Annotated in this window: 200 protein-coding genes, 5 tRNA genes, 1 other RNA gene and 5 pseudogenes (2 of these 211 cut by a window edge); 105 read left to right on the forward strand and 106 right to left on the reverse strand. The window is 57.6% G+C overall.

What is annotated here, in order from left to right; genetic code table 11:
• The 7 genes from smc to ACPOL_RS06110 form a co-directional block, all read left to right on the forward strand.
• A protein-coding gene (smc, locus tag ACPOL_RS06080) for a chromosome segregation protein SMC (RefSeq protein WP_114206268.1) crosses the window boundary here: on the forward strand, positions 1 to 3,013 show its 3' portion. 935 nt of this gene lie to the left of the window's left edge; only the last 3,013 of its 3,948 coding nucleotides appear in the window; its start codon lies beyond the left edge, outside the window; its stop codon occupies positions 3,011 to 3,013.
• Positions 3,014 to 3,186: 173 nt separating this feature from the next.
• Positions 3,187 to 4,080: a phosphoribosylaminoimidazolesuccinocarboxamide synthase gene (locus tag ACPOL_RS06085; protein ID WP_114206269.1), complete on the forward strand. Its 894-nt coding sequence runs from the start codon at positions 3,187 to 3,189 to the stop codon at positions 4,078 to 4,080.
• A gap of 45 nt (positions 4,081 to 4,125) precedes the next feature.
• Positions 4,126 to 4,692 carry a CvpA family protein gene (locus ACPOL_RS06090; RefSeq protein ID WP_114206270.1) on the forward strand — a complete coding sequence of 189 codons (567 nt, stop codon included), beginning with the start codon at positions 4,126 to 4,128 and terminating at the stop codon, positions 4,690 to 4,692.
• 78 nt (positions 4,693 to 4,770) lie between these two features.
• Positions 4,771 to 5,052, forward strand: coding sequence for a helix-turn-helix domain-containing protein (locus ACPOL_RS06095; RefSeq protein ID WP_114206271.1), 282 nt, complete (start codon positions 4,771 to 4,773; stop codon positions 5,050 to 5,052).
• A gap of 186 nt (positions 5,053 to 5,238) precedes the next feature.
• Positions 5,239 to 6,003: an HAD family hydrolase gene (locus ACPOL_RS06100; RefSeq protein WP_236657267.1), complete on the forward strand. Its 765-nt coding sequence runs from the start codon at positions 5,239 to 5,241 to the stop codon at positions 6,001 to 6,003.
• The gene (locus ACPOL_RS06105; RefSeq protein WP_236657268.1) at positions 6,000 to 8,021 is read left to right on the forward strand and encodes a type II and III secretion system protein; all 2,022 of its coding nucleotides are present in this window, start codon (positions 6,000 to 6,002) and stop codon (positions 8,019 to 8,021) included. Before ACPOL_RS06100 ends, ACPOL_RS06105 begins: the two co-directional genes overlap by 4 nt.
• A gap of 137 nt (positions 8,022 to 8,158) precedes the next feature.
• Entirely contained in the window at positions 8,159 to 9,388 is a 1,230-nt protein-coding gene (locus ACPOL_RS06110; RefSeq protein ID WP_236657269.1) for an L-lactate MFS transporter, read from the forward strand.
• Between the two features lie 6 nt (positions 9,389 to 9,394).
• Here the strand turns inward: ACPOL_RS06110 and ACPOL_RS06115 are convergent, their stop codons facing one another.
• The 9 genes from ACPOL_RS06115 to ACPOL_RS06155 form a co-directional block, all read right to left on the reverse strand.
• Entirely contained in the window at positions 9,395 to 10,513 is a 1,119-nt protein-coding gene (locus tag ACPOL_RS06115; protein ID WP_114206273.1) for an acyltransferase family protein, read from the reverse strand.
• 575 nt (positions 10,514 to 11,088) lie between these two features.
• Complete coding sequence (locus ACPOL_RS06120) at positions 11,089 to 12,366, reverse strand: IS110 family RNA-guided transposase (protein WP_114205959.1); 1,278 nt, start codon at positions 12,364 to 12,366, stop codon at positions 11,089 to 11,091.
• A 90-nt stretch (positions 12,367 to 12,456) separates the two neighbouring features.
• Positions 12,457 to 13,503 carry a DsbA family protein gene (locus ACPOL_RS06125; RefSeq protein WP_114206274.1) on the reverse strand — a complete coding sequence of 349 codons (1,047 nt, stop codon included), beginning with the start codon at positions 13,501 to 13,503 and terminating at the stop codon, positions 12,457 to 12,459.
• Positions 13,504 to 13,547: 44 nt separating this feature from the next.
• Positions 13,548 to 15,206 (reverse strand): NAD+ synthase, encoded by a 1,659-nt coding sequence (locus ACPOL_RS06130; RefSeq protein ID WP_114206275.1) that lies wholly within the window; start codon positions 15,204 to 15,206, stop codon positions 13,548 to 13,550.
• A 93-nt stretch (positions 15,207 to 15,299) separates the two neighbouring features.
• A complete protein-coding gene (locus ACPOL_RS06135; RefSeq protein ID WP_114206276.1) occupies positions 15,300 to 16,109 on the reverse strand; it encodes an ABC transporter ATP-binding protein in 810 nt (269 codons plus the stop codon).
• Between the two features lie 144 nt (positions 16,110 to 16,253).
• Positions 16,254 to 16,685 carry an NIPSNAP family protein gene (locus tag ACPOL_RS06140; protein WP_201759106.1) on the reverse strand — a complete coding sequence of 144 codons (432 nt, stop codon included), beginning with the start codon at positions 16,683 to 16,685 and terminating at the stop codon, positions 16,254 to 16,256.
• A 64-nt stretch (positions 16,686 to 16,749) separates the two neighbouring features.
• Positions 16,750 to 17,694, reverse strand: a complete 945-nt coding sequence (locus ACPOL_RS06145) for a glycoside hydrolase family 16 protein (RefSeq protein ID WP_114206277.1) — start codon at positions 17,692 to 17,694, stop codon at positions 16,750 to 16,752.
• A 9-nt stretch (positions 17,695 to 17,703) separates the two neighbouring features.
• Positions 17,704 to 18,522: an SDR family NAD(P)-dependent oxidoreductase gene (locus ACPOL_RS06150; RefSeq protein ID WP_114206278.1), complete on the reverse strand. Its 819-nt coding sequence runs from the start codon at positions 18,520 to 18,522 to the stop codon at positions 17,704 to 17,706.
• Between the two features lie 85 nt (positions 18,523 to 18,607).
• The gene (locus ACPOL_RS06155) at positions 18,608 to 20,641 is read right to left on the reverse strand and encodes a M3 family metallopeptidase (RefSeq protein WP_114206279.1); all 2,034 of its coding nucleotides are present in this window, start codon (positions 20,639 to 20,641) and stop codon (positions 18,608 to 18,610) included.
• A 630-nt stretch (positions 20,642 to 21,271) separates the two neighbouring features.
• Here ACPOL_RS06155 and aroE point away from each other — a divergent pair.
• A complete protein-coding gene (gene aroE, locus ACPOL_RS06165) occupies positions 21,272 to 22,837 on the forward strand; it encodes a shikimate dehydrogenase (RefSeq protein WP_114206281.1) in 1,566 nt (521 codons plus the stop codon).
• A gap of 31 nt (positions 22,838 to 22,868) precedes the next feature.
• Positions 22,869 to 23,438: a hypothetical protein gene (locus ACPOL_RS06170; protein ID WP_114206282.1), complete on the forward strand. Its 570-nt coding sequence runs from the start codon at positions 22,869 to 22,871 to the stop codon at positions 23,436 to 23,438.
• Positions 23,439 to 23,553: 115 nt separating this feature from the next.
• On the opposite strand, the gene tsaE is transcribed toward ACPOL_RS06170, so the two are convergent.
• The 7 genes from tsaE to ACPOL_RS06205 form a co-directional block, all read right to left on the reverse strand.
• Positions 23,554 to 24,030 (reverse strand): tRNA (adenosine(37)-N6)-threonylcarbamoyltransferase complex ATPase subunit type 1 TsaE, encoded by a 477-nt coding sequence (tsaE, locus tag ACPOL_RS06175; protein ID WP_114206283.1) that lies wholly within the window; start codon positions 24,028 to 24,030, stop codon positions 23,554 to 23,556.
• Complete coding sequence (locus ACPOL_RS06180; protein ID WP_114210631.1) at positions 23,990 to 25,639, reverse strand: NAD(P)H-hydrate dehydratase; 1,650 nt, start codon at positions 25,637 to 25,639, stop codon at positions 23,990 to 23,992. Before ACPOL_RS06180 ends, tsaE begins: the two co-directional genes overlap by 41 nt.
• A 180-nt stretch (positions 25,640 to 25,819) precedes the next feature.
• Positions 25,820 to 27,106, reverse strand: coding sequence for a penicillin-binding transpeptidase domain-containing protein (locus tag ACPOL_RS06185; protein WP_114206284.1), 1,287 nt, complete (start codon positions 27,104 to 27,106; stop codon positions 25,820 to 25,822).
• A 262-nt stretch (positions 27,107 to 27,368) separates the two neighbouring features.
• Entirely contained in the window at positions 27,369 to 28,778 is a 1,410-nt protein-coding gene (gene ftsZ / locus ACPOL_RS06190) for a cell division protein FtsZ (RefSeq protein WP_114206285.1), read from the reverse strand.
• Between the two features lie 68 nt (positions 28,779 to 28,846).
• Positions 28,847 to 30,049, reverse strand: a complete 1,203-nt coding sequence (ftsA, locus tag ACPOL_RS06195; protein WP_114206286.1) for a cell division protein FtsA — start codon at positions 30,047 to 30,049, stop codon at positions 28,847 to 28,849.
• A gap of 4 nt (positions 30,050 to 30,053) precedes the next feature.
• Positions 30,054 to 31,271, reverse strand: a complete 1,218-nt coding sequence (locus tag ACPOL_RS06200) for a cell division protein FtsQ/DivIB (protein ID WP_161557227.1) — start codon at positions 31,269 to 31,271, stop codon at positions 30,054 to 30,056.
• Positions 31,272 to 31,411: 140 nt separating this feature from the next.
• Positions 31,412 to 32,515, reverse strand: coding sequence for an isoaspartyl peptidase/L-asparaginase family protein (locus tag ACPOL_RS06205; RefSeq protein WP_114206288.1), 1,104 nt, complete (start codon positions 32,513 to 32,515; stop codon positions 31,412 to 31,414).
• Positions 32,516 to 32,740: 225 nt separating this feature from the next.
• Here ACPOL_RS06205 and kdsB point away from each other — a divergent pair, with 225 nt between their 5' ends.
• Complete coding sequence (gene kdsB, locus ACPOL_RS06210) at positions 32,741 to 33,487, forward strand: 3-deoxy-manno-octulosonate cytidylyltransferase (protein ID WP_414633361.1); 747 nt, start codon at positions 32,741 to 32,743, stop codon at positions 33,485 to 33,487.
• A gap of 85 nt (positions 33,488 to 33,572) precedes the next feature.
• Positions 33,573 to 34,178, forward strand: coding sequence for an FMN-dependent NADH-azoreductase (locus ACPOL_RS06215; RefSeq protein ID WP_161557228.1), 606 nt, complete (start codon positions 33,573 to 33,575; stop codon positions 34,176 to 34,178).
• 15 nt (positions 34,179 to 34,193) lie between these two features.
• Here ACPOL_RS06215 and ACPOL_RS06220 read toward each other — a convergent pair whose 3' ends face one another.
• Entirely contained in the window at positions 34,194 to 34,859 is a 666-nt protein-coding gene (locus tag ACPOL_RS06220; protein ID WP_114206291.1) for an HAD-IA family hydrolase, read from the reverse strand.
• Between the two features lie 80 nt (positions 34,860 to 34,939).
• Here ACPOL_RS06220 and ACPOL_RS06225 point away from each other — a divergent pair, with 80 nt between their 5' ends.
• From ACPOL_RS06225 to ACPOL_RS06245, 5 genes are all read left to right on the forward strand, one after another.
• Positions 34,940 to 36,763 carry a DUF885 domain-containing protein gene (locus ACPOL_RS06225; RefSeq protein WP_236657271.1) on the forward strand — a complete coding sequence of 608 codons (1,824 nt, stop codon included), beginning with the start codon at positions 34,940 to 34,942 and terminating at the stop codon, positions 36,761 to 36,763.
• Positions 36,760 to 37,584 carry a pyrroline-5-carboxylate reductase gene (gene proC / locus ACPOL_RS06230; protein WP_114206292.1) on the forward strand — a complete coding sequence of 275 codons (825 nt, stop codon included), beginning with the start codon at positions 36,760 to 36,762 and terminating at the stop codon, positions 37,582 to 37,584. Before ACPOL_RS06225 ends, proC begins: the two co-directional genes overlap by 4 nt.
• A 158-nt stretch (positions 37,585 to 37,742) precedes the next feature.
• Complete coding sequence (locus tag ACPOL_RS06235; RefSeq protein ID WP_114206293.1) at positions 37,743 to 38,372, forward strand: CPBP family intramembrane glutamic endopeptidase; 630 nt, start codon at positions 37,743 to 37,745, stop codon at positions 38,370 to 38,372.
• Positions 38,373 to 38,559: 187 nt separating this feature from the next.
• Positions 38,560 to 40,968 carry a phosphoketolase family protein gene (locus ACPOL_RS06240; RefSeq protein ID WP_114206294.1) on the forward strand — a complete coding sequence of 803 codons (2,409 nt, stop codon included), beginning with the start codon at positions 38,560 to 38,562 and terminating at the stop codon, positions 40,966 to 40,968.
• 87 nt (positions 40,969 to 41,055) lie between these two features.
• Complete coding sequence (locus ACPOL_RS06245) at positions 41,056 to 42,279, forward strand: acetate/propionate family kinase (protein WP_114206295.1); 1,224 nt, start codon at positions 41,056 to 41,058, stop codon at positions 42,277 to 42,279.
• A gap of 9 nt (positions 42,280 to 42,288) precedes the next feature.
• Here the strand turns inward: ACPOL_RS06245 and ACPOL_RS06250 are convergent, their stop codons facing one another.
• Together ACPOL_RS06250 and ACPOL_RS06255 are read right to left on the reverse strand one after the other, a co-directional pair.
• On the reverse strand, positions 42,289 to 42,687 hold the full coding sequence (locus ACPOL_RS06250) for a DUF1801 domain-containing protein (protein WP_114206296.1): 399 nt from the start codon (positions 42,685 to 42,687) through the stop codon (positions 42,289 to 42,291).
• Between the two features lie 93 nt (positions 42,688 to 42,780).
• Positions 42,781 to 43,329: a PadR family transcriptional regulator gene (locus tag ACPOL_RS06255; protein WP_161557229.1), complete on the reverse strand. Its 549-nt coding sequence runs from the start codon at positions 43,327 to 43,329 to the stop codon at positions 42,781 to 42,783.
• A gap of 66 nt (positions 43,330 to 43,395) precedes the next feature.
• Between ACPOL_RS06255 and ACPOL_RS06260 the strand changes: the two genes are divergently transcribed.
• Entirely contained in the window at positions 43,396 to 43,779 is a 384-nt protein-coding gene (locus ACPOL_RS06260; protein ID WP_114206298.1) for a hypothetical protein, read from the forward strand.
• 273 nt (positions 43,780 to 44,052) lie between these two features.
• Here ACPOL_RS06260 and ACPOL_RS06270 read toward each other — a convergent pair whose 3' ends face one another.
• The 6 genes from ACPOL_RS06270 to ACPOL_RS06295 all read right to left on the reverse strand — a co-directional run bounded on the left by ACPOL_RS06270 (position 44,053) and on the right by ACPOL_RS06295 (position 46,587).
• Entirely contained in the window at positions 44,053 to 44,502 is a 450-nt protein-coding gene (locus ACPOL_RS06270; protein WP_114206300.1) for a putative quinol monooxygenase, read from the reverse strand.
• A gap of 57 nt (positions 44,503 to 44,559) precedes the next feature.
• A complete protein-coding gene (locus tag ACPOL_RS06275; RefSeq protein WP_114206301.1) occupies positions 44,560 to 45,021 on the reverse strand; it encodes a DoxX family protein in 462 nt (153 codons plus the stop codon).
• The gene (locus tag ACPOL_RS06280) at positions 45,018 to 45,455 is read right to left on the reverse strand and encodes an SRPBCC family protein (RefSeq protein ID WP_114210634.1); all 438 of its coding nucleotides are present in this window, start codon (positions 45,453 to 45,455) and stop codon (positions 45,018 to 45,020) included. The genes ACPOL_RS06275 and ACPOL_RS06280 overlap by 4 nt, the downstream gene beginning before the upstream one ends.
• Before the next feature lie 41 nt (positions 45,456 to 45,496).
• Positions 45,497 to 45,868, reverse strand: a complete 372-nt coding sequence (locus ACPOL_RS06285; protein ID WP_236657272.1) for an ArsR/SmtB family transcription factor — start codon at positions 45,866 to 45,868, stop codon at positions 45,497 to 45,499.
• Positions 45,869 to 45,881: 13 nt separating this feature from the next.
• Entirely contained in the window at positions 45,882 to 46,100 is a 219-nt protein-coding gene (locus tag ACPOL_RS06290) for a cupin domain-containing protein (RefSeq protein ID WP_114206303.1), read from the reverse strand.
• A 73-nt stretch (positions 46,101 to 46,173) separates the two neighbouring features.
• Positions 46,174 to 46,587, reverse strand: a complete 414-nt coding sequence (locus tag ACPOL_RS06295; RefSeq protein WP_150132922.1) for a hypothetical protein — start codon at positions 46,585 to 46,587, stop codon at positions 46,174 to 46,176.
• Positions 46,588 to 47,390: 803 nt separating this feature from the next.
• Between ACPOL_RS06295 and ACPOL_RS06300 the strand changes: the two genes are divergently transcribed.
• A complete protein-coding gene (locus ACPOL_RS06300; protein WP_236657273.1) occupies positions 47,391 to 48,227 on the forward strand; it encodes a sigma-70 family RNA polymerase sigma factor in 837 nt (278 codons plus the stop codon).
• Between the two features lie 406 nt (positions 48,228 to 48,633).
• On the opposite strand, the gene ACPOL_RS06305 is transcribed toward ACPOL_RS06300, so the two are convergent.
• The 3 genes from ACPOL_RS06305 to ACPOL_RS34545 all read right to left on the reverse strand — a co-directional run bounded on the left by ACPOL_RS06305 (position 48,634) and on the right by ACPOL_RS34545 (position 50,630).
• Positions 48,634 to 48,960 carry a TetR/AcrR family transcriptional regulator gene (locus ACPOL_RS06305; protein ID WP_114206305.1) on the reverse strand — a complete coding sequence of 109 codons (327 nt, stop codon included), beginning with the start codon at positions 48,958 to 48,960 and terminating at the stop codon, positions 48,634 to 48,636.
• Positions 48,961 to 49,024: 64 nt separating this feature from the next.
• Positions 49,025 to 50,272: an acetyltransferase domain-containing protein gene (locus tag ACPOL_RS06310; RefSeq protein ID WP_161557230.1), complete on the reverse strand. Its 1,248-nt coding sequence runs from the start codon at positions 50,270 to 50,272 to the stop codon at positions 49,025 to 49,027.
• A gap of 55 nt (positions 50,273 to 50,327) precedes the next feature.
• Positions 50,328 to 50,630: an alpha/beta fold hydrolase gene (locus ACPOL_RS34545; protein ID WP_150132923.1), complete on the reverse strand. Its 303-nt coding sequence runs from the start codon at positions 50,628 to 50,630 to the stop codon at positions 50,328 to 50,330.
• Positions 50,631 to 52,078: 1,448 nt separating this feature from the next.
• Between ACPOL_RS34545 and ACPOL_RS06325 the strand changes: the two genes are divergently transcribed.
• A complete protein-coding gene (locus tag ACPOL_RS06325) occupies positions 52,079 to 53,038 on the forward strand; it encodes a cytochrome P450 (RefSeq protein ID WP_114206309.1) in 960 nt (319 codons plus the stop codon).
• A gap of 398 nt (positions 53,039 to 53,436) precedes the next feature.
• Here the strand turns inward: ACPOL_RS06325 and ACPOL_RS06330 are convergent, their stop codons facing one another.
• Both ACPOL_RS06330 and ACPOL_RS06335 read right to left on the reverse strand, forming a co-directional pair.
• Complete coding sequence (locus ACPOL_RS06330; protein ID WP_114206310.1) at positions 53,437 to 55,059, reverse strand: cyclic peptide export ABC transporter; 1,623 nt, start codon at positions 55,057 to 55,059, stop codon at positions 53,437 to 53,439.
• Positions 55,060 to 55,123: 64 nt separating this feature from the next.
• A complete protein-coding gene (locus ACPOL_RS06335; RefSeq protein ID WP_161557232.1) occupies positions 55,124 to 62,839 on the reverse strand; it encodes a non-ribosomal peptide synthetase in 7,716 nt (2,571 codons plus the stop codon).
• A gap of 852 nt (positions 62,840 to 63,691) precedes the next feature.
• Here ACPOL_RS06335 and ACPOL_RS06345 point away from each other — a divergent pair.
• The 4 genes and pseudogenes from ACPOL_RS06345 to ACPOL_RS06360 form a co-directional block, all read left to right on the forward strand.
• Positions 63,692 to 64,999, forward strand: a complete 1,308-nt coding sequence (locus ACPOL_RS06345; RefSeq protein WP_114206313.1) for a glycosyltransferase — start codon at positions 63,692 to 63,694, stop codon at positions 64,997 to 64,999.
• Between the two features lie 130 nt (positions 65,000 to 65,129).
• Complete coding sequence (locus tag ACPOL_RS33450; RefSeq protein WP_114206314.1) at positions 65,130 to 65,309, forward strand: hypothetical protein; 180 nt, start codon at positions 65,130 to 65,132, stop codon at positions 65,307 to 65,309.
• Positions 65,310 to 65,351: 42 nt separating this feature from the next.
• Positions 65,352 to 66,608 (forward strand): nucleotide disphospho-sugar-binding domain-containing protein, encoded by a 1,257-nt coding sequence (locus ACPOL_RS06355; protein WP_114206315.1) that lies wholly within the window; start codon positions 65,352 to 65,354, stop codon positions 66,606 to 66,608.
• A gap of 58 nt (positions 66,609 to 66,666) precedes the next feature.
• Positions 66,667 to 67,128: pseudogene (locus ACPOL_RS06360) on the forward strand (DDE-type integrase/transposase/recombinase); the annotation flags it as partial.
• A gap of 526 nt (positions 67,129 to 67,654) precedes the next feature.
• Here ACPOL_RS06360 and ACPOL_RS36070 read toward each other — a convergent pair.
• A pseudogene (locus ACPOL_RS36070) lies at positions 67,655 to 67,880 on the reverse strand (IS6 family transposase); the annotation flags it as partial.
• 324 nt (positions 67,881 to 68,204) lie between these two features.
• On the opposite strand from ACPOL_RS36070, the gene ACPOL_RS06375 reads away from it, so the two are divergent.
• From ACPOL_RS06375 to ACPOL_RS06415, 8 genes are all read left to right on the forward strand, one after another.
• Positions 68,205 to 69,248, forward strand: a complete 1,044-nt coding sequence (locus ACPOL_RS06375; protein ID WP_114206319.1) for a 3-oxoacyl-[acyl-carrier-protein] synthase III C-terminal domain-containing protein — start codon at positions 68,205 to 68,207, stop codon at positions 69,246 to 69,248.
• Between the two features lie 69 nt (positions 69,249 to 69,317).
• Positions 69,318 to 70,340 (forward strand): 3-oxoacyl-ACP synthase III family protein, encoded by a 1,023-nt coding sequence (locus tag ACPOL_RS06380; protein WP_201759109.1) that lies wholly within the window; start codon positions 69,318 to 69,320, stop codon positions 70,338 to 70,340.
• Between the two features lie 12 nt (positions 70,341 to 70,352).
• On the forward strand, positions 70,353 to 70,823 hold the full coding sequence (locus ACPOL_RS06385; RefSeq protein WP_114206321.1) for a 3-hydroxyacyl-ACP dehydratase FabZ family protein: 471 nt from the start codon (positions 70,353 to 70,355) through the stop codon (positions 70,821 to 70,823).
• The gene (locus ACPOL_RS06390) at positions 70,816 to 72,105 is read left to right on the forward strand and encodes a beta-ketoacyl-[acyl-carrier-protein] synthase family protein (RefSeq protein WP_114206322.1); all 1,290 of its coding nucleotides are present in this window, start codon (positions 70,816 to 70,818) and stop codon (positions 72,103 to 72,105) included. Before ACPOL_RS06385 ends, ACPOL_RS06390 begins: the two co-directional genes overlap by 8 nt.
• Before the next feature lie 78 nt (positions 72,106 to 72,183).
• The gene (locus tag ACPOL_RS06395) at positions 72,184 to 72,438 is read left to right on the forward strand and encodes an acyl carrier protein (protein WP_114206323.1); all 255 of its coding nucleotides are present in this window, start codon (positions 72,184 to 72,186) and stop codon (positions 72,436 to 72,438) included.
• A gap of 203 nt (positions 72,439 to 72,641) precedes the next feature.
• Positions 72,642 to 73,391: an SDR family oxidoreductase gene (locus tag ACPOL_RS06400; protein WP_114206324.1), complete on the forward strand. Its 750-nt coding sequence runs from the start codon at positions 72,642 to 72,644 to the stop codon at positions 73,389 to 73,391.
• A 257-nt stretch (positions 73,392 to 73,648) separates the two neighbouring features.
• Positions 73,649 to 73,993 (forward strand): hypothetical protein, encoded by a 345-nt coding sequence (locus ACPOL_RS36075; protein WP_150132924.1) that lies wholly within the window; start codon positions 73,649 to 73,651, stop codon positions 73,991 to 73,993.
• A gap of 201 nt (positions 73,994 to 74,194) precedes the next feature.
• Positions 74,195 to 75,535, forward strand: a complete 1,341-nt coding sequence (locus ACPOL_RS06415; RefSeq protein WP_161557234.1) for a cytochrome P450 — start codon at positions 74,195 to 74,197, stop codon at positions 75,533 to 75,535.
• Positions 75,536 to 75,654: 119 nt separating this feature from the next.
• Here the strand turns inward: ACPOL_RS06415 and ACPOL_RS33455 are convergent, their stop codons facing one another.
• The gene (locus tag ACPOL_RS33455; protein ID WP_161557235.1) at positions 75,655 to 75,828 is read right to left on the reverse strand and encodes a hypothetical protein; all 174 of its coding nucleotides are present in this window, start codon (positions 75,826 to 75,828) and stop codon (positions 75,655 to 75,657) included.
• 2 nt (positions 75,829 to 75,830) lie between these two features.
• Here ACPOL_RS33455 and ACPOL_RS06420 point away from each other — a divergent pair, with 2 nt between their 5' ends.
• Positions 75,831 to 76,103, forward strand: coding sequence for a transposase (locus ACPOL_RS06420; protein WP_114206328.1), 273 nt, complete (start codon positions 75,831 to 75,833; stop codon positions 76,101 to 76,103).
• A 51-nt stretch (positions 76,104 to 76,154) separates the two neighbouring features.
• Here ACPOL_RS06420 and ACPOL_RS06425 read toward each other — a convergent pair whose 3' ends face one another.
• A complete protein-coding gene (locus ACPOL_RS06425; RefSeq protein WP_114206329.1) occupies positions 76,155 to 76,577 on the reverse strand; it encodes a hypothetical protein in 423 nt (140 codons plus the stop codon).
• A gap of 684 nt (positions 76,578 to 77,261) precedes the next feature.
• Complete coding sequence (locus tag ACPOL_RS06430; RefSeq protein ID WP_236657275.1) at positions 77,262 to 78,071, reverse strand: SDR family NAD(P)-dependent oxidoreductase; 810 nt, start codon at positions 78,069 to 78,071, stop codon at positions 77,262 to 77,264.
• A gap of 115 nt (positions 78,072 to 78,186) precedes the next feature.
• On the opposite strand from ACPOL_RS06430, the gene ACPOL_RS06435 reads away from it, so the two are divergent.
• Positions 78,187 to 78,606, forward strand: a complete 420-nt coding sequence (locus tag ACPOL_RS06435; protein ID WP_236657276.1) for a winged helix-turn-helix transcriptional regulator — start codon at positions 78,187 to 78,189, stop codon at positions 78,604 to 78,606.
• 261 nt (positions 78,607 to 78,867) lie between these two features.
• Here ACPOL_RS06435 and ACPOL_RS06440 read toward each other — a convergent pair whose 3' ends face one another.
• The 3 genes and pseudogenes from ACPOL_RS06440 to ACPOL_RS35695 all read right to left on the reverse strand — a co-directional run.
• On the reverse strand, positions 78,868 to 79,194 hold the full coding sequence (locus ACPOL_RS06440) for a hypothetical protein (RefSeq protein WP_114206332.1): 327 nt from the start codon (positions 79,192 to 79,194) through the stop codon (positions 78,868 to 78,870).
• Complete coding sequence (locus tag ACPOL_RS35430) at positions 79,191 to 79,322, reverse strand: hypothetical protein (protein WP_275066526.1); 132 nt, start codon at positions 79,320 to 79,322, stop codon at positions 79,191 to 79,193. The genes ACPOL_RS06440 and ACPOL_RS35430 overlap by 4 nt, the downstream gene beginning before the upstream one ends.
• An 11-nt stretch (positions 79,323 to 79,333) precedes the next feature.
• Positions 79,334 to 79,432: pseudogene (locus tag ACPOL_RS35695) on the reverse strand (hypothetical protein); the annotation flags it as partial.
• Positions 79,433 to 79,554: 122 nt separating this feature from the next.
• Between ACPOL_RS35695 and ACPOL_RS06450 the strand changes: the two are divergent.
• Complete coding sequence (locus ACPOL_RS06450) at positions 79,555 to 79,977, forward strand: ester cyclase (protein ID WP_114206334.1); 423 nt, start codon at positions 79,555 to 79,557, stop codon at positions 79,975 to 79,977.
• A gap of 223 nt (positions 79,978 to 80,200) precedes the next feature.
• On the opposite strand, the gene ACPOL_RS06455 is transcribed toward ACPOL_RS06450, so the two are convergent.
• The 4 genes from ACPOL_RS06455 to ACPOL_RS06465 all read right to left on the reverse strand — a co-directional run bounded on the left by ACPOL_RS06455 (position 80,201) and on the right by ACPOL_RS06465 (position 84,245).
• Positions 80,201 to 80,587 (reverse strand): DoxX family protein, encoded by a 387-nt coding sequence (locus tag ACPOL_RS06455; protein WP_114210638.1) that lies wholly within the window; start codon positions 80,585 to 80,587, stop codon positions 80,201 to 80,203.
• 576 nt (positions 80,588 to 81,163) lie between these two features.
• The gene (locus tag ACPOL_RS35700; protein WP_338026754.1) at positions 81,164 to 81,607 is read right to left on the reverse strand and encodes an FtsX-like permease family protein; all 444 of its coding nucleotides are present in this window, start codon (positions 81,605 to 81,607) and stop codon (positions 81,164 to 81,166) included.
• Positions 81,608 to 81,609: 2 nt separating this feature from the next.
• Positions 81,610 to 83,889 (reverse strand): ADOP family duplicated permease, encoded by a 2,280-nt coding sequence (locus ACPOL_RS06460; protein ID WP_338026755.1) that lies wholly within the window; start codon positions 83,887 to 83,889, stop codon positions 81,610 to 81,612.
• A complete protein-coding gene (locus tag ACPOL_RS06465; protein WP_114206335.1) occupies positions 83,886 to 84,245 on the reverse strand; it encodes a PadR family transcriptional regulator in 360 nt (119 codons plus the stop codon). Before ACPOL_RS06465 ends, ACPOL_RS06460 begins: the two co-directional genes overlap by 4 nt.
• A gap of 529 nt (positions 84,246 to 84,774) precedes the next feature.
• On the opposite strand from ACPOL_RS06465, the gene ACPOL_RS06475 reads away from it, so the two are divergent.
• On the forward strand, positions 84,775 to 86,301 hold the full coding sequence (locus ACPOL_RS06475) for a serine hydrolase domain-containing protein (protein ID WP_114206337.1): 1,527 nt from the start codon (positions 84,775 to 84,777) through the stop codon (positions 86,299 to 86,301).
• Between the two features lie 78 nt (positions 86,302 to 86,379).
• Here ACPOL_RS06475 and ACPOL_RS06480 read toward each other — a convergent pair whose 3' ends face one another.
• A complete protein-coding gene (locus ACPOL_RS06480) occupies positions 86,380 to 86,967 on the reverse strand; it encodes a YdcF family protein (RefSeq protein WP_114206338.1) in 588 nt (195 codons plus the stop codon).
• A 39-nt stretch (positions 86,968 to 87,006) separates the two neighbouring features.
• Positions 87,007 to 87,651: an L-threonylcarbamoyladenylate synthase gene (locus ACPOL_RS06485; RefSeq protein ID WP_114206339.1), complete on the reverse strand. Its 645-nt coding sequence runs from the start codon at positions 87,649 to 87,651 to the stop codon at positions 87,007 to 87,009.
• An 82-nt stretch (positions 87,652 to 87,733) separates the two neighbouring features.
• Between ACPOL_RS06485 and ACPOL_RS06490 the strand changes: the two genes are divergently transcribed.
• Positions 87,734 to 88,588: a TrmH family RNA methyltransferase gene (locus ACPOL_RS06490; RefSeq protein ID WP_114206340.1), complete on the forward strand. Its 855-nt coding sequence runs from the start codon at positions 87,734 to 87,736 to the stop codon at positions 88,586 to 88,588.
• Positions 88,589 to 88,639: 51 nt separating this feature from the next.
• Positions 88,640 to 89,479, forward strand: coding sequence for a 2-keto-4-pentenoate hydratase (locus ACPOL_RS06495; protein ID WP_236657277.1), 840 nt, complete (start codon positions 88,640 to 88,642; stop codon positions 89,477 to 89,479).
• A gap of 9 nt (positions 89,480 to 89,488) precedes the next feature.
• On the opposite strand, the gene ACPOL_RS06500 is transcribed toward ACPOL_RS06495, so the two are convergent.
• On the reverse strand, positions 89,489 to 90,952 hold the full coding sequence (locus ACPOL_RS06500; RefSeq protein ID WP_114206341.1) for an APC family permease: 1,464 nt from the start codon (positions 90,950 to 90,952) through the stop codon (positions 89,489 to 89,491).
• 262 nt (positions 90,953 to 91,214) lie between these two features.
• Here ACPOL_RS06500 and ACPOL_RS06505 point away from each other — a divergent pair, with 262 nt between their 5' ends.
• The gene (locus ACPOL_RS06505; protein WP_114206342.1) at positions 91,215 to 94,025 is read left to right on the forward strand and encodes a PIG-L family deacetylase; all 2,811 of its coding nucleotides are present in this window, start codon (positions 91,215 to 91,217) and stop codon (positions 94,023 to 94,025) included.
• 96 nt (positions 94,026 to 94,121) lie between these two features.
• On the opposite strand, the gene ACPOL_RS06510 is transcribed toward ACPOL_RS06505, so the two are convergent.
• A complete protein-coding gene (locus tag ACPOL_RS06510; RefSeq protein ID WP_114206343.1) occupies positions 94,122 to 95,039 on the reverse strand; it encodes a hypothetical protein in 918 nt (305 codons plus the stop codon).
• Between the two features lie 121 nt (positions 95,040 to 95,160).
• Here ACPOL_RS06510 and ACPOL_RS06515 point away from each other — a divergent pair, with 121 nt between their 5' ends.
• A complete protein-coding gene (locus ACPOL_RS06515) occupies positions 95,161 to 95,574 on the forward strand; it encodes a helix-turn-helix transcriptional regulator (RefSeq protein ID WP_114206344.1) in 414 nt (137 codons plus the stop codon).
• 258 nt (positions 95,575 to 95,832) lie between these two features.
• Complete coding sequence (locus tag ACPOL_RS06520; RefSeq protein ID WP_114206345.1) at positions 95,833 to 97,719, forward strand: hypothetical protein; 1,887 nt, start codon at positions 95,833 to 95,835, stop codon at positions 97,717 to 97,719.
• A 101-nt stretch (positions 97,720 to 97,820) separates the two neighbouring features.
• Here ACPOL_RS06520 and ACPOL_RS06525 read toward each other — a convergent pair whose 3' ends face one another.
• From ACPOL_RS06525 to ACPOL_RS06535, 3 genes are all read right to left on the reverse strand, one after another.
• On the reverse strand, positions 97,821 to 99,344 hold the full coding sequence (locus ACPOL_RS06525; protein ID WP_114206346.1) for a GH1 family beta-glucosidase: 1,524 nt from the start codon (positions 99,342 to 99,344) through the stop codon (positions 97,821 to 97,823).
• Between the two features lie 61 nt (positions 99,345 to 99,405).
• Positions 99,406 to 100,749, reverse strand: a complete 1,344-nt coding sequence (locus ACPOL_RS06530; protein ID WP_114206347.1) for an Nramp family divalent metal transporter — start codon at positions 100,747 to 100,749, stop codon at positions 99,406 to 99,408.
• A gap of 223 nt (positions 100,750 to 100,972) precedes the next feature.
• Entirely contained in the window at positions 100,973 to 101,644 is a 672-nt protein-coding gene (locus ACPOL_RS06535) for a metal-dependent transcriptional regulator (RefSeq protein ID WP_114206348.1), read from the reverse strand.
• A 74-nt stretch (positions 101,645 to 101,718) separates the two neighbouring features.
• On the opposite strand from ACPOL_RS06535, the gene ACPOL_RS06540 reads away from it, so the two are divergent.
• Positions 101,719 to 102,246, forward strand: a complete 528-nt coding sequence (locus tag ACPOL_RS06540; protein ID WP_114206349.1) for a hypothetical protein — start codon at positions 101,719 to 101,721, stop codon at positions 102,244 to 102,246.
• A gap of 40 nt (positions 102,247 to 102,286) precedes the next feature.
• On the opposite strand, the gene ACPOL_RS06545 is transcribed toward ACPOL_RS06540, so the two are convergent.
• The 5 genes from ACPOL_RS06545 to ACPOL_RS06565 form a co-directional block, all read right to left on the reverse strand.
• The gene (locus tag ACPOL_RS06545) at positions 102,287 to 106,123 is read right to left on the reverse strand and encodes an alpha-amylase family protein (protein WP_236657278.1); all 3,837 of its coding nucleotides are present in this window, start codon (positions 106,121 to 106,123) and stop codon (positions 102,287 to 102,289) included.
• Positions 106,124 to 106,537: 414 nt separating this feature from the next.
• The gene (locus ACPOL_RS06550) at positions 106,538 to 107,593 is read right to left on the reverse strand and encodes a YncE family protein (RefSeq protein WP_236657279.1); all 1,056 of its coding nucleotides are present in this window, start codon (positions 107,591 to 107,593) and stop codon (positions 106,538 to 106,540) included.
• Positions 107,594 to 107,718: 125 nt separating this feature from the next.
• The gene (locus ACPOL_RS06555) at positions 107,719 to 109,167 is read right to left on the reverse strand and encodes a sensor histidine kinase (RefSeq protein ID WP_114206350.1); all 1,449 of its coding nucleotides are present in this window, start codon (positions 109,165 to 109,167) and stop codon (positions 107,719 to 107,721) included.
• Positions 109,164 to 109,868 (reverse strand): response regulator transcription factor, encoded by a 705-nt coding sequence (locus ACPOL_RS06560; RefSeq protein ID WP_114206351.1) that lies wholly within the window; start codon positions 109,866 to 109,868, stop codon positions 109,164 to 109,166. The genes ACPOL_RS06555 and ACPOL_RS06560 overlap by 4 nt, the downstream gene beginning before the upstream one ends.
• 92 nt (positions 109,869 to 109,960) lie before the next feature.
• Positions 109,961 to 111,052, reverse strand: coding sequence for a sugar ABC transporter substrate-binding protein (locus tag ACPOL_RS06565; RefSeq protein WP_114206352.1), 1,092 nt, complete (start codon positions 111,050 to 111,052; stop codon positions 109,961 to 109,963).
• 250 nt (positions 111,053 to 111,302) lie between these two features.
• On the opposite strand from ACPOL_RS06565, the gene ACPOL_RS06570 reads away from it, so the two are divergent.
• The 3 genes from ACPOL_RS06570 (at position 111,303) to lepB (ACPOL_RS06580) (ending at position 114,029) form a co-directional block, all read left to right on the forward strand.
• Positions 111,303 to 112,241 carry an MBL fold metallo-hydrolase gene (locus ACPOL_RS06570; protein WP_114206353.1) on the forward strand — a complete coding sequence of 313 codons (939 nt, stop codon included), beginning with the start codon at positions 111,303 to 111,305 and terminating at the stop codon, positions 112,239 to 112,241.
• A gap of 76 nt (positions 112,242 to 112,317) precedes the next feature.
• The gene (gene rnc, locus ACPOL_RS06575) at positions 112,318 to 113,163 is read left to right on the forward strand and encodes a ribonuclease III (RefSeq protein WP_114206354.1); all 846 of its coding nucleotides are present in this window, start codon (positions 112,318 to 112,320) and stop codon (positions 113,161 to 113,163) included.
• A complete protein-coding gene (lepB, locus tag ACPOL_RS06580; protein WP_114206355.1) occupies positions 113,160 to 114,029 on the forward strand; it encodes a signal peptidase I in 870 nt (289 codons plus the stop codon). Before rnc ends, lepB (ACPOL_RS06580) begins: the two co-directional genes overlap by 4 nt.
• A gap of 406 nt (positions 114,030 to 114,435) precedes the next feature.
• Here the strand turns inward: lepB (ACPOL_RS06580) and ACPOL_RS06585 are convergent, their stop codons facing one another.
• The 4 genes from ACPOL_RS06585 to ACPOL_RS06600 form a co-directional block, all read right to left on the reverse strand.
• Positions 114,436 to 114,708, reverse strand: a complete 273-nt coding sequence (locus ACPOL_RS06585) for a PIN domain-containing protein (RefSeq protein WP_114206356.1) — start codon at positions 114,706 to 114,708, stop codon at positions 114,436 to 114,438.
• A gap of 123 nt (positions 114,709 to 114,831) precedes the next feature.
• Positions 114,832 to 114,915 (reverse strand): AbrB/MazE/SpoVT family DNA-binding domain-containing protein, encoded by an 84-nt coding sequence (locus ACPOL_RS36080; protein WP_114210645.1) that lies wholly within the window; start codon positions 114,913 to 114,915, stop codon positions 114,832 to 114,834.
• A gap of 150 nt (positions 114,916 to 115,065) precedes the next feature.
• Positions 115,066 to 116,730: a chloride channel protein gene (locus tag ACPOL_RS06595; RefSeq protein WP_114206357.1), complete on the reverse strand. Its 1,665-nt coding sequence runs from the start codon at positions 116,728 to 116,730 to the stop codon at positions 115,066 to 115,068.
• Positions 116,727 to 117,191: a MarR family transcriptional regulator gene (locus ACPOL_RS06600; protein ID WP_114206358.1), complete on the reverse strand. Its 465-nt coding sequence runs from the start codon at positions 117,189 to 117,191 to the stop codon at positions 116,727 to 116,729. Before ACPOL_RS06600 ends, ACPOL_RS06595 begins: the two co-directional genes overlap by 4 nt.
• Before the next feature lie 159 nt (positions 117,192 to 117,350).
• Between ACPOL_RS06600 and ACPOL_RS06605 the strand changes: the two genes are divergently transcribed.
• The 3 genes from ACPOL_RS06605 (at position 117,351) to ACPOL_RS06615 (ending at position 120,689) form a co-directional block, all read left to right on the forward strand.
• Positions 117,351 to 119,609 carry a RelA/SpoT family protein gene (locus ACPOL_RS06605; RefSeq protein WP_236657280.1) on the forward strand — a complete coding sequence of 753 codons (2,259 nt, stop codon included), beginning with the start codon at positions 117,351 to 117,353 and terminating at the stop codon, positions 119,607 to 119,609.
• 27 nt (positions 119,610 to 119,636) lie between these two features.
• Positions 119,637 to 120,035, forward strand: a complete 399-nt coding sequence (locus ACPOL_RS06610; protein WP_114206360.1) for a RidA family protein — start codon at positions 119,637 to 119,639, stop codon at positions 120,033 to 120,035.
• A 387-nt stretch (positions 120,036 to 120,422) separates the two neighbouring features.
• Positions 120,423 to 120,689: a hypothetical protein gene (locus ACPOL_RS06615; RefSeq protein WP_150132925.1), complete on the forward strand. Its 267-nt coding sequence runs from the start codon at positions 120,423 to 120,425 to the stop codon at positions 120,687 to 120,689.
• A gap of 27 nt (positions 120,690 to 120,716) precedes the next feature.
• On the opposite strand, the gene ACPOL_RS06620 is transcribed toward ACPOL_RS06615, so the two are convergent.
• Entirely contained in the window at positions 120,717 to 121,784 is a 1,068-nt protein-coding gene (locus ACPOL_RS06620) for a LacI family DNA-binding transcriptional regulator (protein WP_114206362.1), read from the reverse strand.
• A gap of 287 nt (positions 121,785 to 122,071) precedes the next feature.
• On the opposite strand from ACPOL_RS06620, the gene ruvB reads away from it, so the two are divergent.
• Entirely contained in the window at positions 122,072 to 123,106 is a 1,035-nt protein-coding gene (ruvB, locus tag ACPOL_RS06625) for a Holliday junction branch migration DNA helicase RuvB (protein ID WP_114206363.1), read from the forward strand.
• Positions 123,107 to 123,232: 126 nt separating this feature from the next.
• On the forward strand, positions 123,233 to 123,793 hold the full coding sequence (locus ACPOL_RS06630; RefSeq protein ID WP_114206364.1) for a thioredoxin family protein: 561 nt from the start codon (positions 123,233 to 123,235) through the stop codon (positions 123,791 to 123,793).
• An 88-nt stretch (positions 123,794 to 123,881) separates the two neighbouring features.
• Here the strand turns inward: ACPOL_RS06630 and galU are convergent, their stop codons facing one another.
• From galU to ACPOL_RS06655, 5 genes are all read right to left on the reverse strand, one after another.
• Complete coding sequence (galU, locus tag ACPOL_RS06635) at positions 123,882 to 124,757, reverse strand: UTP--glucose-1-phosphate uridylyltransferase GalU (RefSeq protein WP_114206365.1); 876 nt, start codon at positions 124,755 to 124,757, stop codon at positions 123,882 to 123,884.
• Positions 124,758 to 124,988: 231 nt separating this feature from the next.
• Entirely contained in the window at positions 124,989 to 126,716 is a 1,728-nt protein-coding gene (locus tag ACPOL_RS06640; RefSeq protein ID WP_114210646.1) for a DUF885 domain-containing protein, read from the reverse strand.
• Between the two features lie 86 nt (positions 126,717 to 126,802).
• Positions 126,803 to 130,357, reverse strand: coding sequence for a transcription-repair coupling factor (gene mfd, locus ACPOL_RS06645; protein WP_114206366.1), 3,555 nt, complete (start codon positions 130,355 to 130,357; stop codon positions 126,803 to 126,805).
• A gap of 69 nt (positions 130,358 to 130,426) precedes the next feature.
• Positions 130,427 to 131,308: a 16S rRNA (cytidine(1402)-2'-O)-methyltransferase gene (rsmI, locus tag ACPOL_RS06650; protein WP_114206367.1), complete on the reverse strand. Its 882-nt coding sequence runs from the start codon at positions 131,306 to 131,308 to the stop codon at positions 130,427 to 130,429.
• Positions 131,309 to 131,337: 29 nt separating this feature from the next.
• Positions 131,338 to 132,444, reverse strand: coding sequence for a CBS domain-containing protein (locus ACPOL_RS06655; protein ID WP_114206368.1), 1,107 nt, complete (start codon positions 132,442 to 132,444; stop codon positions 131,338 to 131,340).
• Between the two features lie 110 nt (positions 132,445 to 132,554).
• Between ACPOL_RS06655 and rsmD the strand changes: the two genes are divergently transcribed.
• A complete protein-coding gene (rsmD, locus tag ACPOL_RS06660) occupies positions 132,555 to 133,157 on the forward strand; it encodes a 16S rRNA (guanine(966)-N(2))-methyltransferase RsmD (RefSeq protein ID WP_338026756.1) in 603 nt (200 codons plus the stop codon).
• Between the two features lie 38 nt (positions 133,158 to 133,195).
• On the opposite strand, the gene ACPOL_RS06665 is transcribed toward rsmD, so the two are convergent.
• A complete protein-coding gene (locus ACPOL_RS06665; RefSeq protein WP_114206370.1) occupies positions 133,196 to 133,774 on the reverse strand; it encodes a hypothetical protein in 579 nt (192 codons plus the stop codon).
• A 48-nt stretch (positions 133,775 to 133,822) separates the two neighbouring features.
• Here ACPOL_RS06665 and ACPOL_RS06670 point away from each other — a divergent pair, with 48 nt between their 5' ends.
• A complete protein-coding gene (locus ACPOL_RS06670) occupies positions 133,823 to 134,248 on the forward strand; it encodes an organic hydroperoxide resistance protein (protein WP_114206371.1) in 426 nt (141 codons plus the stop codon).
• Between the two features lie 29 nt (positions 134,249 to 134,277).
• Here the strand turns inward: ACPOL_RS06670 and gltX are convergent, their stop codons facing one another.
• The gene (gltX, locus tag ACPOL_RS06675; protein ID WP_114206372.1) at positions 134,278 to 135,801 is read right to left on the reverse strand and encodes a glutamate--tRNA ligase; all 1,524 of its coding nucleotides are present in this window, start codon (positions 135,799 to 135,801) and stop codon (positions 134,278 to 134,280) included.
• 45 nt (positions 135,802 to 135,846) lie between these two features.
• Positions 135,847 to 136,950, reverse strand: a complete 1,104-nt coding sequence (gene thiL, locus ACPOL_RS06680) for a thiamine-phosphate kinase (RefSeq protein WP_236657281.1) — start codon at positions 136,948 to 136,950, stop codon at positions 135,847 to 135,849.
• A gap of 213 nt (positions 136,951 to 137,163) precedes the next feature.
• Here thiL and ACPOL_RS06685 point away from each other — a divergent pair, with 213 nt between their 5' ends.
• Complete coding sequence (locus tag ACPOL_RS06685) at positions 137,164 to 138,138, forward strand: M23 family metallopeptidase (protein WP_114206373.1); 975 nt, start codon at positions 137,164 to 137,166, stop codon at positions 138,136 to 138,138.
• 177 nt (positions 138,139 to 138,315) lie between these two features.
• Here ACPOL_RS06685 and ACPOL_RS06690 read toward each other — a convergent pair whose 3' ends face one another.
• A complete protein-coding gene (locus ACPOL_RS06690; protein ID WP_114206374.1) occupies positions 138,316 to 139,671 on the reverse strand; it encodes a PQQ-dependent sugar dehydrogenase in 1,356 nt (451 codons plus the stop codon).
• A 95-nt stretch (positions 139,672 to 139,766) separates the two neighbouring features.
• A complete protein-coding gene (locus ACPOL_RS06695; protein ID WP_236657282.1) occupies positions 139,767 to 140,804 on the reverse strand; it encodes a hypothetical protein in 1,038 nt (345 codons plus the stop codon).
• Between the two features lie 132 nt (positions 140,805 to 140,936).
• Between ACPOL_RS06695 and ACPOL_RS06700 the strand changes: the two genes are divergently transcribed.
• Positions 140,937 to 141,242 carry a putative quinol monooxygenase gene (locus ACPOL_RS06700; protein WP_114206375.1) on the forward strand — a complete coding sequence of 102 codons (306 nt, stop codon included), beginning with the start codon at positions 140,937 to 140,939 and terminating at the stop codon, positions 141,240 to 141,242.
• Here ACPOL_RS06700 and ACPOL_RS34560 read toward each other — a convergent pair.
• Positions 141,239 to 141,577 (reverse strand): hypothetical protein, encoded by a 339-nt coding sequence (locus ACPOL_RS34560; protein WP_114206376.1) that lies wholly within the window; start codon positions 141,575 to 141,577, stop codon positions 141,239 to 141,241. The two genes, ACPOL_RS06700 and ACPOL_RS34560, sit on opposite strands and share 4 nt — an antisense overlap.
• Between ACPOL_RS34560 and ACPOL_RS06710 the strand changes: the two genes are divergently transcribed.
• From ACPOL_RS06710 to rplK, 11 genes are all read left to right on the forward strand, one after another.
• Positions 141,551 to 141,626, forward strand: a tRNA-Thr gene (locus ACPOL_RS06710). The two genes, ACPOL_RS34560 and ACPOL_RS06710, sit on opposite strands and share 27 nt — an antisense overlap.
• A 187-nt stretch (positions 141,627 to 141,813) precedes the next feature.
• A tRNA-Tyr gene (locus tag ACPOL_RS06715) sits at positions 141,814 to 141,901 on the forward strand.
• A gap of 293 nt (positions 141,902 to 142,194) precedes the next feature.
• Positions 142,195 to 142,270: transfer RNA gene (locus ACPOL_RS06720), tRNA-Thr, on the forward strand.
• A 110-nt stretch (positions 142,271 to 142,380) separates the two neighbouring features.
• Positions 142,381 to 142,455 (forward strand) — tRNA-Gly (locus ACPOL_RS06725).
• 60 nt (positions 142,456 to 142,515) lie between these two features.
• Positions 142,516 to 142,830 carry a hypothetical protein gene (locus ACPOL_RS06730; RefSeq protein ID WP_114206377.1) on the forward strand — a complete coding sequence of 105 codons (315 nt, stop codon included), beginning with the start codon at positions 142,516 to 142,518 and terminating at the stop codon, positions 142,828 to 142,830.
• Between the two features lie 40 nt (positions 142,831 to 142,870).
• Positions 142,871 to 144,058: an elongation factor Tu gene (gene tuf / locus ACPOL_RS06735; protein WP_114206378.1), complete on the forward strand. Its 1,188-nt coding sequence runs from the start codon at positions 142,871 to 142,873 to the stop codon at positions 144,056 to 144,058.
• Between the two features lie 217 nt (positions 144,059 to 144,275).
• The gene (rpmG, locus tag ACPOL_RS06740) at positions 144,276 to 144,425 is read left to right on the forward strand and encodes a 50S ribosomal protein L33 (RefSeq protein ID WP_050060842.1); all 150 of its coding nucleotides are present in this window, start codon (positions 144,276 to 144,278) and stop codon (positions 144,423 to 144,425) included.
• 107 nt (positions 144,426 to 144,532) lie between these two features.
• Positions 144,533 to 144,608 (forward strand) — tRNA-Trp (locus tag ACPOL_RS06745).
• A gap of 64 nt (positions 144,609 to 144,672) precedes the next feature.
• On the forward strand, positions 144,673 to 145,020 hold the full coding sequence (secE, locus tag ACPOL_RS06750; protein WP_236657283.1) for a preprotein translocase subunit SecE: 348 nt from the start codon (positions 144,673 to 144,675) through the stop codon (positions 145,018 to 145,020).
• Between the two features lie 20 nt (positions 145,021 to 145,040).
• Positions 145,041 to 145,643, forward strand: a complete 603-nt coding sequence (gene nusG, locus ACPOL_RS06755) for a transcription termination/antitermination protein NusG (RefSeq protein WP_114210653.1) — start codon at positions 145,041 to 145,043, stop codon at positions 145,641 to 145,643.
• Between the two features lie 102 nt (positions 145,644 to 145,745).
• Complete coding sequence (gene rplK, locus ACPOL_RS06760) at positions 145,746 to 146,180, forward strand: 50S ribosomal protein L11 (protein ID WP_114206379.1); 435 nt, start codon at positions 145,746 to 145,748, stop codon at positions 146,178 to 146,180.
• 148 nt (positions 146,181 to 146,328) lie between these two features.
• Here rplK and ACPOL_RS06765 read toward each other — a convergent pair whose 3' ends face one another.
• Complete coding sequence (locus ACPOL_RS06765; RefSeq protein ID WP_114206380.1) at positions 146,329 to 147,114, reverse strand: hypothetical protein; 786 nt, start codon at positions 147,112 to 147,114, stop codon at positions 146,329 to 146,331.
• A 55-nt stretch (positions 147,115 to 147,169) separates the two neighbouring features.
• Between ACPOL_RS06765 and ACPOL_RS06770 the strand changes: the two genes are divergently transcribed.
• Positions 147,170 to 147,790 (forward strand): GNAT family N-acetyltransferase, encoded by a 621-nt coding sequence (locus ACPOL_RS06770; RefSeq protein WP_114206381.1) that lies wholly within the window; start codon positions 147,170 to 147,172, stop codon positions 147,788 to 147,790.
• Positions 147,791 to 147,805: 15 nt separating this feature from the next.
• On the opposite strand, the gene ACPOL_RS06775 is transcribed toward ACPOL_RS06770, so the two are convergent.
• Positions 147,806 to 149,029 (reverse strand): VWA domain-containing protein, encoded by a 1,224-nt coding sequence (locus ACPOL_RS06775; RefSeq protein WP_236657284.1) that lies wholly within the window; start codon positions 149,027 to 149,029, stop codon positions 147,806 to 147,808.
• Between the two features lie 88 nt (positions 149,030 to 149,117).
• Between ACPOL_RS06775 and ACPOL_RS06780 the strand changes: the two genes are divergently transcribed.
• Together ACPOL_RS06780 and ACPOL_RS06785 are read left to right on the forward strand one after the other, a co-directional pair.
• Entirely contained in the window at positions 149,118 to 150,953 is a 1,836-nt protein-coding gene (locus ACPOL_RS06780; protein ID WP_114206383.1) for a SpoIVB peptidase S55 domain-containing protein, read from the forward strand.
• Positions 150,954 to 151,031: 78 nt separating this feature from the next.
• Positions 151,032 to 152,039 (forward strand): NAD(P)-dependent alcohol dehydrogenase, encoded by a 1,008-nt coding sequence (locus ACPOL_RS06785; RefSeq protein ID WP_114210655.1) that lies wholly within the window; start codon positions 151,032 to 151,034, stop codon positions 152,037 to 152,039.
• A 60-nt stretch (positions 152,040 to 152,099) separates the two neighbouring features.
• Here the strand turns inward: ACPOL_RS06785 and ACPOL_RS06790 are convergent, their stop codons facing one another.
• The 3 genes from ACPOL_RS06790 to ACPOL_RS06800 form a co-directional block, all read right to left on the reverse strand.
• Positions 152,100 to 153,191, reverse strand: coding sequence for a CPBP family intramembrane glutamic endopeptidase (locus ACPOL_RS06790; RefSeq protein WP_114206384.1), 1,092 nt, complete (start codon positions 153,189 to 153,191; stop codon positions 152,100 to 152,102).
• Between the two features lie 116 nt (positions 153,192 to 153,307).
• Positions 153,308 to 154,156 carry an acetyl-CoA carboxylase carboxyltransferase subunit alpha gene (locus tag ACPOL_RS06795; protein ID WP_114206385.1) on the reverse strand — a complete coding sequence of 283 codons (849 nt, stop codon included), beginning with the start codon at positions 154,154 to 154,156 and terminating at the stop codon, positions 153,308 to 153,310.
• 88 nt (positions 154,157 to 154,244) lie between these two features.
• The gene (locus ACPOL_RS06800; protein ID WP_114206386.1) at positions 154,245 to 155,153 is read right to left on the reverse strand and encodes an NAD-dependent epimerase/dehydratase family protein; all 909 of its coding nucleotides are present in this window, start codon (positions 155,151 to 155,153) and stop codon (positions 154,245 to 154,247) included.
• Between the two features lie 204 nt (positions 155,154 to 155,357).
• Here ACPOL_RS06800 and ACPOL_RS06805 point away from each other — a divergent pair, with 204 nt between their 5' ends.
• Complete coding sequence (locus ACPOL_RS06805; RefSeq protein ID WP_114206387.1) at positions 155,358 to 156,848, forward strand: aldehyde dehydrogenase family protein; 1,491 nt, start codon at positions 155,358 to 155,360, stop codon at positions 156,846 to 156,848.
• Positions 156,849 to 156,922: 74 nt separating this feature from the next.
• Here the strand turns inward: ACPOL_RS06805 and ACPOL_RS06810 are convergent, their stop codons facing one another.
• Genes ACPOL_RS06810 through serS form a run of 3 tightly spaced genes read right to left on the reverse strand, consistent with a single transcriptional unit; the run spans position 156,923 to position 159,317 of the window.
• A complete protein-coding gene (locus ACPOL_RS06810; RefSeq protein ID WP_236657285.1) occupies positions 156,923 to 157,618 on the reverse strand; it encodes a LolA family protein in 696 nt (231 codons plus the stop codon).
• Entirely contained in the window at positions 157,615 to 157,971 is a 357-nt protein-coding gene (locus ACPOL_RS06815; RefSeq protein WP_114206388.1) for a hypothetical protein, read from the reverse strand. Before ACPOL_RS06815 ends, ACPOL_RS06810 begins: the two co-directional genes overlap by 4 nt.
• A complete protein-coding gene (gene serS / locus ACPOL_RS06820) occupies positions 157,968 to 159,317 on the reverse strand; it encodes a serine--tRNA ligase (protein WP_114206389.1) in 1,350 nt (449 codons plus the stop codon). Before serS ends, ACPOL_RS06815 begins: the two co-directional genes overlap by 4 nt.
• 83 nt (positions 159,318 to 159,400) lie before the next feature.
• On the opposite strand from serS, the gene ACPOL_RS06825 reads away from it, so the two are divergent.
• On the forward strand, positions 159,401 to 161,416 hold the full coding sequence (locus ACPOL_RS06825) for an alkaline phosphatase family protein (protein ID WP_236657286.1): 2,016 nt from the start codon (positions 159,401 to 159,403) through the stop codon (positions 161,414 to 161,416).
• A gap of 8 nt (positions 161,417 to 161,424) precedes the next feature.
• Entirely contained in the window at positions 161,425 to 162,471 is a 1,047-nt protein-coding gene (locus tag ACPOL_RS06830) for a dihydroorotate dehydrogenase (protein ID WP_114206391.1), read from the forward strand.
• Positions 162,472 to 162,539: 68 nt separating this feature from the next.
• Here ACPOL_RS06830 and ACPOL_RS06835 read toward each other — a convergent pair whose 3' ends face one another.
• The 3 genes from ACPOL_RS06835 to rph form a co-directional block, all read right to left on the reverse strand.
• On the reverse strand, positions 162,540 to 163,010 hold the full coding sequence (locus ACPOL_RS06835; RefSeq protein ID WP_114210658.1) for a VOC family protein: 471 nt from the start codon (positions 163,008 to 163,010) through the stop codon (positions 162,540 to 162,542).
• Between the two features lie 159 nt (positions 163,011 to 163,169).
• The gene (locus ACPOL_RS06840; RefSeq protein ID WP_114206392.1) at positions 163,170 to 164,189 is read right to left on the reverse strand and encodes a tagatose 1,6-diphosphate aldolase; all 1,020 of its coding nucleotides are present in this window, start codon (positions 164,187 to 164,189) and stop codon (positions 163,170 to 163,172) included.
• Positions 164,190 to 164,474: 285 nt separating this feature from the next.
• Positions 164,475 to 165,212 (reverse strand): ribonuclease PH, encoded by a 738-nt coding sequence (gene rph, locus ACPOL_RS06845; RefSeq protein WP_114210660.1) that lies wholly within the window; start codon positions 165,210 to 165,212, stop codon positions 164,475 to 164,477.
• Between the two features lie 361 nt (positions 165,213 to 165,573).
• Here rph and ACPOL_RS06850 point away from each other — a divergent pair, with 361 nt between their 5' ends.
• The 4 genes and pseudogenes from ACPOL_RS06850 to ACPOL_RS06860 all read left to right on the forward strand — a co-directional run bounded on the left by ACPOL_RS06850 (position 165,574) and on the right by ACPOL_RS06860 (position 169,228).
• Positions 165,574 to 166,590: a sensor histidine kinase gene (locus ACPOL_RS06850; protein ID WP_114206393.1), complete on the forward strand. Its 1,017-nt coding sequence runs from the start codon at positions 165,574 to 165,576 to the stop codon at positions 166,588 to 166,590.
• A gap of 172 nt (positions 166,591 to 166,762) precedes the next feature.
• Positions 166,763 to 167,050 (forward strand): annotated as a pseudogene (locus ACPOL_RS36085) (response regulator); the annotation flags it as partial.
• A complete protein-coding gene (locus ACPOL_RS06855) occupies positions 167,033 to 168,193 on the forward strand; it encodes a sigma-54 dependent transcriptional regulator (RefSeq protein ID WP_414633362.1) in 1,161 nt (386 codons plus the stop codon). The pseudogene ACPOL_RS36085 and the gene ACPOL_RS06855, both read left to right, overlap by 18 nt.
• 522 nt (positions 168,194 to 168,715) lie before the next feature.
• Positions 168,716 to 169,228, forward strand: coding sequence for a GAF domain-containing protein (locus ACPOL_RS06860; protein WP_114206395.1), 513 nt, complete (start codon positions 168,716 to 168,718; stop codon positions 169,226 to 169,228).
• Positions 169,229 to 169,377: 149 nt separating this feature from the next.
• Here the strand turns inward: ACPOL_RS06860 and ACPOL_RS06865 are convergent, their stop codons facing one another.
• The 3 genes from ACPOL_RS06865 to ACPOL_RS06875 form a co-directional block, all read right to left on the reverse strand.
• Positions 169,378 to 169,920, reverse strand: a complete 543-nt coding sequence (locus ACPOL_RS06865; RefSeq protein ID WP_114206396.1) for a DUF4337 domain-containing protein — start codon at positions 169,918 to 169,920, stop codon at positions 169,378 to 169,380.
• 190 nt (positions 169,921 to 170,110) lie between these two features.
• Positions 170,111 to 170,208: signal recognition particle sRNA small type (ffs, locus tag ACPOL_RS06870), an RNA gene on the reverse strand.
• 133 nt (positions 170,209 to 170,341) lie between these two features.
• The gene (locus ACPOL_RS06875; protein ID WP_114206397.1) at positions 170,342 to 170,923 is read right to left on the reverse strand and encodes a YciE/YciF ferroxidase family protein; all 582 of its coding nucleotides are present in this window, start codon (positions 170,921 to 170,923) and stop codon (positions 170,342 to 170,344) included.
• A gap of 257 nt (positions 170,924 to 171,180) precedes the next feature.
• Here ACPOL_RS06875 and rimO point away from each other — a divergent pair, with 257 nt between their 5' ends.
• The 5 genes from rimO to ACPOL_RS06900 all read left to right on the forward strand — a co-directional run bounded on the left by rimO (position 171,181) and on the right by ACPOL_RS06900 (position 176,464).
• Entirely contained in the window at positions 171,181 to 172,725 is a 1,545-nt protein-coding gene (gene rimO / locus ACPOL_RS06880) for a 30S ribosomal protein S12 methylthiotransferase RimO (RefSeq protein ID WP_114210663.1), read from the forward strand.
• A 536-nt stretch (positions 172,726 to 173,261) separates the two neighbouring features.
• On the forward strand, positions 173,262 to 173,480 hold the full coding sequence (locus ACPOL_RS06885) for a DNA gyrase inhibitor YacG (protein ID WP_114206398.1): 219 nt from the start codon (positions 173,262 to 173,264) through the stop codon (positions 173,478 to 173,480).
• Entirely contained in the window at positions 173,374 to 174,021 is a 648-nt protein-coding gene (locus ACPOL_RS06890) for a phosphatidylglycerophosphatase A family protein (protein ID WP_236657288.1), read from the forward strand. The genes ACPOL_RS06885 and ACPOL_RS06890 overlap by 107 nt, the downstream gene beginning before the upstream one ends.
• 104 nt (positions 174,022 to 174,125) lie before the next feature.
• A complete protein-coding gene (locus ACPOL_RS06895) occupies positions 174,126 to 175,169 on the forward strand; it encodes an IPT/TIG domain-containing protein (protein ID WP_114206400.1) in 1,044 nt (347 codons plus the stop codon).
• A 50-nt stretch (positions 175,170 to 175,219) separates the two neighbouring features.
• On the forward strand, positions 175,220 to 176,464 hold the full coding sequence (locus ACPOL_RS06900) for a competence/damage-inducible protein A (RefSeq protein ID WP_114206401.1): 1,245 nt from the start codon (positions 175,220 to 175,222) through the stop codon (positions 176,462 to 176,464).
• Between the two features lie 238 nt (positions 176,465 to 176,702).
• Here ACPOL_RS06900 and ACPOL_RS06905 read toward each other — a convergent pair whose 3' ends face one another.
• The 8 genes from ACPOL_RS06905 to ACPOL_RS06940 all read right to left on the reverse strand — a co-directional run bounded on the left by ACPOL_RS06905 (position 176,703) and on the right by ACPOL_RS06940 (position 187,762).
• Positions 176,703 to 179,069, reverse strand: coding sequence for a glycoside hydrolase family 31 protein (locus ACPOL_RS06905; RefSeq protein ID WP_114206402.1), 2,367 nt, complete (start codon positions 179,067 to 179,069; stop codon positions 176,703 to 176,705).
• A gap of 198 nt (positions 179,070 to 179,267) precedes the next feature.
• On the reverse strand, positions 179,268 to 180,680 hold the full coding sequence (locus tag ACPOL_RS06910; RefSeq protein WP_114206403.1) for a UDP-N-acetylmuramoyl-tripeptide--D-alanyl-D-alanine ligase: 1,413 nt from the start codon (positions 180,678 to 180,680) through the stop codon (positions 179,268 to 179,270).
• Positions 180,677 to 182,200 (reverse strand): UDP-N-acetylmuramoyl-L-alanyl-D-glutamate--2,6-diaminopimelate ligase, encoded by a 1,524-nt coding sequence (locus tag ACPOL_RS06915; protein ID WP_338026758.1) that lies wholly within the window; start codon positions 182,198 to 182,200, stop codon positions 180,677 to 180,679. The genes ACPOL_RS06910 and ACPOL_RS06915 overlap by 4 nt, the downstream gene beginning before the upstream one ends.
• 72 nt (positions 182,201 to 182,272) lie before the next feature.
• Positions 182,273 to 184,645 carry a penicillin-binding protein gene (locus ACPOL_RS06920; RefSeq protein ID WP_236657289.1) on the reverse strand — a complete coding sequence of 791 codons (2,373 nt, stop codon included), beginning with the start codon at positions 184,643 to 184,645 and terminating at the stop codon, positions 182,273 to 182,275.
• A gap of 152 nt (positions 184,646 to 184,797) precedes the next feature.
• Complete coding sequence (locus ACPOL_RS06925) at positions 184,798 to 185,325, reverse strand: FtsB/FtsL family cell division protein (protein ID WP_114210671.1); 528 nt, start codon at positions 185,323 to 185,325, stop codon at positions 184,798 to 184,800.
• A gap of 138 nt (positions 185,326 to 185,463) precedes the next feature.
• A complete protein-coding gene (rsmH, locus tag ACPOL_RS06930; protein WP_114206404.1) occupies positions 185,464 to 186,438 on the reverse strand; it encodes a 16S rRNA (cytosine(1402)-N(4))-methyltransferase RsmH in 975 nt (324 codons plus the stop codon).
• Positions 186,439 to 186,492: 54 nt separating this feature from the next.
• Entirely contained in the window at positions 186,493 to 186,933 is a 441-nt protein-coding gene (locus ACPOL_RS06935; RefSeq protein WP_114206405.1) for a division/cell wall cluster transcriptional repressor MraZ, read from the reverse strand.
• Positions 186,934 to 187,255: 322 nt separating this feature from the next.
• Positions 187,256 to 187,762: a DUF2127 domain-containing protein gene (locus ACPOL_RS06940; protein WP_236657290.1), complete on the reverse strand. Its 507-nt coding sequence runs from the start codon at positions 187,760 to 187,762 to the stop codon at positions 187,256 to 187,258.
• 403 nt (positions 187,763 to 188,165) lie between these two features.
• On the opposite strand from ACPOL_RS06940, the gene ACPOL_RS06945 reads away from it, so the two are divergent.
• Positions 188,166 to 188,729: a fasciclin domain-containing protein gene (locus tag ACPOL_RS06945; RefSeq protein ID WP_114206407.1), complete on the forward strand. Its 564-nt coding sequence runs from the start codon at positions 188,166 to 188,168 to the stop codon at positions 188,727 to 188,729.
• A gap of 260 nt (positions 188,730 to 188,989) precedes the next feature.
• Positions 188,990 to 189,511 carry an SRPBCC family protein gene (locus tag ACPOL_RS06950; RefSeq protein WP_114206408.1) on the forward strand — a complete coding sequence of 174 codons (522 nt, stop codon included), beginning with the start codon at positions 188,990 to 188,992 and terminating at the stop codon, positions 189,509 to 189,511.
• A gap of 68 nt (positions 189,512 to 189,579) precedes the next feature.
• Here ACPOL_RS06950 and dxs read toward each other — a convergent pair whose 3' ends face one another.
• Positions 189,580 to 191,469: a 1-deoxy-D-xylulose-5-phosphate synthase gene (gene dxs, locus ACPOL_RS06955; RefSeq protein WP_114206409.1), complete on the reverse strand. Its 1,890-nt coding sequence runs from the start codon at positions 191,467 to 191,469 to the stop codon at positions 189,580 to 189,582.
• 274 nt (positions 191,470 to 191,743) lie between these two features.
• Between dxs and ACPOL_RS06960 the strand changes: the two genes are divergently transcribed.
• Both ACPOL_RS06960 and ACPOL_RS06965 read left to right on the forward strand, forming a co-directional pair.
• Positions 191,744 to 192,295 (forward strand): YybH family protein, encoded by a 552-nt coding sequence (locus ACPOL_RS06960; protein WP_114210673.1) that lies wholly within the window; start codon positions 191,744 to 191,746, stop codon positions 192,293 to 192,295.
• 217 nt (positions 192,296 to 192,512) lie between these two features.
• Positions 192,513 to 193,799 (forward strand): alkaline phosphatase family protein, encoded by a 1,287-nt coding sequence (locus ACPOL_RS06965; protein ID WP_114206410.1) that lies wholly within the window; start codon positions 192,513 to 192,515, stop codon positions 193,797 to 193,799.
• A 192-nt stretch (positions 193,800 to 193,991) separates the two neighbouring features.
• Here ACPOL_RS06965 and ACPOL_RS35855 read toward each other — a convergent pair.
• The 4 genes and pseudogenes from ACPOL_RS35855 to nagA form a co-directional block, all read right to left on the reverse strand.
• Positions 193,992 to 194,171, reverse strand: a pseudogene (locus ACPOL_RS35855) (type II toxin-antitoxin system PemK/MazF family toxin); the annotation flags it as partial.
• Entirely contained in the window at positions 194,168 to 194,425 is a 258-nt protein-coding gene (locus ACPOL_RS06975; RefSeq protein WP_114206411.1) for an AbrB/MazE/SpoVT family DNA-binding domain-containing protein, read from the reverse strand. The gene ACPOL_RS06975 and the pseudogene ACPOL_RS35855, both read right to left, overlap by 4 nt.
• Before the next feature lie 73 nt (positions 194,426 to 194,498).
• Positions 194,499 to 194,942 carry a DMT family transporter gene (locus ACPOL_RS06980; protein WP_114206412.1) on the reverse strand — a complete coding sequence of 148 codons (444 nt, stop codon included), beginning with the start codon at positions 194,940 to 194,942 and terminating at the stop codon, positions 194,499 to 194,501.
• Positions 194,943 to 195,081: 139 nt separating this feature from the next.
• Positions 195,082 to 196,254 (reverse strand): N-acetylglucosamine-6-phosphate deacetylase, encoded by a 1,173-nt coding sequence (gene nagA / locus ACPOL_RS06985; protein ID WP_114210676.1) that lies wholly within the window; start codon positions 196,252 to 196,254, stop codon positions 195,082 to 195,084.
• Between the two features lie 25 nt (positions 196,255 to 196,279).
• Between nagA and ACPOL_RS06990 the strand changes: the two genes are divergently transcribed.
• The gene (locus ACPOL_RS06990; protein ID WP_236657291.1) at positions 196,280 to 197,200 is read left to right on the forward strand and encodes a deoxyribonuclease IV; all 921 of its coding nucleotides are present in this window, start codon (positions 196,280 to 196,282) and stop codon (positions 197,198 to 197,200) included.
• Between the two features lie 37 nt (positions 197,201 to 197,237).
• On the opposite strand, the gene ACPOL_RS06995 is transcribed toward ACPOL_RS06990, so the two are convergent.
• Positions 197,238 to 197,852, reverse strand: a complete 615-nt coding sequence (locus ACPOL_RS06995; RefSeq protein ID WP_150132927.1) for a hypothetical protein — start codon at positions 197,850 to 197,852, stop codon at positions 197,238 to 197,240.
• Positions 197,853 to 198,027: 175 nt separating this feature from the next.
• Between ACPOL_RS06995 and ACPOL_RS07000 the strand changes: the two genes are divergently transcribed.
• Positions 198,028 to 198,324: a DUF503 domain-containing protein gene (locus ACPOL_RS07000; protein ID WP_114206415.1), complete on the forward strand. Its 297-nt coding sequence runs from the start codon at positions 198,028 to 198,030 to the stop codon at positions 198,322 to 198,324.
• Positions 198,325 to 198,371: 47 nt separating this feature from the next.
• Here ACPOL_RS07000 and ACPOL_RS07005 read toward each other — a convergent pair whose 3' ends face one another.
• On the reverse strand, positions 198,372 to 200,102 hold the full coding sequence (locus tag ACPOL_RS07005; RefSeq protein ID WP_114206416.1) for an IlvD/Edd family dehydratase: 1,731 nt from the start codon (positions 200,100 to 200,102) through the stop codon (positions 198,372 to 198,374).
• A gap of 125 nt (positions 200,103 to 200,227) precedes the next feature.
• Here ACPOL_RS07005 and ACPOL_RS07010 point away from each other — a divergent pair, with 125 nt between their 5' ends.
• Together ACPOL_RS07010 and ACPOL_RS07015 are read left to right on the forward strand one after the other, a co-directional pair.
• The gene (locus tag ACPOL_RS07010) at positions 200,228 to 200,518 is read left to right on the forward strand and encodes a Dabb family protein (protein WP_114206417.1); all 291 of its coding nucleotides are present in this window, start codon (positions 200,228 to 200,230) and stop codon (positions 200,516 to 200,518) included.
• 138 nt (positions 200,519 to 200,656) lie between these two features.
• The gene (locus ACPOL_RS07015; RefSeq protein ID WP_150132928.1) at positions 200,657 to 203,995 is read left to right on the forward strand and encodes a family 78 glycoside hydrolase catalytic domain; all 3,339 of its coding nucleotides are present in this window, start codon (positions 200,657 to 200,659) and stop codon (positions 203,993 to 203,995) included.
• Between the two features lie 105 nt (positions 203,996 to 204,100).
• On the opposite strand, the gene fbp is transcribed toward ACPOL_RS07015, so the two are convergent.
• Positions 204,101 to 205,117 (reverse strand): class 1 fructose-bisphosphatase, encoded by a 1,017-nt coding sequence (gene fbp, locus ACPOL_RS07020; protein ID WP_114206419.1) that lies wholly within the window; start codon positions 205,115 to 205,117, stop codon positions 204,101 to 204,103.
• Between the two features lie 302 nt (positions 205,118 to 205,419).
• Here fbp and ACPOL_RS07025 point away from each other — a divergent pair, with 302 nt between their 5' ends.
• The 3 genes from ACPOL_RS07025 to ACPOL_RS07035 all read left to right on the forward strand — a co-directional run bounded on the left by ACPOL_RS07025 (position 205,420) and on the right by ACPOL_RS07035 (position 210,572).
• Positions 205,420 to 206,997 carry a tetratricopeptide repeat protein gene (locus ACPOL_RS07025; protein ID WP_150132929.1) on the forward strand — a complete coding sequence of 526 codons (1,578 nt, stop codon included), beginning with the start codon at positions 205,420 to 205,422 and terminating at the stop codon, positions 206,995 to 206,997.
• 141 nt (positions 206,998 to 207,138) lie between these two features.
• Positions 207,139 to 207,915: a signal peptidase I gene (gene lepB, locus ACPOL_RS07030; protein ID WP_236657292.1), complete on the forward strand. Its 777-nt coding sequence runs from the start codon at positions 207,139 to 207,141 to the stop codon at positions 207,913 to 207,915.
• Positions 207,915 to 210,572 (forward strand): AsmA family protein, encoded by a 2,658-nt coding sequence (locus ACPOL_RS07035; protein ID WP_161557236.1) that lies wholly within the window; start codon positions 207,915 to 207,917, stop codon positions 210,570 to 210,572. Before lepB (ACPOL_RS07030) ends, ACPOL_RS07035 begins: the two co-directional genes overlap by 1 nt.
• Positions 210,573 to 210,621: 49 nt before the next feature.
• Here ACPOL_RS07035 and ACPOL_RS07040 read toward each other — a convergent pair whose 3' ends face one another.
• Both ACPOL_RS07040 and rlmB read right to left on the reverse strand, forming a co-directional pair.
• Positions 210,622 to 212,574 (reverse strand): M1 family aminopeptidase, encoded by a 1,953-nt coding sequence (locus ACPOL_RS07040; RefSeq protein ID WP_150132930.1) that lies wholly within the window; start codon positions 212,572 to 212,574, stop codon positions 210,622 to 210,624.
• A 41-nt stretch (positions 212,575 to 212,615) separates the two neighbouring features.
• Positions 212,616 to 213,413, reverse strand: a complete 798-nt coding sequence (gene rlmB / locus ACPOL_RS07045) for a 23S rRNA (guanosine(2251)-2'-O)-methyltransferase RlmB (RefSeq protein WP_114206423.1) — start codon at positions 213,411 to 213,413, stop codon at positions 212,616 to 212,618.
• Between the two features lie 138 nt (positions 213,414 to 213,551).
• Between rlmB and ACPOL_RS07050 the strand changes: the two genes are divergently transcribed.
• From ACPOL_RS07050 to ACPOL_RS07080, 8 genes are all read left to right on the forward strand, one after another.
• Entirely contained in the window at positions 213,552 to 214,244 is a 693-nt protein-coding gene (locus ACPOL_RS07050; RefSeq protein WP_236657293.1) for an RNA polymerase sigma factor, read from the forward strand.
• The gene (locus tag ACPOL_RS07055; protein ID WP_114206425.1) at positions 214,241 to 214,630 is read left to right on the forward strand and encodes a hypothetical protein; all 390 of its coding nucleotides are present in this window, start codon (positions 214,241 to 214,243) and stop codon (positions 214,628 to 214,630) included. Before ACPOL_RS07050 ends, ACPOL_RS07055 begins: the two co-directional genes overlap by 4 nt.
• A 72-nt stretch (positions 214,631 to 214,702) precedes the next feature.
• Positions 214,703 to 215,251 (forward strand): zinc ribbon domain-containing protein, encoded by a 549-nt coding sequence (locus tag ACPOL_RS07060; RefSeq protein ID WP_236657294.1) that lies wholly within the window; start codon positions 214,703 to 214,705, stop codon positions 215,249 to 215,251.
• Positions 215,252 to 215,275: 24 nt separating this feature from the next.
• Positions 215,276 to 215,443 carry a hypothetical protein gene (locus ACPOL_RS33460; protein ID WP_161557237.1) on the forward strand — a complete coding sequence of 56 codons (168 nt, stop codon included), beginning with the start codon at positions 215,276 to 215,278 and terminating at the stop codon, positions 215,441 to 215,443.
• Between the two features lie 28 nt (positions 215,444 to 215,471).
• Positions 215,472 to 216,347 carry a LytR/AlgR family response regulator transcription factor gene (locus ACPOL_RS07065; protein WP_114206426.1) on the forward strand — a complete coding sequence of 292 codons (876 nt, stop codon included), beginning with the start codon at positions 215,472 to 215,474 and terminating at the stop codon, positions 216,345 to 216,347.
• Between the two features lie 86 nt (positions 216,348 to 216,433).
• Positions 216,434 to 217,204, forward strand: coding sequence for an electron transfer flavoprotein subunit beta/FixA family protein (locus tag ACPOL_RS07070; protein WP_114206427.1), 771 nt, complete (start codon positions 216,434 to 216,436; stop codon positions 217,202 to 217,204).
• Positions 217,205 to 217,302: 98 nt separating this feature from the next.
• Complete coding sequence (locus ACPOL_RS07075; RefSeq protein WP_114206428.1) at positions 217,303 to 217,578, forward strand: hypothetical protein; 276 nt, start codon at positions 217,303 to 217,305, stop codon at positions 217,576 to 217,578.
• An 81-nt stretch (positions 217,579 to 217,659) separates the two neighbouring features.
• Positions 217,660 to 218,649: an electron transfer flavoprotein subunit alpha/FixB family protein gene (locus ACPOL_RS07080; RefSeq protein WP_114206429.1), complete on the forward strand. Its 990-nt coding sequence runs from the start codon at positions 217,660 to 217,662 to the stop codon at positions 218,647 to 218,649.
• 148 nt (positions 218,650 to 218,797) lie between these two features.
• Here the strand turns inward: ACPOL_RS07080 and ACPOL_RS07085 are convergent, their stop codons facing one another.
• On the reverse strand, positions 218,798 to 219,379 hold the full coding sequence (locus tag ACPOL_RS07085) for a general stress protein (protein WP_114206430.1): 582 nt from the start codon (positions 219,377 to 219,379) through the stop codon (positions 218,798 to 218,800).
• Between the two features lie 84 nt (positions 219,380 to 219,463).
• Positions 219,464 to 219,844 (reverse strand): BON domain-containing protein, encoded by a 381-nt coding sequence (locus tag ACPOL_RS07090; RefSeq protein WP_114206431.1) that lies wholly within the window; start codon positions 219,842 to 219,844, stop codon positions 219,464 to 219,466.
• Positions 219,845 to 220,160: 316 nt separating this feature from the next.
• On the opposite strand from ACPOL_RS07090, the gene ACPOL_RS07095 reads away from it, so the two are divergent.
• Positions 220,161 to 221,927: an electron transfer flavoprotein-ubiquinone oxidoreductase gene (locus ACPOL_RS07095; protein ID WP_114206432.1), complete on the forward strand. Its 1,767-nt coding sequence runs from the start codon at positions 220,161 to 220,163 to the stop codon at positions 221,925 to 221,927.
• 206 nt (positions 221,928 to 222,133) lie between these two features.
• Positions 222,134 to 223,162, forward strand: a complete 1,029-nt coding sequence (locus ACPOL_RS07100; RefSeq protein ID WP_236657295.1) for a GGDEF domain-containing protein — start codon at positions 222,134 to 222,136, stop codon at positions 223,160 to 223,162.
• Positions 223,163 to 223,191: 29 nt separating this feature from the next.
• Here the strand turns inward: ACPOL_RS07100 and ACPOL_RS07105 are convergent, their stop codons facing one another.
• Entirely contained in the window at positions 223,192 to 224,976 is a 1,785-nt protein-coding gene (locus tag ACPOL_RS07105; RefSeq protein ID WP_114206434.1) for a hypothetical protein, read from the reverse strand.
• Entirely contained in the window at positions 224,969 to 225,742 is a 774-nt protein-coding gene (locus ACPOL_RS07110; RefSeq protein ID WP_114206435.1) for an ABC transporter ATP-binding protein, read from the reverse strand. The genes ACPOL_RS07105 and ACPOL_RS07110 overlap by 8 nt, the downstream gene beginning before the upstream one ends.
• An 84-nt stretch (positions 225,743 to 225,826) precedes the next feature.
• On the opposite strand from ACPOL_RS07110, the gene ACPOL_RS07115 reads away from it, so the two are divergent.
• The 3 genes from ACPOL_RS07115 to ACPOL_RS07125 all read left to right on the forward strand — a co-directional run bounded on the left by ACPOL_RS07115 (position 225,827) and on the right by ACPOL_RS07125 (position 228,610).
• A complete protein-coding gene (locus tag ACPOL_RS07115; protein WP_114206436.1) occupies positions 225,827 to 226,144 on the forward strand; it encodes a PadR family transcriptional regulator in 318 nt (105 codons plus the stop codon).
• Positions 226,141 to 227,661, forward strand: a complete 1,521-nt coding sequence (locus ACPOL_RS07120; protein WP_114206437.1) for an ABC transporter permease — start codon at positions 226,141 to 226,143, stop codon at positions 227,659 to 227,661. Before ACPOL_RS07115 ends, ACPOL_RS07120 begins: the two co-directional genes overlap by 4 nt.
• Before the next feature lie 223 nt (positions 227,662 to 227,884).
• Positions 227,885 to 228,610 (forward strand): tetratricopeptide repeat protein, encoded by a 726-nt coding sequence (locus ACPOL_RS07125; RefSeq protein WP_114206438.1) that lies wholly within the window; start codon positions 227,885 to 227,887, stop codon positions 228,608 to 228,610.
• 96 nt (positions 228,611 to 228,706) lie between these two features.
• Here ACPOL_RS07125 and ACPOL_RS07130 read toward each other — a convergent pair whose 3' ends face one another.
• Entirely contained in the window at positions 228,707 to 229,501 is a 795-nt protein-coding gene (locus tag ACPOL_RS07130) for a class I SAM-dependent methyltransferase (RefSeq protein ID WP_114206439.1), read from the reverse strand.
• A gap of 117 nt (positions 229,502 to 229,618) precedes the next feature.
• Between ACPOL_RS07130 and ACPOL_RS07135 the strand changes: the two genes are divergently transcribed.
• Entirely contained in the window at positions 229,619 to 230,257 is a 639-nt protein-coding gene (locus tag ACPOL_RS07135; RefSeq protein WP_114206440.1) for an RNA polymerase sigma factor, read from the forward strand.
• Positions 230,254 to 230,686 carry the 5' portion of a hypothetical protein gene (locus ACPOL_RS07140; protein WP_114206441.1) on the forward strand. 74 nt of this gene lie beyond the right edge of the window, so only the first 433 of its 507 coding nucleotides appear in the window; the start codon lies at positions 230,254 to 230,256; its stop codon lies off the right edge, out of view. Before ACPOL_RS07135 ends, ACPOL_RS07140 begins: the two co-directional genes overlap by 4 nt.

A 230,686-nucleotide genomic window follows, 5' to 3' on the forward strand; every position in this document is an offset into this window, starting at 1 on the left:
CCGTCTGCGGGTAGTCTTGGCCAGCAAGCTGGCGGAAATGGATGCTGAGCAGGCTGCGCTAGCTGGCGAAATCGCTTCCCTGACCTCTGAAATTGAGAATCAAAGTGCTCAAGCTGAATCCCTGCAAGGGGAGTATTCCACCGGCACCGCTCGCGGCTATGCACTCGATGTCAGCGCCAAAGAGGCCGCTGCCAAGGCCAGCCAGGCGGCGGTTGAGCTGGAGCGGGCCGCTACCCGGCAGCATTCGAATGAGGAGCGAGTTGCGGAGCTCGAGGCACGCGCTAAAGCCGGAAGTGCGGAGCTAGAGCAGGGAAAACAACATCTAGAGGGTTTGACTGCCGAGCGCGAAGGTCAACGCGTTTTCCTTGAAACCGCCGCCGCCGAGGCCGCCGGCTTTCGCCAGCAGGCGCAGCAGAAGCAGCAGCAAGTGCGCGACACGGCCCAAGCGGTCTCCGTCGCGGAGCAAAAACTTGAGGCCGGGCGCCGACAGGCAATGCAACTGCTGCAGCAAGTATCACAGACACGCAACCAAACTACACAGGCGGAAGAATCCCTCGCCGCCCTCGAACGCGAGGCTTCTCGGCTCGCGACCGAGATGACGGCGGCCCGTCGCGATCTCGATGCTTTGGGTGCGGAGCGCGGGCAGTTGTCGATCAACTTTCAGTCAGTGACGGAAACGCTCGGGCGGCTAGAAGAAGAGATTGCGCAGCTTCGCGTGGAGATCGCCACAAAGCGCACGGAAGAATCCGAGACCAAGCGGCGCGGCGACCAGCTCCGCGCTGAACATGCGACATTGACCGGTCGCAGGAACTCCCTGCAATCGCTCATTCGCGATCACAGCTATTCCACCGAGACGGTGAAGAAGCTGCTACGGCAGAACTCGCTCGGTGGCGCATTAGCGCCGGCCGGCACGCTGGCGGATTTTCTTGAAGTGAATGGCCAATATGAAAATGTGGTCGATGAATTCCTGCGCGATGAGTTGAACTATGTCGTCGTAAAGAGCTGGGAATCTGCGGATGAAGGCATGCGCCTGCTGAAGCATGATGTTGATGGCCGCGCGACCTTCCTGGTGCATCCCGATGATTCGCAGGCCAAGTTCTCTTTTGCGGCCGGCGCGGCAATCGGCAGCTACGAGGCGCGGTCCGGAGTGGTGCGGCTTAAGGATTGCATCCGGGTGTTAGATGGGTTCGGTTCCTCTCTCGAAGTAATCCTTCCGAAACTGCGAGAAGGCTATGTAACTCCCGATGCAGAGACCGCTCGGACGCTAGCGTTGGAAAATCCGCACGCGTTCTTTCTCGCGCCATCCGGCGAGTGCTTTCACAATGTGACCGTGACCGGAGGCAAACCGAGGGTCGAAGGGCCACTCGCGCTCAAGCGCGAACTTCGCGATGCACAGAAGAAGCTGGAGAAGGTTGAGGCGGAACTCAGTCAAACGGATATTGCCGTCGCTTCACTCGCGAAGACGATCGCCGAACTGGTAAGGATATCGGAGGCGAAGCTCGAAGAGCGTCGCGACGCCGAGCGCGAAAGCGCCAACCATACAGCGGCGCTTCGGCAGATGGATGCGGAAGTAAAACGCCTGGAAGGCCGTGCCCAACAATGGACGATCGAGAACGAACGCAATAAGGATGCTCGCCGGGCGAAGGACGAGTTCATTGCCCGCAAGCGCGAAGAGGCTATGCAACTTGACGCTCAGCACCAGCAGGCAGAGGCTTCCCTGCTCGCGCTGCAGCAGTCGGTCGAAGAGCTGCGCCGGGCCCGGGAAACAGCACAAAATGAGGCATCGGCAGTATCGGCAGAGTTGGCCGGACTGGAAGAACGGCGGCGCGGAGCAGAGGCTGCGTTCGCTCGCATCGACCGCATGTATGGCGACCTCGGGCGGCGGGTACTCCAACTGGAGCAGCAGTTAAATGCGGCGAACGAAGAGCGCGAACAGCGTCTTCGCGAAAATGAGCAGCTTGCGATCACTCGGCAGCAGGTTGCGGCTGTTCGGGAGCAGGCCACCGCAGAGGCGGCGGGTTGGACGGAAGAGGCCAAAACTCTACGAATATCCCTGGCCGCAATAGAGCAGGCGTTAAAGGCCGCGCGGGATCATACCGACACATTGCGAGAGACGAAGAGCCTTCGCACTGCTAAGGCCGCAAAGCTGGCTGCGGACTTGAATCACATCGAGGAATCCTGCATCAACGACCTCGGAGCAGAGGCGGCTGTGCTGCGCGAAGACCGCGAGATGATCCGAATCGATGCCGAGTCTCTCGTCTCGGAAGAGGACGCCTGCCGTGGGCTCAAGCAAAAACTCGAGTCTATGGGGCCGGTCAATATGATGGCTCTCGAAGAATATCAGGAAGCATCCCAACGACATGAGTTCCTGGAGACACAGCGTAAGGACTTACTAGAATCCATCGAGAACACTCAATCCACGATCAAAGAAATCGATCAGATTTCACGGACGAAATTCGAGGAAGCCTTCGGCAAGATCAATGAGAATTTCAGCGTCACTTTTGCGCGGCTCTTCGGTGGCGGCCAAGCATTCATGAAGTTGACTGATGAAGAAAACTCGATCGACAGCGGCATCGATATCGTTGCTCAGCCTCCAGGGAAGAAGCTGCAGAACGTGCTCCTGCTCTCCGGAGGAGAGAAGGCGCTGACTGCCTTGTCGCTGCTGATAGGAATTTTTCACTACCAGCCTAGCCCCTTTTGTGTGCTGGACGAGGTAGATGCGCCGCTCGATGAAACCAATGTGGGCCGGCTTGCGGAGATGATCAAAGGCATGGCTGCAACCACGCAGTTTGTGATCGTGACTCACTCCAAACGGATGATGCAGGCCGGCGATATGATCTACGGCGTCACTATGCAGGAACCTGGCGTGTCAAAGATCGTCTCTGTTCGATTGGGCGGCAATGATCGCGGAGGCGGCGATAAAGACGACCGGCGTGGACGGAGTGAAGCAGGAACGGCGGAACGTTCGCGCAATATTAATGCGGCCCCAGCTCCCCAGCTCGCAACCGCATAGAGCGGACACTTGATCTCATCGAGCGGAAGGAATCGGCCTCCCGCTTGACATCTTGGAGCGCCCCGTGACTGGAGGCTCCGGGGCCGCGTATTCATGGGATTTTTACTGCGTTGACAAAGTCCGCCCCTCACCGGACAATCGAATCTTCAGTCGATCCCCGAAAGGCCTCACCCTTGACAGCACTCCTTCAGACCGAACTGGCAGACTTGCATTTGTACGCGCGCGGAAAGGTGCGCGATCTCTATGCGGCAGGCGAGTTTCTGCTGATGGTTGCGACCGACCGAATCTCCGCTTTCGATCATGTGCTTGGCAGCGGCATTCCCGGTAAGGGCAAGGTGTTGACGCAGTTGTCGCTGTTCTGGTTTGACTTTCTTGCGGATATCGTTCCGAACCACTTGATCTCCGCCAATGTCGATGACTATCCGCCGGACATAGCTGCTCACGCTGACGAGCTGCGCGGCCGATCGATGCTGGTGGCGAAGGCGCAGATGTTCCCAGTTGAATGTGTGGTTCGAGGATACCTCTCGGGGTCCGGTTGGAAAGACTATCTGGCGACAGGCAAGGTTTGTGGCATTACTCTGCCGGCCGGTTTGCGAGAGTCGGAGAAACTTCTCGAGCCGCTCTTCACCCCCGCAACCAAAAGCATGGACGGCGAGCATGACGTTAACATTTCTTTTGACGAAATGGCCTCCCGGATCGGGCATCAGTCGGCGGAAACGCTGCGACGCTTGAGCCTGGCGATTTATATCAAAGCTGCAGATTATGCCGAGAGCCGGGGATTGCTGCTGGCCGATACTAAATTCGAATTCGGGCGCACGGCTAAAGGCATTGTGCTGGCGGACGAAGCGCTCACTCCCGACTCTTCGCGCTATTGGCCCCGAGCGAGCTTTCAGCCGGGCGGTCCGCAGGCGTCCTTTGACAAACAATTTGTACGCGATTACTTGGAATCCATTCACTGGAACAAAAAAGCTCCGGCGCCAACTTTGCCGGAGGATGTGGTTCAGCGTACTCAGGATAAATACCTTGAGGCGTACCGCTTGCTTACGGGCATGACGCTGCAGACTTGAGACGTCGCATTTCTTGGGCTTATGGTCCGGATTGAAAGGTTTTGAATGGCTCCGATCGATTGGGTGATCGCCGCAATTCTCGTGCTGTCGACAATCAGCGCAGCTAAGAACGGCTTCTTTATCGAGGCGTTCTCGCTCGGCGGCGTCATCCTTGGCTTACTAATTGCAAGCTGGAACTTTCAGAAGCTGATGCCCTGGATCATGCATACGATCCACACTCCGCAAATCGCTGAGGCCATCGCCTTTCTGGCCATCGCGTTCGCGATCATGATCCTCGCAGGACTGCTCGGGCGCGCCCTGCACTGGTCGGCCCGGTCGATCGGACTGGGATGGCTGGACCGCCTCATTGGAGCAGTTTTTGGGTTCTTAAAGGGATGTGTGGTGGTGACCCTGGGGGTGATGGCATTGGCTGCTTTTTTCCCGCGCAACGGGTGGCTCGACCATTCCCAACTGGCGCCGTATTTTCTAACCGCAGCTCATTCGACCACCGCAATTACTCCGGTTGAGCTGGGCGAAAGGATTCGCGATGGAGTTAGGATCATCCGGGATGTACAGCCGGATTGGCTGAAGCCGCATGCTGAAGCTTGTGCACAGGTCGCCGCTTTCGGCTAAGAGATTGGGCTGAAGGTCGCCGTTTGTTCAACAGTTTGAAAGAAAGAGACCGGGCAAAGTACCGGCAGCGAGGTTTCCTTGAAGCGAGAGCTGGACAGTCTAGTGGCCCACATGCACGCGAGCGGCATCACCTATGCCGAGGGTGTGCGCGAATTCAAGAAACGCTTCATCCTGGAAGTGTTGGCACGCCATCGCGGCAACCAATGCAAGGCCGCGCGCGAATTGGGCATGCATCGCAATACTCTCAGCCGGACGATTGCCGAGCTGGACCTGAATCCCGCCCAGATACGGAGCGGGTTGAAGCGGCCGCCGCGGAGCGCTCGTCCCGCTCTGGAACTTCGCCAGACGGTCAGTTCCTAACCGCACAGAGTGGGATCATCTGCACGCCAAGAAGCAGATGGCGACGTGACGATTTCCCGCAAGGCCCGCCCCGGCCGAACTTAGAGTGCACCTGCAACCTGAGAACTGCTCTAGAATTGAGTAAGGAACCCTGCTGGGCTAGGCCACGCCAGAATTGTGTCCCGATCCTGGAAAGGACGAATCGATTTGACCACTATTGCGACCGGCGCTGAAATACCCAGTCAGCCAAGTTCCGCCCAGTCTCAGGTCTACATTCGGCAAGGATTTGTCTGGGATGCGGAGCCGGCTTATCTCTTCGATATCGACGGCACTCTGTTGCGCAGCCAGGACGGCGTTCATTACGCTTCCTTCTTCTCGAGCGTCAAAAGCGTGATGGGACGTGACCTCGTTCTCGATCAAGTGGTATTACACGGCAATACCGATCCTGGAATCTTGCGCGACGCCTTCCGGGCCGCGAGATTGGAAGACTCGGAATGGCATCCGGTGCTCGAAGACATTCTCGATGCAATGCGAACAGATGTCATGGCTCGGCGCGAGGCGATGAAGGTCCAAGTAATGCCTGGGGTGGCGGCTACCCTCGATTATCTGCAGTCGAAAGGCGCGGCCTTGGGCGTCGCCACAGGTAATCTCGAATCGATCGGCTGGCTGAAGATTGAGACGGCCGGCTTGCGGCACTGGTTCACCTTTGGCGGATTCAGCGACCGGTTTGTGGATCGAGCCGAGATGATCTGCGAAGCCGCCTTGACCGCGCGCGCGATTGTTGGCCCAGATGCGTCTGTGTGCGTAGTAGGTGACACGCCGTTTGATATATCGGCGGCCAAGTCGAATTCCCTGCCGGTCATTGCGGTTGCGACCGGACGCTATTCTTTTGACGACTTGATGACCTCTGAGCCGGACGTATGCGCGACCACTCTCGACGCACTGCTGCAAAGAACTCGACTGGAGTCATGAGGGACTTGCAGACTAGTCTTCGCGCCCAGGTTATGGCCGGAGCGTTGGCCGCCACCCTCGTTTTCCCGCTCACCATTTTCGGGCAGCAGCCTGGGGAGACCGGCAGCAACTCCTCGGCGGCAGATTCTAAGCCGGCCTCGGCTGAAATGCTTCCCTCGGTATCCGTCTCCCACCCGCTACTGCCTCAAACTCCGAACGTGACTCCGCCAGTCGCCGGCAAGCCGCTAGCCACTGTAGCGGCGCCATCGACCCCGGCAACTCCGAAACAGCAGCGCCAAGCGGAAAAACTTTACCTGCAAGGCGCGAAGGCCATCGAGCAGAATAATCCTCGGGTTGCCTTCGAAGATTTCACGCGGGCAGTGTCGCTTAACCCGTCAAACTCCCAATACGCGGCGGCGAAGGAGATTGCCCGTCAGCACCTGATCACGCTGCTGGTTCAGGAAGCGGACAAAGCCCGTCTGTCTCAGCATCCCGAAGATTCACGGAAGAAGCTCGAAGAAGCACTGGCGCTTGACCCGAAAAATCCATTCGTCAGACAACATGTAGACGAATTGGCCGACGATCAGAAGATGTCGTTCGATCAGGTCGATGAAGCGGGTGTCTCAGCCGAAGGACCGATCGAGCTTACTCCCTCGAATGGCAAGAAGAGCTTTCACTTGAAGGGCTCGCAACAGGACATTCTTCGCCAGGTGTTGTCGGCGTATCAAGTCACGCCGGTAATGGACAGTTCCGTGACGAGCCAGGCGATCCGCCTCGATGCCGACGATTTGGACTATGCCCAGGCTGCGCAGATGTTGAACTTGGTTACCGGAACGTTCTTTGTGCCTCTTGATCCGCGACGTGTATTGGTAGCCAAGGACACCAAGGAGAACCGCTCCAAGTTCGAACGGCTGCTCGTGGAATCGATTTACTTGCCAGGACTGAACACGACCGAACTTAACGACATCAGCAACGTGGCGAAGACGGTCTTTGAAGCGCCGGTTGCCAGCCTGCAGCCGCAACGAAATATCCTCACGGTGCGCGCGCCCGAGCCGCGCATGAAAGCGCTCAATGCCACGCTCGAAGAACTGCTCGATGGACGAGCTCAGGTCATGATCGAAGTGAAGCTCTACGACATCACTCGAACCCGCACAACCAATATCGGGGTTGTGCTCCCTTCGCAAACCAATGTCTTCAATGTGGACAGCGAACTGAACGGTCTGCTGCAAAACAACCAGGCCGCCATTAACCAGATCATCTCAAGCGGACTCGCCGCACCAGGGGACTATGGAGCTATTCTGGCGATCCTGATCGCGACGGGTCAAGTAACCAGCTCGGTTCTCACGCAAGGATTTCTGACGTTCGGTGGCGGCCTCAGCCAGTTCGGCTACAACCTTGGCACCGTCTCAGGAAATTTGCAGTTGAATTCCAGCGACGCCCGAGCGCTCGACGATATTCATCTCCGCGTTCAAGATCAAGAGGCGGCAACATTCAAAGTTGGAAGCCGGTATCCGATTGTGTCTTCCACATACTCCTCTGGCGGTGGTTCGCTGAACGTACCAGGCATCAGCACGGCCGGACTATCGAGCACGCTCAACGGCTTAGGGGTAAACCTTTCGAGCTTGAGCGCACAGGTGACCATCCCGCAAATCCAATACGAGGATCTCGGACTGACATTGAAGGCAACGCCACGGGTCCAGCACGGTCAGGAAGTCGCGCTCAACATGGATCTGGAACTGACAGCCTTGGGGGGCAGCACACTGGATGGCAACCCGATTCTCAACAATCGTAAGTACACTGCCACAATCACGCTCAAGGATGGTTCAAGCGCCCTGGTCGTAAGCAACCTCTCCAAGCAAGAGAACAAAGCAGTCACGGGACTGCCTGGTCTCGACGAGCTGCCCGGGCTTCGATCGGCCACCAACGACGCGAAGGACCTGAACATCTCCACCCTTGTCCTGCTCGTTACCCCGCACATTGTTCGCCGTTCGCACATGGAAGTGGCTGGACGAGAGATCCTCTTGCCGCGGCATGATTAAGCCGTTTTGCGGGTCTCCGAACCCACCACAATCCCTTGGTGCGGCCTTCGTCCCGCCAACCTCATCCTAGACCAAGGTGTGGCTCACCTCTGGCCAGGATCTTCATAGTTAATCGATAGCGAAGTAGGAGTACCTGTTTGAAATTGAATCGTTGGGCAATCGCGGTTGCAGGCTTTCTGCTGCAAATGGCCTTGGGGGCAGTTTACGCGTGGAGCGTCTTCCGAGGACCACTCGTGAGGCAGTTCCACTGGAGTATCTCGCAAGTTACGCTGACTTTCACTATTTGTATCTTCGTGCTGGGCGTGTCTGCATTCTTCGGTGGTCTCTGGTTAAACAAAACTGGGCCTCGGACGGTGGCGCTGGTGGGCGGCTTTCTCTATGGTCTAGGCGTTTTTCTCGCCAGCTTCTCAGCCGACAGGTTATGGTGGCTTTATCTGAGCTTTGGCGTTATCGGCGGCGTTGGGCTTGGCTTCTCCTACATCGTTCCGGTTTCCGTGCTGGTCAAGTGGTTTCCCGATCGACGTGGATTGATCACAGGCGTGGCTGTGGGCGGTTTCGGCGCTGGTGCGCTGGTGACGGCGCCGGTCGCTACCAGGCTCATTGAGAGTGTGGGAGTGCTGCATACTTTCGCCTATCTAGGAGTGGCCTACCTGATAGTGACCATGGGGACCGGGTATTTCATGGTGAACCCGCCGGTCGGATGGAAGCCCGAAGGCTGGTCTCCTAGCTCCGCACAGCAAGCGCAACGGGCGGCAGCCGATTACACCCTTGGCGAGGCGCTGAGAAGGTGGCAGTGGTGGGCGCTCTGGCTTCTGCTCTTCTTAAATACGACGGCCGGGATCTCAATCATCTCGCAGGAAGCTCCGCTCTTTCAGGAGATCGGCAAAGTCACGGCGATCGTTGCTGCCGGCATGGTAGGCATTGCGAGCATCGGCAACGCAGTAGGACGCATTTTCTGGGCTTGGGTCTCGGATACCATCACCCGGCGATGGACATTCGCGACGATGTTTCTGTTGCAGGTCGCGCTCTTCTGGCTACTTCCCAGTGTAACGACCGTCGCGATCATCGCCCTGGTCTCGTTTCTCATCTTGATGTGCTACGGCGGAGGCTTCGGCGCCATGCCCGCCTTCTCCGCCGATTACTTCGGATCCAAGAACGTGGGCCCTATCTATGGGCTGATGCTGACCGCATGGGGAACGGCCAGTGCTTTCGGGCCTCTGCTCATAGCCCACCTGCGGCAGATGAGCAACTCGTATGGCAGCGGCCTGCATGTGATTGCCGTGATCATGGCGGTCTCAGTGGTACTGCCAATCTTGGTGTCGCCACCAAGGAAAGTACTCACCCGGAGTAGCGCCAGCGAAAGCTAGCGCTACTCATGCGGCAATCAGTTGCTTCCGTTTGACGATCCTGTGGCCAAGGTCGATCATCGGCTTCTCAATCGCATAGTAGGTCACTGTGGCAACCAGGAGCGTCACCGCAATGGTGATAAGAAACAACCCAATGCCACCTGTTCTGCCGTAGCGGAAGAGGAAACTGATAATCGGATGGACAAGGTAGACGGAATAACTGATCCGCCCCAGCCACATCCCAACAGCCGGAAATTCGCGATTGCGCAGCGCGTAGGCTGCGAAAAACATCACGAATCCCACAAACCAAGGTCCAAATACAGCCACATACGAGAATTGCATCTCGACTTTTTTGGTGTAGACGTAGTTAAGATAGACACCAACAGATACGGACAGGAGGAGCGCTCCCATCAAGGCGTTCATGGCTTTGGCGGAGATATTCCCTTTGTAGTACCTGTAAATCGCTGTTCCACAAAAGAGCGTCACCCCGTAAAACAGGCCAGCCATCTCCATCCGCCGGTGAAAGACAAGCGGGCCCAGGATCCATAAGGCCGAGACCGCAACCAACAGCACCCACGTCAGGGCATAGGTATTCCGCAGCTGCTTGATCAACAGCAGAAGCGAACATGCTATGTAGAAGAACATCTCAATGGTGAGGGTGTAGTAGAGCCCAATCGCTTGAGGCACGCGGAAAGCGCCTTGAAACATGGTCACATTCACCAGCACATTACGCCAGAGATGGGCGCGAAAGGGCGGATCGAAGATCGGGGTATACCCCAGCAGATAGATGATCACGACGGCTGCAAGGCTAACCCAATAGAGCGGAAAAAGGCGAAAGAAACGCTGCACCCAAAAACGCTTGAGCGAGTGGCCTTTTTCGATGCTGAGCGGTATGACAAATCCACTCACCAAGAAAAAAATTACAAGTCCGAGTTTGCCAAAGCTGAAGTAGTCGTGTGTAAATTTTGCGAACTTTGGAAAAAGGTTCTCCCCGCAATGTTGAACGGCGACTACCAGTGCAGCAGTGCCGCGGAGGAAGTCCATGAACTCCATCCGCCCGCTGCGGATCGAGCTTTTCTGCGGGATACGCTTAGCGGAAATAGTTTCCGCGGCGCCATCAAGTAGCGGCTGGGTGGATGAAGTCATAGGCTCTCCCGATCTTTGTGCCTGAGTAACAGATTTAGGGCATTTGCGATGGCTAAGGAGTTACAGCCCAGGGAACCAAGCGCTTTTCCGACACTTGACAGGTTACTAAGAAAGTTCCGGTATCGGGAAATTGAGGAAAATTGCCTACCGCGAAAATTTGCGGTGATCTAATTTCATACACTCGATTTTGATCAGCATATCAGGTTTCGAAATGAACGAACAACGAAAGTGTGTTGTCCGGACTTTCACTCCTTTTTTTGGCGAATTCGAGTCAATTATGCTGAATAGGCTTTCTTCCGTTTTAATTGCCTGAAGCAGCGGCAGTTGCTCCGTCTTGAACCGCCTGATAGGAGATGACGTACTAACACAGGAAGGAAAAGCTGGAGAGAAGAGAAGGTCCCTTAGCATCCCGTATGGGATGTGCTTGACGACGACTGTACCTCCAAGTGGCTTCCACGAGCAAGGGCTGAGCGTTCGACCATAGCGACACGAGATCTGCCGAAGAGCGCAGTCTCCACTGTACTCAAAATGAAGTCTCAACCAAGTGAAAGGCCGAATCATTATCTACGAGGTCCTTACGGCCTCGACGGCCCAGGTGAAGCGGCTCTTCCACTTGGTGCCGCTGCCTCATAGAAGCAGCGGAAGTCGGTACCGGTCTTGATGATCCCATGAGCCACGCGAGCCATCTTGGCGGCGACGGCGACATACGCCATACGCTTGCGGTCGGCACTGGCAGGATCACGCCGGAGATATCGTTCGAACTTGTCTCGGAAGCTGTTCTCTCGCAGCCTCACAGCCACAGTGGCGGCCATCCAGAAGGCGCAGCGAAGCCGTGCGTTGCCGTATTTCGACAGCTTGGTCGCTCCTCGAAACTGGCCCGACTGCTGAGTCGAGAGATCGAGGCCACAGAACTTGAGGAACTGACGATGGTGATTGAAGCGGCGCAGGTCGCCGGCTTCGGCCAGGATCGTGAGCGCCAGGATAGGGCCGATGCCTGGCATCTGCTGGAGACGCCTGAAGTCGACGTTTTCCTTCAGGTGAAGCGCAGCTCGTTGTTCCAGTTGATCGCGGAGCTGGCAGAGTCGGATCATCTCGCCGAGTACGACGCGGAACATCGCAACGGCCTCTGAGTCCTCAGCAACGGGGATCCCGATGGAGGACTGGGCCGTGCGGTAAATATCCTCTAGCAGCCGCTGTTTACTTACCTTGCGTCCGACGACCGTCCACGCTTGCTGAACGAAGTCTTCCATCGAGAGGCGTGCAATCAGGGCAGGCGTGGGGAAGACCTGAAGGAACGCGAGAAGCCACTCAGAACGCGTGGCATGATAATACCGCTCTATCTCCGGAAAGTAGAGCGGCAGGTAATGGGTCAAGAGCCGATGCTGGGTCCGGGTCTTCTCAAGAGAGATCTGCGCATAGGTGAGCGACAGCTCCTGAAAGTCATGGATCTGGTTCACGAGCGGGTCATGGTAGTGCTGAGTCACGCCGGTCTTGAGCAGATGGAGCAGGACCTGGGCGTCCTTCGGATCGTTCTTGTCCCAGGAGTTATGCATGGCTTCGCGGGTTCGCGCCACAGCGAGGGACGCGATCAGCTCCAGATGGAAACCCTCGGCCTGCAGAAAGTGCGCCAGCGGCCTATGGTAGTTCCCAGTGGCCTCGAAGACGATGCGCACCGGGTGCTTCAAGCCATGAAGAAAGTCGGCAAACAGTCGGAACTCGACTGCGGTGTTGGGCAGGATCAGGCGCTTGCGGCTCTTCCATCCCGGAGCTTCGATCAGGACATCGTGACGGAGCTTGGCAATATCGATCGCTACCAGAACGGTGGACGGTTGAGTAGGCTGGACAAGGGACATGGTTGGTTCTCTCCTAAAAGTGAAAGTAGGCATACGTTCAGCTTAGGAGACCTACGGCCAGCCATGGCCCAGGAAGTCGGATCTCGGTCGCTACGCTCCCCAAACCTGACTTCCTGCCTTCCTCAACCTCTTCCTTCCAAGTGCTTCGTGTGGTGCTATGGATTTCAATTGATCGTACTGGATCCCGCCGATCGGTAATCCGCGGCCATTGACATAGAGGAATGGCGTCTCTCGGACCTCAAGCTTGTGGGCCAGGTCGAGTGAGGCCTTCACTCCATCGACGCCTACCGAAGACGTCGAACAGGCCGTAATCTTGGCTGGATCAAGGCCGATCTTTGTGACTACATCCTTCAGAGTCTGATCGGACTGCTCTGGCGTTAAGCCTGCCTGGTTGGCGAAGACTTGATCGGCGTATTTGAAGAAAGCCGCATCACCGCCCGCCTTTTGAACGCACACTCCGTAGGCTGCGGCCTTCGGAGCTTCGCTATGCTGCGGAAGCGGAAAGCTCTCATAGACGAATCGGGCGTTCGGGAACTCCTTGACCATGCGATCGATGGTCGGTTGCGCATCCTTGCAATGCGGGCACTGAAAATCGGCAAATTCGACGATCAGTAATGCTTTCGAGGCGGAACCACGAGCAGGGCCCGCAGCCTCCGCTTCCAGGATTTTGCGATTCTCCTCAAAAGGGTGAGGGCCGAAGGGGACAATCTCGTCCTGGGAGATAATGTGTCGCCCATCGGGAAGGACGAAGAAGACCAGCTGCCCGACTTGAGCAGGATTGCTTTTCTGACCGATGGCCACAGTCACCTTGCTGATCCCTGGGACTGGCGTCTTGGCCACCGCCTCGACCTGCCATCCGAGATCCGGATTGTAGCCCCAGGTGGCTTTCAGGAAGTCGTTGATTTCAGGAGAGGTGGGCTTGTCTGCTGTGAAGTTCTTGGGATCGGGCGTCGCAAAGGTCAGGGCTTGCGGCGCAGCCGACGCTTGAGCTGGTGCTGCAGGAAGCTCCTGCTGCGCTGGCGGCTGAGCCTGGTTCTGAGCAAATGCCGAAAGGAAAGAAATAGCGAAAAACGATCCCAGCAGGGCCGTGTGTGCGAACCAATCCCCTGACTTGCGGGCCCGAGAACTAAATGACATTGAAACCTCTTCTCAGAACTCAGTGAAATATTTCTTCGAGATGCTCAAACCTGGACCTTGACGGCGATCGGGAAACGGCGCCCCATGCCGAACGCCTTCTCGGTCACTTTGAGCACCGGCGCGGCCTGTTGGCGCTTATACTCGCTGCGCTCTACTAGTTTGACGACGGAGCGTACAAGTTCAAGATCAAAACCGAATTGTGCGGCGATCGCCTCTGGATTTTCATAGCGTTCCACGTAGGCTTCAAGAATCGGATCGAGCACGTCGTAAGGCGGCAAGGAATCGGTGTCCTTCTGACCGGGCCGCAGCTCAGCCGAGGGCGGCTTTTCGAGGATCGCGTTAGGAATTACCTCGCGTGCACGATTGACGTAGCGGCAAAGATCGTAAACGCGCGATTTCATCACATCGCCTATGACGGCTAAGGCGCCCACCATATCCCCATAAAGGGTGCAATAGCCGACTGACATTTCGGACTTATTTCCAGTAGTCAACACCAAGGCGCCGAACTTGTTCGACATTGCCATCAGCAGGCCGCCACGGATCCGAGACTGGATATTCTCTTCCGTGATGTCGGGCTTCGTTCCAGCAAAGATGGGCGCCAAAGCTTGTTCATAAGCCTCAAAAAGCCCCTCGATGGGTATCTGATCAAGTTGAATACCAAGCGTATCGGCCAGGGCGCGGCTGTCGCCTACTGATCCAGTAGAGGAATATTGACTCGGCATAGTGACGCCTCGGACATTTTCCTTGCCTAGCGCGTCCACTGCGATAGAAGCGACCAAGGCTGAGTCAATCCCTCCGCTCAAACCTACCAGGGCCTTTGAAAAGCCGCATTTGCGAACGTAGTCGCGGGTGCCAAGCACGAGAGCCTTATAGATACCGGCATACGGAGTACGATCCTTGGGACGGATGTCCCCGGAAAGCGCCTTAGTGTCGACAAAGACCAGGTCCTCCTCAAAGGCCTCGGCCTGGGCGAGAAGCTGTCCATCGGGACCAATCGCGAGACTTGATCCATCGAAGATAAGGCTGTCGTTGCCGCCGACCTGATTTACCAGAATGACCGGGGTGCGGTGACGCTTGGCGATTGCCGCGAGCATCTCAAATCGCACCTGCCGCTTACCTCGCCAATACGGGGAGGCGGAGATATTGATAATCACCTTGTCGTCCCCATCGCCGGCTTCCCGCATCAAGTCTTCGACCGGATCAACGGCATAGAGCCTTGCCGGCCAGAAGCCCTTGTCGTTCCATGCGTCTTCGCAGATCGTGAGGGCAACGCTTACGCGCTTCACGCAAGTCAACTCCTGCCGTTCGGCCGGAGCGAAGTATCGCTGCTCGTCAAAGACGTCGTAGAAAGGCAGCAGCATCTTCGACTGAATAAATTCGATTCGCCCGTGGCGCAGCAAAGCAGCAGAATTTCGCACATGCTTGCCGCTCGTCAGGTTCGCTGGAGTGACATACCCGCAGATGATCGCTATCGGCAGCGAAGCAGTCGCCGCCGCCACTTCTGCAACCGCCTGTCCGGCGCGAGCGACAAACGATGTCTTTTCGAGAAGATCCGCGGGCGGATAGCCGCAGATTACCAGTTCGGAGAAAACGACTAACTCAGCTCCGCCACCAGCCGCCCGGCGGGTAAACTCGATGATCTTCGCAGTGTTGCCAACGAAATCCCCGATAGTGGGGTTGATCTGTGCGAGCGCAATCTTCACTGATCTAGTGTAGCAATCCAGATTAGCAATGCGATGAATGGAGCAGCCGATGGCGCCCTATCGTAGAGGAGAGGACCCCGGCCTTCAACAAAGTTACGCCGGCAGCACAAGCGCGTCGAGGTCCAGGAACTGCCGGATGATCGGGTCCTGGCTCTTCTGCATCTCGGTCATGGTCCCGAAAAAGTGGGCCTTGGCTTCGTGCAAGAAGAGGACTCGGTCGGCGAGCTTCTCGGCAAAACGCATGTCGTGCGTCACAACGATGCTGGTGAGCTTCAGTTGGTGTTTAAGCTTCTGAATCAGGTCTCCCAACAAGCGGCCCATGAGCGGATCGACCATCGTCGTCGGCTCATCGTAGAGGATGGCCTGCGGCTGCGAGGAAAGCGCCCGAGCGATGGCCACCGACCTTTTCATGCCGGTCGAGAGGTCCGATGGAAGCAGGTCGGCCATGCCGGCAACCCCCACCATCTCCAGGAGTCCGTTGACGATCTGGAGGATCTGATCTTCGACCAGTTCGCCGCGCTCCCGCAGCGGGAATGCTACGTTTTCTCCCACGCTTAACGAGTCAAACAGAGCGCCATTCTGAAAGACCATCGTCACTTTCTTGCGAACCACCTGCATCTGCTCTTCGGTATAGCCGCAGATATTCTCGCCGGCCACCAGGATCGAGCCGGAATCGGGTTTGAGAAAGCCCATGATCTGCTGCAAAGACACGGACTTACCGACGCCGCTGCGGCCCAGAATGCACAACGTCTCGCCCGGGAGCACAAAGAAGCTGACGTCGTCGAGAACACTCAGGCTGCCGAAGGATTTCGATACATGCTCAAACGCAATGTATGGCGAACTCTTGTCGACATGGCCATTGGTGCCTTCATCAACCCGCTCATGAGGATGGTTGGCGCCCATGCTCTCGACGATTGTCTGGATGGGAGGGGGCTGGGGACTGCTGCTCAAACCGAATCTCTCCTCTGTCCATCAGCTTAGAGCATTTCCATCATTCGCATCAGCATCACAAAAGTTCCAACGCATGACACTGTCGATCTTTCTCCTCTAAATATGAGGGGAAAAATCAGTCAGCGTCATGAAGGTGGAATCTACCTTTTCGACGATTTTGCCGTTGGCTTCTGAAGCGGACTGCACTTTCTGCCACTCCGGATCGTCCCGGAACGCTTGCCAGTTCTTGGTGGCGGCGTCGCGCGAGGGATGGGAGATGAGATAGATCAAGGTCTTGCCCTTGAGAGGATCGTCAGTGGGAGTCCAGTACGCCACGTTGTGGATGCCGTGTCTCTCAAAGATTGTCATGGTGTGCTCGCGAAAGCGAGTCAGCAAGGTTTCAAGCTTACCTTCATAGCAGTGATAAACGCGAAGTTCATAGACGGCCCCCGCCGGGGCGCTCGATGCTTGAGAAGTCATCTGGGCCTGCAATGGAGCGGCAATAAATGCGAGTGCAGGAACGGACTGGAGCAGGTCTCTTCTATTCATACCCGCCATTTTAGAGCAATCCCCAAAAATGTGAAGACAGGAGAAGTGGAGGCAAGCAAGCAACTCAGTGCAAAATCTCCCTTACTGAGGAATGCTCCGCCGCGGCTTTTGGAGAGTCTTGCCCTTCGGCGTAGACCCGCACGTAATCGACCAGCATTTCCTGGGGAAATTTCGTTGATGAATCGGGATTGCCGGGCCAGTTGCCGCCGACAGCGACGTTCAGAAGGATGAAGAACTTTCCAGTATCGAAGGGCCAGATCGCGCCCTTCGGTAGGTCAGCCGGAGTATACCTCGCATAAACGTTGCTGGGATTGTCAAAGTAGAACTGAACTCGTCCCGGGGACCAGATCATGCCGTAGACGTGAAACGCCTCTCCTAACGTTTGGCTGTCAGGAAGAGTCAAGCTCTTGGTCAAATCGCCGCCTGGAGCGTGGATGGAACCATAGACGGTCGATGGAGTTTTCCCAATGTTCTCCATAATGTCGAGTTCGCCGCAGGCTGGCCACCCGACTGCAGCGATGCTGTCACCAAGCATCCAGAAAGCGGGCCAGATCCCCTGCCCTACCGGAATGCGAATACGGGCCTCGATACGCCCGTAAAGGAAGCCGTGGAGAGACTGGGTCTTCAGGCGGGCTGATGAATAAACGCCGTCACCCATTTTGCGGGCGACTATGTGCAAGTAGCCGTCGCCGAGCAGGTAGGCACTAGGCTGTTCAGCTGTGCACGGAGATGCATTGCTTCCCCATGCGCAATAGGTTTCGAGCTCTTTGTTGCCCCAGCCACTAGATCCGGTGTCGTACGTCCATTTGGCTGGATCGGGCTGGCCGCGGCGCACGTTGCCGTTGAACTCGTCGCTCCAGACAAGCGTCTCTTTGCCGGTCGGAGCGGTTGGAACTGCTTGCGCTCCGGCGCGCACAGAAGCCCAGCCGAACAAGAGGCAGCCGAATAACAAAAGGCGTTTCCCGCGTAACCAGACAGCGCCCAATTCGGGGAATTCGATATCTGCCATAGAGTCGCCTTAATTCTTGGGGCGGAAAGCTTTCGCGACTCCAGCCGTCACCATCCGTCGCGGTAAAAAGCGTTGAACAAACACCCCGGCCTGACCAACGAAATAGGGGATCACCCACTGTCTTCCGAGCGCGAGTCCCTCCAATCCCTTCCGGGCGACAGAACTGGCTTTCTGCGATCCGCGAAATTGGTCTGCCGGTGAGCCGGCGACCTGGCCGAACTCAGATTCCGTAGGTCCAGGACAGAGTGCACTAACGTGAACCCCAAAGGGTCTCACCTCTTGGGCCAGGGCTTCGGCGAGAAAGCGATCGAAGACTTTCGTAGCCGCATAGGTCGCCAGATACGGGACTGGTTGGTAGGCCGCGGTCGATGCAACGATCATAATGTCCCCTCGCTTCCGAGCGATCATCCTGGGCAAGAACAGGTTGGTGAGCGCGACGACCGCAGAGCAGTTGACCTGCACCATGGCGGTTTGCCGGGCCGGGTCCCCTTTGGAGAACTCTCCGTAGTAGCCAAAGCCGGCATTATTGATGAGGACATCGATCGATTGGCCGGCGCCCTCAGTGGCGGCAAAGATTTGCTCAGGAGCGTCGGCTTGTTCCAGATCGGCGACCAAGACCTTGGTCTGGATACCGAAGGCGGTCGCCAATTTTGCTGCGAGGGCCTGCAGTCGATCCTGGCGGCGTGCGGTCAGCACCAGATTCACGCCGGCGGCAGCCAGCTCCTCAGCCAGTGCCATACCGATGCCGGCGCTGGCTCCGGTGACGAGTCCCCATTTACCTTGCCATCGCTTGCGTAGAATTGACGATCCTTGAGCTGAACTGGTCATGTTATTCCTCAAAACCTGACTGAAGCCGGGAAGAAATTTTAAAGAAGCGGCTGAATTGCATCCCAGCGTCCCTCGTTCAGAGGTTTTATGAAGCTGGGCTAGCGAATTCCTCACTGATCCAGGCCTTGAATGCTTCAAGACTTTGCTGTCTGCCGAGAAACTCCTGCACCAGTTCCCGGGCCGGGCGAGCGCCGCCGGGCTCGAGTACTGTCTGGCGGTAACGTAGGCCGGCCGGCCCTTCGAGCAGGTTTTCACGATCGAACTGGTTGAAGAAGTCAAGTGCAATTGCCTTATCGAAGAGGTAGGTGTAGTAGTTTGACGAATACCCGATCAGATGCCCAAAACTCGCGTACATGCGGTTCCCTTCAATCCAGGCGTAGGGAGAGAATCGCTTGTATTCCGCTTGGAGCAGGCGATCGAGATCGATCTTCTCGGGATCGACATTATGCGTGTCGAGTGAGTAGCTGGTGTAAACCAGCTGAGTCCGGATGCTATCGGCGCGGCCGAAGGCACTGGCGTGATTCATGCGCTGGACGATCTCGGCCGGAAGCGCCTCACCACTCTCATAATGATGGGCGAATGTGGCCAACAGCTTCGGGTCACGGAAGAACTCTTCGAGCATCTGTGAGGGCGCTTCGACAAAGTCCCATTCGGTGCGGATCCCGCTGATGCCCGCCCATTCCTGATGACCCCCGAGGATGGCATGCATGAGATGGCCGAATTCATGAAAATAGGTGACAACGTCGCTGTACTGCATCAAGCCGGGGTCGCCCTCTTTCCCGCCGGGAAAGTTGCAGATCAAGGCCGCTTCGGGAAACTGGCGGTCGCGGACGCCGGGCACCAGGGGCGCGGCACTGAACCATTTATCTTTGCCCTCGCGCGGATGCATGTCGAGATAGAACAGCCCGATCTGCCTCTCTCCATCACGATCAGCGGCAATCTCCTTATCGGCGTCGAAGACTCGCCAGGCACTGACTGAAGGATCCCAAACGTCGGCATCTTCGACTTGCTCGAAGCGTACCTGGAAGAGCTTTTCCGCGGTAGCGAGAATGCCTTGTTCTACCTGCGCGTATGGGAAATATGGCCGGACGGACTGGGAATCGAACTGGAAGGCGGAGCGGCGGAATTGCTCATACCAGTAGCCCCGGGCGGCCAAGTCGATCTCCTCGAGGCCTGCCTCTTGTTGCTTTGCGAAACCCAGAACCATCGCGTATTCACGCTCAGCGCCGGACCTGGACGCCTCTTCCAATTCGTCCAGGAAGGCTTGCATCCGCTCGGCGGACTGCATCATCTGGTCGGCGGTAGCTAGATCGGCCCAGGTCTTGTAACCCAGAATCGTGGCCAGTTCCTGACGGACCTTCAGCAGGTCGAGGAGCAATTCCTTGTTCAGCGGATAGGCGCGCGTCTGGTACGCGAGGAACATACGGCGCCGCGCCTCCGCATTCCTGCAATAGGTCATCAGCGGCTGCATGTCCGGGAAGTCGGTGCTGAGCGTGATCAAGCCATCCTCCCCGGCAGGATGTGCCTTCAAGTAATCGTCGGGAAGCCCGGCTAGTTCGGCCTCGGTCACCTGGATATGCTGGGCGCCTTCTTGCACGTTCCGGCTGAAGGCCAGGGAGATCTCGGTCGCCTTGTCTTGCAGTTCCTTGATCCTGGAGCGGGTAGCCTCATCGCGATCGACACCGGACAGCCGGTATTGCAGCAACGTGCGTTCGACATAGTGGCGCGTCGCCGCGTCCGCTGGGGTGATGTCGATAGCGCTGAGGGCGTTATAAACTTCCTGGTTCAGCGATAAGGCGGTCGCCGCCGCCGAGATTTTCTGCGTCGCCGCTTGGGCGACATCCCGCACCGCCTTGTCGGGATGGACACTGTCGAGGAGCGATGCCTGCTGCCCGGCGATCGCCAGCACAGCCTGAGCGTCATCAAAGGGGCGCAAAGTATTCTCAATCGTCCGATGCCCTGGAACGGAGACCAGCTTGTCGATACTCGCCTGATATTGGTCCAGACGAGCGTCAACCCACGCCTTCACGCTGGCCGCATCGGCCTTTTCCATCCAGGCATGCGAGACAGCGCCCTCTGCAAGTGCCGCTTCTCTTCTCTCTGCTATCTCTACACTCATATGGCTTTTCGATCGCTCCTCAAAAATTCCGGCTGAAGTCCTCACCACTGCGGAAGCCCTCACTCTTCAGAATAGATGGTTTTTTCTGGGGGTGCGGCCGGTGGCATTTCCCCAAGCCATATCGTTTCGGTGAAGTGGGATTGAACGCTGTGGGGGCAGCAGTACTGGGCGGTCATGCCAGAATGAGACCCCCCCGCAAGTCCCGCTCAGAGAGCAGCATGGGCTCGCCCGCAGCCGGTCACGCGACCCGCTTGGCGATTTTATTAATAAATTACTTATATCTTGCTATGACAAACCTTATGGGGTCGGCTTATAATGCCGTCCATGATGCGGGCGCCCAATACCGTTCCCATGGGATTCTCTCCACTGCAGCATTCGCGGGTCTGCATAGTCTTCGCTATTGTCCTGTTTTCACTGGCTGCCGGGGCCTACCATTGGAATGAAGCTGCTCACCTGGAGATCTACCTGGTCTTGGGTTTGATCTTTGCTGTCCTCGGAATCGCACCGTTGTTGATGCGTGCGCTCCACGGGAATTCAAAGTAGACGCTCGTTGACGCGCCACCCGGCCGATGGTTGCGGCAATCATCTTGCATCCTGGCGAAAACGCCGGTAAGATGCCGCAGTCACTTCATGAATTCTACCTTCTCATCTGTCTCTTCCCACTACCTCCGAGCCCGGATCGGTAAGATCTGCGTCGCTATCATCGGTTCGACCCCCGTGGATCTGGTTCAGAAAGCGGAGACTGCCTACCGCGAGACGACATTTCTCGAATTCCGCATCGACTATCTCCCTAAACCTCTGGCGGCGCTTCCTGCGTTAAAGGAATTTCTCGGCAAGCACCCCGAAGTGACTGCCATCGCGACCTGCCGTCGCGAAGCAGTTGGCGGCAGATTCGTCGGCACCAGTCATGCCGAGCTGGACGTCCTTCAAAAGGCGATCGCCTCAGGCTGTCAACTGGTTGACGTGGAATTGCAGACCGCCGAGGAGATCCGCCCCGCAGCGATGGATAAGTTGCGGGCACAGGGCGGCGGGCTGATCCTGTCCTACCACGATTTCGTGACCACTAAAGACCTGGACGGCGTCTTCGAGCGGATGCTAGCCTTCGAGCCGGAGTTCATCAAAGTAGTCTCAACCGCCCGCAGCTTGGCCGACAACGTCGCCTTGATCCGCTTTCTGGAGCGTGCACGAGACAAGGCCAATGTGGTGGGTATTTGTATGGGCGAACAGGGCGTCATCAGCCGCATTCTTGGGCCCCGCTCCGGCAGCGTGTTCACCTTTGCCTCAGCAACAACGGGGGAGGAAACGGCGCCTGGACAGCTTTCGGCACAGACGCTGCTCGAACTTTACCGGGTCGATCAACTTGACGCCGCGACCAAAGTTTACGGAGTTGCCGGCAATCCAGTGACGCACTCACTCTCCCCGACGATGCTGAATGCCGCCTTTCGGCGAGAACGAGTGAACTCCGTATACCTGCCGCTTCAGACCTCGGCCCTAAGCGACTTGCTGACTCTGGTTCGCGAGGTTCCTTTGAGCGGGCTGAGTGTGACGATGCCGTTCAAGCAGGAAATCTTGAAGCATCTGCAAAAGACCGACGCCATTTCGGAAAAAATCGGCGCCTGCAACACCGTCGTCCGCTCTCAGGATGGAAAATTGTACGGTTTCAACACCGATGTGGCTGCCGTGGTTCGACCGCTGGAGAAGCGTTTAGTTCTCCGCGGCGCGAAGGTGTTGGTGTTGGGTGCAGGCGGCGCTGCCCGGGCCGCAGTCTTCGGACTCAAGGAAAAAGGCGCCGAGGTCTCGATCCTGAACCGAAGCTTGCTCAATGCTCAAAAACTCGCCAAGGAAGCGAAAGCCAAGGTCGCAAAAGCCGAACAGCTTGGCAAGAGCGATTTTGATGTCATTGTGAATGCAACGCCCGTCGGAATGGGTGGCGTGAAGACCCACTCCTTGCTGAAGCCGGAAGAGATCAATGCGCGAATCGTCTTCGACCTGGTTTATAACCCTATCGATACGCCGCTCATCAAAGCAGCGAGGGCGAAGAACATTCCCGTGATCACCGGCATCGAGATGTTCGTGCATCAGGGCGCTCGGCAATTCGAGATCTGGACTGGCAAGCCAGCTCCCGAAGATGAGATGCTACGGGTAGTCCTTCACTCGCTGCGGCAGCGAGCGGCAACGGCCAACGGCTCTCACTAAGAACAGCGATGGATCCCTTACAACCTTCCCTATGGCAAAGTCACCATTCACCAGGCAAGTCTCCGAAATAGACCGTCTCATCGAATTGGCGTCCGACGAACAAAGCCCGTCTCCGAATCTGAAGGAAGCGCACGCCGAACTCAGTCATACTCCTATAACCGCTCTGTCTCTTGAAGACAAAAAGGATCCTCGTCCTTCCATGTGGCGCATCTTGCTTCAACTTCGAGTTCTTCTGCCGTATCTTGCGCGCGTACTGCCGCTGCTGGAGCGCAGTGTGCTGGGCACCAATGTGCTTAGCGCTGGCGGCGGGGCGGCTATGCCAACCCCAGATGACCATCATCGGGAGGAGGAGTATGAGGAGATACGCGCGTCTTTGCGGGACCTCAATGGGCAGCTGAAGAATCAGACCGCCGACCTTAAGTATCTGCAGGAGCGCTTGACCTGGATCAGCAAGTCTTTCGAGTCGGAGACGCAACGGCAAGCCCAAACTCTCGAGGCGCTAACTTCCCTCAAGAAGACCGTCAGAACCTGGGCGATCTCGATCGTAGTGCTGCTTCTGGTCGTCCTGGGCGCGATCCTGTTCCTTATGTTTAGAGCGTAGTCAACGGATCCCGAAGATACACTGCTCCTCGGCTTGGCCGACATGGGATATTAAAGCTGGCTTGGGATATCAAAGCTAGCCAGGATCGGTGCCGCTCGGCCTGGCGGAAAAGCGCTCAACGCAGGTTCACAGTAATCCGGCGGGCGTCACCGCCAGCGGACTTCACCACAATTTCTCCATCGCTGCGCTTAACCACACTGGGAAATTTTTCCCCCCATTCAACCAAAACGATGCTATCCGGACCCGCCAGCTCATCGAGTCCCAAAGCTTCAAGCTGTCTTTCCGCATCCACTCGATACAGGTCCAGGTGGTACAACTTCACGGGCGTCTCGTGTCCGGACTCAGGAAACTGGCCCTCGTACTCGTGGATCAGAGTGAAGGTCGGGCTAGTTACTTCCTCCGCTTCAGCTGCATTCAAACCTTCGGCAATTCCCTTGACCAGCGTGGTCTTGCCAGCACCCAGATCGCCGCGAAGGATCAGAAATTTGGGCGGGGTCAGCAGCTTGGCGATCTCTCGCCCGACGCCAATGGTCTCATCGCTTCCGTTCGTTTCAAACACCTGGCCTTCGTTGCTGGTTGTCTCCGCTGTCATATCTTCTGTCTTCGGCATTTGGAAACCCCTGTAACCAAACATACCCGCCTTTGTCCTTAGAGCGATAGCGGAAAGCGTTACAAAGATGTGAAACTGTATCGGTCGCCAGCAAGGTATGTTCGTCTTGTTCCAACACCGCCAGATCCGCAGCCAGTCCGTGGAGGTAGACGGCGGCCGTGACTGCCGCAGCGACGTTCTCGGCAGCCGGATCGCGGGCATATTGTGCGACCATGGCCGCAACGATTCCGGTGAGGATGTCTCCGCTGCCTCCCTTCGCCATACCCGGGTTGCCGGTAGTGTTTACGGCGACCGCGCCGTTGGGATGCGCTATCAAAGTTCGCCAGCCTTTGAGGACAACGGTAACCTGATGACGCGTGGCGAAGTTGCGAGCAGTATTCTCGCGATCCGCCTGAACGTCCTTGACACTCCCACCGATGAGTCTCGCCATCTCGCCCGGGTGAGGCGTGATGATCACCGGGCGCTGGCTTCCGTCGAGAAGCTCGGGGTTCTTCGAGACGATGTTCAGGGCGTCAGCGTCAAGGACCAGAGGCAATCGCGACTGTCTAACCAGTTCGATCACAAATTCGGCCGTTTCCGGATGCTGGGAGATCCCGGGACCCACGGCCAAAACCGTGATCTTCTCGATCAAAAATTTGAGGCGTTCAGGATCTGCGTTGACGCGAGCGATCTCCCCGTGTTTGCCCTGAACCAGGGGGACAGTCATGAGCTCAAGTGCGGCGCGCGCCACCGTCGGGAGAATTGATTCCGGAACCGCGGCCGTCACCAGTCCAGCGCCGGCGCGAAGAGCTGAGACCGACGCCATTGCAGCAGCTCCCGCCGTCCCTTTTGCTCCTCCTACGACGAGAACGTGGCCAAACATTCCCTTGTTGCTGTCTGGAACGCGGGGTTTATGGGAGACTTCGGCTGCCGCACCGCTCCACGTCAAGCCAGTCGTTGAAATGATGGCTTCTTCGGGAGAACCAATCCCGGCGACCACGATCCCCCCTCGCGTCATGTTGCCAAATAGGTGGGCCGGCTTCGGTGCGGTGAAGGTGACAACTGCATCGGCACGGAAGGCCCCAGGCGAGTCGGCCCCGCGCGAGTCGGCGTCCCACCCGGACGGAAGATCGACGGCAACCACCGGCGCTTCGAGGCCATGGATGCGTTCGGCGAGGGCAGCCACGACGCCACGCAAGGGGGGCTGGAAGCCAGTTCCTACGACGGCATCGAGAAATAGTTCAGTATTGCTGAAAAGCGCTCGGACAGAAGGTTCGTCGAGCGCTGCTTCGTCCTTCGCGAAGAGGGCCCGCTGCGGAAGGCGCTCAAACATGACCTTGGCATCGCCCTTGAGGTCAGCCGCTTCTCCAAGAAGCAGGACAGCGACGACCCGTCCAGCCTCGGCGAGTGCGCGGGCGGCCACAAAGCCATCCCCACCATTGTTGCCCCGTCCGCAAAGAATCGTGATGCGGGCATAGTCGGGAAACTCGCGAAGCACAAAGCGAGCAACCGCTGCGCCGGCATTCTCCATCAGCGTCGTCGCAGCGACGCCATATTGCTCGACCGTCCGTACGTCGACTTCGCGCATCTCTTTAGCGGTAAGAATCTTCATTGGCACCCAGCGCATTCTACTAGTGTCGTCGATGCCAAGCAGAGGGCGTCTTGGCATCTCCGGGGAAGAAGCTGATCGAACGCACTCTCCTGCAATTTTGACCGACTTCTCTTTATTCTCCGCCGAAAAACAAACGGCCTCCAGTCGGAGGCCGGTCTTGAATGACTAACCCTTGCATTGTTATTGCGAGACGCCCAGCACGGTAGCATTGCCTGGCGCGGTTGATTGATCCGGTGCCGATTTCTCCACGAAGTAGCTGTGGTCCCAAAGATTCCGATAGAAGACTCCGGTCAACTCCGCGGCGCGAGGTCCGAAGGTGGGACGTCCTCCTTCGAGGAAGAAGACCGTGACTATGCGTCCATATTGGGTATCTGCGTAGGAAGCAAACCAGCCAAACCGGGTGCCATTGTTCGAGCAGGTGCCGGTCTTGCCCATCACCGGAAACTCGTTGAAGTTTGCACGGAGGCTGCGGGCGGTACCGTAAAGAGTCGCAGCGTGCATACCGTCCTGGATTTCTGGAATCACTTTCGAAATATCGAGGGTGCGCTTGATCTTAGGATGATAATCAAGCACCTCCTGGGGCGTGGTTGGATGCTGGAGGTAGTAAAGGGTCCCTCCATTTGCAATGGAGGAGACGAGAGCACCCAACTGCAGCGGCGTCATCGAAACGCCCTCGCCGAAGCTGCACATTCTGCCGACGCCGCCCTGAGCCTCTGGAAGTACCTCGTCTGGATAGGTGCCCAGGGTCTCGCCCGGGATATTGTAGCCAGCCAACTCCCCCAGACCAAACTGATTTGCATAATGGCGAACTCGCTCAAATCCGAGGGTCCGGCCGAGGGTCTCAAAATAAAGGTTGTTGGAGTGGGCCAGAGCCTCGGTGAGCGTCATGTGATAGCTGCCGCCCAGGTTGACCGGAGTGTCCTTGGTAATAATGCCTTCCTGCAGTGCTGCCAAGGCAACAGAAACCTTGATCGTCGAGCATGGTTCGGCGCCCCCGCTCAAGGCGAGCTTCTGGTTCACCATGGCGAGAATGCGGCCGTTCTTCGGATCGATGGCCACAACCGTACCATTCATATTTCCTAGAGCTTCGACCGCAGCCGCTCTGACCACCGGGTCTTCCCCGGCGGTGACGTCCCCGGTGGTCAGGTCGGCGTCGACAAACGAGCTTCCCGTAAATCGCTCGAACGAACGGCGCCGGCGGTAAGCCAGGCTCGCCCTCCGCATGCCCGCCCTTCCGGAGGAATGCACGACGGTATGAGCACCCGCGTAGCCAGCTGCATGGACCGCTCGTCTTTGAAGCGTCGATGCATGAGCAGAATGCGCAGAGACTGCATGCAACGCGGTGGCCTGTCCGGCATGATGGTGGACGTGATGGACGGTCGCTGCTACGCAAACCGGCGACATCGCCGCTCCCAGCGGCATTAGAAGGGACGTCAATAATGACTTTATGAGTGTGTTCAGTTTCATAAATTTCAGGTCTCTAGAAGAACGGGTACCCTCAGAGTGTAATGATCGGTAAGGTAAGGCATTTCTTCTCTTGCTGCTAAATTCCAGCCGGAGTCCCAAAATAGTAAGATGCCTTCCAAATCGGGATACAACCAAAACCGCCGTGAACCGGAAGTAATTTAGACCCGGAGCCAGCGTCGCGGTTGCGCGACCTCGGGACATCCACCTGAAACCTCAAAGCTGAATCACTCCCTCAGTGTAAACCTGTCTAAGTGTAAACCTGTCACAGCCCTCCCCGACGCAAAAACGCTGGGACGTCGAGGTCTTCCCGTTCCGTGTCATGCTCCTCAGCGTCCAAGGACCCGCTGTACATGCGCGGCTGTGGCCTATTTGCAACCATCACCAGATGCTCTTTCGGCGCGCCCTCCACGTCCTCTCCTTCTCGACTTGCAAAATCAATCGGCTGCAGGAAGTCCACGTCGTGGGTGGGGTCCGCCACGGCCGTGATATTCGGGGAAGTCGGCTCCTCCATCCTCAAAGAACCGGTGGAGTAGACGATGACGGGCGGTTCTTCCGGCTTCCGGAAAGAGGCCGCTTCGTCTCGAGCCTCTCCGGCGAATCGCGGAGTGTCATTCGCAGTCTCACTGCGGACGAACGCCATCGGCGGGACATGGGCATTGAGCACAGAATTTAGCATGCGCTCGCGGCGTTCCGGTTGCTCCTGGCGAAAACCGGTCGCGATCACTGTGATTTTGACGTCGTCACCCATGGCTTCATCGAGCACCGCGCCGAAGATGATGTTGGCATCTTCATGGGCGGCATTCTGGATCAGGCTGGAAGCTTCGTTGACCTCGCTGAGCTTGAGTGTGCTCGAACCGCTGATGTTGATGAGGATGCCGCGCGCTCCGTCGATGGCTCCATCTTCGAGCAGAGGAGAGGCCATCGCAGCCTGCGCCGCTTCAATGGCGCGATTCGCGCCGGCTCGCATGGCTGTTCCCATGACCGCATAGCCCATTCCAGCCATGGTGGTCTTCACGTCGGCGAAATCGCGATTGATGATGCCGGGAATGGTGATGATGTCTGAGATCCCCTGCACACCCTGCCGCAGGACGTCATCCGCGATCCGGAATGACTCGAAGAACCCTGCATCTTTGGCGACGGCCAACAGCTTCTCATTGGGAATCACGATCATCGTGTCCACGCTTTCGAGCAATTCCTCCATGCCGCGCTCGGCCTGCTTCATCCGCCGTTTACCCTCGAAGCCAAATGGCCGGGTGACCACGGCCACGGTAAGCGCTCCCATCTCGCTGGCTAAAGACGCAATCACTGGTGCCGCACCGGTCCCGGTGCCGCCACCCAGGCCGGCCGTCACAAAAACCATGTCTGCGCCTTCGAGGGCCTCGATGATCTTGTCCGAGTCCTCGAGGGCGGCACGGCGGCCGACGTCCGGGTTCGCGCCGGCGCCGAGTCCGCTGGTCAGCTTCACTCCGAGCTGTAGTTTCACCGGAGCCTGACAAAGCTGGAGCGCCTGGACATCGGTATTCGCTGCGATAAACTCCACGCCCTCGACCCGGGCCTGAATCATTCGATTGACTGCGTTGCCGCCCCCGCCGCCAACGCCGATCACCTTGATCTTCGCGCTGCGCGGCATCTCTTCCTGGTACTGAATACGAATTCCTTCCGGATAGCTCATTGTTTGGCTCCTCTGTTCCGAATCTCTCTCTTCAATCCGTCTGCTGATCCTGTTTGTGGCGAACACGGTCAAATGGTGCCGGCGAACATCGCCCTCAGCTTGGCCTTCAACCCGCCGTCTTCAGCCGCCCGCAGCACTCCGGTGCGATGCGAGTAAAGCAGCATGCCTACGAGGACCGCGCACTCTGGCTCGGCCAGCTCTTCGGGCATCCGCGAAACTTTCACCGGCGAGCCGATGCGTGCCGGAACGCGGAGCAGGCTTTCAGCGACTTCCAGTAGTCCCGCCATCCGTGCGCCTCCTCCGGTCAGAATGCAACCCGCTCCGAGCGCCTCGAGCACCCCGCCCTGACGGAGATTATCGCGGAGCATATAGAACAACTCGCGCGCCCTTGGTTCGAGCATTTCGGCGATGACCCGCTGGCGAATCACCCGGCCGTCACTCAGGGTGAGCTCGCTCGAATTCGGAACGGCGGTGACCACCGAATGTCCGAACTCGAGCTTCAACCACTCCGCCTCGGGTACGGGTACGTGCAGCCCCTGAGCCAGGTCGTTGGTGAAGTGGTCACCACCGATCGGTATGGCGGCCGTATGGGCCACCGATCCTTCGAAGAACACGACCAGTTCAGTAGACCCGGCGCCGATATCGATAAGACAGGCGCCAAGCTCGCGCTCGTCCGCAGAGACAATTGCCTCAGCCGCGGCGATTGCCTCGAAGATGGTCTCCGTTACCTCAAGACCAGCCTTGTTAGCGCAGGTGATGATGCTTTGAAGGACCCCGCCGGAGCAGGTCGACAAGTGCAGGTTCACTTCGAGCCTGGTGCCGACCATCCCCACCGGATCATGAATGCCCGGCTGGTCGTCCAACAGGAATTGCTGCGGCAGCAAATGGATCACCTCGCGGTCGGCGGGCAGAGAAACCGATCGGGCGCGATCCACTGCAGCTCGAACATCTTCACGGGTGATCTCCCGCAACCGGGTCCCCAGACTGATGCCGCCGCGACTGTTTACTCCACGAATATGCTGGCCGCCGACACCGATGACGCAATGCTCGATCACCCCGCCGGCAAGCCGTTCAGCTTCGGTGGCAGCCTGGTTGATACATTCAGTTACCGGGCCAAGTTCGGCGATCAATCCCTTGCGCATCCCTCTGGAATCGATCATGGCATGACCGCGATACCGCAGCGCCCCTTCGTGCAGTTCGGCAACCAGGACGCGGGTCTTGGCGCTCCCGACATCGATGACCGTAATGAGATCGTCTGCTCTCTGACTCATGCTTCTAATTCCTGACCGGCTGGTCGTGGAAGGTTGCCGCACTTCGGCGCGGCGCTGGTTTCTTGATCCCTGTCTTCTTGCTCGCCGCAGCCATCTGCCGCGCCGCTCGCGGGGAGATGGCGCTGGCCTCCGCCTTCAAGTCGTCCATGGTCTTTCCGGCCGCGTCCTGCCCGGGAGCAATCGATGCCCCCTTTTGCATCTCGAGAACTACCTGACGCTCATAACGAAGGTCCACAGAGGCCAGCTTTGGATATTCCTGCTTCCACTCGGTTAGATGCTGCTGATAATTGCGCCATCGGGTCAGAAAATCCTGGTCGCCGAGATGCAGCAACAGATCGCTTCCCTCGGATGCCACTACCGCTCTCACATCTTCGGGATCGGAGAGGTCGACTTCGCTCAGCTGGTTCGAGATTTTATCGCCTCCCGAGTCGAGTTCCGCAACGAAGCGCTGATAGAGCTTCATACGCGCGGACCGCGTCGATTGCGGATCACTGGCAGTGATTCCGGTGACGACTGCAAACGAATAATGTTTGGCAGCGATCGTCTTCGGATCCATGGCCAGCAACACGCCATCGCGATCGACCAGGCCAATCTTGTTGCCGGTGCGCACAAAGGCAATCGGGGTCCGCTCGACCACCGCGACCCGCAACTGGTCCGGAAGCAGACGCATGACCGTGGCCCTTTCCACCCAGGGCAGACGCTCGAGATCGGCGCGACGCTCCTGAAGTGGGACAAAGAAGACATTCCTACCCATGTCGCCGCCAAAAACACTGAGCAACTCTGCTTGAGTCACCTCAGAATTTCCCAGTATTTGAATATTTTCCGAAGAATCGATGCGAAAGCGAGGGTCGTGCGCAGCAAAGTGACGAATGACAATCGCCAGCCACACAAGGCCACCGGTCAGCGCAACGACGCCAGCAGTAATGCCGATTCGGCCCCAACGACCTCGAGGGATGATGCCGCGACGAACGGCAACACGTCGCCGTGACCGCAGAAACGGTTCGTCCTCGTCCTCATTTGCGCCGGCTTTCTTTTCTCTGAAGGGAAAGTCCGCAGGCAACGGCCGCTCCGGCGATGACTTCTTAGCGGGAGGGCGATAGAAAGCGCTGCCACCCGTGGTCGCCTCCAAGGCATCGTCTTCGGCAAGCGCACCTGGCCTGACGCTTCCAGTAGGAGAGAAGCGCGTGGTGACACGACCAAGTTGTCCGTCAGTTTTCGCCACGCCCGAGCAAGGTCGTGAAGAACCGCCAAGGAACACTATAGCCCGGCTCGCGCCAGCTTCCGGCCTGTGAATTTCAGATTCGAACGGCGAGGTATCGATGAAAGAACTACGATCGAAAGCTCCAGAACGCTTTGGTTCGACTATTTCCCTACTTCGACAACCGGTTCGCCGCCCTCAACCTGCCGCGCGCGGAACATCCCTAAAGTGTTGAAGCTCCACACCGGATCTGACTTGGCATCAAGAACGATGACGCCACCTTCTCCACCCTTGAGCGCGGCGACCTCGTGACGAATGACCTGATCGGCTGCCTCTTGGATCGACAAACCCTTGTATTCCACCAGGACGCAGATCTCCTTCGCAACCGAGAGGCGGATGAAATACTCTCCAACTCCGGTGGATGAGACTGCACAAGCATGATTCGCGGCGTAGGTGCCGGCGCCAATCACCGGCGAGTCGCCGACTCGGCCCGGCATCTTGCCCTGCAATCCTCCGGTGGAAGTGCCGGCGGCCAGGTCGCCGTGGATGTCGCGGGCAACCACGCCGACCGTCCCATATTTATGAGCAAACGGCCTCAACTGCGAAAAGGAAGAGGGCAAAGACAAGCTGGCGTGCCCTTGATGCTCCGGGGGAACACCGGCCGGGCGCGGAGGAAGCGGCCTTCCACCCGCCCGCAAAACCTGGAGCAGCTCCTGCCAGCGCGCTTCGGTAAAGAAATAAGAGGCGGGCATCTGGGGTAGATGGATGCTGGTCGCGAAAGCATCCGCTCCAGGACCGGCCACCATGACATACGGGGTCTTCTCCATAACCGCCCGGGCGAGCGAGATTGGATTCTTCGTAAAACGAACCCCGGCTACAGAACCAGCCTCGAGTGTCGCTCCGTCCATGATGGAAGCGTCCATCTCGTTCTTGCCTTCAGAGTTGAAAGCGGCGCCGCGACCCGCATTGAAGAGTGGATCGTCCTCTAGAACTATGATCGCTGCCTCGACGGCGTCGAGAGCCTTTCCGCCATGACTAAGCTTGTCCACTCCTGCTGCGAGAGCGCGATCCAGTGAAGCGTGGTAAGCAGCAGCGGTCGCTGCGTCCATGTGTTCCCATTCGGTCTCGCCAGCGCCGCCATGGATCGCGATGGCCCACTTCATTGCTGGTGGCAGAGGTGCGGCCTGAGAGGAGACGGCCTGCCCCTGCAGATTGGAGCCGTAACCAATCAAGCACACAGCAGTGACCGCATGCAGCAGGACTCTCATTCTGACCTTTCTAACGATGCTGATGGAATTTTTCCCCATGCGGCAGGATTGAGTGTTTATCTTAGCGCCACGAAGGGCCCAGCTAAACGTTACCCTCGTGGCGGCGGGTATGAAGGCTTCGTGGTGCGAGTCCACGAGGTCGCTCCATTGGCGCCCTGGCCTCCAAAAAGCTAGACTGACGAATCATCTAGTACGGAGGCTCGCCTGGGTCCGCATCCACGGATTATTGCCGTCATTCCTGCCCGTCTTGCATCCACTCGCCTTCCTCGGAAAGTCCTGCGCGAGATTGCGGGGCAGCCGATGCTGGCCTGGGTCTACCGGGCGGCCAGAGCCTGCAGCCAGTTGAGCGACGTTTTGATCGCGACCGATTCCAACGAGGTGGTCGACTTCGCGAGAAAGTCCGGCTTCCAGGTAATGCTGACTCCAGTGGACTGTGCCAGCGGGACAGATCGCCTCCACTTTGTAGCCGAGAGAGTTGATGCGGACATTTATGTCAATGTCCAAGGTGACGAACCGCTATTGCGCCCGGAGCATATCGATGCCTTGCTCCGCCCCATGATATCGGCCTCAATCAGCGGCAGCGAGGTACTGGTTTCGACGTTGGCGACCCCTTGCGCTCCGGACCAGGTTAGCAATCCAAACGCCGTCAAAGTCGTCACTACCGGGGACGGACGCGCGCTATATTTTTCGCGTGCCACGATCCCCTTTGACCGCGATCAGACGGGGATGGTGTCTTACCGAAAACACCTGGGGATATACGCCTACCGCAAGTCTGCGCTCTTGCGCTTCCCGACCCTGCCTGCCAGCGCACTCGAGGCCGCGGAGCGCCTGGAGCAACTTCGCTTCTTAGAAAACGGCATCGATATCCATGTCGAATTGACTCCCTATGACACCATCGGCGTTGATACCGAAGAGGACCTCGGGGCCGCAGAGACAATCCTTCTCAAGGGCGCTTCGATCTCCGAAAATTAATCGCTTAGTCTCGCAAACGACTGAATCGCGAGCGAGAATTGGTCATCTAGTTGTTGTAACGACTATCTTGCTCGAGGAGTTCCCTATGCCTACCCTGCTTGTCATTGAATCAAGCCCTCGTCCGGCTTCTGTGTCCACTTCACTTACTCAGAAATTCGTAGCTGAATGGCAGCAGAAGTATCCAGGCGGGAACGTCATCACCCGCAACTTGTTTGCTCAACCCGCTCCTTTTGTCAGCGAAGCCTGGATCATGGCTGCCTACACGCCCAAGGACCACCGGACCGCTGAACAAACAGCGGCACTGGCCGCCTCTGACGAATATATTCAAGAGCTCTCCCAAGCCGATACGATCGTAATTGGCGCTCCCATGCACAACTTCAGCATCTCCGCTCCACTCAAGGCCTGGATTGACCAGATCGTGCGGCCGGGGGCAACTTTCTCTATCGGCGAAGGTGGCTATAAGGGGCTTCTCGACTCCAAGAAGAAGGTGATTGTCGCTTCGGCGCGCGGCGGGGAATACACTGGAGAACTGGCATTTCTAGATCATCAAACACCTTACCTAAAGACCATTCTCGGCTTCATCGGGCTGACGGACGTGCACTTCGCTTTGGCGAACAACCAGAGCCGGGCTGCCGAGGCGGCGGAAGCGGGCCTGAAACTTGGAACCGAACAGATTCTGGCGCTTGCCTGACATCTGGCAGCCGACTTAAGGCCGTGGCAGGGGTTGAAATTCAAGTTCTAACCCCTGCCCGTCCGGCAGGATCGTCACGGTAAGGTGCTCCAGAGAATCGATGACCCAGTCGGCGGCTTCAAGACTCTCAACGGAATGAGAAAAAGTTGTGGCGAGCACCTTGCAGCCGGCTGCTCGTCCGGCCTCCGCTCCCGTTGCGGCGTCTTCAATAACGAGGCAGTCCTGCGGAGCAAACCCTAGTAATTCTGCTCCCTTGAGGTAGGGTTCGGGATCGGGTTTGCCGTTCGTGACCATCTCCGCGCTGATCCAACGGGCTGGCGGAATGATTCCACCCGCCTGGAGTCGAGTCTCGGCCAGACGGCGGGTGGCCGATGTCACAATAGCCCAGGACCCTTCCGGTAACCGGGCGATCAGGTCGCCGACGCCAGCCAGCTGTTCCACGCCGTCGGTATCCGCAATCTCCCAGTCTTCAATCCTGGTGTTTTCTGCTTCCGCATCGAGATCGGGCCGCAACGCTCTTACCGATTCGATGCTGCGTCGACCGTGGGCACTCTTGATCGCCTCTACGGGGTCGAGCCCATGCATCAGTGCCCATCTCGTCCAGGAACGCTCAACTGACCCGATCGAACTGACCAGGACGCCGTCCATATCGAACAATATCCCTTTGACCTTTAGCTTCATCCTGCTCCTTCATTGCGCACGTGCTTCTCCTTCATCCTAGCCGAGTCAAAAGGCAAAAACGCTATACACTCAGGTCAACGATGAAGATGAAAAGGTCGCCATCTATTAAGAAATCGGTCACGCTGGGTTTCGCGTTGCTGATGCTCCCGGCAGCGGTCTCCCCCAGGACTTTACTAGCTCAATTGGCTCCCTCAATCCCTATCTCGATCGCGGATCGCGAGAAAGCCCTGAACACGCTCTTCGATGAGATCTGGCAAGACCAGTTGAAGCATCAGCCCGAGTTTGCCTCGAGCATCGGAGACAAGCGCTATGACGATCAGCTGACGGATTACTCGGTTGCTGCCTATGACGCCCAGCTGGCCCGTGGCCGGAGCTACATTGAGAAACTCAGCCTGATCGACCCGAGCGGCCTTCCCGACCAAACCCAGCTCAGTCTCGATCTGATGCTGCGCCAGCTTATCGATGAACAGGAAGAATCCCGATTTAAGACGTGGGAGATTCCAGTAAACCAGATGGATGGCATCCACGCCGACCTGCCGCGGCTGGTGCGCCAGATCAGCTTTGACAAGGCGGAGGATTATGACCGCTATGTCTCCAGACTGAACAAGGTGCCGGTCGCATTCCAGCAGATCACGGAAGACATGAGTGCGGGCATCGACGATAACCGGACGATGCCGAAATACCTGATGGAGAAGGTGTTGGTTCAGGTCAACGCGATCGCCAACCAGAAGCCCGAAGAGACAACTTTCGCCGCCCCGCTGAAGAAGTTTCCCGCGGGGATTTCCGCCGAAGAGCAGAAACGCATTCAGACGGACGTGTTGGACGCAATCTCGAAGCAGGTGATCCCTACCTATGCCCGCTTCGCGAAATATCTGACCGCTGTCTACATTCCGAAAGGCCGCACCGAAATAGGAGTGTCGTCGCTACCTGATGGGGATGCGTATTACGCGTTTTGCATCCGCCAACGTACCACCACGAAGATGACTGCCGGTCAGATCCATCAAATCGGCATCGATCAGGTCAAGCAGGACGAGACGGAGATGCTGGCCATCGCTCAGAAGCTTGGCTACAAAGACATCCCTTCGCTGCGTGCCGCAATGAACGCGAATCCGAAGCTGCACCCCACCTCAGGGGAAGAGTTGTTGAGTGCCTATCGGGGCTACATCGATGGAATGAAGCCCAAACTCCCAGCGCTCTTTGGCCGTTTGCCAAAGGCACCTTTGACCGTTGAGGCAGTTCCCGCATTTCTCGAGAAAGACTCGGCCTTCGCCTACTACGAACCCGGAACGCCGGATGGCAAGCGTCCTGGGACTGTCTTCATCTCGACCTATAAATATGAATCCAGGCTGCTTTCCGGAGCCGAGACGACTGCCTACCACGAAGGCCTGCCCGGGCACCACCTTCAGGTTTCGGTCGCGCAGGAATTAAGCGGGCTGCCGGAATTTCGCAAATACATTAACTACACTGCCTATGTCGAGGGATGGGGGCTGTACGCCGAAAGACTTGGAAAGGATGTCGGTCTTTACACGGACCCTTACAGCGATTTTGGAAGGCTCGAAGCGGATATGCATCGAGCCATTCGTCTCGTGGTCGATACCGGAATCCACTCAGAACACTGGACCCGGGAGCAGGTCGTTGATTATTTCCATGCCCACTCCGGACTCGATGAGGCTACAGTTCAATCGGAGACCGATCGCTACGTCGCAATGCCCGGACAGGCGCTTGGCTACAAGATCGGTCAGTTGAAGCTCCTTGAGCTCCGCAGCCGAGCTCAACAGACACTAGGAGCAAAGTTCGATATCAAGGCATTCCACGATCAGGTGATCGATTCGGGCGCTCTGCCACTCGATGTTCTCGAGACCCGCGTTGACGCTTGGATTGCCCAGCAGAAGGCTGGTAAATGACAGAAGACGTTGCAAACCTGAAGATCGCAGTGCTCGGCGCCGGAAAGATGGGCGGTATCCTGCTTCAGGCTTTTCTGAAGGAAGGCTTGTTTGCCAGGAGTCAGATCTTTGCCACCGTCGCCCATGAGCGGCGAGCAACCCTGCTTGCCGATCAATGGGGCATCGAAGTCTCAACTGACAATCTCGCCGCCGTTGAACGCGCCGACCTTATTCTGCTGGGAGTCAAGCCGTTCCAGATACCGGATTTGATCACGCGTATCCATCCGGCGCTCACCATTGAAAAAACGATATTTTCAATTGCCGCTTCGGTCACAACGCGCGCCATTGAAGAGGCCGCCGAGATCGAAATCCCGGTCATTCGCGCCATGCCGAATACCCCATCGCAGGTAGGTGCCGGAATGACAGCGTTGTGCCGGGGCCGTTTCGCTACCGAACCCCAGATGCAACTCGCCGCCCGCATCTTTGAGACGGTCGGCAGGTCAGTCACCGTCGATGAGAAGCTCATGGACGCGGTAACTGGCCTTTCCGCTAGCGGTCCGGCGTTTATCTACATCATTCTCGAGTCGCTTGCAGAAGCTGGTGTCAAGGTCGGTCTCGCGCGGGATGTCGCAACCTTGCTGGCAGCGCAAACCACCTTTGGGGCTGCGAAGATGGTGCTCGAGACCGGATATCATCCGGCGCTACTCAAGGATGCGGTGACCACCCCGGCGGGCTGCACCATCGATGGAATTCTTGAGTTGGAAGAGGGCGGTTTGCGCGTAACGCTGATCAAGGCAGTGATGCGCGCCGCACAGCGAGCAAAGGAGCTGGCCGCTGGCTAAAGCAGAAATACAACTACGGTTATTAGAACTACTATTAGAACTACTTATTATATGAACTACTTATTATATGAACTACTTGGGAGACCTCTTCCCCAGGGAATGGCCACAATTGCCAGCACATCATACTGTCTAGATGTCTGATCTATCGAGCGAGAGATATGTCCAGAGCATATTTGGTCGTCGAGTTCACCCTCATTTTTGTCGGGATTCCGATTTGGCTGCGGCTCGCTTCGCGCAAAGTCCCTCCTCTGCCGCTTCTCTGGGTTGCGTCTGGACTATGCCTATGGATGCTGCTGCGCGATCCAGGCTTTGACCGCTCGCTACTCTGGAACCCGGCTCCCCTCGCGAACAGTCTGAACAGCATCCTGATTCCCTTTGCGCTGGCCGTCGTTGGGATCGGCTTGGGTGTCCTTCATTTTGCACCGCGTCTGCTCTTCAATTTCGTCCGCGTTAACCCAGGCCTTTGGGCTCTGGTCATGCTGCTCTATCCGGTTTTGTCGGTCTATCCGCAGTCGATCATCTATCGGGCCTTTCTGATGCATCGCTATCAAACGCTCTTCATATCTCCGTGGGCGCTGATTCTAGGAAGTGGCATGGCTTTCAGTCTCATGCATCTTATCTTCCGCAATCCTCTCGCGCCCGCCTTGACCCTGATCGGCGGAATTCTCTTCGCCTACCGTTATCAGCGGACTGGCTCCCTCTTCGTCTCCTCGCTTGAGCATTCGCTTTATGGCTGCTTCCTTTTCACCATCGGACTTGGCCGCTATTTCTACGCGCGCGTCATCTAACCCGCATAGCACGACAAATTCAATTCAGGATTGCAAATTCGCCTCTTTGCGGAACCCGTTTACCGGCTTCATTTAACCGTTTTCCGCTGAAATTACTGTGCCTTTCGTCACACGGCATTGACAAGCCAAGGCGTAAGATGTGGCAGTCAGCAACTTGAATCGAGAATTCTCCACGAGGAGCCAACGCATGTCCACGGAAGCTCAAGTGCCAGTTGAAAGCCCGACCGAAGCCAACGGCCGGCCAAAGCCAACTCCCGAACTCCTACAGAAGATGAATGCCTATTGGCGCGCGGCAAACTACTTGACCGTCGGTCAGATTTACCTGAAGGACAATCCGCTTCTCGAACATCCGCTGACTTTAGCCGACATCAAACCGCGACTACTCGGGCATTGGGGGACTACTACTGGGCTTAATTTTATTTACACCCATCTGAATCGGCTGATCGTGGAACGCGATCTGGACATGATCTACATCATCGGGCCTGGGCATGGGGGTCCGGGGATCGTTGCGCACACTTACCTAGAAGGCTCTTACAGCGAAAGCTACCCTGCAATTGAGCAAAATAAAGACGGAATGAAGCGGCTTTTCCGGCAGTTTTCATGGCCCTACGGCATCCCTTCGCACGTTGCGCCGGAGACTCCGGGATCGATCCATGAAGGCGGGGAGCTGGGTTATTCGGTACTGCATGCCTACGGCGCGGCCTTCGACAATCCCAACCTGATCGTCGCCTGCATTGTCGGCGATGGCGAAGCCGAAACCGGGCCGGCGGCTACCAGCTGGCATTCGAATAAGTTCCTGAATCCAGTGCGCGATGGGGCGGTTCTGCCGATTCTCCACCTGAACGGCTACAAGATTGCCAACCCAACCGTGCTGGCGCGGATTCCAGAAGAGGAGCTGCTCGACCTTTTCCGTGGTTACGGATACGAGCCTTTTACCTTGACGGGCAACGATCCAATGACCATGCATGCAGAGATGGCGGAGGTGATGGATACCATCGTCGATCGGATTCACGCCATTCAAAAGGCAGCACGCGTGGAAGGCGATACTGAGCGCCCACGCTGGCCGATGCTGATCCTGCGCACCTTGAAAGGCTGGACGGGGCCGAAGGAAGTGGATGGCAAGCCGGTAGAAGGAACATGGCGGGCCCATCAGGTTCCGCTCGACGGGCTGGCCAAGAATCCGGAACACGTCCAACTGCTCGAGGAGTGGCTGAAGAGCTATCGCCACGACGAACTCTTCGACGAGAACGGCAAGTTCCGCGCTGAACTGGCGGACATCGCCCCCAAGGGCCGGCGCCGTATGGGCATGAATGCACACGCCAACGGCGGCCTGCTATGGCAGCCGCTGAAGATGCCGCGCTTTCAGGATTTTGCCGTAGAGGTGCCTCACCCCGGATCATCGTTGAGCGAGGCGACGCGAGTTCTAGGGAAGTTCCTGGGCGAGGTCATGAAGTGCAACCTCGACAGCAACAACTTTCGCATCTTTGGACCGGATGAGACCGCGTCCAACCGCATCGATGACGGCTATGTCGTGAGCGGCAAGACCTGGCTCGACAAACAGCTTCCGGTGGACGTAAGCCTCTCGCCGACGGGCCGCTACATGGAGATCCTCAGCGAACACATGTGCCAGGGATGGCTCGAAGGCTATCTGCTCACGGGACGCCATGGGTTTTTCTCCTGTTATGAAGCCTTTATCCACATCATCGATTCGATGGTGAACCAGCATGCAAAGTGGTTGAAGACGACACGCGAGATCACCTGGCGCAAGCCGATCGCCTCGCTGAACTACCTGCTCACCTCGCATGTCTGGCGGCAGGACCACAATGGTTTTTCGCACCAGGATCCCGGCTTCATCAATCATCTGGTCACCAAAAAGTCGGAGATCGTGCGCATTTATCTTGCACCCGACGCGAACTGCCTGCTCTCGATTGGAGATCACTGTCTCCGCAGCCGGAACTATATCAACCTAATCATCGCCGGCAAACAGCCAGCGGAGAACTGGCTGACCATGGAAGAGGCGATCAAGCACTGCACCGCCGGTCTGGGCAAGTGGGAGTGGGCGAGCAATGACAATGGCGGCGATCCGGATGTAGTCATGGCCTGCTGCGGAGACGTGCCGACGCTGGAGACGCTAGCCGCGGTCACCAACCTGCGCGAGGATTATCCGGACATCAAGATCCGCGTGGTCAATGTGGTCGACCTGATGACGCTCGAACCGCAGAGTGAACATCCGCATGGCATCCCGGATGAGGATTTCAATAACCTCTTCACCAAGAACAAGCCGGTCATCTTCGCCTTTCATGGTTATCCAATGATCGTTCACCAACTCACTTACCGGCGCACCAATCACGACAACATCCATGTACGCGGCTACAAAGAAGAAGGCACCACCACAACGCCGTTCGATATGTGCGTACTGAATAACATTGACCGCTTCCAGCTCGCTTATGACGCCATCCGCCGCATTCCCAGGTTTGCGGACCAAAAGGACGCCGCCTATCAGCGTTACACCGAACAGATCCAACGCCACAAGCTTTATGTTTCGGAAAATGGCGAGGATCTGCCGGAGGTCAGAGATTGGAAGTGGACGCTGTAACCACTCGTTTGCCACGAGGGACCCGTGCGGGGCGCAGCGTGCGGGTCTTCTCTCCAGCCTACTTATTTCTTGAAACGACAGGAGCAAATGTCCGAACTCGGAATCCTGGTCCTCAATAGCGGCTCGTCCTCCATCAAATTTTCCAGCTTTCGCGCTACCGCCTCCGAGAAGACGGAACTCTTTGACGGGGCGGTGGACGGCATCGGCACCGCCAATGGCAGCTTTCACGTCAAAGGCACTAATGGCGAGAAGCTGGTTGAAAGTGCGCCGCAGGTCCCGAACCGCGAGGCCGCTTTTAAGTTGATTGCCGAGGCGCTGCAGAAGCCGCCCTTCCCAAAGCCGGATGCCATCGGCCATCGCGTTGTCGCCGGCGGACCGCATCTGCGCGATCACCAGCGAATCACTCCTGAGGTGCTCGCCGAACTAGAGCGCAGCGTCGCATTCGCGCCGCTGCACAATCCCAGCGCAATCTACATCATTCACCGCCTCCAGGAACTTTTTCCCGGAGTACCGAATTTCGTCTGCTTCGATTCAGCCTTCCACCAGACGATCCCTGAAGTGGCTGCGCGTTTTGCAATTCCCCAGACCTATTTTGAGCAAGGCGTGCGCCGCTATGGAGCGCACGGGATCTCCTGCGAGTCCACGATGTACCAGCTAGGCTTGGACATCCCGAATCGCCTGATCATCGCGCATCTGGGCAATGGCTGCTCGGCGACTGCAGTCAAGGATGGTAAGTCGGTCGATACTTCGATGGGATTGACACCGACCGGCGGCATCATCTCCGGGACTCGAACCGGAGACATCGATCCGGGGGTGTTGCTCTACATCTTGAGAGAACTGAAGGCGGAGGATGGAGCTGCTTCGCTAAGCCGCGATCAGGCTGCAGACGCACTCGAAAAGCTGGTCAATCGCAAGTCGGGAATGCTCGGGACCTCGGAGGGCTTGTCCGACATGCGCGACCTGCGGTCGGCTGTCCAGAAAGGCAATCCATTCGCGAGCATGGCCGTCGGCCAATTTATCTATGTTCTGCGGAAGTTTATCGGCGCGTATACGGCCGTTCTTGGCGGACTGGACGCGGTAGTGTTTACCGGCGGGATTGGCGAGCACGACGTCAGCACCCGGGAGGAAGTCTGCGCTGGCCTGGAGTCCCTGGGAATTGTGCTGGACCCGGCGCGAAATCAGTCGCCGCAAAAAGACCCCAGAGGGCTGGCGTCTATCAGCAGCGACGCATCGGCAGTCAAGGTGCTGGTGGTTCCCGCCAAAGAAGATTTGATGATTGCCTCGCATGTGTACACGCTGCTCAACGCCTGATGGTGAGCCTCACGCCCGGCGGGGCTTCTTGCTGTTGAGGTTGAGTTCTACGGCAGCACGAATGAGATCCTTCAGGGCGCCCTCATCGATCTTGTCGTCTTCGTGGATGTCGATGGCGCGCCGGACATTGCCGTCGAGGCTGGAGTTGAACAGACCAGCAGGATCCTTGAGCGCAGCGCCTTTGGCGAAGGTAAGCTTAACGACGCTCTTATAGGTCTCTCCGGTGCAGACGATGCCGGCGTGGGAGAAGACGGGGGTCCCAGGATTGGTGGGCTTTACCCACTTCCACTCTTCGACGATCTCAGGGTCTGCTGCGTGAATGATTGCGCGCACCTGCGCGAACGTCTTGCCGCGCCAGTCTGCAAGCTGCTTGATCTTCGCGTCGATTTGTGCGGAGGCGGATTCCACGATACAGACCTTTCCACTCCAATCACGTTCCTAATTTAGCTTCGCCGCTCCAGGGTCTGCAAGCTCCCGCCGCCTTCTCTTGGCACTTCCCAACTACTTGGCCGCGAGGCGGCCTGGGTCAGGGGTATCGCCGATACTTCCGGCCTCGACATCGGCGAGTACCGCGCGGAGCCAGCGCAGGTCGAGACGGCATTGCTCCGCCATGTGCTGCATGAGGTGGCGGCTGCCGGTGGGGAGCATCGCCTCCCACTGCTGGCGCAATTTCCGGATCTCCGCGAGCCGCGCATTCTGCCTGTCGATCTGGTGGCGCAGAGCCGCAGCCACCAGATCGAGGTCGGCGAGATGCAGGAAGAGCATGGGCCCGTAGAGGGTCTGCCTAAGGTCGCCCTCGGCGGCGAACTGCGCGTGCAGTAGTTCGCGAAAGCGGTCCCTGCCGCGCGGAGTGATGCGATAAACCGTACGCATACCGCCCCGCGCCACGCGCTCGTGGGCGACGGCGGCCAACAATCCGGACCGGGCAAGCTGGGCCACGGCGTAGTAGAGCGTGCCGACATCGACATCGGTAAAGCACTCGATCATGGCCTGGCTCAGCCGCCGCTTGATCTCATAGGGATGAAAATCGCCGCGATGCAGAACGCCCAAGATAAATAGCTCCGCTTTCATTAGTCTAATTGTACTATTATGATCGGACTAAAGGAGGAGCCTGCCGTGAAGCGCTCTATTCTCGCCTGCCTCGCAGGACTGCTTACCTGGGCTGTGGTTGTCACCGTGATCGACCGGGTTCTTCGTCTGAGCCTGGCGAACTACAGCGCGGCGGAACACACGCTCCACTTCACGCTGGGCATGAAGTGGGCGCGTCTGTTGATGGCAATCGCGACTTCGCTGGCGGCTGGCGCGGTGACCCGATGGGTATCCCAATCGAGCCGCTGGGCGCCGTTGATCGTCGGCAGCGTGGTGTTTGCCATGTTCGTGCCTGCGCACCTTGCCATCTGGAGCAAATTTCCGGTGTGGTATCACCTGACATTTCTGCTGACGATTATTCCGTCGGTGCTTGCGGGTGCGCTGTTGCCGCAGCGCCAGGCAGGATCCTGATGCCTGTGGCGAATCAGCAATCCAACGACCCAAGCCGTCAGCAATCCAGCAATCAGCAATCCAGCGATCAGCAATCCAGCGATCAGCGAACGCGTGCTTGCGTGACCTCTAGCGCGAAAAAGCCGATGGTCATGATGGATGCGTACCAGAGTGCCCCGATACTGTTGCGATGGCGATAGAGTTGACTGCCAGCCACGCAGCTTCTGGGACGACTGCCCCGGCGATCACCGACATCCCGATAGGCTTCATCCGGCTCCTATCGTGCACTGGGAGTTATCTGAACTTCGAGCCGAGCAGGATTGGATCGGTTTCGATAAGGGTCAGGGACTTCACCATCTGCTGCGTCTGCTGTTTGTACTTCTTGAAGTGGGCCGATTGCAGGTGCGCCTGATAGGAAGCCGCATCGCGATAGGTCTCGAAGAGCCAGACCTGTTCGGGATGGTCTTTGATGGAAACGGCGTTCAAGGTCAGCACACCCGGCTCGATGCGGATTGATGCGTCGATTTCTTCTTCGAGTGCTGCTCTGTAGGCGCTCAGTTGATCGGGATAAATTTCCAGCTCTGCGATCCTGACGATGCGGTCTTCCTTCTGTTCTGAATATCCGCGCCGTATCGCCCAGAAGAAACACGAGGAGATCAGGGTTAAGCCGAGAATCAAACCAAGGATCGAACCATGGATCGAACCATGGATCAAACCAGGGACCACGACTTGTTGTCTTTTCATGTTTCCCTCGCGGCGGGTGTTTGATCTTTGCAGCGTCGCTATCTTGGTCGGCTTTTCTTAGGCGATGTTAGCGGCGAGCGGGTTCATCTCGGCCTGCCTGTTGGTTGCTGGCCGGTTTGTCGAACCGGATAGAATGCGGATGGTTCTGCTTTCCGGCCGGAGCGCCCAGGAGGCCACAGTAAGCCCAGTAAGGATCAAAGGGGCGAAGATGTGGAAGCCATAAGCGCCGTAGCCGCCGACCGCGGCGCAAGATAGGGCCGCGCCGGTGAGATCGAAGAAGATGCCGGCATAGGCCCATTCTTTGAGGCGCGGAAGGCGCGGTGCGAGTATGGCAAGGGCGCCGAGCACTTTCCAAGATCCCAGGATGGCAAAGAAGTAGGTTGGGTAGCCGAGGACGGGCACGAGGCCATGGGGATTGGTTCGAAATTGCATTACCTGCGCGCCGCCGCCGCCTCCGATGAAAAAGGCTACGAGGATGGTTGTGGTCCAATATGCGGTGTATTTTGCCTTCGCCGTCATTGCAACCCTCCAATCACACTCTCCAGTTTGCCGAAGAAACTCTGCCATCCGTAATTGGCGCCCTGATATGCTGCCTGCTGATTCGGTCCGAAGCCGGACTGTTCCATGCGAAGCTGGGTGCCAGCTTCGACCGGGGTCAAGGTCAAGCTCACGACCCATTGGAGGCCTGATTCGGCTCCGCCGACACCCCAGTTGTAGGTGAGGCGTTGGAGGGGCTCGACGACCAGCACCTCGCAGTCGACGATGCCATTCCAGTTCGGCATGGGATCGGCCCGGAATTGGAACTTTCGCCCGACGACCGGCTCGAAGTCATTGTTCATCATCCACTGGGCGAGGAGCGGGCCTTCGGTGAGGGCGCGCCATAGCTTCTCCGGAGGGTGGGGGAAGACTCTCTCGATGACGAGAGTGCGGGGGCTGTCTGCTGGGTTGCTCATAGCTGGATTGCTCCTAGTTGCATTGCTCATGGTTGGATTGCTCATGGGACTTGTTCATCCATCCTTCCCAAGAGGGTTTCGAGACGGTCAAAGCGCTCGCGCCAGAAAGCGCCGTAGAGATTGAGCCAGTCGACCATCGGGGCCAGCGCTTCTTGCTGAGCGCGATAGTGAGTTTCGCGTCCTTCGCGGCGATGCCGAACCAGCTTGGCCCGCTTCAGTACGGTCAGATGTTTGGAGACAGCGGGCTGGGAGACGCCCGCGGAACGAGTAAGTGCGTGAACGGTCTGTTCGCCTTGCCGGGTGAGCTGCTCGAAAATCGCCCGGCGGGTGGGGTCGGCGAGAGCCCGGAAGACGTGATTGGCAGCGGCCAGCTTCACGAGACAAACCATAACCAAATGGTTATGGTTTGTCAATGCGAATTTGAGCCTATTTAGCGGTGTCAGGGGATTGTCCAGCTACATGTGCGTTGTGGCGACGTGCGGGATCAGAGGCTCCGGGCGGGTACCCGATGATTAACATTGAGCCTTCCTTGCCGGGGATATTCGTGAGGTCCTTCGACAAGATCTCCGTCACCTGGGCATCCTGCGCGATCAGCCAGGTCGGGTCAAACCACGCCAGACATAGAATCAGTTTCGCTATTTTCATCAATCCATCTCCTCAGGTTTTCTTCGGTTGGTGTTGGAGAGCCTAAGCGGGGTTCAGCAGGCTCTGCTTCGGTTTAGCGGAACGCGACCGCTGTGGACCGTAAGAGCCATGTCTCGAAATTCGTTTCGCCAAGTAAGGCGTCCTTACCGGGGACCAGAGTGCGCTCGTCAACCTCGACGCCGAAGTAGCCGGCCGCAGGGTCGGCTACGACTACGCGGCGGTCGTGATGGGCGCGAAGCCCCTGCAGAACAAAGTCATTGAGGCGGAACTGCTGCGGTCCGCCCACTTCAACGATTCCACTCACAGGAGCGCCAACGACGACTTGGGCTACCGCTGTCGCAACATCGTCAGCGGCCATAGGCTGAATGAGCACCGGCGCCAAGCGAACGCTCTCGCCATCGCGCGAAGCATCAGCGATACCTTTAAAAAACTCGAAGAACTGCGTGGCGCGGACGATTGAAGACGGAACAGAAGATTCTTTGATCAATTTCTCGTGGATGAGCTTCGAAAGGAAGTATCCGCGAATTGTTTTTTCCTTATCTGACTGCCTTTCTCTGGGCCAAACGATCGGTCCCAACCACTGACAGCGCGACGTGGTGCCGCACGCCTGCGGCTTGCTCGTACCGAAGCAGGTTGGATGTGGCCGTAGTGAAGAAGTTCACTGCCGCCATTTCCTCAAACGAAGGGGAATTTGATACATCAACGACCACCGAGGTTTCGTGACACCATGCCAATGATTTGTGCGCCATCTCGGGAGTTCATTCATACCCATAAAAACTGTGGGGAGAAAGTGTCACAAATCCAGGCCGTAACTGGTCTGTGCTTGTACGTTTCTCATGTAGATCAGGGGGATCCGCATGAGGAGAGACAGCAGAGGGGTGAGAGAGGAAATGAGAATCATGTTCATCTACGAGACCAACGAGGAAGATACCTCAACCTATCCCGAGACTTGTCGCGAGATACTCGCCAACGATACTCGCTGGCGGTACTAGCCAACTGGCGAGGAGATTTACCTCGAAGGACAGGGGAAGACTTGCGAATGAGTCGGGTATCCGAGATCCACCTTTGACGGAAGGCCGGTCATGGAGTCAAAGATGCCGTTAAGGAACTCACCACCGGAGACCACTTAGCCAAAGACGGTAGAGGAAAGCCTCCTCAATATGACTTCTTCTAGTGACATCGATCTGCAGGGCGATAAACTATGACCATTGCAATGGCAGAAGAACAGGTATCGGAAACGTTCGCGGCCGAACACGACGATGGACTTTCGGCCTTTGCCGAAGTGCGCGCTTGTTCGGAATAGCTTACCGGGTACTTGGAAGCACAGCAGAAGCCGAGGACATCGTGCAGGACGCCTGGATGCGGTGGCAGGCTACCGATCGCAGTGTCGTTGATAACCCGTCAACACGCCTGGCCACGACGACAACACGAATGTGTATTAATTTCGCCCAGAGCGCTCAGTCTCGTCGAGAAACTTATCTCGGGTCCTGGCTTTCCGAACCGGTCGACACTAGCACCGATCCCATGTTAGGCGCGGAGCGTGCCGAAGCGTTGAAGCTTGCCGTGCTGATTCTCCTGGAAAAGCTTCCTCCTACGGAACGCGCCGCATATGTTCTGCGCGAGGCATTCGACTATTCTTATCGCCAGATCGCTGAAATATTACAGATCGAGGAAGCAAATGCCAGGCAGATCATAACTCGCGCTCGTAAGCATGTTACGGAGGAACGGCGCATCCCCGTCAGTGCTGATGAGCAACGACGCCTTCTGGAGACATTCATTGCTGCCGCGCAAAAGGGAGATCTGGCGGCTCTCGAGGGTCTGTTCGCCGAAGAGGTCGTCTCGTTCTCGGATGGCGGCGGGATCGTGCGTTCGGCTGCACGTGTCCCAGTCATCGGACGCGAGCGAGTTGCGAAGTTTGTCGCTGCCTTCGCGTCACACTTCTGGACGGGAATTACGCTGACCTGGGTTGAAACAAATGGCCAGGCATCTGTTCTTTTGTTACGCCAAGGCGCCCCCTCTGCGCTCGCGACGATTGATGCCTCGGCGCAGGGCATCGATCGGATCATGTGGATGCTGAGGCCAAGTAAGCTCGCTGCTGTTTCAACGGTCAAGCAAACTATCCGCTGATTGAGGCAAGCGACCGCCGTTGAGCCGCTCGAGATCATTGGTAACGGGAGATACGGACGCTGGAGGAACGCCTCTCGTGCGATGACCAATTGCCTTAGTACGCAATACCAAACGATGAGTAACTATATCCATCTCGAGCACCTGCAGGAGGTAGCCACCGCTCCTAGCCGCGGCTATCGATCCCAAGATACCCGCAGGCTGCGCCATAGGTTCGTCGGGCGAGGCCCGACCTGTCCTCCTCGAAACGCTCACCCGTCGCGTCCGTTAAGGCTCGGATCAGGCTAAGCACGTCCCAGGCAGCCACGCTGCGGTCGTCAACCTCAGGTGCATCCAGGCGCCCGAGGAGGTCTGCCAGGACACGGTGAACCTTGTTGACGTCACCCTTTGCAAGATCCTCGAACGAAGCCTACTTTTCTGCGAAGTCGATGCGCCTGGCCAGCTCCGGCCGGCGCACCTGCTGCACGATCGACGCTTCGATCACCCTGCGCAGAGCCGCCCGAAAAGGCAGATCTGCCGGTATCTGTTTCATAGCCGAAATAAACGGGTGTACTTCACGTTCGATGAGGCTGGCGAGCAACGATTCCTTGTTCGGAAAGTACTGATAAAGCGAGCCGGTGCCCACGCCGGCACGGTCAGCGACGGCGTTGGTGTTGGCTCCTGGGCAGTCGCCCCTACGCCTATCGTGATCGGGGAGGATGTAAACACGATTGTTGATCCCTGCAAGACCGTCCATGGCTTCTAGAAAGTAACAAGTCCTCCTTGTAGTCTAGGCACCGCTCGAGGAGCTTGGACCAGACTCAAAGGTATCGCAACCACCATTGTTCAGGATGGACCCTCTTGTAATCGGCATACCACTTGACTGGAAGATATAGAGCGAGAATGATGACCACCCAAATGACATAGACACCTGGAAGGCTAAAACCATAACCCTTGGGAGGACCCGCGATGAAGCTCCCGTAAGGTAATGGCGTCGCAAATCGATGCCAGTCATGGCCAGTCATTGCGCATGTCACAATGGCCAACAAATGAATGAGGGCCAAATGCGCGATGTAGTAAGCCAGAGGTGCGCGACCGTACACCTCCAATGTGGTTCGCAACCACGGAGCGCGGCCAGTAGAAAGCGAAGCGTCTATCCACCCGAGCAGAAGAAGCACGATTCCGATCGTAATTGCAACGTACTGCAGAGAAGGTGGGTACTTTTCTACGTTCAAAAACGAAGTGACCGTCCGCTCCGTGGGCCCATAGTTTATCCAGGTATTGGGATCCCCATAGCTATGAAGGGCGCGCAAGACGATGAATAGGGCGATGGACGAGAAGCCTAGCCAAGCAGTCATGCGTGTGCGGTCTCGAAGAGGCAGGATCCACAGCTGTCCGAAGCTGTATCCGAGCAGCATAAGGCCGCTCCACGGAGCGAAGGGATACACAACAGATAGGAGCAGCCTCCCATGAAAGCTTATGAAACCCCTCTCGTGCGCGATCTTCCACAGTGCCGACCAGTGCCCTAGATGTTCTGCATGTACGGTATCGAATACGTTATGACCAGCAACAACGGCAATACCGATTGCGGTGATACTTGGGAGCGGCAGCCAGACCATCACTGCCAGGACCAACATGGAAAGACCAATGGCTCCGATGATCTGAAGGATGCCGACCCCCGGTGGCCCTATGAGGACAAAATAGACGACTGTGAACTGCAGAATAATCAGCCAACATCCCCTCACCAACAGAAGCTTGGATAGTTCTGCCCTACTCTTCCCGCTTGACGCTTGCAAATACACTGATAGTCCAGACAAAAACACGAATGTAGGTGCGCAAAGGTGCGTGATCCAGCGGGTAAAGAAATATGGAAGCGTGAGGCGAGAAGGATCGGCCACACTAATAATTTGTGCGGAGAAGAAATCCCTCGTGTGGTCGAGGGCTATCAGCACCATGACAAATCCCCGCAGTACATCGATGGAAGGAACGCGGCGGCGGCCCTTCTGCGACACAGGTTGAAGTGGCTCTGAAGATGTACGGTGGTAGGCTAGCTGTTGCGAGAAGGACATTGGCTCCATGAAGTACCTGCACTTAATAGCACTGTATGCGTGAAGACGTGATCTATTAGCCTCTGTATTTAAGGGACCAAGTGTAGGCTTCAGTGATCCTTACGATTGACTCATGCCGGCATCGCGTGAAGGCGGGCACAAAGCCTTCAAGATCGGAGGAATATAGAGGGATCGCACGCTCGCTATCATCCAGCACTCCAGCATCCATGAGGATCACCTTGTCTGCTTGATCCGGATACCGTTCCGCACAATCGAGCGCCATCGAATCTCCGTTATCATGGCTATAACAAATGAGGGACTTAGGCCCTTGGTAATCAAACAAATAATCAAAATCGTCGGCCATACCTTTTGTACGCATTCGAGACCCGCCGGCGGGCTGAGTGGATAATCCACTGCCTCTCGTATACAGAAATACAAAGTAAGGCGCTATCCAGCGGCGCAAGGCCATTGACAAGGTAGGTCGAGCCCACACCCATCTTGGGGACGTCACGATTACGGGACGTCGCTCGCCCGGCGACATGATAGTGAAAGGTTAACCTTGGAAAGCTGCGCGTTATGATCTCCTTACAGTAACCTTCGGTGCGGGCAAAGAGGTTGATGCAAAAGGTGGAAATGTAAATACGATGAGGCAATACACAAGTCGTAGAAAGAGCTCTCCTAACAAGAAGACTCCTAAGATTTAAGCTGAGACACACCCGTCCCGGGCCACGGGTTAGCGTGTTAAACAACCAGATAGCAGTTTTATTCCCGATGCCGTGATAGATCATCACTGAGATGAAAAACGAGTCGCAGTGGCTCGACCCCTCTCTAATTCTGGGAATATTCAGACTAAAACCGGCCCACGGCGCAGGCCTAACGTGCTTGGGTTGCTCATCGTTATGTTCGAGAGCGTCGGCCAGCAAGGAGAGGAAACGGATGCCGAAGCCTCAACGTCCTTAGGATAGGCTGTTATGCAGATCGAGCATCCCTGCGGAATGTGCTTCAAGCCTCGCTTGATAATTGTTCTGCTTCGCAGGATCGTTGAAACGTTGTAGTGCGGCAGTATATCTCCGCAGACGATCCGTCTTGGCTTTAACCTAGCGGCTTCCTGGATTGCCTCCCACCCAGCGGCCGCCCTGCCTTTGTAGGCTGGTCCCCTTTCTCATGAAAGCCCTCCTTGCAACTCCCCAGTAAGCCATCGCACACCCCGGGTCGCTCTTGGTCAGTGTAGTAAATTGTTCCGTGGTCGTTTCATATCCGCCCTGCTAGCCGTTGGATTCTTTGGCTTCTTTATGGTGGGGAGGAGGTGGTCTGGGTCGTTGAGCCCCTTTCTCAGAGGCATCATAAAGACCGACGAGGCGCAGCTTGATTCGCTTCTCCTGCAGCGTTCTTGAGCGGCTTAGGTTCCCGGCCGTTAGTACCTGAACCCGAGCTTCGCCCGGAATGAGAGCTGAACTTCTATGCCAGGGAATATACCAGGCGGTGAAGTGTTTACTCTTCTTCTGATAGAAGCGCCAACGGAGAAACGTCTATGCCTATTTCACAAGCACTCACGATCGAGCAGGCCCGTATCGATCCGCTCTCCAATGAGAACATTCAAAATCCTTTCGTCTTGTTTGAGCATCTTCGGCAAAAGGGACCGGTTTTTTGGAATGAGCAACGTTCTTTTTGGATGGTCTCCAGCTATGACACTGTCAAGTCGGTCCTGCAGGATGTAGAGCACTTCTCCTCGGACACGGAGGGCATGTCCATTAGGCGAGCTGAGGGCTTACCGGCCTCCTCGCGTAACAGCTTCGAGGTTAGCAAGCGGGTTTTTTTCATCGTCATATTCAGGCCGCAGACGCGCCTGTGCATACGGTACACCGGAGGGCGATCATGCGCGGCTTCATGCCCTTGGTAGCGGATGTGGTGAAGACTTCTATACAAGTCCGTGTCGATCGGATGATCGACTCACTCTTCGCTAAAGGATCTTTCGACTTTGTCGCAGACTTTGCTTATCCGCTTCCTTCATTAGTCATCTTCGATCTTCTAGGCATACCGGAGGAGGACCATGCCACCATCCGTGATACCGCCAAACTGTTCTGGCTCTTCCCCGTGGCGATGTATCAGCAAGATCTAGAACTCCTTGACAGGATTGCGAACCAAGCTCTGTGCGCCGAGGGTACGCTGCTTCGGATAATGGATCAGAGGCGCAGCAACCCGCAGATGGATCTCATCTCCTCGCTGATCCGCCCAACTGAGGGAGACGAGTCCATTCCCGACGACGACATCGTGGTGATGTGTATTTTTCTTTTGATGGCGGGGCACGAAACTACAGCGAACCTTTTAAGCGGAGCACTGCTACATCTGCTCAGGGAGCGCGCACACTGGGATCTGCTCAGATCCAATCCACAAATTCTTGGGAGCGCTGTCGAAGAGTTGCTGCGCTTTATCAGCCCTGTCCTCTGGGTGGCACGCCTCGTCCGCAAAGATGTTCAGGTCGGAGGGAAATGGCTTCGCGCAGGAGAGGAAGTCCGAGTATCCATCGGCGCCGCAAACCACGATCCAACGCGGTTTGATCATCCAGAGAGACTTGACCTCACGAGGACCGGTAGCTCATCTCTTGCATTTGGTTATGGAATCCATACCTGCCTGGGCGCGGCTTTGGCACGCATGGAGACAAATGTTGCTCTTGCAAGTTTGCTGCGCCGCGCTCCGGGCATTCGCCTACTGAGCGACAGTGTAGAGTATGCCCCAATCTATTTTTTCCGCGCGCTTAAATCCCTTCCCATTTCGATTGCCAGCTAACACAGTGAATGTGGCTTCCGAAGGGTTGGGTATTCAGCGCGCGTTGCCTCAGGCTCGGCTTTGATGAGGGCATCGTCAACTTAACGGTGCTTGAGCAGCTGAGGTGCTGAGCGGCGCAGAGCGGTATCATCGTCATTGATTTCCGATCGAAGTCGTTGAGCACTGCATCGCCTCGACCCCAATCTCGCTTATGATTTCGTATCCTAAGCGTGCTGCGTACAATGCCGGGCACTGGGTGTGCCATTCAGGAAGCGATGGACGTCCGGCGCATATGTGATCGGTCCGTTCGCGAACTCGAAGGGGTGCGCGTGTGCGGCCCACCCTGTAGCTGCTGGTTCCAGTAAAAGGTCAAGTTCCGGACGTACATACAAGGCACGACGCTATTTGCACCAGAGCCCTCAAAACATGGTTGACGTTGGAGACCAGGCCGACAATCGTCCATTGCACATCTGCAGGACGCGATCCGCGTAGTGGAAATACTGGCTGTCGTGAGTGATGGCGACCACGGCCTTACCGGCTCGCCTTAACTCTGGCAGCAGTTCTGAATAAAACATGTGCCGGAACTGCGGATCCTGATCGGCGGCCCATTCGTCGAAGACATATACGGGACGATCTTCCAGGTAGGCTGACACGAGAGCGAGGCGCTTCCTCTGGCCGGAGGAAAGCGCCATGGAGCTGAACCGCCCTTCGGTGATTGACGTTTTATCTCCCAGACGTAGCTTCTCCAGCAGGACAGTTGCTCGTGCGGCTGTTTCTAGAGAGCAATCAAAAATCGTATCGAACAGCTCGTAATCGGAGAAAACTGCCGAGAAGTAGGATCGGTAGCGATCGAGCTCATGAGCTTCAATATTTTTCCGGTTGAGTAGAATGCAGCCATCCTTCGGCTCATACAGGCCAAGCAGCAGCATCATGAGCGTTGTTTTGCCGCTTCCGTTCCCTCCCACAATAAAGACGATTTCGCTTGGTTGGAGAGTGAAATTCACTGGTCCGACCTTAAATGCGTGTGTGCCGTTTGTTGTGTATTCGTGTATGAGTTCCCGCAGCTCGATGCTTTCAAAATGGGGCTTAGGAGACGGCTTCTGCTGCGTCACTCTCGGAGCCTGCTGCATAATATCGAACATCGCAAGAACATGAGAGAGCGAAGCAGTGGCTCGTCCCATGTCCGGCAAGAGGTGCAAGAGCTCACCGATCGAGGAACTGACAAACAACATCACGATGATCGCCGAAGCCGTCACAGTTGCCGTAGCGTGCGGGCTGAACACGGGCAGCAGCAGCAGCAGCAGAGCGGAGAAGAACATCAGCTCGCCAAGGCTCGTGACCAGCGCGAACTGGCCCATGCATTCTGCAACGAGCTGGGCTGTCTTTCCTGCGTACCTCGATACCGCTGTCTCAAGATAAAAGGTGGCGCGCTGACGGTTCAGTTGCAGCTCGCGAGCGCCCCGAACTAGCCTGGAAAGTGATTCATGAAGGGAGTCCAACGTCCGCCGTGCCTGGGCAGCGCGTGCTATCGGCCATCGTGTCGCGCGATTCTGGATGACCACGCCGACGAGCAGAAACGAGAGTAGCATCACTCCAAAGGGCACATAGATCGCGAACAGGTAGGCGATGCTGCTTAAGACTACGACGGTGTTCAAAAGTGCGTTAATCAATGCCCGATAGCCTGCCGACATGATGTCCATGTCAGTGGTGAGAGCGGCGAGTATTTTGGGGTTACCGCAGCGGGAGATTTGCTCGATGGGCGTCTCCAGAATCAGCTTGCAAAGATCAACCCGCGCGCGCGAGATGGCGTTTTCAGAAAGCCGCATCATGAGGCGCACGCTAGCAAACCTTGCACCCGTGTGCATCAAGGCGCAAGCACAAAACATCTGCGTGGCAACCTGCCAGGAGAGTTGGTGCGCTATTACCTTCTCCACGACGACGATCAGAAGTGAGTACGACAAGCCTGCGCACAAGCCCAAAAGGATCACGAAGAAAATGGAGAGCCATTTCTTTACACCCAGGAAACGAACGAGCTGAATCACCGAATTTGCCTAATCCTCGTCATGACACGAATAGAATTTTGATCCCGTCCAAACCTCTTCATGACTATGAGATTTCGTTGACGAGCCACGCAAGTCGATTTTCCAAGTTGGCAACAAATGTCGTCATAAACTGCGAATCAAATAGTTCCTTTGCATAGTGGATCGTGACAAACAATTCGCCGCCTTCTTCGGAGAAGAAGATATCCAATTGCATGGGCTGCCGGGGCGAATGGTCTTGTTGTTGCATGACTGGCGACACGCGCAGATCGCCTGCCCATGTTTCGGATATCTCTTGAGGATGGTTTTGCATCCGCACCCAAACCGGCATCGTCCGCGTGCCGAGGCGCTCCTCCACCAACCTGTACGGGTAAGGCATCCCACCATGTGTTAAGGCATCGATGATAGATCCCCGGACCGCGGCGACCGATTCAGACGCGGACATGGATTCCTCAAGACGCGCATGCAGGGGAAGCACGTTTACGAATCCCCCGACCACATGTTCCATGCTGTGATGCGTTCGGCCTGACGTGATTGTGGCTAAACAGAAATCAGGCTGCGAAGTGTAGTTCCGCATCACTAGACCAAGTCCCGACACAAGCAGCATGAAGAGACTAGCGTTGCTGCGGACAGCTACGCTGCTGAGCTTTTCATATAGATCCTGCATCACCATCTGGCGGATGGAAGAGGTTTTGTACGGGAACACCGCATCGTTCGGCATGTGAGGCCGCAGGGGTCGCGGTTGCTGAACGCTTTGGAGCTGCTGCTGCCAGTACGCATAATCGTCTGAAAACGGGTTCGTTCGCTGCCAGATCGCGTAATCGGAATACTGCAGTGCTGGGGCGCTAAGTGCAGGGCTGGTGCCCGCGAGATGAGCTTCGTAAAGATATTGCAGGTCCTGGGTAAGGAGTGTTCGCGACCAACCGTCCACCAAGATGTTGTCCATGCATAACGACAGGATATGTCGTGTTGGATTAAGGCGAAGCAGGAGCATGTCGACGGGAGGAGTCGCATTCAGGTCGAATACTGTGGACAGTTGAGAGCGCAAGCACTCTTGCACGAGGCTCTCTTCCACATCCTCGATCCGGATCTTCGGAGTCCAATTGAACATCACCTCGGCGAGTGGTTCTTCTCCTTGCTGACGATTGATGAATCGGGTCTTCAGGGCAGGATGACGCTCGGCAAGATCGTGCACCGCCATCTGGAGGGCACGGAGAGATAAGTTACCTTGCAGAAGTATGGCGCCCCCGATGTTGATCGGGGCAGTTGGGAAGTCCCTGTGAATCTTCCAGTAGGTCAGTTGAAAGTGCGAGAGAGGATATTGAGGATCGCGAACGGACAGCGGCACCGGGTGGGAGATGATCGGCGATGGAGTGTTTTCGTCAAGAAGGAGCGCCACATCCCGCAGCAGAGGGCGATCGAAGAATGTCTTAAGGGTCAGTTCCCTCGAAAAGCTCTTCCCCGTCCGGAGAACAAACTGAACGGCAAGGCGCGAGTCGCCACCGAGGTCAAAGAAGTTATCGTGCCGTCCAATTTTCTCGACGTTCAGGAGCTCCGTCCAAATCTCTGCGAGGAGAATTTCGGTGTTCCCCTGAGGAGCCTCATATGCATGCCTGCTGTAGGCCTGTTCTCCCGGATCCGGAAGTGCCCGGCGGTCGAGCTTTCCATTCGGAGTGGTGGGAAACGCGGCCATCACAGTGTACGCCGCAGGAACCATGTAGGCCGGCAGGTACGCGGAAAGGTGGGCGCGCAGCACTTCACTGGATGGTGTACTGTCCGAAACAGGGACGAAGTAGGCTAACAGGTGGAGATCGCCTGATTTACTTTCACGAGCGATGACCGCTGCCTCGCGCACATCGGGATGCTCTGCCAGCCTAGCTTCAATCTCGCCCAGCTCGATACGGAAGCCGCGAATTTTGACTTGATTGTCATTGCGGCCGCGATAGATAACCTTTCCGTTCTCGAGCCAAACGGCGCGGTCGCCCGTGCGATACATCCTCGCGCCCGGCTCCGTGGAGAACGCGTGAGGCAGGAAGCGTTCTTCGTTGAGTTCGGGACGGTTGAGATAGCCGCGTGCAACGCCTGCCCCTGCGATGAATAGATCTCCTTCCACACCAACCGGCGCCGGCTTTCCATGTTCATCTAGGATGAAAAGCTGGGTGTTCCACAAGGGAGAGCCGATGCTGACCTCTTTGCTGCCCAACTGCAACTGCTCCGCTGTAGACCAGATCGTCGTTTCGGTGGGTCCGTACAAGTTCCATACTTCATTTCCGCTGGCTGTCAGGGTTTCCGCGAGGCTTCGTTCTAACTCCTCTCCGCCACTAAGCACTTTGAGCCGTGGAGGTGGTAGCCAACCTACCGCGATGAGTTGTTTCCAAGCTGTTGGAGTTGCCTGCATGATGGTGACTGGCTCCCTGCGAAGCAACCTGGCTAGCTGGGTTGCGTCGCCTGCTACCTCAGTGGGACACAGCACCACGCATGCTCCGCTGATCAGAGGCAGATACAGCTCCAGTCCAGCGATATCAAATGTAATCGTGGTGGTGGCGAGCCACCGGTCTGCGGGAGAGAGTGCGAGCCTCTCCGCAAAGCACTGGAGTAGGTTGACGACACTCCGGTGTTCGATCATGACACCCTTCGGGCGGCCGGTCGAGCCAGACGTATAAAGGATGTAAGCGACCATGTCGGCGGTGCGCATTGGGGCCGAAGGATTCTGGCGTGTTTCGGGAGTATCCTCCATCTCGGCATTGTCCACCAGGATGAGCCTGGGGCAGCCGTCCAGAGACGCGATGCTCGGCGCGAGACTTGTGTTTGTCAATATCGCCACGGGGCAGCTGTCGGTCAGTACCCACTCAATCCGATGAGCGGGATGCGTGGGATCCAGTGGAATATAGGTCGCACCCACTTTCATTGTCGCCAGCAGGGCCACGAGCATGGATACGCTTCGGTCTAGGTACATGGCCAGGTACGCGCCAGGCTTTACGCCGGCGACAAGCAGGGCGTGCGCAAGGATGTTTGCCTGCGTGTTTAGCGCGTCGTAGGTGACGCGTTGCCCCTGGAAAACAACTGCTTCTCTATTAGGGGTGTGTGCCGCTTGCGCTTCGAACAGAGTTTCAATCCGCTGAAGCGCGGAGTAGGGATGGGCTGTTTTATTGAAGGCGACCAGAGTCTGGTGAGCTTCTGCGGAGGGCAGGATCTGGATGCGCGATGGCGGAACATGTGGCGTTTTTTGGAGTGCCTCCACAAGCTCCTTCAAGGCGTGTTCGAGATAGCCGCACAAGCGTGATGGATCGATGTCGGCTGTTACCTGGGCGGTGAGCGAGAAGCCTTCGTGCCAGTCATCTACATTTATGCTGATGGGATAGTTCGTCCATTCGTCTGCCCTGAGTGTGGCGACACCGTCAATCAGGTCGTCGATCTTTATAGCGTTTTCGCGCCCTGAATTGTGACGATAGTTCAGCAGGGCACTAAAAAGCGGCATACTTGTATCCAGCTGACTGGCACGTTTTGCCAAGCTGAGGGGTGCATCCTCATGCTGAATCAGGTTTGTCAGCGTCTGGTGCACGTATCGCAGTTCGGATTCAACACTTCCTCGACTCAGTCTGACGCGCATTGGCAGAGTATTGACGAACAAACCGAGCGTCCGCTCGATACCGCTCCAGCTTGCTGAGCGGCCAAGCAGCACGGTCCCGAAGATCGCATCGTCGATGCCTGAAAGCTGTCCGACGACTACTCCATAGGCAAAATGAAACAGGCTAGCTGGACTTACTTGGAAGGTTTTCGCGGTATCCCGGATGGCTCGCGACAGGCTCACATCCAGGCAAAGATTGGCCTGCTTCCATGCATGATCAACTTCGGAATGGGGAATTCCGTAAGGATATGTAGCGCCTTTCGTGCCCGCCAGTAGTTCACGGAAGAACTCTGCGTGTTTCTTCTGTGACGTACCGGAGGTGACGTGGGCGATGTGATTGCGGAACTGGCCTGGCGCGGGCAAGTTGGTCGCTGTATTGCTCATGTGTGCGGCTATCTCTTCGGTCAAAACCTCGACACTTACATGGTCCAGGAGAAGATGATGTTCTAAAACAAGAACAATCCAGCGACTCTCGCTGGGATCATAAGCGAGGAAGACACGAAGGAGCGGTGCGTTGCTGATATCGAAATGGTAATGCTGAGGATCAAAGCGCTGCTGGAGCTGCGCGACAACACTCCCGCGATCGATGTTCAGATCGATCTCCTGCACTTTCAAATCTGCTTGTCGTAAAACAACCTGCACGGGCGATCGTAGACCTTTCCAGAGCACGATGGTTCGCAGAGAATCGTGGCGTTCGCAGCAGAATTTGAGCGCGAGAATAAACTGGTTTACGAGTTCGCTGTCGCGGAACGAGAGGATAACCCTGGAGACATAAGGGTCGCTATCAGGGGATGACAAGTGGTGAAAGAAAATACCTTCCTGGAGTGGGGACAACGCATAGATGTCCTGTATGTTGGCGTCTCCGCCGGGCGTCCCCGCCACGATTTTCTCGATCTCCTCCTGGCTCACCTGGGCCAGAGGCACCATCCAGGGCTCAATCGGACCTTCGCCGATGCTATTGAGGGGCACAATGTGCTGCTCTGATGCGCCTTCCAATTCTTTCGCCAATTGCGAGAGCACGGGATGAGAGAAAACCTTCGCGAAGCCAAGCTCTCTACCCATCCGTTGTCGCACTATCGAGAGGAGGTGCAGCACGCGAATGGAGTCTCCGCCAAGCTCGAAGAAGTTGTCGTTGCGGCCAATGCGGTCAAGCACGAATAGCTCGGACCACACCGCCGCCAGCGATGTTTCCAGCAGTCCGCGAGGCTCTTCGTAGACGCGCTGTGCATATGCGTCTTGGCTGGCGATCGGAAGCGCATTACGGTCCAGCTTTCCGTTGCTTGTTAGGGGAAGCTGCCGCAGATGCACATACGCAGCGGGAACCATGTACTCTGGCAGACTGATGGTCAGGTAAGCCCGCAACGCAGCCGGAAGGATGGGCTCGGCGTATGAGTTGTCATCGGTTAGGGTGTAATACGCGACGAGCTGCTTATCGCTGCCATCCTGCCGATCCGCAGTGACAACCACGGAATCTCGAATGCCGGGATACTCTGCCAAACGGGCCTCAATCTCCCCCGCCTCAATCCTAAAACCGCGAACCTTGATCTGATAATCGCTGCGCCCTAGATATTCAAGCGAGCTATCGGGAAGATAACGGACCAGGTCGCCGGTTCGATACAGGCGATCTCCTGAAACGAATGGATTCGCCAGGAAACGCTCGGCGTTCTCCTCGGGGAGGTGATGGTAGCCCCGTGCGATGCCAGCGCCCCCTAGATAAAGCTCGCCCGTAACCCCGATCGGAACCGGCTCTTTTTGTTCATCCAGCACGTACACCCTCGTGTTCCATAAGGGCTTCCCGATCGATACATGTCTGACATTCTCGGGCCGCAGCTCGGCAACGGTAGCATTCACGGTGGCTTCTGTGGGGCCATAGGCGTTATACAGTCTTGGGCGAGGCTCCGGATGCGCGAACCATGTGGTGAGCGCTTGCGAAGAGACAGCATCGCCTCCGATGGCGATCTGCCGAATGCATGCCGGCATACGAGAGCCGGAAGACTGCAGCAACTGCTGCCAGAACACCGGCGGTAGGTTCAGCATGGTGATTCCGACCTGTTCGCAGCGGGATAAGAAAGCCTGTGTGCTGGCTAGCCATTCTTCGGAGCGTAGTACCAAGCAGGCACCAGAGAGCAGTGCGCCGAAAATCTCTTCGACGGACATGTCAAAAGCGACGGAGGCGAACTGCAGCAAGCGATCTGAGTTCGTGATCCCATAAGTGGCGCGCAGGGCTTCAATCTGATTGACCACACTACGGTGCTCGATCATCACGCCTTTCGGCTGTCCCGTGGTACCGGATGTATAGATGATGTAGGCCAGATTGCGAGAAGTTAGCCCCTCAACGTGCGGCTTGGGATGATAGTCATTCTCCGCGGCCCAGAGCCCAACATCGGCGCCCAGATCCAACACCATCTCGCCGCGAACCGTAGCCGCACGGATGGACTCGCGCGTCGACTGATCCACGATGATGGCGACGGGCTCGCAGTCCTGGAGAATTGCCTGTAATCGCTTTATGGGGTAGCGCGTTTCGAGCGGCACGTAGGCGCCGCCTGCTTTCAAAACCGCCAGCAGCGCCACAATTAAGGCAGGAGAACGCTCCATGCACACGGCGATACAGCGATCCGGACCTACCCCCAGCAGACTCAGGTGATGCGCCAAATGGTTGGCACGTACATTGAGCTCTCGATACGTAAGCTCCGTGTCATTTTGCTTGAGGGCTGGAGCGTCCGGCACTCGCAAAGCCTGCAACTCAAAAAGCTGGTGTACGCAGAGATGTGAGGGATAAGAAACTTCTGTTTGGTTCCACTTCTCCAGAAGCTGCTCACGTTCTTCCTGTGGCAAAAGTGGGATTGCGTCAACTGGGAGATCCGGCTGTTCAATGCACTGGCGGCAGAAGGCGCTGAATCGGCGAGCATGGAGGGCGCTCTCAGCGGCAGAGTAAAGCCCCTCGTTGAAGTTCATCTCCACCGAGAAAGGGGATTCGGGGCCAAAGTCAAAGATCTCGACGCCAAGATCCTCAACCAGGCCCACGGAGATGATTTCGAGCGATGCTGGAATTTGATCTAGCGAAAAGTCATATTCGAATGCCGAGTAGCTGACCGTTACGCGACAGAGAGTTTCGCCGCCGTTTTTGGACCGATAGTGACGCTCGATGTCTTCTAAACGGTACCGCTGGTGACGGAGCACGCGCTTGACCTTCGACGCAGCCCTGGAGCTCAGTTGAGAGATGGTGTTTGCAGGATCGACCGCGAGGCGCAGGGGAACTATGTTGGCGAAGCTTCCGATGGCATCGCGGGCCTCACGTCCGATACGTGCCTTGACAGGCAATCCCAATAGGACGTCCTCCGCACCGGTTAGCCTATACAGATACGCCGCAATTATGGCGAAGACAATATGCGGCACGTCGACGCCCCTCTGTGCCGCAAGCGCTCGCAGTCTTGCTTCGACTCCCGCATCGAGGTGAATGCGCTGCCTGCGAAAGTCTGGAGACGATGTCCCACCTGAAAGCGCCAGCGTTGTTGTGCTGCCGAACCCTTCCAACTCCGACTGCCAGAAAGCGCCATCCTTCCGCTTCTGTTCAGAGTCCCCATACGCAACATCCATCGCGAGGATTTCGGCCGGTCCGATCAGGTCGAGTGCGGGTGTTTGCCCACGGACAAGTGAGGCATACAACTCCACAACACGACGGGTCACGAGCGTCCCTCCGTAGCCGTCAATAAGCAGATGATGCGCTCGCATGTACCAGGCGTACTCACTGTTGCCCAGGTGAAACAGGGCTGTGCTGTACAGGTACGGTCTGTCCACCTGTGTCTTCCGCTTCATGTCGCCATCGATCCAGCCCCGCATCTCCGCTCGGGCATCCGGATGCGTGGACAAGTCCACGATCAAAAGACTGTCAAGGCTCGGCGGGTGGACTGTCTGACGCACGTCTCCATCGACAAAAGCAAACGTGCTTCGCAGAGCCGGAGCGGCTTCGATCAAAAGACCGTACGCCTGAGAGAAAGCCTGCACGTCAACCGAACCATGGATCATAAGAATCTGGGCAACGCTGTTTTCGCCGCCCTGTGCGTGATATTTCTCGGAAAACCACAAACCCTTCTGGGTGGCAGTTGCCGGTAAATGCTCTCTCAGAGCAGGATCCAGGTCGCCCATATAATTCATTTGCTCTTCATGTCGTTCAAGCTGTGGCAGCACGGATCTAGCACCATCTTCGCAATTATGGTCAAAGCGAATCAGAACCATTCGGATTTAAAACCCATTCCTGCGGCCTCGGATGCCTTTCACGCCGTGTTTAAGAAACCGATGGAAGATCACGTACTTGGCTTTTTGATATAGACACAGAGATAACAGCATTCCAACGGCTTTATTCCCATATTCGCTTCTGCTCAGCGGCGTCAAGAGATCCGAGAAGGTATGAACGGCAGGACCGAGCTCCGGCCTCGCCAGACTCTGTTGCTGCATTGTTATCCGACAGCGGTGCAGTTTTGTGGAATAAACATCTCGGTGGCTTGTTCTTGTCAGCATAACGTTGTTTGCTCCTAAGCCTGGGGCAGGGCCGCCGACTACTCCAACCGCCGATGAAAGAAGGGATTTAAAGGATGGACTTGAAACCAGAGCAGAGAGCAGTTTACCTTTCTGAAGAGTCGTGGGTGCAGCTAGGGTTGTACGCCGGCAATCACGATCCCGCTCATTGCTTCACCGGATACGCTGAACCGGAGACGATAACGTCCTGGTTCGCAGGCGTTAGGGTGTGGGCAGCACTACTGCATAGGTGCCACCCAGGCAACGCTTAAAAGTAAACTGTCCCTAAGTGCGATTCTCCAGTGGTTTCCGGTGATTTCGCTCATCTCTGACACCTTAAAATACTAACCCGCATATTGGATGCTTTCGCTGAAGTTGCAGCCGGTCCATCTGAACAATGCAGGCTAGGTGACTATCTGGCTGCATGGTTTCTCACGACCTACCTTGCAAATCAGCACGTGAGACAAACATACAAAGAATGAAATCCCTCTTATGAAACTCGCTATTTATATGTTGCCTTTCCAGAGCCATGTGTCCGTGCTGCTGTCGGTCGCCCGGGAGATGCGTCGCCGCGGACATGAGATCGTCGTGCTTGGACTCCGCGATCTGGAGGAGAGAGTCGCTCAAGAAGTTGGAATGACTTTCGTGCCCATGTGTGACAGAGAGTACCCTCTAGGGGCGACGCGAGCAGCGCTCGCCCCGCTGCGCTCTATGTCTGGTATTGCTGGTACAGAGTTCTGCATTAATATGCTGACGCATCTATGCGCTGCGGTGCTGGAGGACGGCCCCCGGGCTCTCCGCGAAAGTCAAGCTGAGGCCCTCATCCTTGATTTCTCCTCGAGGGGGATGGATGCGGTGGCCGTCTCCATGGACATCCCCTACGTGCACATTTCGAATGCTGTACATAGCGACTATTCGGGGAACACGCCGTTCTGGTGCTACGATTGGCCACCGGAAACAACAGAGGAAGCGCTAGCCAGGAACCGTGCTGGGTTGGTTCGCCTGGCAAAAGCAGCGGCTCCAATGCATGCGTTGCTCAGGAGCTTTCTGGAGGAGGCTGGCGTGGACATCGCATGGAGCGACCTTCACGCACTGACTTCGAAGCTTGCATGGCTCACACAGATCCCTCCGGAACTTGACTTTAAAAACTCCCATTGGCCGAAGCAGCTCATCCACGTGGGACCGCTTTGCCAGCCTCCGAGCATGCCAGATACCAACTTCCCGTGGCATCGCCTGACGGGAGAGCCGCTGATCTATGTGTCGTTTGGAACGCTGCAGACGGACCTGTTTTCACTCTATGAGGTGGTCGTCAAGATTGCCCGTACCAAGGGGTACCAGATTGTGCTGTCGACAGGTGGATTTCCAATGGACGAAAAGCTCAAGGATATCCCAGACAACTTGATCCTAGTCCGCTTCGCCCCACAAGTTGAGATTTTGAGGCAAGCCGCACTATGCATCACGCATGGGGGCGTCAACACGGTGCTGGAAGCTCTCCAGTGCGGAGTTCCCCTCGTTGTTCTTCCGATCACCAATGATCAGCCTGGGGTCGCTGCCCGAGTTGCGTACGCAGGGGTAGGTGCATTTTGTCGTGTGGAGGATCTTAATCCCTCAAACCTCTCCGGTCTGATCGACGAGGTGATGCAGAACCCCGGCTACCGTGCGCGTGCGAAGCAGCTACAAAGTGTTCTGAGCTATGAAAGAAGTATTGTGCGTGCTGGCGAGTATATCGAGAAAGCCCTTGCCAGCGTGGTTGCTGATCACACCGAAGCCGCGCGAGAACACTTTGCAGGAAGCGAGTGAGCAATGAATCAAACATTTGAGCGATTCGCCATCCCGAAAGATTGTTATGCGTTCTTAGAGCTACAGACAACCTGCTACACATATGATCTATCTGCCCAGGAAACGCTGGAGATTCTCCATTTCAGTTCAGATGGCCAGGGACGAGATCGATGAATTCGTCGGCGATTATGGCATTGCCTTGGCTTTTGACGACGCAGCGCTTTTCGGATTCTTCTGCCTGATGCACGTCGAGCACATGAACAATCCTGTTCTCAGCGCGCTCGTTGAGACTCACGCATGCACGCATAATCTTTCACCCTCAACCAACTAATCACCGTTCACCGTCGCAAGGTACAGACGAGGGCTACCGAATATGAAATTCGCTATATATACTGCGCTCTCCCACAGTCACATTCGGGTCATGTCGGCACTTGCGAAAGAGTTGGAGACGTTTGGCCATTCAGTGTGCGCCATCGGCATGGAAGACCATGCGCCTGTGTTTCACTCGTTGGATATGGAATTCTTTCCCGTCTGCTTACGGGAGTTTCCGCGTGGGGAGCTCCAACGGAGGTACGAGCCTGTTCGCGAGATGTACGGAATGGACGCACTGCGGGCAACGAGCGCCGTGGGTTGCGATGTCGTAGCGGGCGTTTTAAAGGATGGGGAAAGAGCTGTCAGGGCGAGCGGCGCAGACGCCTTGCTTCTGGATACTTCCGCGCGTGGACTAGAGGTGATCGCGATGCATATGGGAATGCCTTTTGCTCACGTCTCTGCACAGCTCCACGACGACTATTCGGGTGTCACCCCTCATTGGTTTTTTGACTGGCCACCCGAGACGAGTAGTGAAGCCATCGAGCGAAATAAAAACAATCTAAACTTTCTTCGGGAGTTGGGCGCGCCGGCCCGTTCTGCAGCTCTCGACTATCTTGCAGCCAGAAATATTCACCCAGACTTGACTACGCCTTATCCCTTCTTCCTTTCTACAGACACCTGGATTACGCAGGTCCCGAAGGAGTTTGATTTTGAGAACCAGCTTTGGCCTGAACATCTCTTCCATGCTGGGCTTATTAGCCCTCGCGAGCAAAGCTCTGCGATTGACTTTCCGTGGGAGCGCCTTACCGGGGAATCACTCATCTACGTATCGATGGGAACCATGCTGACGAACGCGAAGCAGCGGTTGCGCATGGCGGTACAAGCCGCTCAAGGTGCAGGTAGACAGGTCGTTGTTTCCACTGGACCCCAGATTGGGGTGGAAGAGATCGGCCCGCTGGCTGCGAACACGATCGTGCTCCCTTATGTTCCTCAGACCGGGATTCTTGAACGCGCAGAGCTATTCGTAACGCACGGTGGGCTCAACAGTGTTCTGGAATCGCTCTATCGCGGAGTGCCCCTCGTTGTTTTGCCGATCAGTTTCGACCAGCCCGGAGTAGCGGCAAGAGTCGCTTACCATGGCGTCGGTGAATTTCTAAACGCCCAACTACTCAATCAAAAGCTTCTCACCGAAACGATAGTCAGCGTGCTGGGTAACCCATCGTACAAAGAAGCCGCGCGGAAGTTGCAGGCGAAGATTGCGTGGCAGGATGGGGCACAGCGTGCGGCCAAGCATCTGCATAAAGTGATGCACCGCTAATTGGTTCTGTCGCAATGAAGACGACTTGCTGTTGTTGCACTGACGGCATCGCAATAGAACCGCGGCTCGCAGGTTCTTCCAACAAGCAGTCGAGCGGAACGGCGCACCCGAGAAAATGACTCTAAATAAGACCGGCGCGAATGTAGAAGCTCTGGAGACCATGTACGCAGGACGAGGGGAGACGATCGTTGTGCGACAGGTAAAGTACCTGAGCAACATCGTCGAGCAAGACCACCTTGCCGTGCAACGTCGTACGATGCCGATGTTCGGGTTCCAGGACTATCTCCCCGCCCGCATCCTTCTCTCCGGCATCCAGCTCGTGCATATGATTAGCAAAAGGCAAATGAACACCAGTGGCGGCGGACGCTCCCCCACAGCAGTTCTACTCCTTGGCAGGGTAAGCCCGAACCTATGCTTTTCATCGTTCATACACCTTTACCGCAACAGAACCTCGGTGAGTCACCTCGAGTCTAAAGCGCCTGAACCAGCAGGAAAACGCCTCACAGATTACCCCGGGTGACAGTGTTGTTGAGTTTGGCCCAAGATAATGTTTGTCACGACCGGGGAAATCTGATCACAGCAGGTGTTAGTGTGTCGCAACCCATCCAGAGGTCCCAAACACTGATACAACAAATGGATAAGTTGGCAACTGTCGTACTTTCAGGATTCTCCGGCCCCTGCGATCGTCATCAGGAAGAGCGAACAAGTGGAGACAATGCACTGGGCCTAGATCGTTACCCCAGCACCCCGCCCAGGTTCCACTCGCTTGACAGCCTTCGTGCGGGGATGATGTTCCTCGGCATCGTATTATATGGAGCTCTGCCGTACACTAGAATTCGCATGTGGCCGGTTAACGACCCCACCGCACATCCCATATTTTGGAATGCAATCGTCTTTGCTATACATGTTTTTCGGATGCCTCTCTTCTTTGTGTTGGCAGGTTTCTTCGCAAACCTCCTCTTCAAGATGTCTGGCTGCGAGTTGAGCTCGATCAACCGCGCAAACTGTGCTGGCATTCTTCGAACCGCGTTCCTCTATAAGAGGATCAGATAGGCCCATACACCGCGAATCTTCACGTAAGTCTCGTCAATCCGCCAGCTCGTCGATCGAAATGGGGCACCGTCAGCGCAGTCGCTTCTCGGTCTCGGCAACGTACCGCCCAACCAGTGATAGATGGTGGAAGAATCGGCGCTCACGCTCCGCCCGCCCATCATCCTGCTCTAGATCGCGATAGCCAATGCCATACCAGCAGTACCAACGCCAAACAATGATTTGGCTGCCAACCGAACACTGACATAGCCAGCTCCGCTCGTCTTCATCCCGTTTTCACGTCGACATCCCTATGTCGGTTCCAGGAGGTGGCGGACGGAGGTCCCGACGATGCCGAGTCGTCTTGCGAGTTCTCAATTTGGAGAGCTTTTCCTCGCTATAACGTCTAGTTTCGGAAGTCTTGTCAGCGACATAGTTCCGTCTACAGAACGTGCTTGTTCTGTAACTATGCTGCAGTGTTACTGCCCTGATTTGCGAGAAGGGCAGATTGCTTGGAATAAGGGACATGTCAATGCGTTATTCCGTATGACACGGATAGGAGAATATATGAGGATCGCCGGAGTAAAAGCGGTCATACCTTCGCAAGTGATTGATAACGCCACGATAGAGCTGATGGTTGCCGAACACAGCAGTCGAACACTGAGTGTTCAACTGAATGACGTCCTTAAGCGCATAAGGTATTATCTGCTTCACTCGGGCTCACATCAGCGGCGCTGGCTAGCCAGTGGCGAGAGACCATTCGACCTCTTACAACAAGCCATCTCTGAGACACTCGCTCAAGCAGGTGCCAGAGGATCAGATGTCGATCTCATCATCTACACTGGCGTCGATCGTGGCTTTCTCGAGCCCGCGATGGCAAATGTGGTCGCTGTCGCTTGCGGGATGCCGCAAGCTCACTGCTTTGATATCGTCGACGCCTGCATGAGCTGGGTCAGAGCCATCTTTGTGGCCTACACTATGTTCCGCTCCGGCGTGTATAAGAATGCTCTTGTCGTTAACTGTGAATGCAGCATGCGTCCCGGAGGGCGGGTCAATCCAGGATGCTTCCAACTTGATAGCGTGGATGCGGTTGAGTGGAATTTTCCCGCGTACACCATGGGAGAAGCAGCCTCTGCAACCTTTCTCATCCGTGATGACTCCAGACCCTGGGAGTTCCACTTCAGCAGCCACTCGGATCTGAGCGACCTTTGCAGTATTCCGCTGGAGTGCTTCGATCGTTACTGCCAGCCGCAGCCCCGGCTTGGACGTAATGGGGCCAACCAGTTCACCTCATTTGGGGGCGATATGTTCCGCCTTGGATGGTCACATGGCGTGGAGATATTCAAGCGCCTGTCCACTCCTCTTGACGAGATAAAGGAAATATTTCCCCACGCCGCATCCAAGAAGCTGTGGATGGACATGGGAGCCGAAGTCGGCGTCCAGGACAAGATCAGATTTATCTATCCCGACTATGGGAATCTGGTTTCGGCTTCTGTTCCCGCCGGGATCGCAATGGCGCAGGAAGAAGGAACGATCCAAGAAGGTGATACGCTCGCCGGGTGGGTAGGAAGTGCGGGAATGTCCTTCGCTTCCTTTGCGTTTCAGCTATAAGCATTGTGACATCGTTCCAAACGTTATATGGCAGATGACACTGCACGAAGCAACATGATTGCTTGAGAGATGACAATGACCCCGCCCTTAGACGCCCGATTACACGTAGTATCTCTCGGACACTTCCATCCGAGAGGCATTATTGATAACGAGTTTCTCGAATCATTAGATATCGGTGCAGATGCTAAATGGATCGCAGAGCGAGTTGGTATACGCTCACGCAGAACCGTATTACCCCTTGACTACATCCGAACTACCAAGAACTGCGACCTGCGGGCGGCCGATGAAGCTGCTGAGTTTACAAATGCTGAGACTGGTGCCGAGGCGGCCCGGATGGCAATGGCTCGCGTAGGTCTGCGGCCAGAGGACGTTGGAATGATTATTTCTGGCGGTTGCTCACCGCGATATTCAACACCAGCAGAGGCATGCACGATAGCTGCTGAGTTAGGTATCGAATGCCCCGCATTCGACGTCAGTTCAGCCTGTTCGACCTTTGTGGCCCAGATCCATATGCTGAAGAATATGAGACCGGAGGCCCTACCTGAGTATATTTTACTCGTCACCGCCGAGAATACTACGCGGAAGGTCGATTATGGCGATAGAAAGACTGCTGTATTGTGGGGGGATGGATCCACGGCCGCAATAGTATCTACACGCATACCTGGAAGGTTATCAGTTATAAAAACTTCCCTGCAGAGCGATCCTAGTGGATGGGACAAAGTAACCATTCCCACTGGGGGCTTTTTTAAACAGGATGGACCTGCAGTTCAGTCTTTCGCAATACGAAAAAGCGTTCTGGTTATCGACGAACTATGTTCGAGAAGTGACGAGAGGATTGAACTGGCGGGCTTTGTAGGCCATCAAGCAAATTTGCTAATGCTCAAAGCCGTCTGCAGAAAAGCCGGCATTCCGGAGAGGCATCATTTGTTCAACGTCGATAGATATGGAAACTGTGGGGCTAGCGGCGCACTGTCGGTACTCTCTGAGCTCTGGGGCGATTTACCCGTAGGACTTATTTGTGTGGCTCTCGTTGGTTCAGGGTTGACCTGGGGCGGGATGTTGTTTGATGCGGGTCCACCTCCTAGCCCCTAGGTCAATGTGAACATGGTAGATAAGTCGACCCAAGCGGATCGAGATGAACTCCTGGCATTGTTGCCACAGACAGTGCCTTTCCGATTTGTGGATCAGATTCTCGAGATTGACGACCAGCATGTCTGTGCAACATATCAATTTCGCGGTGACGAGTACTTTTATACGGGTCATTTTCAGGGCGATCCGGTAACACCCGGTGTGATTCTTCTAGAGGCCATGGCACAAGGAGGTGTGGTCGTGCAGGCGCTATACCTGATGCGCAAAGTGTTGGATGCTTCACAGGTCGTCAAGCTACGTACGGTATTAACTGACGTTCAGGGTGAATTCTATCGTCCGGTTCTTCCGCCAGAAGGTGTCATAATCCGCAGCGAGGTTGTACTGTGGCGTGCCCGCAAGATTCGCTGCCACATAAAAATGTTCAACCAGAACTTGGACTTAGTTGCTACAGCAACCATAGGCGGAATGGGAGTGTCAATTGCATAGAGTTGTCGTTACTGGTGTCGGTGTTATAGCTGCAAATGGTTCTTGCGTGCGTGACTTTGAAACTGCGCTAAGAGAAGGTAGGTCGGGGATACGGAGCCACTCGCGCATGAGGGAATTGAACTTGCACTGTCAGGTTGCAGGAGAGCCAGAAGTGAGTGAGGCGAGACTGGCGAAAACATTTAATGCGCTGACGCTCCGTACCATAAACAGCGGTATGCTCTATGCGGGACTAGCCGCAATAGAGTGCTGGCGAGATGCTGGGTTTGCCTACGATCCCTGCATCCCTGGGCCAGTGGACTGGATGACTGGGGCGGTAGTTGGTACTGGCCTAGGAGGTGTCGACACTATCTCTGAGAAGCTAGTTTCGATGATCAATCTCGGAATGGCGCGGCGCATGGGAAGCGCGCTCGTAGAGCAATTCATGAGTAGCGCAGTAAGCGCCTTCGTGGGAGGACTACTGGGGTTGGGTGGCGAGGTTAACACCATAAGCAGCGCATGTGCTACGGGTACAGAGGCTTTGGTTCAGGCGGTCAGATGTCTAAAGATGGGTCAAGCCTGCCGGATGATGGCTGGAAGTGCCGAGGGAGCGTCAGTTCATGCGTGGGCGGCTTTTGACGCCATGCGGGTCTGCTGTAGAGCCTTCAACGACGAACCTGAACGGGCTTCGCGCCCGCTCAGCAAGACTGCTGGAGGGTTCGTCCCTTCCGCCGGTGCAGGCATGCTGATGCTAGAGACACTCGACAGTGCTCAAAGCCGCGGAGCCCGTATCTATGCTGAAATTGTCGGCACTGGCGCGACGTGTGGTGGGCAGCGCAATGGGGGATCCATCACCTCTGGCAACCCCTCTGGGATGCGACGCTGCATACAGAATGCGCTCTCCTCAGCCCACCTAGAAGGCGCAGATATTGATTACATAAACGGTCACCTGACAGCTACAATAGCCGACACAAAAGAGGTTGAAAATATAAAGGCTGCGCTGGATCTGCCTGAAGATTTGTTCCCCTTGCTCAATTCAACTAAGTCGATGATAGGCCATTCACTTGGGGCATCTGGCTCCATTGAGTCGGTTGCCACGGTGCTTCAACTCGACCGAGGGTTTATCCATCCATCACTCAATACAGAAGATCTGCACCCATCCGTGGAATGGTTGCGGCCGCGAATCCCGCAGACTTGCATCGCAAGCCCAATCTCTACAGCAATGAAAGTAAGCTTTGGATTTGGAGATGTAAATGCATGCGTGATTCTTCGAAAATGGGGCTGTAAGACTTCGGCTGCTTGTTAGGCTACCAACACCTACCAAGAGGCGCCTTATCACTTGAAACTACTTCGGAATCGTGACTCATATACTTAGGAGCGAAATTTGACGAATAGCGAAATATATTGTGGAGTGGAAAGCGTCATTCTGACTTACACGGTTAAAGATGGTCCAATAAAGATCACTGAAGGAACCAACCTGTCTGAGAATTTAGGTATTAATTCTGCGCGTATGGTTGATATCGTGTTGGATCTTGAAGATAAGTTCAAAATTTCAATTCCTGATTCGGACATGGAACAAATGAATACCGTTGGAGAAATTGTCACACTCATCTATTCACTGTGCAATGGAGCATCGTGAATATATCTCGGAGCTTTTGTCCCCCCAAGCAAACCTGGCAGGGACAACCGATCTGGAATACATTATGCTCTCGCGCGTTACATCCATAGCCGCCCACCAACAGATGTCGCGATAGCGCGACTGATGGAAGAGGACCACCACGGGATTTAAGAGCGCCACATATTCCTGCCCTAACCTGGCAGATCATCAGGATTCGGAGTCATATGAAGAAACTCGAAGGTAAGATCGCTATCATCACCGGCGGAAACAGTGGCATCGGTTTAGCAACGGCCAAGCGCTACGTCGAGGAGGGCGCCTACGTCTACATCACCGGCCGACGGCAGAAGGAACTGGATCTTGCCGCTGAGCGTATCGGGAGAAACGTCACCGCAGTTCAGGGGGATGTTGCCGTCACCGCCGACCTCGATCGACTGTATGAACAAGTACGCAGCGAGCAGGGTCGCGTCGACATCGTTTTCGCGAATGCCGGTATCGGAGTGTGGGCTCCTATCGAGCACGTCGCAGAGAGCTGTTTCGATTCAATCTTTAACGTGAACGTGCGCGGAGTTTTCTTTACCGTGCAAAAAGCGCTTCCGTTGATGCCCGACGGCAGCTCCGTCATCCTCTGTGGTTCTTCCAGCGCAACCAAGGGCATGCCCGGTTTGAGCGTGTACATCGCCAGCAAGGCTGCGCTTCGCGGCTTCGCCCGGAGTTGGTCGGCGGAGTTGAAACCCCGAAGGATCCGCGTCAACGTCTTGACTCCTGGCCCGACCGAGACTCCCATCTTCGGCAAAGCTGGCCTGCCCGCCGACCAGATCGACGCGATGAAGTCGAAGGTCGCTTCCGAGACGCTGACCGGCGTCTTCGCCGACCCCGATGAGATTGCAAAAGCCGCAGTGTTTCTGGCCTCCGATGACAGCACCTTCATCATCGGAGCGGATATTCCCGTCGATGGTGGCCATGCTCAAGTTTAGGAGACATGGTCTGGGATGTCGGACCATCGGAGCTGAACTCGAACGACGGCCAAGGCAAACCAACTGCGAGTCTGGGTAAATATGTCGTGGTTTGGAAGGGCCTGGAAGCAGGCCCATCAGAGGTTTGGAGATCGGCCTGGAAGCTGCAAGGCCCGGTTGTCGCAAGAGGTGCGACGATCAAGACGCAGAAGAATTCTGTAAAGAAAGAATCTGCTCCTTAGATGACCTGCTCCCCCGGGAACCGCACATACGGAAGTATGATCTCGGATTCAGGGAGGGGCGGAATTGCCGAGGAATCAGCGTGGCGAAGCGGGGACTATCGCGGCGTTGAAGCAGGTGTAGGCGGGGCGCAAGGTGGAGGACGTGGCATGGGAGTACAGCGTGTCCAGACACACAATCCCTACCTGGAAAGCCGAGCCGATGAAGTTCTTCACGAACGGCTGTTGTTACTGGCTCGAGAAAGGCCGCGCTATCGATATCGTCGATTGCGCGTGCTGATCGAGCGGGAAGGGGAACGCGTGAACCACAAGCGGCGGTACAGGATCTATCGCGCAGCCGGGCTGTGCTTAAACGGAAGAAGCGCAGACATTGTCTTCGCGTAGATCTGCCAAAGACACAGACGCGAGCGTCGAACTAGTAAGCAGCTTTCGTTACCGATCGAGAGGGTGCTACCGACGGGCCACATAATAAGACGGCGTCCATTTTTGGTATCTACAAACATGGAGTGTTAACGATCGATGGAATCTCCGAATCGAAACCCGGCTAGTGACACGCAACACTCTAGCCAAGAGCGAGCGGGAGCAATGAAGCCGTTCGCCACCTTGCCGGGCATTCCATTCTTCAGCACCATTATCCCGCTGAGCCGCAACGCTCTGAGCTTCTTTATGCGGACATTTGATACCCACGGAGACCGTGTGCAACTCCGTGTTTTCAGCCGCAATGTTTTACTCTTGTGCAATCCCGATGACATTGAAGCCGTGCTTGTCAACGAGCGCGATAGCTTCGGGCGGTCATCAGAGGTGCGCAATCTCCGCCCCATCCTCGGCAATGGCCTCTTTGCCAGCGAAGGTGAGTTATGGCGCAGTCAGCGGCGCCTGATTCAGCCGAAATTCCACAGTAGTGCGATTCAGAGTTATGCCAGCGTAATGCTGGAGTGCGTCTCGCAGCGGATCGAGGGTTGGCGCCCAGGAGATTTGAGGAACCTCCACTTGGAAATGATGCACTATACACGCGACGTAGTCTGCAGGACTCTATTTGGCAGCAAACCGGATGTCGATGCCATGGCCATCGCTCAGGCCGTCACTACTGTCTTCGATGATTTGCGGAGTGAGGTTCTCTACCTCAATTTATGGAGAAGATTGCCGCTGCCGCGAAGCATTTGTTGGAATCGGGCTGTAAAAGTCTTGGATCAGGCGATCTCGCGGATGATCTCTCATCGGAGGAGGGCGAGAGCGGGAACGGGCCAATCCGCCTCGTCTTCCGACATGCTGAACGTTCTTCTCGATGCGCGCGGTGAAGATGGCACATCGATGTCCGACCGGCAGATCCACGATGAAATCATGAATATGTTTATAGCGGGTCACGAGACTTCCGCGCTCACGCTTGCGTGGGCAATGCATCTTCTCAGCACGAACCCCGACATTCAGGATCACGCCGCTTCTGAGGTTCTCAAGGTCACAAGCAACCGTCCCTTGCGTCCAGAGGATATGCCAAGCCTTCGCTATCTCTCTGCGATTGTCCAGGAGACCCTCCGGCTCTATCCGCCGCTGTGGTGCATTGGACGCTACACAATCCGGAATACGACGCTTTCTGGCTTTCCTGTCGCCAGAGGGACCCACATCTGGTTGTGTATCTATCGGCTTCATCGCGATCCCCGCTGGTTCTCTGATCCTGAGGCATTTCAGCCGGAACGCTGGCAGGATGGGACTTCCTTAAAGAAGTTCACTTATGTCCCTTTTGGGGTGGGGCCACGTGTGTGCATCGGTCAACACTTCGCTATGGTTGAAATTGTCCTTGGACTGGCAGCTATTCTCTCTCGCTTTCGCCTTTCCAGCCCACCTGGAAGTAGCGTAGCCCCCGAGGCCTGGATGACCCTTCGCCCTAAGCATGCGGTGTCACTCCGGATCGATGCGCGCTCACGGTGAACCGTGGCTCTTTGCGCAAAACTCAAAGCCCGACGGGTATCGTCAACTTAGGCGACAGAGTGCATGAACGGGAGTGAGGAGTATCTTCCACACTCGATTGCTATCTGTCTATCTACCCTTTAGTGTATCTTCCAGGCAACAATAGGGGCGATGTTGGTGTCGAAGCGCCCGGTTATGACCAGGACAGGAACGCGAAAACCCGCTATCTGTGAGGTTAGGTCCACGCCCTGCATATCCCTGGAGACGGCTTCGCCCACAGATTGGTTCGCGCCGCTCTCTTTGAGATCTGCCACAAATGCGTCATGGTTTTCCTTCGAATAGACAACATGCTGAAATATCTCTCGAAGCCGTTGAAGGCATAGGGCCAGTCCCCGCGACTGCCATCGCGGCTGCTGTGAGCAACGGACCGCTTTCGAAATGGAAGGCAATTGCCGCGTGGCTGGGCTTGGTGCCGCGGCAGAAATGGGGGGGCGTGTTGTTTTCCCTCCATGTTGCCGTCATCGCGCTTACCGGCTCCATTCTTGTCTTCAGAACTGAGCGCACAAGGGCCCTCCTTCCAAAGAACTGAATCAGTTCAACCCGGACCGCGTCGTTCCGATTGCAACAGTCATCGAGCACTTCAAGAGCGCCCATCCACAGGGATATGGTCCTTCGTGGCAGTTTCCTCCCCGCTTTGCAGGAATTGCTTGAAGTGCCCTATCCCGCCTAGCAAGACTGCCATTGGTATGAGTTCCCCGGCGTGCCCGGTTCGCAACAGCATCCATAAGCTTATTGCTCCGGCCTGTATGAGGTGGGTGGCGAAGAGGCTCATCAAATTCCAAAGGACTGCGATAGAGAAGCCAGCCCCATACCCCCACGCGCTATCTCGGCGTGCCAGAACGATCACGGCAACGTATATCAGTGCCTGTAAGGAGTGAAGCACACGTAGTTCGGGATCAAGAACGGCCGATACGAGCAGCGCCAACAGGAAGAGTCCTGCCCCTACAACGATCCATGCTTGCGCCGAGCGGTATCCGTCGAGATGAGCACCGTTCCGCCTCATGGATCCCAATACGGCTACGCTAGGTAATCCGTTCCCCAACGAAACGGCGCTTCTTCTTGCTCTTGTGAGATTGCGGAAGGCATGAGTTTTGAGAAACGCCGTTCCGTCAGAAGTGATCTCGCTGAGCAACGCCGAACTCCCATTCTCTTTTGACGGCACGTACACTCAGATTGCTGTCCCGGGACAATATGCGTGCAATTTCACCCACATAAAAACCCCGATTACATTGTAGGTACCTGTATCAATAGCTCCACTTACGCAATAGAGGGCGGTTGTTGGAACACCCACGTTGTAGCACATCAATCGGAAGCAGTCGCTCTATGAATAGCTGGTAGTAGGTCAGTGTGAATAAACAGGGGGTGTGTGTCAACTTCCGCACTGAAATCCTCTTGAATTAGTGGAGGATGCCATCCCTTCAGATGTTTTCCTCCCTGTCCTAAAGTATCGGTGCACACTCAACACTTCATTTCGCTTCAAACTTACAAATCCTATGTCGTGCACGGACCACTCGAAAGCCTTGGCGTTACAAAGATCTAGCCGGTTCAATTCTCTTCCTTAACAAGGACCAGTCGTCAACTTGGGAACTCGTCTAACCACTCGACTCCAAGAAATTTAGGTTAGTGATGGTTGGTGAAAGTCAGCGTTCCTTGCACACAACGAGACACGTCCAGGGAACGGGCTTAACTATTTCAACCCGTATCGTGTGGCGGGCTTGCCACTTTCGAACACAGCTTGCAGCAGTGCACCAGCAGCAGCCTCGAGGTTGCGTAGCAATGTCTCGTCTTGAAGCGAGGGAACCGTGATCAACTCGCCGCGATCAAGGCCGGAGAGAGCCGCATCCACGCAATCCTCGGTGGTCATAACAGTAGCCGGATCAATAGTATCGAGAGAGACGCCAGCGACATCCCAACCTTCGGACACTACGGCGCCCGGCAGAACCAGTTGAACCCGAACGTTAGTGCCCTCTACGTGCTGTTGAAGTATCTGCGTGAACTGAAGTACGTAGGCCTTTGTTGGACCGTATACGGGGATCCAGGCGATAGGAGCTACTCCAGCGCCGGAGCCGATATTGATGATCGTGCCATTCCCGCGCAGCGTGAAGCGTTCCAGAGCCGCCTTCGAGAGTGCCGTGAGCGCAATGACATTGAGGGCGATCATGTTGGCCATGACTTCCGACCCCGTTTCCGTCAGCGGTTTCGCCAACGAGTAGCCCGCGTTGTTCACCAGCACAGAGATGGATTCATCGCTGACTATCTTCTCAATCGTCGCAGAGAGGCCGGCGGGTTGGCTGAGATCTGCGACGAGCACTTCCGCCCGGATGGAGAAACGCTCCTGGAGGTCGGCCGCGATCTGCTGTAGACGGTCGGTGCGACGTGCTACGAGAACAAGATCGTAGCCACGTGCCGCCAACCGGTCGGCATACACCTTCCCGATTCCTGAGGAAGCGCCGGTGACGATAGCAGTCCCAAGGCTGCTGGAATTCGATTCGCTCAATGTTTCTCCTTGATGTTGCGCGTCCCGACAGGACGCCATGTAACGAATGGTATATAACCTATACCTGGTGTCAATTAGGCACTTTTGCTAGCCTAGGTTTACTGGAGGAAACTCATTGGAGACAAAAGAAACAGAGATAATGGCGACGCTCCCGGCAGTGCGCCCAATTCTTGAGCAGATCGCGAATAAATGGGCAATCCTGGTCCTTACCTTCGTCTGCGATAAACCTCAGCGCTTTAACGTGATTAAGCGTCGTCTGGATGGGATTACCCAGAAGGCTCTCACGGAGACTCTGCGCCGACTTGAGAGGAACGGGCTTGTTGCGCGACGAGTCATTCCGGTTTCGCCGGTTGCGGTGGAGTATTCCATCACAAAGCTCGGGCGGACACTACAAGATCCCTTCGCGGCGCTTTACGACTGGTCGGTGACTCACCAGTCGGAGATCGAGAAAGCCCAGTCACAATTCGACGCGTTCGCCACAGCCAGCAAGGGGTGCGGAAACCTTGAAGGCAACTTCGAAGGACCGACCGCCTGAGCTGCCCGGATCGATGAACATCGCTCGGCTTCCCGCTTCGAATGCGCCATGATCTTAGGAAATTGTTCGAGAAGACGTGCCATGTGATTCATCTGCTTTCATATCGTTCATGATGTAAAGAATGGGTATCCCGTAACGGGAGGCATCAGAAACTGGTAGTCAGGGATCGGCATTTTGTAATGGTCGCAGGTTTAAGGCAGATAATGCACGACTGTACAAAGCTTGCGAAGGCGTGGAAAGAACGAAACGCCTAAGGCCGCATCACCCTTCGTACGCGGCCTGCTCTGTGAACCACTTCGCATAGGGCGTATTGCGGGCCATGTGCCGATTCCAGTCCTGCGCTCCGTCCGTCCACCAGACTGCGCCGCGTTCGCCAAGTGCCTGCTTCGCTTGGTCTATCCTCTGCCGGGCTAGTTCCCTGCCCTCGGTGTCGCCATCCCGCATGGCGCGTCTCTTGTCGCGGCGGGCATCCATTAATTCGCGGGTTAGCTGCGCTCGCCGTTCGGCTGTCAGGTTCGGGTTGGAGCAGCGCCAGAGCCGGCGCCCCACCACGAAATAGCGGCCGTCCGGGGTGACCGGATATCTCATGCGCTGTTCAGCATCTCCGGCACGTTGTTGCGCGGATTGCCGACCATCGGATTGCAGGCCTTCGCCAGCATGGCGTCGGCTTCGTAGGCCGCAGCAGATCGACCGGCGAGCGGTTCGTTTCGCCGCAATCAAGCCAACGGTCATAGTCCCGTTCGTGCAGGATGACCGGCATGCGGCTGTGCAATTCCGCCGTCAGCTCGTTCGGCTCCGTCGATATCGGTGGAGGAGAACTCTTCATCACACCTCGAGGCGAACATCGTAGCCTAAATGTCTCACAAAGGGTCCTTTTCGCCCCATGGGTTTTGAACAAGATGGCACGGTCCGACTAAAATCGCGCACAGGAGTAATAGACCTTTCAACATGACAGCAGAAAACAAAGTCGTAATGCGCCGTTTCGTAGAGTTCATCAACACCGGCAGCGAGGAACTTGCCCAAGAACTTATTTCGCCGGATGCGGTGTTCCATGTGCCGGGACGTCCCGAACCAATGCGCGGCCCGGCTGGCTACCTTGCAGTTATCGGAATGATGCGGAGCGGCTTCCCCGATATTCAATGGACGCTTGAAGAGATGATTTCCGAAAACGACAAAGTGGCCGCACGCTTTACCATGCGGGGCACGCATCACGGCAGTTTCTTCGGTGTGCCACCAACCGGGAAAACGATTGCGGTTCAGGCGATGAATTTCTATCGACTGTCAGGGGGCCAACTCGTCGAGGAACGTGGTCAGCCAGATTTACTTGGATTGCTCATGCAGATCGGCGCAGTGCCACCACCTGGAGCCTAGTCTCGAAAAGGATAAGTTTTGACCCACGACTTCCCTGCCTTGTTTTCAGTGGCTTGCACGGGTCGAAAGCCGGAGCCCGGGGCGCTGATGTTCCCTTGACGTCTCAAAAGAGTCCTTTGCGAGTATGGTGGCCGAGTTTCCCAATAGCTGACTTTCGGGGAACGTTGGTCCGAAAGGTTGACGGAAGCCTTACTTCGCTTAGCACCGAAGCCCAGGAGCGGCTTTAACTGATCTCCGGTGCCGCAATGAACAGCCCGCGGAAACTGGACCGGTAAGCCCAGATCAGAAAAATCTCCAGCCCGGTACACACTAGTCCCGTAATGATGCCCCGCACTTGAAACAGGATGTGGAATAGCAGGATATTTACCAAGATCGGCCCCAGCAGCACCAGCCCGATCGGAACAAAACGGCCCACCAGCAGAAGTAATCCGCCGATCAGCATGAGCAGCGCCACAAATACGGTGTAGTTGTGCGCCACCATCAGGGTCAGGAAAGTCGTAGCATCGGCCGGCATTCCGCCCATTTTGCCGAGCTTCAGAATACTAACCACACCCGAGGCGGCAAAGACGAATCCGAGCAGGATGCGGGCGATCAGAATGGCAATCTTCATGGCGCAGCTCCCAAGGAACACGAATGAGATGCGATGAGAATACCCGAAGTAGGTCATTTCCGTCCGCGTCACAACGGCAAATCCGGCCATCAACTAAGGCTTCGTAAACGGGTTCTCTGGCGGGCGTCGTCGTTGGACTCATAGGCGCGCTCGGACTGACACGTATGATGAGCAGTCTGCGGTTCCAGTGTGACGCCCACCGATCCGTTCACATTTTTCTCTGTGCTGGCGCTGCTAATCTTAGTCGCGCTGTCCGCGTGCCTTTTCCCTGCGGGTCGAGCCATGCGTATCGACCCCATGGTTGCGCTGCGAACAGAGTAGCCGCTGATATATCCGTGGAACATCGATGCGACTACTGGCGATGCAGTGTCAACTCGCCAGTCGCGGGGACTTGTTGCGGAAGCCCGCCAACACTCGGATATGTTATGGAAGTTTGCAATGACGCCAACAGCCCAACTCACGTTTCAGACACCGGTTTCCGTCGAATCGCGCATTGACGATTTTGCAAAGATCGAATCTCCCATCTCCGTGTTGAAATCCAACCAAGTGTGTTTGGCCTGCCCGTTTGCTTTCGACTTACTCGCCCCTCAACGCTGTGGCGGCATCAATGGAAGCAGCACGCCGTGCTGGAATAATTCCGGCGACGCACGTTGCCATTGTCAAGGCAACAATGGCTTCGGTCATCACCCGGGCATCGGCACTGGTAATTTCGTAGAGTTGAGACTTGACGAATCGTACACTGAGCAGGGCCACTGGAATCCCAATGGCCAGCCCTAGCGCGGTTTGAACGATAGCTCCGCGCATCACCATCCCGACCACGCCTTTACGCTCCGCGCCGAGAGCCATGCGGATGCCGATCTCCGGTGTCCGCCGCTCGACCGAATAGGCGGTGACGCCGTAAAGACCAATGGTGGCCAGCAACAGCGCCAATGCGCCAAACAGCATGGTCAGTCGCGCGATCAATCGCTGTTGTGTGAACTGTATTGCGATTTGTTCGCTAAATGTTTGAAACTGAACCACGGTCAGATTTGGGTTGATGCCGGCAGTATCTTACTTGCAATTCTCTCCATGCCATCGATGGGCTGCGCGGTCTCAAGCACTATAGTTCCTGCATAAAGCGATATGTCTCTTTCGATCGGAGATTTATCACTTGCGGGTCGCTGCATCATGGGCACGAAATACATGGGGTCGTCTTTCAAATGAACATCTGTGTAAACGGTATTGTCCACCACCCCTACAATCTCGAAATCACCGGGCGAATCAGGGAAGCCGATTCGCTGCCCTATCGGATTCTTCCCGCCAAAAAACTTCTGTTGAAAGGCCTGATTCACCACGGCCACTGAGGGAGCGTTCGACGTGTCCCGCGGATCGAACCCACGCCCCATCACGACCTTCGTGCCGACGGAGTTGAAGTAGTCCGCGTTGGCCCTTACAAACCCGGCTAGGCCCTTTGCTCCAGGATCTCTCTGAACCATGATGTAGTTGCTCCAGCGGTTATCTTCCATCGGAGCATAAGTGGAGATGCCAACTTTGACGACGCCCGGCACCGCGTGAAACCGATCTTCGATGGTCCGATAAAGGGCCTCCAACTGTATCCCCGAGTAGCCTGCGGCCTGGGGATTGATGTGCACGATATAGCGGTTGCGAGCATCGAGCCTCAAGTCAGTATTCTGAAGTTTGCCCAGGCTCTGTGAAAATAATCCCGCGCCCACCAGCAGCACTAGAGACAACGCGGCCTGCAGAACCACCAGCGTCCGCTGAAGCAGGGATGTTCCGGATACGGTGGTACGGGTACCGCTGCGCAAGGCATCCGCGGGCCTGGCCTGTGCCGAGATCCATGCAGGAGCCACGCCGAACAGGATGCCCGTCAACACCGAAAGCGCAAACGCAAAACCAATCACAGCGAGCGACGGTGTGGCCTCAATGGGGACATTCTGCGCGCCAGGAAATGCGAGCACAAGCAGCATGCGCGAACCTCCGTATGCAAGAGCCAAACCCAGGAGGCCACCCAAGGACGCCAGCAAGATGCTCTCCGTCAAAAGCTGGCGAACGATCCTTCCGCGCATTGCCCCCAACGCCAACCGAACCGACATTTCCGTCCGCCTTCCCATGCCCCTCACCAGCAGAAGGTTGGCGATGTTGGCGCAGGCAATCAGCAGTACCACCCCGGCAATCCACATCAGCAGATGGAGTTGAAACCCGTAGCCTTCTTGCATCGTCTGGATACCTTCACCGCCCGGCGTCAGAGTCGCATGGACCCTTGCCAAAAAACTCTTGCCGTTCACAGTGGAGAAATCGCGTTGCATTGCAAACGCCTGCCGCAAGACTGCATTCACCTTTTCCTGAAGCAGGGCCGGCGGAACTTCCGGTTTGACGCGCCCGATAATGTAGAGCCAGTTCGTCTCCGGGTCATTGACGTAAGAGGCATTTGCCAACGAGGCCATCGTCTGAATCGGCAGGTAGAAGTCCGGAGGTGTGACTGCCATCCGGTCGCCGAAAAACCCTCGCGGCGCCACTCCGACCACCGTCAGCGGTTTGGTATTCACCCAGAAAGTACTACCGACGATCGCGGTATCTCCGTTGAATTCATGTTGCCACGTTTCATAACTCATGACCGCGGTAGCCGGCGCGCCAGGCAGGTCGTCCGCATCAATGAGCAATCGTCCCGCTCCGGGGCGCAGCCCAAATGTCGCGAAGTAATTTCCCGACACAAACTCGGCCGTCACCGAACGGGCTTCATTCTGCGCGCCATCTCGCCGCGCTATGACGGGTCGGTAGGCCCACCCGGCCTGCATCGCGGCCAACTCTTCGAATTCAGGCAAACTCTGCTTGAGACGCACGTATGTGTCGGTTGAGAAGTTCGAGTAGGCCCCTTCTTCTCTAGTGCCGTTGCGGCCGACACAGCAGTCGTGGCTGTTATCGCCTAGACGCACGAGCCGCTTTGGATCGGACACAGGCAAATTCTTCAGGAGAACCGCGTTCACGAGCGAGAAGATCGCCGCGTTGGCCCCAATGCCCAGAGCCAGCGTGAGCAGAACCGTCGTCGTGAATGCCGGCGTTCTCCTTAACTGGCGCAACGCAAAGCGCAAGTCCTGCGCCAGCCGCTCCAGGCGCAGCCATCCCCAGCGCTCGCGCGTCACATCCGCAACCAACGGAACATTCCCGAACTCGCGAACTGCGGCTCTCCTCGCGTCAACGGGTGACTCCCCGCGAGCCACTCTGTCTGCAGTCGCCATCCTGAGGTGGCTCTCAATCTCTTCCCTAAGTTCCGTTTTGCGGCGAAGGATCTCAAGCATCTTCATACAACGCCTCGCCTGGAAGTCATGATTGCCTCGATGGTCGCGACCATCTTTTCCCAGCGCTCATAGTCGGAGGCCAACTGCTCTTTACCCAGCTTCGTGATCTTGTAGAACTTAGCTCGCTGATTGCTCTCGCTCTGTTTCCACTCGGCAGTGACCCAACCCTGCCGCTCCAACCGATGAAGAGCCGGATACAGAGATCCTGTTTCGACCTGCAATACCTCACCGGAAGTCACTCGAATTGCCTGGCTTATGCCGTAACCGTGCTGCGCTCCCCATTGCAGTGTTTTCAGGATCAGCATGTCCAATGTTCCCTGCAGGAGTTCAATTCGATTTTGATAGCTGCTTCTGGTCGCCATAGGCTGTAGAACCTCTACATCAAGATGTAGACAATCTACCGCCTCCCATGTGGAAAGGCAAATTGACTCCTCACAAACGGAACCCGCACCTAAGAATGAGGATCGAGCGTCACATTGCGACAACAGGCAAATGCACTTACTGAGTGACTCGGCGATAGTGCGTCAAATGAAGCGAAAGACTCAGGATCTGTTCGCGCTCGGCGCCCAGGGGAACGCGGATGGCGATTTCGGAAACTCCGTCTCCACGTTATGGAAAAGACGGGGGGCAGAATCTCTTGCACATCTTTGTCCGGAGGACGGAAAGACTAAGAACCTCCTTGCGAAAGTAAGGAGCCGTCTCCTGCTAAAGCAGGATGGTTTTCGGTCTCCCATGAAGCTAGGCTCCAATCTGCAGCCGGTTATTCGGGCAGCAGATCGGACGCAGAGATTGATTCGAGGGGCATGGCCCATCATCTCGACGTTGAACTAAGTGAGCACACCTGCGTATAAGTTTTGGTAAGCCGAAAGACCTGGCTCTGTAAGGGACTATATGACCGCACGGACAAACCGTCGTGACGTGATTCGGTGGATGCTCTCGGCGGTGATGGGCGGCATCACCGAGGCGAGGCTCAGTGCCAGCACCGCGCTCTTCGCTGGTGCGGAGTACCTGTCGAAGTTCGCACCGGTACGCAGGTGGATCCAGCAGGCGGTGGCGACCGGCGAGGCAACCGGGGTTGCGGTCGCAGTGGTTCACCGAGGACGCATCGTTTGGGAGGAGGGTTTTGGTTGGGCCAACCGGGAGGCGAGTCTGAGGGCTACGCCGCATACTCCGTTCGGCATGGCCTCGATCACCAAGCCGTTTACTACGACGACGCTCATGACTTTGGTTGCTGAAGGCAAGCTTCGCCTCGATGAGCCCGCTAACAAATACCTTGCAGAAAGCAAGATCTGCGGCAGGAACGGTGACGCGGACGCCGCGACTGTTCGTCTGCTGGGTTCGCACGCTAGCGGCCTTCCGGGTATATACGAATCCTACGACGCTGATGAAGCAAGCCTCGTTCCTACTTCGAACGCCCTGATTCATGCTTACGGCAGGCTCGCGTACCCACCTGCCACTTGTTATGAGTACAGCAACCTGGGATTTGCGGTCTTGAACGGGATCGCTTCAGGCCTGACCCAGACGGAGCTTGGCGCACTCATGCATCGAAAGGTGATTGTCCCCCTTGGTCTCAATGACACCTTTTTCGGTAGGGACTCCAAGAGATTGCGAAGCAGTGCGGCGCGATACGACGCGCACGGCGGTCTTATCCCGCATTACACAACATCGACGCCTGCTTCGGGTGAGTTGTATGCGAGCGCTCACGATCTTGCTCGCTTCGCACTCTTCAACATGCGTCAGCGTTCTTCAGGTCTAGCGGCGATTCTGAACGACGAACAAATTGACGAACTGCATCGGCCGGTCTTCACCGGGCCCACCGGGGTTGCGACCACCTTCGGCTGGTTTACGGGCCACACGGCCTCCGGTATTCCTTTCTTTTTCAAGAGCGGCGGCGACCCGGGAGTCGCCAACAGGATGTGCTTTCTACCGTCGCACGACTTAGCCTGTGTGGCCATCACCAATCGATCCAACGGGTCGGAGCTGGCCTACAGCGTGTGTGATGAAGTGATCGCGAACTTCCTGCCAGACTGGCGCCGGCCAGAGGAAGATTGTGGCTTTCCGAGCAAACTCTTCGTCGCGACTCCGGCTTGGAGAGGGCGATGGCAGGGATGGCTTGAAAATGACGGCGCCAAGATGCCGGTTCAGCTGAACATCGAGTCAGAGGCATCCGCGTCTCTGGCCCTTGGAACGAACCGCGCCGAGATAATCACCGGGATGCGGGCTGAGGGCGAGGCGTTTACAGGCGTCTCCACCGGCCGAATCAACTCGCCTGACGCGATCAGGACGGCGGCCACTGCGCTACAAATCAAACTGCTTCCCTCGAACGGCCGGCTGGTTGGCCGGGTATTCGCCATTGCGGGCGATCCGAACATTAAGAATGTGAGGTTGCCTTACGTGCTGACGCTGCAGCGGAGCTGAGACGTTGATGAGTTCCGCTGCACGCCTGCTTCACTCGGAATGACGGGGTGGTTGTCTCGCGATTTCGGATTCCGCACCTTAGTGCATATGCAACCGCCAGGCGGTGTAGCTGGCGATTTCATGCCAGAGCCGCTGCGCTGCTTTCCAGCGGGAGATGGTCTTGGTTTCGGGTCTAGGTGAGGTGTAGACGTCGAGCCCCTCCTGGGCACAGAGGGAGTGAATTCGAAATAAGTGGGTGCCGTCGCTCACCACTACGATTCGTTGCAGGTGATTTTCCCTGGCGATGACGGCCAGCCGCTCGGCGGATTCTTTGGTATTGCCGCTTTGGGTCTCGGCGATGATCTGGTTTTCAGGAATACCTTGAGCGAGCAGATAATCGTGGCCGACGGAGCCTTCGGAATGATCTCCGTCACCTGCTCCGCCGAGGGTGATCACCAAGGGCGCAATTCCCTGGCGGTGGAGAGCGAGCCCATGATTCAACCGAGCTCGGAAGACCGGCGAGGGGCGGCCATCGTATTCCGCCGCGCCGAAGATGGCGATCGCATCCGCAGGGCGCGCTTCGTCCAGATGGGCATAGTATTGGATCTGCCGATTCACCCAGACGAACCAGCTCAGCACACCCAGGGCGACAACACCAAACAGCAGAATAAGAAGCCTGGCTTTCATCCTTTTCTTCCAACCGACTTCAGGCACTTCCAACCGGCGTCAGGCCTGAAGAATCAGCGCGATTTCGTGGGTCGGGATCGAACCCTCGCGCAGCACCTGCCAGGCGTCTTCCCCGCCGGAAAGATCGACAATGGTGGTTGGCAATCCTTGACCGCTGGGGCCGCCGTCGATGATCAGCGGGATGCGGTCTCCGATCTGGTCGCGCACGCACGCCGCATAGGTGCATTCCGGCAACCCCTGGAGGTTGGCGGAGGTGGCGGTGATGGGAAGCCCAAAAGCCTCCACGACTGCCCGTGGGATTGCGGCATCAGGGACGCGCAGGGCCACGTTGCCGGTATTTGCGGTGCTTCGCAGCGGCAGCCGCGAACTGGCGCGGACGATGATCGTGAGGGGACCGGGCCAGAACCGCTCGGCCAGCCGGTCGAAGCCGGTCCCGATGTCCCGTGCAAGTTCATAGGCCTGAGCGGCGTTGCTGATGAGTAGCGACAGCGGCTTGTGGCGCATGCGGGTTTTGATTTCGTAAATGCGATCGACTGCCCGGAGATTGACGGGATCGACCGCCAAGCCATAAAAGGTGTCCGTGGGCAAACCGACGACACTACCACTGCGCAAGCAGGAGACAATGTATTCGATTCGTTCTGCTTCCGGTTCGTCCGGGTGAACGCGAAGGATTTCCGCCGACAAGATTTCTCCAAAAAGATGGGGTTGAGGCGGCTGCTATTGCGGGCCGGAACGACGTCGTGACCGGCGGGGTAAAATCGCAGCAATGCCGCCAGCTTCACAACACAGGCTCTCTCGCATTGTACAGAGTCGTCAGAATGGCCGGGTCAAGGAATTGCGGGCCAGCTTCTCGCCCGGGAGCCGATTCGAGAGCGGCCGTGTCGGCATCGAAGGCGAACATCTTCTCTCCGAGGCAGTGCGCAGCGGGATTCGGATCATTTCGGTGTTCTTTCGGACCGGAGCAGAAGGGCTGCTGAGCCGCATTGCCCTCCCGGCAGAAGTAGAGGTGATCGAGCTTCCCGCGGAGATCTTTGCCAGCGCGGTGACGACCGAATCTCCGCAAGGAATAGCCGCTCTGGTCGAGCCGAAGGTCTTTTCGCTGGACGACATGCTGATTGGCAAGACCCCTCTGATCGTGGTCGCAGCGGGGTTGCAGGATCCTGGCAATCTGGGGACGCTGGTCCGTTCGGCCGAGGCCTTTGGGGCTACCGGTGTCATTACCCTGCCTGGAACGGTCAGTCCGTGGAACGCCAAAGCACTACGGGCCTCTTCGGGATCAACTCTCCGGGTAGCGGTGGTCCAGGCTCGCGAGGAAGAGGCGTTTTCCTGGCTGCGCGTGTCCGGCCTAAGGATCTTTGCCGCCGTAGCTGAAAAGGGTTCTGCGGCTGCAGCGACGAACCTCGGGCAACCGGCTGCACTGCTTATTGGCAATGAGGGGAGCGGACTGTCGCCCATCCTGCTGGATCAAGCAGACGAGCGGGTCACGATTCCCTGCCCTGGGCCGGTCGAATCCCTGAATGCAGCGGTAGCCGGCAGCATCCTCCTCTATGAAGCTTCAAGGCAGCGCGGAAGCTTCAAGGCAGCGGGCGGAGCAGATGAGAGCGGCAAGCCGGGCGCATAACTCATTCGCGTACAAAATTCGCATCAAATCGGGAAAAGGACTGTCTAGACAATGAGCACACCAAGCTACTCCAATGATTCAGCAGCCCAGGCCGTGGCTGACCGCCAGATCGATCCCTTGAACGATGACAAGCTGCGGCAGGCGGCTGAGTTGCTGCTGAGGGCGCGTCGTGAGCGCGAGCCCATTTCAGAGTTACCGGCGGGCTTGCGTCCGACGACTCTGGGCGAGGCGTATCGCTTGCAGGAGATCATGATCTCCACTTTAGGACCAGTCGGAGGCTGGAAGGTGGGAGCACCCTCGCCGGATGCCGTCCCGCTTTGCGCGCCAATGCCCCTGCTGGGCGGGTTTGGGCAATCGAACGTGACCATCGGCGCCAGCTTCAGCCGGTTTCGCGGGGTCGAGGCCGAGATCGCCTTTCGACTAAGAAGCGATCTGCCGCTTCGCGAAAGACCTTACAGCCGCGAAGAGGTCGTAGCCGCGATTGCCGGAGCTCACCCGGCAATCGAGATCCTGGAGGCGGCATTTTTAGATCCGGATTCAGCGGACCGGCTATCAGTCATCGGCGATTTACAGTCCCATGGCGGCTTCGTTCACGGAGCGGCTCTGCCCGATTGGCGCGATGTGGATTTCGCTCATGAATCGGTAATCATGATTGTGGATGGCGTCGTCCGCATCGAGTCGCGGGCGTCAAACTTAGCGGGAGTCGATTTGCTCAGGCTGGTTACCTGGCTGGCGAACGAGGGCCAACCGCGCACTGGCGGGCTCAAGGCCGGCGACTGGATCACGACCGGCAGCTGGACGGGCAAAGTCCTGGCGTCTGCGGGCTCCGAGGCGATTGCCCGGTTCTCCACCTTTGGCGACGTCGTGGTCCGGTTTGCGGATGAGGAGTAATTTTTTTCGCTAGGTTTGCGCTTGCTTAGCGAAGGGCCACTCACGCCGGTACCGTGCCCGCACAAAGTAGATCAGCAGACCAGAGATGGCGATCATGGCGCCATAACGCAGCTCTCGGGAGGCGTTCGGCCGGGAGATCAGGATAAAGAGGAAGCCGATCCCCGCGAGGACCGGTGGGAGCGGATAGAGCCACATCCGAAAAGGGCGATCACGATCGGGTTCCCGGATCCTGAGCAAAATGACGCCAACGTGCTGAAGCAGGAATTGAAGAATGATGCGAATGGCGACGAGCGCGGCGATGACATTCGAGAGGTCAAAGAAGCAGAAGAAGGTCGCAACGGTTCCCAAGGCGAGCAGAGAGACATTGGGGAAGGCTTCGCGCGGATGAAGCCGGGCGAAGATCTTGAAGTAGTTCCCGTCGAGCGCGGCTGCATACGGAACGCGGGAGTAGCCGAGCAGCAGAGCAAAGACCGAGGCAAAGGCCGTCCACATCACCAGCAGCGCGATGATCCGCGCCGCGGTCGCACCAAAGGTCCGCTGCATGACCAGGGCGACGACCGCGAAACGTCCTTGGGTATTGATGGAAGAATTCATTTCCTGCCATGGAATAACGCCGAGCACACTTACGTTCATCAGTAGATACAAGACGGCGACGATGAAGATGGAGATCAGGATTGCGCGGGGAATCGCGCGGCCTGGTTCGCGGATCTCGCCGCCGAGAAATGCGACGTTGTAGTAGCCCCAGTAGTCGTAAGTAGCGATGAGGGTCGCGGCGCCAAGTCCGGAGAAAAAAACGTGACCTGGATGGAAGGCCCCGGAAGGGAAACTGAATGCCTGCGCGGAATGGAAGTGAGTAAATCCCGCTACGATGACGCTGGTGATGGTGATGAGCACACCGGCCCAGAGAATCCATGCCAGCCGGGTAATCGAGCGCACATTGCGATAGAGAAGCGCGACGGTCACGGCGCAGGTTGCGGCGGCCGCGAGACTGGTATAGCGCAGATCGCCCAGCCACGGCAAGTTCGAGTGGCTGAAGACTCGATTTGCCAGAGGGGACCAGAGATAGGCGGCGTACTGGGCGAGACCGATACACCCGGAGGCGATCGACAGTGGCGCACTGAACCCCATCTGCCAGACGTAAAGGAAAGACGCCAGGCGTCCGGCGCGATCGCGTCCGTACATCTCGCGCAGATAGGCGTAGGAGCCTCCCGCCTGCGGCATCATGGCTCCCAGCTCTGCCCACACCAGTCCATCGCAGATGGCAATGACGGCGCCGAGCACCCATCCGAGCATTGCCTGAGGACCGCCCATTGCGATCACTACCAGTGGCAAGGTGATGAAGGGTCCCACGCCGATCATGTTCATCATGTTGAGCGAGAGCGCGCTACCGAAGCTCACCTGGCGGGCAAGCTTTGGGGCAGCGGGGGAGGGGTTCGCAGTGGCGTCCGCGGGGCTGTTGGTGAATTTGGCCATCAATGCGTCATCGATCCATGTCCGAGAATCCGAGCACGGGGTACTCGCATCTTTAGATATTCGAAAGTACCAAAGCACAAGTACAGATGGTGATGTGCCGGAGATTGATTCTGTAGGCGTTATCCCGGGGGGAAACGCCTGCGGACTTGAGCGGCACGCATTACAGTAGCTGTACTTCTGCTTTAGGAACTGCCCGGATTGTACACTGGGCTCTATTCACCCATTCAGATCTCGCACTTAGCTCATTAGGCTTGGACCGTTGATGATTCGTCGTACAGTGCCGGTTGTTCTGCTCCTCGTTGTCGCGGCTGGAGCCATATCTTCGCGTCCGAACGCCGTGGCACAGCAGTCGCCGGTATCCCGAGAAGGAGCGTCGCTTCGTGGGGATGCGCAACCGCTCCCTGAAGATCGCGGAGCGAATGGACTGTGGCAGGATCTTAAGCGCCTGCATACCTGGGCGAGCATGATGATGATTGTCGCCCATCCCGACGATGAGGATGGCGGCATGTTGACTTACGAATCCCGAGGGCAGGGAGTGCGCACATCGATGCTCACTCTGACCCGGGGCGAAGGCGGCCAGAACGTGGTGTCCAGCGATGCGGACGATGCTCTGGGATTAATACGCACCAACGAACTGCTCAAGGCAGATCAGTATTACGGCGTCGATCAGTACTGGTCACGCGTTGCCGACTACGGATTTTCGAAGACGATTGATGAGGCCTTTCAACAATGGGGCCACGATCGCGTGCTCTACGATGCGGTACGAGCGGTACGTCTGAATCGGCCGCTGGTGATCACCGCAAGCTTTATTGGGGGCATTACGGACGGCCATGGTCAACACCAGGTCTCGGGCGAGATGGCGCAGGAGGTGTTCTCGGCGGCCGGCAATCCGGATGTGTTTCCCGATCAGATTCGCGCCGGTCTGCGCCCGTGGTCTCCACTGAAGGTCTACGCGAGGGTCCCCAATTATTCACTCGGCAAAGAAGGCATGTTCGATTACGCCACCGGTAAGTGGGCGCCGGTTCGCTTCTACAACTACATCACCAAGGAATGGAGCACCAGCGTTCCCTCGACCGATGTCGTCGTTCCAGAGGGCGCTTACGATCCTTTGCTGGGCTTAACTTATGTCCAGTTTGCCCGTCAGGGGTGGGGATTTCAAAAAACCCAGAATGGCGGCGGCTATGTGGTTCTACCGGGAGAGGTCAACTCCGACTATCACCGGTATGGATCGCGGATGAAGAGTGGCGGAAGCGAGTCCTCTTTCTTTGATGGAATCGATACATCCCTGGGTGGAATCGCCAGCCTCGCTCACGGCGACACAGCGTTTTTAACGGCCGGTTTGAAAACCATCAATGCAAAAGTAGAAACGGCAATCGCCGCCTTTGACCCGGCTGCTCCGCAGAAGACAGCACCCGCGCTACACGATGGCTATCTGGCTACGGACAAACTGATCCGGCAACTCGATCAGAGTTCCCTCTCCGCTAGCGATAAGGCAAACGTTCGCGAGGAACTCGACTTGAAGCTACAGCAATTCAGCACCGCTCTTGCCGCGGCGCTCGGTCTGCAGATCGATGCACTGACAACGTCGGAAAAGTCGGCGACGCAAGCCGATACCCCCCCATTATCCGCAGAGGAGACGCCCGCTGCGGTAACTCCGGGATCGAAGGTGTTCGTACGACTGCATGTTTTCAATCCGGCCATGGGAAACGCGGGACCAGCTGCGAGGCTGGTAAAGACGTCGCTCGTCTCTCCGGTTGATGCTGCGTCAAGTGTGGAGCGCTTGCCGGAAACGAAATCCTCGGATGGCGCGCGCGACGCATTTTTTCGCGTCAGCCTGGCGGCGAATGCCGCTGTTACTCGTCCTTACTTCAGCCGCGAGAGCACCGAGCAGGGCTACTACAACGTGGATGATCCTCGATGGTTGAACGAATCCTTTGCGCCTTACCCACTACAGGGGTGGGCGGACTTCGATTATGAGGGCGTTCCGATCAAGGTCGGCGAAGTGGTGCAGACGGTGCATCGCATCGAGGGTGCGGGCTCGGTCGAGAACCCGCTCGTCATCGCACCGGGAATCTCTATCAGTATTCATCCCCCAGCGGGCGCGGTTCCGCTTACGCAGACTGCATTCTCGCTCTCCACCAAAGTACACAGTAACCTCGACGGGCGTGCCGAAGGGACGGTACACCTCGATCTGCCGCACGGCTGGAGATCCGAGCCAGAAAGCACAGCCTTCCGTTTGAAGACGGGGGAAGAAGAGGAAGTCAGCTTCAAGGTCCTTCCTAATAAGCTTGAACAACGCTCCTATGAGATCAAGGCGATCGCCAGTGTTGGCGGCCACGAATATAAGGATGGCTACCGCACCGTCGGCTATCCGGGCCTGCAGCCTTACAACTACTACCGGCCGGCAACTTATCGCGCCCGCGGAGTGGATGTCCAGGTTGCACCGGGATTGAACCTGGGCTATGTCATGGGCCCGGGCGATGACATACCTCAGGCGCTCGAAGACTTAGGAGTCCATCCACATCTGCTCAGCACAGAGGAGATCGCTTCCGGCGATCTGAATAGATATAACGTCATCGTTCTTGGAATTCGGGCGTATGCGGCTCGTCCTGACTTAGCGGCCAACAATAGTCGTCTGCTTGAGTATGTTCGCAACGGCGGCAACCTGGTGGTGCAATACCAAACTGGCGAATACGACCATAGCTATGGGCCTTATCCCTACGTGCTGGGGCGCAGTCCCGAGAAGGTAGTGGATGAAAGGGGCACGGTCACTCTGCTCGATCCTAAGAGCCCGCTGCTCAGTTGGCCGAACCAGATAACACCGGCGGACTTTCAAGGCTGGGTTGAGGAACGCGGGCACTCGTTCATGCAGAGCTGGGATTCGCACTATATCGCTCTTACAGAGACCCACGACCCTGAGCAGGATCCACAGAAAGGCGGCCTGCTCTATACGCGCGAAGGCAAGGGTATTTATATCTATGTCGCGTTTGCACTTTACCGGCAAACGCCGGAGGCAGTTCCGGGCGCCTACCGGCTGCTGGCTAACTTGATCAGCGCGGGGCTTCATCCCTAGTGAACTAACTGCTCGAGATGCTGTGGCGCGGGTGACGCGAATTTCTCTCATCAAGTTGACATAGGACACTTGAATGGAAATGCGCAGCTTAGGACCCTAGAACGGGATGCGCAGTGTTAGTACGGTCGCATGATTGTAGGTGTGAAAGTGAGTCAGGGCAATTTGCTCGCCGGCGCCAAAGGTCAAGCCTAGTCTGCCCGGACGTCCGCTGGCATCGTGCGAGAGAGGCACGCGGCCGAAGATGATGCCCGGGGTGCCAAATGTCGAGACGTGTCCGTCATTCGCACCACCTTTGTAGAAACTGGAGTTGAACTCCGCCTCGGGCCATATGAATCGTCCTAAACCGCTCGACGCGAGCCGGTATTGGATGGTGTTATTCCAAGTTATCGTGTGTCCCAGGCCTTTCGAGTTAGTTACCGGGAGCGAGCCACCGGCGGTTGAAACCAGATCGAGGCGGCCGAAACCCTTACCAACGGCGAGGGTCGGAGTGACCACCGCGCAGCAGCTTCCATTTCCGTTTTTGCCAGTGGGAATAGTTGCGGCAAAGAACACTGTAACGATCCCATTCCCATGCTCCTCGTTGCGGGAGTAGAGGCGGCCTTTCGCGAGGAACGACATATCTCCGAAGCCATCCTGTTCGCCATTAGAGCGATTAAAGAAGGGTGGAACATTAATGATGATTTCCGTATGCCTCTCGGGAATGAACTCCAGACCTTTGGAATTGCCGTAGTTCCACACGGCGAAGCCCTTCGGATTGTACTGATGGACGAAGTCGGTGCGAAGCTCCTGCTCGAGCCGGGGCGTCACGGTCACCAGCGGAGTCACCCAGTGAGGCTGCTCCGCTTGAGTAGCGCTGACTCGCGCCTGGTAGCGCTCGATGAAGTTTTCAGGCGGAGGGCTGCTTTGTTGGGCGTGCGATCTAGAGGCAAAGAGCGTAATGGAATAGCCAATGAACAGAAGCAGGTTCAGCAGGCATCCGGACGACGTGATTCTTCGAAGGCGGGGCAAGCTCATGCTTCGATCCTATACGGTTCGAAATAACGAATCTAGCCGGTAGAACATTGTTCTTCCCGCTTGCTGATAAGCGGTAAAGATGCGGAGTATACTCGGCTGAGCGAATCTGAACGGAATGGCAATGGGAAATGTAGACGTGCTGTTGAGACCTCGCGAAGCGGCGGCGGCTCTTGGTGTCAGCTATCCAACGATCAAGCAATGGATCCTGGCGGGGAAGCTAAAGACCATCAAGACACCGGGGGGCCATCATCGTGTTCCACAGAGCGAACTCAACCCGATGATGAAATCGAGACCGGAAGGTCCGTCGAAAGCGTCCCGCGATCGCTTCAGGAACGTGAGTGGAAGAAACCAGCTGGTAGGAAAAGTCACCGAAGTTCAGATCAGCGGTTTGATGGCGAAAGTGGTTCTTCAGATTGGCGACCAGAGTATTACTTCTATTATCACTGCGGACGCCGCCCGCGAGATGCAGCTTCGAAAGGGGCAAACCGCGGCTGCATTGATCAAGTCCACAGAAGTCATGATCGTCAGAGTTTAGAAGAATCTTCCCTGGTAGTCTCTCGGCATCGCCATTCCTGGCACGCCTTGATTGTCCGGTTATTCACCCAAATTTAACCTAAAATTTACGCCGCCCTGCGACGCTTTGAATGGCGCAAGCTATTGCCGTTTTCCTTTTGCTGCGCAGTCATGTCGCTTCCTCCGAACGATGGCGAGGAGTATAGATCGCGGCACTCGGGCAAGCTGCAGTTTTTCTTCAGATCACGTTTATCTTGCAATTTGACTTAAGAGAGGCTCAATGAAAACAAATTTGAAGGCGCTGGCGAGTCTGGCGCTTGTTCTGGCACTCCCATCTGGATACGCCCAGACGGCATCCAGCGGAACGACCAGTTCCACGCCGAAGTCTACTCACAGGAAAGTCCATCGCGCCGCGAAGCCTGAGGGTCCTTCGGTTCAGTCGCAGATCGATTCATTGCGCACGGATATGCAAACCCAGATTCAAAGCCTGAAGCAGCAGCTTTCCGACAAGGATGCGCAGCTCCAGCAAGCACAGCAAGCGGCCGCAGCAGCACAGCAAGCGGCACAGCAGGCCCAAGCCGCGGCCCAGCAGGCGCAGCAAGGGAACACCGACAATACAACCGCGGTCAACAGCCTTCAAGGGGCGGTCACGGACCTCAAGTCCAACAATGCGAGCATCGTGCAGACCGTGCAGGATAATCAGAAGCAGACCCAAGCGGCGATCGAGCACCCTGATGCGCTTCACTACAAAGGCATCACGCTGTCCCCGACGGGCAGCTTCATTGAAGCCGCCACGGTGTACCGCAACGAGGCACTGGGCGCGGACATTAACACCCCGTTCAACTCGATTCCTTTCAATGGTGCGGACAACGCAAATATCAGCGAGTTCTTCGGCACCGGCCGGCAATCGCGTCTGGCGCTGCTGGCAGAAGGCAAGCTGACCAACAACTGGACGCTGCGCGGGTACTACGAAATGGACTGGCTCGGCGCCGGCGTTACGTCCAACAATAACGAGAGCAACAGCTACGTATTGCGCCAACGCCAACTCTGGGCGCAGGCCGAATCCAACAGCGGCTGGATTTTTACTGCCGGGCAGATGTGGAGCCTGGCGACCCAGACCAAGACGGGCATGATCAACCGCACCGAGGTGCTCCCCGCGACCATCGATCCGCAGTACAACGCGGGCTTCGTGTGGGAGCGTCAATATGGCGCACGCATCGTGAAGTCGCTTGACAACAAACAGGTTTGGCTCGGTCTGTCAATTGAGAATCCGCAGACGTTGACGCCGAGCTGCCAGGCGACCGGCACGGGGATCGCCTGCCCCTACAACTACATCATCGGTGCGGCCGGCAGCGGTGGCGGCCTCTACAACGGCGGCGGCGCTCCGGGCGCTACGTCCTCTGCCCCGCTCGCAACCTACTCCTTCAACGTGGCTCCAGACATGATTGCCAAGGCAGTTTTCGAACCTAAGGGTCTTGGTCACTATGAAGTTTTCGGAATTGCGCGCTTCTTCCGCAACCGGGTTTACCCGAATGCACCCGCTCCGGTCGCGGGCGTTGTTACTCCGGTCCCGCAGGTTGGGGCTTATAACGACTCCACGGTTGGCGGCGGTATTGGCGGCAGCGGCTTCTACACGGTCAAGAAGCTTGTCGACTTGAACGTCAACGGCCTATGGGGCGATGGCGTTGGCCGGTATGGTTCCTCCACGTTGCCGGATCTGACTCTGCGCCCGGATGGACAGCTTGCGCTGTTGCACGGATTCTCGGCGCTGGGCCAGGTGACATTCCACGCCACTCCCCGGCTGGACGCTTACTTCAACTACGGCGGCGATTATGCCTTCCGCCGCTACTTCGCGGTTCCTGGCGGAACCGAGGGCTACGGTTCACCGGCCATCAGGGACTCTGGATGCGGCATCGAAGTCACGCCCTCCAACGTGCCTCAGGTCGGTTATCAGCCTAATGCCCCAGCTGGATGCGGCAGCCCAACAAAGGACGTCCAGGAGATCACTGCCGGATATTGGTATGACTTCTACAGGGGCCCGATGGGACGCTTTCGTCAGAGCATCCAGTACAGCTACTTTGATCGCTATGGCTGGTCTGGAACGGGCGGCACTCCGAAGGGCAACGACAACGTCTTCGAAACCTCCTTCCGTTATTACCTTCCCTAGTCTCTTTAAGGAAGCTCAAAAAGAGAGGGGCACCCTACCGGGTGCCCTTTTTCTGTTGTGCGTGACGGATAGCACGTTCGGTGTCAAGATGACATGTTCGTCTAAGCGTCCAGCCGACCGGTAGCGGCCACTTTGGAGTACCAGAGGGCCGAGTCCTTTGGAGTTCTCTTCTGATTTCGATAATCGACATAGGTAAGCCCGAATCGCTGACTGTATCCCTCCGCCCATTCGAAGTTATCCAGCAGGCTCCAGGCATGGTATCCGCGCACATTGGCTCCATCTCTCATGGCACGGGCAAGTTCGGCTAGATGCCCGCGATAGAATTCGACCCGGCGTTGATCCGGCACATGATCGTGGTCCGGTCCATAGGGCGTGTCGCCATAGCTGCAGCCGTTTTCAGTGATCTCGATGATGGGCTTGTTGTATTCATTGCTGATGGTGGTCACGATGTCATAAAGACCTTTGGGCCAAACCTCCCAGGCGAATTCGGTAATCGGTCCTTCGCTTCCTGGGCGCTCGGTGTAAGGCGGAATTGCGGTCGGATTTCCGTTGTCGGAAACGATAGTCCGACGGTAGTAGTTGATTCCTACCCAATCCAGCGGAGCGGTCATGCGCTTGTCGTCGCCCGGCTGGATGCCCATGGTCTCTTCGGGAATGCCCCCAGCGAAGCCCTCGGGATATTTGCCGCGCAGGGCGGTGTTGAGGAACCAGACGTTATTGATCGCATGGAAGCGGGCGGTCGCGGCTTTGTCCGCTTCGCTATCAGTTGCCGGTTCTCCGGGCGACATGCTGTAGGCAGAGCCGATCCTGGCCTTCGGGGCAACTGCCTTCATCGCGCGAAATGCGTCGCCTTGTCCTAGGTTGACGGTGTGAGATGCCTTCAGGAACAGCTTGGGATCAGTCTTTCCGGGAGCGTGAACTCCGCTGCCGTAGCCGAGATAGGTGAACACCCATGGTTCATTGAAGATTGCCCAGGTATCGATCCGGTCCCCGAGCGCCTTAGCGACGATGCCCGTGTAATCGGCGAACTTGGCCGCGGTATCGCGATTGGGCCAACCGCCGAGATCTTCGAGAGGCTGCGGCAGGTCCCAGTGAAAGAGGGTGCACATAGGTCGAATGCCGGCGGCCAAGAGCGCGTCGGTGAGTCGGCTGTAGTAATCCAATCCCTTTTGGTTCACCGCGCCGGCGCCGGTGGGGAGTACCCGAGTCCAGGCAGCGGAAAATCGATAGCTCTTTTGATTGAGCCGCTTCATCAACGCGATGTCTTCTTTGTAGAGGTGGTACTGGTCGCAGGCGACGTCGCCAGTGGCCGCGCCCTTGACCTTACCGCGAGTATGCGAGAAGCGATCCCAGATGGACTCGCCTTTGCCATCGAGGTTCCAGGCTCCTTCGACCTGGTAGGCGGCGGTGGCGGTGCCCCACCAGAAATCCTTGGGAAATTGCGCTGCGCCTATATCGCCGGCGGGCAGAGCGACTGCGGGGATGTCGGCCCACGGCCGGTCTGCAGTGTGGAGCGATTGCCCGATCTGGGGCGCGGCAAGGCCGCTGGCTGGAAGTCCTGTTCCCCCGACCACGGAAGCGCCGGCCACGGCAAGCGCACTGGTGAGGAAATTGCGGCGGTTCATTGACACAGTGTCGTCCTCCGTTCGCGATGCTAGCACCGGCGAAGTACGGCAGTAAACTGATTTAAGCAGGCACCTTGCCGCTAAATATCTGGAGCAGCAACCACGCGTTCAATCCCGCGATCAGGAGTGCGCTCGCCCAACTGGCGGTGCGCAGCCAAGTCCGGTTGACAAATGGCCCCATTCGCTTTGGATCGCTGGTGAAGGCGACGAGCGGAAAAACGGCGAAACTTAGCTGCATGCTGAGGATCACCTGACTCAAAACCAGCAGCCTGGCAGTCCCTCCACTGCCGTAGAGGGCGGTCACGATCACTGCCGGGATGATCGCCAATAGTCGCGTGATCAAGCGGCGGAGCCAGTTCGGCAGCCGGATTTCAAGAAAGCCCTCCATGACGACTTGCCCGGCCAGCGTTCCGGTAATCGTGGAGTTTTGTCCGGAGGCCAGCAGCGCGAGAGCAAACATGGTGCTTGCGCCGGTGAAGCCGAGCAGCGGGGTCAGCAATTTATATGCGTCCCCAATTTCAGCAACCTCGTAGTGACCCTGCTTATGAAAGACGGCTGCGGCCACGATCAAGATCGCTGCATTCACGAGCAGCGCCATCATCAGCGCGATGGCTGAATCAAGGCTGGCAAAACGGATCGCCTCCCGCTTGCCCTCCTGAGTGCGCGGATATTTCCTACTCTGCACGATGGAGGAGTGCAGGTAGAGGTTATGCGGCATCACCGTCGCGCCCAGGATGCCGATGGCGATGTACAGCATTGCCGAATCATGAAAGATCACGGGAGAAGGAACAAAGAGGTGATAAAAGATGGGAGCCCATTCGGGCCGGGAGAGTGCGATCTGGACGCCAAACAGCAAGGCGATGGTTCCAATCAGCACCATGACCAGCGCCTCGAGATAGCGAAAGCCGCGATGTTCAAGCAGGAGAATGGCGAGCACATCAAAGCTGGTGATCAATACACCGACGATCAACGGAATATGGAACAAGAGTTGAAGGGCGATCGCCGAGCCAATGACCTCGGCCAGATCGCACGCTCCGATGGCGATCTCCGCAATCAGCCAAAGGGCAATGCTCACCGGCTTGCTGTAACTCTGACGGCAGGCCTGAGCGAGATCTCTCCCGGTAGCAATCCCCAGCTTAAGCGCCAGACTTTGCAGCAGGATGGCCAGGAGATTCGACGCCATGATGACGTACAGCAGCGTGTATCCGTAGCGCGATCCGGCCTGGAGGTCGGTTGCCCAGTTGCCGGGATCCATATAGCCGACGGAGATCAGGAAACCCGGCCCGAGAAAGCCCAAGGCGCGCCGCCATAATTGAGGCGATTGCGAAACGTGCACCGACGAGAAGATGTCAGGGAGCGAGGCCCTGGACGGGGACGCATCGAGTTCGGATGAGGTGGCTGGCATTTTAAAGGACGCGAGACCCGGGCGTTAGGTTTAGTATGGCACAAAGTCTTCACATTACTATCGCTGAAATGTTAATCATGGTTACAGTGTCCCGGATTTTCTCCTTTTACGATCCGGCGCGCGCGAACGTTCGCGCAAGGCCTGCGGGAGTGGGGCTCCCGAAGATCTCCATTGAAGGCTGTCGGTAGGGTGATGCGGACCGAAGAGGAAGCGAAATATTGGTTTAGCGGCTGATGCGGCGTTTGACCCAGACTTTTTCGGCAGCCATTTGGCCGAGTACGGTGGCGCCTGCTGACGTCTCTATTGAAAGAGTCTGGTCGTAGTTTTTCTTGAGGACCCTGACTCTTCCGCCGGGAGCGAAGCCGAGTTGATGCAGGAAAACCAGCAGCTTGGGGTCGCGCTCATAGAAGCTGACGACGTTGTATTCCGCGCCTTCGACCGCTGCCGATAGCAGAATATGGCCGCGCTTAGCGCGCTGCGCGGGGGTCTCCGGGAGAACGGTGTTGCCGTGCGGGCAGAGTCCCTTATCGCCCAACCGCTCAATCAATTTGGCTTCGAAGGCAGGAGAGACGGCGTGTTCCAGATGTTCCGCTTCGTCGTGGATCTGGTACCACTCCATGCCGAAGATCTCGGTCAGCATTCGCTCCACCAGGTGGTGGCGCAGAGCGGTCTTGGTGGCGGTCTCACGGCCTTTTTGCGTAAGCCGCAAAATCCCGTCGGCCTTGACCTCGACGTAACCATCTCGCTTCAAGCGCTTGACCGCCATGGTCACTGCCGGAGCCGACACCGAAAGCCAGTGAGCGAGGACCGCTGGAAAGACGGTCTTGCCTTCGCTTTCGCTCTCAAGAATTGCCTTGAGGTAATCCTCTTTCGAAACTGTGATTAACTCGGTCATGCAACGCTAGTGTTACTTCCAGACTACACTGAGAGGAGTTATACTCCTGCGCTGGGGCGAAAGGAAGTCACTGGATGTTCGCAAAATGTCATCGGTATCTGCTCGTTCTGTTCGCGGTGTGCCTGGTTGGGTCTGGCTTGGCATGGAGCCAGGCGGCGCTCGTGCTTCATGCGCCAGAGGCCGCCAAAGTGCTTCCGGAGTCGGTGTTTTTTCGGGGGCAATCCGCTCCCTTGCAACTGCGAAATTCCGCTGGCATCAAGTTCGACGATGGGATGTTCGTGCTCGCGGCATTGGTCGATACGTCGGGGTATTCCACGTCCGTCCAGCAGAAGTACCAGGCCTACTTCATTACGGAAGCTGCGATTGAAATCAACGGACACAGCCTGGCTCCCGGGGCTTATGGGGTAGGCTTTGTCGGAGGACATTTCGGGCTTATGGACATCGGTAACCACGATCTATTTTCGGTCGACTCCACCCGGGATACTGAACTGAAACGACCAACTCCGCTGCAGATGATTGCGGAGGAGACGACGCCGGGGCGCTACCGGTTATATGAAGGACGCGACTATGTTGTCATATCGCGTCCCGCTTCATCGAAGTAAATCACCGGCGTGGCCATCCGCTAACGAGAGCTCGACCAACTTAGTTCTCGTCAGAGGCCGGCGGACTGCCGGCGAGGATCACCACTTCGCGCTCTTCCGTCGCAATCCTGGGATCCAAGGATTTTCGAGCGGCCTTGGATATCGAGGACTTCTCTGCCGGGTGACTTTCCCCGCCTTCCTCTGGTTCTCCGGGAACCGGCGGATCGACCGCAGCGAAGTTGAGCCGGTAGCCAGCCTTCGCGGCTGCTGAAAGTAGCGATCCGATGGTCGCTGCGAGCTTCCGCAACCGTTCCTTCTCGGCGGCCGGATCGATTTCCATTTTGACCAATTCGGGGAGCGTCGACCACCAAATCATTTGCTCGTGCGACTCCTTGTTAAAGAACCAGCCATTGCTGGTCTCGTGCAAGCCGGTGAGCCAGCGTACGTCGGGGTCCTTCCACCACCCTTCGGCTTTGGGGTTCGTCACGCTCTCTTTGTCTAGCGACGCGGTATCTAGCGATGCGGGATCTAGCGACGCGGGAAGGAAGGCAGCACGAATGCGGGCAGCCGCGCGCCACGCATCCTCGCCTTCGATGCCCATGGAGGCGAAGGTCTCGCCGAATGCGGACCTTAAGCGAAGCTGGTCGAAGAGACTGACTGCCCTGGCATCGATCGCGGCGCTTAAGGGCTGATGACCGGCGTCTTCCCCGGCTTCGATCCACTCCGCTAAAACCCGCAGCAGCGCCCATCCCAAGACCGGCGCCCATAGACGGGTGCTATCGATAAGCGGGCTTCTGCTGGGGAATACGCGCCGTGCTTCCGCCGACCATAGCGAACCGCCAGCGCCGTCCTTTTTCACAACCAGAGTCTCCTCCATCTGAGGAATGCGCATCGTCTTGCGGAGCAAGCTTCTGAGGCTGATGGCAAGCTTCTCGGAGTCGAGCGACTCCTGTTCCGTAGAACCGGTCTTGGCGGGAGCACCTGAGAAACGATAGGCCTGATGGAAAAAGACACAAGCACGGTCACAAATGGTTTCGTAGAATTCGTGCCGCTTCTTGTGCACGGCGCTGGATTTGAGATCGTGCGCATCCTTTTCAGTCAGGACATCCTGCAATTCGGAGAGTTCTGCCAAAGTGCGGATCAATGCCGGATCGAGCACGGCACGCAGAGCGTTCGCGACCGGTTGCAGCTTCAACTGAACCAGCGCTTCATCGAGATCCCAAACGCCCTTGCCGTGGAGTGAATCGCAGAGCTTGTCCCAGGGATGTTCCTTATCCACTCTGAGTTCCCGCCAGTGCAGCAGCACACGATACTGATAGGCATGGAGGGAGACCGATAACCCCTTGTCGCGGAGTTCCTTCGCCCGGAGCATGTATTCGAGCCCGCTTACGGTTTCGCGATAGGCGACGAATGTTGAATCGTCGGGGGGTAAAGCGAGTGCATCTTGAAGCGGGACCTGCCGCAAAGTACCAGTAGATTTGTCGGCAAATGCGGCGGAATGATGGATCGTTCCATGAGTCTCGCCGTAATGGTTATGGAACAAGACAATGGCCCTCTGCTCGCCGCGGCGATTCGAGTAAGCGTAGACATTCTCGTCAACCTCGCCATTTTCTTTCCAGAAGTCATAGAGGACGAAGCTGCCACTCTCAGCGAAGAGTTTGCGTTCGCGGAGCAACGGCGCGATCTCGCGCTGATGCCGATCGACGAGGCTTTGATTCGGAGTTTCTTCGTAGCGAGGCCGGTAATATTCCATCCCGTACTTCTCGGTAAAGCCTTCGATCTGGCCATGACCGAACATCGGCAATCCGGGCAGCGTCGCCATCATCGTGGCGACTCCGAAGTACTTGTCCCCGGTGCCGAACTGGTCGATGGCGGTGCGCTCATCAGGATTGCTCATGAAGTTGACGTAGCGCTTCATGATGTCGGGATCGAACTCCAGCGTATTTTTGAGTACCGACCGATACTTGGCATTGTCTTCGTCGCGCAACATGACCATGAAGGCGCTGTTGTAGACGCGGTGCATGCCGAGCGTGCGAACGAAGTAGCCCTCCATCAGCCAAAAGGCCTCGGCCAGCAGCAGCGTGCCGGGAACTTCCGCGGCGACCCGATCGACGACCTCACGCCAGAACTCGTGCGGCATGAGCGCGTCGAACTCGGCCTGGGTCATGCTGTATTCGGCGCGGGAAGGAATCGCTCCGCCACTGCCGGGGAGCGGAAACCAGAGGCGCTGCACGTGACGCCGCGCCAAGGTCATCGCCGCGTCGAAGCGGATGATCGGGAAAAGCCGCGCAACCTGGAGGATGGTCTGAATGACCTGCTCGCGAACCGCGGCGCTCAGATAGTTCAACTGAGCAGTGTCGTTCCACGGGAAGCTGGTGCCGTCATTCCCGTGATAGACGTAATCGATGTGGCCGGTGCGATTATCGCGGCGGCGAAAGACCACGGCGGCATCGGTCTGTTCGTAGTAGTGATCTTCGATCTTGATCTCGACGCGATTGTCATTCGACAGATCGGGACCGTCGAATCGATATGCCGGATAGGGTGAATCCGGACGAGAGAGAAACCACTCCGGATGCTCAATGACCCAGGTTGAATCGATGCCCATGTGATTGGGGACCATGTCGCTGGCCAGGCGAATCCCTCTGGCCGCTGCACGATCGCGCAGGTTCACATATGCTGCGTCTCCACCCAAATCCGCTGACACGTTATAGGAGGCGAGCGAATAGGCCGATGCCACGGCGTCAGGATTGCCGCATAGATGCTTGATGGTCTTCGAGGCGCGGCTGCGCTCCCACAACCCGATCAACCAGAGGCCGTTCAAGCCACGATCGCGCAGGATGTCCAACTCTTCATCGGGGATCTGGTCGAGGCGCTCGATCTGGCGGCCATATTGACGGGAGAGCTGAACGAGCCAGACGTAGGTGCTCTTGGCAATCAACACCACTCTCGGCATCCACTCCACATCCGGACTAAAGCGCTCATACTCCTGATCGGAGGAAGTAAAGCTCGGCACATCGGCGTGGCTCCCCATTTCGAACTGGTGCCACTCCTGGCGGCGCTGCCCGATGTCGCCGCCGTGAGGATGAAATCGCATCCAGATGGCGGTTTCTTCCTCTTTCAACACGTCGACCGCAAGCAGGAGCCGGCGAATGTCATCGCCGAGCAGCTTTGGCCAGTTCTCTCGCAGGAAGGCCAGTTGGCCATTCAGGGAGTTTGGCGCTGCACGAAGCGGCGCCTGCAGCAGATCGAGCAAGCTCACTTTGGGGCTGTTGGGGTTGTCCTCGTCGAGAGAAATAGCCGGCCTGCCGGCGAAATAACTTCCAAGATCTGCTGTCACCGCGGGATAGTCCGTAGATTGACCGAGGCCTTGATCGTCAAAGAGCTCTTTGAAAGGACTGAAGGCCTGATTCTGATTGGCGAGCCACAGTAACAGAATCTCTTCGAGCGCGGCTTCGCGATGAGGCATTCCGCCCGTCGATCCGGCGAGCCATTCCTCCGGCTTCTCCTCACCGCGGAAAACAGCGGTATTGGGGAACTCGGCGACGAAAGAGCGCAGCAGCTTATCGACGCCTTCTCGACCGATCTTGGTCTCGAACCAAAAAAGCGCGCGGGTCATCACCTGCGGGTCATAGTTCTTGCGGTAATACTCGACCAGAGCATGGCTGATCTCATCGATCAGGCCCATAGCGAAGAGCGCGGCCGGGTTAACGATCGCCTCCGGATCATTCTTGGTATCGCGTACTTCATTCATCCGGTTGGCGAGTTCGCGGCTCGCCGCCAAATCCGCGAAGACCACATTGCCCGTATAGCTGAAGAGGACGTCGTTCACCTGATACCGGCTACGAGTGGCGCGCGAAATGTGGAACTCCATCATGGCTGCTTCCTTTTTTTGTGACACTTCTTCTTGCAAATGCAGGACCACTCTAGGGTAGCGAAAATCCGAAATGACAGCCTTTTCCGTTGGAAAGGCTTTGCAAGGATCCATGTTCCACGCTACACCTACCCTGCTCCTGCTCAAGGGCCTGCTTGCAATAGCCAACGCAGAACCGGTTTCTCCTGACGCGGCCTTGACAAGCCGCGACGAGTTCACACTACCACCAACAAACCACGAAAATGCTCATCGGATCCTGAGCCGTCCGTCAGTTTAGCTAAGAGGTCATCTGGTGGGATGCACCGGAAGGGATTTGGGCTGACTATGGGGGGCGGCGGAATCGATGGAGCTTGCCGGGCGCAATCTGCTGAGGGCAGAAATAGCCCGACAAGCCAGCATGGAGCAGCGGAAGAGCGGGGTTAAAGAGAACTTCTCTTGCGGTTAGGGGCTGACGACGATCACACTGAAGGTCCCTGGGAGGATTGCCGGACGGGGCCGCGGGTTGTCGGCGGTCGGGGTTGGCTTTGGGCCAAAATCGGCAGTCACCAGGTAAACCTTGCCGGTCGACGGATCAAGGGCCATGGTGCGAGCTCCACGTTTGGTGGGTACGGTTTGGAGGACAGAATAGCTGTCCGCTGAATCCTGATGGACAATGGTCAGTGTTCCTTCCCCGTTCGAACTAAAGGCCAACGCTCGTTGAGAGTCGAAGCCGGCAGCGTCGGGACCATCTCCGATCTCAGGCGTGGCGACTACTTTTCCACTGTCGGCGTCGGTGATCGCCATCTTCTTCCCATCGCATACCGAGAATAGTCGGCGCTTGGCCGGGTCGATCGCGAGACCCGAAGGCGACTCGCAGGGGGCGAGCGGCCAGGTGGCCGTCACCTTCAGGGTTGCGGCATCGATTCGCACGAGATCGTTCTTGTCTTCGATGTTGACGAAGACGGTCCCTTTCCCGTCGGTCTGAGCAAACTCGGGTTTGCCGGAAAGTGGAATTGTGGCGATGACCTGGTTGGAAGAAGTGTCGATGACGCTGGCATCGTTGCTGCGGCCATTGAACGCAAACACATATTTTTTGGTCGGTTCGTAGAGGATGGCGTCCGGGTTCTTGCCAACCGGCACGGAGTTCACGACCTGGCGGGTGGCGCGATCGAAAACCCGCACCATGCCCGCGCCCCCGTCACTGATATAGCCGAGCTTGCCAGCGCTGTCGAAGGCGACACCATGGGTACCTTGTAAACCGGTGATCTCTCCAAGCACTTTGCCGCTTTGCAGGTCGACCACCATGACACGGGCCCCGCGGGTGATATACAGCAGGTGTGCGGCCTCGTCGACCTTAAGGTAATCCCAGCCGCCGTCGCCGCCCAGCTTCCAGGTCTGTTCCACGTGGTAAGTGCCAGCCTGGGCGGCGGCGAGCATACAATTTCCTTGAAGACTCACGACAGCGGCAAGAACGGCGAAGCTGCGGCCGAGCAGCCTCGAAATGCGTGCGAATTTCATCCGGACCCCTCTTTTAAATCTCCAGTATGACCATAAAGCAGCAATGTGAAGCCAAGCTGAAGACGGGCGATGGTCGAAGGGCTCGCCTGTCGAGCGCTACACTATTAAGACCTACCCGTTGCGCACTACACTGCGGAAGTTTGGGCCCTCGGCATCTCGGCGGCGTGCTCTTGAAGCACCATGCCCGGCAGTTCGACGTTCAGCAGCGTGCCTTCCCCTGGCCAGCTTTCTATCGAAATCTTTCCTCCGTAACGCTCGACAATTGCCTTACAAATTGCCAACCCCAAACCGGCGCCGCCGGTATTGCGGGCGCGCGATCGATCTTCGCGGAAAAAACGGTCGAAGACGTAGGGCAGAGCTTCTCTCGATATACCTTCGCCAAAGTCCCGCACGCGAAAACCTTGTTCTGTGACGGCCAGCTCCACCTCGGAATCATTTCCTCTCGGGCTGTGCTGAATGGCATTCGCGAGCAGGTTCGAGACCAGCGTTGAGCAATCGGCTGCCGGCACTTGCGTGTGGAAGGCGAACGCAGCGGAGACAGTGATCCGCACCCCGTGCAGCTCGGCGAGCGGCCGCAGCTGGAGCGCTGCCTGGTGTAGACATGCGTTCAAATCAGTCGCTTCCGCGCCAAGCGAGGGAGGCTGCGGCGTGGCTTGTTCGATGCTCGCGAGCGTAAGCATCTTCGCAACCAAATCTTCGACGCGTCCACAGTCATTCAGGCACTGGGTTAGGCCTTCGCGATATTCGGTTAAAGTGCGGTCCTTGTAGGCGAGCAGTTGCAAGGAGGATTTGACGATCGACACAGCGGTTTTCAACTCGTGGGCGGCATCGCTGATGAACACCTGCTGCTGGCGAAACGATTGCTCAAGCCGGGAGAGCGCACTCTGGAGCGCAGTCGCGAGGGGACGCAGCTCGCGGGCCGCGTAAGCTTCTTCGGGAGCTTGGAACTTCCATGAATGCACCGAGATGCCGGAAGCTTCGTTGGCCAAGGCATGGAGCGGCATCATTCCTCGACGAAGGAGCAAGGCTGCGGCAAGGGCGGTGAGCGCAAGTAGAAGAGAGTTCCCGAAGGCCAGAAGCCTGGCTTCGTCCTTGAGCGCATGCCATACCGGACGCAAGGGAGCGGCATAGTAGACGACGATCTTATGGGGGATCCCGGGGCCTTTTGCGCTGGGGTCGATGTTCCGGGTGAGATGGAGGACTAATGCCCGATAGTCGCGGCCGTTGACTTCGGTCTGGCTGAATGGAGCCCCGGCTCGGGGCGGCACTCCGGCGAGACCATTCCAATTCGGAGAGCGGCCGATGAGCGCGCCGGATTCTTCCCGCACTTCGTAGATATCGTTTCGGGGTAGATCGAGGACCGACGTATCGAGAAAGACGCTATCTGCTTCATCTTCGAGATCCTGAACGGCGCCGAATACGGAGTCGGCGCGGCCGCGGAGCATGATATCGAAGGTCTTGAGGTGTTGTTGGCGCAGGTAAGCCAACTCGATGGTGGTGGTGAGTGCGGCCAAGAGAAATTCCACAGCGAGAATGGTGATGACCAATCGCCGGACGATTGAATATGCTTTCACTCGGCAGCCTCCTCCCTGGCGTCGTCGGCTTTCAAGATCAAACGGTAGCCACTTCCGCGCAGCGTCTGAATCAGGGGCGCATCCAGACCGCGATCCAGTTTTCGGCGCAGGTTTGAGACATGCGCCTCGATGACATTCGAATGCCTTTCCCAGTTGTAGTCGTAAAGATGCTCCAACAGAGCCCGTTTGGAAACGACCGCCTTCGGCTGATGAACCAAGTATTCCAGAATGCGGTATTCGGTGGGAGACAGATCGATGATCTCTCCACGCCTGCTGACAGTGCGACTCAGAGTGTCGACTTCCACATCCCGGACGGTTAGAACGGGATGGGCGATTCCCTTGCCCCGCCTAACCAGCGCCTTGATCCGGGCAATCAGCTCTCCCAGGTCGAAAGGCTTCGAGAGGTAGTCATCCGCGCCGGCATTGAGGAGTTGAATGACTGACTCTTTTTCGCTGCGAGCGGTCAGTACCAGAACGGGCGTCCTGTCGCCCTTCTTTCGGAGTCTAGTCAGGACTCCCAGGCCGTCGATCTTGGGGAGCATGAGGTCGAGGATGATGAGGTCATACACGCCATCGGAGGCCAGGTAGTGCCCGATCTCTCCATCCTCGGCGATGTCGGCGGCGTAACCGGCGCCCTCGCGGACGGCAGCGGCGATATTCGCGGCTAGTCGAGCTTCGTCTTCAACAATCAGAACACGCATGGCGACTCGGCATCAGCTTAGGTGTAAAGCACAGAAGCACCATAGCTGCGGCATCTTAAGACTGTCTGAAGGTGATGGGGAGCACGCTAGGCCTAGGCCCGTAAGGACTCGCTAGTCACCAATCGATGAACGACATAGTTATAGGGAGGGACGCTGCGCCCGCGCAGCAGACCGAGGCCAATCTCGATGATTCTGGGGCCATATTCGTTCACTTCGTGAGAAACCGATCCGATGATCGGGCTGCCGGGCTTGCGCATCTCCTCCACTGCCTCGGGAATGCAATCCTGCCCGACGATGACGACCTGCTTGCCACGCTTCAACTCCTCTACGGCTTGCAATGCCCCGAGGGCGCTGGTATCGGTTGCGGCGGCCACAAGAATGCGCTTGTCCCGGGGGTGGCGCTTGAGAAAATCCAGGACCAGGCGGTAGCTTTTCTCATGCATTCCGCGGCCATCGATGCGCACAAACGACTCCACCGGGATTGCGTCGAGAATGGATCGGACGCCCTCGAAAGCGCCGGTGATCCGGCTTTGCACCAGTGGGCCGGCCTCTTCAATGTCGAGGCCCAGGACCCAATCCACCTGCCCTCGCCAGTGGTCGGTGGCATACTGAGCCAGAAGCGAGCCGGCGTCATAGCCAACCCGGTAGTTGTTCACGCCGAAATAGATCGCGTGCGGGTGCGGGATATCGATGGCGATGAGAGGGATCCCGGCTGCGGCGATCCGGTCGGCAATGACCGGGGCGACCTGCTGCTCCACTTGAAACTCGATGACCAGGTCGATCCGGGATTGGACGAACTGCTCTGCATTCTTCAATGCCGTCGCGGCATCGTAGCGGTTGTCCAGGATCATCAAATCAACGCCGGAAGCGGCGGCGGCAGCCTGAAGGCTCTGGGTAACGGCCTGCGAAAAGGGCATCTCGGAACTCTGACTGGCAAATCCGAAGCGCAGCTTGAGCGGCAGGCTGACCAGCCGGTAGAGACCGTCGCCGGATCGCGCGACATAACCGCGATGCAAGAGCGTCTGCAAGATGCGATAGACGCTGGTCTTCGAGAACCGGGTGCGCTGAAAAACGGCTTCAAGCGACATGGGAGCCCGCTCTGCCTGCAACAACTCCATCACGTCCAGGGCTTTCGAGAGGATGGGAATAAGGTAGAGCCGCTTCGTCGTCTTGTTTGCCAACATGCTCCCCTAGTTAGAGTTACGCTGGAGTATATCAGTGTTGAAACGAGCCAGTCCCTAATGAAACGCGGTTGATGCGTCCGCGACCCGATTTATGCCAGCCGGTTCCTTTCCCGTTATTGCTACTTGTTCCATTTGACCAACGTGACCATGCGGATTCCTGATTCGCAACCGGCCAGGAAATCATCTGATATTTATAGTTGCAAATGCGCCGCCATCGTTATATTTCAGGAACTGGTGCGGCAGGAGAAGTATGGCTGGATTGGAAGAGAAAGCCCGCAAGATTGCGTATTTCAGTGAACTAGTTGGACAATCAGCCACTGCCCCCCTCGCGGGAGCGAGCCGTCTTCCGAGACTAGCCCAAAGCGATGAACTCGGGATTACCTTCATCGGGCACTCGTCATTCTTGATCCAAATTGGGGGCCAAACCGTACTGGTCGACCCGGTGTTCGCGCGCTGGCTGGTCGTGCTTCGCCGCCTTCGCCACCCGGGGGTGCGAATTGACGGGCTGCCACCGATCGATGCGGTATTACTCTCCCACGCCCACATGGACCACCTGAACCGGCCTTCTCTGCGCAAGATCGTTGCTCACACTCGCAGGCTGACGGGCAAGGCTCCCGTGGCCATCGTGCCGTGGGGGGTCGAGAACCTGATTCAGGACCTCGGTTTTGCCAAGGTGATTTCGCTGGAATGGTGGCAGTCGTCTTTGCTTGGCGCCGTGAGTGTGACTCTGACTCCCTCGAAACACTGGGGAGCTCGCCTTTTCAACGACACTTACCGCGGATTTGGCGGCTATGTCCTTCGGTCGAGCGAGCACTCCGTCTATCATTCCGGCGATACGGCTTACTTTTCGGGATTTGCGGAGATCGGCCGCCGGCTAGCCCCCGAGGTGGCATTACTACCGATCGGAGCTTATAGCCCGGACAATTTCCGCAGCGTCCATACCAGCCCTGAGGATGCTCTGCAGGGATTCCTGGATATGCGCGCCAGCGTGATGGTTCCCATGCACTTCGGGACATTCCGGTTGTCGGCCGAACCGGTCGAGGAACCTCTGCCGCGTCTCTTAGCCTCAGCGCGAAAAGCCGGAGTTGAAGACTGTATCTGCGCTTTGAACGAGGGGGAGACCCGCATTTTCCGTCCTGGTGAAGGAACTGAGCTATCATGCCCCGGCAAACTCGCGAATGCTAAGTAAATGCATCGCGTGCTTTTCCCGTGAAGCAAGAGGCAAATCTCGAGGTTTGCCTGTTTGGATCAACTAAAGTAGTAGTATGGCAAACCCTCAGACGCGGCAACCGGCTATCGAAGCATTGCAGCAGAGGATTGGCCACACCTTTCGACAGCTTCATCTGCTGCAGAGAGCGCTCACGCATAGTTCGCTGGCTTACGAGCAGGCGACCGAGGAACGCAGTGGAAGCGCTCCAACTCCCCAGATTCCTGCTCTCGACCTTTCCGATAATGAGCAACTGGAATTTCTCGGAGATGCGGTGGTTGGGCTTATCGCCGCTGATTCTCTCTATCGCCGCTATCCTGAACTTCAGGAAGGCGAACTGACCCGGCTGCGGGCGGCGCTGGTCAGTCGGAAGCACCTTGGGCAGGTGGCGGCGAAGCTCGATTTAGGAGCGGCGCTTTTTCTGGGTAAAGGCGAAGAGCGCAGCGGCGGCCGCAAGAAGGCTGCATTACTTGCCAACACCATCGAAGCAGTCATCGGCGCTTTGTATCTTGATGGGGGTTTGGAGGCGGCACGCGTCTTCGTCGAGCACCGGGTCGTCGAACCTTACGTGGGAGAACTTCGCGCAACAATTGAACGGGGCGGCAGCATCGGCGACTACAAGTCCGCGCTCCAGGAGTTCCTCCAGGCCCGCAAGATCGGACAACCCCAATACGTGATCAAAGGGGAGAGTGGCCCCGACCACCGAAAACGCTTTCTGATTGAAGTACGCATGGCGTCAGCAAAGGTCGAAAGTGAGCCACGCATCCTGGCGCGCGGCAGCGGCACGACGAAAAAACTGGCTGAACAAGAAGCTGCGCGGCGCGCTTACCTGAAGCTTCTGCACGAGTCCGATCAGAGCTCCTTCGAATCTGCTGAGCGGCTGCCCGAGGAGTTGGTGTCGTGAGCACACCGACCGCCGCCACTCCGCGAGATTCTATGCTCCCCGCGACCGCGCCGGTGATCGAGGAGCCTCCCTTCGGCGCGATTCCTCTCTCTGACGTGACTTTCCCGGCGCGGCAGGAACACATCGTCCACCACATTATCTTTCCGCATCTGCTCGACACGGTGCGATCTTTCCTCTCGGTGGTCGTCATTGCTCTTTTTGTTTTGACGTTTATCGTGCAGCCATTTCGGATTCCCTCCGAATCAATGGAGCGCACTTTGCTGGTGGGGGATTTTTTGCTGGTCAACAAGATGGCGGAAAGTCCCGGCGGCAGCCTTTGGTTCTGGACGCTGCCTTACCGGCAAGTCCATCGCGGCGACATTATCGTCTTCCATTTCCCGCTACAGCCTGGCGAGCATCTGGTGAAGCGCGTCGTCGGCATTCCGGGAGATCACATCCGGCTAATCAACGGGATCGTCTATCTCAACGGAAAAGCTCAGACCGAACCATATGCGGTTTATCGTGGGAACTATCCTGACAGCTTCCGCGACCAGTTCCCTACCGGCCAGTTCACCGATCCTGGTGTGGACTCGCACTGGTGGCTGAATGTCCGGCGCAACCTGCAGGATGGGGAGATAGTCGTGCCTAAGGGGCACTATTTCGTCCTCGGCGATAACCGCAACAACAGCCGAGACAGCCGGTATTGGGGGTTCGTTCCTCGAGAAAACATCGTTGGACGGCCGTTTGTCATTTACTTTTCCGTCCGCAGCGTCTCTCCCACCGACCCGTCGCCGCTGCCCGGCGATTCGCTTGCGCATGGAAACAGCCTGGTCAGCGCCTTGCTTGACTTCGCCAGATGGGACCGGATGTTTCAGGTGGTTCGGTAGGGCGCAGCCAGAAGGATGAGAAGCTGGGACGAGGAGAGATCCAGCTCCGTCCGGAACGTCCCGAAGCGGAATGCCCTGCGTTTGTGTATCCAACCTGGTCCTATTTCGAAAGCGACGCCCATCATCTCGACGCGCGCACTCGCCGATAGGCGATACTAATCCACAGACCGTGAACCGAAAAATCAGCTTTACTACGGCGACAACTAGGAAGTCCTCTTAAGCCGATCTTTTCTGCCGTAGTGGATTCAATCGAACTTCCGTTCTAGTGCTCACGAGAAGAGGGCCTACAAATCCTCAAACCCACCCAGCCGCGCAGCCTTTTTAGGGAAGGTGACCGTGAACGCGCAATCCGCCGATAGGCCAAGCGCTCCAATCAGCGCGTCCGCGAAGGTGCCGAGCCCGCTCCTTACCGCGACCGGGCCGTGAACACCTCCTGCTCGTTCTGAACCACCAGCGTATCGGCCTGAAGCAACCGCTCGACGACCGCGGCCCGCTCTTTCCCGGACAAGTCGTAGACCCTTCCCAGTACCCACACAGTCTCAACTAGGGTCACCAGGCTGACGAATCCCGGGGCTTCCCCAGTCAGCCGCCCCTCGATGACTTCGGTCGCCTTCCGCGACTGCACCGGATCGTCGTGCGCAAGATACCGAACAAGGACGTTGGTGTCGAACCCAATCATCGACGTCGGGCCGAGCGGCAGCCGTCTCGGTTACCGCCTCATCCATCTCCTGTAGCGTGGGGGTGTGTCGCCGTCGAGAAGAGAACATGCCCTTCAGCGACGAAGCAGGAAGCTTCGGCAAAATCACCACACTGCCGTCCGGATGAACAAAAACTTGATCCGGTCACCCGGCTCCAGCCCAAGGTGCTCCCGAATCGCCTTCGGGATCGTCGCCTACCCTTTCACCGTCAGAGCCGATTCCATAGTTTCACCTTACTTTCTGCAATAAGTAATGCGCTTCCAGAAGGGTCTGTCAAGGAGCCAGAAGCGAACCGCGCCTCGAAGCCCGGGCGGCGCGATATATCCTCGGGCACCCGATCACCCACGGGCCGGTGCCTCTTGCCCTCGCTTCCCAAAGCCACTGCTGCGCTCTGACTCTGGTACGACTGAGCGTTTTCGGGCCGAAAGCAGTTCAGGGGCGGCAATCTTGCCGAGAACCGCTCCGGTTTCGCGGTCGCGCACCAGCATCGCCATGGTCCCACTTGAAGCCATCTGCTCGGCGACGGTTCGGCATGACTCATCGGAGTAAGCGAATATCTCAGACGACGATGTGGGCGTTTCGCCGGAAGGGTGGGGCCCCGCCTCATTCATCGGCTGGGCCATCGGCTCGGCCATTACCTCGGCAACGATCACCGATTCGAGTGGATCGACGCCGTACTCCCGGGAGAGATGAAAGCCCCTCCGGCCGAGCTTCTCGGTCAGGATCGAGCGCGGCATGATGAGCGACGTCACGACGTATGAGGCGGTGCAAGCGAGCACTAGCGGCAACAGCGCCGGGAGGGCATGGGTGAGCTCGAGCGAGAACAGAATCGCTGTCAGCGGAACTCCGAGCGAACCGGAGAGCATCGCTCCCATCCCCAGTAACGCCCAGAGCGCCTGGGTCTCAACCGGCAGATGCAGTAGCATCGCGGGAAGCTCCCCGAGCGAGGCGCCGATCATCAGCAATGGCGCGAGCACACCGCCCGATGTTCCCGATCCGAGTGAAAAGGCCCACATCAGCGACTTGGCGACGATCAAGCCCAGAACCAGGGCCATTGGAGCATTGCCGCGCAGCAACTCAGCGATGTTGTCATAGCCGACGCCGAGTCCTCGAGCAAAGAACAGGCCGCCAAGTCCAACACCGAGCCCGCCGATTGCCGGCCACCACATCCAGTGAATCCGCAACCGGCCGCAGAAGTGTTCGAAGGCGTCTTCGAAGCCATACATCAGGCGGCTTAGGCCAGCCGACGCCAGGCCGATCACTAATCCCAGAATGACCGCCGCCAGCATCGCCGGGGCCAGCGGAAAGGCTGCCTGAGACTCAAGCGGAAAGAGCGGTCCGGTGCCAAGCCATGTGGTGCGCAGCGCTCCCGCCATTCCGCTGGCCACTGCGACCGGAACCAGGGAGCGCGGGCGCCATTCGAAGAGCAGCAACTCGACCGCCAGCAGAATCGCCGCGAGTGGGGCGGCGAAGGTGGCCGCCATGCCGGCGGCTGCACCGGCAACCAGCAACGTGGTGCGCTCGGCATCGGAGAGCTTGAGCCATTGCGCGATCAGGGAACCGAAGGCTCCTCCGGTCATGATGATGGGTCCCTCGGCGCCGAAAGGTCCGCCTGAGCCGATCGAGATCGCCGCAGAGATCGGCTTCAGGATCGCGACCTTAGGGTCGACGCGGGCTCCCCGAAGGAGAATCGCTTCAATCGCCTCGGGGATACCGTGACCGCGAATTTTGTCCGAGCCATAACGGGCCATGACGCCAACGATGAGGCCACCGACAACCGGGACAAATGGCAAAATCCATCGCGACAAGGAAGACCCGGCTGGTGAAACCGCTGCTAGGCTGATGCGGTGGTAGTAAAAGATATTTGTAGCTAGAGCAATGGCCCGCAGGAGCAGCACGGCCAGAGCGGCCGCCCCGATTCCGATGACGGCAGCAACTGCGGTCAGCAGCCAGACGCGGCGATCGACGGTGAAATCCCGTAAAGCGGAAGGTCTCGAGTTCATTTGCTGGGCGCCTTTTCTTTCGAGGAACTGCCGGACCGGGTCGCCTCGATCCGGTGCAAGACGCTGGCGAGTCGAGGGGCCATATCGTGTAACTCGCTTGCATGTTCGTCGGCAAGCTGAAGTAGAAGCCGCTCGCCCTTGCGGGTCAGGCGAAGAAGCACACGGCGGCGGTCGGCCTGATCCTCTACGCGTTTCAACAGGCGCTGCTTTTCGGATCGATCGACAAGCTCAACGACGCTGTTGTGGCGCAAGCCAAGTCGTCCGGCGGCATAGGCAATGGTGGTTGTGGCGCCTGCCGGCGCGCCTGCAATCTGCAGCAGCAGTTGATGCTGTTGAGGCTGCAGTCCCACGCTTTCGGCGGCTTTTTCGCTGAAAAGGAGGAACCTTCGCAGCTCAAAGCGAAACTCTGCGAGGGTGCAAAGCAGCTGACGACCTGAAGGGAAGAGTTGATCTGCTTCCATTTTTATATCGTATTACGATATAAATTCCCAGACAAGATGGATTGATCCGGCAAAGAGCGTTGCGAGGGGTCGGGCGGGAACTAAAGACTGCCTGGTAACCATCCTGGTTTTTTGACGGACAGCCTATAATCAGATATGGCGACTGCGCAGACAGCCTCTTTGACTCCGGAATCTGGGCGGGACCTGCTGGCCGACCGCTTCCGCGAGCTGATTGCGACTGTGCGGAAGAACCGCCCCTCCGACGATACCGAGATCATTCGCAAGGCTTGGGATTATTGCCTCGAGCATCACAATGGGCAGCTTCGCGCCTCTGGCGAGCCTTATGTGCTGCATCCGCTGGAAGTGGCCCAGGTGCTCGCGGAGATGAAGCTGGACTCGACGGCGATCGCTGCCGGGCTGCTTCATGACGCGGTGGAAGATACGCCGGTGACCACCGAGGATATCTCCGCGCGCTTCGGCGAACAGGTGGCCCACCTTGTCGAGGGCGTCACCAAGATCGACAAGATCCAGTTTGCGAACCGTGAAGACCGGCAGGCGGAAAACGTTCGCAAGATGCTGTTGGCGATGGTGAGCGATGTGCGAGTGGTCATCATCAAGCTCGCCGACCGGCTACACAATATGCGTACGCTCGAGCATCTGGCGCCGCATCGCCAGCAGGCTATCGCGCGGGAGACCCTGGATATATATGCTCCACTGGCTCACCGGCTCGGCATGGGCAAGGTCCGCGGCGAGTTAGAAGATCTGGCCTTCCGCTATGTCGATCCTTTTACCTATGAGCAGGTCTCGAGCGCGGTCGAATCGCGCCGCAGCGAGGGCGAAGAATTCCTGGCCAATGTAGAGGCGACGCTCGCTGACCGGCTTAACGAAGAAGGCATCACTGCCCGGGTGGAATGGCGCATCAAGCGGCTTTACAGTGTCAGTCAAAAACTGCGCGAGGCGGATACGAACATCGACCAGGTCTACGATCTGCTGGCTATTCGGGTCATCACCGGCAGCGTTGCGCATTGCTATGCGGTCTTCGGCATCATTCACGGACTCTGGCGGCCGGTTCCCGGGCGGATTAAAGACTTTATCGCCATGCCGCGTCCGAATTTGTATCAGTCGCTACACACGACGGTGATCGGGGAGCGCGGCCATCAGTTCGAGGTGCAGATCCGCACCGAAGAGATGCACCGCATCGCCGAGGAGGGCATTGCGGCGCACTGGAAATATAAGGCGGGCGGCTCGCCGATCAGCGCGCGCGACGAACAGCGGCTTGCCTGGGTGCGGCAACTGGTCGAGTGGCAGCGGGAGATGACCGACCCGAACGAGTTCCTCTCGACGCTCAAGATCGATCTCTATCCGGAGGAGGTCTACACCTTTACGCCGAAGGGCAAAGTTGTCGTTCTGCCGAAGGACGCAACGCCGATTGACTTTGCGTACTCGATCCACACCGAGGTCGGGAACACCTGCGTCAGCGCCAAGGTGAACGGCCGCATCGCGCCGCTGCGATCGAAGTTGAGGAATGGCGACATTGTCGAGGTTGTGACCCAGAACGGCCACACGCCGAGTCGTGACTGGCTTACCTTCGTCAAGAGTTCGCGCGCGCGGAACAAGATCAAGCACTGGCTCAACGAGCATCAGCGCGAACGCGCTATCGACATCGGCCGCAAGCTGCTGGAGCGTGAGGCCCGCAAGTACAAGGTTTCTTTGAACAAGTTTATGGACGCCGATTACGCCAGGGTCGCGGCTGACTACGGAGTTGCAACTCCGATTGATTTACTGGCCACGATCGGCTTCGGGAAATACTCCGCCCGCCAGGTGCTGAACAAGCTTTCTCCCGGTGTGATCTCGCTGCCGGTGCCGGGCGAGCTGGAATCTGGCGTTGAGACCAAGCCGACGGTCTCTGAGGCGGTCACGCGCGTCCATTTGGCGACGAAGACAGATTCGCTTCAGGTCGAGGGTCAAAACGACCTGCTGATCTACCGGGCGCGATGTTGCAATCCGATTCGAGGCGAAGAGATTATCGGCTACGTCACCCGCGGCAAGGGCGTCGCCGTGCATGCGCGCAGCTGCCCTAATGTGCAGAATCTGCTCTACGAGTCGGACCGGCGGATTAACGTCGAGTGGGCCCGGCTTGCTCCATCCGAACCAGCCGGCGGCCAGAAGAACGGCGCTCATGCTCCCCGTCCGGTCACTTATCCGGTCAAATTGACGATTCTCTGCGATGACCGCCCCGGGATGTTGAAAGAGCTGACCGCCATCATCAGCGATGACGGGACCAACATTCGCGGAGTGGATTCGAAGTCCGATGACCATGGGGGAGCGGTCGTCGAATTCATTGTCGAGGCCGAAGACGTTCGCCATTTGACCAAGCTGGTCACCAACCTGCGGCGGGTGGCGGGGGTGAGGGATGTGCAGCGGGCGCAGAAGCTATAGATCCGACATAGCAGCTAGAATTCAGAGATGACTTCGACTGCCAAGATCCCTGTTTCCACTGATAAAGCTCCTGCTGCGATCGGCCCTTATTCCCAGGGTGTCCGGGTCGGAGATTTCCTTTACACCTCGGGCCAGGTGGCTCTCGACCCGGCAACCGGGCAGATGGTTTCTGGCGGCATTGAGGCTCAAACGACGCGCGTTCTGGAAAATCTGAGAGCGGTGCTTGGAGCAGCCGGCGCCAGCCTTACCCAGGTTGTCAAGACAACGGTATTTTTGAAAGACATGAATGATTTCGCGGCGATGAACGCGATTTATGGCCAATACTTCGCTCCCGAAGGGGCGGTTGCGCCGGCGCGCTCGACGGTGGAGGTCGCCCGGCTGCCGAAGGATGCGTTGGTGGAGATCGAAGTCATTGCTGTGCTGTAGGCGGGGCAGCAACGATTCCGAAGTGCGGTTTGCGAGGCTAGTAGCCTAGTCTGATGTTCATTGCGATCTGAAGGAATCTCTGCACGAGCGAACTTGCTGTCGACGCAGATCCTTCGCTGCGCTCAGGATGACGGGATTGTTAAGACGTCAGCGGCGATGAGAGTTTTAGAGCGTTCAGGATCACGGCAGTTTCAGGGCATTCCGGAGTCGGGATGGTCGTTGGGGTGTTTTTGAGGGACACCGTAGCGGAATCCGAGTCTATCCCAGCTTATGGGCAGAGACAGGCGCGGGTACTTCCGGATGCCCGGAAGTACTCTGGTCGCTCGATCGCTCTTCCCCTATTATCGACCCAGCATTGAGGAACTTCAGCCCATTTTCGAAAAAACCATGACACGAATTCCTCTACCCTGGGAACCCTACGAGATCAGCGCCCGCTTTTATCGCGCACTGCAGGCCAGGGCGCTCACCCTGGAGATCGATGCGTTAGGCGACGAACTCCAGGCGACGACCATCGAGAATCCCGACCAGCTCCGACGGCACCGGCTGCTGGCCCGGGCGCAGCGCGATGAGGCCGAGCGCTATCGCGATTTCCTGACCAGAACCAGCATCCGGACGGCCACAGCGACCCACTCCACCCCTCTCAGAAGTTCATGATGGAGCGGGGTTGGCGGCTCTTGCTTCTCACGCCTTGGTTCTTTCCCGCGCTTTCGCTTTCCCCGAAGATTCCCTCACCACCAGTTCCGGTCCCATGACGATCTCCTCGGGAAAACGCTCCTCGGGATGAATGATTTTTTCGAGGAGGGTTCGCGCCGCGATCGTACCCATCGCTCGAAGGGGTTGACGGATTGTGGTAAGGCTGGGGCGCTGATAGGCCGCGCTCATGATGTCGTCGAAGCCGATCACTGAGACATCCTCGGGAATCCGCAATCCGGCCTCACCGAGCGCCCTCATTGCGCCGATGGCCGCCGTGTCGTTGAAACAAAACATCGCGCTGAATTCTTGTTTCCTGGTGATGAATGCCTTGACTGGAAAGTAACCCAGTTCCGGGGACCAGCTATTCGCCTGAAGCTCGATGGTCAACTCCGGGGGCACCTTGAGGCCGAAATCCCTGGCCACGTCCAGGATCGCCTTCCAGCGGAATTTCGAGTCCACGGAGTATTGCTGACCTTTCATGAAGGCAATCCGCCGGTGCCCTAGCTCGTATAAGTGCTGGATTGCCAATTGCGCCGATGCGACGTGGTCCAGGGTCACGTTCGTTACCAGCGGACCGGTTTTGTGGCCGGAGACGGCGACGGTCGGCAGATGGCTTTCAAACTCAACGTTGGTATTCAGCACGAGGAGCCCCTCGACGCCGCGGTCCTGCAGCATTCGGGGATAGTCTTTCATCAACTCCGGCCGCCAATAATGGCAGGTGGTGAAATAAAGAAAGTGTTTCTCGAGCAGGTACTCCTCGACACCGCCCATGACCAGGGTGAAGTAGCCTTCGCTCATTTCGGGAACAATGACACCGATTGACTCGCTACTGCCTTTTCGCAGATTACGGGCGTAGTAGCTGGGCCGGTAGTTGAGCTTTTTGGCAGCCTCGAGCACCCGCTTCCGGGTCTCGGCACTGAGCTGCTGCGCCTGCGGCGCATCGTTCAGCACGAAGGAGACCGTCGTCTTGGAAAGCCCAAGATGGGTCGCTAGCTGCTGCAGATCGGTGCGCTTGCCCTGAGTGACCGGGCTGGCGTCCACTTGTTTCTTAACCATGCTCGATTCAATCGATTGCTTAAAGCGGTTCAGTTCTAACGATGTGAACTAGCATACCTTAGAGGGAAACGCATGCCCTGGGCCGGGGAATGCAGGTTGTGGGGGGACAGCGGGAAGCTGGCAGCCTAGCCTCTTGCTGGCGGAACAACGGGAAGGAATCTGGTCTTACAGAACACCTCCCCTGCCCCGCTCTAAACACCTACTCTGCCCTGCTCTAGTTGAACCCGGCAGGGGATGAGGATTGCAGAGGTCGTAGACGATCGCCAGCCTGCTAAACTTCCCAACAGATGTCTGCTAGCAAGTCCAGTCCCGAACGCCTTGTCTCTGCCGCTCGTGCGGAGGAAGAGAATTCCTTTGAGCTGAAGCTCCGGCCTCGGCTGCTTAACGAATTCATTGGCCAGCCAAAAGCCAAGGAGCAGCTGGCGATCGCTCTGCAGGCCGCTAAATCGCGTGGCGAGGCTCTCGACCACGTTCTGCTGTTCGGTCCTCCTGGTCTTGGCAAGACCACGCTTGCCTCCATCATTGCCAATGAACTCGACGTCGGCTTCCAACAGACCTCGGGCCCCGCGTTGCAGATCCAGGGCGATCTGACTGCGATCCTGACGAACCTGCGAGAACGCCAGGTCCTGTTTCTGGACGAGATCCATCGTTTACAGCCGGTGCTAGAAGAGAAGCTCTATACGGCTCTCGAGGATTACAAGCTCGATATCATCATCGGCCAGGGGCCGGCGGCGCGCACTCATGTGATGGACATCAAACCGTTCACCTTCGTGGCTGCGACGACGCGTCCGGGGCTGCTTTCTTCGCCGCTCCGGTCGCGGTTCGGCATCCTGCTGCGGCTGGAATTCTATAACGAGGATGATCTTCGCTACATTGTCGAGCGCTCGGCCGAGGTAATGAATGTCCCCATCGATCATGATGGAGCAGCGGAGATCGCGATGCGTTCGCGGGGAACACCGCGAATCGCGAATCGCTTGCTGCGGCGGGTGCGCGATTACGCCCAGGTGCGCGGAACCGGCAGCATCGACCGTCCCACCGCCGAGGCGGCGCTGAAGATGCTGGAAGTGGACGCCCATGGCTTCGATGAACTTGACCGCCGTCTCTTGCTGACGATTATTGAGAAGTATGATGGCGGTCCGGTTGGCCTGAACACCCTGGCGGCGACCCTGGCGGAAGAGGAAGACGCGCTTGAAGAGGTCTACGAACCGTTCCTGATCCAGATCGGCTTCCTCGACCGGACGCCGCGGGGGCGAGTCGCGACGCGCTTGGCTTACGAGCATTTTGGACTGCCACTACCGCGCAGGCAGACAGCGCTTTTTTAGAGCAGAAGTGCAGATGTTGGGATGAGCCTGGGCATCGTTTCTGCAGCCCTGCTAGACAGGCATCAACGGCGAAGCTGCGATCGCTGAAAAGATCACCGCAGCATCCTATAGGTTTGAGAGGAATTTATGGCTAGAACTGAATCCGCAATGATTCCGCTGGGAACGGCGGCCCCGGCTTTTGACCTTGCAGATGTGATCTCCGGGGAACACAGAACCCTGGAACAGCTTCGCGGCGAACATGGTTTGCTGGTGATGTTCATCTGCAAACACTGTCCATTCGTGATGCATGTCGAGAAAGAACTTGCGGCGATCGGCAAGGACTTTGCCGGGAAAGGGATCGGCATCGTGGCGATCAGCAGCAACGATGCAGAGGCACATCCGGAGGACGCTCCAGAGAGTCTTAAGCGGCAGGCAGAGAAGTTAGGGTTTGACTTTCGTTATCTTTACGACGAGACCCAGGAAGTGGCCCGGGCCTACAGTGCCACTTGCACTCCGGACTTCTTCTTGTTCGATAAGGGCCTGAAGCTTGTGTATCGAGGGCAGCTTGACGACAGCCGCCCCAGTAATCTGGTTCCAGTCACGGGAAGAGATCTTCGCTCTGCGATGAATTTGTTGCTGGAGAACAAGCCGGTCCCAGAACAACAAAAGCCAAGTATCGGTTGCAACATCAAATGGAAGAACTCGTAACCGTAATAGCTACTCATTCGCAGCGCTCGAGATTCTTGTCCTGCCCGTAGTGGCGAACTGCCTACTGACATCGAGGAAGCCACGCGCACTATAGCGACAAGGTCTTCAAATACTCGCGAAATTGCGGACCCAGGTCTTCGCGTTTGAGGGCGAATTCGACGGTTGCCTTGAGCATGCCGAATTTGTCACCGGCATCGTGACGAATTCCCTCGAAGTTGAAGCCGTAGACCTTTTCACTCTTCAGCAGGGCCTTGATGCCATCGGTCAGCTGCAATTCGCCGCCGGCGCCAGGAGTAATTGTTTCCAGTTCGTCGAAAATTGCAGGGGTGAGGATGTACCGGCCAATGATGGCGAACTTCGACGGCGCGTCCTCAAGCTTCGGTTTTTCGACCATCCCCCTGGCTTCGAGGATGTTCTTGTCTTCTGGGCTGGGTGTGCAGTCGAGGACTCCGTAGGCCGAGATTGCCGGGCCCTCGATCTCCATGGTGGCGAGAACGGTGCTCTGGACCCGGTCGTAGACATCCATCATCTGCTTGATGCACGAGGTTTTGGCATCAATGACGTCGTCGGGAAGGATGACTGCGAACGGCTCATCGCCCACCAGATCTTTGGCCATTAACACGGCGTGGCCAAGACCCTTGGCCTCCTTCTGGCGAATGCTCACGATGTGCGCCATGCTTGAAACTTTCCGGCTTAACTCGAGGAGAGCCTTCTTGCCTCGCGCCTCAAGCAGGGCGTCGAGCTCATAGCTGATGTCGAAGTGGTCCTCGATTGCCGACTTTCCGCGTCCGGTAACGATAATGATCTCTTCGATGCCGGCGGCGACTGCCTCCTCAACGCCATATTGGATGATGGGCTTGTCGACCAGCGACAGCATCTCCTTGGGGATAGCCTTGGTTGCCGGTAGAAATCGCGTGCCGAGCCCGGCCGCTGGAAATACTGCCTTACGCACTTTCTTAGCCATGGAATGCCCTTAGCTCCTTGTTCTTAAAAGCAAGAGTACAGATGGTGTGTCTGCCGGAAGTTGGTTCTGGCGGGTAATCTCCTGGAAGATAAGCCTGCCGACTTGAGTAGTCTCCATGAGAGTAGCTGTACTTCTACCTGAGATTTACTTCTGGGACGATGAGAAAGACAAGGTTGACCCCACAAGCATATCGCAGTCACAAATACTCCTCAGAGCATCGGATGCAATTCCTCAGAGCGTCGGTGAGTCGTCACCCATCATTTCCCTACGTACGATCTTGATTGGGGGAAAGCCTTCCTTGAGGAAGGCATCATGGAACTGCTCGAGCGAAAAAGCGTCACCCTGTTTTTTCTTCATATCGGCGCGAAGCTTCATGATCTGCAGTTTTCCAAGCGTGTAGTAGAGGTAAGTGGGGTCGGAAGTTCCGCGCTTGGTTTCGACAGTGGCCGTCGAGTGGGATTGATAGCCCTCTTTCACGAAGAAATCGACTGCCTGATCGAAGCTCATCTTTCCGGTATGCATTTGAATGCCGACGATGAAGCGAGCGTCGCGCAGCAGGGCATCCTGCAATTGGCCGAGGCGAATCAGCTTGGCCTCGCGGGCATCTTTGGCTCCGGCGCCGGGTTGGCCGTAGCCCTGATCAAGCATCATCTGTTCGCAATAATGGGCCCACCCCTCGGCGTTGCTCGATGCGCCAAGCAGCTTGCGGACTTTGCTCGGGGCCTCTGGAACCCAGAGAAACTGGACGTAATGGCCGGGATAGGCCTCGTGCACCGAGGTGCTCACGATGGTGCCAATGTTGAAGGCGGCCATATAGTCGGAGACCTGGGCGGGGGTGGCATTCTTGTCCGGCAAGGTGACGTTGAAATACGCCTTGGTCGAATGGGTTTCGAAGGGGCCAGGAGTATCCATCGATGCGAACGTCGTCGCCCGCATAAATGGAGGAGTCTCTTCGAGTGTCGGCTGCACTTCGGAGGGAATGGTGACGATTTTCTTTTCACGAATGAAGCCGATCAGGGTCTCGAACTGATCGTGAAAGGCCTGCAGCAGATGATCTGGCGCCGGGTGGACGGCGGCGAGCTCGGCGAGTACTTCCTTCGGAGTCTTGCTGGGATCGACTTCCTTGGCAATCCGGTCGAACTCCGCCTGATTTTTATGCAGGTCGGCGTTCCCTATCTTCAGGAGGCTATCCAGCGGCGTATCGACCATCTCGTCGTAGAGAAGCTTCTTCGAGAAGGCGTCGGCACCGAGACGGAAGTCGCCGTTCGAGCGAGGCAGCAGATCCCTCTTCATCCACTTTTCGTAGTCCTGCAATGCGGAGATCACCGCGGCATTGGACTTGGCGAAATCGGCTTTGACCGTTGGATCGGTGGCATCCTGGAATGCCTCCGGCACGTCGTTCTGAAAGAAGCTGATGATGTCGGGAATCTGCTGAAGCGCGATCTCGGTATAGATGTGGGGAGGGTTCTTGAGGTTCTCGCGGGCGGCCACGAAGACCGCGGGGATTTTCTGCTCGCGGGCGATGACCGATTTCAGCCGCTGATCGGCGGGCGCGAATTTGCGCTCCATCAGGCTGAAGATGCTTCCGGTGACGCCGCTCGAGTAATTGTCTGGATTCTTCTCCCATTGCCGGATGGTCTGCAACGACAACAGTTCGCCCCGGATGTTTGCGAGAACCAGTTGAAGGTCGCCCTGGGTCGTCACATCGAGTTGGGCGGCGGGAATCGCGGAAAATTTCTTTTCAAAATCCTGAAGAGTGGAGATTTGAGCACCGAAGCCGGCGCGGGTAAAGTTCTCCAGCTGATCATCGTACTGATGGAAGCCGCTGAGAGTGCCGCTGGTCGGCTCATATTTGAAATATGCCTGATCGAAGTACTGTTCGGCGAGAGCGGTAAAAGACTGGGCTGCAGGCGAGGCGGTCTGATTTTGAGCGGAGGCCATTCGGCCTGCAATCGGCATGATTGTTCCACAAGCCAAAAGAACAGCGGCTGTCATCTTCTTCAAAGTAGGCCTTCCTCAATCAAGTTGGAACTATAGGTGGTTGTTCATTGCGCTGCTACTTCTTCCAGCTCCAATTCGTCGAGCAACAGACGAATCTCCATCAGCACTTCCTGCGGCTGCGACGATGTGAGCGGGTAACGAAGCACGCCCTGCGGGGTGAACTGCGCGCCGCGCTTCACATTTTTCGCCACCAGCATCATAAGCCGTCCCGGATCCACATTGGCCTTCTCCATGAAGCGAAGATGGATCTGGTCGCGTTTGCGATCCACCTGCGACACGCCGACACGCTCGCATTCGAGACGCAGGATGGCCGCTTCGAGCAGGTGAATGACGCTTTCCGGTGGCGGCCCATAACGGTCCTCGAGTTCGGCGCGAACATCGGTAAGCGTGACCTCGTCCTGGGCCCCTGCAATCTTCTTGTAGATGCGCAGCCGTTGATTTTCTTCGGGTATATAGCTCTCGTCGACGCGCAGGCTAATGCCGAGATTGAGCTGCGTCGTGGTGCGCTCTTCGCGTTCTTCGCCCTTCAGCTTGCTGACCGCTTCTTCGAGCATCGAGGTGTAAAGCTCAAAGCCGATGGCTTCGATATGACCGCTCTGTTCGCCGCCGAGCATGTTGCCGGCGCCGCGTAGTTCGAGGTCGAGTGCGGCGATTTTGAAACCGGCGCCGAGATCGGAAAACTCCTTCAACGCGGCCAGACGGCGGCGGGCAATCTCGGTCAGCTCTTGCTCGGCGGGAATCAGCAAGTAGGAATAAGCGCGGCGGTTGGAGCGCCCGACCCGGCCTCGGAGCTGGTAGAGCTCGGAGAGTCCGTGTCGATCGGCGCGATTGATGAGGATGGTATTGGCGAGCGGGATGTCGAGGCCGTTTTCGATGATCGTGGTTGCGACCAGCACATCGTACTCGTGGTTCATAAAGGCCAGCATCACGCGCTCAAGTTCGGCCTCGCCCATCTGGCCATGACCGACGATTACCCGCGCCGCCGGAACGAGCTCGTGGATCTTCGCGGCGATTTCGTAGATCGTCTCCACCCGATTATGGACGAAATAGACCTGCCCGCCGCGCTCCAGCTCAACCTCGACGGCGGAGCGGACGAGCTTTTCATCGAACTTAGCGACAACGGTTTGAATCGCCATGCGATCTTTGGGTGGAGTTTCGATGACGCTCATATCCCGCAGACCGACGAGCGACATATGCAGGGTGCGCGGAATCGGCGTGGCGGACATTGCGAGAACATCAATCTCGCGGCGCATCTGCTTCAAACGCTCTTTGTGACGAACTCCAAAACGCTGCTCTTCGTCGACCACCAGAAGGCCGAGATCATGGAACTTCAAGTCCTTGGATAACAGGCGGTGAGTGCCGATGAGGATGTCGACGCGGCCGCTCTCGACTCGTTCAAGAATGACCTTTTGCTCTTTCGGCGTACGGAAGCGGGAGATCATCTCAATCTCGATCGGGAACTGCTTGAAGCGCTTCTTGAAGGTCTCGAAGTGCTGAAAACTGAGCACCGTGGTTGGCGTGAGCACGGCCGCCTGCTTGCCATCTTGGACGGCCTTGAAGGCGGCGCGCATGGCCACTTCGGTCTTGCCGTAACCCACATCGCCGCAGAGCAAGCGATCCATCGGCATGGTTGATTCCATGTCGCGCTTGATATCGGCAATCGCGGATAGCTGGTCGTCGGTCTCGTTGTAGTCGAAGGCGTCTTCAAACTCGCGCTGGAACTCGTTGTCCGGCGGGAAAGCGTGGCCTTGCGCGGCCTTGCGCTGCGCGTAAAGCTTGAGCAGCTCGTCGGCCATGTCCTGCATGGCCTTCTTGACGCGGGCCTTAGTCTTGGCCCACTGCTGCGATCCGAGCCGGTTGAGCACGGGCGCGGGACCTGCGTCAGTCGAGCGGTATTTCTGAATGAGATCGAGCCGGGTGAGGGGTACATAAAGCCGCGCCTGCTCGGCGAATTCGAGAATCATGAATTCGACAGTCACCCCGTCCTGCTCGATCTCTTTGAGGCCAAGATAGCGGGCGATGCCGTGTTCGACATGGACGACATAGTCGCCGATGGTCAGGTCGCGGAAATCGGAGACGAAGGCGGCAGTCTTCGATTTCCTGGCTACCGGGCGGGCGGTGACGTCGGCTTCATCGGTAAGGTCGTTGGCCCCGAACAAGACGAGGTTTGAGTCGGGAAAGCTCACGCCATTCGCAATCGTGGCACGAACAAGAATAGGGGTACGAAGATCGCCGGCGAGATAGCTTGACTCGTCATAGATGTTTTCGCTGCCCGCATGCTGGGTGCGGCTGCCGAGTCGATAGGGCAGGCCATACTCGCGGAGCAGATTGGCGAGCCGCTCGACTTCGCCCTGATTGGGGACAGCGAGCAGCATGTGGACTGATTGCTCCATCAGCGTCTTCAGCTGCTCGATCAAGGCCGGGATCGATCCATGAAAGCGCAGCGTGGGGCGCGACGAGAAGGCGACTTCGTCCAGCGTCGTGTCTTCCTCGAGCACGTCCACTGCTCCAAGCTGATCGATGTCCAACCCGGGATTCGAGGCCAGCGTAGCGAGCAGTCGCTCGGGCTCAAGATACACGTCTGCGGGGGTAATCAGTGATCCGATGCCGCTCCGGTCATGGCGCTGTTCGACCTTGTTCCACCAGCGTTCGAGCTGGTTCTTGATCATGGCCGGCTCTTCGACAAAGACCTGACAGCGAGGAAAGAGGTCGAAGATGGTGCCATCGGCGCCAGCGATCGTCGAGAAGAACTCCCAGCCAGGAAAGACGGTGACCCCGCCAGCGGAGATGGCGCGCTCGACGCTGGCATCCGCGCCGTCTTCGAGCGAACTGCCGCTGAGACGAGCGTGGACGGCGGCCAAAAGGCGCTCGGTCACTGGCGTTTCGGTGAGCGGAAGCAAGGTGGTTTCATCGAGCGGCGAAGAGGAGCGCTGCGAGTCTGGATCGAACTTCCGCATCGATTCGATCTCATCGCCAAAGAAGTCGATGCGAACGGGACGGTCCATCTCCGGCGAGTAGATATCGAGGATGCCGCCGCGGCGGGTAAACTGTCCGGGCATCTCGACGATGTCCATCGACGAATAGCCGATGCTGGCGAGATGGCCGGTCAATTCCTCCACATCAATATCTTCGCCGCGCCGGAGGACCCTTGCCAGGTCGAGATAGTAGCTCGCGGGGAACATGCGCATGGCGGTCGCTTCGACTGGGGCTATGACGATCGAAGCTGCGCCGGTAGCAATCTTCCAGAGTGCCGAAGCGCGCTGCTCCTGGACGTCCGGATGGGGGGAAAGATTTTCGAAAGGAAGAACGTCGTGCGCGGGCAGCTTCACGACCCGGTCGGGAGCAATGGCGCCAGTTAGATCGCAGGCGGCGCGAACCGAGAGTTGGAGGGCATCGGCCGCCTTGTTGTCGGCGACAACCACCACCACCGGCACTTGGGCTGCCTTGGCAAACAGGGGGAGATGCAAGGCTCTGGCAGTTGAGGTCAATCCGGAGACACGCCTCCGCCCCGCGGTCAGGCTTAGATGCCGGCGAACCCGCTCAAAGGAGTCAGAGTGTTCCAGGTCCGCGAGCAGGTCGCGGACGAAGGGAAGAACCATACTCTCTTCATGGTATCTGATCGTGAGACAAGACGAAGCGAGGAGCGCCGAACCGATGCCTAAGCTTCCTTACCTGCGCGACCGCTCGCGCTGCATCTCCCGATACGCTTCGCTCTTCGAGATTCCGCGCTCGCGCGCCGCGCGCTTGAGGGCGGCCATTTCGTCCAGGCCTTCACTCTTTTGCAACGCGGCGACCCGCTCTTTCAGGCTGGTGCTGATTCCCACCTGGTCGCCGGTGAGCGGCTTGGCTTCGACTAACAGGGTGATCTCTCCGCGAACCCGATCGCGGCTGGCCAGATTGGATCGAACCTCGCTCACAGTTCCACGCAGGAATTCTTCGTGGAGCTTGGTAAGCTCGCGAGCGACCGCGACTCGGCATTCCGACCCCCAGACCTTGGCCACATCTTCGAGCGTTTCCAGGATCCGATGCGGGGCTTCATAGAAGACCAGCGTCAAGATTTCACCCTCGCGAACCCGCTCAGCCAGCGCCTCCAGTTCGGCGCGGCGGGCTCCGCTCTTGGCGGCGAGAAATCCGACGTAGAGAAAGCTCGATGCCGATAGTCCCGACGCGACGAGCGCGCTCAATGCGGCGTTGGCCCCGGGGATGGGATAGACGGCGATGCCGGCTTCGATGGCCGCCCGGGCCAGGGTCATCCCGGGATCGGAGATGCCTGGCATTCCTGCATCCGAGACCACCGCGATGCTGGCGCCAGCTTGCAGTTGTTCGATAAATTCGGGCGTCTTCTCGGTTTCGTTATGTTCGTGGCAACTGGTGGTCGGCGTGGCTATTCCGTAGTGGTTGAGGAGTTTCTGGGTCTGCCGGGTATCTTCGCAGGCGATGCGATTGACGCTCTTCAGCACCCGCAGCGCCCTCAAGGTGATGTCTTCGAGGTTGCCGATGGGGGTTCCGACCAGGTAAAGTCCGGGAGCTAATCGCTGGTCATCTGCCATTCTATGAATCCCGGTTTCCTGCTCCTCTGCTAGCGCTGGCGCTGCAGCTTGCGATGCTCAGCCAGCAATCCCATGGAATGCATAAGGTTTTGCAGCGTCACGATGCCGACGATCCGTTCCCCCTCGGTCACGGGCATCAGAGAAAGACCACGTCCGGCAGTCATGCGGCGAATCATCGCCCCGAGGGAATCTTCGGGCTGCGCGACCTGGAAGGCCCGGGACATGACTCCCTGCACGTAGCCGTTGCCATCGGCGCGCAGGGCGTCAAGAATACTCTGCCGCGAGACGATTCCTACGAGATTGACGCCCCGCACTACGGGAAAATCATCCTGCAGGCTGTGAATGGTCTTGTATAGGGCATCCTCCAAGGTATCGGACGGCGACATGGTGGAGAAGTCGGTCAGCATCACATCCTTCATGCGGACGTTGTCGACCACCGATTGGAAGAGGGTGCCCTGGTCTTCCAGTTGACCGCCGATGAAGATGAAGAAGCCGGCCATCACCAGCCACGGGGTACGCAGCGCGATGCCGGCAGCGAAGATTAACACTGCGAGCACCTGGCTGATACCAGCGGCCGAACGGCTGGCCTGGGCGGCTTCACGAGAACGCTTGAATTCACCCAGCAGAATTCTTCCGCCATCCAGCGGATAGGCAGGCACAAGATTGATCAGGCCGAGGAAAATGTTGACCCAAACCGCCGAGCGCATCAGGTGCGCGGTGGTGATCCAGGGGAATTCAAGGAGGCTCACCTGCGAGGTTGACCCGGCGATGAGGCCAGCCACAATTAACCCGAACGACAGGTTTGCGAGTGGTCCTAACATGGCCATCGGTGTCTGCACTTTGGGGCTGGAGGCGCGCTCGGTGCTCTCCGGATTGGCATAGGCGTAGAGGCCGCCGGTCGGGAGCAGCAGGATATTGCGAATCTGCAAGCCGAAGTAGGCGGCGCCGAGGACGCGAACTGCCTCGCGCACAGTGACCGCGGCAAGCAGCAGAATCCACAACATCATCCCCCGCCAGATGCTGAGATTGACCGCGGTCGCACCCAACATGCAGGGTCCGGTGAGCAGCAGGAAGAAAGCATGGATGCGGACATCAACCCCGAACCATCGTCCCATTGGGAATGACCAACCACGCATGGAGTGCTCCGTTCCTTGGCCGGCAGCGAGCAACCGGCTCTGGACATTGTAGAGGTTTGGGTCGGTTTGGACATACCGACAGCCCCGCTTTGCTAAGAACGGCTGCTAGCATGAAGCGGATGCGGGTGATTTCCGGGATTTATCGTTCCCGCCGGCTTGCCGCTCCGGATGGGCTGGCGACTCGCCCCACCGGGGACCGGGTCCGCGAGACTCTGTTTAATATTTTGGCTCCGCGGATCGCCGGCGCGACCTTCGCGGATCTCTTCGCCGGCTCGGGGGCGAACGGAATTGAGGCGATCAGCCGGGGCGCAGGCATGGTCTTTTTTGTGGAGAATGCGCCGCCAGCATTGGAGGCGCTTCGTCTCAATTTGAAGTCACTGGGGATCGTATCGGGCTTCGGCCTGGAACCGAGGAGCGTTTCCTCCTTTTTGCGCCGGCTGGCGCAACGGGAGCGCCGGCTGGACATCGTCTTTCTCGACCCGCCTTACGACGCGTTGCCAGAGTATGCCGTGACCCTCGATTTACTGGGAGGAGAGTGCAGCTCGCTGCTCGACCGCGAATCGATCGTTGTCGCCGAACACCGGCGAAAGCAGCCGCTTGCCGAGCAATATGGGGAGTTGGTTCGATACCGGGTGCGGGAGCAGGGCGACACCGCTCTCAGTTTCTTTCAACGGAAGAAGATGGATATTGAAGAGAGTTCTAGCCCGATTTGAGTGCTATCTGATTTGAATGCTACCCGGTCTGGGTATTATTAGGCCGGCTGGTGCTCGCCGGTGGCCAAGTCTACCTTGAACTCGAACTCGCGGTCGGTCATCATGTCCCAGCCCAGGCCTATGAGGGACTGATCATCAATCCTGAGGATCTTGAATCCCTCCCAGGAGAGTCGCCCGGTCTGCCATGCCTTCCCGTTCGGCCCATAGGCAACCAGCGACTGATGGCCTGAGAACAGCAGCAATCTCTGCTTGGGAAGAGAAGCGACGGCGAGTACTGGACGATATTCGACCTGCTCCCATTGATCGGGTGCGGTCGTATTCACCAAATAGGCATAGCCGCCGGCAACTGCGCAGAGCCAATCTGGATGAGGGCAGCTCCAAACGCCAGTGGGGACGGATGGATCCGCGAATCCTAGAGCAAAAGTACCCAGAAAATCCCCATTGGCTGGAGGTCGCACCATCAACTCCAGCGCGCCTCGCTCGACTTCTTCCACTTCTGCTGGATAGACAAAGTGCCGAGCCGGGGCGATCAGCGGCCGCCGACCGAGAATCGTCGCCTGCCAGCGATGCGGGAAGCTAGAATCGATTCTCGGGGCGGTGTCGGCTGGCTCTGGCATCGTATACGTTTGGGTTTCCTCTACTCTTAAGTTCTTGAAAGGAATTCTATGAAACCGTTCTACACTGCGTCGGTCACTTCAGTCGGCGGCCGTCTTGGTCACGTTGAAAGTTCTGACGGAGCCCTGAGCCTTGATCTTACGCATCCGCCTGCGGGCGGAGGGCCGGCCAAGCTGGCCAATCCCGAGATGCTTTTTGCCGCTGGCTATGCGGCCTGCTTTGCCGGGGCGATGGAGCATGTTGCCAAACAGCAGAAGATCGATATGGGCCAGGTTTCGATCCTCAGTAAAGTCGGCATTGGACCGAACGAGACGGGTGGCTTCGAGATCGCGGTCGAGATGGATATCACAGTGCCTAATGTCGACCAGGCGACTGCGGAGAAACTGGTTGCCGAAGGGCATCAGGTCTGTCCATACTCGAATGCGACGCGCGGGAATATTCCCGTGACTTTGACTGCGCATGGCGGCAAGAGCTAGGTATCTGCTGAGGCAACCTCTCAGAAGTTCTAGCTCGTAAATTCCTGGATCCGCTCGCGTACGCTTGGAAGATGATTGGGCAGCGCGAGCGTGCTCCCCTCTTCAATCAGCGGGATAAGCTTTTCGAACTCAGGGCCCGAGTGGGAACCGGTGAGCGCGATCCGTACCGGGTGAAATAGATCCTTGCCTTTAACGCCGGTCTCGGCCTTGATCTCATTCATCCAGGTCTTGAAGAGCTCTGCAGTCAGATCCCCCTCGAATTCCCGGGCGCGGACCGCCAGTTCCGCCAAGACCCTTTGCGCATTTTCGGTCGCCAACAGTTCCGCGTTCTCGGGGTTTGACACTGCGGCATCCGGGTTGATCTGGAAGAGAAAATGGGTCCTGCCGGGAAGCTGATCGAGACGGTCAACGGCGGGCAGGAAGAGCGCGAGCACCTTGGTGAACCATTCTGTGATTTCTACGCTCTGTACGGATGGCAATAGCCCTGCGGCTGTGAAGTATGGCCAGGCCAGATCGGTGATGCGGGCCGGTTCGGCAAGCTTCAGGTAGTGGCGGTTGAGCCAATTCAACTTCTCGAAGTCGAAGACGGCGGGGGAAGCGGTCACCCGTTCGAGCTTGAACTCGTTGATCAGTTCCCCGGGAGTGAAGGTCTCGCGGAGGCCGCCCTCTGCGCCCCAGCCAAGCAGCGCGAGGTAATTCACCAGCGCCTCAGGGAGGATGCCCATCTCGCGAAAGCTGGCAATTGAGGTCGCGCCGTGGCGCTTCGAAAGGCGTTCGCGGTCGGCGCCGAGAATGGTCGAGAGATGGGCAAACTCGGGGACCTTCCAGCCAAACGCTTCGTAGATCGCGACCTGTTTCGGAGTGTTCGAAATATGATCATCGCCGCGGATGACGTGGGTGATCTCCATCAGCGCATCATCGATGGTGACGACATAGTTGTAAACCGGAATTCCCGCAGATGCTCCGCTGGCCGAGCGCACCAAGACTGGATCGCTGACCGAGTCTGCCGCGAATTCGACGTCGCCGCGAACGAGATCATGAAACCGCAGGGGGCGATCGGGGATTTGCAGCCGGACCGCGAAATGTTCTCCGGATGCGGCGCGGGCTTCGCTTTCGGCGGGTGGAATCGCCAAACACCGGCGCGAGTAAATCTGCGGACGATGCTCGGCGGCAGCCAGCTTGCGCTCGGCTTCGAGCTCTTCGGGGGTGCAGAAGCACCGGTAGGCCTTGCCCTCAGCGAGCAGGCGCGCGGTGTGTTCGCGATAGATTTCGAGGCGTTCGGATTGGCGATAGGGGCCATGTGGGCCCCCTCCGGCTCCACTCAACTCAGGACCTTCATCCCAGGCAAGGCCCATCCATTGCAGGTCCTGCATCAACTGGGCTTCGTGACGCTCCTCGCTGCGCTCGAGGTCAGTGTCTTCGATGCGGAGGATGAAGTCTCCGCCGGTATGGCGGGCGTAAAGCCAGTTGTAGAGAGCGGTGCGGGCGTTGCCTACATGCAGGAGTCCGGTAGGCGAAGGCGCGAATCGGACGCGCGTTTTCGTGGTGGACATAACTCCTGATGGTACCAAGATCGCTGCCGCTGAGTTCAAGGCGACCTAGTCTGACGAACTTCCCCGAAAATGTTCCCAGCCTCGTGCTCGCAGTTCAGAAACTGCCTTGCCTTCTTCCAAAAGGGTCACGGCCGGTTTGCCGTTCCGCATCTTGCTCATTCTGCCGATCGCGTGAATCGCTACGCCATCGAGTTCCCTTGGAATTTTGGTCTGGGGTCGGGCGGTAAAGAGCAGTTCATAATCCTCTCCGCCGTGCAGTGCGAGCTGGAGGGCCGATCGCGCCCAGCCGGCGGCCTCGGCCAGCTGTGCCATAGGGTGGATGGGAACCACTGTGGCGTCGATCTCCGCTGCCAGGCCGGACTCCCCGCAGAGATGATGGAGATCGGTCGACAGCCCGTCGCTGAGGTCGATGGCTGCCGTGGCCAGGCCGCGCTTTCGAAGTCTCAATCCGGCGGCGATGCGGGGCTCGGGGTAGAGATGCGGATGACCAGGTGCGGCAACTTTCAAAGCAGTGAATCTGCTCGGGTTTCGTTCGAGGGCAAGCAGCTCCGCCCCGGCGCCGCCCAAGCCCGGTCCCGTGACGTAGAGAAGATCTCCGGGCTTCGCTCCAGAACGAAGCAGCGCGCGGCCGCGCTTCACACCCCCAACGAGAACGATGTCTGCCGCCACCAGACCGGCTTTGCCTTTGTGGGCAGGAGATTCGGCGGTGTCCCCGCCCGCCAACGGCACGTTCATCTTCGCAGCGAGCGCGAGCAAACCATCGAAGAACCGCTCCACCCATGCCGGTTTGCCGCGATGGCGGGCGGTGAGTTCTTTGGGTAAGGCAAGGGATAAAAATGCTGCCATCGGCTTCGCTCCTACCGCAGCCAAGTCACTTAATCCTCGGGCCAGGCAGCGATGACCGATCGCCTCCGGGGAATGCCAGTCCCGCCGGAAGTGAACATTCTCGAGGGAGAAATCGGTGGTGATCGCCAGCTCATCTCCTGCGTTCGGCCGCAAAATCGCGCAATCGTCGCCAATTCCGAGGCGAAGCTTCCCGGGCTTGATCGGGTTTCTTGCACGAAGAGCGGCAATCAAAGCGAGTTCCCCATGAGGCGCGAAATTCGAAGGAGCTTTTGTTACAGGCGGATAGGGCTTCCTCGCGTTCAACTCTGTTCCCTCAACTTATCCGGACGGCATCGGCGACAATATTCATCAGATTTTAATATCCTCTGGCAACCAGGCGGAAGCGACTTTGATTGACCCACATTCGTCACTCTGTTAGCGTCTTTGAAGTAACGGACCACGATTACCGGGTTAGTTCACCGCTGAGTTGGGGCCTGGCTTTTGCGCCGGATCTCCGTACCTGAAGAAGAGAAATACATGCGCAATCGCTATTACATCATTTTCGTCGCGCGCGAACAGGATGGCCGGGTCCGCAAGGTCCCGATCCCTCTTCACTATGCCTATGTCTTCGTGGCTGCCGCGATCGTGGGCGCGTTCACGATCACGGGAATGGCGGGTTCCTATTCGCGCATGCTGCTGAAGACTTCGCACTTCAACGAGGTGCGCTCGCAGCGGGAAGCGATCCGCAAGGACTACCTGCAGATGGAGCAAGTCGCCCACCAGAAGGACATTCAGGCTGCATCTTTAGGGTCCCTAGCGACAGAAGTCAGCGCCTTATACGGCTTGACTCAGGGCAAACCGACGGCGGCGAAGCCAGTCGTGGCCACCGCTCCGGTAGGACTCCAGACGGTTGCTGAAACTGACGCCCTAAGCGACCGGTCTTATCATCAATCGCTCGATCAGTTTTACGCTCTACGGAACAATGCTCTCTCGGGCCGCCTGGCTGCGGGATTCGGAAGCCATGGGCTCTCCGGGGCGAGCAGTTGGCTCGGAATGATCAATGCTCCGTCGTTGTGGCCGGTTGAAGGCAGAGTGACCAGTTCTTTTGGGGAACGGGAAGATCCATTCAACGGAGAAGGCGCCTTCCATGCCGGGATTGATATCTCAGCAGCCTTCGGCGAACCCATTCATGCCACAGCTGACGGCATGGTTGAAACCGCGGCGATGACCAATGGCTACGGCCGGGAGGTTGTCATCGATCATGGGCATGGCATCAAGACTATCTACGGTCACATGTCCGGATTTGCCGTTACTTCCGGCGACCAAGTGCGTCGCGGACAGGTGATCGGCTACATCGGCCTATCTGGCCGCAGCACCGGCCCTCACGTTCACTACGAGGTCCGAATTCAAAACATCCCGGTAAATCCGCACAAATATCTTCGCACCACGATGGACCAGTTCGATGCGGCATCGGCGAAGCCAGTAGACACGCTCAGCGGCGGCGGATACTGAAGCAGAAGAAACTTCTGCTTTCAGAATGCCTGATGATCCCGGTCCCGGCCTGAAGACTGATAGCTGATTGTCTTTGTGAGCCCGGCCCAGCTCAAGCCGGGCCCCTTCAAGCCCCATTCAATTTGGAGAGTCAATTGAAATCACAATAGGTCGCTGCCCTGGCCTAAGTTGTTGTTCCTATCTTGTTCCAGTGCTGCTGCTCGCGCCAGTGTAGGTTACGTGCCAGATCGACTTCGAACCATCGTCGGTCACAAAGAGCGAGCCATCCTGAGCGACAGTCACTCCTACCGGCCGGCCCCAGACGTTGCCAGAGGAGGTCACAAATCCGGTCAGGAAGTCCTCGTACTCTCCTGTCGCTTTGCCATCCTTGACCGGAGCCATGATGACTTCATAGCCTGCGCGTTTCGACTTGTTCCAGGAGCCGTGCTCGGCGGCGAAGATGTCGCCCTTATAGTCGGCGGGAAACTCCGATCCTTCGTAGAAGGTCAGCTCGAGGGAAGCGAAGTGGGGCTGCAGGAGGATGTCCGGCACCAGCACCTTGCCACTCAGTTCAGGATGCTTACCAGCCAGGCGGGGATCGTGATTGCTGCCCATGTAGTACCAGGGCCACCCATAAAAGCCGCCTTCCTGCACGTGAGTGATGTAGTCGGGCACCAGGTTATCGCCGAGTGCGTCGCGTTCATTGGTCGAGCACCATAGATCTCCGGTTTCGGGCTGAATGGCCTCGCCAACGCAGTTTCTTATACCGGACGCGTACACTTTGATGAATTTCCCCTCGGGGGTATATTCGAGGACGTCGGCGCGATGAAACTCTTCCGGATGAGTATCCGGATCATCCACGTTCGAGTGCGAACCCACCGAAACAAACATGATCGTGCCGTCTTTCGAGAAGACAATGTCGCGTGTCCAGTGACCGCCTCCACGAAGGCGGCCACCGCCAGGCAGGTCGGTGAGCTTTTCTGCCGGGCCACTCGCCTTCATGTCACCATTTTTGTAGGGGAAGCGAAAGATCGTATCGGTATTGCCGACGTACAGCCACTTTGGATTCGGCCCGAGCGGATAGAAGGCCAGACCGAAAGGCTGAGCAAGTCCGGTGGCGTAAATTCCTACCTGCTTGGCCTTCCCCTTACTATCCACACCGCGGAAGACGCGGATTTTACCGGTGTACTGCTTACGGTTGACTTCACTGTCGGCAACGAAGAGGTCGCCATTTGGAGCCGTCCGGATCAGCCGGGGCTCGTCGAGTCCTACGGCATACTGCTCAACTTTGAAGCCCGCTGGCGCCTTTGGCCACGCGTCTGCAGGCTTGGGAACCAGGTCAGGGCCATTATCCACCGAAGTTGTCGCGTAGGGAGCAGGCAGATCAGCGACGGTGATCTTCCTGCGAGTGCCAGGAGATTCCTGAGAGTAGTCAGTGAATGCGGCTTTTCCCGTGATGGTCGTTCCTTGATTTGCCTGCGCGCGCATCCAGGCCGGAGAACCGATGGTGGCTGTGGTCAAGGCGAGGACGAGGGCATTGCGGAGAGCGGGCATTCTTCCTCCAAGGTTGTTATGCATTGGACGCAGAATTGCGACTTCGAGGCCAGCCACTCAGCAGAAAACAATTCTCTGGGGTGATCCAAAAGCGGCTATGGTGTAGAGTCACTCCCCGAAACCGAGCTGAGTGTCTGCAAAAATCTCAGTGGGATGGTCGCGGTGAGTACGGCCCGGTCGTCATGGTGCTCAATCTCGACGCTGTTGAGCAGGTCCTTTGTCTCGGTGCTGGTGACTGCGTTTGGCAGAACGTTTTCGGCTGTCTTGAATATCCCCAGCAAGGCCTCAAGCGAATTCGCCGAGACGGTAGCCGCCGCGCCGTTCGGCGCAATCTCCTCGACCTTGAGACGGAGGGCCCCAGCCCATCGCAACGAGGCGATAAACGTGGCATCCACACTGAGAGGGAGACGGAATCCGAAGACGTTGAAATCGTCTCCCAGGCCGGCAGCCAGCTTTCCCAAACCCCAGGCCAGCGAAAAAAGAGGCACATCCTTGTAGTGTTGCGCAAGCAGGGTATTGCTAGAAAGCGGCAGAAAAGCGGTTCGGTGGCGGTCGAGAATGGAGTGGATCTGTTCCGCCGTCGGCGTATTCGAGACGGCCACTATGTCCGAACTTAGAATGGCGACTCGATCGGTTCGGCCATCGATCGCGATGTCATAAATCTCATGCCCGTCATAAGTCTCTCTGGATTGGGCGATGCGCTCCAGATAGCTCGCCAGTCGCAACCGATCGAAGTGACCGACGAAGATGCTGGAAAATGCGACCGGGCCATTCGGACCCAGAGGATTGGCCATACGATGCATGGCAAAGGCGGCCTGGGCCAGGTCGCGCTCAAATTGGATTCCGGTAGCATCGATGAATTGTTGATAGTCGGGATCGTGTTTGACCGGATGGGCGTCGAAGTGTGTAGCGGCGCGGAGGGGGGTTACATTCAGGTAGACGATCCCATCGGACTCCGGGAGAAGCCTGGCCGCCTCGGGAGGAGCCTGCCGCTGAAATACGAGAAGCAGGATGACCAGGAGAGAGACTGCTATTGCTGCGATGAGCAGACTTTTGGTCCTGACGCTCAGGGGGAAAAAGCCTCGTTTCACTGGAACTACTACGGAATTCGCGCTGTTGCCGACTTCGGGCATGAAACGAACCTACCATAACGGGCTGGAGCCGAGACGAAGGCCTCTGTTGTGAAAGACCAGAGCCTCTGCTGTGAAAGACCAGACTTGTAACTTTGGCGGAGCATCTGAATCCTAGAAGCAGAGGATCATTCCATGGATAAATTCGCGTTATGGGCGCAGCTTGAAGCCAAGCCCGGGAAAGAACAGGAAGTCGAAGCCTTCCTGAAATCGGCTCAGCCGCTGGCAGTCAGCGAAGCCGGCACAACCACCTGGTACGCCCTCAAGATCGGCCCTTCAAAATACGGGATCTTCGACACATTTGCCGATGAGAACGGCCGGAACGCACATCTGAATGGGGAGATCGCCAAGGCGCTGTTCGCCAAGGCGGAAGAGCTTTTTGCGAAAGCTCCGGAGATTGATAAACCGGAGATCCTGGCGGCGAAAGCCCCTGGAGCTTAAGTGCCAGGATCGATCGGCGAACTGGCGATGACCGGCGACGGATGCGAGGAGCAGTCCGTCGCTGGACGCCGGCTTTCAGTCGGGGGCGCGAGTCGGGATTCAAGCCTGGTGACTCCAGGATGGGGCGCCGCTCGCTGTGCGAATGGCAGCAGGGTCGCCACAGGATTCTTTAAGGCTCTAACGCTCTGTACCGGTAGTCCGGTTGAGGATTGCGACCGGGCATCGACTATGCTAACCTTGGAGTTCGTGGCCATGGTGCGGCGGCGTTTAAGTGCGCCTACCGGTTCGCGGAGTTTGTGAGCAATCGGGCTGGCGTAGCTCAGTTGGTAGAGCATCTGATTTGTAATCAGAGGGTCGCAGGTTCAAATCCTGTCGCCAGCTCCAAGTCGCCAGCGCGAAGAGTTTGCTTTGAGTTACGGGATGCTTTCGAAGTTACGGTAGGGAGTTTTGCCCGCAGGCATCCGCCCATCGCAGTGACTCCATACCAGTATGGGAATCGTACGCCGGAGTCTTTCAAGCCGGTTCGTGCCTGGTGGGTGAATCGAGCGGTAGGTTGAGAGTGCGGCAGCGTGCACAGGTGGCCGAGCGGTTAATGGCAGCAGACTGTAAATCTGCCGCTCTCAGGAGCTACGGAGGTTCGAATCCTCCCCTGTGCACCAGTATTTTATTGAAGCAGTGGTTTTGAAGGAGATCGCCCGCTGGCCCTGCTATCGAACCCCGGGCAAGCCAAGCGAAGATGGATTGCTCTTGCCATTCTCGCCGCGTTGGGGTGCTTGGCGTGGGCGACGATGGAGCCAGGCAGGATACGCTTAGTAGTTTTCGTCCTGATTGGAAGTTTTGCCTTGCGCATCGTGCTTGCCAGGTCCGGTTCGCGATACGATGATAGCCAGGACTGATGAATCGAGTTTTCTCCCGGGCGGAATGGGCTTGGGAAGCAGAGTTTGGATGTAACGCTGATGTAGCTCAGTCGGTAGAGCACTCCCTTGGTAAGGGAGAGGTCGTCGGTTCAATCCCGATCATCAGCTCCAGCTTTTGAAGAGCTAGCGGCCAGTGGGGCGAGTCGGGCCATCGATCAAAGGTGGCAGACAGCCTTCTGGCCTTATGGTGTGTCGCCGGGGCGTATGGTCAGGCTGTATCGGCGGGAGTAACTCAGTGGTAGAGTCACAGCCTTCCAAGCTGTTGGTCGCGGGTTCGATTCCCGTCTCCCGCTCCAATTTCGAGTAAGTGGAATGAAGCGCGCCAGGTGAAAGTGACTGGCGGAATGTTGAGGAAGATGGGAACGTTTGAGCAAGCGACACTTCCGGTGCTGGACGAAAAGACCTTTGCCGCTGTTCATCGGTCACTCGAGGATGCTTTTTCCGCTCAACGAGTGGACGATTTTCTCCATCGCGTAAAGCGCTCCGGATTGCGAGCGCGGGACTTTGAGTCGGTTCTGAACAAGGGCCTGCTGGGGAAAGAAACAGGCGCCCTTTACGCGGCAATGGGAAATAGCGACCAGGGTCAGATCCGGGAGCGCTACTTGTGGCTGGTCGAGCAGGTCGCGCCGGAGTTAAGAGCCAAGTATCTTAAGGTTTATGCGTATTACTAGGCAGCAGCTTAAGTGTCAGTAGAGGAATAAAGGGGACGAGATGGCGAAGGAGAAGTTTGACCGTTCGAAGCCGCATGTGAATGTTGGGACGATCGGGCACATTGATCATGGCAAGACGACGTTGACGGCGGCGATCACGAAGGTGTTGTCGAAGCACAACCCGAACATCAAGTTTCGTTCGTTCGACACGATTGACAATGCTCCGGAAGAGCGGGAGCGCGGTATCACGATTGCCACGGCGCACGTGGAGTATGAGACGCCCAACCGGCATTATGCGCACGTCGATTGCCCGGGCCACGCTGATTACATCAAGAACATGATCACCGGCGCGGCGCAGATGGATGGCGGGATTCTGGTGGTTGCGGCGACCGATGGTCCGATGCCGCAGACCAAGGAGCACGTGCTGTTGGCACGCCAGGTTGGCGTTCCTTCGCTGGTGGTGTTCTTGAACAAGTGCGATGCGGTCGATGATCCTGAATTGATTGACCTGGTCGAGATGGAAGTTCGCGAGCTCTTGTCGAAGTACGATTTTCCGGGCGACGATGTGCCGGTGATTCGCGGTTCGGCTCTGGGCGGCTTGAACGGCGAGCCGGAGTGGGAAGCGAAGATCGATGAGCTGATGGACGCGGTCGACAAGTACGTGCCGCTACCCGCGCGGGCGATCGACCAGCCGTTCCTGATGCCGATCGAAGACATCTTCTCGATCTCGGGACGCGGCACGGTGGTGACCGGGCGTATCGAGCGCGGCAAGGTGAAGGTGGGCGAAGAGGCTGAGATTGTCGGCTTCCGCGACACCCGCAAGACGGTTGTGACCGGCGTTGAGATGTTCAAGAAGCAGCTCGATGAGGGTCTGGCGGGCGACAATGCCGGACTGCTGTTGCGCGGCATTGCCAAGGAAGATGTCGAGCGCGGCATGGTGCTGGCGAAGCCCGGATCGATCAAGCCGCACACCCAGTTCAAGGGCGAGATTTATGTCTTGTCGAAGGAAGAGGGCGGCCGGCATACTCCGTTCTTTAACGGCTATCGTCCGCAGTTTTACTTCCGCACCACCGACGTGACCGGAACGGCGAAGCTGCCGGAAGGCACGGAGATGGTGATGCCGGGGGACAATGTGCAGCTTGAGATTACGCTGCATACGCCGGTGGCGATGGAGAAGGGCCTGCGCTTCGCAATTCGCGAAGGCGGCCGCACGGTCGGCGCCGGGACGATCTCGGAAATTATCAAGTAACAGCGCCACACTGCGTGTGGCAAGCTAAGAAGCGGTCAGCGCCGGCTTTGCCGGCAGGCGGGTCGGCAGGATTATGGGTTCAGGATCAATCAATCTTGGCTGCTGACTTGCTGAGTGAACGAAGTAGGGCGCTGACTCACTGAGAAGATCGCGAAGCGAGCTTCGCTTAAAGGAAGATCGTCGGGACACGAGTTCCGGCATCGGTTAGGATAAGAGAATGCGAGAAATAGTGACGCTTCAGTGCCCTGTGTGCAAGGAACGTAATTACTCGACAACGAAGAACAAGAAGACCACCACCGGCCGGCTTGAGTTCTCGAAGTTTTGTAATCGTTGCCGTAAGCACACCGATCACAAAGAAACGAAGTAAAGGCAGGTCATCGAGTCGGCGCACCCTTTGGGTGCAAGCGGACAGAGAATGAGAGAGTGAGCTTGCCTGGCGCGCGACGTGCCGCTGAGTGGCTGACTTGTTGAAACAGGGGCGTAAGCTCAACGGTTAAACTGTCGGTCTCCAAAACCGAACTTCTCGGTTCGAATCCGAGCGCCCCTGCCAGTTGAGGAACCATCCGGCGCAGCTGTAGAGCTGAATCCGGCGACAAAGCAAGTGATCTGGAGAGATGTGGTTTGCGGAAGCAGACCACCAGGCTCTCGACAAGGAATTTATGGCGAAGGCGTTAGCACCGGCGAACGACGATCTTTCGAGCAAGCCGCAAGGCAAGTTGACCAATACGGCATCGCCCGTTCCCGGCCAAGTCGCCGGAAACATCCAGAAGATGCGGGACTTTCTCCAGGATGTCCGCGGAGAGATGCGCAAGGTCGTCACTCCTTCCCGGGCGGAGGTCCAGTCAACAACGATTGTGGTGCTGGTGACGGTCTTTGCCTTCGCTGGATACTTCTATCTGGTGGACTCAATCCTCGGTCGCGGCATTCAAGCGGTCTTGCATTGGATGGGTGCCTCGCAGTGATGGCATTGAAAGAGGAATCGATGGCGGAAGAAGTTATAGGCGCAGCAGCCGAAGGCGAGAGCCCCGAGAAACTCGGACCCCCAGCCAACGAAAATTTTAAGTGGTATATCATCCACGCCTACTCCGGTTTTGAGCGTAAGGTGCGCGAGTCGCTCGAGGGGCGTATCCAGGCATTCGGGCTGCAGAACCGGATCGGTCGCATCATGATCCCGACTGAACCCGTCTCCGAGATTGTCAATGGCAAGAAGCGCACCATTGAGCGGGTATTTCTTCCGGGCTACGTGCTGGTCGAGATGGATCTCGATAACGATCTCTGGCATGTCATCAAGAACACGCCGCGCGTGACTGGTTTTCTTGGGACCGGCGACAAACCCGTGGCGCTGAGCGAGGAAGAGGTCAGTTCCATTCTCTTTCGCTCGGAGACTTCGAAAGAGAAGCCGCGGCTCAAGATCAAGTTCGAGAAGAACGAATCGGTACGGATCACCGATGGGCCGTTTGCCAACTTCAACGGCGTGGTGGATGAGGTTAATGAAGACCGCGAAACCGTCAAGGTCATGGTGACGATCTTCGGTCGTTCGACCCCGGTGGAACTGGAATTCAACAAGGTTGAAAAGGTCGTTTAAGAAGAGCATTGAGCTGCGAAGGCGTGCAGATGAGAAAGCGTGGATCCTTCGACTCGCGACGCTCGCTCGGGATGACCGACATTCAGTAGAAAGGTATTAGAGATGGCACCGAAGAAGATACAAACACTTGTCAAGCTGCAGATCGAGGCTGGTAAGGCTACGCCTGCTCCCCCGGTTGGCCCGGCGCTCGGTCAGGCCCAGGTCAACATCATGGAATTCTGCAAGCAGTTCAATGCTCGCACCCAGACCAAGGAGATGGCGGGTCTCACCATCCCTGTAGTCATCACGGTGTACGTCGATCGCAGCTTTACCTTCATCACCAAGACGCCTCCGGCGCCGGTGCTGCTGAAGAAGGCCGCGAACCTTGCCAAGGGTTCCGGAGTGCCGAACAAGACGAAAGTCGGAAGCGTCACTGAGGCCCAGATCCGTGAGATTGCTACGCAGAAGATGCCTGATCTCAATGCCGCCTCGGTGGAAGCAGCGATGAAGAGCATTCGCGGCACGGCGCGTTCGATGGGCATCGACGTTGTTGCCTAGAGTAGACGTAGAGTAGCTGCAGGGTCTGCTCCTCGAGTTCTTCTCTGAGCGGCATGCGCGGAAGAGGCAGCTCTCAAATAAAAATGGCCATGCGGACTTCTGCATGGCCATTTTTTCGTCTGCGACTCAGCTGCTTAGAGAGAGGTAATTACTGACCTTCCGTTGGAACCTGAAAATCAATACCCGCATCGCGATTGGTCTTTTCGGTCCCTTCCAGGTCAAGCTGCTCGAGCGGTATTTCGCGGCGTTTGGCGCCATCGAACACATAGAGGGTGGTCTGAGTCAAAGCATAATTCTGCACTTGCTGGGGCGGTCTGCCGTCCTTGAACAAGAGGGTGACCTCAGGCTGAGCCGGAGGCTCAGAGGATGAGGATGGTTGCGGCTGATATTCCGGTCGCGGCGGCATCGGCGCATAACCCTGTTGATCGTAGCCTGGGCCTGGTGGCATCTGCTCGTTCCCGGGAGCTTGCATCCCTCCAGGATCCGGAGCCGCTACTGCTTCTTGATCCCCGCTATAGTCTCCCGAATAGCCATAGCCGTAGAAGCCTGAATTCAGCCAGCCGGGAACCAGATAGACCCCTCGTGAATAATAAGGCCGGTAGCCGCCGTTCCAATGAGAGCCACGATAGCTGTTGGGCGGCTGTGTAGCTCCGAATGGCGCAGGGCCCGTGGCGCCACCCGTTGAAAATCTTTGCTGCGAATCACTCAATCCTGGGCGAGGCGTGAATGAGCGTGCTCCGTTCGACAGGCTTTGGGAAGGCGGTGAGAAGGTGCGCCCTGATGAGAATCCCCCGGAGTGCATTGCGGGGCCGCTGGCGTGTCCGGACATTGCTCCGTGCTGGGCCCAGGCCGTTCCGGCCAACGCCAATCCGAGCGACAACGCCACTACCTGCTTCATGGTAATAAGATGATACTCCCCAGAGCGGCGACTCATCGCTTGCATTCTCCAGTAAGAACTCACCACTTCGGTTCTCTACTAGAATCGAGAGATGAGCCTCGGGTTACCCGCCAAACCCGCTATAGATACGACTCCGGTATTGCTCGAAGGTGAGCGGGTCCGGCTCGAACCGCTGACTCTGGATCATCTTCCCGAGTTGGCGGAGGTCGCGTTTGAACCAACGATCTGGCGTTGGATGAGTGTCTGGGTCACGAATGATGAGGAGTTGGAGTTGTTTGTCGCCAAGGCGTTAGCGGATGCGCGGGCGGGGAGTGCCGTGGTGTGGGTCACTCGTTCGAAATCCGATGGCAAGGTCGCTGGCGCTACCCGCCTCTACGACATATCTCAACAGCACCGGACCATGGAGCTAGGCTTCACCTGGCTGCACCCCAACTATCACCGTACCGGCGTGAATGTGGAAGCCAAGTACCTGCAGTTGGGCCATGCGTTTCAGGGCATGAACGCGGCACGAGTCGCCTTCAAAACGCATCACGAGAACATGAGGTCCCAGCGGGCGATCGCCGCTTTGGGCGCCAAGCCAGAAGGCACCTTTCGCAATCATATGATCATGCCCGATGGCAGCGTTCGCCATAGTGTGTGGTATAGCATCATCCGCGAAGAATGGCCCGTGGTGAAAGCCAGCCTTGAAGCGCGCCTCGCTCGTCATAGGTAATGAACTGGGGCTGGGCTATTCCACCTGCTGCTTCGCCTTATAGCCATCACGAGCGATGATGTCGTACTTCAGCGGCTTGTGCTTCTCGTCCTGCATCTTGAGCGGCTGCCCTTCATCATCGACGAGCTCGACCCTGAGCTTCCGATACGTGCCGTCCTGTTTGGCATTGGTCGGCTTGTAGCTCAACTCGTACTGGCTGCGAATCGTGTCGTTAATAGTGTGAAAGATATCGGGCATTTCTCCGGCGAAACGGGGAAAGAACGCCATGCCTCCAGTCATTCGCGCGAAGGTAGTCATCTGGTTGTCGGCCTGAAGGTAGTCCATCTCGCGGGGACCGCTCATGTTCGACATGATGCGCGCCGCCTGGCCGGTGCCGACCGCAAAGATGGTCACATTAGGCGTTGCCTTAATCTTGGCCAACATCTTATCCAGAGTGATTTTGCTAAAGGTATCACGTCCCGAAGCGATCAGAATGATGTACTTGCGGCCTTCAATCCGGCTGACCCGGTCGAGGGTCTCATAGAGGGCGTCAAAGACGTTGGTCTCACTGAAACCGGGGATGATCAGGGAGTTCAGGGACTGGGCAATGACGCGCTTGTCCTGGGTAAAATCGGTGAGAATTTGCGTCCGCATGTCGAAAGTCATGACCGCGACATAATCATCTGGTTTCAGTTGCTGGGCAAAGCTATAGGCCGCATTCCTCATGTCGTAGATAAATGCATAGCTTTTCGCGGCGAACTCGCAAAGCAGTACCGCCGTGATGGGGGCCTGGATCCGCTGAAACCCAGTGAGGGTTTGCGCCACGCCGTCCTCGAAGACACGAAAATTCGGCTCTTTCAAATTGGGCACGAACTGGTGTGTCTTCTCCAGGATGACGCCTACATCCACGGTGACCACGGGGACGTCCACTCGCAGCGAGAAGTTATTGAGCTCAGGTGGGTTCTTCACCTTCGGCTCGGGCGGTGGAGGCGGTTCGGGCTCCTTCTCCTTCTTCTTGGGCAAGGCGATGACACCATTGTCCCCTCCGGGACCGCCGGCATCGGGTGTGCTTTGGTCGGGCTGCTGGGCAGGCGGCGTCTGCTGCTGCTGAGGCGCGGAAGGCTGCGTCGAAGAGCCTTGCTGAGCGTTTCCAGAGGCTGTCCAGCATAAGAAAATCGTCAGCGTTAGAAGCAGCATCCGGCGACCGGCGCGGCGTTGGGCATTCCAGGAGTAAGAGGCCTTGCCTCGGTACAAATTCATAGCACCCATTATTGCTTAAGCGCACCCACTTTGCGGCCAGCACACTACCGGCTACTCTGTAGACGTGCAAACTCGACAGAAAGCAACGTTGTCCGTTGAAATCTTCTTTGCCGTCAGCATCGCTTTCAGCAGTGCCTTCTCGATGTGCGCCCAAAACACGGCGCCCGCGAATCAGTTGCCTGCCACTCCGCCGCCGTCCCTGGCAGCGGGTGTCTTTCCGCTTGATCAAGTCCATCGCGGATTGCACGGGATAGCTTACACGGTTTTTGAGGGAACGAAACCGGAAGCCATGGACGTGGAGATTCTTGGAGTTCTGCGCAATGCGCTCGGACCGGGGCAGGACCTCATCCTTTCGCGCCTGGGCGGGGCCAAGCCGGAATATACGGGGGTGGTCGCCGGCATGAGCGGCAGCCCGGTTTACATCGACGGCAAGCTGCTAGGAGCGCTCTCCTACCGGATCGGTCAATTCAGCAAAGAACCGATTGCCGGGATCACGCCTATCCAGCAGATGTTCCAGGTGCGTGACCAACCGGCGGTTCCAGCGACAGCAGAGACTTTCAGCCGGCAAACAGCGCCGCAGGCGGCAACTCCGACGGCCGATGCAGCCACAATGGAGCCGATCGAGACTCCTCTGGTGTTTAGCGGATTTAGCCCGGAGGCGATCAAACTCTGGCAGGATCACCTTACCTCCTCAGGGATGACGGCAGTCGCGGGTCTGGGAGGAAGTAGCGGCGAGGCGAGTGGCACTTCGAACACCAATCAACCGGAGAGCAATCCCCTGGTTCCAGGATCCGCTGTGAGCGCGGTGCTGGTTCGCGGCGATCTCGACATCTCCGCCACTTGCACCGTGACTTATGTGGACACTAAGCAGGTTCTCGCCTGCGGACACCCGATTACCCAATTCGGCCCAGTCGCGATGCCGATGACCAAGGCGGAGGTGCTGGCCACGCTTCCCTCGCCGCTCAATGCCTTCAAAATCATCAACACGACGGACACCATCGGCTCCTTCACCCAGGATCGGCAGTCGGCAATCGGTGGACTTCTCGGAACGACCGCGAGGATGGTTCCTGTCAGCGTCGTGGTGAGCGGATTGAACGCGAGCGCAGGGAACGAGGGACATACCCGAAAGCTCCACTTCGAGGTCATCGACAACCCGCAGATCACTCCGGTAGCCGTCATGGTCTCCATTTACCAGTCGCTACTGGCCAGCAACAACTATGCTGCTGAGACGAGTTACCGCATGAAAGGCACGATCGACGTTGACGGCTTCCCGCCTGTACACCTCGATTCCCTGCTCGCCCCAAGCGATCAGCTTCCGGCGTCGCTGGCCACGGCACTTTCTGTAGGCGAGCATTTCTCGCAACTTTATGGGAATGCAGCCCGGCTCACCAATGTGCGTTCCGTGAGCATCGATATCGAGGCCATCTCCGGCCGGCAATCGCTCCAGATCGAGAGCGTTCGCAGTTCAGCGAACCTGGTCCATGCCGGAGATACGATCACCATCGAGGCTACGCTGCGACCCTATCACGGGGAGACCAAGAATCTGCGCGTCCCGGTAAAATTGCCGGCGACGCTCCCTGCCGGTCCGCTCCGAGTGGTGGTGAGCGATGCTGGAACCCTCGATCGCATCACGCTTGCGGCGCGCCCGGGTGCTCCCCCCTTGAATATCGCCGACAGCATCGCGCAGATCAATAGCCTTCATCCGAATGACCGGTTATACGTGACCCTGCTCGAGCCCTCACCGCAGGCAGTGCTCGATGGACGGACTCTCGCCGCCCTCCCTATTTCCATGGCGAATGTCTTTGAGCCGCTTCGCGGGAATCAGGAGATGTCCTTGAGTGGCGAATCCGCCATTCCCGTGGCATCTGTCGGGGTCGATGGCATGTTGACCGGTCAGCAGGTGATCTCATTACAGATCGAGTAGCCAAGTGAGTGGGAGTTTTCCGCACGGGTCAAAGCCTCGGACGTTATGATGGAACAACACCACGAAGGCACTCACCGGATGGCTTTGATACACGGATACGCTACGCACGCGGCTGGCGCAGAACTGCTCCCTTATAAGTATGAAGCTGGGGAGCTGAAGCCTACTGACATCGAAGTAAAAGTCACGCACTGCGGCGTCTGCCACAGCGACTTGCATTTGATCGACAATGACTGGGGCATCAGCCAGTACCCGTTCATCCCAGGCCACGAAATCGTGGGCACTGTCTCGAAGGTGGGCACTGAAGCTTACGAATTCGAGGTGGGCGATCGAGTCGGCATCGGCTGGCAGGCAAACTCCTGTGGACATTGCGAGTGGTGCCGTAAAGGACTTGAAAACCTCTGTGCGAAGAGCCAGGGTACCTGCGTTCATCGCCACGGGGGATTCGCCGATAGTGTGAGCGTGAACAGCCGTTTTGTTTTTCCGATCCCCGCTGCATTGGAAAGCGAACACGTGGCGCCGCTGCTGTGCGCCGGGATCACTGTGTACAATCCATTGCGCGAGTATCAGGTCAATCCCACTTCCCGGGTTGGCATCATCGGAATCGGCGGATTGGGCCACATTGCCCTGCAATTTGCGCGGGCTTTCGGCGCATATGTCACCGGCTTTTCAACCTCCGCGAATAAGGAACAGGAGGCGCTCAGCCTGGGAGCGCATCAGTTCGTCAATACCCGCGATTCCAAGGGACTCAAAAGCCTTGTGGGACATTTCGACCTTATCCTCTCGACGATCAACGCCGACCAGGACTGGACTGCGTACCTGCATGCTTTGCGACCGACCGGCACTCTGGTCTTCGTAGGAGCACCGCCAAGTCCGCTGACTCTGCCTGTAGCTCCGTTAACGAGTTGTCAACGCAAGATCGCGGGGAGCTCTGGCGGAAGTCCCTGGCAAATTCGAGAGATGCTGGATGTGGCAGCCAGGCATGGGATCAAAGCCCAGACCGAGCGCTTTACCTTCGATAAAGTTAACCTCGCCTTGAGCAAGCTACGCAAGAATCAGATCCGTTATCGCGCTGTTTTGGCGAGCTAGCTCATCCGATTTCTCCGTTACCGGCGACCTGCGCATGACGAATTTGCAGGTCGATCCCGCTCATTCTCCGACCGCGCCCCGCTGGGGTTCTTCTTCTGGATAAGATCTTCCTTCCAGAATCGATTCGCTGCCGGGTTCGACGACTGCTGGGTGGGTCGGCGAGGATGCCGGCAGAATCTGCACCAGCCTGGGAGTCGCCACTTCGGCGGGAGTCGCCATTGCCTCTTCATGCTGCCGCTTCATCGCTGCATCGATGTCAACCGGAATGCCGCCAGGCACAATGACCGGCTGAGCGTATTGATAGGCGTAGCTTTTGGTGACGGCCATCAGCGCACCGACCGATATGAGCAGGACGATGACCGTGATCAAGCTGCCCTCGGGTCCGTATCCATCGCCGGTCAGCCAAAACGGACCGTGCGCGTTTGTAGAAATCACCGGAGAGAAAATGCGGAGACCTGAAACCGGAAGCCCAAACAAGATGCCCATGCTGGCGTTCCAGGCAAAATGCAGGCCCCAGGGCAGCCAGAGGGCGCGGGTGCGAAGATAGGCCAGACTCAGCAGCCATCCAGCTAGCGCTGTAGTGAGGGTGCTGGCAAAGGTCGCATCCGGATTGGAGAGGTGGACCGCGGCGAAGATGACCGAGACTACCATCGTAGCCATCACCGGGCCCATGGCCTCAATCAGCCGCTGAAATGGATACCCTCGAAAAGCGACCTCCTCGGCCAGCGCCGCGACGAGCAGGGTCGCCAGGTCCAAGAAGAGCAGCCCGAACTGCCTCGGCCCGGTCCAGAAGGTAATGGTCATGCCGCCCAGCAATGCAATTGGCAAGACGCAGGCGACCATTGCTCCCCATCCAAATGCTGCCCCTATTCCAAACTCCTGAAGGGCAGTAGGCCGGCGAATCAATCCCATCGACCGGAGCGGGGTACGCTGACGCTGGAAGATATAGCCCATGGCCCAGAAGCCAAGCAGCAGGACAAACAGGAGAATGAAGCGGTAAATCAACTCCTTCCAATCGCCGGAAGACAATCCGTTGGCGGCACTGCCGGCGATGCGCTCCGCAAGCAGGAAAAATCCTGCCGCGACCAAGAAGTAGAGGAGGGCTCGAACCCGGCCAGGAGCGACCTTCCCCGAGACATCGGCCGTACTCAAGAGCAGACCCCTAGGCGGGTTCCATTGAGAGCATTGTTGCTTCTAGTCTGTGCAGCCGAGAGTCGCGATAGGGTGGTCATTCGTAGTAAGAAGGCGTGTCTGGATGGTTGGATTCGTCAGGATGTATAGAATTGTCCGATATTCCGGAATTTTGCCTGCCGCGCGGCGAGAAGCTGCTCGATCGGCACGGATTTTACTTCTTCAAAGTGATGAACCAACGCTGCGTCCAGCATGGTTGCTGCCGCGTCAAGATTTGCCTGCGCCCCCTCTCCGGGTTCCGGAACGATGTCATCGATGCAGCCCAATGCCCGGATTTCGGAGGAGGTGATTTTCAGCGCCTTGGCCGCGTCAGCGCGCTTTCCGGCGTCCCGCCACATGATGGACGCGCAGCCTTCGGGGGAGATCACGGAGTAAATTGCGTTCTCGAGCATCAGCACCCGGTCAGCCACCGCGATCGCCAGCGCACCGCCGGAACCACCTTCGCCGGTTATGGTGGCGATCGTGGGAACACGCAGCCTGGACATCTCCAGCAGGTTCCTGGCGATGGCCTCGGCCTGGCCACGCTCTTCCGCGCCCATGCCATGCCAGGCTCCGGGAATGTCGATGAACGTAAATACCGGCCGATGAAATTTCTCGGCGATCTTCATCGCGCGCAATGCCTTGCGATAGCCTTCGGGATTGGGCATGCCGAAATTACGCTGCACCTTCTCTTTGGTGGTGCGCCCCTTCAGGTTTCCGATGATCATGACTTCTTCGCCATGGAATCGCGCCATGCCGCAAGAGATGACCGGATCGTCCCCGAAAGCCCGATCGCCGTGGATTTCGCTGAAATCGGTAAAAATGCGTCCTACAAAATCCATCGGAAAGGGCCGTTGGGGATGCCGTGCTAACTCCGTTTTGACCCATGCCGCGGGAGTCGATACCGCTGTTCGCCGCTGCTCTAAATTGCCTGCCTGCTCTGCCATAATGCTTCTAATCCGCTCGACCGCCAAGATTTTGGCTTAGTCGATGTTTCGATTGTATGGACACCCGGGGCAGGAGACAAACTCGGTGCTAGGCAAGCAGCCACTCGAGACGACGAGGCTTGAAGTTAAAGGTCTTCTTTGCCTTCGCGTTCGAAGCGCCGCTGAGCCTGTTGGCGTAGTAGACGGCGTCTTCGCCAGCAATCCGGAGAGCTTCCTCTTCTGCTAAATGAGGCGGGGGCGGAGCGCCGACCCATTGGGCAAATTCCGGCAGCCAGCGGCTGACGGGCGATGGGTCGTCGTCGACGATGTTGTAGATCCCGGGGGGCGCGGTGATCGCCGCCACCGTAGCCTGGGCAGCGTCGTCGATATGGATCCAGGACCAGACTCCTTGGCCGTCGCCAATCACTGGGGCCCCCTGACGTCGAACTTGGTCTGCCACCGCGCCATCGGGGTTGTACCAGGTGTTCGGACCATAAAAGAAGCCGTAGCGCAGAGCGACCCCTTCCATCGCTTTGGAGTTCAACACTCGCGCCTCGAGCTCAGCGTACGCTCTTGCGCTGGCTGCGACACCGGGGCTCGCATCGGTGGCAAGCCCATCGGTTTCGTCCGCCAGGCCGTTGCTCGCCTTCAAGAAGAAGCCGCTCGCCTGTTGAAGATAGCGGCGAACCCCGATCTTTTCGGCTGCCCGGTAAAGATTGCCACCGCCCTCAATGCGCAGTTTTCGGTCGCCAGCTGCCGATGTCGCCATCTGTGCTGGATCCTTGGGGAGGGAAGTCAGCTCGTCGATGACGATCTCGGCCTCCGAAGCGCGCAGCGCTTGCTCAACCGCTGCTTGGTCGAACGCGCTCACCTCAACCACGGCTGCTCCTAGATGGGTGAGGCTCTGCGCGCCGGCGGCGGACCGCGTCATGCCGGTGACCGTGTGGCCCTGACGGATCAATTCTGCTATCAATGGACGACCGATTGCACCGGTTGCGCCGGCGACAAAGATTCTCATGGAAGATGCTCCTCTCGGGACGAGTATTCGCAACAAGCCCCTTTAGGATGAAGACGCAAGCGGTATGGCTCCATCAAATTTCACTGAGATAATTTTCGGCCTCTACCCGCAATTGGAGTGGGATTCATCATCTTGAGCCTCTATCATCCGAGCGTCAGCTCACCTTGGAAGACTGCTTTGCGACCAACCTAGTAAGCTGTCTGCATGACGACGACTTATAAGAATCTGATTGGCGGCCAGTGGGTCGCTGCGCGCAGCGGCAAGACCTTTCAGAACATCAACCCCGCGAACCACGATGATATTGTTGGGACCTTTCAGTCCTCCGATGCCAGCGATGTAGCGGACGCGGTCGCCGCGGCCAGTGAAGCCTGGAAGACCTGGCGCCTTACCCCTGCGCCCAAGCGCGCCGAGGTCCTTTACCGGACTGGAGAGATCCTGCTTGAACGCAAAGAGCAATATGCCCGGGACATGACTCGTGAAATGGGCAAGGTGCTCGCCGAGACGCGCGGCGACGTGCAGGAAGCGGTCGATACCGCCTACTACATGGCCGGGGAGGGACGGCGCCTCTACGGCCAGACCACGCCTTCGGAGCTGCCCAACAAGTTCGCCATGTCGTTGAGAATGCCGGTCGGCGTCGTGGGCATGATCGCGCCGTGGAACTTCCCCATGGCGATCCCTTCCTGGAAGCTCTTCCCCGCCCTGGTTTGCGGCAACGCCTGCGTAATCAAGCCCGCGGAAGATACCCCGCTGTCGACTTATAACCTCGTCCAAACACTCATGGATGCCGGGTTACCGCCGGGAGTGGTGAACATCGTGACTGGGTTCGGTCCCGAGGCCGGCGCGCCGCTGGTGGAGCATCCCGGCGTGCGCGCAATTTCCTTTACTGGTTCGAGCGAAGTTGGCCGCATCGTTGGCCAGACCGCCGCTGGACTCTTCAAGCCTTGCTCGCTCGAAATGGGCGGGAAGAATGCCATGATCGTCCTCGAGGACGCGAACCTCGACCTGGCCCTCGAAGGCGCCCTGTGGGGGGCCTTTGGAACTACCGGACAGCGCTGCACGGCGACCAGCCGGATCATTCTGCATAAGAAGATCGCTGCTGAATTCGCTGAGAAGCTCGTCGCCCGCGCCGAGGCGCTCAAGGTCGGGGATGGACTCGATGAGCAGACTCAAGTCGGCCCGCAGATCAATCAGCAGCAGATTGAAACCTCCGAGCGTTACGTTGGCATTGCCACGAAAGAAGGCGCCAAGCTGCTCACTGGAGGCAAGCGCCTCCGCGAAGGCGCTCATGGCAAAGGCTGGTTCTTCGCGCCGACTATCTTCAGCGAAGTCACTCCCAACATGCGGATCGCCCAGGAAGAAGTCTTCGGCCCGGTGGTGAGCCTGCTTGAATGCGAAGGCCTTGAAGACGCGCTATCGATCGCGAATGGTATTCAGTATGGATTGTCGACCTCGCTCTACTCGAAGGATGTGAACCGCGCCTTCCAGGCGATTCGCGACTTAGAGGCGGGCATTACTTACATCAATGCGCCGACGATCGGCGCCGAGGTGCACTTACCTTTTGGAGGAGTGAAGCAGACTGGCAACGGCCATCGAGAAGGCGGGACAGGCGCGCTGGATTTCTATACCACCTGGAAGTCGGTGTATGTGGATTACTCCGATAAGCTGCAGCGGGCGCAAATTGATACGGGGGAGTGACGACAGATCCAAGTCCTTGCTATCGCCCATGCCAAACGCCGTCCCGCATATTGGCGGGAACGAACGTTCTGACCCTACTTCTGCACGACGCTCTTCGCCTTCGGGACGTCAAAGACGTTCTTTGGCAATTTTTTATCGTTGTATTTGATGTGGGTGAAGGTCGTTGTTCGCGTATCGCCGGAGATGTAGAAGAATTCCTGCTTCAACGAGACGGCCCTGGTGGGGTCGACCCAGATCGTGACATGGTCGATCTTCGCGCTGTCTTTTGCTTGCGGACTCTTCAGATCCAGCTTTTCGGTCGCGACACCATCGACGGTCTCGGAGCCGAGGTCGTCGATCTGCCATGAGGCCTTCAAATCCTTGCCGCTGCCGCCGAAGCCGAGGGTCAGGAAGCTGTCCGCCTGGGCCTTGTTCTTGCCTACGCTGAAGACGTTGAGTTGGTCGAGCGCAGGGTCGTAGTAATAGAGCATGCCGTCCTTGTAGACGACCGTCTTCTTGGCCGGCTGCACGATCAAAGCGGCCATCTGGGTTTGTCCGCCGCTGCGATCGAAGTAGGTGGTTCCCGACTGCTGCTCGTGATCGTCGACCACCTTGGTGTAGTTATCGGTGGAAAAATCGGCCTCTGCGTTTTGGAATTTAGCCGAGGCGGTGTCCATCTGCGCCAGGACCTTGTCCAGATCGGCCGCCCATCCCGGGCTCGACGCGCAAGCAGCGAGCAGAAACAAACAAAACAAACGGTACTTCAGATTACTTCCAGCTTTTTTGTTCATCGATGCGCCCAAACCCGGTAAGCAACTATCTTGCCGCTTGAATCTTTAGCCGCCTCGTACCTATCCAGCACGACATCTCCTGAGATAGCTTCCACGTTGTGGAGGAGCGCTGTTTCCAGGTCTTCGGATTTGTCGAGCTGGGTTGCGTTGATCTGGTAGAGGAAGTGGTCGGGCGACTCGGTCTTGACCAACACCTCCGCCGGACTGGTGCCGCGCGGAGTCGGCCGGTCACGGTAACTCCATAGATGAGGGGTTAGAAAGATGAACAGCAAAATCAAGGTCACCATGACATCGTAGTGGAAGCTTCCCCGCTCCTGCGTCCACCAAAGATACTTGCCGAATAGATCTTTCATTCTGCCTGCTTTTCTTTCGACCTTGCGATGGGGTAAATGACGGTTGCTCCGCGCATATATGGCACTAAGACGTCGGGAATTCGTACGGTGCCGTCCGCCTGCTGATAGTTCTCGACAATGGCCACCCAGGTTCGTCCGACCGCCAGACCGCTGCCATTGAGCGTGTGGACAAATTCAGGCTTGTTCTTTCCTTTCGGCCGATAGCGGATATTGGCACGGCGCGCTTGAAATGCCTCGAAGTTTGAACAGGAAGAGATCTCACGATAAAGGCCCTGGCCGGGAAGCCACACTTCTATGTCGTAAGTCTTGGCCGCCGAAAATCCCATGTCGCCCGCGCACAGCAGCATCGTTCGATAGGGCAGACCCAGCTTCTGCAGAATTGACTCGGCGTTGGCGGTCAGCTTTTCGTGCTCAGCGTAACTGTCTTCCGGCCGAGTGAACTTCACCAGCTCCACCTTTTGAAATTGATGCTGGCGAATGATCCCTCGAACGTCCCGTCCGTAAGAGCCGGCCTCGGAGCGGAAGCAAGGCGTGTAGGCAGTCAGCAAGCGCGGAAGGTCGGCATCCTCGAGCACCTCGTCGCGATAAAGATTCGTGACTGGAACTTCTGACGTCGGGATCATCCAGTGATCGTTGTCGCGATACTCACCGGGTACATACTCCACCTCGCCGGCGCTCTGGCAGCGGAAGAGATCTTCGGCAAACTTCGGCAATTGTCCTGTGCCGAAGAGCGACTTGCTGTTCACCATGAACGGCGGCAGCACCTCGGTATAGCCATGTTCGCCGGTGTGTACGTCGAGCATGAAATTCGCGAGTGCCCGCTCGAGGCGAGCGCCCTGGTCCCAATAGACGGTAAAGCGGGCGCCAGACAGCTTGGCGCCGCGTTCGAAATCGAGGACGCCCAAAGATTCGCCGAGTTCCCAGTGCGGTTTGGGATGGAAATCGAACTCCGGCTTGGCTCCCCACTGGCGGATCTCGACATTGTCTTCCTCCGACTTGCCTGGGGGGACATCGCCGGCGGGAAGATTGGGAATGCTTTGGAGAATGGTCCGCAGCTCTATCTCGGCAGCCGACGATTCATCTTCCTGGCGATCGATCTGGTCTTTGAGCAACGGCATTTGATCCACGAGCGCCGTGGCATCCTCACCAGCCCGCTTGCGCCGGCCGACCTCTTCGCTCAGCTTGTTGCGCTCTGCCTTGAGGGTCTCTACCTGGGTAATTGCCTTCCGCCGGCGGGTATCCAGCTCGGCGAAGTTACCCAGCAGCGCGGACGGGTCAGCGCCCCGAGCCAGCAGTTTTTTCTCGACCAATTCGAGATTGGCCCGTACAAATCCCAGATCGTGCATAAGCACTTAGTTTACTAGAGCACGCAGCTCTCGCCCCGAAGATGCACCGCGGTAAGGCGAGTTAACATGAGGAGGGAGTTATCTTGCGACGCTTCATGCCGGTTAGAGTCTTGTTCCGTTATCTTCTCATCCCTATTCTGATTGGCCTCCTGGCCGTACCGCCGGCTTTGTCCGCGCAGGAGTCGCCTCGTTCTGGAAGGGCTCGAGCGAATGCCAAAAGCGAGCCGGTCGCCGCAACGCCGCCGAGCGCCTATAACGGCCATCCAAAGCTGGCAATCATCATCGTCATCGACCAGTTCCGCGAAGACTACCTCGAACGCTACCGGGCCGATTTCAAAGGTCACGGTTTCCGGCTCTTCCTGGACAAGGGAGCCTATTTCCCGGACTGCTACTACGATTACGCGAACACCAAGACGGCTCCAGGCCACTCGACGATTGGGACTGGAGCTTACTCCGATGGCCACGGCATTGCGAACAACGACTGGTGGGACCTAACCCGCAATAAAGAGCGCCCGATTACCTCCGTCGAGGACGAGCGCTATGCACTGGTTGGCGTGCCCCAGGGCAGCAAACCCGCGCCCGGCTCCTCGCCGCGCAATCTGCGGGCTTCTACGGTTGGCGACGAACTGCGTCTCGCTACGGCGGGACAAGCCAAGGTCTTCGGCATCTCGCTCAAAGATCGAGCGTCGATTCTTCCCGCGGGCTCGGCGGCCAATGCCGCTTACTGGATTGACGCGCAGTCGGGCGCCTTTATCTCTTCGACCTACTATGAGTCTCAGCTGCCCGATTGGGCTGCGGCCTTCAATGCCAGCAACCGGGCCGCGCAGGCCACTCAGGATGCCCAGGCTTTTGCGAACTCGGCGCCAGCGGGGACCGCCTATATGGGAGCACCCGGCGCTTCGACAAACTTTTATAATTTCGTCGGACGCACGCCCGCAGCCAACGCGTATGAACTGGATTTCGCGCGCGCTCTCATCCAGGGCGAAAGACTCTACGGAAATCCACCGGACGGAGACAGCGCCGCAGGGCAAACAGCGAGCCCGTCGTCCACAATTTCTCCGATGTCAACATCTTCACCAGTGACAAATCTGATCACGATCAGTCTTTCCGCCAATGACATTCTGGGCCACGCCGTCGGTCCCGATTCGCCGGCCGAACACGCCATGGTCGATTCACTCGACACCGATCTTGACGGCTTCTTCACCTGGCTCGACAAGAATGTCGAAGGCGGCCTGGGGAATGTCTGGATCGCGCTTACCGCCGATCATGGCATCGCACCGATTCCGTCGGAGGCGGCTAAGCTCGGCGTCAACGCCGCCACCATCAATTCGAAAAAGCTGCTTGGCAATCTGAATGAAGCGATGAACGCGAAGTTCTCTCCCGGGGAAAAGGTGAATTACCTCTTCGATCGCCAAGAGCTGCCCTTCCTTTCGCTGAATCAGCCCAACTTCGATCGCGCCGGAATCAACGAGCAGGAGGCCGAACAGGCGGTTCTGGATGCGCTGCCATCGGCGGTCGATTCCCTCTCCGTGCCGGATGCTGCGCCCGATACTTCGAACGACGCCTCAAAGACCGCGGCGAATCAATCAAAGCCGAATATGCCTTCGCAGACGCGTCTACCCCCTACGCCAGCGTTGATTCGCGCCTACTCGCGGCAGCAACTGGCTGCCGGCAATTATCCTACCAGCGAGTTCGGCCAGATTTTGGCGCATAGCTATTCGCCGAATGGCGGCTGGTATGTGATGACCATCTTTGCCGATTACCAGATGGAAGGCTCAGCGAGCGGAGGCACCACCCACTTCAGCCCGTGGTCCTACGACCGGCACGTGCCTCTTGGCTTTTACGGCGCGCCATTCGCGCCTGGTGTTTATCACGGGCGCGTGGGGCCGGTCGATCTGGCTGCGACGTGGGCCGCTCTTCTGGGCATCAACCAGCCGTCCGCATCGGTAGGACACGTTCTGACCCAGGCTTTGAAGCCCGCCACAGCTGTCAGCTATCCGAAGCGGGTTCCGGTCCGCAGCCATTCACCAAAACGAGAGCGCTCCCGGACTCTCAACACCGCTGCTCCCAAGGCTGCTCCCTCGGTGCCGCAGCCGTGAAACCGGACATGCGCGTTCGATTTGCCGGAATCGAGTTGCGGAACCCCATCCTCGCCGCCAGCGGAACCTTCGGTTACGGGATTGAATTCGAGGACATTGTCTCGCTTGAGCGGATCGGGGGGCTGGTCACCAAGGGTCTCTCGCGCGAGCCTATGGCGGGCAATCCCGCGCCCCGCTTGATCGAGACCGCCTCCGGCATGTTGAACTCCATCGGTCTGCAGAACATCGGAGTGCAGGCTTTCGTCGAGAAGAAGCTGCCTCCGCTGCGCAAATATCCTGGATGTGCAATCATCGCCAATGTCTTTGGCTACGAAGTCAAGGACTACGTCGCAGTCATCGAAGCCCTCAACCAGGCTGATGGCATTGCCGCTTACGAAATCAATGCCTCCTGCCCGAATACCAAGCATGGCGGCCAGGTCTTTGGGACTGACTCGAAGCAGCTCGCCGCACTGGTTGACGCGGCGCGACAGGCGGCGCAGCAGCGAGATATCGCCCGTCCGATCGTTGTCAAACTTTCGCCCAACGTCACCAGCATCGCCGAGATGGCTCGGGTGGCGGAACAATCAGGCGCAGACGCTCTCTCGCTGGTGAATACGTTCCTGGGCATGGCGATCGACGCCAAGAGCCGGCAGCCGCGGATCGCGAATATTACTGGCGGCCTCTCTGGCCCCGCGATTAAGCCCATCGCCCTGCGTATGGTTTACGAGGCTGCTAAGGCGGTCAAGATTCCAGTCCTTGGGCTAGGTGGCATTGTGACCGCGGAGGATGCGGTTGAGTTCCTGCTGGCGGGAGCCACTGCTGTCCAGGTAGGCACCGCCAGCTACGCCGATCCCCGGGCGGTGGAGCGTCTGGTAAAAGGCCTTGAGCAATGGTGTACCCGGCATAACATCGAGAAGGTCGCTGGACTTACAGGAGCGCTGGAGATCGTCCCCAAACAGCAAACGAATTTGAGGACCGGTCCGTCGCCGAACGATGGACAAGAACCGAGCGCCCAGGAACTCTCGTCAGTGGCCGAATCCTCTGCGCCGAGAGCTTCGAAGGCAAAGATTTGGTGATTGCCAATCACAAGGTGGGACGGGAAAGCGCATGAGAGCACGGCCCGCTTGAGACTGAGCGTGTGTCGTTATTCAACTAACATAGGTTTCAGCCCATACCTCTCGACCCATTGATCGTAGTTCTGCTGAGAGGCCGGCCATTGAAAGCAGAGGCCGTATCCATCGGGATCGCTCAAGTGGAGCTGCCTCATTCCGTAGGGCGCTACTTTCGGCTCACGAGCGGCGATGCCGTTGGATCGCAAGTGGGCGTAAGCAGCATCGAGATCCTCGCACCCGAAGTACAGCATGGTGTCGCCATGGGCCGCAACCCGGGCCGGGTCGGCTGTGGGCGGACGCTCTGCCTGTTCATAGGCGGTGTTCAACATCAACTCAACGCCGCTTCGTTCCAGCAGCACCCAACCATAATCGAGTCCTGGCCTGGGCCCACTGGGCGAGTGATTCACTATTTCAAAGCCGAGCACGCCGCAGTAAAAAGCGATCGATGCCGGCATATCGAAGACCTGCAGCAACGGACAGGTTCCAATGAACTCAAAGCCCACGCTCATTCTCCTAGAAGATCGTGTGCGTTCGGCGGTACGCTCCGGCTGCATTCTACCTCTCCAGTGCCCGGACGGGCATCCGATCCCGGCATGTAACAGCGAAAGCGCCGCAGAGCTAATTGGCTCCGCGGCGCTTTCACTTTGCAAGATTGAGTCGCCTCAGGCGGGAACTTCTGCGCCGACTCCCACTTTGTCGAACCACGAATGTGCAGACTTCAGAGCTTCGTTCACGTTGTTAATGTTCTCAACGCCCTTGGTGTTCAACCAGTCCTCGAAGGCCTTCGGGCCCTGTTTGGCGAAGATAGGAATACCATCCTTCCAGGTGGCACGTCCACAGAGTACGCCATTGAAGGTCGTCCCGCTCTCAGCCGCCAGCTCCAGCGTTTCGATGAACACCGGGTTCGAGACCCCCGCCGAGAGATAGATGAACGGCTTGTGCGTATTCAGCGCGGCATCCCGGAAGTGCTCGAGAGCCTCGGCGCGCGTATACGCGGCTTCGCCCTTGAATGCCTTGGTGCCGTGCACGAATTCCATCTGAACCGGCACCTCCACCTTCAACACGTCGACGTTGTATTTGGCCTTGCCAAATTCCGCCATCGAGCCTGAAACGATGTCCGGTTTTTTCTTTGCAAATTCGACGCTCTTCTCATCGCCGCCGTGGGCGTCATAGCCGACCAGCTCGAGGAAGAACGGAATATCGTGAGCGATACATTCATCGCCAATGCGTTCCGTCCAGGCATGCTTATGATCGTTCACTGCACTTTTCTCAAATGGCGTGTAGTAGAGCAGGATCTTGATCGCGTCCGCCCCGGCTTCTTTCAGCCGGCGGACCGACCAGAGGTCAAGCAAATCGGGAAGACGTCCCGGCGTGGCCGCATCGTAGCCGGTCTTTTCATAAGCCAGAAGCAGGCCTTTGCCATTGCGGCGATGGGATGCGGGCAAGCCAAACTCGGGATCCAGCAAGATCGCGGAGGCATGTTTAGTCAACACTTCGGTGACCAACTCCTTGAACTCGACCAGCGCAGAATCGGGCAAGTCGGAGACGCCCTTTTCTTTAGCTAACGACTTCTTGAGCGAACCACGCTGGTCCATGGCAGCGGCCGCGATCACGCCGCGTTCATCCGAGAGTGCCCTGAGACCGGCCAGTTTGCCGGGCGTGATAGATGGAATGGTGCTCATATGATCTCTCCTCTTGCTTAGATATCGATCCACCTCGAAATGGTAGCCCAAGTCTGGCGACGAACCAAGGTACGCAAAGCAGCCGCCAGCCAGTTTCCTGCGCGCGCCGGTGGCCGGTATCCTTGCCGCGCCTACGATTCTAGAGCATTTTCGCCGCAGGTAGAGATCGAACAAATCCGCTTAGTTTCCGACACTCAAAAAGAAGCCTGATCCACGCCCGCTTGCTGCATACATGACGACGTTGATCGACTCGCATCTTCAAGTCACCTCGTTCTACATGGTTAATCATGGCTGAGCGAGTAGTTCTCGTTGTGAGGAAAACAGCGTCTGGATGCCGGCTTCTGCATAATCCATCATCTCGAGCATTTTCGACCGCGGAAATGAACCTCGCTCGGCAGTTGCTTGAACCTCAACCAGGCCGCCGTCTTCGGTCATCACCACGTTCATATCGACTTCGGCCTGCGAGTCCTCCTCATAAGCGAGGTCAAGCAGCACCCGCCCCTCGACGATACCGACGCTGGTGGCGGCAACCAGCTGGGTAAGCGGAGACTGCTTCAGCGTGCCGGCTGCCACCAGCCGGTTGAGGGCCAATGCCAAGGCTGCGCAGGCGCCGGTGATGGCAGCCGTCCGGGTTCCGCCGTCGGCCTGAAGCACATCACAATCGAGGACTACGGTCCGTTCCCCCAACATCGTCATGTCGACGACCGATCTCAGGGAACGCCCGATGAGTCGCTGAATCTCATGAGTACGCCCGGTCACCTTACCGCGCTCCGACTCCCGCGGGGTGCGGGTCAGTGTCGCCCGGGGCAGCATTCCATACTCGGCGGTGACCCACCCCCGTCCAGAGTTGCGCAACCAGGCCGGAACCCCTGGTTCAATGGTCGCGTTGCAGAGCACACGGGTTTGACCGGCCGCGATCAGCACCGAACCTTCAGCAACCGCCACATAATCACGAACCAGGGTCACCGGGCGAAGCTCACTCACGGCTCGATCACCGGCGCGAAAAAAATCGATAGTCGTCATCGGCCCATTGTAGTGAGTCTCGATCGCCTTAGTGAAAACACGATTCCCAAAATGACCCGAGCGGAAATGGTTCCAAGATGGAAACTGGATGGCAAGTCGTTCAAGGTGAAAGGCTTGGGTCGCGACGTGTCCCATTCCGGGACGGAATGGGATTTGCCGGGCGGTTGTCCAGGAAGCGATCTCAAGAACATAAACGCTGAAAGCAATCCACTTAGGGCGGAGTGAGGTCGTGCTCCGGCTTTGGCACTCCGCGTGTATCTAGGAGTACCAGACCGGCACCTTCCAAATCGGAAATGATTCGCTCCGGCCCGTCAAGCAGTCGGGTCAAAGTCGCGAGTCCGTGGTCTGAACGGGAGAATTCATGAGCGCCATTCAGCATTCGGAAGCAAAAAAAGATGGGGGGACGTCCCCTTCGATGTCGCTGGTCCAACACGGCACCGTCTCCTCCTCAAGGAATGCAGATGCCATCCAATATTTGCAACCCCCTGCCCGGCAGCTCGCGGCGCTCGCCCATGATGCGCGGAATCTACTTTCCGCTCTGGAGGTGTATTGCGATCTGCTCTCCGCCCCCGGAGTTCTTGCTCCATCTTTCCGTCACTATGCCGAGGATCTCCGGGTCGTCGGAACAACGGGAGCGCGGCTCATCGAAGCGCTCGCCGCTCCGGCCTCAGGTCCCAGGTCGCTCCTCGCCCGGCATGCCGCGCCGGCTGTTGTTGACCTCGCCTCTGAGGTATTTGGAATGGAGGCGCTGCTGGGGTCGCTGGCGGGCCCTGGGGTTCGCCTGGAAGTGGAGTGCGATTCGTGTCCTGGAGAACTTGGTTTGAATGCGGAAGACCTGCTCCGTATTCTTTTCAACTTAGTCACGAACGCAATCGAGGCCAGCCAGATGTCCGCTCCAGAAGACTATGCTGGTGCTTCCGGGAAGCGCCGGTACATCCGGATTACCGTTCAACGCGGCGGCGGGGCGAGCTTTCTTCCGCGCCGTAACAAGCCCAACGTTCGGCCTGAAACCGTGGTGCTCTCGGTACGTGATAACGGTCCGGGCATTGACGGTGATGTTCTGCCGAACATCTTCGCGCAGGGCTTTTCGACGCGGAAAGCTGTTTCGCATGCCGGCACCAGGTCGACCCGGGGCTTAGGGCTCTTCATCGTTCGAGAATTGGTAGAGGCTGCTGGCGGAGCGGTCCGCGCGGTATCTACGCCCGGGGTTGGTACGCGGTTCGATATCGAACTTCCTATCCTGTCCGCGAGCGGCAAATCGCGGAAGCATTACCGCACCAAGGTATTGCGCCAGCCAGGTTCACACGGGACAACATTGGAAATGCCTGAAGAACAGCGATTGCTTCAAGATCCTCAATCGCTGCCTGATCGGGAATAGCGGTCTCGTTCAAGCGAGTCCTTGCATCTTGCCGTGCGGTAAAACCACCGACAGATTTATTTTTGCTATCGCCCCGCATTGGAAATGAAAGGCGAGTAGAATGCTCCTAACAACCGTTTCTGACAATTTAATTATGCCAACTTTTGCCCGACCGGCCGAAAAGTTAGGCGGCATGTATATCCTCATCGTCGATGAGGACCTCGCCGTCCGCACAGCTTGCTGTGAAATAGCCAACCACCTCGGTTATGTATCGCACGGGGTTAGCGGAACGGCGGAAGCTCGCGCCATTCTGCATAACAACAGCGTCGACATTTTGTTGCTTGACCTGAAGGGGCCCAGCGAAGAGGGTCTGTCTCTCATGGAAGAGGTCAAGGCAATGCACCCTGAAACCGCTGTCGTCGTGATGACTGCGTTTGCGACTGTCCCATCTGCAGTTGAAGCCATGCGGACGGGCGCAAACGACTTACTTACCAAGCCGTTTGCCTCGGATGAACTGGGGACGGTGCTCGAACGTGCCGCAGAACGCCGTACCCTGGATCTCGCCAGCCGCGGGCTTCGAGAGCGGCTGCGAACTCAACAGGGGCTGGGTAATATCATCGGCCGTTCTTCGGAGATGGAAAAACTCTACCGTATCCTCGCGAAGGTCGCCCAGAGTACGCATCCGGCGCTGATCCTCGGGGAAAGTGGTACCGGTAAGGAGTTAGTCGCGCGCGCTATCCACGCCAACGGACCCAATGCGGCGAAGCCGTTCATTCCTGTGGACTGCGGATCGCTCGTCCCTACTCTTATTGAGAGCGAACTTTTTGGTCACGTGAAAGGGGCATTCACAGGAGCCAATCGGTCGAAGGAAGGATTGCTTGCCTCGGCAGGCGACGGCACCGTATTCCTGGATGAAATCGGCGAACTTCCCCTTGACCTGCAAGCGCGGCTCCTGCGCGCCCTGCAGGAGAAGGAAGTCCGACCAGTAGGCGCAACTCACGGGATCCCCATACACGCCCGGGTGCTCGCAGCCACCAACCGTGACCTGTCGCAAATGGTCGAGCAAGGCCGTTTTCGCAAAGACCTATATTACCGGCTGAATGTCGTGAATCTTCGGGTTCCGCCGCTGCGCGAGCGGCGCGCCGACATACCACTGCTCGCGGCCCACTTCCTGGACCGCCTGGGACGCGAGAACGGGGTCACGTACACCCTCAGCGACGAGGCGCTTCGCATGATGGTGGAGTATCAGTGGCCCGGGAATGTTCGCGAACTCGAGCACGCCATTCAACGCGGGGCGACCGTCTCCTCGGGTCCGCTGCTTCAACTTGGCGACCTGTCCACCCGGCTGGTCGAGTTCTCTTTGAACCTGCGAAGAACGATCCAACCAAGCAGCCGGTCCCTCTTCCGAAGCAGCGGTAATGCCGCTGGCATTGAGGAACGCAGCTCCGGCAGCGCCGGGCAAATCGTGCCCTTGGCGATCCAGGAGAGACAGGCGATCCTCAGCACTCTGGACACCCTGAAGGGAGATAAGCTCATGGCGGCCAAAGTTCTGGGAATTGGCAAGACTACGCTCTACAGGAAACTCAAGGAGTACGGCATTAGCGAACAACCGGCGATGCCGTGAACCTGAGCACCGGGGAGTTTCGAGTTCTTATCGCAATTCCGTGGATGCGGGTCACCAAGAGGGCATCCGCCTGAATCAGCTGAGAAGGTGCTCCATTTTTCGCAGAAGATGTCCAGGGTGATTGTGAAATTCATCTTGCGGTGATCGTGAAATTCATCTGCGGTGACCCCTCCTGCGGTTGGACAAGTTGTCTCTACTTGCGGTTTGTTACCTACCGATCTGCAAATTACTGATCTTTGCGCTTGATAAGGAGCTCTAGAGCGAAATTCAATGCATGTACCGCCAAAAGAGCGTAGTCAAGTCTTTTCGGCCGCCCTTCTCGTGCGAGAACGAAGGTCGCTCTCATGCTTTTTTGGCCTTTTACCCTTAAGTCTGCCTAAGTTCTACCTTGCCTTTGCACTTCAATCTTGCCGTTACACTTCGACTCTGCCTTCGCACTTCAACTTGCCGTCGCACTTTGACTCTGTCTTAGCACTTCGATCTTGCTTCGCACTTCTACCTTGTTCGACTTGAGGAGAATCAATGAATCTGCCAATGTCTCAAACCCTTTTGATGATCACCGGAATCGCCGGAGCGGAGAGTTGCGCTTCGAACCTTGTCCGCAACCTTGGCATTCCGGTTGAGATTGCCGCTAACCGCAAGCTGGGACTTGCCGCCCTGCGCCGCCGTGAATACGCTGCGGTGATTGTCGATGAATCGATCATTGAGTCCGATCCAGCGGGCGCAGAGCTGCTGTGGAAGCACTCCGCGCTCGCAGTACCGATTCAAATCAATTTCGCTCTTCTCGGATGTGCTCGTCTCGGTCGTGAGGTAAAGGCCGCGCTTGCGAGACGGGAGCAGGAGCAGTTACTGGCGATGCGTGCCGCAACGTCTTCGCTAGAGAACGAACTCAAGTCGACGGTGACTGGTTTGCTGTTGCAGTCGGAGTTGGCACTGGCGGAGCCATCTGTCCCTCCACACCTCGCCGCCAAGCTCAAATTAATGGTCGAGCTTGCTGGCACGCTAAGAAGGCAGCTCGAGCAGCCCCGGATCTAACTTCTAACACCTGACTTCCACTTGCGTGAAGGACGCGCTCGTAAAGGGCAATTCCAGCGGCATGCCGCAGGTCGCGTTTGTGACGAGGTGGGTACTCAAGCTCGTTTAGCGAACTATGCCGATGGCACCATAGCCTATCTTGCAGTGGCCTATCGCACGGTAAAGGAGAGACAAGCGACCATCACTCCTGCTGCTCCAAAAACGATCCCTAAATACCAGTAGGTCCGCAACCGGGTGAGCAGAGTGATGGAGGAGACCACCAATCCGATCTCGAGCAATGCTTCACCAAGATCGAAGCGGTCGGCGCGATGTTCGGCGAGCTTCACCTCGGCCTCGAGTGCCTGTGCTTCCTTCTGCTCCTGCTGGAGGTCCTCGGTCCACTTTTGTTCGTGCGAATTGTAGCCATTGGCAAGCTTCTTGGCAGTCTCCGGATCGCGCAGCTGCACCGCGGAGAGTAAATCGGTTGCCAACTCCGTGTCAGCTTGACGGATCTTCTTTGCCTGGTAGAGATTCCACTGATCACTGGCTTTTGCCTGAAGAAGGACCGCCTCGGTGTGGGTGCGATGCCCCATCACGGTGACGATAGCGACCAGAACAGCAAGGACCGCCATGGTGAAACTCACCGGCTTGAGATTATTCTCAAGGGCCTTTTCCTGCTGCTCCTCTAGTTCCCGGGCTTCATTGACTTCCATAACTTAATTTCCACAGCGTTAGACTTCCACCAGCCTTATTACGCACCCAATATTGGCGGAAATCCTCACTTGTTTCTGCTCGCATGCGAGAATTCGACACGGAAAACATGCACCCTGGAGCCACATTCGCTGGCTAGCGAAGTCCACGTGGTGGAACTCACTTCGATGCTTAGAGGAGGATTGCCGAACTTTGTACCGGGGAACCTACTGCGCACACACTGGCCCGTTGCCGTTGCTTCCTTCCGGACCTGGCGGGGTTGGCGGGATTGCGTCGCGTAGGACCCGGCACTCATCAAGAATATCACTGCCAGCCTTCTGTCGTTGCCGAGCGCTGCTGCAGCTTGGGGGAGTAATAAAACAGGGAACGCCCTCGGCTGTCCGAGGGCGTTTAAAACTAGTGCATATCCTGCCGTTTCTCTATTCAGCGTTTTGCGGTTGCAGCTTTCTTCTTTGCCTTTGGAGCGGCCACTACTTCGACATCTTCCTCTTCGTCGTCCAGTTCCTCGTCATCCTCTTCCTCTTCATCGGCGCTGGCTTCTTCGAAGAGGGGTTCAGCCTGACTTAAGACTTTCTCGCTGGCCTGTTGTTCTTCGTTCAGTGTTTCGGTGAGCAGGCTGACGACCTCGTCTTCGCCAAGCTGCCGGGCAATGGCGATCGCCGCGGTATAGCCGGCAATCTCGTAGTGCTCCACCCGCAGAGCGGCACCGAGAATCGCCACATCCTTGAGTGCGCCCTCGTCGTCATTTTCCAACTGTTCTTGACCTTCGGCAACCAGGCCTTCCATGCCCTTGCAGAATTCACCGGTCGGCTTCTCTTCGAGTTGCTGAAAAATCTGCTTCAACCGTTCAACCTGTCCTTTAGTCTCCTCCAGGTGGGTGGTGAAAATGGTCTTCAAATCCGGGCTGCTGGAGCCCTTGGCCATTTTCGGTAATGCCTTGACTAGCTGATTCTCGGCACTATAGAGATCCCTTAATTCATCGACTAAAACATCTCGCAAACTCATTATTTCTCCTCAATCCTAAAAATCTTGAGCCGGCATTCGCGAACGCCAAGCACTGTCGAGATAGATGCCAAAGTCAGGCAAGAGGGCAAAGCGCCGTTCATCGTTTCTCCAGAATTCCACGACCGGGCGGCAGGGTTGCCCAGCAAAGCACGATATGGCCGGAAGCCTGTAAAATAAAGCTTGTGTCTTATGCACTGCCTCAAAATACGTCTCCAGCGCTCGATCGCCGGGAGGAGAACCGCGAAGATCCCCTTCCATTGCTGGGAGAGGTCACACCGCTGCGCATCGGTTTTGTCAGCCTCGGCTGCCCCAAGAATCTGGTCGACAGCGAAGTGATGATGGGCCTGCTCGATCACGCCGGAGCGCAGATCGTCAGCGATCCGGAAACTGCCGATGTTCTCGTCGTCAACACCTGCTCTTTTATCGATTCCGCGAAGCAGGAGTCGGTCGACACCATCCTGGAGATGGCCCGCCATAAGGCTTCCTTTGGAGCGGGAGGAAAGGCACAAAAGCTTATTGTTGCCGGCTGCCTGGTCGAACGGTACCGTGACGAGATTCAAAAGAATATTCCTGAAGTCGATGCCGTTCTCGGCACCGGCGAGTTGGAAGGCATCCTGTCGGCCGCGGGAATCCGTCCAAGGACGAAACCCGAACAAGCTTCGCCGTTTACCATCCTGACGACAGTCGTCGCCACCGGGGCCCATCCGACCGCGGTCACACCATCTCTCGCAGCGCCTGCGGTGATCACCTCCCGCTCCGAAGGGGATTTCCGCGAGTCACAGGGACGCTTTTCCCGCCAGGATTGGGATGGCGCGCAGCCGGCGCTCCCGCAGTATCTGTACAACGAACACACGCCTCGCCTTCGGGCCACGGCTGGAGCCTCGGCTTACATCAAGATTGCAGAGGGATGCGACCATCCGTGCAGTTTTTGCGTCATCCCGAACTTGCGAGGCAAGTTTCGCTCCCGCCAATTTGAATCAGTAATAGCAGAGGCCCGTCAGTTGGTGGACCAGGGCGTCGAGGAGATTACGCTTATCGGGCAGGACACCACCTGCTACGGCGAAGATCTCGAGATCGATGGCGTCCGCGGGAGAGACGGGCTGGCCCGACTGCTGGATGCGCTGGCTAGAGTCGACGGCGTCCGCTGGCTCCGCTTCCTCTACGCTTACCCCAACAAGATCACCAGCCGCCTGCTCGATACCATCGCGCGCCATGACAACATCTGCAAATATCTCGATGTCCCGCTACAACACGCCTCCGGGAATGTCCTGAAGCGGATGAAGCGCGGAGGCAACGCCGACATCTTCCTCAAGACTCTCGAAAACGTCCGCGCCACCCTTCCGGGCATTGCTCTGAGAACCTCATTCATCGTTGGATTTCCGGGAGAGACCGAGCAGGACTTTGAAGAGCTGACGCAGTTCGTCAAAGAAGCCAGGTTCGACTGGATGGGGGCCTTCGGCTACTCCGATGAAGACGGTTCACAGTCTTTCGGACTTGGGGAAAAAGTCGCACCAAAACTGATCGAATCGCGGAAGCGTTCGCTGATGCGAACTCAGCGAGCAATCAGCAGGAAGGCCAAGCAGAAGTGGGTCGGTCAAAGGTTCGATCTACTGGTAGAAAACGAGTCCGACGAGACGCCGCTTCTCTGGGAAGGCCGGACACAGTTTCACGCGCCGGAGATCGACGGCAATGTCTATATCAATGACTTTGGTCCATTCGCAGAGCTGAAGCCGGGAAGCTTTCACAGGTGCGAAGTTACGGAAGCTCACGAGTATGATGTCGTTGCCCGGATCGTCGGATAAAGCGAGAGCGCGATGGCTGTTCGTTTATCTCCTCTGCGATCGAGCTTCTGGCTACTGTAACCAATTTTGACTGCTCAGTAACGTTGCATTGCTGACGTAAATCCTCTGGTTTCCATTTTGGGATGGAACTGACGGATACGTTGACGACGGGTTCTCCAGTTCGCCTATCCCCTCTTCGAGCAGCCTAGGCGTCCGTAAGCCCGCAATCGTGAGCTCGTTCACTCGCACACGAGATTTAAAACTCCTTGCCCACTTGCGAAACTCCTTCAAAGGCGTCGTCTCCACCTTTTCCAGGCGCTCCAAGCTCCCAAGCTTGGCCACTGTCAAGTCCGCTGGTCGCAAGGTCGCTTTCCACCGATATCCTCTTTCCTCAGCCGTCGACTTCAACCGTTGAGAAACTTCCTTCGGGCGGCGCCGAAAGAACCGCCATACTGTCTCGGGGATAGTCCCGGTTGGCAAAAGGTCGCCGGGAAGTTAGCGGGTGGAACGGGGGCCGAGTCCGGCGATATCATGGGTGAAAGGATTGCACAGCACCAATGAGTCCCAAGAAGAAAACCATTGTCCTCCGTTGCCCGACCTGCAAAACCATTGTCACCGCGGCTGACGAAGACTTCCCTTTCTGCAGTGACCGATGCCGGAAGATCGATCTTGGCAAGTGGGCGAGTGGAGCTTACAAGATCTCGTCGCCAATTCTCGACCCTGATGTTCTCGAGGATCTCGAATCTGAACGACGCCCGTCCTCCGATGAGGACTGAACCGCGCGAGAAGGACAAGAAGGTCCATGCCGTTGAGGCTACCGGCAAGAGAACGCTTTGGGCGTGGATGATCGCTACCTTCTTCGGCGCGGGCTTCTGGAAGCCGGGACCGGGGACGGCAGGTTCGATTGTTGCTGCGGCGGTCTGGTGGATCTTCGGCCAGTTTGCCATTCATTTCCACGGAAGCACCGCCGCGCTCGCGACTTATCAAGGCTGGGTTACGGCTGTCGCCGCGCTCCTTCTGCTCATGATCGCGATCCCGGCGGCGACGATCGTCGCGAAGCAGAGCGGCCGTAAAGATCCGCAGATCGTGGTGGCGGACGAGGTGGTCGGTCAATGGATCACTTTAATTGCGGCGCCAGTGAATTGGCAGTTCGCCCTGGTCGGCCTCTTGCTGTTTCGGCTCTTCGATATCACCAAACCTCCACCTATCCGGCGAATCGAATTCCTGCCAGGTGGCTGGGGCATTATGCTGGACGACGTCGGGGCTGGCATTTACGCCTTAATCTGCGTTCAAATTCTCCATCATCTTCTGAAATAGCGGGTGAGAATCCTGCGAGAACAAATCAATCGGCTCGCGGAAGAGTTCTCGCCGGGAAAGGGAATCGGGGAAAGCGGTAGAGTAGAGAGAGACGTCTAAGGTTTATGGTGAGAATTCTGAAATCAGACCTGTCGAGCAATCCCCGGATTGAAGCGGTGCTGCCGGACGCAGCGCTGCCTGGCGGAGAAATCGAGATTCGAGGCACGAATCTGGGGGCGACCGGCTACGAGCGTCCACTTTCCGCGATTGGCGGGTCGACTGCTGCAGTCCTGTTGAGCCGCAGTACGCGGCTGCTGGTGCGTGTGCCCGAATCCTCCTCCATGTCGCCGAAGCTCGAGGTTTTCCGCAACGGTACGCGCAGCAATCAGGTCGAAGTTCACGTCGCTCGGCTGCTTGCCGAAAACATTCATGCTGTTGCCAGTCCGGCAGTGAATGCCAATGGTGAGGTTTTCGTCACTTTTTCTGGACCACGTGGACAGCAGACGCCGGTGTCCGTCTTCAAGATCAATCCAGATGGCGAGATGCGTGTGCTTCTCTCCGGTCTAGTGAATGCTACTGGTCTGGCGCTCGATGCCTATGGCTATCTCTACGTCTCTTCGCGCCATGAGGGTACAGTCCACCGCGTCTCCCCAGAGGGAGCAGCTGCGATCTATGCCGAAGGCATGGGGGTCGCCACTGGTGTCGCGTTTGACGGCGACCAGAATCTCTATGTCGGCGATCGCAGCGGCACGATCTTCAAGATCGCCCGCGACCGTCAGACCTTCGTCTTTGCCACCCTTGAGCCCAGCGTCGCTGCTTATCACATGGCCTTTGGCCCAGATGGAGGGCTCTTCGTCACCGGTCCAACCACCTCAAGCTACGATAGCGTCCACCGCATCGACCCGGATGGCAGCACTTCAGTCTATTTCCGCGGGCTGGGGCGGCCGCAGGGGATCGCCGTCGATATTGCAGGAAACCTTTATGTCGCGGCCTCGCTGCGAGGCAGGCGTGGAATTGTGCGTGTATCCCCTGACCAGAAGGCGGAACTGGTGCTCGCGGGTTCTGGAATCATTGGGCTGGCGTTTGCCCCCGGAGGTAATGCCATCCTGACGACCAGTACCGCGGTTTACCATGTCGATCTGCGCGTCGAGGGCTTCCAGTTTTCTTAGAACTCAGCGCGAATGCAGCCCCAAGGAGTATCAGCAGACCGGTCCCGACCATGAACTGTGAAATCATCGCCATTGGCTCCGAGCTGCTCACCCCGTTCCGCTCCGACACCAACTCCCTCTTCTTGACCGAACGCCTCAACAAACTGGGCGTGCAGGTTGCCTTCAAAACTATCGTTGGCGACCGCCAACAGGACCTTGTCGATCAGGTTCGCATCGCCCTGAACCGCGCCGACATTGTCATTACCATGGGTGGGCTTGGACCCACCGTGGACGATCTCACCCGGGAGGCGGTCGCCGAGGCGCTCGGCTTCCGCCTGAAACGCGACCAGGCTATCGTCGGCGCGCTCTATGCCCGGTTCGCTGCGCGGCGGATTCAGATGACGGACAACAATTCTCGCCAAGCCGATGTCATCGATGGCGCGATCATCCTAGAGAATCCGAATGGGACCGCCCCAGGACAGTGGCTGGATATCGTTTACAACACCCATCGCAAGCTGGTTCTACTTCTACCCGGGCCTCCGCATGAGTTGAAGTCCCTCTTTGACGCCCAATGCCTTCCGCGTCTCACGGAGACTCTTCCCAAGCGCCATATCGCCACTCGTACGCTGAAGGCGACGATGATCGGAGAGTCGGTCGCGGACGCTCGCATCGCCCCGATCTATAACCAGTACAAAGACGTTGAAACCACGATCCTGGCCCATATGGGAGACATCCAGCTGAACCTGATCTGTGGCAAGCCGCTGATTGAACTGGCGCAGGCGCGGGTCGATGAGCTCGCTGGCCGGATTGAAGACGAACTCGGCGATCTGATCTATTCGTCGCAAGGCGAATCGCTCGAGCAGATTGTCCTCTATTACCTGGAGATGCGCGGCGCGACCCTGGCTACCGCGGAGAGCTGCACCGGCGGCATGATGGCGCAGCGCCTGACCAGCATCAGCGGCAGTTCCCGGTCCTACCTAGGTGGAGCGGTGGTGTATTCCAACGAATTGAAGACCGCTTTTGCTGGGGTGCCGACCGAGACACTTGCCCTCTACGGGGCCGTCAGCCGCGAGGTCGCGACGGCGTTGGCAGAAGGCATCCGCCAGCGCAGCAACGCGAGTATCGGCGTCGGCATCACCGGCATTGCCGGGCCTAATGGGGGCACTGAAGAAAAACCCGTGGGGCTGGTGTACATCGCCGTCGCGGACGATCAGCAGACCGAAGTCGTCGAGAAACGGTTTGGCGGCGATCGGGAACGGATTCGTCAGTGGTCCACTCAACAAGCTCTGGATCTGGTGCGGCGCCGACTGATGTAGCTGCTCTCGGATTCACCGCTTCGTGGGGGCCTCAGTTCAAAGGTGGTCTCGGAGGAGGGTCCTCCGGCGTCGACTAAGAACAGCGCCGGGATGGAGAAGTTGCGCGGCTAACCTTGAAGTCAGGACACAGGAGACCAAGGGCATCCCGATCAGGCAATGCGGAAGAGGAGTCAGCATCCATAGCCAGAAGCCAGCTAACAGGCTTGGCATGGATTCGGCCCTCGAACGCGACCAGATCTCAGCGCCCGACCACTTCGACAATACTGGGATCGGACCAGGCAGGTGCGCCTGTCTGGGTCAACCCCGCCTTGGTGTCATCCCAGTGCAAGTGAGTGACTTTGCTCTTCCCGTTTTCGTAGGCATACGTCTGGCCATCGTCATCGTAGAGAGTGAAATCGGCATCGGCGCCGGGATAGACCCGAACTTTGGCAATCGCCTGGGTTTCTTCCGTGCTCTCAACCGGTGCACCCAACGGCAGAATGGAGCCCGCACGGACAAACAGAGGAAGCTTGTCGATAGGGGCATCCACGGTAATCGTCTGGCCGCCCTTCAGCCGCTCATTGGTCCAGTAGTTATACCAGTCCGCTCCAGCCGGTAGATAGACCTTGCGAGTCGTTACACCCTGCTCGCTTACCGGGGCCACAAGGAATGAAGGTCCCAGCATGTACTCGTCACGCAGGTCGGTGACGTTGGGGTCTTCGGGAAAGTCCATGAAGAGGGCCCGCATGGACGGAGCTCCCGACTCGTAAGTGTGATAACTCAAGGAATAGATGTAAGGCAGTAACTCGTAGCGTAGCTTGAGATACTTTTCGAGGATAGGCTCGGCCTGGTGTCCGTACGACCATACTTCGTTGTAAGTCCGGCTGCCGTGCGTGCGGAAGATCGGCAAAAAGGTTGCATATTCGAACCACCGGGTATAGAGCTCCGGATAGTCGTCGTATCCTCCAACGGTGTCACGCGCATCGGAAGGATCGAGTAAGGGAGGATGTTCGGGATGATGTTCCGAGGGAAGATACTGCCATCCGCCAGTGTCGTTGCTCCAGTTGGCGATGCCGGAGGCGGTGAAGTCCAGGCCAGTCGGGATCTGGCGCTTGAACGTATCCCAGGTGGGATAGATATCCGACGACCACACGATCACTCCATTACGTTGGATGCCGAGGTACGCGTCGCGGGAGAGGGTCAGGGCACGATGCGGAGTATCGCGGCGGAAGCCGTCATAGAGCGCTCCGGTATGGAAGAGCGGATAGGTGTTGTAGTAGCGAGTTCCGGGTCCGATGTGAAAGTAGCTGCCTTGCGGGGGAAGGTCGGGCTCGGTCTCATCGGCCCAGATCGAATCGAAACCCTTGCTTAGAACATTGTCTCGAATGACGCCCCAGTACCACTTGGCTGCATCCGGGTTGGTTGTGTCGATATCGGAGCCGGCTCGGTCATAGGGCAATCCGTTGGTGGGAGTCCCATCCGCGAGCTGCTCGAACCAGCCGTTTTTTAAGACGAGATCGTAATAGCGAGAACCGGGAACAAACCTCGGCCAGACGCTGATCATGGTGTGGATACCCATCTTGTGCAACTCGGCGTTCATCGCCGATGGGTCAGGCCACTTCACTGGATCGAGGTCCATTTGCCCCATCTTCGTGTAATAGAACCAGTCGACGACGATCGTATCGAGCGGCAGATGACGTTCGCGATAGCCCTTCGCCACAGAGAGCACTTCGTCCTGAGTGGTGTACTTCTGCTTGCACTGGATGAATCCATAGGCTGACTTGGGCAGCAGCGGAGTCGCTCCTGTAAGTTGGCGGTATCCGGCATAGATCTCGTCCGTGGATTTGCCCGCGATCACAAAAAAGGAGACCCGATCGCCGACTTCAGAGGTCCATCGGGTCTGCTCATTGAAGCCGGGCTCGATGACCGTGCGAGAAGGATTATCCCAGATCAGTCCATAGCCTTTGTTGGTGACCAGGAACGGCACGCAAGTACTCGGCCCGGCTGGGGCAGTGTAGTTCTGGGAGCAGTCGACGGTATGACCGCGGTGATCGAGGAAGCCCTCTTGATTCTGACCGAGGCCGTAATAATGCTCGTCATCCGGGGATGCGAAGGTCGCGCCGACCTGATAGAACTGCGGATCGGAAGGGCGCTTATCGTTCAAAACCCCGGCGTTGCCGTCTTTACGATTCGGGACCGATTGAGACCAACCCTCCAGGTGTAGAAGTGTCTTTCCTTCGGGCGTGCTGAAAGTAATGTTGGCTCCCGGGGTCGAGCCATTGAAGAACTTCCCAATGTCAACTTGCGACGGCACCGGCCTCCCGCTGCCGCGAGGAATATTCACACTGACTATCATGCGCGAGGAGCTATAGACATCGGCGTCGGCGCTCTGGTTGTACTTCCATCCTGCGCGTGCGGCCGTTCCGACAAAGCCGTAACCCGGGCCTGCGAGGGCCTGCTCTTTCAGCAGACTTAAAGTGACTCGCACGATGTTCGGCCCGTAGGGCTCAACCACGATGGTGCTGTTCCCCCGGGTAAGAACCATGTTGTCCTGCTGACCCTGAGCCAGGAGGCTCGGTAGAAGAGCAAGTGCGAACACCATGGTGAATCGAACTCTCAAACTCATCAAAGCTGGGCCTCCGGATTTCAAGCAAAGCGGTTTATATAGATCTCAAAGCAAGAGTCGTTTGCATCGATGCAAGGAACACTGATCGCCAACCATCAAGTTACTCGACCGAATGGATGTTCGGAATTCGAGCCGGAGTGTGGCGTTGACCCGCCCTTAGGCGCGAAAGACGCGGACTCCGCAAAGAACTGGCCGAAACTATTCTTTATCCAACATAGCCAGATCCAGCATGGCCAGAGCCCGCTCGAGTTGAACTCCTCGGGAAGCCTTGAAGAGAATTGCGTCTCCGGGTCTGAGTTCCGACCGCAGCCACTCGCCGGCAGCCTCGGGGGTTTCAAGAAAAATCGCTTGTGCTCCGGCATCAGCGGCTCCGTCAGCAATGTGGACCGCTTTACCGCGGACGCCGAGGACAATGTTGATTCCCTGCTTGGCAGCGAACTCCCCGCAGGCGCGATGCAGCTCCGAGGAATCGCGGCCGAGCTCCAGCATTTCGCCGGCTACTAAGATCCGGCGGCCCGCTGGTATTGAAGCCAGGGTCGCGACCATCGATTTGAGCGCCTCAGGATTCGAGTTATAGCAATCATCGATGATTGTCGCTCCGCGGATTTGCCGCACCTGGCCCCGTTTCGTCCCTGCCCGCAATGACTCGACGGCCGCGACACACTCCGCGAGGGCAATCCCTGCTTCGAGACCCACCGCAATGGCCGCCATGGCGTTGGTTACGTTGTGCCGGCCCATCAGAGAGATCCGAACTGGCGCGGATTCTTTGCCAGCAAAGACTCGAAAGCTGCTTCCCTGCTGACCAAGCTCGATAATTTCTTCGGCATGCGGTTCGGCACACGGGCCAGAACCGAAAGAAATTGTTTTGCCGGTAAAGTTCCTTCCGAACTGGGAGACGTAGGGATCGCCGCAATTCAAAAATGCGACCCCGTTCGGCGGCAGCGCCTCGATCAACTCGTACTTCGCACGGGCGATGCCGGAGAGCCCCTCGGGAAAATTCTCGGCATGTGCCCATCCCACGTTCGTTACCACCGCCCAGTTGGGAGCGGCAATCTTCGCCAATGCGGCGATCTCGCCTGCATGGGACATGCCCATTTCGACGACTGCATATTCGTCGTCCCGCTCCAGACGCAGCAGCTGCAACGGCAGCCCAAAGCTGTTATTTAGATTGCCTTCAGTTTTCAACACACGGAATTTCTTCGCCAAAACCGCAGCAATGGCTTCCTTGGTCGTCGTCTTGCCCGCGCTTCCAGTGATTGCCACAACCCGCTTGCCCCAGTGCAGGCGGACGGCGGCGGCGAGCTTATGCAGAGCGGCCAGAGGGTCCTCTGCGACTACCAGCAGGTTCTCCCCGCGGATCGCGGCGGGTAGACCATCAATCTTGTGTCGAGAGACAACTGCCGCGATCGCGCCCGCCGCGAGGGCAGCCTCGACAAAGTCGTGGCCATCGAAACGCTCTCCTTTGACTGCGAAGAACAGGTCGCCGGGGGCAATCGTTCGAGAGTCTATCGAATAGCCGGTCACCTGGCCAGCCTTCGGAGGCAGCATCTCCGCACCAGCGATTCGGACAGAGCCGATCCACTCTTCGACTCGCTTGAGGGGCAGCTTCATCGAGTCGCCTCGCTCACAAGATTGAAGCCTAGAGCGGCGAGGGCGCGCTGAGCCACCTGAACGTCGTCGAACGGAATTGTGCGGTCTTTCAGCACCTGCATTTTTTCATGACCTTTACCGGCAAGCAAAACTATATCTCCTGACCTGGCAGCTTGTATTGCAGCAGCGATTGCAGCACCCCGATCGGGCTCCACCTGGAAGCCGGTGCAGGTCGGCTCCAAGCCTTCGAGCACGTCGCTAATAATTGCCAACGGGTCTTCGCTGCGGGGATTGTCTGAAGTCAGCACTACCAGATCACTTCCCTTTCCAGCAACGCGGCCCATCTCGGACCGCTTCGTCCGGTCGCGGTCACCTCCACAGCCAAACAAGGTGATGACGCGACCATCATGCGTCGCAACCAACTCACGAGCGAGGGCGATCAGGTTCTTCAAGGCGTCGTCCGTATGAGCGTAATCGACAACTACGGCAAACGGCTGTTGGGCATCCACGGTCTGGAAGCGCCCGGGTACATGGTCGAGAACGGCCGCACCGGCAACGACTTCGTTTAAAGATAGGCCGCGTGCGATGGCCGCCGCCGAGGCCGCGAGCAAGTTATAAACATTAACCTTGCCGGTGAGCCGGGTTGAGATAGACGCCTCTCCGAGAGGAGTCCTCAAGGTGAAGCGCATCCCTTGCGCAGTCATCTGGACATTCCCCGCACGGAAGGTACCGCTATTCAGACCGTAGCCGTAAATCTCGACGCCCGCCATTGCAGCGGCCCTGGCGATCTCGCGGCCGGACTCATCGTCTAAATTGATCACTGCGACACGCGGCGGCGTGCCGTTCCGGCCATCGAACAAGCTTTGCTTTGCCGCTCGGTACTTCTCCATCGTGCCGTGAAAATCGAGGTGATCGCGAGTGAGATTCGTGAAGATGGCGACATCGTACTTCAGTCCCCAAACCCGGCCCTGCTCCAATGCGTGGGAGGAGACCTCCATCACCGCCTCGGTAGCGCCCTTGGTCACGCCTTCCCGGAAGAGTTCGAAAAGATCCCGCGACTCAGGAGTCGTATGCGGTGAAGGGCGTATTCGCCCGGCAACATGATATTCAATAGTCCCAACCAGAACCGTCTTGCGCGCCACGTGATTGAGCATCGCATCGAGCAGGAACGCGGTCGTGGTTTTGCCATTAGTGCCAGTGACGCCACTCAAGCCGAGCTGGTCCTGGGGATGAGCGAAGAAGTTTGACGCCAGACCGGCCAGGGCCTTGCGACCGTGGGTGACCTCAATCAACGCAAGCTGCGGAAGGTTGCGCGCTGCGTCATCAAAGGCAGCCGTCGAGTCAGTCACGACGGCGACGGCACCCTGTTTTGCGGCGAGAGAAATATACCGGTTTCCATCGGTTGAGCCGCCATGCATCGCCACAAAGAGCGAACCCGGCAGGACCCGTCGTGAATCGTATTCCACGCCGCCGACCTCAGGATCAGACGCTTTTCGTCTGACAAAGGAGACGCCGGCCAGCAACTGGCTGAGTTTCATCATGCTATGAGGATTTTATGCGGAGAGGCCGCGAACGGCATCCATGAGGGCAAGAGGCTCTGCTCAAGGGCAAGACTACTGCCTCGTGAAACGCACTACCACTTCAGTTCCTGCGGGAACCATTGTCCCTGGCGGCGGCGCCTGCTCGCGCGCCATGCCGTTACCGACCACTTCTACGGCGAGCCCTGAGATTCCGGCCTGTTCGATCACATGTCGCACCGGCTCGCCCAAGAACGAGGGCACGGCCACTCGCCGGGTGGAGTCGACAACCACTGCGCCATCCGCCGGCGAATTCACCGGATGAGGCGACGGAGCAGGAGTAACACCCTCCGGAGGCGCGGGAGCTGCAAGGACAGGTTGAGCTGCGGGGACGGGTTGATAGGTGTAGGCGGGATTCACATCTGGATTCATCACCCGGTTCGATGACACCTGATCGCTCACCGGTTGAGCCTCAACCGGCTTCGGCAAGCGAAGAGGATCGTCCGCTGGCAGATCGTTAACTTCTGCGAATAAGCTGTCCACGCTTTCATTGGCCTCGGGCGCATGTTCTTGAGGGCCTTGGCTGGCCAGGGCTTTTGCCATATCCGGCGCGGACTTCACCTCAATATCATGGGGAACACCGAGATATTCGAGCACCTCCTGCGCGAGCTCGTGAAAGACTGGCGCACTCGCCTGCGCTCCATGATGACCGCCGTCGGAGGGCGAGTCCATGATGACGGCCACGGTGATCGCCGGGTTGTTGACCGGAGCGAAGCCGACAAACGAGGCGATATACTTCGACTTCGAGTAAGTGTGGGTCGCTATATCGATCTTCTGCGCTGTTCCTGTCTTGCCGGCCGAGCTGTAACCATTGAGTTGAGCATTCTTGCCGGTGCCGAAGAGCACCACCCCCTCCATCATCTTGCGCATCTGCGCTGCAGTAAGAGTCGAGATCACGCGATGAGCACCATCGGGGAGCGGATCGGGTAAGTCATCTCCAGGATGAAAGGCGGACGGCTTCAACTTCGGGCTGCCCTTCACCTCATCGGTGCTGGCGAGCAGGATGTGGGGCGGCAGGTACATACCCCCATTTGCAATCGTGGAGGCCATGGTGATCAACTGCACCGGGGTGACGGCGATCTCCTGGCCCATCGGAATCGAACCAATGGTGGTCGGGTTCCAGCGCCGGACCGGCTTTAACAGGCCGCGGGTCTCACCGGGAACTTCGATCCCGCTTCGCTCACCAAATCCGTAGGACCGGATGTATTTGTAGAACGTATTGGGTCCCATCCTCTGGGCCAGCTGGATGGCCGCGACATCGCTCGATTCCCACAACGCCTGGCTTGTGGAGAGGACGCCATTGTAGTGGTCGTCATGGACGATGCGGCCGGCGACGTTCATCTGGCCACCGTGGCAATCAATGAGCTTGTCGGGGTCGGTGACCTTTTCTTCAAGCGCCGCCGAATAGGTCACCAGTTTGAATGTCGATCCAGGCTCGTAAACATCGCTGACCGCGTGGTTGCGCCGCAGATCTCCGGTGGCGTGGCGAAAGTCATTCGGGTTAAAGGTGGGCCGGATCGCGAGCGCAAGAATCTGCCCGGTATGCGGGTCCTGCACTACGACGGTGCCGTTGATCGACCTGGTTCGTTCCATGGCATGATCGAGCGCCTGCTCGGCCATGAACTGGATATTTTCATCCAGCGTGAGCACAAGGTTTTCGCCGGGAACCGGTTCGCTCTGCTGGCTGCCAAGCATATGGCGTTTGGCGTCGAAAGCAGCGTTGGTGCGGCCGGGCGTTCCATGCAGCTCATCTTCGAAATTTTGTTCCAACCCGCCAAGTCCGGTCGCATCTGTGCCTACGTAGCCCAGCACCTGCGCCGCGATTCGATTGTCAGGATAGAAGCGTTTAAATTCTTTCTGAATGTGGACGCCCTTCAGATTGAGCGCCTTGACTTGTGCAATCACCGACGGGTCGAGACCACGCGCGACCCAGGCATAATCGCGCGATGCGAGCAGTCGCGCATCGATGCGTTCGGCGGAGGTAAAGCTGTCATCGGGATCGGTATGAACTACTTTGGCCAGGGCACTGGCGGTCGCGAGCTTTGCTTTCGCGATCTGCTGAGGATCCTTACTGTCGGTGATCTCATAGGGAACCACAAAGACCGAGTCGGCAAGCACACTCACCGCCATCTCGTGGAGATTGCGATCGTAGAGAATCCCGCGCCTGGGCAATACCTCGAAAGTGCGCTGCTGTTGACGATTCGCTTTGTCGATGTAAACCGGCCGCAACACCACCTGCAACCAGACAAGGCGGAGACAAATGATAGTCGTCCACAAGACGAAGAAGCCGAGAATGTAAAGAAAGCGCGGACGCCGCGCAACCACTCTGGGCGCCGGTTGGGCGCGGTCGCCAGATTGGGGGCTTTGCGGGAAGAGCGTATTTCCAGGGAAGAACGAGGTCAAATTCACAGCGACAGAAATCCTCCCAGGAAACCCCTGCACGGAAACGCTAGAGCCAATCGGGAGTAGGTGGCATTTGAAGTCACTATGCCGAACATGCGCTTCTCCTGCAGGAAAGGACTACATGTCCCAAGTGTCCGATTAAAAAATTGTGCGTCGCGCTAGCGCCGGTTGTCCGCCGTCAGCATGGGCGTGATTGGCGAAGCCTGAGCGAGTACTGGAGCGCCCGCGTCGGGAGTGTTCTCGGGTCGAACCACTTGTCCAGGTGCCGGAGCATTCAATCCAAGCTGTCTGGCCATGATGTCGATGCGCGCCGGCGCGCCGAGCTGAGCCTCGGTCAGCCGCAGTTGGCGGTTTTGCTCGTTCAGCTGCTCCATCTGCTGCTTCTCCGCCTCGATCCGGTAACCGTACTCGATGGCGCTGAAGTGTTGCCATCCATACACCATGATGAGCGCAAACAAAACTGCCATCGCGGTGGCAAAGCTTCGCATCTCCCGGGCGCGCTGCGGGTCATCGGCAGTCACCAGGCGCGAGTTGTCAATCCTCTTAGTGAAGAAGACCTCAGGCGTCGGCCCCCGCCGCATACGCTGCTGCGCCGCGAGCAGCGACAGGTTGCGATCGCGAATTGTGTCGGCATCGTACCGCCGGTTGTACATGGGTGCCTGGGTCGCGATTACTTGGGTCGCCATCGTCTCTTCTCCAAAATGTACTGATTGCGCACCCCAGATTCGCGAAGCAAACCCAAGGCTCATCTCGTCTTCTTCCATTCCTCACGACCGGGCCCGGGTCGCTAATAGAGAGGAGTGGTCTTGCGTGGTTGAATCGTCTTACTTTCGCCGTTGTATTGCGGTAGGACGACCCGGCCCGATCTTGTTCTTCTCAAATCCTGATATCCCTAACTTTTCCGCCGCTCTCAGCTTCGCGCTGCGCGATCTGGGATTGCGGTCCATTTCTTCCTGCTCCGCGGTCAGCGGCTTCCGGGTCAGCACTTCATAAATCCCGGCCTGCGCGCCTTCGCGAAAAGCATCCTTCACTAGCCGGTCCTCGAGAGAGTGGAAGCTGATCACTGCCAGCCTTCCGCCCGGCCTCAACAACCTCGGCGCAGCATCGAGCAGCGCCTTCAACTCGTCCAGTTCCCCATTTACATAAATCCGGAGCGCCTGAAAGGTCCTGGTCGCCGGATGAATCACGTGCTTGCCTCGCTCCCGTTTCATTGGCGGGGCGCATCCGGAAACGACTTTGGCCAATTCCGCCGTCGTCGTTATCGGCCGCGCCCTGACAATGGCTCTGGCGATTCTCCGCGACCTCCTTTCTTCTCCGAATTCGTAAATCAGATCGGCGAGTTCTTTTTCACCGAACTGATTTACCACTTGTTCGGCGGTGACGCCCTGGCGCGGATTCATCCGCATATCCAGGTTCCCATCCGCCTGAAAGCTGAAACCCCGACGGGCTTCGTCAAGTTGCATCGAACTGACGCCAACATCGGCGAGCAAACCATCAATGCTGCCTGCTTCGAGCCGGTCTGCCGCCAGCGAAAACTCCACATCATGCAGCACGATCTCCGGCATGGCCTCGCCCAACTCTTCCCGCAGCGTTTCTAACCTCGCCTTGGCAAAGGCAAAAGCCTCCGGATCGCGGTCAAAGCCGATTAGCTTTCCTTTCGGCCCCAGTGCTTTTGCAATCGCACTGGCGTGACCCGCAAAACCGAGCGTTGCATCGACATAGGTGCCGCCGGTGCGCACATTAAGAATTCGAACCGCAACCTCTAAAAGAACTGGCACATGTCTCGGATTTTCAGCCATGTGCTCCCCCTTGGGGGTCTTCTATCCCTTGACCATCGGTACTACCAGCCGTCACTACAATCCGAACTCTGCAAGCGACTTCTCGTCTTCTTCGGTGAGCGGCTCGGCATCCATCTTGCGCTTGAACTCTTCGCGGTTCGCAATCTCGAAGTAGGTCTGCATTCCAAACACATTGACATCGCCGGTCACATTCAATTCCTCTCGCATCAACTGCGGAATCAATAAGCGCCCTTGGGTATCCATCTCCGTCGAGTGGCCGAAATAGTTGATCCGCTCCATAAGCTTTCGCTTGGCGGGATTGAAGTTCGGGATTGCCGCCAGCTTGGCTTCAAACTTCTCCCACTCCTGCATCGGGTAGATCTCTGCCCGCTTGCCGTCGCGGCTCGTAATGAAGAACTGGGTGCCATACCCCTCGTCGATCTGGCGCTTGAAGTCCGCCGGCAGCTTGAGGCGGCCCTTGTCGTCGATCCGAGTTGGGTTATTCCCCCGAAACACCGTGCCTGGACCTTTCCCTTGCTGGTTGCCGACTGCGGATCGAACCTTCTGGCGTGGATCATTGCTTGTGAGCCGTGCTAATCACGATTTCTTTCCAATTATGGCCACTTTGCTCCATTCCTGTCCACCGATACTTTCCGCGACGTTTTCTAATTGGTTGCAAAACCTGTGAATTTTTCTCGGGATCTGTGGAATTCGGGTGGAGAGCGCTACGCCCCTCATTAAACGCCAGATAGATCAGGCTGCAGCTAATTTTTGTTGAATGCTAGTAACCAGCTTGGTTCCCGGTTCTGCTTTGACCCTTGCGCAGCGTTCAGAAGGCCTATTGCACACCCTCAGGCCGGGAGTTTTGCTCAGCCCGTGCCCGGATCCGGCCCTGAACGTGGAAGACCAGGTAAATGACGACAACGGTGTTCAGAATCAGCAGAATGACCTTGAGCCAGGTGACGTGGCGAATGATCTCAAACAATTCCCAGGGAAGAAAGGAAGCTGTGATGATGAGCGTCAGGTATTCAGCCCAGGTCTTTTCGAGCGCCAGTCCAGTCCCCTCGATGATGTCTAATCCGGCGTAGCAGAAGATCGCGATGCTGATCTCACGCAGGCGGTGAGGACTGATCAGAGCTACTTTTTCGAGCACCAGGTTAACGAAATGGTTTTCCGGATCGAAACGCAATGCGACGATCAAGTGAGCGAGCAGATCCACCAGGTCCTTGTGCAGCAAATGCAGAGCGCCGACCCCGAGCATAATGAACAGCAGGGCTTTGAGCAGCTTGAGCACGCCGATCAAGACAAGCCAGCGGCTATGGTCTGGGTTGGCGTTATGCGTCAACGGTGCGCATCTCTCCAATCCCCTGAATTCGGCTTCGCGTCACGTCTCGCCGCACCTGCTGCTCGCTTCTGATTTCCGTCCCGTTCCAGCATCGCTGACGGACTCGACTCTTCCAGCATATCGTGTTCGCTTTCGCAAGGGACGCTTTTGGATGGACTTCGGGGGTTGCCGTTTTTCGGAACGAGTCAGCCCGTTCAGCATGTTTGCCGGTCTAAAGGAACTTTGTTCATCCCATTGACAATCCGGGGACAGACTTTGCTTCCCGGAAATAGCGTGCCTTGTTCAAGAGGCCACTCGAGCGCTTCCAACCGTACAGTTGGCAGGTGAAACATCGATCAGTTGCGATCATCAAACCGTATGTCAGTGTAGTCACGAGCTGTGCATTGAAACGAAAGGAAAGACCATGAAGAAGACCTTGGTAACGGCGTTCATTGTCATCGCTCTCGGATATACCGTTAGTTACGCTTATTCCCAAACGGGGAAAAAGGAATCAATGGTGGGCGGGTCCGCCATGTATCCGAGCAAGAACATCATCCAGAATGCGGCTAATTCGAAAGATCACACTACCTTGGTTGCGGCAGTAAAGGCTGCAGGATTGGTGGACACGCTGAGTGGCCCCGGACCTTTCACTGTCTTCGCGCCCACAAATGAGGCTTTCGAGAAGCTTCCCAGCGGTACGGTCGATATCCTGCTCAAGCCCGAGAATAAGGACACTCTGGTCAAGGTCCTCACCTATCATGTCGTGGCGGGGCGGGTGACGTCGAAAGACCTCCGGAAGATGATTAAGGGAGGCAGAGGTAGAGCCGCCATCAAGACAGTACAGGGGGAAGATCTTACCGCCTCCATCGGCGATGGGAAGGTCATGCTGACGGATGCGAAGGGTGGCATATCGACGGTCACGATCGCGGATGTCTTTCAGTCGAACGGCGTCATTCATGTTGTCGACGCTGTCCTGATGCCTAACTGAGCTGTTGATCCTGGGCAAGAAGCTTCCGATTCCAGGAAGCGTTTAGTTTCTTAGAAAGGCTAGGGCGTTGGTGGTCCGCTGCACTTACTTTCATCGGTGAAAGCAAATAGGTGGGGGCGCCACTCTGCCCTGGTCGCCAGAATGGGAACGGATTATGGAGCGCCATCCTTCGTGGCTACCAGATCGTACCGAAAAGCGAGCCAGTCGTTTATAGTCGTGACGACCATGGTGCTGCTGGTGGAGCGAGCTGGACAACTTTGATGCGCCATACATTCAAGACCGAGCAGTGGGTTCCCTATCCCATCCAGAGGGTCTTCTTATTCTTCGCAGATCCAGACAATCTTCCGAAGCTCATGCCGGCCTGGCAAAAGGCGCGCATTGAGGAAGCGAGACTGATCGCACCTTCTCCCCCATCATCTGGTGATCCGCAGCCTGCTGCCGTCAGGGTCGCAGGAGCCGGGTCCAAGATGAATATCAGCTTCCGCCCGCTGCCGCTCTTCCCTGTCCGAACAACTTGGGAAGCCTCGATTGTCGAGTTCGAGTGGAACCACCACTTCTGCGACGAACAGCCGAAAGGCCCATTTGCCTATTGGCGGCATTGTCATCGCGTCTTCGACGAAAAGCGCGCCGAGGTGGAGGGCACCAAGGTCGTTGATGATCTAGTCTATGAATTACCGCTCGGAATGCTCGCGGAACCCGCTCATTTTCTCTTTGTGCGGAGGCAGATCAAAGGTATTTTTGCTTATCGCCAGAAAAAACTGCTTGAACTACTGAAGCAGTAGCTTTTCTAGAGAGTTATCGTGACGCCCGCAAGTTTCTCTTCGTAGCCCCGTCTTGAAAACGGCCAAGGTCATCTGGCGACTAGCTTCACGCGCTTGCTGCGCTTCAAATATGGCGTCAGCTTCTCCATTGCGGCTTCCACGCTGATGCCGTAGCGGGCGCGGAGCTGTTCGACCTTGCCGTGCTCGATGAACCTGTCCGGCCAGCCTATGCGGATGACAGGCACATTCAACCCCAGTTCGCTGAGCGCTTCCATGACAGCGCTGCCAAAGCCGCCCATCAGCACATGATCTTCAAATGTAACAATAGCGGATACTCTTTTGCCGTAGGCATCGAGGAGCTCGCGATCGATCGGCTTGACAAAGCGGGGATTGATAATCGCTGCCGAATAACCCTGCCGATCGAGCGTCTCGCCTAGCTCCTCAGCGAGGGGCAGCAGGGCGCCAAGACCGAAGATCGCAATATCGTCCCCATCTTCGATAACTTCCCCTTTGCCGATGGAGAGGGCGACAGGCTTCGCCTTCACCGTCGCGCCTGGTCCGGTTCCGCGCGGATAGCGGATCGCCGCAGGACCGTCGTGAAGCATGGCCGTATACATCATATCGGCCAGCTCATCCTCATCTTTGGGGACCATGTGCACGATATTGGGAATGCCGCGAAGATAGCTGATGTCGAAGAGTCCATGATGGGTCGCTCCATCATCGCCACTCAGACCGCCGCGATCCATGCAGAAGACGACCGGCAGTTTCTGCAGGCACACATCATGCACAATCGGGTCGAAGGCCCGCTGCAGGAAGGTCGAGTAGATGGCGCAAAAAGGTCTGAAGCCCTGAGTTGCCATACCCGCGGCGAAGATGACAGCGTGCTCTTCTGCAATACCTACGTCGAAGTATCTCTTGGGATGATGGGGCTTGAATAGATCCAATGCCGTGCCGTTGGGCATAGCCGCGGTGATTCCGACTACCTTCTCGTTCTCATCAGCCAGCTTCACCAGCGTGTCTGCGAAGACTTCGGAGTACGTCTTCTGGCCAACTGGTTTGGTCTCGCCGGTCTCGGCGTCATATGGACCCAAACCATGGAATTTTTTCTGTTTATCGAGCGCCGGCTGGAAACCGCGCCCCTTCTGCGTAATCGCATGAAGGACGACCGGCTTCTCCTGCGTCTTGAGGAACTTGAAAGTTTCGATCAGTTCGCTCAGATTATGACCATCCAGCGGACCATAGTAGGTCAGCCCAAATTCCTCGAAGAACACCGAAGGCCACAACATGCCCTTGGCGGCCTCTTCTGCCCGGCGGACCAGTCCTACAGCCGTCTTGCCGCCCAAGCGCTCGAGCAAGCGCGCTGCGCTGCCGTGCAGGTGGCTCACATGTTCGTTGGTGACGATCTTATGCAGGTACCTGGCAATCGCTCCGACGTTCCGATCGATCGACCATTCATTGTCATTGAGGACTACGATGAGGCGATTCGTCTGATCGGTGATGTTGTTGAGCGCCTCGAAGGAAATGCCATTGGTAAAGGCGGCGTCCCCGGCTAGTGCCACGACGTGTTCCCTGCTGCCACGCAGGTCTCTGGCAACCGCCATGCCCAGAGCCGCCGAGAGCGCAGTGCCCGCATGCCCTGCCCCATAGGCATCATGTTCGCTTTCGGTGCGGAGCATGAACCCATTCAACCCACCAGGCTGTCGTATCGTGTCGAAACGGTCAACTCTTCCGGTCAGCAATTTGTGGATATAGGCTTGATGACTGACGTCAAAAACGAATTTGTCGGCAGGAGTGTCGAAGACGTAGTGCATGGCCAGCGTTAACTCGACCACCCCCAGATTCGGCCCCAAATGGCCGCCGGTTCGTGAGAGTGTCTGGATCAGCTTTTCACGGATCTCGCCGGCCAAAGCTTCCAGTTGAGTGAGCGAATATCCCTTAATGTCCGCTGGTGATTGGATCTCTTCGAGTAGATTCCCCATTCATTCTTCCGTCGGCCGCTGTCAAAGCTCGCTTCCAGCCAGCCGTTCCGGGCGTTCTCAGCGCCCGCGTGGACCGCTTCTACAGCTAGATCTCACGCCAAAAACCCTAGACTTTCAAGTATAACGTCCAGAGGCATTTCTGTCGGACGTTCGTGAACTTCACCCTTCAGTCCCTGAACACCCCCTTCAGTGCCTGGACACTTTCGTGGCTTCATTTCTTTCTCATCTCCCGCTGATACCATGAGAGCGTCACGAATACCGGGAAATGAATCGGATGAGACGAGTAAGACATTCCCTGAGGCTTGTGGTCGCGGTTGCTTCGACCCTGGTCACCGCTGGCGGAGCGACTCACGCTCAGACGGCACTCAATCCTTTGGCGAAACCACAGGCAAATCCCCTTACCAACCCCACTCTGTCCCCTGGAACTGCCTTTCTCTTCGGCCTGGAGGCAAAATTCGCCCAGGATACAGCGACGGGAGGCGGTAAGGCCTTCGCTTCCTGGTTCGCCGACGATGCGGTCACTCTCGGAACCGGGAAAGCAGCGGTGATCGGCAAGACGGCCATCGCAGCCGGCGCCAACTGGGATCCGGCGAAGTATCAACTGACATGGACGCCCGAGGGAGGTCAGTTGTCCACGAACGGGGATATGGGCTTTACCTGGGGTCACTACGAAGGCACATCCAAGGACAAGAACGGAAATCCGGTCAAGTCGACTGGCCGCTATATGACCATCTGGAAGAAGCTTCCCGATGGTAGCTGGAAGGTGGCGCTCGACTCGAGCAACGACGAGCCCGCAGCCGCCGGAGACTGCTGCAAACTGCCCTGATCAAATTTGGTGCTTCTCGAGCAACGTACGCGCCGCAATCGTCAATCCTGTCGGCAAAATATCTTCAGGTCTTCGAGAGAATGACTGTCCGGCCCCGGCGAATCCGGGCATTGAGATTCATTTATGCGGATCCTCCGTCAACGGATCGCCGGGTTGGTCCGCCGATAGCCACCCTCGAAGCTCGACTCAGGTAGTCTAAGCATCGAGAGTGTCCCCCATGGCCGTAATTCTCCGCCATCTTCGTCTCTTGCTTCTCGTGGCCTTCTCTGCCTGCTTGGTGCACGCGCAGCAGATTGGACCCGTCCTTACTGGAAACAATCCTTCCAATTCTCTTGCCAGCCAGGCGAAACATTACGTCGTCATGGTCTCGCTGGATGGCTTTCGCTACGACTATGCAAAGAAATATGGCGCAAAGCACCTGCTGGCGCTCGCCGCCGAAGGAGCGTCGGCCCCGGAAGGAATGGTCCCGGCTTACCCCTCTATTACGTTTCCGAATCACTACACGCTGGTGACTGGTCTCTATCCTGAACATCATGGGATCGTTGCGAACAGCTTCTACGACCCAGGACGAAAGCAGCGATACTCGTACACCGACCCCGCCGCCGTAACCGATGGATCCTGGTATGGAGGCACTCCCTTGTGGGTGCTCGCCGAGCAACAGGGAATGCGCTCGGCCTGCTTCTTCTGGCCTGGATCGGAGGCGGCGATTCAAGGGGTGCGCCCGAGCTATTACCTCAAATACGACGATAGATTTCCGGATGAGAAGCGGATTGACCAGGTGCTCGCCTGGCTGCGGCTCCCACCCGAACAGCGCCCGCACTTCATCACCCTGTATTACGCGAATACAGACCATGCCGGCCACAGCTTCGGGCCTGACAGTCTGGAGACCAGGGAAGCGGTGCACCAAATGGACGATCTCATGGGCAGGCTCAAGGCAGCACTGGATGCGCTGCACCTGCCGATCGACTTGATCGTGGTCGCTGACCACGGTATGGAGAAGGTGGAGAGTGGCTGGATTGACCTGGACAAGTACACGGATCTGACCCACTTCCAGGTCGACGGCTCCTTGCTTTATCCCGACTCCGAAGCCGAAGCTCAGAAGGCCTACGATCAGCTCAAGAAGGCCGACAGCCGCTTCATGGTCTACCGTCTGGCCAAGGTTCCCGCCGGGCTTCACTTCAATGAAAACCCGCGCGAGGGCGACCCGGTCATCGTGCCCACGGGTCCTTACCTCATTCGCGCCCATGCGCCTGACTCCTCGAAGGGCGAGCGGCCGCCGCCGATTGGCATGCACGGCTATGACCCCGCCCAGATGAAGAGCATGCGCGCGATCTTCTACGCGACTGGCCCTGATATTCGTGCGGGTTCGACGGTCAAGCCGTTCGAGAATGTGAACGTCTACCCGTTTGTCGCCCACATCCTGGGGCTCGATCCGCCAAAGGTGGACGGCAGCTTGAATGTGCTATCGGGGATCTTGGCGGAAGGTGTCGATGCCGCACCTTGATTCGGCGCTGGCAGGCCCTCTACCGAAAGAGCACGGCTGACATACCTCAGTGAAAGAGAGCGGCGGTAATTGCCAGCACCTCATCGAGAATCGCCGCCGGCAAGGACTCCACTCGCCTGCCACCTCGCGCCACGATTCCAGCACCCGAGCCTGGTCGCATCGCACCACTCCGCTCGTCCGGATGTCCGTAATCGGTACGGCGAAACGGATCTTGCGAGCAAATTCGCCACCGTTCGTGATAGGCAAGACAACCGGCAATCGGATCGCCTGGTTGAAGGCTGCCGGCGATATCACCAAAACCGCCCGAAATCCTTGCTGTTCACGTCCTATCGTGGGTTCAAGCGACACGAGGTAAATGTCGCCCCGATTCACAGAATCTCACCGCCGACGGCCGGAGCGTCAACCCATTCGCGCTTCTCGAATGGTGGTGATTGCGAATAATCGGAGGCCGCAAGCAGTTCCTCAAGAGTGTACTTAGGCCTAGGCCGCGGTTCGACGATCAAGCGCCCGTCCTTCACATCTACTCCTATCGTCGCACCGGCCTCTAATTGCAGAATGTTCAGTAGAACTGGAGGAACCGCGAGCATGACGGAGCCTCCGACCTTGCGTAGGTTCGTAGTGTGCATTTTCCAGACCTCTAAGTTATATGGAAGTATCACATTGAATTGAACGAAGCCTTCGATGTAAAGGAATGTGGATCTACCCCCGCGCCACCAGCCAAACTCCAGCCGCCAGCAGGCAACACCCTACCAGCCTCCCTGGCGAAGCCGCATGTTGCCGGAAGCCCATCCACCCAAACTGGTCGAGCGTTACCGACATAATCAGGGAGGCGGTAATACTGCATCCGGTAAAAGCGACCGAACCCAGCTTCTGCGCCAGCATCAATCCCGCCATCGTCGAGCCGATCGAGATCAGACCTCCTAGCCACGCCCACCAGTTCACGCTCGCGATTTGGGGCTGAGATGGGGAGGCTGAATGGCGTGCCAACAGAACCAGCAGCAGGCCAGCGAGTCCGGTAGCATACACCACCACCCCAGCCAGCACTGGATGCCCGAGCTGCTTGTTTAACTGAGCATTTGCGCCGGCCTGAAAGGGATTTGCCGCACCAGCCAGAAGCGCCAGCAAAATAAAGAGCCAGGACATAGAAGACCCCCGTCACTGGGATGCAAGCGACTTGGGGGCGCCTCATTGAAGGCTCGCTTGGCTTGGATTCCACCGAATTTCGTTGAGGATTGAGTCTTTGCGTACAAAATCGGAAGGGGCCTCTCGCGGCTTTTCGCGGTTATTTGGCACGACGCCCGTCGAGCACCGACTCCCGTAAGACACCGCCCTCGCCCAAGACAACAAAGTCTGCCCGGCGACCGACTTCCAGCGAACCAAACCGGTCCTCCAGGCCCAGCATTCGCGCTGGATTCCGCCCTGCCAGCCCGGCCACCTCAGCCAACGGCGCTCCGGTGAACTCGTGGAAGTTCGACACTGCGCGGTCCATCGTCAGAGTGCTGCCGGCGATCGAGCCGCCCGAGGTGCACTGGCCGTCTTTCACCACCACGTCCAAATTCCCGAGCTTGTAGAGACCATCCGGCATGCCGCTGGCGCTGATGCCGTCGGTGATCAGGATGGCTCGCCCGGCACCCTTCGCCTTCCAGAAAAGCCGCACCACCATCGGCATCACGTGATGCCCGTCGCAGATAATTTCCGCGAACAACGCTCCATCGTCGAGAACCACACCCAGAATGCCGGGATCCCGATGCTCCAGCTGTCGCATGGCATTGAAAGTATGGGTTGCCGATACGGCTCCCGCGGCGATGGCCGCCTGTGCAAATTCGGCGGTGGCATTGCTGTGGCCTATGCTGACGCGAACTCCACGGGCCGTGGCATGGGCGATCACTTCGGCTGCGTTCGGCAGCTCGGGAGCGATGGTGATCAGCCGAATACGGCCCTCCGCTGCCTGCCAGAAGCGGTCGAACAGGGCAACAGTGGGGGTCAGCAGGAGTTCCGGCGAATGAACGCCCCGCTTCTCATGAGAGAGGAATGGTCCCTCGAGGTGAATACCAACCGGGAGCGCCGTGGCGGCTCCAGGATCGACGCGGTCTTGTGCTGCTTCAATCAATCGGGCTAATCCGCTCAGCGACTTTAGCGTCGCGTCCATCGAAGCGGTGACCGTTGTCGCAAGGTATCCGGCTACTCCGTGGCGGCCCAGAAAACGGCTGACTCCGACGAGCGCCTCTTCGGTCGCCTCCATGACATCGAAGCCGCCACTACCGTGAACATGCTGATCGAAGTAAGCAGGAGCGATGACTCCGTCTTGAAAGTCGATGATCTCAGCGTCCGCGGGAAGATCCCTCTCCGCTTGCGAGCTGAGTGAAGTAATCATGCCATCTTCGACAACCACAACCGCTTGCTCTAGCGTTTCGAGCGGACTGAACAACTTTCGGGCCTTAAAAACTGTTTTCACGCAAACTCTTTCGTAGTGTTTTTCGATGAGCAACCATCGCGAGTCTACCATCGAGAATATGTCTCTCCAGGAAGAAAAGCCGAAACGCATCGGCATGCATCTCTCGACCGCCGGAGGCGTCTTCACCGCTGCCGGACGCGCCCAGGCCATGGGGGCGAATACCTTTCAGATCTTCTCCTCCAGCCCGCGCATGTGGCGCCCGGCTAAGCTTTCCGCCGATCATTGCGATCAGATGAAAAAACTTCGGGTCGAATACGACTGCGAGCCGCTCGTCATTCACGCCAGCTACCTGATCAACCTTTGCAGCCAGTCTGAAGACGTTCGCCGCAACTCGATTGCAGCCTTTCGCGGTGAGGTCGAACGAGCCCTTGCTCTTGGCGCGGAATACCTCGTCCTCCATCCGGGTTCGTGGAAGGGTCTAAGCCGCGAGCAGGGACTCGAGCTGGCAGCCGAGTCCATCCAAGGCGCCATCGCGCGTGTGCCGTGGCAGAGCTGCAATTTTCGCATTTTGATCGAAAACACGGCTGGTGCTGAATTTTCTTTAGGAGGCTCCTTCGACCAGGTGGGCGAACTCATCCTCCGGCTTGAAAGCGTGGCGCCGGTCGGAGTGTGCCTGGACACATGCCACACTCATGTCGCCGGGTATGACCTGGTTTCGGCCGAAGGGTATGAACCGACGATCGCCCAGATTGCGGCGGTGATCGGCCTTGACAATATCAAGGTCTGGCACATGAATGACGCCAAAGCGCCGCGGGGTTCGAAACTCGACAGGCACGAACATATCGGCGAAGGCACGATCGGCCTGGAGCCGTTTCGACGGATCTTGAACGACGACCGTTTCAGCCACTGCGCCTTTATCGCCGAGACCCCGGTTGACGAAGAGGGCGATCAGGAACGCGACTTGCTTGCCCTGAAGTCGCTCGCCGCGCGAAAGGTTCCGGTTTAGCGGCTGCTGCAGAGGAGCGAGCTCGAGTGAAGGCGCTCTAATTGTCTGCCGGAGCAAAGCCGTCGCCGGCAAACTTCGGAATACCGAAATGCCCGCGCAAGTGGAGCAAATCCAGCGGGCTCAGGTCGCCGTTTATCGCCACTACGTTCAGATTGCGCGCACTTGTTTGCACTACGACCATGCCGGTCACGTCGGTCCCTTCAAACTTGATATACAAGTCGGTCTTTCCTTGCGCGTCAATCGCGTATGGAGCCGGCGCGGTGGGAGGGGGAGGAGGAGTGACTGCTCCCGGAGGCACACCTGCCGGCGGCGGAACGTGGCTCTGGGTACTGACCAGGTGTTTCCACCCTGCGTCTTTATACTGCTGCCGAATCGCATCCAACTGCCGCGGGTCGTACATGCCCGGTTGTGCGTAGCGATACAGGTGGACGGTTACGCCATTCAACTTGGCGATCGCCTTGCGAGTATCGGCATCGCCGCCGTCGAGCAGGCCACTGGCCATCTGCAACATCGTCCGGTCAAAGGTAAAGTCGGTGTGAAAAGCGGCTGTTCGGCCAAGCTGCTCAACGCCGGATGGGAGCCAATCGGGCTGCTGATCGGGCGTTGAGGCAGCGAACCCAAACGGGGATACCCATAATGCGAGGGCTACCATTCCGATCTGCAACGAACGGCATTTCCAGGTCCCTAGTTGAAGAAGCATAAAACTACCTCAATTCCCAAGATTAGACCCCGAGTGCCACAAAAAGACGTTCACCTGGGAAGGAAATAGCCAGCTCGGGGAACGGCGTAAAATCGGCGCATCGGATCGACAGAGATCCACTTGCGACATGCCCATCGCCTCGCTCACTCTCGAACTGCGCATCGAACACGCACAATCGCTCAAGGACCGACGGCAGGTGGTTCGCAGCCTCAAAGAAAAGCTGGCGCACGGCTTCAACATTTCCGTCGCCGAACTCGATGAATCGGTCACTTGGCAGTCCGCGACTCTGGGAGTCGCCGCCATCTCCGGGTCACGCGATTACCTGACCGGACTGATGCGCCAGGTCGAAGATGCAGCTACCCGAATCGCTAATGACCTTGGCGCCACGATCTCTGACTCCTGGTGGCAATTCCTTGAGGAGTAGGAAAAGAGGAATGCCAACCCAGGTCATTTTCTCGCGGGCGAAAAAAATTAGTGGGACTCGCGAGTCACCGTCGCTCCCCGGCAGCCGACGAGGAAATCCAGATCCGCGCCCTCGGACGCCTGCATCACGTGCTCAACGTACAGTTGCTGATAGCCGCCCTTCATCGTCGGCAGGGAGGGCTTCCACGATGCGCGACGGCGCTCTAATTCTTCCGCCGGCACATCAAGATGGAGGCGTCTCGCCTCGACATCGAGTTCGATCATGTCGCCCTCCTCGACGAGGGCAAGCGGGCCGCCTACCGCAGCCTCCGGGCACACATGTAAGACGACGGTGCCATAGGCGGTGCCGCTCATGCGCGCATCCGAGATGCGCACGATATCGGTGATGCCGCGCTCGAGCAGCTTGGGCGGCAAGCCCATGTTCCCGACTTCCGCCATTCCCGGATAGCCTTTTGGCCCGCAGTTCTTCAGCACCAGGATCGAGTTCTCATCGACCACGAGGTCGGGATCGAGGATCCGTTCGTGATAGTGCTCGATGGTCTCGAAGACGACGGCAGGCCCGCGATGCCGCATGAGGTGGGGGGAAGCGGCCGACGGCTTCAGAACGGCTCCATCGGGCGCCAGGCTCCCTCGTAAAACGGCGACTCCGCCATGCGCGACCAGGGGGTTCTCGAAATCGCGAATCACCTCACGGTTCCAGTTGGGGGCCTCCTTGCAGTTCTCCCAAATGGTCTTGCCATTCACGGTAAGGGCGTCTTTGTGCAGCAAATCGTGTTCCCCGAGCGCCCGGATTGCCGCCGGAAGACCTCCGGCATAGTAGAAGTCCTCCATGAGAAAGCGTCCTGACGGCATCAGGTCGATCAGCGTAGGAACATCGCGGCCAAGCCGGTCCCAGTCGTCCAGGGTCAAAGGAATTCCAACCCGGCCGGCAAAGGCAAGCAGGTGGATGACAGCGTTGGTCGAGCCGCCAATGACGCCATTGACTCGAATCGCGTTCTCGAACGCTTCCTTCTTCAGAATCTTCGAAATACGCAGGTCTTCCTTCACCATTTCGACGATGCGGCGTCCCGCCAAGTGGGCGAGCACCGACCGCCGGGAGTCGACCGCGGGAATCGTCGAGTTAAATGGAAGCGCCAATCCCAGCGACTCGGCCATCGACCCCATGGTCGAGGCGGTGCCCATGGTCATGCAGTGGCCGGCGGAGCGATGCATACAGGACTCTGCTTCGGTGAACTCCAGCTGCGTCATCTTGCCCGTCTTCAGGTCCTCGCTGAAGCGCCACACGTCAGTACCGGAGCCAATGTCCCTGCCCCGGAACTTGCCATTCAACATGGGGCCGCCAGAGACGACGATCGCCGGAACATCGCAACTTGCCGCGCCCATGATGAGCGAGGGCGTCGTCTTATCGCAGCCGCACATCAACACCACCCCGTCGATGGGATTGGCGCGGATGCTCTCCTCCACATCCATGCTGACCAGGTTGCGGAACAGCATGGCGGTCGGACGCATGTTCGTCTCGCCGGTCGACATTACCGGGAACTCCAATGGCAGTCCACCCGCCTCCCAGACACCGCGTTTCACTCTTTCCGCTAAAGCGCGTAGATGAGCGTTGCAAGGGGTCAGTTCCGACCAGGTGTTGCATATACCGATGACCGGGCGGCCGTCGAAGACATCGTCGGGAAAACCCTGGTTGCGCATCCAGCTGCGGTGGAGAAATCCATCTTTATCAGTCCTTCCGAACCAGGATGCGGAACGGAACTTCTTCTTATCTTCGGGCATGTGACTCGCTTTCAAGAATCGATGCTACTTTCGTCTCGGTTTGTCATTGTCTGAAAGTCGCTCGATTGTCTAGTCTGAGGGGTAGCACGGAGAAGATCAAGCAGGACAGCTTTCAGGAGAATTCCATGATCCGACATACCGTTCAATTCAAGTTGAAACACGAGCGTGGATCGCAGCTTGAACAGGATTTTCTCGCCACGGCACAGCACCTGGCGTCCATCCCCGGCGTGACCGAGTTCCTGATCGAGCGCCAGGTAAACGCAAAAAGTCCATATACCTTCGGTATCTCCATGGAGTTCGCCGATCAGACTGCTTACGACGTCTACAATTCCCATCCTGACCATACCGGATTTGTTCAGAATCGATGGCTTCCGGAGGTCGAATCCTTTCTCGAGGGCGACTTTGTTCCGCTCTAGAACTGCTTCGCTGGCAGAGGGGCCGTACACCTTAGTTCAATAGGTAATTTTTATCTGTTTGACTTGGTCTTCCTGCTCCACTATCGTCCCTAAACGACTCGCTACAGGTCATTTCCGGGCCGAATAGGAGGACTTGGTTTGCCAAGCGTACTGAGAAGAATCGCCGGTTTTGTTGTGTTTTGCCTTGTTGGGGGATTCCCTTTCCTGGACTGCGCCGCCGCTGCTGTTACGGGTAGACCGACGCGGCTCACCTGCGACTCGATGGAGCAGCCTCTGGGCATTGATACCCAACGGCCGCTCCTTTCGTGGCAGTTGCAGGATGCTGCCTTCGGCGCGAAGCAGACGGCTTACCGGATTCAGGTCGCTACCGCGCCACCCTTGTTGACGCAGGGAAAAGCGAACGTATGGGACAGCGGCAGAGTCGTCTCCGACCGCTCGGTGAACGTCGCGTACACGGGACCGGCTTTGGTCGCGGCGAAGCGCTACTACTGGCGTGTCCAGGTCTGGGACAAAGATGGCCGACCCTATCCAGAGAGCGCTGTGAGCTGGTGGGAAACCGGGCTGATGGACGCTCAGAACTGGCGAGCCAAATGGGTCGGCTTTGAGCAGGAGGAAGAGCGGAGAATCCGCGAATCCGGCGCGGCCTGGATCACCAATTCTGGGGCTGAAAACTACCATGGGAATGGCATCACCAAGCACGACTTCCGCTATGGCTTCAACCTCTCGAAGCCCGTTAAACGCGCAGTCCTTTATGTCACCGGCAGAGACACGGCAGCGGCATGGGTGAACGGAAAGCAAGTGGTCCAGCCAATGGCGATGCCCGCATGGAAGCAGTTTCCGTGGCAGACCTACACCACCCAAGACGTCACGAGTTCCCTGCACGCGGGACGCAACCTGCTTGCGGTCGAGGTCACCCTGTATGCCGCCAATCCGGATGGCATGGCTGCTCCGACCGACAGCCGCACCCCGATGAGCGCTTGCCTCTATATCGAAATGGAGGATGGTTCGGTCGACTTATTCAAGAGCGGAGAGGGTTGGAAAGGGGGGCTGAACGTCGAAGGCTCCTGGCAATCCGCTGATTATGACGACACAAAGTGGCAGGCGGCCGTCGCTTACGTTCCCCCCGCTTCGGCAAATGGAAATGCAGCGCCCGGTCCTCCGTGGCCGACGGAATCGGTCAAATTGCTGCGCAAAACATTCGATGTGAGTAGCCCCATTACTTCAGCGCGTCTTTATGTGACCGCCCTGGGCGCATACCAAATGCACATCAATGGCCGCCGTGTCGGCGACCAAGTGCTTGCGCCGGGTTGGATGGACTTTCGTGAGCATGTCCCATACCAGGCCTATGACGTGACCGCCTTGCTCAAGACGGGAGCGAACGTCCTGGGGGCCTACCTCGCTCCAGGATGGTATACGACGCCGCTGATGTGGTTCCGGCAGGGGTACAACTACGGCAGCACGCCGCCCGCCCTCAAGGCGCAAATGCGTCTCGAACACGCTGACGGAAGCGTCCAGTGGGTCGCCACCGATGAAAGCTGGAAGGCCGATTCCTCCCCCGTTCTCAAGGCGGAGATCTACGACGGCGAGACTTACGATGCTCGGCGTACTCAACCAGGGTGGGACACGGCCAGCTTTCCAGGCGATTCCTGGAAGCCCGTCGCGTTGATTGAGCCAGTTGAGCCGGCCATCGTGGCCCAATATTTTCCACCCGTGCGCGTCGAGAAAATACTGAAGGCGAAGGCTGTCACCAGTCCCAGCCCCAGCGTCTATATCTACGACTTCGCGCAGAACCTCGCCGGAGTCGCCAGCCTGCGCGCGCAGGGCCCTGCGGGAACCGATGTCCGGCTGCGCTTTGCCGAAGTCTTGAACCCGGACGGCACCATCTACACTGAGAATCTCCGCACCGCCAAAGCAACCGACCACTTCATTCTCAGCGGGAAAGGCGTCGAGAGCTATCAACCCACCTTTACGTTCCATGGATTTCGATATGTTGAGGTTTCGGGTTTGCCGGCCAAACCGGCAGCGGATGCGGTAGAGGCGGTGGTCTTCCATAGCGATGCGCCGTTCACTGCTCAGCTGCACACCGGCAGCGCGATGATCAATCAGCTCTGGGAGAACATTCTCTGGGGACAACGCTCGAACTTCATCAGTGTGCCGACCGACTGTCCGCAGCGGGATGAGCGGCTCGGATGGACGGCGGACGCGCAAGTCTTCTGGCGCACTGCCTCCTACAACATGGACCTAACCCAGTTTTCGAAGAAGTTCGCCGCGGATGTGCGCGGGACCCAGGTCGGCACAACGAAATACGGTATCTTCGCGCCAGGCACCATTACTCCGAATCCGGGATACGCCGCGGGTTGGAGCGATGCCGGCGTGATCATTCCCTGGACCGCGTGGCTGCAGTCGGGAGATACCCGGGTGATCGAAGAGAACTGGGAGGCCATGGAGAAATACCTGGACGCGATCCAGGCGGACAATCCCGATTTTCTGTGGTCGAAGAACTATGGAACGCCTTATGGCGACTGGCTTTCGCCGGAGGGTCCGACTCGCGAAACCTTGGTTGCCACCGCTTATTGGGCTTACGATGTGACGCTAATGCGGCAGATGGCGCATGCGCTCGGCAAGGCTGACGCGGAGGCCAAGTATGGGGACCTCTTCCATAACATCCAGGCCGCCTTTGTGAAGGAGTTTGTCAGTCAGGATGGCTTTGTGAAGAGCGCCGACAAGGGGCCCTCCCCCTTTGGACAGATCAACAATCCAAACGCTAAAGCTAAAGGTGACGACACCCAAGCGGGTTATGTGCTCGCGTTGCAGATGAATCTGCTGCCCGATTCCCTGCGCGGCCCGGCAGCCGACAAGCTGGTGGGCAAAATTGCGGCCAATGGATGGAAGCTTGGCACCGGCTTTCTAGGCACTCCCTACCTGCTCGCCGTCCTCGTCGATACCGGGCACGCCGACGTCGCTTACCGTCTTTTGTTGAATACCGAGTATCCCTCCTGGGGTTACCTGGTTGGCCACGGCGCGACGACGATGTGGGAGCGCTGGAACGGCGACCAGATGCGCAACGACCCAAGCATGAACTCCTACAACCATTACGCCTATGGAGCGGTAGCGGACTGGATCTACCGGTACGCCGCCGGGATCGACGCGCTCCCAATCGACTCCGGGTTCCACACCGTTTTTCTGCACCCCAACTTCGATGCTCGGCTCGGGAGCCTGGACTTCTCCTATCAGTCTCTCTACGGAGAGATCAAATCATCCTGGTCGATACAGGGAAAGCATGTTCAATGGAAAGTGACGATCCCTCCAAACACGACTGCGCAGCTGCCGCTCTCTGCGGACCAGGCGAGTTCCTTCACCCTGGATGGGATTGGACTCGATCGGAGCAAGAAGGTGAAGCTACTGAAGACCGAAGGAAACACCCAGACCTATGAGTTCGCGGCGGGTAGTTATTCGCTGGAGGTTGTCCGGCCCTAATATGGATTGGGATGACGATGCCTCTACACGGCGAGAGACGCTCTTGATTGGAGGTAGTGTCCTGTGCCGGAAAGTGGCTTCATTCTAACAGGCAAAGCCTCCACATCACAGTGACTCTACTTCTGCTCTGGCTAACTGTGGCTCGCGGATCAAATCGAGAAAGCGCTCTACTTCAGATCTTCCTCCTACCACGAGGGGTGTTCGCTGGTGAATGCCGCGAGGTTGCAGGTTGAGAATCGCTTCGTCTCCGTTGATTGCGAGGCCTCCGGCCTGCTCGGCGATGAGTGCGAGCGGGTTAGCTTCGTACAGCAGGCGCAGCTTGCCTTCCGGGTGCCCGGCCGTCGGCGGATAGAGGAAAACTCCGCCCTTCAGCAGGGTGCGATGAAAGTCGGCAACCAGCGAGCCGATATAGCGGGAGCTATATTCCTGGCCTGCTTTGCTGATGCGGAGATCTTCCAGATACGATCTGTAGTGTTCGGGAAACTGCGCCGCATTCGCCTCGTTGCAGGAGTAGTACTTCCCCCTCTCCGGCATTTGCATACGATCATGGCTCAGCACGAAGGCCCCAATGGTCGGGTCGAGGGTGAAGCCGTAGACGCCTCGGCCGGCGGTGTAGACGAGCATCGTCGACGGACCGTAAAGCACATACCCGGCCGCTACCTGGCAGTTGCCCGGTTGCAGGACCGAGTCAAGCCCGCTGGAGCGCTCGTCTTCTTTTCGTCTGTAGATCGAAAAAATTGTCCCGACATTTACGTTCACGTCGATGTTCGAGGAGCCATCGAGCGGATCGAAGACGATCACGTACTTCCCTTCGCCCGGCGGCCGGTCAAAGGTCACCGGCTCATCGTTTTCCTCCGAAACTAATGCCGCAACGCAGTCGCGGACACCGAGGCAGTGCAGCAGGGCTTCATTGGCGAAGACATCGAGCTTCTGCTGGGTCTCTCCCTGAATATTGGTCTGCCCGGCGGTGCCAACAATATTGCAAAGTCCGGCGCAGCGAATCTTCGCCTCAATCATCTTTGCGGCGAGCGTAAGCCCGGACAGCAGCCAGGAGAAATCGCCGGAAGCGTACGGAACCTCTCTTTGCTGATGAAGAATGTGCTGCTGAAACGTGGTGATCATCGATGGACCTCTTTTCGCCCGACTTACTTCATCTGCAGCGTACGTGAAAGAAACTCGAGCTCTCCTGGCGGATGAGGCGGTCATCCGGTACTGGGACGATAGCGCCTTATGCCCCTGGTATCAACTAGAACCAGTCCAAATCGGACGGGCGAACGCAGTGCTTCCCGAACCGGGAAGCACAAGAGCTTCATTGCCGGATGTTCTGGAAGGGCTGAACGCGACCGATCCAATGCGTCTGCCCGCCGGGAGGATTTCCCTGAACAACTCGACCGATTCGGATGACTCGCCTAGAATTAGAAGCCATGCCATTGACCACTCAACTGCTCGGCAAGCTGAATAAAGCCCTTGTCGACCGGAGCGTGAGGGAAGGATTTGCGCTTCTCGATCGGTCACGCAGGGATCTTGGTTCATTGACTGCCGGTAGCCCGCATGCGGTCGCCTATCTCTTGTGCATCGCGCAGTGGGTTGACCTCGGCTACCGCGATTTCGCCTACCTGGATGAGCTGTTCAGCCGCTTCGCTGATGTTCCTCGAGCTTCGATGCTGCTGGCCGATTACGTCCGGCTCCGTCTGGTGGAAGCACTCCGCGCCTTTGTCGCCGAAGATGTTGAACAGGCAATATCCATCTTCGGTTTTGTGCTGCAGGTCGAAGCGGGCATTGTCGAAGCCCACCTGGCGGTCGTCGCCCACTATTGGAAAGGACGAGCCCACCGCCGGCAGGGGCAATATGAGCTGGCCCTCCATCACATCGGGGAGGCGAAACGACTTGCCCAGGAGATGAACGCGCCAAAACTGGTCGCCGTCACTAAAATCCATGAGAGCTGGCTGCTCTTTCAACGGGGCCAACGCCGTGACGCTTTCCGCCTGCTGGATGAGGCCGAAGCAGAGTTGAAGTCGACCGGCCACGCCTTGTCGCTGGGCAATATCGAGTCCGCCCGAGGCAGGTTCGTCCGCCGTTCCGGGGAATATACGACGGCTATCGCTCATTTCGAGCGCGCTGTCGAGATCTATGCCGGGCATGTTCCCGAACATCCGAACCTGGCCCGGGCGCTGGTCAATGCCGCCTACGTGAAGCGGCTGATTGCGTTCGATCTGCGCCATCGTTCGCGTTCCGGGCGGGCCAAGGGTCCCGACCACGCGCGTTATCTCGAGGTCTGCCAGGAGGCTCTGGAGCTTCTGCGGCGCGCTGAAGACATCTACTCCCGCCAGCATCATCAGGCAGGCACCGGATCGGTGCTGGTGAATGCGGGCCACCTTCATCTGGATAGCGGAGACCTTGATCGTGCGGAGGACGAAGCCAAGAAGGCGTTTCTGCTGGGCGAGGAGAAGCAGGACCACATTCTGATGGCCAGGGCCCGGATCTTGCAGTCAGCCATCCAAAATGAGCGCGCCGAGGAACAGCTTGGGGAGTCGACCGATACCGCGATGCATGCCCACCTGGCACGCAACTTTGCTGAAGAAGCGATTGTGCTGGCCAAGTTGACCCAGAATAGCCGACTGCTGGCTGGCGCCTACGTAGCCCGGGCTTCCGCGGCCGCAAATGAGTTCTTCCAGGATTGGGAGACCGCGAAGCATTTCGCTGCATTGGCGGGCGAGAAGCTAGGCAAGGACGACCTCGACCATCTATCAAAGCAGCTCAGCTTATTGAAGACCCGTATTTTGAGGGCAACGGGCATTGATGAAATGCTCCGCGCCTGGTCCGAAGGCATCGTCGGCGACAAGACCTTCCAACAGGTGACCGAGGAATTCGCTGAACTGGTTATCCCCAAGGTGTGGGCCCGAGAGGGTCGCAAGATCGCCCGGGTCGCCGAGCAGCTCTCGATTTCGCCAAAGAAGGTGAGGAGGATTCTCAATAACCTGGATATGCTTCGTACCCCGTAGATATTCGGTCCCGCCGCGGGACGGGCGGCGAAGCCATAGTTCTGCCAGAGATGAAAAATCGCGTATCGTAAGGGATGGAAGATTTGCGCCTGCTCCAGGGCGGCAGAAATCCAACTGCGACGTGATGGCATGAATCAGACGATGACCGACGAAACTCTCGAAGCTCCAGCATTGAAGAGCCCCCACGAACACGAAACACCGCTGGAAGCCTTCGCATCGATCTGCGGCGTGCTGGTCATCGGGCTCTTCGCGCTCACTTTCATCTTCCAGAATTTTGAGATTCCTTCCTCTTCGATGGAGAAGACGCTGCTCATTGGCGACCACGTCCTGGTCGATCGGATCACGCTCGCGCCAAAAACCAGTTGGGCCCCGTTCATTCCTTATCGCAATGTCAAACGCGGCGATATCATCGTGTTTTTCAAGCCGGGCGAACCGGACCTCTACCTGGTCAAGCGGGTGGTCGGGACACCGGGCGACCATCTTCACCTGCGTAACGGGATTGTGTACCTCAACGGCCAACCGCAGAACGAACCGCTCGCCGACAAGCCCACTGATGCCAACTACTTCCCTTACCGGGATGATTTTCCTGCGATCGCGCCAAGTGACGCCAGCGACGTAACCGCCAGTTGGTCGGTCGAACTGCCGACCCATATTGAGGGCGAGAATCTGGTGGTTCCTCCCGGGCGCTACTTCGCCATGGGCGACAACCGCACGGTGAGCCTGGATAGCCGCTATTGGGGTTTTGTGCCGCGGGAGAACATCGTAGGACGGCCGCTCTTCGTCTATTGGTCTTTCATCCAGTCAGGCGATCAGTATGAAAAGACCTCGCTGGCTGACCGCGCGAGCTTTCTGGTACACACCATCATCCACTTTTTCGATCAAACCCGGTGGAAGCGCACAATGCATCTGGTGAAATAGTGGCTGCTGTCACGGCGACCGGCACTCGGCGAAGAGTCCACCGGTGGATCCTGCCACTGGTTGCGCTGGCATTGACCTCGGTGGTCGTTTTGCCGCCATTGATCAGCCTGCGCAGCTTCCATCGGCGCATCGCGGATAGTATCAGCCAGGGAATCGGGCGGCCCGTCCGGATGGCTTCGATCAAGATGCACTTGTTGCCTCGACCGGGGTTTGAGCTGGCCGACTTCGTTGTCGAGGAAGATCCGGGCTTTGGCGCGGAGCCCATTCTCCGATGCGCCCAGGTCAATGCCTATCTGCGGCTTTCTCCTCTGTGGCGCGGGCGGCTCGAGATCGCCCGGATCGGCTTCGAAGAACCCAGCGTCAACCTGGTCCGCAACCACCAAGGCCGTTGGAATGTGGACTCGCTGCTTTCGCAGGCGGCGCAGGCGCCAAAGCTTCCGACTGGCGAACGCCACGCCGGAAACCTGCCGCGCTTTCCCTACATCGACGCGAGCAATGCGAGGGTGAACTTTAAGTTCGGCAATGAGAAGATGCCGTTTTCCTTCTTTAATGCGGACCTGGCCGTCTGGCTAGAAAATCCCGGAGAGTGGAAAATCCAGTTCGCTGCTCAACCAGTCCGCACCGATCTGAGCCTCGATCTCGCCAACACCGGCATGCTGCGCATCAGCGGCTCGCTTCATCACGCATCCACCCTCAGCCAGATGCCGGCTCAACTTCATGCGGAATGGAGCAACGCGGCGCTCGGCCAATTGAGCCGCATCCTGAGCGGCACGGACGCGAATTGGCGCGGTGAACTCGACGTCGATGCAGACATCCTCGGCACTTTGAATCAAGCAGACCTCAAACTAGTCGCAAGAGGCCAGGGCATTCATCGAGTCGAGTTCCAGCCGCGCGATCCGCTTAACATGGAGCTTACCTGCCAGGCACGCTTCACCCGCACCGAACAGATGCAAGGCGTTTCCGGAAACCATGAAATCGATCGTTCGCTGAGGGCCATCACTTGTCTCGCGCCGACAGGCGATGGCCACCTGCTGCTTACCGGTAGCGTTCACGGCCTGCCTGCCAACCTTGATCCTGCGCTTTCGCTCGAAATGAACAATGTTCCTGTCGAGACTGCCTTCGATGGCGTTCGATTGGTTCGTTCTGGTTTTGCCCCCGCCGTGCAAGCGACGGGCGCAATCAACGGAAACTTCACCTATGCAAGTTCAGCATCCTCGATTCGGCCTCTGCTGCAGGGGCAGGCTACGGTCAATACGCTGACAATAGCCGCACCAGCGTTTGAAAAACCGCTTACCCTTCCCACAATCCACTTCACCATGAACGCCCCGTCGGCGCCGCATCTCAGCCGCCGGGGCAAACTGCCGCTTGGAGTTCAATCTCTGCCGACGGTGCAGGATTCGGTGCTACAGCTCGAGCCGTTCGCCATGGGAGTGTCCCCGGCCATTCGGATCCCGCTCAGTGTCAGCGGCACATTCACGCGCTCGAACTTCAGCGTGCATCTGAGTGGGGAGTCGCACGTCGCCCCGATGGTGGCGCTAGGCAGAGAGTTAAGGTTGCTGCGGAGTCGCAGCATTGAGTTCGAGCCGCAAGGCACTGCTGACATGGACATCACCATCCAAGGGCCGTGGCTGATGCCGGTGCCGGACTCCGAACATCCAATACCGCCAGTCAGCCTCGCCGGATCGCTGCGCCTCCACAATGCCGGACTCACTGGCGATTACCTCGCTCAACCATTGCAGATTCCCTCGGCGCAAGCGCTGCTGGAGAACGGCACAATCTCCTGGACTGCCTCATCGCTAACCTATGGTCCGGTCCACGGCGATGGTTCTCTCAGCTATCCAATCTTCTGCATGACTCTTGAATGCGGCCGGCAGTTCTCCCTTCACATCGGTTCCCTCGATGCCGCCACTGCACAGAATGCTCTGCTTGGAGCAGGACGCCGCAGAGAGCTGGTGCAAGAACTTTTAGAACGAGTCGATGTGGGCCAACATATATGGCCGACTCTTACCGGAAACGTCCAGATTGCTGAGTTTTCAATAGGAAGCTTCACGGTGCGTGACCTGAACGCCGCGGTCAGCATAAGAGACCATGCGGTTGAGGTGAAGTCTTTAATCGGACGCGCACTTGACGGGTCCCTCCACCTAACTGGCGCCTTGCGAGTCTCGGGCGGAACACCTCACTACGAGGTCGAAGCACAGCTCGATCACTCGTCTTCCGCTGCAACTGCCGCGATGTTCAAAGAGAAGTGGGGACCCGGAATGATCAACTTGAAGACAAGGCTTCGGTTCTCCGGCTACGAACGGGAACAATTGATCTCTTCGGCCTCGGGAACGTTCCATTGGGATTGGCTGAAAGGCGGATTGCCGGTTGATTTATCCCCAGGAGATGAGGATGGGGCCCAATCAGCGCTGGCCAAATTCGACACCTGGACTGCAGATGGAACGATCGCCAAAAGTGTCTTAACGTTAGAAAGATCGAGGGTCCTGCGCGGCGCTGAGGTGGTGCCGCTTACCGGCACCATCACGTTTAATCGCGAGATGAATCTAGCCGACCCCTCCCCTTCCAACTCACTCAAAATCACCGGTACTCTGCAGAAACCAGAAGTTCTGATTCAGCCGGAAAGGGCTATTGCTGCCCAGCCCTTGGAGGGACGCTAAAGCGCTTCGGCGCCTGCGAGCTTATTAGAGAAGCCATGTGAAAAATGGCTTACTTCGCCTCTGCCGTCAGCGTATGCAGGTGGATACTCTCCGCGACCTCGGGAACGGTGCCGTCATTCACCTGAATTTCAGTAGGCAGGCTGCCAATCAACATGCGGTGGGAGACGGTTCCCCGGGCCGGTACCCGCAGCCGCTCAGCCACAGTCGTATCCCGGGATCGCACGATCACCGGCACCTCGACCTCGGCGAAACCGTCGTTTGCAATGTCCACGGCTACCAGCCACTGGCCGGCGACAGAGGCTTTGCTGGGAAAGACCCCGGTGATCGAAAGATCGGCCAGTCCGCGATCATGATAGATCCAGGCATCGAAGAACCACTTCAAGTCCTTGCCACTTGCCTTTTCCAACAAGCGCTCGAAGTAGTCTGAGGTGGTGTCCTGCTCGGGATGATACGAGCGGAGCGCTGCGGCGAGCGCGGCATCGCCGGCCAAGTCACGGAGCATCCACAGCACATAGACAGACTTGGTCCGATAGAAGACCGGATCGGAGGCATCCAGCAAATCCTCGCCGCCAGTCTCGCCAGGAGTTGCGGGCTCTGCGAGCGACAGCGCTCCTCGCTCCGACGCCATGGATTCGAGAGCCGTCTTCCGCCCATCAACCTGTTCAACCCACAAGCTTCCGAGAAATTGGGCTACACCCTCGTTCAGCCATGGACGGGGAGAAGCAAAGTACGCATGCGCGAGGGAGTGGACCATCGCATTATCCAGCTCGTGAGGGTCGGGAGACGCCTTGAAGCCTGCCAAAAACACGTCGCGCTCTTCCGCGGGGGCATCGTTGGCCTCGGCGAGGCCCACTACCGTCAATAGCGCATTCGGCTTCTGCCCCAGCCACTGTTGCACCAGCGGGGTCACCTCCCTGACCGCCGTCTGCAGGCTTTGGGTGCTGGCCACATCTTCGGCCGCGGCGAATATCTGCACGCCGCTGCCTTGCACCTTGCGACGCGCAAGCAAGAACAGGCTGGGCGCCGAGAAGCCCAAAGTCGTCTCGGGAAGAGACGCAGTAATGACTCCCGCATGAGAATTCTCGGGCGCAGCCGTCTCGACCACTGGCACGACATGTCCGTTAAGAAGGGCGAGGTTTGGCGTCGCAATTTCCGCAGTGAACTCCGCGGTCACCGACATTTTCATGGTCGCCTGCTGCTGACGCTGTTTCTGCTTGCCCATTTCGGCAAAAAGCTTGGCTCCATCGCCGAGCAGCACCGGGGGGGCGCTGACCGGGTACCAGAGTACGTTTCCAAAGCCGCGCATGCCGACAAAGTCTGCGGAAATCCTGTCCCAATCCGACTTTTCCGCAGCGGCTGTGGGGGCGCCGATCCGCTCCAGCCGCTCTCCATTCAGGGAGATCTGCCCACTGTAGAGAACCTCGAGCTGCAATTCCTCTTGCGGCGCAAGCGCGCGCGGCAACGTGATCACGGCCTCATTGACCGCGCCGGTGTGGTCGGCATCGCTATCGAGCAGGTGCTGGGCGAAGCTCACTCCTGCGCCAGCTGTGCGCATCTGCTCCCACTTGAGCGCTGAAGATAGCTGCAAGGCGATCCGCTCGAGCGGCTTGTCTCCATCATTGCGAACCCGGAGACGCGCTCGAACCGCGATGGACTCCTGACGAGGGACGAGGCGAACGTCCAGATCGTAGGCGAGGAAAGTCAGAGCATTCCGCTCCGCGTCGGTTGCTTGAAATCGGGCGACGGTAGCGGCTGACATTCCCCGTGGAGAGTTCTGCTTCTGGACTGCCTGGCCGGCGGCCGACGGTTCAGCGACCTTGTCGCCGTTCGCCTTGTCATCTTCTAGAGACCGCGAGAAGAGCACCTTGCCGCTTCCTGCCGGCGGTTGCTGGTCGTCTGGAGCCGGGCTCCCCGGGGTCGTCTGCGGCGTGGACGGCGATGTCGAAGGAGGCGAAGCTGGGGAAGATCCTCCCTGTTGTCCCCTCGAATTGTTCGCGCTCAACAAGCTTCCCAAAACTATAACTGTCGTCCACTGCCAACCACTCATGAACCCAAACCCTTCCGCTTCTTTGCCGGGGCAGGGTTGGTGAGACCCGCTCCCGCCACCGATCGTGCTCTTCTTTGCCGCGCGGCCTCATACAGCACCACGGCGCCAGCAGCCGACACATTGAGGGACGACACTCCACCCAACATCGGAATCTTCAGTAAGTGGTCGCAGGTCTTCTTGACCAAGTCATGCAGACCTGCGCCTTCGCGACCGAGCACGAGGACGCAATCCCCTGTGAAGTCGAACTCGTCGTAGTCGAGCGAACCTCTCTCATCGAGGCCCACCGACCAGATATTCGCGGCCTTCATCTGCTCCAGCGCTCGCACCAGGTTGACCACCCGCGCAATGCGAATATGCTCCGAAGCACCGGCAGAGGCCTTGATGGCGACCGGACTCAGGGGCGCCGAGCGCCGCTCGGTTAGCACCACCCCATCGACACCGGCGCCATCCGCCGTCCGTAGGAGCGCGCCCAGATTCTGCGGGTCTTCGACGCCGTCGAGCGCCAGTAGAAGCCGCGCCTTACCGGAGGAGCTCGATTCCAGCAGATCCTCCAGATCCAATACGGACGCCTCTCTCACAACCGCCACCACGCCCTGGTGTGCGGAGGTCTGGGCTATCCGCGTCAACTGTTCTCTCGGCTCGAAACGCAGCCGAACACCAGCTTCCCGGCAGGCATCAATGATCTGTTGCAGGCGCGCGTCCGTCCGTTCCTTGGCCACGCAAATGTGGTCAAAACGCCGCAACCCAGCGCGCAGAGCCTCCTGCACGGGATGGAGACCGTACAAAACTTCCATCTTCTCAGTCTATCCCGATCTCGTCAGACTACTCTGGCCGCGCGGCACCTCACTCCTAGCGGTGCTGGATTTCCATGCCGGTGTCGGGCCCTGCAGAAATAAATAATCGATTCACCCTCCTCCCGCGTCTTAAAGATCATGCCGACCGTCTCTGAGAAAGCCATGGGCGCCGCTACCTTCACCTTGACCGAGCAGTCGAAGGCGGAAAACGCCGTCATCGCCCAAGGTCTCAAGCGGCAAGACGCCAACCTCCTGGACGAACTGATTGTTCGCTACCAGCATCGTTTGCTCAGGTATCTGCTGTACCTCACTGGCAATCGCGAGGTGGCTGAAGATCTTTTCCAGGAGACCTGGATGCGCGTCCTGTTGCGGGGAGCGCAGTACAACGGAAATGCGCGCTTCGATACCTGGCTTTTTACCATCGCCCGCAATCTGCTGATCGACCTCCGGCGCAAGCGCACGATGGCTTCGCTCGACGAGATGTGCGAGTCGACTGAAGATGAACGTCCTTTTGAAGTCGCGAGCGACGCACCGAATCCTTTCGATCACTACAAAACGCAGGAGGATGGACAGCGCGTCACCGAGGCGCTTCTGACGCTGGATCCGTTGCATCGGGAGGTATTGGTGCTGCGTTTTCATGAAGATTTGGCGCTCGATGAAATTGCCGCCGTTACCCGCGCACCGCTTTCGACGGTAAAGTCTCGGCTCTATCGCGGGCTTGCCGCATTGAAGCCGCGAATCGCCGCGGTCTCCGAAGCGCCGCTCACGGGCGGAAAAGCAGCGACGCTCTCGAGGCACTCCTTACGCGAAAGCAGAAGAGGCGCGGTATGAACCCCGAGCCATCCTCCAAAGAAGGGTCGGAGTTGTTCGACCCGGAGATCGTGCAAGCGCTGAATGGGCTAAGCGCCAGTGCCAGTCTCGCGGTTGCCCAGCGAACGCGGCGCGCCGTTCGAGAGGCCGCGACCAACCTTCGCGAAGACCGGGCGAGACGCCGCCGGAATAAGGGATTCACACTACTGCTCGCGGTAAGTCTGTTGACGCTACTTACTCCCGCCTTGTGGAGCGGTGTCGATGAGATCTTTGCCGGTGAGCATTTTTCCGATCTTCCGGCAATGGTTACCTTGTTTGCTTTGACTCTCTTCTCCGCAATCATTGCTGCTCTGATTGCGAGCTGGAAAAGCCACCAACCGCTGCGCTACGGGCGAAGGAACTTTTAACCTTCGTAGGCCGTCTGTTTTGCTGAGACCACATGCAAGCGTGGTTTGATTCTATCCAGCAATCATCAAGCGATGAAAGACTCCACAACTCTCCGGGACCCTGATACAGGTACGACTTTTGCCGATGAGATGCGGCTCATCCCACGGTGGTCGGTGGCAATTGCTGCCCTCGTCTTTGTCATCGTTCAGTACTTCTTTTGGATCGTGATGCCGGAGCATCGCAATCATCCACCGCCGCCGGTTGGCTTCCGTATCTATTTCGCGCTTTCGTGGAGCGCGCTGGCGGCGTTATACGTCCTGATGGTCGGCTACGTCAGCCAGGACGCCCCACGCCGCTCGATGAGTCTCCGATTCTGGATCGCGATCTGTCTCATTATGCCCGGGGGGATCGGTTCTGTGCTCTACTTCCTGCTGCGCCAGCCAATCATATCCCGCTGCCCAGCCTGTGGGACACGCACCCAGGCGGACTTCCATTTCTGTCCGCAGTGCGCCTGCCAGATCTCGGCTTGCTGCGGACAATGCTATCGCAGTGTTTCTGCGACGGACCAATACTGCGTTCATTGCGGGCATGACCTGGCAGCGGACAACACGCCCTCTCGTTTACGAGCATTTCAGTCTTAGCTGGAAACGGCAGTTGGGCGGCCCATGAAAGCGACCGGCTTCGAGTTCCGCCACCCGTTGCTCATCCACGAAGTGATTGTGGACGCGGCTCTATTTACCTACCTGGTGCTCCGCGGCGATGCCTTGAACCTGCGTTTTGGCGGCGATCCGAAGAAGACAGCGCTCCGTTGGACGAGAGCCACAAGTCTTTAAATCTTCTATACTCAGGTGTCGGCTCGCAATGTCTATAACCGCACTGATCATCGACGACGAACAACTCGCCCGCGAAGAGCTCGAGTACCTGCTTCGCGACGAGGGGGACATTGACGTTCTTGCCCAGGGCCGCAACGGGATCGAGGCCGTAGAACTTATCCAGTCGCATCATCCGGACGTCGTCTTCCTCGACGTGCAGATGCCGGGCCTTGATGGTTTTGCGGTTTTGAAGCGGCTGGTCGAACTACAAAAGAGCGAACTCAAAGACGGGTACCCTTTGCCTCAGATTATATTCGCGACCGCTTTCGATCAGTATGCTGTTCGCGCCTTTGACGTGAACGCGATCGATTATCTGCTGAAACCCTTCGATCATGCCCGTGTCCTCCAGGCGCTGGATCGGATCCGGCAACGCGTCCAGGACTCGGGCACGACAGATATGCACGCTTCATCAGGGGAAGACCGTGCGCAAAGCAGTGCTCCCGACAGTACCGGCACCCGGATTGAAGCATTGCTGAGACTGATGGAGCAGCAACAGGCAGGCGCGCGGCCTTCCGTTTCGAATCTCCAGTCGGGGAAGATTGTAGTTCAGGCCCAAAGCCGGCTCCTGCTTATCGACCAGAAAGATATCTGCTACGCGGCTATCGATGAGGGAACAATCTCGGTCGCCACTCCCTTGCTCGAAGGCCAATCGAAATGCCGCACGCTCGAAGAACTGCTGGACTTGCTCGACCCCGCAATCTTCTGGAGAGCGCACCGCTCCTATGTGGTGAACATCAATCACATCAAGGAAGTCGTGCCATGGTTCAAGTCGAGTTATCAGCTCAGGATGGCGGACAAGAAGCAGACGGAGATTCCCGTCAGCCGTGCCCAGACCCGGCGCCTGCGAGAACTGTTCAAGCTTTGAAGCATTGATCTGGCAAGCCAGTAGCTAAATGGAAGCAGGACCCTTCCGCTATACTGGGCGGTTGCCGCCGTTATGAATGCGAACCCATGAAGATCCTCGTCTGCATCAAGCAAGTCCCCCAAAAAGACGCACCACTCAAGCTGAACGAATCGGGCACCTGGATTCGCGATGACGTCTCCTACGAGGTGAATGAACCAGACGCTTATGCGCTCGAAGAGGCGCTGCGGCAGAGAGAGAAGCACGGCGGCGAGGTCGTGGTGATCACTGCCGGGCCCGCCCGCGCACAATCTGTGCTTCGGGAGGCGTTGGCCAAAGGCGCCGACCGCGCGATTCACCTCGACGACGATCGGTTTGTTCAGTTGGACTCGGCAAATACGGCGCGCGCGCTGGCCGCCGCCATTGAATCTGAAAGCTTCGATCTGATCGTCACCGGACTGCAGTCTGATGATTTCGGCGCGGCGCAGACGGGGATTCTGCTGGCCGAGATTCTCGGCTTGCCTCATGCGACCATTGTCATCGGGATCGAGAAGACAGAATCGGGAGTCACGCTCAAGCGCGAACTTGAGGCAGGCCACTATCAATACATCGATCTGCCCTTGCCCGCGGTATTGATGATTCAGAGCGGTATCAATAAGCTCCGCTATGCCACTCTCATTGGCATCAAGCAGGCCAAGATGAAGCCGGTCCGCAAGGTCAGCTTTGCGGAGATCAAAGCCAAACTGGGACGAAACCGGCAAAAAATTGAGCGGCTTTATATCCCCGCGAAGCAAAAGAAGACCGAAATGATCACTGGATCCTCTGCTGAGATCGCAAAGAAGATCGTCGAACATCTCAAGAACCACTCCCGCGTGATTTAATGTGGGGTGGGGTCGAGTTTTATTCAATTTGCAGTTTCCGCAGGAGCTGCTTTCGCAGTGGTCTTGCGGCCCCCGCTATCGAATGCAGGAGAAGATGAATGGCCAACATGCTGATTCCCTTTGAGGAACGCAACCTCACCCCGAACCAGGTAGAGCATCTGGATAAGCGTCGTGCCTGGGGGTTGACTCTTCAAGTGATTGCCGGGCTTTTGGCGATCATCGGCGTCGTCCTTTGGCTCTGGGTCGGCCAGGATCTGACTTATTCTCCAGGATGGATTCATCCGATGTTCTACTACGACGCCATTGTCTGGGTTGCTGCTGTTGTGCTGATTGGCATCGGGTCTGCGCTCCGCCGCGGGGCGCCCGAATTTTGAGATCTCCGCTTTGTTTTTGAATGAGTTGAAGGACGGTGGCGGATCTATGTTGGTCACCTCCGTCGAGCGCCAGACAACCTCATGCCAGACACCATCCTCGTAGTCGCCGAACAACGCGAAGGCAAACTGAATCGCGTCTCGTTCGAAACCATAGCAGCCGCGCAATCCATTGCCCATGAAACTGGCTGGATCGTCGAGGTAGTTCTACCCGGCCACGAGCTCAGCGCCGCCGCTGCCGAGCTTGCCACTAAAGCGGTCAAAAAAGTCTACCTGCTCGAGTCGCCCTCCCTCGAAACCTACACCTATGACGCCTATGTTCAGGCTATGGGCCAATTTCTGAAAGAAAAGCAGCCGAAGCTGGTTCTCTTTCCACATACCTATCAGGTCAGGGATTTTGCGCCTCGACTGGCGCTGGCGCTCGATCGCACCTTGATATCCGACAGTACCGGATTCAAGTTCGAGTCGGGCCGGCTACTCTTCACCCGGCAGATGTTTCAAGGCAAATTTGCGGCGGACGTCTCGTTTGCCGGAGAAGAACCCTGGCTCGCTACCATTCAGAATGGAGCCTTTCGTGGCGACCAGGTGGAGCCCGGCTCGGCTCCTCTCGAGACGATGACGGTGGCGGAGCCGCTCGCATCCTCCCGGGTGGTTCCTCATGAAGTCTTTCAGGAAGCCAAGCAGGCAGTTGACCTGGGCCAGGCAGAGGTGATCGTCGCTGTGGGCCGCGGCATACGGGAACAGAAGAACCTGGCTATCGCCGAGGCCCTTGCCGACGCGCTGGGCGGAGATATGGCTGCCTCTCGTCCGATCTGCGACAACGGATGGCTTCCTCTGGATCGTCAAATCGGTAGCTCCGGTCAGACTGTGGCACCGAAGCTCTACATCGCCTTAGGAATCAGCGGGGCTATCCAGCACATCGTTGGCATGAAAGGCTCAGGAACCATCGTTGCCATTAATAAAGACGCGGAAGCGCCGATATTCGAGATCGCCGACGTGGGCGTCGTTGGAAACCTTTTCGATATCGTGCCAGCCTTGACGGAAGAGATCAAGAAGGTCAAAGCGGCGGGTTGATCCCTGCAGGATTGAGTGCGCGCAAGCATCAACCTGTTAGCTAACGTGAAGATGATTTCCTAAGTTCGTGGGCCTCTTAAAGACAGCGAGGGATGAGCTTGCGCTCATCCCTCTGGTTCCAGTTTCAACTCAGATATCGGGCCGCTGACTAATAAGTTGTCGTATGAACCTTTTCTCCTTCGCGCACTGCGTCGGTGTCGCGTTTGCCAGCTGAACCCTCACTGGACGAAGCAATATCGTCGGCGCCCGAGCCTTTCAGCAGATTCTTGGCGCTGGTGATTTCTTCGCTGGTCTCGCAGTGCACGGAAAGAAGCACACCACCGTCCTTGACGCGTCCCTCGTAGCGTTTCGCTTCGTACTCCGGGATGCCTGCGCCAACTAAGGCGCCGACCAGACCCCCGACTGCGCCACCGACTCCGAAGCCGGCCAGCGCGCCCATGATCGGCCCGGCAGCGATGAGTGGGCCGACCCCGGGAATTGCCAGTGCTCCCAGACCAGCCAATAATCCAACGGTGCCGCCGACTACGCCGCCAGCGGTCACACCAGCCGCGGTGCCTTCCGGGGCCTTAGTGTGTTTCTGGTGAGCGAACTGTTTGTTGCTCTCGGTGTCGGCCATCAGGACGGAGACATCCTGCTCCGAGAATCCCTGGGCGACGAGCACATCAACGGCCTTTTCGGCGCTTTCAATATTCGGGTAAATCCCATAGACTGCCGTATTCTTACCTGCCATAGTAGTTCTCCTTGGGCAAATCGAGACAAAGTTGTTAGGGCGTGATCGTTATCTGACGCAGCAACTTACCGGCGAAGCGGACGCCTACTGGGGCTGGACGGTAATTTGATTGGTCACCTTGTCCGCGCCCGCGATCTGCGCTGCCAGGTCTTGAATCTTCTGTTTTTCATCGTCGGAATGCACGGGCCCTTTGAGAGTGACCGCGCCTTGCCTGACGATGATTTTCACGTTGTGGGCGTACATCGAAAGTTTTTTATCCGCAACCAGAGCTTTGCGGATCTTCGCAGTCATTTGGCGATCGCTGCTGGCGCTGCTTTGCTGATCAGCCGTCGTATTCTGCTGTTTGTTTTGCCCGGAGTTGTCAGGTTGATTTTGAGCGAGAGCGGGTTGAAAGACCGCCAATATCGCCATCAGAGTCAAAGACGTAAGAATGGGACCAAACAGCGTACTCTTTAAATGTTGCATGCGTTCCTCGATGATGCGCTTCGACCTTCTTGTCGCCGCAGGTCGCGGCGATTTAGGGGCATTGGCCCTGACTGATTCGACGGTGAACAAACACTTGCTAAGTCCGGCTGGCATCTCCCCGGTTCGTCGAATTAGGATGTGGCATCAAACTTTGGAGTTGTCTTTTTAAGTTTCCCCAACTCCGATGCCGAAGAACTCGGACTACTTGCCTTCCCTTTCCCCTCTTGGCTTTCCTTTCCCGACTTGCCTTCCCTTTGATTGATCCGCTACAAAAGAGTGCGGTCCAGCAAGGCCAGGGCAGCTGAGCAATCACCTCATGAATGAGATTCATTTTCGTAAACCGATCGACAACATCGATCGTCCTCAGATGGATGCCGATGTCGTCATCGTGGGCGGAGGGCCGGCTGGACTGGCTTGTGCATTGCGCCTTTCGCAGCTGATCGACAACCATAATCTTCACGATCCTGAGGCTCCACTCAGCAAAGAAAACATCTATGTCCTGGAGAAAGCTCGAGAAGCAGGACAGCATTGTCTTTCCGGCGCGCTGCTCGATCCGCGTTCGATGCGCGAGCTTTTACCAGGCTTCGAAGCCGAAGCGCCAATGGACGCCGAGGTCACAAAGGAATCGGTTTTTTTTCTCACCAGGACAGGCCAGCACAAATTTCCGATCGTCCCTCCGCCGCTCCGTGATCATGGCAACTATGTCATCTCCATCAATAAGTTTGTGAAATGGCTGGCTGCGAAGGTGGAGGAAAGCGGCATCACCATCTTCACTGGCTTCGCGGGCGCGGAACTGCTCTTCGATCAGGGCGGAGACGTCGTGGCCGGTGTCCGCACGGACGATAAAGGGGTGAATAAGCAGGGTGAGCGCAAAGCTAATTTTGAACCCGGCTATGACCTGCATTCCAAGGTCACGATCCTGGCCGAAGGGACTCGCGGGAACTGCGCAAAGCAGCTCATCCAGCGCCTTGATCTGGAGGACCCTGATCACGCCCAGACCTACGGCCTCGGGGTCAAAGAGCTTTGGGAGATCCCCGCGGGGCGCATAGCCAAGGGCGAGGTGATTTACACCCTGGGGTATCCGCTGACCACACGAGAATATGGGGGCGCCTGGATCTATGGAATCAGCGATACCGAGATCTCTCTGGGATACGTCACCGGCCTCGATTATCAGGATCCCCGGACTGACCCCAATCACGTCTTTCAGAGCTTCAAGAGCCACCCGTTCATTCGTCGACTGCTCGAAGGCGGCAAGATGGTCCGCTATGGCGCGAAGAGCCTGCCTTACGGGGGATGGCTCACAATGCCACGCCTCGGGGGCAACGGTTGGATGCTGCTAGGAGATAGTGCCAGCTTTCTCAACTCCCAGCGACTCAAGGGCATCCATCTCGCCATCAAGTCGGGAATGCTCGCGGCGGAAACTGCTTATGACGCGCTGATTCAGAAGAAATTCTCGAGTGCTCAACTCGGCGACTATAAGCGCCGGGTGGACGAAAGCTGGATACGAGAGGAACTCTACCCGGTGCGGAACTTCCATCAGGGTTTTGAGCATGGCCTGATCGACGGGCTGGTTAAGGCGGGGGTGCAACAAGTGCTTCGAGGCGGCAATCTTGGACCCGATTTTACCAACCGGGCAGGGTTCGAGAATATGCGCCAGCTCGACACTCTGGGCGAGCATAGCCATGGCCGCGAAGCATTTCTGGGCAATGCGCAGGGAGACGGCAAAATTACTTTCGACCGCCTCACCGACGTCTACTACTCGGGGACCCGCCATGAGGACGACCAGCCTACTCACCTGGTAATAGCTGATCTGGACATCTGCAACACCCGCTGCGTCAAGGAGTTCGGCAACCCCTGTCAATACTTCTGTCCCGCGGCGGTTTACGAGATGGTGGAGGATTCGATCGTGAGGACAGAAGGCGATGCGGGTGGCAATGGCACTCTAGCGAGCTCCGCCAAACGCTTACAGATTAATTTCGCAAATTGCGTTCATTGCAAGACCTGTGACATTGCCGATCCGTACCAGATCATTACCTGGGTGCCTCCAGAAGGAGGCGACGGGCCGAACTACGACGGCATGTAGTACCATTTAACAACATCAAACCCAAGAATGAAATTGAACGCTGGATCACGCTTGGAGAGCATGAGATCCCAGCGACTAATTTCACGGACGATCTTGGCATGCTAGGGATGGCTCGCTTGTCCAGCTTTGTGCCACTTTCAATTGCCTAGGAAATGGCGCAGTCAGGATCCACAATGTCTGGGAAGCCAGTTACAGCAGCGGGCTCTATGGCAGACCTGATGGTCTTCCACGAGATCGCACGCGCGCTCACATCGTCGCTGGATCTTGAATCCATTCTGACGACGATCATGCGGCAGATGCAGCGGTTTTTTCGTCCTGAAACCTGGGCGCTGTTATTGACCGACGAATCGCGCCGCGACCTTTACTATGCGATTGCGGACGGCCGCTACGGAAGTCAGTTGTCCGAAGTGCGGGTTCCTTACGGGCAAAGCATGGCTGGTTGGGTGGCAGAACGGGGTGAGACGCTGATCGTCCCGGAAACCTCGAAACATCCTCTTGCTGAAATAGGAGTTGATTCCCACCTGGGCTTTGAGGTTCGTTCCGCGGTCTGCATACCTCTGCGTTCGCGTCTGCGCACGTTAGGCGTCATCCAGCTCTTTAATTTGCCGCCCGATACATTTTCTGATTACGCAATCTCGTTCCTTCTTGTGCTCTGTGATTTTGCAGCGATCGCGATCGAAAATGCGCGAGCCTTCGAGCGAGTGCAGGAATTGACCATCCTTGATGAGTGCACTGGACTCTATAATCTTCGTCATTTCGCTGAATCGCTGCGGAACGAGATGAAACGTTCGGAGCGGCTCAACCTGCCGATGAGCCTAATCTTTATCGATCTCGATAACTTCAAGCTGGTGAACGATCAATACGGCCACCAGATTGGCAGCCGTCTACTCGCTGCGGTAAGCGGTACGATCAGGTCTCAAGTCAGAAGCATCGATCTCGTTTTCCGCTATGGAGGAGACGAGTTCATCGTTCTACTGCCCGCTACCGGCAAGCGCAAAGCGATTCAAGTAGCGAATCGTCTGCTCTACTCGTTTCGCAATGGACCCCATGATGTTTCGAATGATTTGCATATCGACGTGACCGCCAGTTTCGGAGTAGCCAGCTTCCCCGAGGACGGCAAGTCCGGTCATGAAATCCTTCGCGTCGCCGACGCCCGGATGTACTGGGTGAAAGGTTCGAGCCGCAACGGAATCGCCTTTGATGGAGGCGAGCAATCCCTGGAACAGCCTGCCTGAGTGAGGACCTGCTAAACAGGGGCTCATTCTCAGTATCTCAGTCCTAATCTTTGGGGAAACTCTTCTTCCTCCTCGTCTACCTCGATCAGGCCGAGAAAGTCGGTCACGATTCTGCGGTGACGCCTCAACAGTTCGAAGTGTGCTCCGACGACGAGCGCGGCTACGATCAGCAGGTGTCCCAGGCCCTGTAGAAGCCAGTCTTCCAGCCCCAGAGTTAACAAAACGAGCGGTGGAAAAAGCCCAAAGTATTGGATCAAGACAAAGGCCAGGTTTGTCGTAGAAGCAGGTCGCGCGCCAGTGAACGGAACCATCTTCACGTTCAAAAAGAAGGCGTCGGTCAATAGAAGACAGAGGCTGATGCCGACAAATACTTGAACGCCGGTATTGCTCCAGCCGTTGAACCCGGGCGGAGCGATAGCATGGATCAATGTCACACTTCCCAAGGTGAGTATCAGCGCCCATAGAAGCACCCACCACCTGGTTGCCGTGGACTCATCCCATCCCGGTTTGCCATTGATGACCCGGAATATCCAGTTGACCTTGCGGTCGGCCGGACCGAGAAAAGCCGCTCGTAAACCGGCAATCGTCCAGAAGGCGATGATCGGAATTGCCGCTCGCAAGCCATCAGGCGAGAAGACGAGGCTGATGTGGCCATCGCCCAGCTTTAACATCACCACTCCGGCGATAACCAATGCCATCCCGCCTCCTCCGTACATGGTCAGGTAAACGCGGTAGCGCGGGGTGCGCAGCAGCGTTTGGCTGATGAAGTGAAAGATGGCCCGGCGCTGCGGTATCCGCAACAGCGTCTTGTGAAGTACAGAAGTGAGAGGAATGAGGATACGATTCTGCGTGTTTCGCGGGTCGGCCCCCTCAACGACGTGACGCATCCGGGAACGGTATGCGAACGGATAAAACAGGCTGGCCATTGCAATCATGAAAGCGGTCGCAATCCATCCGGTACGCGCCAGGGTCGCAAATACAGGTAAGGTCGATGAGCCCCTTAACAGGCGCTCGTAAATGCCCAGAAACCAAAACGGCGGAAAATATTGAACCTCACGTCCGCCGGAGCTGAGCAAAGCTTCCAAAAACCTCGAGACGATAGGAAAGATCAGAAGCATCGTCAGCAGCCCAGTGACTGAGAGTCCTTGCAGAAAGGGTGAAATCGTCCTCGAGATTCGTTCTCCGAGCAGCGTCAAGAGAGAGCCCTGGAGCGCCAGGAAAAAGGCGGCAATGAATGCACCACTCATTGTGACCGCAACCAGGTGAGCAAAGAAGTGGCGCGCCAGACTCGGCAAGTCGGCGGAGGCGGGAAAGAATAAGCTCCCCAGTGCGTTTGCGCCGAGCAGAAAAATCCCTAAGAACAGGACCACTGCGGAGACCCGTGCCCAGAATAGCGTCTGGCGTTGGATTGAAAGAGTAGAGAGCACAAAGACATCCAACAGATCGGGGAAGAAAAAGTCCCATACAAAGATCGTGATGGCTCCGATCGCTACGAAGGAATACATCACATAAAAATAGTGGTCGCTTATCTGTAACCAGAATGGCCGGCCGCCTGGATAGTGGTATGGCGGGAAGAGATAGATCGCGACACAAAGCCCGGGAAGTGCTATCGCATAGGCAATCTGTAAGGCGCGCGCCTTGGTCTCTCCGTCCGATGAGGTCGTTTCATTGGTGAAGAAACGATCAAGAAAATGCCGCACGAGAACCTGGAATTGACTGCGCTCTTGCGGATCGCCATCGAACAAGGCAGCTTGGACAGCGAGCGAGAGAACGGGATGCTTGGGCGGTGAGAAGAGCCGCACCCGGCTAAGCATGTTCCACCAGCATGGTTTCGACCAACTCGCGAGCTAACACCTTGGTATCCTGCTGCTGCACCAGTTGAGCGAAGGCGCTTTCAAGATTAGCAAGCTTCATCAGCCTGGTCAGCTCAGAGGGCGCGGTGTCGGCGAGGATCCTACCCTGGGCGATCACCACCACCCGATCGCAGATTTGCTCGACCACTTCGAGAACATGGGAGATATAGAGAATCGCTTTTCCGCTCGCAGCCAGTTGCTGCAGCAAGTCCTTGAAGAGTCGCGCCGAGTCGACATCCAGCCCGGAGAGCGGTTCATCGAAAACCAGCAGTTTGGGATCATGCATGAGCGCCGCCGCGATCAGCACCCGCTGCTTCATACCTTTCGAATATGCGGAGATCGGAGAATGCCGCCAGGATTCGAGGCCCAGCAGGCGGAGCAGCTTGTTGGCTTTGAGCTGGATGAGCGGCTCAGGCATGCCGCGTAAGCGCCCCACCAGCTGAAGATATTCCAAACCGGAGAGGTAGGTGTACACGTGCGCCTCTTCGGGAACGTATCCCAGCTTAGCCCGAAATCCAGCCAGATCGGCGCGGATGTCTACACCTTCGAACAAGACTTTTCCGTCATTCGGCTGGAGAATGCCGGTGATGATTTTGACAGTGGTGGACTTTCCCGATCCGTTGGCGCCCAAGTAGCCAACGATCTCGCCAGTTCCCACCCGGAAGTTCACATTGGCGATCGCCGGAATCCCTCGGTAACTTCTCGAAACGTTGTGCAGTTCAAGCATGATGGAAGCCTCCATTCCTGCCCCCTATGTAGCATACTGTCTTAGAGCTAGTCAAATAGCATGCTACATAGGTAGAATGCCGCCATGGCCGTTGAAGCGAAGCTCTCCCATACCGCTGCCTTGATCCTCCAGGCCATTCACGCCGGGCAGGTTTACGGCTTCAGTGTCATGGAGAGGACCGGACTGCCGAGCGGAACTGTATACACGGCTCTGCGCCGCATGGAGCGCGACGGACTCATCCATTCAAAATGGGAACAGCAATCGATCGCCGACGCAGAGCAGCGGCCGCTGCGCAAGTACTACAAGTTGACCCAGGCCGGCGGAGAGATGCTTTCGGCACTTTATAAGCGGTATCCATTGCTGGAGAGGTTGATTCCTTCGCCGGAGGTGGAAAACGCATGACCAGTCGAGACCTGATCAACTCTCTGCCGGTATGCAGGATCTTGCTGCGGACGGCGGGTCATTTCGTACCCCGAGAGTACCGAACGGAATGGGCAGCCGAATGGGAAGCGGAACTCTGGCACATCCGGAGCCTGGGCGGCTCTGAATCTTCGCTCCGGGGCAGCGGCTATGGATCGCCGGCGCCCGCTGTCTTTTGTCTTGGCGCGTTCCAGGACGCACTTTGGCTAAGACGGAATGACCCGCATTTTGCGCTGCGTGAGCTGGCCCGGCTCGGCTCTTCATCGCGATGCGTTTTGTCCCTCGCAGCCTGGCTGATCACGAGCCTTCTACTTTGTTTCTGGCTGCCGTCTGCCCGCAAGGCGATGCTGCCTTCTCCGTACCCTGGTTCCAATCAGGTAGTACTGATTTCGCCGAGCGGAAAATCTGCTTCGCAGCTTCCCACGATCCGAGTTGCCGACTATCGCGCATGGAAGACCAGCACAAGACATCTGTTTACCGAGCTCGCCTTTTACCAGATGGTCGAGAAGCGAGTTCATCTGGCGCCTCACCAGACGGTTGACCTTTCGATCGTGCGATCGAGCACCAACCTCTTTGAATTGCTAAACTTGCCTTCGTTCTCGCTGGCGCCTGGTCAGAGGCCTGGACTGCTTCTGAGCGAGGCGGCGTGGCGAACCTATTTCAAAAGCGATGCTCGGATTGTCGGACGCCTGGTAGAAGTCGGTGGACTGCAGGTCCGCATAGTTGGCGTGCTCTCGCAGGATCTCTGGCGCTTGCCGGGCCACGCGGACGGTTGGATGATTGCCGAAGGTGATCCGCTGCAAGGCCTTCCTTCCAACTCCAAGGGTTTCGTGCTTGCACATTTACAGCCCTCTGGATTCTCTTCAGACCAGCATCAGATGATCGTCTACCGGGAGAATGGAGACGCCGACCGTTTCGACTGTGTCTCGCTCACACAACAAGCGAGTCTGCCCTTCTCTATTTATCTCTTCACGCTGTTTGTGGCCTGCCTGGCGCTGCCCGCCACTACGCCTCTGCCCTTGGGGGAATACCCTGCCCGCTCTGAATCTCTGGCCTGGCGGATCCGGATCCGGCGATGGCTCTTCCTCGCCTTCAAACTCGCGCTCATCCTGCCGCTCGTGTATTTTTCTTCAGGTGTGCTGGCATATGGCAATTTGTTCTCCGGGATTCGCGCTGTCAACTCCGTTTCCGCGCAGTATTTGCAGCTTGGCAGTTCCTTCTTAGGTCTGCTTTTCGCCTTTCGTTGGGCGTTGCGCGACCAACGCAGCCGCTGTCCAGTGTGCTTGCGCAGGCTCACCAATCCGGCTCGGGTGGGAGAAGCATCAAGGAACTTCCTGGCATGGAATGGCACCGAATTGATCTGCTCGGGTGGACATGGGCTGCTCCATATCCCCGAGATCCCAACCAGCTGGTTCAGCACGCAACGCTGGCTCTATCTGGACTCATCCTGGAGCAGCCTCTTTTCCGACGTGTCTGTCGCCTCTGCAGGAGCGCTCTAGCGTCGCAGAACGACAATAAGCGACCGCGAGCTTTGACCATCTCTCTCGACCCACTTTGACATCTATCTCGACGGTGGTGCAGAGGAGGATGCAGACTGACTGCCTTCACAGGGCGAGGTTTGACCCTCAGACTTTCACTCTGCTACCCTTGGAGGGTTAAGCAGTAGCAAGCCAATGCTCGCTCGCCTGCCATCCCCCGCCAGAAAGTTCTTGAAGGAAATTCGTGGACACACAGACACGTCACGCGCTTAAAGAGGATAAATTTGTTCAGGCCACGACCACTGGGCTGAGCTGGATCGAGTTGCACCGCAACACGGTGATCCGCGCCAGCATTGCGTTCGTCGTCGTGTTGGCTGCCGTCATCGGCGCCACCGCATACTATGAGCACCGCAGCGCTGAAGCATCGGTGGCCCTCGGCCAAGCGCTTGAGATCTACAACTCGCCTCTTCGCCAGCCAGGCGAGCCAGAAGACGGGAGCTACAAGACGATCGCTGATCGTGCCAAAGCGGCCAATCAACAGTTCACGGATGTAGCCAACAAATACGGAAGCCTGGAGGCGGGCCGTACCGCACGATATTTTATTGGGCTGACCGATATCGACCTCGGGAAGCCTGGTGAAGCGGAGACCAACCTGAAGCAAGTTGCTAATTCTTACCACAAGGACTTGGCATCTCTGGCTAAGATCGCCCTGGCAGGCCTCTATGTTCAGACAGGTAAAACGGCGCAAGCTATTGATCTTTATAAAGAAATAATCGCCAAGCCGACCGACACAGTGCCAGCCTCCGCGGCGCAACTGCAGCTTGCACAGGTATACGAAAAGACCGACCCCCAGCAAGCAAAGCAGATTTACGCGGTGCTCAAGGACAAGGATAAAGCCACCGCCGCCGGTCAGATCGCTTCCCAGAAGCTGAATCCCGCGGCCGCATCGCAGCAGCAGCCTCCCCTTTAGAAGGAGGCTCATTCGGGAAGATGTTGTCCGGTTCGCCGCCTGACACTGTGGTTTGGGAGAAAAGGTTGCTCTACCACGCGTGCCCGAGCAACCTTGTCAGTCCGCGAAATCAGGCTTCTCTCGAACCGGATAACCGAGCAGATACGTGACCGGAAGAAATCCTCGGCGCTCCTCTCCCATGTGCCATTCATAGACTTTCGCCAGCGGCTCTACCAGCTCTTCTAATTCCTGGCGGGAATAGGCGCGCAGGCAGGAAACCATTCCGTCGTAGAAGAGGACGAAGGGGACCACGGGAATCACATAGGTCCAGAACAGCCGCGACCACCGGAATGGCCGGATCGACGGCGCCAGCAGCCATGAAATCGCCGGCAGGAGACAGATAGTTAACATCGTCTTGGGCGAACGGCGAGCCACTTCAAAAGTGCCGAACCCGCGGCGGCATCGCACCGCGTCCTCCAGTACCTCGCGGGCCCGATCCGGGCCAAAGTGATGGAATGACGAGAAAATTGTTCGGAAGCCGCGCAGGTCGGCTGGAATTCGAGTGGCGTCGATGGGTGTTGGTTCGTACTGAAGCATCTGTGTAGTAGCTCTTGCCTGTTCGAATGCGCCCTGATTCGGATACTTGTCAGTAAGCCTCACCAGAATCTGGGAATCTTGTTGCTGCAGATCGAGCTCACGGGCAAGCCTTGGCCAGGGACCGCCTCCGCCCGAGCAAAGATCGAGCACCTCGCGGGTACCGGCGTACTTCATGCTCTGCAGCAGCCGGGCCAGGATCGGTTCATAGGAGTTTCCGAAATTCCAAAGAGACTGCAGGGCATCCGTGACCAGGTCTCGCAGAAAGTTCGGGAACTTTGGGTGATCGTGAATTTCCTGAAGTTCTAAACGGCGCATGAATACTCTTCCTTCGAAACTCAGTGTCCTCAGTGTAGATGCGGTGAATGCGGCGAACTGAGGTGCTCGTATCGGGGGCAGTGCTTGTATCGGGGCCCTGTTTTGGCGGAACATGGGATGAGCGGAACCTTAGCCGAGTTCGTCTTTCTAGCAGCTATGAGTTCCTCAGAAGGACAAATCGTTGGCTGGATGCACGTGAATCCTATGGTCGCCGCACCAGCGGACTCTCTCAACGAAGTGGATTCAGGGGAAGCGATAGCAGCGCTTGTCTCCCAATATTCCAACACTCTTTACCGCGTTGCCTATTCGATCACCCGCAATTCTGCAGAGGCCGAGGACGCCGTGCAGGAAACATTTCTGCGGGTGCTCCGACACCGGGAGAAACTTGGGGAGATCCGCGACCACCGGGTGTGGCTGGTGCGAATCACCTGGAACGTGGTGCTTGACCGGAAACGGCGCACCAAGACTCGCCCGGAGACAGAAGATATAGCCGATCTGGTGCGAACTCTACCCGCAAACAACCCCACTTCTGAACGAACGGCCATCTCGTCCCAGGAACACGCGCGCATTCTGGCGTTGATCGATCAGCTTCCCAAGAAGGAGAGAGAGGCGCTGCTGCTTTCCGCCGTAGAGGAGCTCTCGACCGCTCAGGCCGCCGCTGTGCTTAACACGAGCGAGTCGTCCGTACGTTCCCGAATCTTTCGCGCTCGTCATCAACTTGCCGCTCTGCTCGACAAAGAAAGGATCGCTCGATGAAAACGAGGCCATCCATACAATCTCAAAGCCCTCAATCTCAAACTTCTCCGGAGCGTTATTCAGCCGAAATCGATGCCGCTCTCCGGGTTTACGCTCACGCAGCTCCCCCGAGCGGTCTGGAGGCGAGCGTCAAAGCGAGAATCTCCGCGGCTTGCGGCGAGAGTCTGCGCGGAAAGCGAGTACCCACCATGGTTTTGCTGCGCCGTTTTTCCGTGGGTGCTCTAGCAACCGCCGCGGCCGCTCTTATGGTTGTCGGCACTCTCCAGCATTCAGAGCGCCGTCTTCCACCCCGGTTAGCGGTCCATCCTGCTCAAAGTGGAGGCTCGATCACCTCAGGAAGCATTCACGTGCCAACTCGCTCGATGCCCGATCAAGCGACGATTGATCCAGCGACCCCACGCACACCGCCGCATAGCCGGGCGACGCTCT

The organism is Acidisarcina polymorpha, assembly GCF_003330725.1.
Classification (GTDB): domain Bacteria; phylum Acidobacteriota; class Terriglobia; order Terriglobales; family Acidobacteriaceae; genus Acidisarcina; species Acidisarcina polymorpha.

Bases quoted from the DNA above. Each gene is read 5' to 3' on its own strand.
- ACPOL_RS06865 (WP_114206396.1), bottom strand. From the start codon at position 169,920: ATGGAAGTCAATGAAGCCCGGGAACTAGAGGAGCAGCAGGAAAAGGCC.
- ACPOL_RS06785 (WP_114210655.1), top strand. From the start codon at position 151,032: ATGGCTTTGATACACGGATACGCTACGCACGCGGCTGGCGCAGAACTG.
- ACPOL_RS07005 (WP_114206416.1), bottom strand. From the start codon at position 200,102: ATGCCCGAAGATAAGAAGAAGTTCCGTTCCGCATCCTGGTTCGGAAGG.
- ACPOL_RS06830 (WP_114206391.1), top strand. From the start codon at position 161,425: ATGCGCGTTCGATTTGCCGGAATCGAGTTGCGGAACCCCATCCTCGCC.
- ACPOL_RS06770 (WP_114206381.1), top strand. From the start codon at position 147,170: ATGAGCCTCGGGTTACCCGCCAAACCCGCTATAGATACGACTCCGGTA.
- ACPOL_RS06335 (WP_161557232.1), bottom strand. From the start codon at position 62,839: ATGAATTATATGGGCGACCTGGATCCTGCTCTGAGAGAGCATTTACCG.
- ACPOL_RS06855 (WP_414633362.1), top strand. From the start codon at position 167,033: ATGCGGACGGGCGCAAACGACTTACTTACCAAGCCGTTTGCCTCGGAT.
- ACPOL_RS06655 (WP_114206368.1), bottom strand. From the start codon at position 132,444: ATGCGTGGTTGGTCATTCCCAATGGGACGATGGTTCGGGGTTGATGTC.
- ACPOL_RS06475 (WP_114206337.1), top strand. From the start codon at position 84,775: ATGACCGCACGGACAAACCGTCGTGACGTGATTCGGTGGATGCTCTCG.
- ACPOL_RS06140 (WP_201759106.1), bottom strand. From the start codon at position 16,685: ATGAATAGAAGAGACCTGCTCCAGTCCGTTCCTGCACTCGCATTTATT.
- ACPOL_RS06730 (WP_114206377.1), top strand. From the start codon at position 142,516: ATGGGAACGTTTGAGCAAGCGACACTTCCGGTGCTGGACGAAAAGACC.
- ACPOL_RS06795 (WP_114206385.1), bottom strand. From the start codon at position 154,156: ATGGCAGAGCAGGCAGGCAATTTAGAGCAGCGGCGAACAGCGGTATCG.
- ftsZ (WP_114206285.1), bottom strand. From the start codon at position 28,778: ATGAGCTATCCGGAAGGAATTCGTATTCAGTACCAGGAAGAGATGCCG.
- ACPOL_RS07120 (WP_114206437.1), top strand. From the start codon at position 226,141: ATGACCAGTCGAGACCTGATCAACTCTCTGCCGGTATGCAGGATCTTG.
- ACPOL_RS06500 (WP_114206341.1), bottom strand. From the start codon at position 90,952: ATGGCCAAATTCACCAACAGCCCCGCGGACGCCACTGCGAACCCCTCC.
- ACPOL_RS33450 (WP_114206314.1), top strand. From the start codon at position 65,130: ATGGCCAGGGACGAGATCGATGAATTCGTCGGCGATTATGGCATTGCC.
- ACPOL_RS06465 (WP_114206335.1), bottom strand. From the start codon at position 84,245: ATGGCGACCAGAAGCAGCTATCAAAATCGAATTGAACTCCTGCAGGGA.
- serS (WP_114206389.1), bottom strand. From the start codon at position 159,317: ATGCACGATCTGGGATTTGTACGGGCCAATCTCGAATTGGTCGAGAAA.
- ACPOL_RS06560 (WP_114206351.1), bottom strand. From the start codon at position 109,868: ATGCGTGTTCTGATTGTTGAAGACGAAGCTCGACTAGCCGCGAATATC.
- ACPOL_RS07135 (WP_114206440.1), top strand. From the start codon at position 229,619: ATGAGCGGAACCTTAGCCGAGTTCGTCTTTCTAGCAGCTATGAGTTCC.
- secE (WP_236657283.1), top strand. From the start codon at position 144,673: ATGTGGTTTGCGGAAGCAGACCACCAGGCTCTCGACAAGGAATTTATG.
- ACPOL_RS06220 (WP_114206291.1), bottom strand. From the start codon at position 34,859: ATGAAGCTAAAGGTCAAAGGGATATTGTTCGATATGGACGGCGTCCTG.
- dxs (WP_114206409.1), bottom strand. From the start codon at position 191,469: ATGGGGAATCTACTCGAAGAGATCCAATCACCAGCGGACATTAAGGGA.
- ACPOL_RS07110 (WP_114206435.1), bottom strand. From the start codon at position 225,742: ATGCTTGAACTGCACAACGTTTCGAGAAGTTACCGAGGGATTCCGGCG.
- ACPOL_RS06135 (WP_114206276.1), bottom strand. From the start codon at position 16,109: ATGGGCGCCAACCATCCTCATGAGCGGGTTGATGAAGGCACCAATGGC.
- ACPOL_RS06960 (WP_114210673.1), top strand. From the start codon at position 191,744: ATGAGACGAGTAAGACATTCCCTGAGGCTTGTGGTCGCGGTTGCTTCG.
- ACPOL_RS06565 (WP_114206352.1), bottom strand. From the start codon at position 111,052: ATGTTGGCAAACAAGACGACGAAGCGGCTCTACCTTATTCCCATCCTC.
- ACPOL_RS07025 (WP_150132929.1), top strand. From the start codon at position 205,420: ATGCCATTGACCACTCAACTGCTCGGCAAGCTGAATAAAGCCCTTGTC.
- ACPOL_RS06510 (WP_114206343.1), bottom strand. From the start codon at position 95,039: ATGAGCTTGCCCCGCCTTCGAAGAATCACGTCGTCCGGATGCCTGCTG.
- ACPOL_RS06620 (WP_114206362.1), bottom strand. From the start codon at position 121,784: ATGGTTAAGAAACAAGTGGACGCCAGCCCGGTCACTCAGGGCAAGCGC.
- ACPOL_RS06910 (WP_114206403.1), bottom strand. From the start codon at position 180,680: ATGAAGCTGCCCCTCAAGCGAGTCGAAGAGTGGATCGGCTCTGTCCGA.
- mfd (WP_114206366.1), bottom strand. From the start codon at position 130,357: ATGGTTCTTCCCTTCGTCCGCGACCTGCTCGCGGACCTGGAACACTCT.
- ACPOL_RS06185 (WP_114206284.1), bottom strand. From the start codon at position 27,106: ATGAAACTGAACACACTCATAAAGTCATTATTGACGTCCCTTCTAATG.
- ACPOL_RS07065 (WP_114206426.1), top strand. From the start codon at position 215,472: ATGTCTATAACCGCACTGATCATCGACGACGAACAACTCGCCCGCGAA.
- ACPOL_RS06695 (WP_236657282.1), bottom strand. From the start codon at position 140,804: ATGCCCGAAGTCGGCAACAGCGCGAATTCCGTAGTAGTTCCAGTGAAA.
- ACPOL_RS06420 (WP_114206328.1), top strand. From the start codon at position 75,831: ATGCGTCATGGTTTTCCTTCGAATAGACAACATGCTGAAATATCTCTC.
- ACPOL_RS06875 (WP_114206397.1), bottom strand. From the start codon at position 170,923: ATGAGTTTGCGAGATGTTTTAGTCGATGAATTAAGGGATCTCTATAGT.
- ACPOL_RS06810 (WP_236657285.1), bottom strand. From the start codon at position 157,618: ATGAACAAAAAAGCTGGAAGTAATCTGAAGTACCGTTTGTTTTGTTTG.
- ACPOL_RS06885 (WP_114206398.1), top strand. From the start codon at position 173,262: ATGAGTCCCAAGAAGAAAACCATTGTCCTCCGTTGCCCGACCTGCAAA.
- ACPOL_RS06415 (WP_161557234.1), top strand. From the start codon at position 74,195: ATGAAGCCGTTCGCCACCTTGCCGGGCATTCCATTCTTCAGCACCATT.
- rph (WP_114210660.1), bottom strand. From the start codon at position 165,212: ATGACGACTATCGATTTTTTTCGCGCCGGTGATCGAGCCGTGAGTGAG.
- ACPOL_RS06180 (WP_114210631.1), bottom strand. From the start codon at position 25,639: ATGAAGATTCTTACCGCTAAAGAGATGCGCGAAGTCGACGTACGGACG.
- ACPOL_RS06120 (WP_114205959.1), bottom strand. From the start codon at position 12,366: ATGTCCCTTGTCCAGCCTACTCAACCGTCCACCGTTCTGGTAGCGATC.
- ACPOL_RS06490 (WP_114206340.1), top strand. From the start codon at position 87,734: ATGCCGCCAGCTTCACAACACAGGCTCTCTCGCATTGTACAGAGTCGT.
- fbp (WP_114206419.1), bottom strand. From the start codon at position 205,117: ATGATCACCACGTTTCAGCAGCACATTCTTCATCAGCAAAGAGAGGTT.
- rlmB (WP_114206423.1), bottom strand. From the start codon at position 213,413: ATGGAAGTTTTGTACGGTCTCCATCCCGTGCAGGAGGCTCTGCGCGCT.
- nusG (WP_114210653.1), top strand. From the start codon at position 145,041: ATGGCGGAAGAAGTTATAGGCGCAGCAGCCGAAGGCGAGAGCCCCGAG.
- ACPOL_RS06115 (WP_114206273.1), bottom strand. From the start codon at position 10,513: ATGACTTCATCCACCCAGCCGCTACTTGATGGCGCCGCGGAAACTATT.
- ACPOL_RS06965 (WP_114206410.1), top strand. From the start codon at position 192,513: ATGGCCGTAATTCTCCGCCATCTTCGTCTCTTGCTTCTCGTGGCCTTC.
- ACPOL_RS36075 (WP_150132924.1), top strand. From the start codon at position 73,649: ATGATCTCGGATTCAGGGAGGGGCGGAATTGCCGAGGAATCAGCGTGG.
- ACPOL_RS07070 (WP_114206427.1), top strand. From the start codon at position 216,434: ATGAAGATCCTCGTCTGCATCAAGCAAGTCCCCCAAAAAGACGCACCA.
- ACPOL_RS06630 (WP_114206364.1), top strand. From the start codon at position 123,233: ATGGCTAGAACTGAATCCGCAATGATTCCGCTGGGAACGGCGGCCCCG.
- ACPOL_RS06905 (WP_114206402.1), bottom strand. From the start codon at position 179,069: ATGAGTTTGAGAGTTCGATTCACCATGGTGTTCGCACTTGCTCTTCTA.
- ACPOL_RS06570 (WP_114206353.1), top strand. From the start codon at position 111,303: ATGGCTGGATTGGAAGAGAAAGCCCGCAAGATTGCGTATTTCAGTGAA.
- galU (WP_114206365.1), bottom strand. From the start codon at position 124,757: ATGGCTAAGAAAGTGCGTAAGGCAGTATTTCCAGCGGCCGGGCTCGGC.
- ACPOL_RS06290 (WP_114206303.1), bottom strand. From the start codon at position 46,100: ATGAAAATAGCGAAACTGATTCTATGTCTGGCGTGGTTTGACCCGACC.
- ACPOL_RS34560 (WP_114206376.1), bottom strand. From the start codon at position 141,577: ATGCTCTACCAACTGAGCTACGCCAGCCCGATTGCTCACAAACTCCGC.
- ACPOL_RS07010 (WP_114206417.1), top strand. From the start codon at position 200,228: ATGATCCGACATACCGTTCAATTCAAGTTGAAACACGAGCGTGGATCG.
- ACPOL_RS06765 (WP_114206380.1), bottom strand. From the start codon at position 147,114: ATGAGTCGCCGCTCTGGGGAGTATCATCTTATTACCATGAAGCAGGTA.
- ACPOL_RS06895 (WP_114206400.1), top strand. From the start codon at position 174,126: ATGGTGAGAATTCTGAAATCAGACCTGTCGAGCAATCCCCGGATTGAA.
- ACPOL_RS06900 (WP_114206401.1), top strand. From the start codon at position 175,220: ATGAACTGTGAAATCATCGCCATTGGCTCCGAGCTGCTCACCCCGTTC.
- ACPOL_RS06925 (WP_114210671.1), bottom strand. From the start codon at position 185,325: ATGGCGACCCAAGTAATCGCGACCCAGGCACCCATGTACAACCGGCGG.
- rsmD (WP_338026756.1), top strand. From the start codon at position 132,555: ATGAAGCGGATGCGGGTGATTTCCGGGATTTATCGTTCCCGCCGGCTT.
- ACPOL_RS06225 (WP_236657271.1), top strand. From the start codon at position 34,940: ATGAAGATGAAAAGGTCGCCATCTATTAAGAAATCGGTCACGCTGGGT.
- ACPOL_RS06915 (WP_338026758.1), bottom strand. From the start codon at position 182,200: ATGATGAAACTCAGCCAGTTGCTGGCCGGCGTCTCCTTTGTCAGACGA.
- ACPOL_RS06800 (WP_114206386.1), bottom strand. From the start codon at position 155,153: ATGAGAATCTTTGTCGCCGGCGCAACCGGTGCAATCGGTCGTCCATTG.
- ACPOL_RS06525 (WP_114206346.1), bottom strand. From the start codon at position 99,344: ATGAACCGCCGCAATTTCCTCACCAGTGCGCTTGCCGTGGCCGGCGCT.
- ACPOL_RS06275 (WP_114206301.1), bottom strand. From the start codon at position 45,021: ATGACGGCGAAGGCAAAATACACCGCATATTGGACCACAACCATCCTC.
- ruvB (WP_114206363.1), top strand. From the start codon at position 122,072: ATGTCTGCTAGCAAGTCCAGTCCCGAACGCCTTGTCTCTGCCGCTCGT.
- ACPOL_RS06125 (WP_114206274.1), bottom strand. From the start codon at position 13,503: ATGTCATTTAGTTCTCGGGCCCGCAAGTCAGGGGATTGGTTCGCACAC.
- ACPOL_RS06280 (WP_114210634.1), bottom strand. From the start codon at position 45,455: ATGAGCAACCCAGCAGACAGCCCCCGCACTCTCGTCATCGAGAGAGTC.
- ACPOL_RS06615 (WP_150132925.1), top strand. From the start codon at position 120,423: ATGACACGAATTCCTCTACCCTGGGAACCCTACGAGATCAGCGCCCGC.
- ACPOL_RS06380 (WP_201759109.1), top strand. From the start codon at position 69,318: ATGACAATGACCCCGCCCTTAGACGCCCGATTACACGTAGTATCTCTC.
- rsmH (WP_114206404.1), bottom strand. From the start codon at position 186,438: ATGGCTGAAAATCCGAGACATGTGCCAGTTCTTTTAGAGGTTGCGGTT.
- ACPOL_RS07090 (WP_114206431.1), bottom strand. From the start codon at position 219,844: ATGCAACATTTAAAGAGTACGCTGTTTGGTCCCATTCTTACGTCTTTG.
- ACPOL_RS06375 (WP_114206319.1), top strand. From the start codon at position 68,205: ATGAGGATCGCCGGAGTAAAAGCGGTCATACCTTCGCAAGTGATTGAT.
- ACPOL_RS06245 (WP_114206295.1), top strand. From the start codon at position 41,056: ATGTCCGAACTCGGAATCCTGGTCCTCAATAGCGGCTCGTCCTCCATC.
- rnc (WP_114206354.1), top strand. From the start codon at position 112,318: ATGGCAAACCCTCAGACGCGGCAACCGGCTATCGAAGCATTGCAGCAG.
- ACPOL_RS07100 (WP_236657295.1), top strand. From the start codon at position 222,134: ATGGCAGACCTGATGGTCTTCCACGAGATCGCACGCGCGCTCACATCG.
- ACPOL_RS06550 (WP_236657279.1), bottom strand. From the start codon at position 107,593: ATGAAATTCGCACGCATTTCGAGGCTGCTCGGCCGCAGCTTCGCCGTT.
- ACPOL_RS06860 (WP_114206395.1), top strand. From the start codon at position 168,716: ATGAATCTGCCAATGTCTCAAACCCTTTTGATGATCACCGGAATCGCC.
- ACPOL_RS06150 (WP_114206278.1), bottom strand. From the start codon at position 18,522: ATGACCAGTTCAGCTCAAGGATCGTCAATTCTACGCAAGCGATGGCAA.
- tsaE (WP_114206283.1), bottom strand. From the start codon at position 24,030: ATGACAGCGGAGACAACCAGCAACGAAGGCCAGGTGTTTGAAACGAAC.
- ACPOL_RS07105 (WP_114206434.1), bottom strand. From the start codon at position 224,976: ATGCTTAGCCGGGTGCGGCTCTTCTCACCGCCCAAGCATCCCGTTCTC.
- ACPOL_RS06235 (WP_114206293.1), top strand. From the start codon at position 37,743: ATGTCCAGAGCATATTTGGTCGTCGAGTTCACCCTCATTTTTGTCGGG.
- ACPOL_RS06495 (WP_236657277.1), top strand. From the start codon at position 88,640: ATGAGCACACCAAGCTACTCCAATGATTCAGCAGCCCAGGCCGTGGCT.
- proC (WP_114206292.1), top strand. From the start codon at position 36,760: ATGACAGAAGACGTTGCAAACCTGAAGATCGCAGTGCTCGGCGCCGGA.
- ACPOL_RS06665 (WP_114206370.1), bottom strand. From the start codon at position 133,774: ATGCCAGAGCCAGCCGACACCGCCCCGAGAATCGATTCTAGCTTCCCG.
- ACPOL_RS06170 (WP_114206282.1), top strand. From the start codon at position 22,869: ATGGCAAAGTCACCATTCACCAGGCAAGTCTCCGAAATAGACCGTCTC.
- ACPOL_RS06505 (WP_114206342.1), top strand. From the start codon at position 91,215: ATGATTCGTCGTACAGTGCCGGTTGTTCTGCTCCTCGTTGTCGCGGCT.
- rsmI (WP_114206367.1), bottom strand. From the start codon at position 131,308: ATGGCAGATGACCAGCGATTAGCTCCCGGACTTTACCTGGTCGGAACC.
- ACPOL_RS06455 (WP_114210638.1), bottom strand. From the start codon at position 80,587: ATGAAGATTGCCATTCTGATCGCCCGCATCCTGCTCGGATTCGTCTTT.
- ACPOL_RS07055 (WP_114206425.1), top strand. From the start codon at position 214,241: ATGAACCCCGAGCCATCCTCCAAAGAAGGGTCGGAGTTGTTCGACCCG.
- ACPOL_RS06670 (WP_114206371.1), top strand. From the start codon at position 133,823: ATGAAACCGTTCTACACTGCGTCGGTCACTTCAGTCGGCGGCCGTCTT.
- ACPOL_RS06850 (WP_114206393.1), top strand. From the start codon at position 165,574: ATGAGCGCCATTCAGCATTCGGAAGCAAAAAAAGATGGGGGGACGTCC.
- ACPOL_RS06305 (WP_114206305.1), bottom strand. From the start codon at position 48,960: ATGGACGGTCTTGCAGGGATCAACAATCGTGTTTACATCCTCCCCGAT.
- ACPOL_RS06355 (WP_114206315.1), top strand. From the start codon at position 65,352: ATGAAATTCGCTATATATACTGCGCTCTCCCACAGTCACATTCGGGTC.
- ACPOL_RS06205 (WP_114206288.1), bottom strand. From the start codon at position 32,515: ATGAGAGTCCTGCTGCATGCGGTCACTGCTGTGTGCTTGATTGGTTAC.
- ACPOL_RS06440 (WP_114206332.1), bottom strand. From the start codon at position 79,194: ATGAGATATCCGGTCACCCCGGACGGCCGCTATTTCGTGGTGGGGCGC.
- ACPOL_RS06400 (WP_114206324.1), top strand. From the start codon at position 72,642: ATGAAGAAACTCGAAGGTAAGATCGCTATCATCACCGGCGGAAACAGT.
- ACPOL_RS06145 (WP_114206277.1), bottom strand. From the start codon at position 17,694: ATGGCAGATATCGAATTCCCCGAATTGGGCGCTGTCTGGTTACGCGGG.
- aroE (WP_114206281.1), top strand. From the start codon at position 21,272: ATGAATTCTACCTTCTCATCTGTCTCTTCCCACTACCTCCGAGCCCGG.
- ACPOL_RS07060 (WP_236657294.1), top strand. From the start codon at position 214,703: ATGAAAGACTCCACAACTCTCCGGGACCCTGATACAGGTACGACTTTT.
- ACPOL_RS06995 (WP_150132927.1), bottom strand. From the start codon at position 197,852: ATGGTAGCCCTCGCATTATGGGTATCCCCGTTTGGGTTCGCTGCCTCA.
- ACPOL_RS06700 (WP_114206375.1), top strand. From the start codon at position 140,937: ATGGATAAATTCGCGTTATGGGCGCAGCTTGAAGCCAAGCCCGGGAAA.
- ACPOL_RS06690 (WP_114206374.1), bottom strand. From the start codon at position 139,671: ATGCCCGCTCTCCGCAATGCCCTCGTCCTCGCCTTGACCACAGCCACC.
- ACPOL_RS06840 (WP_114206392.1), bottom strand. From the start codon at position 164,189: ATGAGCACCATTCCATCTATCACGCCCGGCAAACTGGCCGGTCTCAGG.
- ACPOL_RS06090 (WP_114206270.1), top strand. From the start codon at position 4,126: ATGGCTCCGATCGATTGGGTGATCGCCGCAATTCTCGTGCTGTCGACA.
- ACPOL_RS06805 (WP_114206387.1), top strand. From the start codon at position 155,358: ATGACGACGACTTATAAGAATCTGATTGGCGGCCAGTGGGTCGCTGCG.
- ACPOL_RS06975 (WP_114206411.1), bottom strand. From the start codon at position 194,425: ATGCACACTACGAACCTACGCAAGGTCGGAGGCTCCGTCATGCTCGCG.
- ACPOL_RS07085 (WP_114206430.1), bottom strand. From the start codon at position 219,379: ATGGCAGGTAAGAATACGGCAGTCTATGGGATTTACCCGAATATTGAA.
- ACPOL_RS06610 (WP_114206360.1), top strand. From the start codon at position 119,637: ATGACTTCGACTGCCAAGATCCCTGTTTCCACTGATAAAGCTCCTGCT.
- lepB (WP_236657292.1), top strand. From the start codon at position 207,139: ATGACCGACGAAACTCTCGAAGCTCCAGCATTGAAGAGCCCCCACGAA.
- ACPOL_RS07000 (WP_114206415.1), top strand. From the start codon at position 198,028: ATGCCCATCGCCTCGCTCACTCTCGAACTGCGCATCGAACACGCACAA.
- tuf (WP_114206378.1), top strand. From the start codon at position 142,871: ATGGCGAAGGAGAAGTTTGACCGTTCGAAGCCGCATGTGAATGTTGGG.
- ACPOL_RS06595 (WP_114206357.1), bottom strand. From the start codon at position 116,730: ATGAACTCGAGACCTTCCGCTTTACGGGATTTCACCGTCGATCGCCGC.
- ACPOL_RS07115 (WP_114206436.1), top strand. From the start codon at position 225,827: ATGGCCGTTGAAGCGAAGCTCTCCCATACCGCTGCCTTGATCCTCCAG.
- ACPOL_RS34545 (WP_150132923.1), bottom strand. From the start codon at position 50,630: ATGCGTACAAAAGGTATGGCCGACGATTTTGATTATTTGTTTGATTAC.
- ACPOL_RS06515 (WP_114206344.1), top strand. From the start codon at position 95,161: ATGGGAAATGTAGACGTGCTGTTGAGACCTCGCGAAGCGGCGGCGGCT.
- gltX (WP_114206372.1), bottom strand. From the start codon at position 135,801: ATGTCCACCACGAAAACGCGCGTCCGATTCGCGCCTTCGCCTACCGGA.
- ACPOL_RS06990 (WP_236657291.1), top strand. From the start codon at position 196,280: ATGAGCAACCATCGCGAGTCTACCATCGAGAATATGTCTCTCCAGGAA.
- ACPOL_RS07075 (WP_114206428.1), top strand. From the start codon at position 217,303: ATGGCCAACATGCTGATTCCCTTTGAGGAACGCAACCTCACCCCGAAC.
- ACPOL_RS07095 (WP_114206432.1), top strand. From the start codon at position 220,161: ATGAATGAGATTCATTTTCGTAAACCGATCGACAACATCGATCGTCCT.
- ACPOL_RS06480 (WP_114206338.1), bottom strand. From the start codon at position 86,967: ATGAAAGCCAGGCTTCTTATTCTGCTGTTTGGTGTTGTCGCCCTGGGT.
- ACPOL_RS06775 (WP_236657284.1), bottom strand. From the start codon at position 149,029: ATGAATTTGTACCGAGGCAAGGCCTCTTACTCCTGGAATGCCCAACGC.
- ACPOL_RS06535 (WP_114206348.1), bottom strand. From the start codon at position 101,644: ATGACCGAGTTAATCACAGTTTCGAAAGAGGATTACCTCAAGGCAATT.
- rpmG (WP_050060842.1), top strand. From the start codon at position 144,276: ATGCGAGAAATAGTGACGCTTCAGTGCCCTGTGTGCAAGGAACGTAAT.
- ACPOL_RS06950 (WP_114206408.1), top strand. From the start codon at position 188,990: ATGCGCCATACATTCAAGACCGAGCAGTGGGTTCCCTATCCCATCCAG.
- ACPOL_RS06600 (WP_114206358.1), bottom strand. From the start codon at position 117,191: ATGGAAGCAGATCAACTCTTCCCTTCAGGTCGTCAGCTGCTTTGCACC.
- ACPOL_RS06310 (WP_161557230.1), bottom strand. From the start codon at position 50,272: ATGTCCTTCTCGCAACAGCTAGCCTACCACCGTACATCTTCAGAGCCA.
- ACPOL_RS06520 (WP_114206345.1), top strand. From the start codon at position 95,833: ATGAAAACAAATTTGAAGGCGCTGGCGAGTCTGGCGCTTGTTCTGGCA.
- ACPOL_RS07050 (WP_236657293.1), top strand. From the start codon at position 213,552: ATGCCGACCGTCTCTGAGAAAGCCATGGGCGCCGCTACCTTCACCTTG.
- ACPOL_RS06685 (WP_114206373.1), top strand. From the start codon at position 137,164: ATGCGCAATCGCTATTACATCATTTTCGTCGCGCGCGAACAGGATGGC.
- ACPOL_RS06155 (WP_114206279.1), bottom strand. From the start codon at position 20,641: ATGAGTGTAGAGATAGCAGAGAGAAGAGAAGCGGCACTTGCAGAGGGC.
- rplK (WP_114206379.1), top strand. From the start codon at position 145,746: ATGGCACCGAAGAAGATACAAACACTTGTCAAGCTGCAGATCGAGGCT.
- ACPOL_RS06385 (WP_114206321.1), top strand. From the start codon at position 70,353: ATGGTAGATAAGTCGACCCAAGCGGATCGAGATGAACTCCTGGCATTG.
- ACPOL_RS06815 (WP_114206388.1), bottom strand. From the start codon at position 157,971: ATGAAAGATCTATTCGGCAAGTATCTTTGGTGGACGCAGGAGCGGGGA.
- ACPOL_RS06215 (WP_161557228.1), top strand. From the start codon at position 33,573: ATGCCTACCCTGCTTGTCATTGAATCAAGCCCTCGTCCGGCTTCTGTG.
- ACPOL_RS33460 (WP_161557237.1), top strand. From the start codon at position 215,276: ATGAAAGCGACCGGCTTCGAGTTCCGCCACCCGTTGCTCATCCACGAA.
- ACPOL_RS06270 (WP_114206300.1), bottom strand. From the start codon at position 44,502: ATGAAAAGACAACAAGTCGTGGTCCCTGGTTTGATCCATGGTTCGATC.
- ACPOL_RS06105 (WP_236657268.1), top strand. From the start codon at position 6,000: ATGAGGGACTTGCAGACTAGTCTTCGCGCCCAGGTTATGGCCGGAGCG.
- ACPOL_RS06530 (WP_114206347.1), bottom strand. From the start codon at position 100,749: ATGCCAGCCACCTCATCCGAACTCGATGCGTCCCCGTCCAGGGCCTCG.
- ACPOL_RS07130 (WP_114206439.1), bottom strand. From the start codon at position 229,501: ATGCGCCGTTTAGAACTTCAGGAAATTCACGATCACCCAAAGTTCCCG.
- ACPOL_RS06945 (WP_114206407.1), top strand. From the start codon at position 188,166: ATGAAGAAGACCTTGGTAACGGCGTTCATTGTCATCGCTCTCGGATAT.
- ACPOL_RS06460 (WP_338026755.1), bottom strand. From the start codon at position 83,889: ATGAAGATGCTTGAGATCCTTCGCCGCAAAACGGAACTTAGGGAAGAG.
- ACPOL_RS06240 (WP_114206294.1), top strand. From the start codon at position 38,560: ATGTCCACGGAAGCTCAAGTGCCAGTTGAAAGCCCGACCGAAGCCAAC.
- ACPOL_RS06425 (WP_114206329.1), bottom strand. From the start codon at position 76,577: ATGAGGCGGAACGGTGCTCATCTCGACGGATACCGCTCGGCGCAAGCA.
- ACPOL_RS06980 (WP_114206412.1), bottom strand. From the start codon at position 194,942: ATGTCCTGGCTCTTTATTTTGCTGGCGCTTCTGGCTGGTGCGGCAAAT.
- ftsA (WP_114206286.1), bottom strand. From the start codon at position 30,049: ATGAGTCAGAGAGCAGACGATCTCATTACGGTCATCGATGTCGGGAGC.
- ACPOL_RS07080 (WP_114206429.1), top strand. From the start codon at position 217,660: ATGCCAGACACCATCCTCGTAGTCGCCGAACAACGCGAAGGCAAACTG.
- ACPOL_RS06345 (WP_114206313.1), top strand. From the start codon at position 63,692: ATGAAACTCGCTATTTATATGTTGCCTTTCCAGAGCCATGTGTCCGTG.
- ACPOL_RS06450 (WP_114206334.1), top strand. From the start codon at position 79,555: ATGACAGCAGAAAACAAAGTCGTAATGCGCCGTTTCGTAGAGTTCATC.
- ACPOL_RS06540 (WP_114206349.1), top strand. From the start codon at position 101,719: ATGTTCGCAAAATGTCATCGGTATCTGCTCGTTCTGTTCGCGGTGTGC.
- ACPOL_RS06640 (WP_114210646.1), bottom strand. From the start codon at position 126,716: ATGCCGATTGCAGGCCGAATGGCCTCCGCTCAAAATCAGACCGCCTCG.
- ACPOL_RS06585 (WP_114206356.1), bottom strand. From the start codon at position 114,708: ATGATTGGGTTCGACACCAACGTCCTTGTTCGGTATCTTGCGCACGAC.